214 protein-coding genes, 4 tRNA genes and 1 pseudogene (2 of these 219 cut by a window edge) are annotated in these 227600 nt (G+C 65.5%); 85 read left to right on the top strand and 134 right to left on the bottom strand.

Annotated features, from left to right (window positions below; all coding sequences use genetic code 11):
• Together rimI and LQF09_RS10705 are read left to right on the top strand one after the other, a co-directional pair.
• Positions 1-64: the end of a ribosomal protein S18-alanine N-acetyltransferase gene (gene rimI / locus LQF09_RS10710; RefSeq protein WP_270067940.1), read on the top strand. It extends 383 nt beyond the left edge of the window; only the last 64 of its 447 coding nucleotides appear in the window; the start codon falls outside the window, past its left edge; its stop codon occupies positions 62-64.
• A 107-nt stretch (positions 65-171) separates the two neighbouring features.
• Complete coding sequence (locus tag LQF09_RS10705) at positions 172-915, top strand: uracil-DNA glycosylase (RefSeq protein WP_443081763.1); 744 nt, start codon at positions 172-174, stop codon at positions 913-915.
• A gap of 18 nt (positions 916-933) precedes the next feature.
• On the opposite strand, the gene lplT is transcribed toward LQF09_RS10705, so the two are convergent.
• Positions 934-2184 carry a lysophospholipid transporter LplT gene (gene lplT, locus LQF09_RS10700; RefSeq protein ID WP_270067938.1) on the bottom strand — a complete coding sequence of 417 codons (1251 nt, stop codon included), beginning with the start codon at positions 2182-2184 and terminating at the stop codon, positions 934-936.
• 185 nt (positions 2185-2369) lie between these two features.
• Here lplT and LQF09_RS10695 point away from each other — a divergent pair, with 185 nt between their 5' ends.
• Positions 2370-3287: a LysR family transcriptional regulator gene (locus LQF09_RS10695; RefSeq protein ID WP_083485757.1), complete on the top strand. Its 918-nt coding sequence runs from the start codon at positions 2370-2372 to the stop codon at positions 3285-3287.
• Positions 3288-3335: 48 nt separating this feature from the next.
• Positions 3336-4745: a DNA repair protein RadA gene (gene radA, locus LQF09_RS10690; protein ID WP_002929024.1), complete on the top strand. Its 1410-nt coding sequence runs from the start codon at positions 3336-3338 to the stop codon at positions 4743-4745.
• Between the two features lie 8 nt (positions 4746-4753).
• On the opposite strand, the gene LQF09_RS10685 is transcribed toward radA, so the two are convergent.
• From LQF09_RS10685 to LQF09_RS10630, 12 genes are all read right to left on the bottom strand, one after another.
• On the bottom strand, positions 4754-5230 hold the full coding sequence (locus LQF09_RS10685; RefSeq protein ID WP_037984508.1) for a hydrogenase maturation protease: 477 nt from the start codon (positions 5228-5230) through the stop codon (positions 4754-4756).
• 23 nt (positions 5231-5253) lie between these two features.
• Complete coding sequence (locus LQF09_RS10680) at positions 5254-6720, bottom strand: Ni/Fe hydrogenase subunit alpha (protein ID WP_270067937.1); 1467 nt, start codon at positions 6718-6720, stop codon at positions 5254-5256.
• Between the two features lie 57 nt (positions 6721-6777).
• Entirely contained in the window at positions 6778-7320 is a 543-nt protein-coding gene (locus tag LQF09_RS10675) for an NADH ubiquinone dehydrogenase (RefSeq protein ID WP_002929033.1), read from the bottom strand.
• Positions 7320-8042 carry a 2Fe-2S iron-sulfur cluster-binding protein gene (locus LQF09_RS10670; protein ID WP_002929036.1) on the bottom strand — a complete coding sequence of 241 codons (723 nt, stop codon included), beginning with the start codon at positions 8040-8042 and terminating at the stop codon, positions 7320-7322. The genes LQF09_RS10675 and LQF09_RS10670 overlap by 1 nt, the downstream gene beginning before the upstream one ends.
• Complete coding sequence (locus tag LQF09_RS10665) at positions 8039-9913, bottom strand: NAD(P)H-dependent oxidoreductase subunit E (protein WP_270067936.1); 1875 nt, start codon at positions 9911-9913, stop codon at positions 8039-8041. Before LQF09_RS10665 ends, LQF09_RS10670 begins: the two co-directional genes overlap by 4 nt.
• Positions 9914-10190: 277 nt before the next feature.
• Positions 10191-10275: transfer RNA gene (locus LQF09_RS10660), tRNA-Leu, on the bottom strand.
• A gap of 78 nt (positions 10276-10353) precedes the next feature.
• Positions 10354-11802: a mannose-1-phosphate guanylyltransferase/mannose-6-phosphate isomerase gene (locus LQF09_RS10655; RefSeq protein WP_270067935.1), complete on the bottom strand. Its 1449-nt coding sequence runs from the start codon at positions 11800-11802 to the stop codon at positions 10354-10356.
• An 18-nt stretch (positions 11803-11820) separates the two neighbouring features.
• A complete protein-coding gene (gene rfbD, locus LQF09_RS10650; RefSeq protein ID WP_270067934.1) occupies positions 11821-12711 on the bottom strand; it encodes a dTDP-4-dehydrorhamnose reductase in 891 nt (296 codons plus the stop codon).
• Positions 12708-13784, bottom strand: a complete 1077-nt coding sequence (rfbB, locus tag LQF09_RS10645) for a dTDP-glucose 4,6-dehydratase (RefSeq protein ID WP_270067933.1) — start codon at positions 13782-13784, stop codon at positions 12708-12710. The genes rfbD and rfbB overlap by 4 nt, the downstream gene beginning before the upstream one ends.
• A gap of 187 nt (positions 13785-13971) precedes the next feature.
• Positions 13972-15171: a lipocalin-like domain-containing protein gene (locus LQF09_RS10640; protein WP_270067932.1), complete on the bottom strand. Its 1200-nt coding sequence runs from the start codon at positions 15169-15171 to the stop codon at positions 13972-13974.
• A gap of 43 nt (positions 15172-15214) precedes the next feature.
• On the bottom strand, positions 15215-17836 hold the full coding sequence (locus LQF09_RS10635) for an FtsX-like permease family protein (RefSeq protein ID WP_270067931.1): 2622 nt from the start codon (positions 17834-17836) through the stop codon (positions 15215-15217).
• Positions 17833-18510 (bottom strand): ABC transporter ATP-binding protein, encoded by a 678-nt coding sequence (locus LQF09_RS10630; protein WP_051018566.1) that lies wholly within the window; start codon positions 18508-18510, stop codon positions 17833-17835. Before LQF09_RS10630 ends, LQF09_RS10635 begins: the two co-directional genes overlap by 4 nt.
• A gap of 195 nt (positions 18511-18705) precedes the next feature.
• On the opposite strand from LQF09_RS10630, the gene hpnC reads away from it, so the two are divergent.
• From hpnC to hpnE, 3 genes are read left to right on the top strand one after another with little or no spacing between them, the layout of a single operon-like run.
• A complete protein-coding gene (gene hpnC, locus LQF09_RS10625) occupies positions 18706-19569 on the top strand; it encodes a squalene synthase HpnC (RefSeq protein WP_270069878.1) in 864 nt (287 codons plus the stop codon).
• The gene (hpnD, locus tag LQF09_RS10620) at positions 19566-20399 is read left to right on the top strand and encodes a presqualene diphosphate synthase HpnD (RefSeq protein ID WP_002929102.1); all 834 of its coding nucleotides are present in this window, start codon (positions 19566-19568) and stop codon (positions 20397-20399) included. Before hpnC ends, hpnD begins: the two co-directional genes overlap by 4 nt.
• Before the next feature lie 4 nt (positions 20400-20403).
• Complete coding sequence (gene hpnE / locus LQF09_RS10615; protein WP_002937422.1) at positions 20404-21732, top strand: hydroxysqualene dehydroxylase HpnE; 1329 nt, start codon at positions 20404-20406, stop codon at positions 21730-21732.
• 74 nt (positions 21733-21806) lie between these two features.
• Here the strand turns inward: hpnE and LQF09_RS10610 are convergent, their stop codons facing one another.
• The 19 genes from LQF09_RS10610 to rpsB form a co-directional block, all read right to left on the bottom strand.
• Complete coding sequence (locus tag LQF09_RS10610) at positions 21807-22952, bottom strand: M14 family metallopeptidase (protein ID WP_002929107.1); 1146 nt, start codon at positions 22950-22952, stop codon at positions 21807-21809.
• Positions 22953-22993: 41 nt separating this feature from the next.
• The gene (gene yaaA / locus LQF09_RS10605) at positions 22994-23779 is read right to left on the bottom strand and encodes a peroxide stress protein YaaA (RefSeq protein ID WP_002929109.1); all 786 of its coding nucleotides are present in this window, start codon (positions 23777-23779) and stop codon (positions 22994-22996) included.
• A gap of 139 nt (positions 23780-23918) precedes the next feature.
• The gene (locus tag LQF09_RS10600; protein ID WP_270067930.1) at positions 23919-24410 is read right to left on the bottom strand and encodes a hypothetical protein; all 492 of its coding nucleotides are present in this window, start codon (positions 24408-24410) and stop codon (positions 23919-23921) included.
• Positions 24411-24583: 173 nt separating this feature from the next.
• Complete coding sequence (locus LQF09_RS10595; protein WP_002929113.1) at positions 24584-25375, bottom strand: TrmH family RNA methyltransferase; 792 nt, start codon at positions 25373-25375, stop codon at positions 24584-24586.
• Positions 25372-25995 carry a ribonuclease HII gene (gene rnhB, locus LQF09_RS10590; RefSeq protein ID WP_270067929.1) on the bottom strand — a complete coding sequence of 208 codons (624 nt, stop codon included), beginning with the start codon at positions 25993-25995 and terminating at the stop codon, positions 25372-25374. The genes LQF09_RS10595 and rnhB overlap by 4 nt, the downstream gene beginning before the upstream one ends.
• A gap of 10 nt (positions 25996-26005) precedes the next feature.
• Positions 26006-27157, bottom strand: a complete 1152-nt coding sequence (lpxB, locus tag LQF09_RS10585) for a lipid-A-disaccharide synthase (RefSeq protein WP_270067928.1) — start codon at positions 27155-27157, stop codon at positions 26006-26008.
• A 15-nt stretch (positions 27158-27172) separates the two neighbouring features.
• A complete protein-coding gene (gene lpxA / locus LQF09_RS10580; protein WP_002929123.1) occupies positions 27173-27943 on the bottom strand; it encodes an acyl-ACP--UDP-N-acetylglucosamine O-acyltransferase in 771 nt (256 codons plus the stop codon).
• A complete protein-coding gene (fabZ, locus tag LQF09_RS10575; RefSeq protein WP_002929126.1) occupies positions 27940-28374 on the bottom strand; it encodes a 3-hydroxyacyl-ACP dehydratase FabZ in 435 nt (144 codons plus the stop codon). Before fabZ ends, lpxA begins: the two co-directional genes overlap by 4 nt.
• Positions 28375-28380: 6 nt before the next feature.
• Positions 28381-29418: a UDP-3-O-(3-hydroxymyristoyl)glucosamine N-acyltransferase gene (lpxD, locus tag LQF09_RS10570; protein WP_002929128.1), complete on the bottom strand. Its 1038-nt coding sequence runs from the start codon at positions 29416-29418 to the stop codon at positions 28381-28383.
• 13 nt (positions 29419-29431) lie between these two features.
• Positions 29432-29932: an OmpH family outer membrane protein gene (locus LQF09_RS10565; protein WP_002929130.1), complete on the bottom strand. Its 501-nt coding sequence runs from the start codon at positions 29930-29932 to the stop codon at positions 29432-29434.
• A 34-nt stretch (positions 29933-29966) separates the two neighbouring features.
• Complete coding sequence (bamA, locus tag LQF09_RS10560) at positions 29967-32324, bottom strand: outer membrane protein assembly factor BamA (RefSeq protein WP_002929132.1); 2358 nt, start codon at positions 32322-32324, stop codon at positions 29967-29969.
• 9 nt (positions 32325-32333) lie between these two features.
• Entirely contained in the window at positions 32334-33698 is a 1365-nt protein-coding gene (gene rseP / locus LQF09_RS10555; protein WP_002929133.1) for an RIP metalloprotease RseP, read from the bottom strand.
• Positions 33695-34921, bottom strand: coding sequence for a 1-deoxy-D-xylulose-5-phosphate reductoisomerase (gene ispC / locus LQF09_RS10550; protein ID WP_002937407.1), 1227 nt, complete (start codon positions 34919-34921; stop codon positions 33695-33697). Before ispC ends, rseP begins: the two co-directional genes overlap by 4 nt.
• 24 nt (positions 34922-34945) lie before the next feature.
• Positions 34946-35767 carry a phosphatidate cytidylyltransferase gene (locus LQF09_RS10545; RefSeq protein ID WP_002929138.1) on the bottom strand — a complete coding sequence of 274 codons (822 nt, stop codon included), beginning with the start codon at positions 35765-35767 and terminating at the stop codon, positions 34946-34948.
• A complete protein-coding gene (uppS, locus tag LQF09_RS10540) occupies positions 35760-36545 on the bottom strand; it encodes a polyprenyl diphosphate synthase (RefSeq protein WP_051018567.1) in 786 nt (261 codons plus the stop codon). Before uppS ends, LQF09_RS10545 begins: the two co-directional genes overlap by 8 nt.
• A 49-nt stretch (positions 36546-36594) precedes the next feature.
• Positions 36595-37152 carry a ribosome recycling factor gene (frr, locus tag LQF09_RS10535; protein ID WP_002929142.1) on the bottom strand — a complete coding sequence of 186 codons (558 nt, stop codon included), beginning with the start codon at positions 37150-37152 and terminating at the stop codon, positions 36595-36597.
• Positions 37153-37170: 18 nt separating this feature from the next.
• Positions 37171-37884 (bottom strand): UMP kinase, encoded by a 714-nt coding sequence (pyrH, locus tag LQF09_RS10530; RefSeq protein ID WP_002929149.1) that lies wholly within the window; start codon positions 37882-37884, stop codon positions 37171-37173.
• A gap of 13 nt (positions 37885-37897) precedes the next feature.
• Entirely contained in the window at positions 37898-38794 is an 897-nt protein-coding gene (gene tsf / locus LQF09_RS10525; RefSeq protein ID WP_002929150.1) for a translation elongation factor Ts, read from the bottom strand.
• A 112-nt stretch (positions 38795-38906) separates the two neighbouring features.
• Positions 38907-39662 carry a 30S ribosomal protein S2 gene (gene rpsB, locus LQF09_RS10520; protein WP_002929152.1) on the bottom strand — a complete coding sequence of 252 codons (756 nt, stop codon included), beginning with the start codon at positions 39660-39662 and terminating at the stop codon, positions 38907-38909.
• Between the two features lie 357 nt (positions 39663-40019).
• Here rpsB and map point away from each other — a divergent pair, with 357 nt between their 5' ends.
• Entirely contained in the window at positions 40020-40844 is an 825-nt protein-coding gene (gene map / locus LQF09_RS10515) for a type I methionyl aminopeptidase (RefSeq protein WP_002929154.1), read from the top strand.
• A 14-nt stretch (positions 40845-40858) separates the two neighbouring features.
• On the top strand, positions 40859-43435 hold the full coding sequence (locus LQF09_RS10510) for a [protein-PII] uridylyltransferase (RefSeq protein WP_270067927.1): 2577 nt from the start codon (positions 40859-40861) through the stop codon (positions 43433-43435).
• A gap of 77 nt (positions 43436-43512) precedes the next feature.
• Here the strand turns inward: LQF09_RS10510 and LQF09_RS10505 are convergent, their stop codons facing one another.
• Together LQF09_RS10505 and LQF09_RS10500 are read right to left on the bottom strand one after the other, a co-directional pair.
• On the bottom strand, positions 43513-44019 hold the full coding sequence (locus tag LQF09_RS10505; protein WP_270067926.1) for a TIGR00645 family protein: 507 nt from the start codon (positions 44017-44019) through the stop codon (positions 43513-43515).
• Positions 44020-44042: 23 nt separating this feature from the next.
• Entirely contained in the window at positions 44043-44780 is a 738-nt protein-coding gene (locus LQF09_RS10500; RefSeq protein WP_270067925.1) for an S-methyl-5'-thioinosine phosphorylase, read from the bottom strand.
• Between the two features lie 128 nt (positions 44781-44908).
• On the opposite strand from LQF09_RS10500, the gene typA reads away from it, so the two are divergent.
• Positions 44909-46726 carry a translational GTPase TypA gene (typA, locus tag LQF09_RS10495; protein WP_270067924.1) on the top strand — a complete coding sequence of 606 codons (1818 nt, stop codon included), beginning with the start codon at positions 44909-44911 and terminating at the stop codon, positions 46724-46726.
• Between the two features lie 216 nt (positions 46727-46942).
• Here the strand turns inward: typA and galU are convergent, their stop codons facing one another.
• The 4 genes from galU to smc form a co-directional block, all read right to left on the bottom strand.
• Positions 46943-47845 (bottom strand): UTP--glucose-1-phosphate uridylyltransferase GalU, encoded by a 903-nt coding sequence (gene galU / locus LQF09_RS10490; protein WP_002932414.1) that lies wholly within the window; start codon positions 47843-47845, stop codon positions 46943-46945.
• A gap of 124 nt (positions 47846-47969) precedes the next feature.
• Entirely contained in the window at positions 47970-50054 is a 2085-nt protein-coding gene (ligA, locus tag LQF09_RS10485) for an NAD-dependent DNA ligase LigA (protein WP_002932417.1), read from the bottom strand.
• Positions 50054-51139 carry a cell division protein ZipA C-terminal FtsZ-binding domain-containing protein gene (locus tag LQF09_RS10480; RefSeq protein ID WP_002932420.1) on the bottom strand — a complete coding sequence of 362 codons (1086 nt, stop codon included), beginning with the start codon at positions 51137-51139 and terminating at the stop codon, positions 50054-50056. The genes ligA and LQF09_RS10480 overlap by 1 nt, the downstream gene beginning before the upstream one ends.
• Positions 51140-51174: 35 nt before the next feature.
• The gene (smc, locus tag LQF09_RS10475) at positions 51175-54759 is read right to left on the bottom strand and encodes a chromosome segregation protein SMC (protein ID WP_002932422.1); all 3585 of its coding nucleotides are present in this window, start codon (positions 54757-54759) and stop codon (positions 51175-51177) included.
• Positions 54760-54847: 88 nt separating this feature from the next.
• Between smc and dapC the strand changes: the two genes are divergently transcribed.
• From dapC to LQF09_RS10445, 6 genes are all read left to right on the top strand, one after another.
• A complete protein-coding gene (gene dapC / locus LQF09_RS10470) occupies positions 54848-56041 on the top strand; it encodes a succinyldiaminopimelate transaminase (protein ID WP_002932424.1) in 1194 nt (397 codons plus the stop codon).
• Between the two features lie 14 nt (positions 56042-56055).
• A complete protein-coding gene (gene dapD / locus LQF09_RS10465) occupies positions 56056-56877 on the top strand; it encodes a 2,3,4,5-tetrahydropyridine-2,6-dicarboxylate N-succinyltransferase (protein ID WP_270067923.1) in 822 nt (273 codons plus the stop codon).
• 62 nt (positions 56878-56939) lie between these two features.
• A complete protein-coding gene (locus LQF09_RS10460) occupies positions 56940-58118 on the top strand; it encodes a PilT/PilU family type 4a pilus ATPase (protein ID WP_002932431.1) in 1179 nt (392 codons plus the stop codon).
• A 58-nt stretch (positions 58119-58176) separates the two neighbouring features.
• Positions 58177-59325, top strand: a complete 1149-nt coding sequence (gene dapE / locus LQF09_RS10455; RefSeq protein ID WP_002932432.1) for a succinyl-diaminopimelate desuccinylase — start codon at positions 58177-58179, stop codon at positions 59323-59325.
• Positions 59326-59364: 39 nt separating this feature from the next.
• Positions 59365-60315, top strand: coding sequence for a 50S ribosomal protein L3 N(5)-glutamine methyltransferase (gene prmB / locus LQF09_RS10450; protein WP_002932435.1), 951 nt, complete (start codon positions 59365-59367; stop codon positions 60313-60315).
• Positions 60316-60367: 52 nt separating this feature from the next.
• Entirely contained in the window at positions 60368-60826 is a 459-nt protein-coding gene (locus LQF09_RS10445; RefSeq protein ID WP_002932438.1) for a response regulator, read from the top strand.
• Between the two features lie 19 nt (positions 60827-60845).
• Here LQF09_RS10445 and iscX read toward each other — a convergent pair whose 3' ends face one another.
• The 11 genes from iscX to LQF09_RS10390 form a co-directional block, all read right to left on the bottom strand.
• Positions 60846-61040 carry a Fe-S cluster assembly protein IscX gene (iscX, locus tag LQF09_RS10440; RefSeq protein ID WP_002932441.1) on the bottom strand — a complete coding sequence of 65 codons (195 nt, stop codon included), beginning with the start codon at positions 61038-61040 and terminating at the stop codon, positions 60846-60848.
• A 1-nt stretch (position 61041) separates the two neighbouring features.
• Positions 61042-61383 carry an ISC system 2Fe-2S type ferredoxin gene (fdx, locus tag LQF09_RS10435; protein WP_002932444.1) on the bottom strand — a complete coding sequence of 114 codons (342 nt, stop codon included), beginning with the start codon at positions 61381-61383 and terminating at the stop codon, positions 61042-61044.
• Positions 61384-61395: 12 nt separating this feature from the next.
• Positions 61396-63264 carry a Fe-S protein assembly chaperone HscA gene (hscA, locus tag LQF09_RS10430; RefSeq protein ID WP_002932451.1) on the bottom strand — a complete coding sequence of 623 codons (1869 nt, stop codon included), beginning with the start codon at positions 63262-63264 and terminating at the stop codon, positions 61396-61398.
• Positions 63265-63287: 23 nt separating this feature from the next.
• On the bottom strand, positions 63288-63821 hold the full coding sequence (hscB, locus tag LQF09_RS10425) for a Fe-S protein assembly co-chaperone HscB (protein ID WP_002937372.1): 534 nt from the start codon (positions 63819-63821) through the stop codon (positions 63288-63290).
• 10 nt (positions 63822-63831) lie between these two features.
• Positions 63832-64155: an iron-sulfur cluster assembly protein IscA gene (gene iscA / locus LQF09_RS10420; protein WP_002932457.1), complete on the bottom strand. Its 324-nt coding sequence runs from the start codon at positions 64153-64155 to the stop codon at positions 63832-63834.
• A gap of 26 nt (positions 64156-64181) precedes the next feature.
• The gene (gene iscU, locus LQF09_RS10415; protein ID WP_002932459.1) at positions 64182-64565 is read right to left on the bottom strand and encodes a Fe-S cluster assembly scaffold IscU; all 384 of its coding nucleotides are present in this window, start codon (positions 64563-64565) and stop codon (positions 64182-64184) included.
• A gap of 100 nt (positions 64566-64665) precedes the next feature.
• Positions 64666-65874, bottom strand: a complete 1209-nt coding sequence (locus LQF09_RS10410; RefSeq protein ID WP_002932468.1) for an IscS subfamily cysteine desulfurase — start codon at positions 65872-65874, stop codon at positions 64666-64668.
• A gap of 57 nt (positions 65875-65931) precedes the next feature.
• Positions 65932-67095: a cysteine desulfurase family protein gene (locus LQF09_RS10405; protein WP_270067922.1), complete on the bottom strand. Its 1164-nt coding sequence runs from the start codon at positions 67093-67095 to the stop codon at positions 65932-65934.
• A 10-nt stretch (positions 67096-67105) separates the two neighbouring features.
• On the bottom strand, positions 67106-67588 hold the full coding sequence (iscR, locus tag LQF09_RS10400) for a Fe-S cluster assembly transcriptional regulator IscR (RefSeq protein WP_037982424.1): 483 nt from the start codon (positions 67586-67588) through the stop codon (positions 67106-67108).
• Between the two features lie 141 nt (positions 67589-67729).
• Entirely contained in the window at positions 67730-68485 is a 756-nt protein-coding gene (gene cysE, locus LQF09_RS10395) for a serine O-acetyltransferase (protein WP_002932476.1), read from the bottom strand.
• A 149-nt stretch (positions 68486-68634) separates the two neighbouring features.
• Entirely contained in the window at positions 68635-69375 is a 741-nt protein-coding gene (locus LQF09_RS10390; protein ID WP_002932479.1) for an RNA methyltransferase, read from the bottom strand.
• Positions 69376-69485: 110 nt separating this feature from the next.
• Between LQF09_RS10390 and LQF09_RS10385 the strand changes: the two genes are divergently transcribed.
• On the top strand, positions 69486-70298 hold the full coding sequence (locus LQF09_RS10385) for an inositol monophosphatase family protein (RefSeq protein WP_002932481.1): 813 nt from the start codon (positions 69486-69488) through the stop codon (positions 70296-70298).
• 7 nt (positions 70299-70305) lie between these two features.
• On the opposite strand, the gene LQF09_RS10380 is transcribed toward LQF09_RS10385, so the two are convergent.
• Complete coding sequence (locus LQF09_RS10380) at positions 70306-70824, bottom strand: retropepsin-like aspartic protease family protein (RefSeq protein WP_002932483.1); 519 nt, start codon at positions 70822-70824, stop codon at positions 70306-70308.
• A gap of 172 nt (positions 70825-70996) precedes the next feature.
• On the opposite strand from LQF09_RS10380, the gene mutS reads away from it, so the two are divergent.
• The 4 genes from mutS (at position 70997) to LQF09_RS10360 (ending at position 75116) form a co-directional block, all read left to right on the top strand.
• Positions 70997-73561 carry a DNA mismatch repair protein MutS gene (gene mutS / locus LQF09_RS10375; protein ID WP_443081781.1) on the top strand — a complete coding sequence of 855 codons (2565 nt, stop codon included), beginning with the start codon at positions 70997-70999 and terminating at the stop codon, positions 73559-73561.
• Between the two features lie 17 nt (positions 73562-73578).
• Complete coding sequence (locus LQF09_RS10370) at positions 73579-74349, top strand: fused MFS/spermidine synthase (RefSeq protein ID WP_002929904.1); 771 nt, start codon at positions 73579-73581, stop codon at positions 74347-74349.
• A gap of 140 nt (positions 74350-74489) precedes the next feature.
• Positions 74490-74693, top strand: coding sequence for a (Na+)-NQR maturation NqrM (gene nqrM, locus LQF09_RS10365; protein ID WP_002929903.1), 204 nt, complete (start codon positions 74490-74492; stop codon positions 74691-74693).
• A 15-nt stretch (positions 74694-74708) separates the two neighbouring features.
• Positions 74709-75116: a CBS domain-containing protein gene (locus LQF09_RS10360; RefSeq protein ID WP_270067921.1), complete on the top strand. Its 408-nt coding sequence runs from the start codon at positions 74709-74711 to the stop codon at positions 75114-75116.
• Positions 75117-75133: 17 nt separating this feature from the next.
• On the opposite strand, the gene dnaQ is transcribed toward LQF09_RS10360, so the two are convergent.
• The 3 genes from dnaQ to LQF09_RS10345 are packed head-to-tail and all read right to left on the bottom strand — an operon-like array spanning position 75134 to position 77100.
• Complete coding sequence (gene dnaQ, locus LQF09_RS10355; protein ID WP_002937249.1) at positions 75134-75859, bottom strand: DNA polymerase III subunit epsilon; 726 nt, start codon at positions 75857-75859, stop codon at positions 75134-75136.
• Between the two features lie 54 nt (positions 75860-75913).
• Entirely contained in the window at positions 75914-76372 is a 459-nt protein-coding gene (gene rnhA, locus LQF09_RS10350; RefSeq protein WP_002929896.1) for a ribonuclease HI, read from the bottom strand.
• Positions 76372-77100 (bottom strand): class I SAM-dependent methyltransferase, encoded by a 729-nt coding sequence (locus LQF09_RS10345; protein WP_002929893.1) that lies wholly within the window; start codon positions 77098-77100, stop codon positions 76372-76374. The genes rnhA and LQF09_RS10345 overlap by 1 nt, the downstream gene beginning before the upstream one ends.
• A gap of 28 nt (positions 77101-77128) precedes the next feature.
• Between LQF09_RS10345 and gloB the strand changes: the two genes are divergently transcribed.
• Both gloB and LQF09_RS10335 read left to right on the top strand, forming a co-directional pair.
• Entirely contained in the window at positions 77129-77902 is a 774-nt protein-coding gene (gene gloB / locus LQF09_RS10340; protein ID WP_270067920.1) for a hydroxyacylglutathione hydrolase, read from the top strand.
• Between the two features lie 76 nt (positions 77903-77978).
• Complete coding sequence (locus tag LQF09_RS10335) at positions 77979-79277, top strand: transglycosylase SLT domain-containing protein (RefSeq protein WP_002929886.1); 1299 nt, start codon at positions 77979-77981, stop codon at positions 79275-79277.
• Here LQF09_RS10335 and LQF09_RS10330 read toward each other — a convergent pair whose 3' ends face one another.
• The 3 genes from LQF09_RS10330 to LQF09_RS10320 all read right to left on the bottom strand — a co-directional run bounded on the left by LQF09_RS10330 (position 79278) and on the right by LQF09_RS10320 (position 82360).
• Positions 79278-81341 carry an ABC transporter ATP-binding protein gene (locus LQF09_RS10330; RefSeq protein WP_270067919.1) on the bottom strand — a complete coding sequence of 688 codons (2064 nt, stop codon included), beginning with the start codon at positions 81339-81341 and terminating at the stop codon, positions 79278-79280. It abuts the gene before it with no gap.
• Positions 81342-81402: 61 nt separating this feature from the next.
• Entirely contained in the window at positions 81403-81888 is a 486-nt protein-coding gene (locus LQF09_RS10325; protein WP_002929884.1) for an FKBP-type peptidyl-prolyl cis-trans isomerase, read from the bottom strand.
• Positions 81878-82360, bottom strand: coding sequence for a peroxiredoxin (locus tag LQF09_RS10320; protein WP_002929883.1), 483 nt, complete (start codon positions 82358-82360; stop codon positions 81878-81880). The genes LQF09_RS10325 and LQF09_RS10320 overlap by 11 nt, the downstream gene beginning before the upstream one ends.
• 249 nt (positions 82361-82609) lie before the next feature.
• On the opposite strand from LQF09_RS10320, the gene LQF09_RS10315 reads away from it, so the two are divergent.
• The 6 genes from LQF09_RS10315 to LQF09_RS10290 all read left to right on the top strand — a co-directional run bounded on the left by LQF09_RS10315 (position 82610) and on the right by LQF09_RS10290 (position 88756).
• On the top strand, positions 82610-83671 hold the full coding sequence (locus LQF09_RS10315) for a zinc-dependent alcohol dehydrogenase family protein (RefSeq protein WP_232431611.1): 1062 nt from the start codon (positions 82610-82612) through the stop codon (positions 83669-83671).
• 108 nt (positions 83672-83779) lie between these two features.
• On the top strand, positions 83780-84388 hold the full coding sequence (gene lexA, locus LQF09_RS10310; RefSeq protein WP_270067918.1) for a transcriptional repressor LexA: 609 nt from the start codon (positions 83780-83782) through the stop codon (positions 84386-84388).
• A 57-nt stretch (positions 84389-84445) separates the two neighbouring features.
• Positions 84446-85096 (top strand): translesion DNA synthesis-associated protein ImuA, encoded by a 651-nt coding sequence (imuA, locus tag LQF09_RS10305; RefSeq protein ID WP_270067917.1) that lies wholly within the window; start codon positions 84446-84448, stop codon positions 85094-85096.
• 18 nt (positions 85097-85114) lie between these two features.
• The gene (locus LQF09_RS10300) at positions 85115-86572 is read left to right on the top strand and encodes a Y-family DNA polymerase (RefSeq protein ID WP_270067916.1); all 1458 of its coding nucleotides are present in this window, start codon (positions 85115-85117) and stop codon (positions 86570-86572) included.
• Between the two features lie 232 nt (positions 86573-86804).
• Positions 86805-87332 (top strand): hypothetical protein, encoded by a 528-nt coding sequence (locus tag LQF09_RS10295; protein WP_002929872.1) that lies wholly within the window; start codon positions 86805-86807, stop codon positions 87330-87332.
• On the top strand, positions 87329-88756 hold the full coding sequence (locus LQF09_RS10290) for an MATE family efflux transporter (protein ID WP_002929870.1): 1428 nt from the start codon (positions 87329-87331) through the stop codon (positions 88754-88756). Before LQF09_RS10295 ends, LQF09_RS10290 begins: the two co-directional genes overlap by 4 nt.
• 33 nt (positions 88757-88789) lie before the next feature.
• Here the strand turns inward: LQF09_RS10290 and LQF09_RS10285 are convergent, their stop codons facing one another.
• The 12 genes from LQF09_RS10285 to LQF09_RS10230 form a co-directional block, all read right to left on the bottom strand.
• Positions 88790-90595 carry a M61 family metallopeptidase gene (locus LQF09_RS10285; RefSeq protein ID WP_270067915.1) on the bottom strand — a complete coding sequence of 602 codons (1806 nt, stop codon included), beginning with the start codon at positions 90593-90595 and terminating at the stop codon, positions 88790-88792.
• A gap of 199 nt (positions 90596-90794) precedes the next feature.
• Positions 90795-90869: transfer RNA gene (locus LQF09_RS10280), tRNA-Val, on the bottom strand.
• 44 nt (positions 90870-90913) lie between these two features.
• Positions 90914-90988: transfer RNA gene (locus LQF09_RS10275), tRNA-Val, on the bottom strand.
• A 279-nt stretch (positions 90989-91267) separates the two neighbouring features.
• Positions 91268-91666, bottom strand: coding sequence for a RidA family protein (locus LQF09_RS10270; RefSeq protein WP_270067914.1), 399 nt, complete (start codon positions 91664-91666; stop codon positions 91268-91270).
• Between the two features lie 156 nt (positions 91667-91822).
• Positions 91823-92266, bottom strand: coding sequence for a bacteriohemerythrin (locus LQF09_RS10265; RefSeq protein ID WP_270067913.1), 444 nt, complete (start codon positions 92264-92266; stop codon positions 91823-91825).
• Positions 92267-92304: 38 nt separating this feature from the next.
• A complete protein-coding gene (locus tag LQF09_RS10260) occupies positions 92305-92877 on the bottom strand; it encodes a hemerythrin domain-containing protein (RefSeq protein ID WP_002929857.1) in 573 nt (190 codons plus the stop codon).
• Positions 92878-92908: 31 nt separating this feature from the next.
• Positions 92909-93622 (bottom strand): ABC transporter ATP-binding protein, encoded by a 714-nt coding sequence (locus LQF09_RS10255; RefSeq protein WP_270067912.1) that lies wholly within the window; start codon positions 93620-93622, stop codon positions 92909-92911.
• Positions 93615-94391, bottom strand: coding sequence for an ABC transporter ATP-binding protein (locus tag LQF09_RS10250; RefSeq protein ID WP_270067911.1), 777 nt, complete (start codon positions 94389-94391; stop codon positions 93615-93617). The genes LQF09_RS10255 and LQF09_RS10250 overlap by 8 nt, the downstream gene beginning before the upstream one ends.
• Positions 94388-95353, bottom strand: coding sequence for a branched-chain amino acid ABC transporter permease (locus LQF09_RS10245; RefSeq protein WP_270067910.1), 966 nt, complete (start codon positions 95351-95353; stop codon positions 94388-94390). The genes LQF09_RS10250 and LQF09_RS10245 overlap by 4 nt, the downstream gene beginning before the upstream one ends.
• Positions 95354-95357: 4 nt before the next feature.
• Entirely contained in the window at positions 95358-96224 is an 867-nt protein-coding gene (locus LQF09_RS10240) for a branched-chain amino acid ABC transporter permease (RefSeq protein ID WP_002929847.1), read from the bottom strand.
• A gap of 74 nt (positions 96225-96298) precedes the next feature.
• A complete protein-coding gene (locus LQF09_RS10235) occupies positions 96299-97468 on the bottom strand; it encodes an ABC transporter substrate-binding protein (RefSeq protein ID WP_002929846.1) in 1170 nt (389 codons plus the stop codon).
• 40 nt (positions 97469-97508) lie between these two features.
• Positions 97509-98438 (bottom strand): catechol 2,3-dioxygenase, encoded by a 930-nt coding sequence (locus LQF09_RS10230; RefSeq protein WP_002939590.1) that lies wholly within the window; start codon positions 98436-98438, stop codon positions 97509-97511.
• A gap of 310 nt (positions 98439-98748) precedes the next feature.
• On the opposite strand from LQF09_RS10230, the gene benA reads away from it, so the two are divergent.
• The 5 genes from benA to LQF09_RS10205 all read left to right on the top strand — a co-directional run bounded on the left by benA (position 98749) and on the right by LQF09_RS10205 (position 103725).
• On the top strand, positions 98749-100089 hold the full coding sequence (gene benA / locus LQF09_RS10225; protein ID WP_002939586.1) for a benzoate 1,2-dioxygenase large subunit: 1341 nt from the start codon (positions 98749-98751) through the stop codon (positions 100087-100089).
• A gap of 14 nt (positions 100090-100103) precedes the next feature.
• Complete coding sequence (gene benB / locus LQF09_RS10220; RefSeq protein WP_002929839.1) at positions 100104-100592, top strand: benzoate 1,2-dioxygenase small subunit; 489 nt, start codon at positions 100104-100106, stop codon at positions 100590-100592.
• Positions 100593-100657: 65 nt separating this feature from the next.
• Complete coding sequence (benC, locus tag LQF09_RS10215; RefSeq protein WP_002939582.1) at positions 100658-101668, top strand: benzoate 1,2-dioxygenase electron transfer component BenC; 1011 nt, start codon at positions 100658-100660, stop codon at positions 101666-101668.
• Between the two features lie 27 nt (positions 101669-101695).
• Positions 101696-102472: a 1,6-dihydroxycyclohexa-2,4-diene-1-carboxylate dehydrogenase gene (locus tag LQF09_RS10210; protein ID WP_270067909.1), complete on the top strand. Its 777-nt coding sequence runs from the start codon at positions 101696-101698 to the stop codon at positions 102470-102472.
• A 290-nt stretch (positions 102473-102762) separates the two neighbouring features.
• Positions 102763-103725 carry an AraC family transcriptional regulator gene (locus LQF09_RS10205; protein WP_270067908.1) on the top strand — a complete coding sequence of 321 codons (963 nt, stop codon included), beginning with the start codon at positions 102763-102765 and terminating at the stop codon, positions 103723-103725.
• Between the two features lie 100 nt (positions 103726-103825).
• Here LQF09_RS10205 and LQF09_RS10200 read toward each other — a convergent pair whose 3' ends face one another.
• The 7 genes from LQF09_RS10200 to mltG all read right to left on the bottom strand — a co-directional run bounded on the left by LQF09_RS10200 (position 103826) and on the right by mltG (position 109381).
• Positions 103826-104383 (bottom strand): phasin family protein, encoded by a 558-nt coding sequence (locus LQF09_RS10200; RefSeq protein ID WP_002929828.1) that lies wholly within the window; start codon positions 104381-104383, stop codon positions 103826-103828.
• A 265-nt stretch (positions 104384-104648) separates the two neighbouring features.
• Positions 104649-105377 (bottom strand): ankyrin repeat domain-containing protein, encoded by a 729-nt coding sequence (locus LQF09_RS10195; RefSeq protein ID WP_270067907.1) that lies wholly within the window; start codon positions 105375-105377, stop codon positions 104649-104651.
• Positions 105358-106134: a TatD family hydrolase gene (locus tag LQF09_RS10190; RefSeq protein ID WP_002929824.1), complete on the bottom strand. Its 777-nt coding sequence runs from the start codon at positions 106132-106134 to the stop codon at positions 105358-105360. Before LQF09_RS10190 ends, LQF09_RS10195 begins: the two co-directional genes overlap by 20 nt.
• A gap of 73 nt (positions 106135-106207) precedes the next feature.
• The gene (locus LQF09_RS10185; RefSeq protein WP_002939554.1) at positions 106208-106573 is read right to left on the bottom strand and encodes a PilZ domain-containing protein; all 366 of its coding nucleotides are present in this window, start codon (positions 106571-106573) and stop codon (positions 106208-106210) included.
• The gene (gene holB / locus LQF09_RS10180) at positions 106570-107643 is read right to left on the bottom strand and encodes a DNA polymerase III subunit delta' (RefSeq protein ID WP_270067906.1); all 1074 of its coding nucleotides are present in this window, start codon (positions 107641-107643) and stop codon (positions 106570-106572) included. The genes LQF09_RS10185 and holB overlap by 4 nt, the downstream gene beginning before the upstream one ends.
• A complete protein-coding gene (gene tmk, locus LQF09_RS10175; protein ID WP_270067905.1) occupies positions 107640-108284 on the bottom strand; it encodes a dTMP kinase in 645 nt (214 codons plus the stop codon). Before tmk ends, holB begins: the two co-directional genes overlap by 4 nt.
• A gap of 56 nt (positions 108285-108340) precedes the next feature.
• Positions 108341-109381 (bottom strand): endolytic transglycosylase MltG, encoded by a 1041-nt coding sequence (gene mltG / locus LQF09_RS10170; protein ID WP_002929815.1) that lies wholly within the window; start codon positions 109379-109381, stop codon positions 108341-108343.
• A 133-nt stretch (positions 109382-109514) separates the two neighbouring features.
• Here mltG and ygfZ point away from each other — a divergent pair, with 133 nt between their 5' ends.
• Both ygfZ and LQF09_RS10160 read left to right on the top strand, forming a co-directional pair.
• The gene (gene ygfZ, locus LQF09_RS10165) at positions 109515-110570 is read left to right on the top strand and encodes a CAF17-like 4Fe-4S cluster assembly/insertion protein YgfZ (RefSeq protein ID WP_270067904.1); all 1056 of its coding nucleotides are present in this window, start codon (positions 109515-109517) and stop codon (positions 110568-110570) included.
• Between the two features lie 19 nt (positions 110571-110589).
• Positions 110590-111396 carry an NRDE family protein gene (locus LQF09_RS10160; protein ID WP_270067903.1) on the top strand — a complete coding sequence of 269 codons (807 nt, stop codon included), beginning with the start codon at positions 110590-110592 and terminating at the stop codon, positions 111394-111396.
• A 6-nt stretch (positions 111397-111402) separates the two neighbouring features.
• Here LQF09_RS10160 and LQF09_RS10155 read toward each other — a convergent pair whose 3' ends face one another.
• Genes LQF09_RS10155 through tadA form a run of 3 tightly spaced genes read right to left on the bottom strand, consistent with a single transcriptional unit; the run spans position 111403 to position 112796 of the window.
• Positions 111403-111855, bottom strand: a complete 453-nt coding sequence (locus LQF09_RS10155; RefSeq protein WP_270067902.1) for a GNAT family N-acetyltransferase — start codon at positions 111853-111855, stop codon at positions 111403-111405.
• Complete coding sequence (locus tag LQF09_RS10150) at positions 111852-112331, bottom strand: L,D-transpeptidase (protein ID WP_002929808.1); 480 nt, start codon at positions 112329-112331, stop codon at positions 111852-111854. Before LQF09_RS10150 ends, LQF09_RS10155 begins: the two co-directional genes overlap by 4 nt.
• Complete coding sequence (gene tadA, locus LQF09_RS10145) at positions 112332-112796, bottom strand: tRNA adenosine(34) deaminase TadA (protein WP_198291777.1); 465 nt, start codon at positions 112794-112796, stop codon at positions 112332-112334. It lies immediately after the preceding gene.
• A gap of 143 nt (positions 112797-112939) precedes the next feature.
• On the opposite strand from tadA, the gene xpt reads away from it, so the two are divergent.
• Together xpt and LQF09_RS10135 are read left to right on the top strand one after the other, a co-directional pair.
• Positions 112940-113557, top strand: a complete 618-nt coding sequence (xpt, locus tag LQF09_RS10140) for a xanthine phosphoribosyltransferase (protein WP_002929804.1) — start codon at positions 112940-112942, stop codon at positions 113555-113557.
• Between the two features lie 162 nt (positions 113558-113719).
• Positions 113720-114580, top strand: a complete 861-nt coding sequence (locus tag LQF09_RS10135) for an HDOD domain-containing protein (RefSeq protein WP_002929803.1) — start codon at positions 113720-113722, stop codon at positions 114578-114580.
• Positions 114581-114602: 22 nt separating this feature from the next.
• Here the strand turns inward: LQF09_RS10135 and LQF09_RS10130 are convergent, their stop codons facing one another.
• Complete coding sequence (locus tag LQF09_RS10130) at positions 114603-115388, bottom strand: alpha/beta hydrolase (RefSeq protein WP_002929802.1); 786 nt, start codon at positions 115386-115388, stop codon at positions 114603-114605.
• A 322-nt stretch (positions 115389-115710) separates the two neighbouring features.
• Here LQF09_RS10130 and ppk2 point away from each other — a divergent pair, with 322 nt between their 5' ends.
• The 3 genes and pseudogenes from ppk2 to LQF09_RS10115 all read left to right on the top strand — a co-directional run bounded on the left by ppk2 (position 115711) and on the right by LQF09_RS10115 (position 118475).
• Positions 115711-116898 (top strand): polyphosphate kinase 2, encoded by a 1188-nt coding sequence (gene ppk2, locus LQF09_RS10125; protein ID WP_270067901.1) that lies wholly within the window; start codon positions 115711-115713, stop codon positions 116896-116898.
• Between the two features lie 418 nt (positions 116899-117316).
• Positions 117317-117814 (top strand): annotated as a pseudogene (locus LQF09_RS10120) (methyl-accepting chemotaxis protein); the annotation flags it as partial.
• Positions 117815-117905: 91 nt separating this feature from the next.
• Positions 117906-118475, top strand: a complete 570-nt coding sequence (locus tag LQF09_RS10115) for a glutathione peroxidase (RefSeq protein WP_270069875.1) — start codon at positions 117906-117908, stop codon at positions 118473-118475.
• A 25-nt stretch (positions 118476-118500) separates the two neighbouring features.
• On the opposite strand, the gene LQF09_RS10110 is transcribed toward LQF09_RS10115, so the two are convergent.
• Positions 118501-120312, bottom strand: coding sequence for an SLC13 family permease (locus LQF09_RS10110; RefSeq protein ID WP_002929788.1), 1812 nt, complete (start codon positions 120310-120312; stop codon positions 118501-118503).
• 233 nt (positions 120313-120545) lie between these two features.
• On the opposite strand from LQF09_RS10110, the gene gorA reads away from it, so the two are divergent.
• Entirely contained in the window at positions 120546-121886 is a 1341-nt protein-coding gene (gorA, locus tag LQF09_RS10105; RefSeq protein WP_270067900.1) for a glutathione-disulfide reductase, read from the top strand.
• A 14-nt stretch (positions 121887-121900) separates the two neighbouring features.
• Positions 121901-122110 carry a hypothetical protein gene (locus LQF09_RS10100; protein WP_002929785.1) on the top strand — a complete coding sequence of 70 codons (210 nt, stop codon included), beginning with the start codon at positions 121901-121903 and terminating at the stop codon, positions 122108-122110.
• Here the strand turns inward: LQF09_RS10100 and LQF09_RS10095 are convergent.
• Entirely contained in the window at positions 122107-122457 is a 351-nt protein-coding gene (locus LQF09_RS10095; RefSeq protein WP_002929783.1) for a DUF2249 domain-containing protein, read from the bottom strand. The two genes, LQF09_RS10100 and LQF09_RS10095, sit on opposite strands and share 4 nt — an antisense overlap.
• Positions 122458-122756: 299 nt before the next feature.
• Between LQF09_RS10095 and LQF09_RS10090 the strand changes: the two genes are divergently transcribed.
• The gene (locus LQF09_RS10090) at positions 122757-123263 is read left to right on the top strand and encodes a phasin family protein (protein WP_002929777.1); all 507 of its coding nucleotides are present in this window, start codon (positions 122757-122759) and stop codon (positions 123261-123263) included.
• A 78-nt stretch (positions 123264-123341) separates the two neighbouring features.
• On the opposite strand, the gene moaE is transcribed toward LQF09_RS10090, so the two are convergent.
• From moaE to LQF09_RS10060, 6 genes are all read right to left on the bottom strand, one after another.
• The gene (gene moaE, locus LQF09_RS10085; protein WP_270067899.1) at positions 123342-123860 is read right to left on the bottom strand and encodes a molybdopterin synthase catalytic subunit MoaE; all 519 of its coding nucleotides are present in this window, start codon (positions 123858-123860) and stop codon (positions 123342-123344) included.
• Positions 123861-123862: 2 nt separating this feature from the next.
• Positions 123863-124123 carry a molybdopterin converting factor subunit 1 gene (gene moaD / locus LQF09_RS10080; protein ID WP_002929772.1) on the bottom strand — a complete coding sequence of 87 codons (261 nt, stop codon included), beginning with the start codon at positions 124121-124123 and terminating at the stop codon, positions 123863-123865.
• Between the two features lie 24 nt (positions 124124-124147).
• Complete coding sequence (locus LQF09_RS10075) at positions 124148-125353, bottom strand: molybdopterin molybdotransferase MoeA (RefSeq protein ID WP_270067898.1); 1206 nt, start codon at positions 125351-125353, stop codon at positions 124148-124150.
• Positions 125350-125844 (bottom strand): molybdopterin-guanine dinucleotide biosynthesis protein B, encoded by a 495-nt coding sequence (mobB, locus tag LQF09_RS10070; RefSeq protein WP_270067897.1) that lies wholly within the window; start codon positions 125842-125844, stop codon positions 125350-125352. The genes LQF09_RS10075 and mobB overlap by 4 nt, the downstream gene beginning before the upstream one ends.
• Positions 125845-125900: 56 nt before the next feature.
• Positions 125901-127886, bottom strand: coding sequence for an ATP-dependent DNA helicase (locus LQF09_RS10065; protein ID WP_270067896.1), 1986 nt, complete (start codon positions 127884-127886; stop codon positions 125901-125903).
• A 77-nt stretch (positions 127887-127963) separates the two neighbouring features.
• Positions 127964-130198 carry a mechanosensitive ion channel domain-containing protein gene (locus LQF09_RS10060; protein WP_270067895.1) on the bottom strand — a complete coding sequence of 745 codons (2235 nt, stop codon included), beginning with the start codon at positions 130196-130198 and terminating at the stop codon, positions 127964-127966.
• 192 nt (positions 130199-130390) lie between these two features.
• Here LQF09_RS10060 and LQF09_RS10055 point away from each other — a divergent pair, with 192 nt between their 5' ends.
• From LQF09_RS10055 to LQF09_RS09995, 13 genes are all read left to right on the top strand, one after another.
• On the top strand, positions 130391-130843 hold the full coding sequence (locus LQF09_RS10055; RefSeq protein ID WP_270067894.1) for a type II secretion system protein N: 453 nt from the start codon (positions 130391-130393) through the stop codon (positions 130841-130843).
• A gap of 280 nt (positions 130844-131123) precedes the next feature.
• Positions 131124-133151, top strand: coding sequence for a type II secretion system secretin GspD (gene gspD, locus LQF09_RS10050; RefSeq protein WP_270067893.1), 2028 nt, complete (start codon positions 131124-131126; stop codon positions 133149-133151).
• Complete coding sequence (gspE, locus tag LQF09_RS10045; protein WP_270067892.1) at positions 133148-134584, top strand: type II secretion system ATPase GspE; 1437 nt, start codon at positions 133148-133150, stop codon at positions 134582-134584. Before gspD ends, gspE begins: the two co-directional genes overlap by 4 nt.
• 13 nt (positions 134585-134597) lie before the next feature.
• The gene (gspF, locus tag LQF09_RS10040) at positions 134598-135800 is read left to right on the top strand and encodes a type II secretion system inner membrane protein GspF (protein ID WP_270067891.1); all 1203 of its coding nucleotides are present in this window, start codon (positions 134598-134600) and stop codon (positions 135798-135800) included.
• A 5-nt stretch (positions 135801-135805) separates the two neighbouring features.
• Positions 135806-136246, top strand: coding sequence for a type II secretion system major pseudopilin GspG (gspG, locus tag LQF09_RS10035; RefSeq protein WP_002929754.1), 441 nt, complete (start codon positions 135806-135808; stop codon positions 136244-136246).
• A gap of 48 nt (positions 136247-136294) precedes the next feature.
• The gene (locus tag LQF09_RS10030) at positions 136295-136792 is read left to right on the top strand and encodes a prepilin-type N-terminal cleavage/methylation domain-containing protein (RefSeq protein ID WP_002929752.1); all 498 of its coding nucleotides are present in this window, start codon (positions 136295-136297) and stop codon (positions 136790-136792) included.
• On the top strand, positions 136789-137163 hold the full coding sequence (gene gspI, locus LQF09_RS10025; protein ID WP_270067890.1) for a type II secretion system minor pseudopilin GspI: 375 nt from the start codon (positions 136789-136791) through the stop codon (positions 137161-137163). Before LQF09_RS10030 ends, gspI begins: the two co-directional genes overlap by 4 nt.
• A complete protein-coding gene (gspJ, locus tag LQF09_RS10020) occupies positions 137160-137744 on the top strand; it encodes a type II secretion system minor pseudopilin GspJ (RefSeq protein ID WP_002929743.1) in 585 nt (194 codons plus the stop codon). Before gspI ends, gspJ begins: the two co-directional genes overlap by 4 nt.
• Positions 137707-138636, top strand: a complete 930-nt coding sequence (gspK, locus tag LQF09_RS10015) for a type II secretion system minor pseudopilin GspK (protein ID WP_002929742.1) — start codon at positions 137707-137709, stop codon at positions 138634-138636. Before gspJ ends, gspK begins: the two co-directional genes overlap by 38 nt.
• A complete protein-coding gene (gene gspL / locus LQF09_RS10010; RefSeq protein WP_270067889.1) occupies positions 138633-139850 on the top strand; it encodes a type II secretion system protein GspL in 1218 nt (405 codons plus the stop codon). Before gspK ends, gspL begins: the two co-directional genes overlap by 4 nt.
• A gap of 65 nt (positions 139851-139915) precedes the next feature.
• Entirely contained in the window at positions 139916-140392 is a 477-nt protein-coding gene (gene gspM, locus LQF09_RS10005; RefSeq protein WP_270067888.1) for a type II secretion system protein GspM, read from the top strand.
• Positions 140392-141165 carry a type II secretion system protein N gene (gene gspN, locus LQF09_RS10000; protein WP_270067887.1) on the top strand — a complete coding sequence of 258 codons (774 nt, stop codon included), beginning with the start codon at positions 140392-140394 and terminating at the stop codon, positions 141163-141165. The genes gspM and gspN overlap by 1 nt, the downstream gene beginning before the upstream one ends.
• 87 nt (positions 141166-141252) lie before the next feature.
• Positions 141253-143271, top strand: a complete 2019-nt coding sequence (locus LQF09_RS09995; RefSeq protein ID WP_002939473.1) for a PhoX family protein — start codon at positions 141253-141255, stop codon at positions 143269-143271.
• A 167-nt stretch (positions 143272-143438) separates the two neighbouring features.
• Here the strand turns inward: LQF09_RS09995 and zapE are convergent, their stop codons facing one another.
• The 11 genes from zapE to LQF09_RS09940 all read right to left on the bottom strand — a co-directional run bounded on the left by zapE (position 143439) and on the right by LQF09_RS09940 (position 156087).
• Entirely contained in the window at positions 143439-144554 is a 1116-nt protein-coding gene (zapE, locus tag LQF09_RS09990) for a cell division protein ZapE (RefSeq protein WP_002929733.1), read from the bottom strand.
• Positions 144555-144654: 100 nt separating this feature from the next.
• Entirely contained in the window at positions 144655-146079 is a 1425-nt protein-coding gene (gene lpdA, locus LQF09_RS09985) for a dihydrolipoyl dehydrogenase (RefSeq protein ID WP_270067886.1), read from the bottom strand.
• Positions 146080-146164: 85 nt separating this feature from the next.
• A complete protein-coding gene (gene odhB / locus LQF09_RS09980; protein ID WP_270067885.1) occupies positions 146165-147355 on the bottom strand; it encodes a 2-oxoglutarate dehydrogenase complex dihydrolipoyllysine-residue succinyltransferase in 1191 nt (396 codons plus the stop codon).
• Between the two features lie 24 nt (positions 147356-147379).
• Complete coding sequence (locus LQF09_RS09975; RefSeq protein ID WP_037982947.1) at positions 147380-150232, bottom strand: 2-oxoglutarate dehydrogenase E1 component; 2853 nt, start codon at positions 150230-150232, stop codon at positions 147380-147382.
• 162 nt (positions 150233-150394) lie between these two features.
• A complete protein-coding gene (gltA, locus tag LQF09_RS09970; protein WP_002924950.1) occupies positions 150395-151690 on the bottom strand; it encodes a citrate synthase in 1296 nt (431 codons plus the stop codon).
• 60 nt (positions 151691-151750) lie between these two features.
• A complete protein-coding gene (locus LQF09_RS09965; protein WP_002924948.1) occupies positions 151751-151987 on the bottom strand; it encodes an FAD assembly factor SdhE in 237 nt (78 codons plus the stop codon).
• 15 nt (positions 151988-152002) lie between these two features.
• On the bottom strand, positions 152003-152713 hold the full coding sequence (locus LQF09_RS09960; protein ID WP_002924946.1) for a succinate dehydrogenase iron-sulfur subunit: 711 nt from the start codon (positions 152711-152713) through the stop codon (positions 152003-152005).
• A gap of 19 nt (positions 152714-152732) precedes the next feature.
• Complete coding sequence (sdhA, locus tag LQF09_RS09955; protein WP_002942396.1) at positions 152733-154526, bottom strand: succinate dehydrogenase flavoprotein subunit; 1794 nt, start codon at positions 154524-154526, stop codon at positions 152733-152735.
• A 2-nt stretch (positions 154527-154528) separates the two neighbouring features.
• Positions 154529-154876: a succinate dehydrogenase, hydrophobic membrane anchor protein gene (sdhD, locus tag LQF09_RS09950; RefSeq protein ID WP_002924942.1), complete on the bottom strand. Its 348-nt coding sequence runs from the start codon at positions 154874-154876 to the stop codon at positions 154529-154531.
• Positions 154870-155259 (bottom strand): succinate dehydrogenase, cytochrome b556 subunit, encoded by a 390-nt coding sequence (sdhC, locus tag LQF09_RS09945; protein WP_002924940.1) that lies wholly within the window; start codon positions 155257-155259, stop codon positions 154870-154872. Before sdhC ends, sdhD begins: the two co-directional genes overlap by 7 nt.
• Positions 155260-155358: 99 nt before the next feature.
• Positions 155359-156087 carry a GntR family transcriptional regulator gene (locus LQF09_RS09940; RefSeq protein ID WP_002924937.1) on the bottom strand — a complete coding sequence of 243 codons (729 nt, stop codon included), beginning with the start codon at positions 156085-156087 and terminating at the stop codon, positions 155359-155361.
• Positions 156088-156311: 224 nt separating this feature from the next.
• Between LQF09_RS09940 and LQF09_RS09935 the strand changes: the two genes are divergently transcribed.
• Complete coding sequence (locus LQF09_RS09935) at positions 156312-157301, top strand: malate dehydrogenase (protein ID WP_002924935.1); 990 nt, start codon at positions 156312-156314, stop codon at positions 157299-157301.
• Between the two features lie 147 nt (positions 157302-157448).
• Positions 157449-158438, top strand: coding sequence for an HpcH/HpaI aldolase/citrate lyase family protein (locus LQF09_RS09930; RefSeq protein WP_270067884.1), 990 nt, complete (start codon positions 157449-157451; stop codon positions 158436-158438).
• Here LQF09_RS09930 and LQF09_RS09925 read toward each other — a convergent pair.
• Positions 158417-159334, bottom strand: coding sequence for a LysR substrate-binding domain-containing protein (locus LQF09_RS09925; protein ID WP_270067883.1), 918 nt, complete (start codon positions 159332-159334; stop codon positions 158417-158419). The two genes, LQF09_RS09930 and LQF09_RS09925, sit on opposite strands and share 22 nt — an antisense overlap.
• A 226-nt stretch (positions 159335-159560) precedes the next feature.
• On the opposite strand from LQF09_RS09925, the gene LQF09_RS09920 reads away from it, so the two are divergent.
• On the top strand, positions 159561-160691 hold the full coding sequence (locus LQF09_RS09920) for an MFS transporter (protein WP_270069874.1): 1131 nt from the start codon (positions 159561-159563) through the stop codon (positions 160689-160691).
• Here the strand turns inward: LQF09_RS09920 and LQF09_RS09915 are convergent.
• From LQF09_RS09915 to LQF09_RS09895, 5 genes are all read right to left on the bottom strand, one after another.
• Positions 160684-161448: an ABC transporter ATP-binding protein gene (locus tag LQF09_RS09915; RefSeq protein ID WP_002942371.1), complete on the bottom strand. Its 765-nt coding sequence runs from the start codon at positions 161446-161448 to the stop codon at positions 160684-160686. The genes LQF09_RS09920 and LQF09_RS09915 overlap by 8 nt on opposite strands.
• A gap of 30 nt (positions 161449-161478) precedes the next feature.
• Positions 161479-162204 carry an ABC transporter permease gene (locus LQF09_RS09910; RefSeq protein ID WP_270067882.1) on the bottom strand — a complete coding sequence of 242 codons (726 nt, stop codon included), beginning with the start codon at positions 162202-162204 and terminating at the stop codon, positions 161479-161481.
• The gene (locus LQF09_RS09905) at positions 162201-162887 is read right to left on the bottom strand and encodes an ABC transporter permease (RefSeq protein WP_270067881.1); all 687 of its coding nucleotides are present in this window, start codon (positions 162885-162887) and stop codon (positions 162201-162203) included. Before LQF09_RS09905 ends, LQF09_RS09910 begins: the two co-directional genes overlap by 4 nt.
• A 153-nt stretch (positions 162888-163040) precedes the next feature.
• Positions 163041-163832, bottom strand: coding sequence for an ABC transporter substrate-binding protein (locus LQF09_RS09900; protein ID WP_270067880.1), 792 nt, complete (start codon positions 163830-163832; stop codon positions 163041-163043).
• Between the two features lie 98 nt (positions 163833-163930).
• Entirely contained in the window at positions 163931-164836 is a 906-nt protein-coding gene (locus LQF09_RS09895) for an ATP-grasp domain-containing protein (RefSeq protein ID WP_270067879.1), read from the bottom strand.
• 46 nt (positions 164837-164882) lie between these two features.
• Here LQF09_RS09895 and LQF09_RS09890 point away from each other — a divergent pair, with 46 nt between their 5' ends.
• The 4 genes from LQF09_RS09890 (at position 164883) to LQF09_RS09875 (ending at position 169881) form a co-directional block, all read left to right on the top strand.
• A complete protein-coding gene (locus LQF09_RS09890; protein WP_270067878.1) occupies positions 164883-165914 on the top strand; it encodes an LLM class flavin-dependent oxidoreductase in 1032 nt (343 codons plus the stop codon).
• Positions 165915-166070: 156 nt separating this feature from the next.
• Complete coding sequence (locus LQF09_RS09885) at positions 166071-167054, top strand: TAXI family TRAP transporter solute-binding subunit (protein ID WP_270067877.1); 984 nt, start codon at positions 166071-166073, stop codon at positions 167052-167054.
• A gap of 96 nt (positions 167055-167150) precedes the next feature.
• A complete protein-coding gene (locus LQF09_RS09880) occupies positions 167151-169355 on the top strand; it encodes a TRAP transporter permease (protein WP_270067876.1) in 2205 nt (734 codons plus the stop codon).
• Positions 169356-169413: 58 nt separating this feature from the next.
• Positions 169414-169881 (top strand): universal stress protein, encoded by a 468-nt coding sequence (locus LQF09_RS09875; RefSeq protein ID WP_270067875.1) that lies wholly within the window; start codon positions 169414-169416, stop codon positions 169879-169881.
• Between the two features lie 59 nt (positions 169882-169940).
• Here LQF09_RS09875 and LQF09_RS09870 read toward each other — a convergent pair whose 3' ends face one another.
• A complete protein-coding gene (locus LQF09_RS09870; RefSeq protein WP_270067874.1) occupies positions 169941-171017 on the bottom strand; it encodes a tartrate dehydrogenase in 1077 nt (358 codons plus the stop codon).
• Positions 171018-171137: 120 nt separating this feature from the next.
• Between LQF09_RS09870 and LQF09_RS09865 the strand changes: the two genes are divergently transcribed.
• Positions 171138-172049: a LysR family transcriptional regulator gene (locus LQF09_RS09865; protein WP_270067873.1), complete on the top strand. Its 912-nt coding sequence runs from the start codon at positions 171138-171140 to the stop codon at positions 172047-172049.
• 15 nt (positions 172050-172064) lie between these two features.
• Here the strand turns inward: LQF09_RS09865 and LQF09_RS09860 are convergent, their stop codons facing one another.
• From LQF09_RS09860 to LQF09_RS09845, 4 genes are all read right to left on the bottom strand, one after another.
• Complete coding sequence (locus LQF09_RS09860; RefSeq protein ID WP_270067872.1) at positions 172065-172631, bottom strand: DUF5610 domain-containing protein; 567 nt, start codon at positions 172629-172631, stop codon at positions 172065-172067.
• Between the two features lie 459 nt (positions 172632-173090).
• On the bottom strand, positions 173091-173954 hold the full coding sequence (locus LQF09_RS09855; protein WP_270067871.1) for a DUF4824 family protein: 864 nt from the start codon (positions 173952-173954) through the stop codon (positions 173091-173093).
• Complete coding sequence (locus LQF09_RS09850) at positions 173951-175012, bottom strand: DUF2157 domain-containing protein (RefSeq protein ID WP_270067870.1); 1062 nt, start codon at positions 175010-175012, stop codon at positions 173951-173953. The genes LQF09_RS09855 and LQF09_RS09850 overlap by 4 nt, the downstream gene beginning before the upstream one ends.
• Before the next feature lie 138 nt (positions 175013-175150).
• Complete coding sequence (locus LQF09_RS09845) at positions 175151-175960, bottom strand: ABC transporter substrate-binding protein (protein WP_270067869.1); 810 nt, start codon at positions 175958-175960, stop codon at positions 175151-175153.
• A gap of 175 nt (positions 175961-176135) precedes the next feature.
• Between LQF09_RS09845 and LQF09_RS09840 the strand changes: the two genes are divergently transcribed.
• Positions 176136-177173, top strand: a complete 1038-nt coding sequence (locus LQF09_RS09840; protein ID WP_270067868.1) for an IS5 family transposase — start codon at positions 176136-176138, stop codon at positions 177171-177173.
• A gap of 133 nt (positions 177174-177306) precedes the next feature.
• Here the strand turns inward: LQF09_RS09840 and LQF09_RS09835 are convergent, their stop codons facing one another.
• The 5 genes from LQF09_RS09835 to LQF09_RS09815 all read right to left on the bottom strand — a co-directional run bounded on the left by LQF09_RS09835 (position 177307) and on the right by LQF09_RS09815 (position 184637).
• Positions 177307-180462, bottom strand: a complete 3156-nt coding sequence (locus LQF09_RS09835; protein WP_270067867.1) for a DUF3427 domain-containing protein — start codon at positions 180460-180462, stop codon at positions 177307-177309.
• Positions 180463-180507: 45 nt separating this feature from the next.
• The gene (locus LQF09_RS09830) at positions 180508-180807 is read right to left on the bottom strand and encodes a CcdB family protein (RefSeq protein ID WP_270067866.1); all 300 of its coding nucleotides are present in this window, start codon (positions 180805-180807) and stop codon (positions 180508-180510) included.
• A complete protein-coding gene (locus tag LQF09_RS09825) occupies positions 180807-181052 on the bottom strand; it encodes a type II toxin-antitoxin system CcdA family antitoxin (RefSeq protein WP_270067865.1) in 246 nt (81 codons plus the stop codon). Before LQF09_RS09825 ends, LQF09_RS09830 begins: the two co-directional genes overlap by 1 nt.
• Positions 181053-181208: 156 nt before the next feature.
• Positions 181209-183806: a bifunctional aconitate hydratase 2/2-methylisocitrate dehydratase gene (gene acnB, locus LQF09_RS09820; RefSeq protein ID WP_002927992.1), complete on the bottom strand. Its 2598-nt coding sequence runs from the start codon at positions 183804-183806 to the stop codon at positions 181209-181211.
• 144 nt (positions 183807-183950) lie between these two features.
• Positions 183951-184637, bottom strand: a complete 687-nt coding sequence (locus LQF09_RS09815; protein ID WP_002942323.1) for a DUF502 domain-containing protein — start codon at positions 184635-184637, stop codon at positions 183951-183953.
• Between the two features lie 151 nt (positions 184638-184788).
• On the opposite strand from LQF09_RS09815, the gene LQF09_RS09810 reads away from it, so the two are divergent.
• Genes LQF09_RS09810 through LQF09_RS09800 form a run of 3 tightly spaced genes read left to right on the top strand, consistent with a single transcriptional unit; the run spans position 184789 to position 187372 of the window.
• Entirely contained in the window at positions 184789-185175 is a 387-nt protein-coding gene (locus tag LQF09_RS09810; RefSeq protein ID WP_002942320.1) for a YchJ family protein, read from the top strand.
• Positions 185176-185191: 16 nt separating this feature from the next.
• A complete protein-coding gene (locus LQF09_RS09805) occupies positions 185192-185575 on the top strand; it encodes a DUF6394 family protein (protein WP_002942318.1) in 384 nt (127 codons plus the stop codon).
• 24 nt (positions 185576-185599) lie between these two features.
• On the top strand, positions 185600-187372 hold the full coding sequence (locus LQF09_RS09800) for a potassium channel family protein (RefSeq protein ID WP_270069843.1): 1773 nt from the start codon (positions 185600-185602) through the stop codon (positions 187370-187372).
• Here the strand turns inward: LQF09_RS09800 and LQF09_RS09795 are convergent.
• Entirely contained in the window at positions 187360-187590 is a 231-nt protein-coding gene (locus LQF09_RS09795; RefSeq protein ID WP_270069842.1) for an RNA-binding S4 domain-containing protein, read from the bottom strand. The two genes, LQF09_RS09800 and LQF09_RS09795, sit on opposite strands and share 13 nt — an antisense overlap.
• A gap of 206 nt (positions 187591-187796) precedes the next feature.
• Here LQF09_RS09795 and LQF09_RS09790 point away from each other — a divergent pair, with 206 nt between their 5' ends.
• Positions 187797-188942, top strand: a complete 1146-nt coding sequence (locus LQF09_RS09790; RefSeq protein ID WP_270069841.1) for a CobW family GTP-binding protein — start codon at positions 187797-187799, stop codon at positions 188940-188942.
• On the opposite strand, the gene LQF09_RS09785 is transcribed toward LQF09_RS09790, so the two are convergent.
• Positions 188897-190054: an NAD(P)/FAD-dependent oxidoreductase gene (locus LQF09_RS09785; RefSeq protein WP_270069840.1), complete on the bottom strand. Its 1158-nt coding sequence runs from the start codon at positions 190052-190054 to the stop codon at positions 188897-188899. The genes LQF09_RS09790 and LQF09_RS09785 overlap by 46 nt on opposite strands.
• 286 nt (positions 190055-190340) lie before the next feature.
• On the opposite strand from LQF09_RS09785, the gene LQF09_RS09780 reads away from it, so the two are divergent.
• On the top strand, positions 190341-191198 hold the full coding sequence (locus tag LQF09_RS09780; RefSeq protein ID WP_002927973.1) for an ATP adenylyltransferase family protein: 858 nt from the start codon (positions 190341-190343) through the stop codon (positions 191196-191198).
• Positions 191199-191208: 10 nt separating this feature from the next.
• Here the strand turns inward: LQF09_RS09780 and LQF09_RS09775 are convergent, their stop codons facing one another.
• From LQF09_RS09775 to LQF09_RS09760, 4 genes are all read right to left on the bottom strand, one after another.
• Positions 191209-191583, bottom strand: coding sequence for a YkgJ family cysteine cluster protein (locus LQF09_RS09775; RefSeq protein WP_002927970.1), 375 nt, complete (start codon positions 191581-191583; stop codon positions 191209-191211).
• Between the two features lie 141 nt (positions 191584-191724).
• On the bottom strand, positions 191725-192492 hold the full coding sequence (locus LQF09_RS09770; RefSeq protein WP_002927967.1) for a YecA/YgfB family protein: 768 nt from the start codon (positions 192490-192492) through the stop codon (positions 191725-191727).
• 54 nt (positions 192493-192546) lie between these two features.
• Positions 192547-193251, bottom strand: a complete 705-nt coding sequence (gene trmB, locus LQF09_RS09765) for a tRNA (guanine(46)-N(7))-methyltransferase TrmB (protein ID WP_002927964.1) — start codon at positions 193249-193251, stop codon at positions 192547-192549.
• Positions 193252-193288: 37 nt separating this feature from the next.
• Positions 193289-194329 (bottom strand): tRNA dihydrouridine synthase, encoded by a 1041-nt coding sequence (locus LQF09_RS09760; RefSeq protein ID WP_270069839.1) that lies wholly within the window; start codon positions 194327-194329, stop codon positions 193289-193291.
• Positions 194330-194502: 173 nt separating this feature from the next.
• Between LQF09_RS09760 and rpmE the strand changes: the two genes are divergently transcribed.
• Both rpmE and LQF09_RS09750 read left to right on the top strand, forming a co-directional pair.
• The gene (gene rpmE, locus LQF09_RS09755; RefSeq protein ID WP_002927961.1) at positions 194503-194721 is read left to right on the top strand and encodes a 50S ribosomal protein L31; all 219 of its coding nucleotides are present in this window, start codon (positions 194503-194505) and stop codon (positions 194719-194721) included.
• 248 nt (positions 194722-194969) lie between these two features.
• Positions 194970-196622: an ArnT family glycosyltransferase gene (locus LQF09_RS09750; RefSeq protein ID WP_270069838.1), complete on the top strand. Its 1653-nt coding sequence runs from the start codon at positions 194970-194972 to the stop codon at positions 196620-196622.
• 9 nt (positions 196623-196631) lie between these two features.
• Here the strand turns inward: LQF09_RS09750 and orn are convergent, their stop codons facing one another.
• On the bottom strand, positions 196632-197180 hold the full coding sequence (gene orn, locus LQF09_RS09745; protein WP_002927955.1) for an oligoribonuclease: 549 nt from the start codon (positions 197178-197180) through the stop codon (positions 196632-196634).
• 220 nt (positions 197181-197400) lie between these two features.
• On the opposite strand from orn, the gene LQF09_RS09740 reads away from it, so the two are divergent.
• Together LQF09_RS09740 and rsgA are read left to right on the top strand one after the other, a co-directional pair.
• A complete protein-coding gene (locus LQF09_RS09740; RefSeq protein ID WP_270069837.1) occupies positions 197401-198648 on the top strand; it encodes a M48 family metallopeptidase in 1248 nt (415 codons plus the stop codon).
• A 113-nt stretch (positions 198649-198761) separates the two neighbouring features.
• The gene (gene rsgA / locus LQF09_RS09735) at positions 198762-199664 is read left to right on the top strand and encodes a ribosome small subunit-dependent GTPase A (protein ID WP_270069873.1); all 903 of its coding nucleotides are present in this window, start codon (positions 198762-198764) and stop codon (positions 199662-199664) included.
• Positions 199665-199709: 45 nt separating this feature from the next.
• Here rsgA and LQF09_RS09730 read toward each other — a convergent pair whose 3' ends face one another.
• A complete protein-coding gene (locus tag LQF09_RS09730) occupies positions 199710-200624 on the bottom strand; it encodes an alpha/beta fold hydrolase (protein ID WP_270069836.1) in 915 nt (304 codons plus the stop codon).
• Between the two features lie 83 nt (positions 200625-200707).
• Complete coding sequence (locus tag LQF09_RS09725) at positions 200708-203083, bottom strand: DNA internalization-related competence protein ComEC/Rec2 (protein ID WP_270069835.1); 2376 nt, start codon at positions 203081-203083, stop codon at positions 200708-200710.
• A gap of 160 nt (positions 203084-203243) precedes the next feature.
• On the opposite strand from LQF09_RS09725, the gene LQF09_RS09720 reads away from it, so the two are divergent.
• Positions 203244-203807: a DUF2062 domain-containing protein gene (locus LQF09_RS09720; protein ID WP_270069834.1), complete on the top strand. Its 564-nt coding sequence runs from the start codon at positions 203244-203246 to the stop codon at positions 203805-203807.
• Positions 203808-203836: 29 nt separating this feature from the next.
• On the opposite strand, the gene lolD is transcribed toward LQF09_RS09720, so the two are convergent.
• The gene (gene lolD, locus LQF09_RS09715; protein ID WP_002927935.1) at positions 203837-204535 is read right to left on the bottom strand and encodes a lipoprotein-releasing ABC transporter ATP-binding protein LolD; all 699 of its coding nucleotides are present in this window, start codon (positions 204533-204535) and stop codon (positions 203837-203839) included.
• Complete coding sequence (locus tag LQF09_RS09710; RefSeq protein WP_270069833.1) at positions 204528-205784, bottom strand: lipoprotein-releasing ABC transporter permease subunit; 1257 nt, start codon at positions 205782-205784, stop codon at positions 204528-204530. Before LQF09_RS09710 ends, lolD begins: the two co-directional genes overlap by 8 nt.
• Positions 205785-205992: 208 nt before the next feature.
• Here LQF09_RS09710 and LQF09_RS09705 point away from each other — a divergent pair, with 208 nt between their 5' ends.
• Positions 205993-207993, top strand: a complete 2001-nt coding sequence (locus LQF09_RS09705; protein WP_270069832.1) for a GGDEF domain-containing protein — start codon at positions 205993-205995, stop codon at positions 207991-207993.
• Here LQF09_RS09705 and LQF09_RS09700 read toward each other — a convergent pair.
• Positions 207990-210071 carry a YgiQ family radical SAM protein gene (locus LQF09_RS09700; RefSeq protein ID WP_270069831.1) on the bottom strand — a complete coding sequence of 694 codons (2082 nt, stop codon included), beginning with the start codon at positions 210069-210071 and terminating at the stop codon, positions 207990-207992. The genes LQF09_RS09705 and LQF09_RS09700 overlap by 4 nt on opposite strands.
• Before the next feature lie 258 nt (positions 210072-210329).
• Between LQF09_RS09700 and LQF09_RS09695 the strand changes: the two genes are divergently transcribed.
• The 8 genes from LQF09_RS09695 (at position 210330) to LQF09_RS09660 (ending at position 216655) form a co-directional block, all read left to right on the top strand.
• Positions 210330-212717, top strand: coding sequence for a Tex family protein (locus LQF09_RS09695; RefSeq protein ID WP_270069830.1), 2388 nt, complete (start codon positions 210330-210332; stop codon positions 212715-212717).
• A 47-nt stretch (positions 212718-212764) separates the two neighbouring features.
• Complete coding sequence (locus tag LQF09_RS09690; RefSeq protein WP_002927927.1) at positions 212765-213118, top strand: ArsC family reductase; 354 nt, start codon at positions 212765-212767, stop codon at positions 213116-213118.
• A gap of 46 nt (positions 213119-213164) precedes the next feature.
• Positions 213165-214040: an Hsp33 family molecular chaperone HslO gene (gene hslO / locus LQF09_RS09685; RefSeq protein WP_002927924.1), complete on the top strand. Its 876-nt coding sequence runs from the start codon at positions 213165-213167 to the stop codon at positions 214038-214040.
• A gap of 116 nt (positions 214041-214156) precedes the next feature.
• Positions 214157-214918 (top strand): septum site-determining protein MinC, encoded by a 762-nt coding sequence (gene minC / locus LQF09_RS09680; protein WP_002927923.1) that lies wholly within the window; start codon positions 214157-214159, stop codon positions 214916-214918.
• A 32-nt stretch (positions 214919-214950) separates the two neighbouring features.
• The gene (gene minD / locus LQF09_RS09675) at positions 214951-215763 is read left to right on the top strand and encodes a septum site-determining protein MinD (protein ID WP_083485749.1); all 813 of its coding nucleotides are present in this window, start codon (positions 214951-214953) and stop codon (positions 215761-215763) included.
• 1 nt (position 215764) lies between these two features.
• Positions 215765-216025 (top strand): cell division topological specificity factor MinE, encoded by a 261-nt coding sequence (gene minE, locus LQF09_RS09670; RefSeq protein ID WP_002927916.1) that lies wholly within the window; start codon positions 215765-215767, stop codon positions 216023-216025.
• Positions 216026-216034: 9 nt separating this feature from the next.
• Positions 216035-216119: transfer RNA gene (locus tag LQF09_RS09665), tRNA-Leu, on the top strand.
• Between the two features lie 71 nt (positions 216120-216190).
• Complete coding sequence (locus LQF09_RS09660) at positions 216191-216655, top strand: DUF1178 family protein (RefSeq protein WP_270069829.1); 465 nt, start codon at positions 216191-216193, stop codon at positions 216653-216655.
• 19 nt (positions 216656-216674) lie between these two features.
• On the opposite strand, the gene LQF09_RS09655 is transcribed toward LQF09_RS09660, so the two are convergent.
• The 8 genes from LQF09_RS09655 to LQF09_RS09620 all read right to left on the bottom strand — a co-directional run.
• Positions 216675-217838, bottom strand: a complete 1164-nt coding sequence (locus LQF09_RS09655; protein WP_002927913.1) for an alkaline phosphatase family protein — start codon at positions 217836-217838, stop codon at positions 216675-216677.
• A 139-nt stretch (positions 217839-217977) separates the two neighbouring features.
• Complete coding sequence (locus LQF09_RS09650) at positions 217978-221073, bottom strand: efflux RND transporter permease subunit (protein ID WP_270069828.1); 3096 nt, start codon at positions 221071-221073, stop codon at positions 217978-217980.
• On the bottom strand, positions 221070-224222 hold the full coding sequence (locus LQF09_RS09645) for an efflux RND transporter permease subunit (protein WP_270069827.1): 3153 nt from the start codon (positions 224220-224222) through the stop codon (positions 221070-221072). Before LQF09_RS09645 ends, LQF09_RS09650 begins: the two co-directional genes overlap by 4 nt.
• The gene (locus LQF09_RS09640; protein ID WP_270069826.1) at positions 224219-225364 is read right to left on the bottom strand and encodes an efflux RND transporter periplasmic adaptor subunit; all 1146 of its coding nucleotides are present in this window, start codon (positions 225362-225364) and stop codon (positions 224219-224221) included. Before LQF09_RS09640 ends, LQF09_RS09645 begins: the two co-directional genes overlap by 4 nt.
• 20 nt (positions 225365-225384) lie before the next feature.
• Positions 225385-225975 carry a Fur family transcriptional regulator gene (locus LQF09_RS09635; RefSeq protein ID WP_270069825.1) on the bottom strand — a complete coding sequence of 197 codons (591 nt, stop codon included), beginning with the start codon at positions 225973-225975 and terminating at the stop codon, positions 225385-225387.
• A 29-nt stretch (positions 225976-226004) separates the two neighbouring features.
• Positions 226005-226838 (bottom strand): DUF3325 domain-containing protein, encoded by an 834-nt coding sequence (locus tag LQF09_RS09630; RefSeq protein ID WP_270069824.1) that lies wholly within the window; start codon positions 226836-226838, stop codon positions 226005-226007.
• A complete protein-coding gene (locus LQF09_RS09625; protein ID WP_270069823.1) occupies positions 226838-227137 on the bottom strand; it encodes a DUF3649 domain-containing protein in 300 nt (99 codons plus the stop codon). Before LQF09_RS09625 ends, LQF09_RS09630 begins: the two co-directional genes overlap by 1 nt.
• Positions 227134-227600, bottom strand: the 3' end of a protein-coding gene (locus LQF09_RS09620; RefSeq protein WP_270069822.1) for a PepSY-associated TM helix domain-containing protein. It continues 1138 nt past the right edge of the window; the window shows 467 of its 1605 coding nt (coding positions 1139-1605); its start codon lies beyond the right edge, outside the window; its stop codon occupies positions 227134-227136. Before LQF09_RS09620 ends, LQF09_RS09625 begins: the two co-directional genes overlap by 4 nt.

Raw genomic sequence — 227600 nt, 5'->3', positions numbered from 1 at the left:
TCGTGGCTACTATCCGGCAGTCGATGGGCGCGAGGATGCGATCGTGATGAGGCGGGACCTATGATCGCGGGTACGCAAACATCCCGCCGTGATGCGTTGCTGAGGGAAATGGGCCTTGGGCCGGTCTGGCGGTTGCGCAGGACTGCCGATGAGGCCCAGGACGACATAGGCGTGGCAACCCAGGCCGTTGAGTCGTCACCTCAGCTGCCGCGGGAAGAGCGTGCGCCGTCGCTGTCCGACATACGGGCCCGCGCGCGCGTCGAGTCGCCTGCCAATCCTCTACCTGAAGATGTCGCGCCGCCGTCCGCCGATGACGCGATCAGCAGCGTGCGCGCCCAGCGGATTGCCAGCCTTCAGTGGGACGCCCTCGAGGAAGACATGCGCGCCTGCCGCGCTTGTGGCCTTTGCGAGCAGCGCAGGCAGGCCGTACCTGGTGTTGGTGACCGCAATGCACGCTGGATGTTCGTCGGCGAAGGGCCGGGCAGCGAGGAGGATCTTCGAGGCGAACCTTTCGTTGGTCCGGCGGGCCGCCTGCTCGACAACATGTTGGGTGCCATCGGCCTGGACAGGCGCCAGGACGTTTTCATTGCCAATGCGGTCAAGTGCCGGCCGCCGCACAACCGCACGCCTCAGGGGGCCGAGTTGGACGCCTGTCTGCCCTATCTGCAGCGCCAGATCGAGTTGGTCAGGCCGCGGCTGCTGATTGCGCTCGGCCGTCCCGCCGCACAAGCGTTGCTGAATCGTGAGATCGCAATCTCTGCCGCACGCGGCAAGCGTTTCGAGCGCAATGGCGTGCCAGTGATGGTGACTTATCATCCGGCTTATCTGCTGCGCAATCCGCAGGACAAGGCCAAAGCCTGGGAGGATCTGTGCTTTGGCCGTCGCTTGATGGCCGGCGCCTGCGCGTCGGACTGAGCATGCTTGGGGTGCTGCTCAGTGCGTGCGGTCCTCGAGCAGGGCGACATTGTCGAATTCGCGCTGGTTTGCCTCGTGGCGGCGTTTGACGACGAGCATTGTGCCGGCGACGAAGATGCCGAAGAGCGCGATCACGGTGTTGATCGACAGCCCGAACATGATCAGCAAGGCATAGGTGCCGGTCATGACAAGGATCGACAGGTTCTCGTTGAAGTTCTGCACTGCGATTGAGTGGCCTGCGCCCATCAGAATATGGCCGCGGTGCTGCAGCAGTGCATTCATCGGCACCACGAAGAAGCCCGCGAGTCCGCCCACGACCACCATGAGCGCCATCGCGATCCACGCCTCTGTCACGCCGATCATCAAGGTGACAACGATCCCCATCGCGATGCCAAGCGGGATCACCCTCACGGACTGACGCAGTGAGATGTAGCGCGCGGCAAGGATCGAGCCGGCGGCGATTCCGAGCGCCACCACGCCCTGCAGCATGGAGGCTTCGGAGAGGCTCATACCCAGGTTGTGTTCGGCCCACTTGATGACGATGAACTGCAAGGTTGCCCCGGCGCCCCAGAACAGCGTGGTGACGGCGAGAGAGATTTGACCGAGTTTGTCGCGCCACAGCAGGCGCAGACAGTGGTTGAAATCATGAAACAGGTAAATCGGGTTGTTCTTGAGCGGCTTGTGGTCGACACCGGTATCGGGGATGAACATGTTGAACACGGCCGCGGCGAGATAGAGCGAGCCGATGACGAACACTGCCGCCTCGAAGGCGTTGTCGGCAAAGGGCAGCCCCAGGCCCATCAGGGCCGTAGAGACGTCGTCGCGGATCATGATGCCGCCCATCACGGTACCGATGATGATTGCCCCCACCGTGAGCCCCTCGATCCATCCGTTGGCGACCACCAGCAGGCGGTGAGGGAGGTACTCGGTGAGGATGCCGTACTTGGCGGGCGAGTAAGCGGCCGCACCGAGTCCTATCACGGCGTAGGCCAGCAACGGGTGGCTGCCCAGAAACAGCATCAGGCAGCCGCCGATCTTGATCGTGTTGCTGATCAGCATCACCCGCCACTTGGGCATCGAGTCGGCGAAGGCGCCGACGAATGCGGCCAAACCGACGTAGGACAGGGTGAAGAACAGCTTGAGCAGCGGCTCGAACTCGGACGGTGCGGCCATGTCCCGGAGCATTGCGATCGAGATGATGAGCAAGGCATTGTCGGCGAGCGCAGAGAAGAACTGCGCAGCCATGATGATGTAGAAGCCGAGCGGCATCGTGCGGTAGCAGGCTCACGGTAGCAGGAGCGCGGTTTATATCACGAAGGCGTGTGCATGGTGATGACGCCGATCAATGCCCGAAATCAGCGCCAGCTTTGGCACCAAACCCCGGCGTCTGTGGGATCGCCGAACGCCTGCATTTGTGCTTTAATTCGAGTTGATAAACCATCCTTATCCGGATCATGGCAGATCGCAGACTTCAGGTTTTCCACGCGGTAGCGAAGCACGGCTCGTTCACGCGCGCGGCAGAACACCTTCACATGACGCAGCCAGCCGTCACCTTCCAGATCAAGCAGCTGGAAGAGCACTTCGACACCCGGTTGCTCGATCGCGGGCATGGCAAGATCTCCCTGACACCTGCGGGCGAACTTGTGCTGGCCTACGCCGAGCGGATTCTCGGACTCTCCGCCGAGCTGGACTCGCGCGTGTCCGAGCTTACCGACGAGCTTGCGGGCCAGATCAAGATCGGCACCAGCACAACGATCGCCGCTTACTGGCTACCGCACATCCTTGAAGGCTTCAAGCGCCGCTACCCACGCGTGTTGCCGCGTGTGGTGGTCGGCAACTCGAAACTGACCGAAGATGCCGTTGCTGCGCGTGATCTGGACATCGGCCTCATCGAGATCGTTACCGAGCAACACGCCATTGAGCGCCGCAGTGCTGCACGCGACGAGCTGTTCGTGATCTGCAGTCCCGACAACCCGCTTGCGGCGTTCAAGAGTCTGCGAGCGAAGGACCTGGTCGGCCACCCCTTCATTGATCGTGACCCGGGTAACGGCATCCGTCAGATTGCCGACGAGTTCTTCGAGGCTGCCGGCATTGCCGGTAGTGAGATCACCCTGTGCGCTGAGATCGGCAGTCTGGCGACGATCAAGCACCTTGCGGCTGCGGGGCTGGGCTTTGCCATCGCGTCCAAACGCGCGATCCAGCGAGACCTGGAGGATGGCCGTCTGGTTGCGATTGCCCTCGAGCCGAGGATCTACACCCCGCTCGAAGTCATCCTGCCCCGTGACAAGTTCCGCTCGCGACTGATCACCGCCTTTGCAGACTTTGCCTGCGAGGAATTCGCGCGGATGGCCGATCGCGACAGCGCGGCCTGACCCGATGTCAGACGGCCAATTTCCGACTGCCCGCACCGTAACTGACTGATGGCACGCGCGAAGACTGCGTTCGTGTGCACCGAGTGCGGTGCACAGGCGGTGCGCTGGCAGGGTCAGTGCCCGCAGTGTCAGGCCTGGAACACGCTGGTCGAAACCGTCCTTGAGCCGGCAACGTCATCGGCCGGCAACCGCTTTGCGGCCCTGGCCGGCGATACCGCGCGACTGCGCCCCCTGTCTGCGCTGCAGCCCAAGGAGGAACCCCGCCAGCCAACCGGACTGGACGAATTCGACCGTGTGCTCGGCGGCGGACTGGTGAGCGGCGGTGTCGTGCTGATCGGTGGCGATCCGGGGATCGGCAAGTCGACGCTGCTGTTGCAGGCCCTGTCCAACCTTGCGACGCTGCAGCAGGGGGCAGGCGCGGGCGCAGAGGAGGTGCGCACGACCGCAGTCTATGTGAGCGGCGAGGAGTCGGGCGAACAGGTCGCGCTGCGTGCCCAGCGCCTGCAGCTGCCTGCGACGCCCTTGCAGATGCTGGCCGAGATCAACCTTGAGCGCATCCTGCACACACTGCGCGAGGCGAGGCCGCGGGTGGCGGTCATCGACTCGATCCAGACCGTCTATTCCGAAACCCTGCAGTCGGCCCCGGGTTCGGTGGCGCAGGTGCGCGAATGCGCGGCCCAGCTCACGCGCTTTGCCAAGCAGAGCGGCACCTGCCTGATCCTCGTCGGCCATGTCACCAAGGACGGGGCGCTCGCCGGTCCGCGGGTGCTCGAACACATCGTCGATACCGTGCTGTACTTCGAGGGCGACACGCATTCGAGCTTCCGTCTCATCCGTGCTTTCAAGAACCGCTTCGGTGCGGTCAATGAGCTCGGCGTGTTCGCGATGACCGAGCGTGGGCTGCGCGGCGTGTCCAACCCGTCGGCGATCTTCCTGTCGCAGCACTCCCAGCAGGTGCCGGGCAGCTGCGTGCTGATCACCCAGGAGGGAACGCGTCCGCTGCTGGTCGAGGTGCAGGCGCTTGTCGATGCGTCGCAGAGCCCCAACCCGCGCCGGCTTTCGGTCGGCCTCGAGCAGACGCGGCTGGCCATGCTGCTGGCGGTGATGCATCGCCACGCCGGCATTGTGTGCTTCGACCAGGACGTGTTCGTGAATGCGGTGGGCGGGGTGAAGATCACCGAGCCGGCTGCCGATCTCGCGATCCTGTTCGCGATCGTGTCCTCGCTGCGCGATCGCCCCTTGCGTCGTGGCCTGGCCGTGTTCGGCGAGGTCGGCCTTGCCGGTGAGATCCGCCCCGCGCCGCGCGGCCAGGAGCGCCTGAAGGAAGCAGCCAAACTCGGCTTCGACGCCGCCATCGTGCCGCGCGCGAATGCGCCCAAGCAGGCCATCGACGGATTGCGGGTGATCGCCGTGGAGCGCGTCGACGAGGCGCTGGAGGCCTTGCGCGAACTCGAGTGAGGCCGCGCTCAGCCGCCTTCGGGCGCCGGCGGGCTGGTTGTGCACCACGCCTGCGCCCAGTCCAGGGCCGCTGCGAGCCGGGCCATTGCCTGCGGCGACGGCTCGGTACCCAGCGCCCACTGCTCACCGCGGATGGCGAGGAGCGTTGAAGGGGGCGGCGGGCATCGCTCCAGGTCCTCGAACACACTCAGCACCACCTGCGGCGACACCGCATGCGTGGTGAAGCTGGTGTCGCGCGCCGGCAGGACTGTGCTGACCTCGAAAGGGTGCCCGGCGTCGACCGAAGCATCGACGAAGAGCACGCGCTGCCGGTCGCGCAGGTCGAGTGCATGTTCGACCTGGAGCTGGAAGTCGGTCAGGCACTCGACACCGGGCAGCGCGCGACCAGCGAGGGCGTCGATGAAAAGGGGGCCGAGTGCGTCGTCACCGCGGCTGGGGTTGCCCCAGCCGAACACGAGAATCGGCGGCGGCGTCCGTATGCTCATGTCAGCATGCGCTGTGCCCGGGCTCACTGACGGCAGCGGCGGTCGAGCTCCTCACCCGCGGCGTCGACCAGCCGTACCTCGAGCGGCATCTTGCCCAGGGCGTGGGTCGCGCACGACAGGCAGGGGTCGTAAGCGCGAATGGCAACCTCGATGTGATTGAGCAGCCCTTCGGTGAGCTCGCGGCCGTCCAGGTAGCGCCTGGCCACCTCGCGCACCGCGGCATTCATCGCCTGATTGTTGTTGGTGGTCGACACAATGAGGTTGGCCATGGTGACGAGGTCGTCGTCGCCGACCTGGTAGTGGTGGAACAGGGTGCCGCGCGGCGCCTCGATGACACCGACGCCCTCGCGCCGGCGGGCCCCGCTCACCATCAGCTCGTCACCCTCGATATCGTCGTCGTGGAGGAGATCCTTGATCGTCTCCGCGGCAAACAGCATCTCGATCATGCGCGCCCAGTGATAGCCCAGCGTGGCGTGCATCGGGCGCTCACCGGCGTAGGCAAGCAGGGTCCGCCGCTCATGGTCGGCAAACGGCGTGGGGATGCTGTCGCAGTTCTGCACTCGCGCCAGCGGTCCGACCCGGTACCAGCCGCGCTCGGGGCCGAGTGCGGCGAGGTAGGGGAACTTCATGTAGGTCCAGGGTTTGACCTCTTCCATGATCAGGCTGTCGTAAGTCTGGTAGTCGACCTGGTCGAAGAGGATGCGCCCGTCTGCGTCACGAGCACGCAGCGCGCCGTCGTAGAGGTCGAGGCTGCCGTCGGGGGCGACCATGCCCATGAAGTTCGACTCGAAGCTGCCGAAACTGTCGTAGAGCGTGGGGTCCTGTTCATGGATGCGGCGGACGATCTCGACCGCCTCCCGGCTCCAGGCGATCATCTGGTAGGCGTCTCTGAGCAGCAACTGGCGCTCGGCGCCGCTCAGCGAGCGATTGACGCCACCTGGCACAGCACCGGTGCCATGGACGCGCTTGCCTGCGGTGAGCCGGATCACCTCCTGTCCGTATTTGCGCAGCAGGATGCCCTTGCGGGCAATGTCGGGAAACTGCTCCGCCACGCCCACGATGTTGCGGCGACCGGGCTCGGACTCGAAGCCGAACAGCAGGTCGGGCGAGGACAGATGGAAGAAGTGAAGCGCATGCGACTGCAGGATCTGGCCATAGTGCATGAGCCGGCGCATTCTGTCGGCCGTCGGCGTCAGGGTCGTGGCGCCGACGATCAGGTCGAGCGCCTTGCTCGCCGCGAGATGATGGGACACCGGGCAGATACCGCACAGACGCTGCACCATCACCGGTACTTCCCAGTAAGGTCGGCCCTGGATGAAGCGCTCGAAGCCGCGGAACTCGACGATGTGCAGGCGCACCTGATGCACCTTGTTGTCCTCGTCGAGCAGGATGGTGACCTTGCCGTGGCCCTCCACGCGCGTGACCGGGTCGATGGCGACGCGGCGTAGTCTGTCGCGTGCAACGGTTGCGGTTTCGAGATCCAAGCTCATGGCGTCTGTCCTTTGCGGCATATCCGTGTTGAGCGCATGGGGTGCCTATGTACCGTCTCAGTCGTACTGCAGCAGGCCGTGGCCGAGCCTGGGCGCACGACCTTCGATGAGATCGTTCAGGAATGACCAGATCGCATCAGCCGAGGGCGGGCAGCCAGGCAGGAAGTAGTCGATCCGCACTACCTCGTGCACCGGATGCACCTGGTTCAGCGGCAGTGGCAGTTCGGGGTCGTCGGGTACGGCGCTGCCCGGCGCCAGCCCGTGCCCGGTGCGATACACCATCTGCAGGATCTCGCCGACGTCGAGCGCATTGCGCTGCGCCGGCAGGCCGCCATTGACCGCACAGGCGCCGAGTGCGACCAGCACCTTGCAGTTGGCGCGGAACTCGCGCAGCACGTGCACGTTCTCGGCATTGCACACGCCACCCTCGATCAGTCCGATGTCGCAGGGGCTGCAGTGCTTGATGTCGGTAATCGGTGAGCGGTCGAACTCCACCCTTTCGAGTAACGTCAGCAGGCGTTCGTCGATATCCAGCAAAGACATGTGGCAACCGAAGCAACCTGCCAGCGACACGGTCGAGACCTTGAGCTTGCCCGCCATCAGCCTGGCTCCTTGTCGGTGTGCACGGTGTCTGCCCGGACGGCCCCGATCGGTTCGCGATCATAGGTGCGCTTGCCGATCGGCACGGCGAAGCCCACGCGCTTGCGCAGGATCACGCCCACCGGACAGATCGTGGCCGCACGATCGCTGGCGGCAAAGCGCGTTTCCGCCAGCTGGCCAGAGACGCTGTTGACGATGAGATGCGAACGCGTGCCGCGCCCGGACAGGGCAAACACGTCCTTGCCATCAATGTCGCGGCTGGCCTGCACGCACAGCTCGCACATGATGCAGCGGTTGAAGTCGAGGAGTACGTCCGGGTGCGAGGCATCGACGGCCCGGTCGGGATAGAAGTGGTCGAAGTGGGGGCTGAGCATGCCCAGCCTGTAAGCCGTGGCCTGCAGCACGCAATCGCCGCTCTTCTCGCAGGATGGGCAGAAGTGGTTGCCCTCGACGAACAGCAACTGCAGCAGGGTACGGCGCTTGTCTGCCAGTTCCTCGGTTTCGCTTTCCACTGATTGGCCCGCCGCCGCACGCACGGTACAGGCGGTCGCCAGCCGGCCGTCGATCCTCACCGTACACAGCTTGCAGGATCCGTGCGCAGCAAAGTCCGGATGCCAGCACAGGTGCGGGATGTACTTGCCAGCAGCAGTTGCTGCCTGCATCACCGTCTGGCCCGGCGTGAAGGCCACTTCTTCGCCATCAAGCAGGAAGGTGTCCTTCATGGCTGTTCATCCTTCGCAGGGCTTGGCGTAGCGGGGAAGGGCGCGTATGTCGCATCACCCCAATCGGGCGGATGCCGATGGGTGTCGATAGCGCTAAGGTTGCTGCCCAGGTGAGCGCCCGGATCGTCCCGGCCGGTCATCTGGCGCGCCCGCGACAATGCGGCATCCAGATCGAAGGCGGGCTCGTATTCGCTTGACTGGAGCCTGCTCTCGAATACCGAACGGAAGCGGGAGAGCATGTCGTTGACTGCGATGGTCGCGGTATTGCCAAGTCCGCAATGGCTCGCCCCTTGCATGAGAACGTGCATCTTCGCCATCTCCTCAAGGTCGTAGGGCGAGCCACGCCCGGCAGCCAACTTATCAATCAGGCGGGCAACCACCGCGGTGCCGACCCGGCACGGTGTGCAGAAACCGCAGCTCTCATGGGCGAAGAAGTGAGCGAAGTTGCGCGCGACCTCAAGCATGTCGCGGCTGCGGTCGAACACCATGATCGAGCCGCCCGTGGCCACGTCCTCGAAGGCAATCCGGCGCCCGAACTCGTGCTCATCCAGACAATGACCTGCCGCGCCCGCACTGGTGACGGCCAGGGTGTCGCGGGCGCCCGCGGCCTGCAGCACGTCGGCCACGGTAACCCCGAAAGGAAACTCGTAGATCCCCGGACGGGCGACGTCGCCCGACACCGACAGCAATTTGGTGCCGGTGGAGGCGGGCGTGCCGATGGCGCGAAACCACTCGCCGCCACGGACGGCAATGAGGGCTGCGAGGGCGAGCGTCTCAACGTTATTCACCGTGGTGGGCTGGCCCCGGTAGCCGTTGGTGACAGGGAAGGGCGGTCGGATGCGCGGCTTACCCGGTTTGCCCTCGAGCGATTCGATGAGTGCCGACTCCTCGCCGCAGATATAGGCGCCGGCACCAAGGTGAATATCGATGTCGAAGCTGAAGCCGCGGCCCAGGATGTTGCGCCCCAGCAGGCCTTGTTCGCGGCGTTGCGCCAGGCGTGCCTGGAGGCGGTCGAGCAGGTAGCGGTATTCGCCGCGCAGGTAGATGAAACCCTTGCTCGAGCCAATCGCGAGGCCGGCGATGCACATGCCATCGACGACGAGGTCGAAGTAGCTGTTGAGCAGGACACGATCCTTGAAAGTACCTGGCTCGCCTTCGTCGGCATTGCAGATAACGTAGTGCGCGTCGCCCCAGGCGTCGCGGCACGAGCGCCATTTGATGTCGCTGCCGAAGCCTGCGCCCCCCCGACCACGCAGGGACGACCGCTCGATCTCGGCAAGCAGCCCGGCTGCGCCACGGTCGAGCGCCGCTGCGAGCGCTTCGCCCGGGCTCAACCGATGATCGAGCAGGACGTCACGACGCTGGATGTTGTCGGCCACCTCGAACCATTCGGGTGGCCAATCGCCGATGGGTACGCGGCTGCGAACGAGGTGCGCCATCTCGTTGATCCGGTCGACAGTCAGGCGGGTGATCGCACGGCCGTTCGCGAGCAGGGCTGGCCCCTGGTCGCACATGCCGGTGCACGATGTGGTGCCCACGCGCACCAATCCATCCTCGGAAAGCCGGCCTGGTTCGAGCCAGAGTTGCTCGCACAGGGCACTCATCAGCCCGGTGTTGCCGAGCATACGGTCAGTGATGTTGTCCGAGAACAGCAGCCGGTATTCGCCTGCAGGCTGGGTGTGGAGAAAACTGTAGAAGCTCGCCGTGCTCTCGACCCGCACACGCGGCACGGCTAGCGCGGACGCAATGGCGCTGATGACGTCCGGCGGCAACCATCCCGCCTGTTCCTGCACATCGATAAGGATCTGCAGAAGTTGAGAGGGCTCTCGGCGATGTTGCACGAGAATGCGATCGAGCTCCGATGCGTCCACAGCGTACTCCCGGCCATTGCGTGCTCTTGCTCCTGCATTATGGCGGGAAGCGTGGCGTATCAGTTATCAAGTTTCCAATGGCGTGATCAACTCGTTAAGTTTACATAACGCAGATTATCGTGTGTTTGTGATTGCAGAGGGTGGGGGAAAGAGTCACTCTGCAGGCTGTCTCGCGCTTCGGCAGTTTGGGCACCACTGCACCAATACTGCCCACACGCATCCGCGAATGCGGTCAGGCCACGTCGCGGCCTGGCTTAAAAGGCCTTTTAAAACAATGTGGTGCGGGGAAAGAGACTCGAACTCTCACGCCTTGCGGCGCTGGAACCTAAATCCAGTGCGTCTACCAATTCCGCCATCCCCGCGGGTGTCACGTCTGAAGCGGAGCGCATTATACACAGCACCTGCCCGATCGGCCGTCAGGTGCCGTGCCATGCGTCCCGTCAGCTGGCGGTGCGGCCGTAGTTGTCCTCGAAACGCACGATGTCATCCTCGCCAAGATAGCTGCCAGATTGCACCTCGATGATCTCCAGCGGCAGCTTGCCCGGGTTGGCGAGGCGATGCGTGTGTCCCAGCGGGATGTAGGTGGATTCGTTCTCGCCGAGCAGGAAGGTCCGGTCGCCATTGGTGACCTCGGCCGTACCCTTCACCACGATCCAGTGTTCGGCGCGGTGATGATGCATCTGCAGGCTGAGCTTGGCGCCGGGATTGACGACGATGCGCTTGACCTGAAAACGCTCGCCGGCGTCGATCGAGTCGTACCAGCCCCAGGGCCGGTACACCTTGCGATGGCTCTGCGTCAGGCTGCGGCCTTCGGCCTTCAGGCGCGCCACGACCTTCTTGACGTCCTGCGTTCGCTCCTTGTGCGCGACCATCACCGCATCCGGCGTCTCGACCACGATCATGTCCTCGCAGCCGATCGCGGCGACCAAACGGCTGCCGGCATGTACAAGAGTGTTCCGGCTCGATTCGAACAGCACCTCGCCGCGCGCGGCGTTACCGTCTGCATCCTTGTCCGAGACGGCCCATAGCGCATCCCAGGCACCAACGTCCGACCAGCCGGCGGATAAGGGTACGACCACCCCCTGCCCCAGCTCCGGCGCTTCGGCGATGCGTTCCATGACCGCGTAGTCGATCGAATCGCTCGGGCTGGCCTCGAAGGCGGGGGCGTCAAGGCGGATGAAGTCCGCATCCGTGCTGCGGGCGGTAAAAGCGCGCGCGCAGGCGGCTTCCATGTCGGGATTGAAACGCGTGATCGCCTGACGCCACACCGAGGCCTTCATCATGAAGATGCCGCTGTTCCAGAAGTAGGCCCCGCTCGCGACATAGCGCTCGGCAGTGGCGCGGTCCGGCTTCTCGACGAACTCGGCCAGGCCACGTGCCGTGCCGGTGTCGGCAACCGGGGCCCCGGCTCGGATGTAGCCGTAGCCGGTCTCAGGCCGGTCCGGCACGATGCCGAAGGTCACCAGCGCACCTCCTGCGGCGGCTCGCGCGCCTTCTGCGATCGCCTGCTGGAAGGCCGTGACATCGCTGATCACGTGGTCGGCTGGCATCACCAGCAGCACCGGATCACCCTCCTCCAGTGCAGCCAATGCCGCCAGCGTGAGCGCTGGCGCCGTATTGCGACCGACCGGCTCGAGCACGATCTGCGGCGCTCGTACGCCGATCTGGCGCAATTGCTCGGCGATGATGAAGCGGTATTCCTCGTTGGTAACGATCAGCGGCCGAGGATCGACCTCGGCGCCAGCAAAGCCCTTCAGGCGGACCGCGGTCTCCTGCAGCAGGGACAGTTCGCCGGTCAGCGGCAGCAACTGCTTGGGGTAACTTTCACGCGAGGCAGGCCACAGGCGGGTGCCTGAGCCGCCGGAAAGGATCACGCTCTTGATGGTCATGGTCGGGAGTGTCCTTGGTCAGGTCTGCAGTTCGCGCAACATGCGCGCGACGCCGTCGCGCCAGTCTGGCAGGTGGAGCCCGAAGGCATGGCGCAGCTTGGTGGTGTCGAGGCGGGAATTGAGCGGACGCACGGCCGCGGTGGGATAGTCGGCGCTACCGATCCTGGCGATCTCGCGTACCTTGAGCGCGCGCCCGAGGTTGCGCGCTTCGTCAATGACGAACTGTGCATACCCGTGCCAACTCGTCACGCCGGCCGCGGCGAGGTGGTAGGTGCCATCAAGCTCCGGCCGGCTCAGGCAGGCGCGCAGGGCGTGGGCGCTGACGTCTGCAATGAGATCTGCGCCGGTGGGGGCGCCGAACTGATCGGCGATCACGCTCAGCACCTCGCGTTCGGCCGCCAGCCGCAGCATGGTGCGCGCAAAGTTTCCGCCGCGTGCAGCATGGACCCAGGATGTACGCAGGATCAGATGCCGGCAAGCACTTTCGCGGATCGCCTGCTCGCCCTCAAGCTTGGTACGCCCATACACCGACAGCGGTCCGGTTGCATCGGCCTCCGTCCAGGCTCGCTCGCCACTGCCGTCGAAGACATAGTCAGTCGAGTAATGCACCAGCAGGGCGCCCGCATCGCGGGCTGCACCGGCGAGTGCCCCCACCGCCTCGGCGTTGATGAGACGAGCCTGGGCGGCTTCGGTCTCCGCCTTGTCCACCGCGGTGTAGGCCGCGGCATTGACGATCACCGTTGGTGCCACACGGCCTATGGTGCTGGCCAGTTCATCCGGGCGAGAGAGGTCTCCGCACAGGCCTGCGTCTGCATGGCGATCGAGCGCGACCAGCTCGCCGAGCGGCGCGAGTGCGCGCTGCAACTCCCAGCCCACCTGGCCGTTGCGGCCCAGCAGCAGTACCCTCATGCGCCCTGCCCTGCGTCACTGCCGCCATACTGGGTCGCCACCCAGTCACGGTAAGCGCCGCTCTGCACATTGGCTATCCAGCCGGGGTTGTCGAGATACCAGCGCACTGTCTTGCGGATACCGGTTTCGAAGGTCTCCGCCGGCTTCCAGCCCAGTTCGCGCTCGATCTTGCGCGCATCGATGGCGTAACGGCGGTCGTGGCCGGGGCGATCCTTGACATAGCTGATCAGGCGCTCGTGCGGCCCGGCCGGGTCGGGACGCATCTCGTCGAGCAGACGGCACAAGGTGCGCACGATGTCGATGTTGGCGATCTCGTTCCAGCCGCCGATGTTGTAGGTCTCGCCAGGGCGTCCGCGCGCCAGCACCTCACGGATCGCGCTGCAATGGTCACCGACGTAGAGCCAGTCACGTACATTGAGTCCATCGCCGTACACCGGCAGCGGCTTGCCTGCCAGCGCGTTGACGATCATGAGCGGGATGAGCTTTTCCGGAAACTGGTAGGGGCCGTAATTGTTCGAACAGTTCGTGGTCAGCACCGGCAAGCCATAGGTGTGGTGCCAGGCGCGCACGAGATGGTCGCTCGCCGCCTTGCTTGCCGAATACGGGCTGTTGGGCTCGTAAGTCTTGGTTTCGGCAAACGGCGGATCCTGTGGCCCGAGCGAGCCATAGACCTCGTCGGTGCTGACGTGGAGGAAGCGAAACGCCTCGCGATCGCCGGCCGGCAGTCCGGACCAATACGTGCGCGCGGCTTCGAGCAGTGTGAACGTGCCTTCGACGTTGGTACGCACAAAGGTGCCCGGCCCGTGGATGGACCGGTCGACATGGCTCTCGGCAGCGAAGTGGATGATCGCGCGCGGCCTGTGCTCGGCCAGCAGGCCATCGACCAGTGCACGATCGCAGATGTCGCCGTGGATGAAGCGGTGCGCCGCGTTGCGCTCCAGACTGGCCAAGGTCTCGAGATTGCCCGCATAGGTGAGCGCATCGAGGTTGAGCACGGCCTCATCGCCGCCAGCAAGCCAGTCGAGCACGAAATTTGCGCCGATGAAGCCGGCGCCGCCCGTGACAAGGATCAAGATACGGCTCCCGTCCTGATTGCAAAGGCTGGATTATGGCATCGGGAAGCGGCCGGGCACAGTCCGGATGTGGCAGCTGGCACCTGCGGCACCGTGGTCGGGCCCTGGCGGGTCTTTCGAGGTGGGGCCCGGGGCGCCAAGAGACATGATTGCGTCGCTCCAGCGGCTGTTCCCGTGGCGCCTCGCGTTACATCGCGAGGCGTTCGGCGTAGCCCGTCATCTCGAGATAGCCTTCACCGATCGCACGCGCCTCGTCTGCCGCACCCAGTTCGAACAGGCGAACCGCGCCCTCCCAGTAGATCGCCCCGGTCGACGCGCGGCTGTCCAGTTCCTGGTCATCGATCAACGGTCGCAGGCGCAGGCGGCGCCCGGCGAGCTCGATCTCCCACTCCACCGGGTAGCGGATCCCTGTGCGCGGCGATTGCCAGTGGCGCAGCGGGGTAAAACGCAGCTCGTCGGGGCCATGGATGCGCGAGGCACCGTCCTCTTCGCTCAGCGTGCCTGCATGCCAGAGCGCCCTGCCCTCGCCATCGCGCATCTGAAAGGCCATCAGTCCGCCGCCGCCATACAGATTGATACCGACCCAGTCCCAGCCGCGCGCGCCTTCGGGCAGGATCTCGCTCGACCACTCGTGATCGAGCCAGGCATGGCCCTCAACCTCGCGCACCGTGCCGCCGGTACGCATGCGCCCGCCCACCATCATCTGTGGTCGGCTGTAGTAATAGCTGGCATTGAGTGGATCCGGCGCCTTCTGGCTGAAGCCCTGCTTGCCGTTGAGGACAGGCGTACGACCCGGCTCGAACACCAGTTCGAAGCCAAATTCATCGGTCTCGATGTTCGTCCGATAAGGCGCCAGCACCGTATCGCCGCCTTCCAGGAACCAGTCTTCCACCCGCACGGACGTACGCCCCTCGCCCGCCTCGACCAGCCCCGGATAGGCGCGCGCCGAGCGCTCGGCGTGGCGCAGCCGGCCAATGGACGGGTCCGCGATGGCAGCATGAGCAAGGATCAGCTGACGCGGGGCAAAGCGGCTCGGATTGTCCTCGCCGATACGCGTACGTACGCGGAAAAAGGTGAGCTGGAAACCATAGCCTCCAGCCCTTCCTTCGGCCCCTCCCTCTCCGCCGCCCGCTTCGCGCAACCAGCCGGTGACATACCACCACTCGGTGCGAAACTGCGGATGAGCACCAAAGTCCTGCGGAAACTGCAACAGCGCACCCGCCACCACCGGAGGGTAGGCCGTGGCCTCTGCACTGGCCGCATGCCCGCCTGCACGTGCAAGCAAAGGCACGCCCGGCAAGGCCAGTGCAAGCAAGCTGCCGACGACCGGGCGCAGCAGAAAGCGCCGCCGATCCGCAGCAGTTGGGGGTAGCCGCTTGTTCCTCATCCAAACTTCGTCAGCTTGTCTGCCATGTCATTCGGGGCCGTGCTTACCAGTCCGCCTTCACCGCCTGAACGGCCGAGCGCTGCATCGCGTGCCGGCCCGCCAGCCGGGCAACCCCGCCTGCCAGTACCACCAGGCTGGTAGCGAACACGCCAAGGGCCAGCCACGGCACGGCAAGATCCATGCTCCAGTGAAAACTCTGGCGGTTGATGATCTCGATCAGCACCCAGGCGATCGCGCCGCCCGCGAGCAGACCCGCGAGCACTCCGAGCCCTGCTGTTAGCGCACCCTCAAGCGCAATCAGCCGGCCGATCTCGCCGCGGGTCAGGCCGAGATGGCGCAGCATGCCGAATTCGCCCTGGCGCGTGGTCGCCAGCGCGGCGAAGGTGGTGGCAATGCCGAACAAGCCGATCAGGATGGCCACCGCCTCCATGAGGTAGGTGATCAGGAAGGTGCGATCGAAAATCTCCAGGCTGAGCGCGCGGATCTCGCCCGGCAGCGCGACCGTGATGTGCTCGGGGCCGAAGCGCTGACGCAGCGTCTCGGACACGCTGTGCGGATCGACACCGGCTGCGACCCGGATCGCCACATCGTTGATGCGCGTGTCGCCGGTCAGCGCAACGTAGTCGCGACTGTCGATGAGGGCTGCGCCATGCTGGCGGGCGTAGTCGCGCCAGATGCCGGCGACCACGAAGCCCTGCATGCGGCCGCCGATCGGCAGCTCGAACACGCTGCGCGGCACCAGTCGGTGACGATCGGCTGCGGCCTCCGACACCCAGGTCGCAGGAAGCGTTGCGCCGGCAGGCGCAACAAGGCTTCCTGCGACCAGTGGCAAGCCCCACTCTCCCTGCCCATCTGCATTTACCGGGCGTGCCAACAGGCTGAACAAGGGTTCGGTATCGGACAGGCGCAGATTGACCAGACGGGTGGTATCCACCGCAGCCACGCCCTCGACCGCGGCAATGGTGGCGAGCGCGCTTGGGTCGAGGTAGCCACTGGCTGCGGATGATGACGCCCTCACATAGAGATCGGCAGGAAGAACCTGGCCGAGCCATTCGTCCACCGACACGCGGAAAGAACTCACCATGATCGCCATCGACACCGCCAGTGCGACGCTCGCGATCACGCCGGCCCCTGCGACCACGGCCTGTGCAGGCGTTGCGCTCAGGCGCGCGTGGGCAAGTCGCCACAGCACGCTGCGTCCGTGTTCCAGCAATGGCAGCACAGAGCGCGCCAGCGCCGGCAGGGCGAGCACAGCTGCAGCCAGCACCAGCGCGACGGCCGCATAGCCGCCGACCGGGATCCCGCCCTGGGGCGGCAGTAGGCAGGCGAGCGCTGCAAGGCCCAGCAGCCCGCCTGCAAGCCGTCCGTCGACCTTCGCCTGGGGCAAGCCTGCACGTTCGGCCTCACCTGCGCGCAGGGCGCGGGCGGGGGCCACGCGCGCGGCTTCATGCGCGGGCACCCAGGTACCGAGGACACCTGCGGCGACGCCAAGCAGCAGGTAAGCCAGGCTCAATACAGGATCGACCTGCAGACTCGGTGCGAGTCCGCGGAAAAAGCCCGCACCCAGGTCGCCGCCCACCAGGCGAAAGGCGCCCCCCGCCAGCGCATGACCCAGCGCGACCCCGAGCAGGCCGCCGACGAGGCCGACCAGTGCGCCCTCGGCGAGCAGCCCCTGCATCAGCGCACGCCGCTCCAGGCCGAGCGCTCGCAGCAGCGCGAACTCGCGTCGCCGCCGTGCCACCGCCAGCAACTGGGTTGAGAAAACGAGGAAGCCACCTGTCAGCAAGGCGATCGCAGCCAGCATCGTCAGGTTTACCCGGTAGGCGCGCGACAGCGTGCCCGCCTCGCTCGCCGCCGCCTCCGGCACACGGAGCGCCACCCCTGCCGGTAACAGCGGTGCGAGCGCGCGCATGGCAGTGTCGACCGCGATCCCATCGGCGAGCTTGAGATCGATGCGGCTGAGCTGGCCCAAGCGCTCGAAGTGCTGTTGTACCCCTGCGATGTCCATGACGCCGACCAATCCACTCGCCCCCGGCACCTCGCCGGCCACCCGCAGTCGCAGGCTGCGCAGCCCCGACTGCGCGAGCAACCAGCCATCCTGAATCGCGGGCGGTTGCAACTCGCCCTCAGCCCGGCCGTTGCCCTCGGCTGCCTGCTGACGCCCGCCAACGCGCAGCGGCTGCTCCAGGAGCGCACGCGCATCTGCACTCAGGAACAGGTTCGACGGTTGCAGCGCAGCAAGGCGACCATCGCCCCCGGCGTCATCGACGTCGCGCCCCGCCGTTGCGACGACGCGAGGCATCAGCCCGGGCTGCACCTGCATCACCCGGAACAGGTCCAGGCCGAGGATGCGCAGGCTGTCGTCTCGCCCGGGCAGGCGGGCCTCGATCTCGAGCACCGGGCTGGCGGCAGCGACCTCGGGCCGCATCGCCAGCAGAGGGTAAAGTGACTCGTCGAAGCCCTCGCGCGCGCCCACGACCTGCAGGTCTGCCTCGCCGGCCAGCAGGCGTACGCCGCGGCCGAACTCGTCGAGCGCGGCGCCATGGATCAGCTGCACCGCCAGCCCAAGCGCGACCCCGAGTGCGATCGCGACCAGAGATAGCGCGGTGGCGAGCCGTCTGCGCAGCAGGCTGGCGAGAAAGAGATGACGCAGCCGGGTGTTCATGATCCGTGGCGCACCGCATGCAGGCGGCCATCCACGAGTTCCATGACGCGGTCTGCCCGTGCTGCGGCCGCCCGCGAATGGGTCACCAGGATGCCCGCTGCGCTGCGGGCGCGGAGTTGCTCGAGGAGCAGGTCGAGCACCTCCATCGCACGCCCGGGGTCGAGGTTGCCGGTAGGCTCGTCGGCAAGCACCACCGCAGGCTGGTGCACCAGCGCACGTGCGATCGCCACGCGCTGCAACTCGCCACCCGACAGCAGGTGGGGCGAGTCGTCTGCTCGCCTCCCAAGCCCCACGCGGCCGAGCATCTCGCGCGCACGCCGGTCGGCCTCAGCCTCCGGCTGCTGCAGCAACCATAAGGGCAAGGCCACGTTCTGCGCCAGACTCAGATGCGGCAGGATGTGGAAGGCCTGGAAAACGAAGCCGAAGTGCCTGCGGCGCAGGCGCGCGAGGCCGTCGTCATCGAGCCGCGCAAGTTCCGTCCCGGCCACCCGGATCTCGCCGCCATCGAAAGGCTCAAGGCCAGCGATGCAGTTGAGCAGGGTGGATTTGCCCACGCCCGACTCGCCGACGATGGCGACACATTCGCCGCCGGCGACCTGCAGTTCGAGCGCATCGAAGAGCACGCGTGGTGGCGCACCGGGAAGGGTCTTTATCAGTCCGGATAGTTGCAGCATGAGATCCCCGCGTGCGCGGCCGTGTTCTGGTGTTCTTGCGGTGACCGCGCAATGTCCGCCTTGTGTCAGCTGTCGCGGCCGAAAGTTGCATGCCGGCGCGGTATACTCCGCCCGCCCTGCAAGGCGATGCCCGCTGTGCACGGCAAGCGCTTTCCCTATTACTCGCACCCGCATGGTGTGCACCCAGTCCAGGTCATGCCGGTCGAGCACTACGAGAACTTTCCTGTTGCGTCCCTGCTGCTGCCGGCGCGCTTGCGCGAGCCGGTCGAGGCCATCTACGCCTTCGCGCGCAGCGCAGACGATGTCGCCGACGAGGGCGATGCAGCGAGCGTGGAACGTCTGGCCCGCCTGCACGACTATCGTCTCGCGCTCGAAACCAGCGCGCGTGGCGGCCCGGTCCGCGACCCGACCCTGGTGCCGATCTTCGACCGCCTGGGACGAAGCATCCGTGCCCACGGCCTGCCCGTCCAGCCCTTTCGCGATCTGCTCGACGCCTTCGCGCAGGACGTGGTCAAGACACGCTACCGCGACTTCGCCGAGCTGCTCGACTATTGCCGGCGTTCGGCCAACCCCGTCGGACGTCTGATGCTCTGCCTCTACGGTGCGGCGACGCCCGACAAGCTGCGTCAGTCGGACGCCATCTGCACCAGCCTGCAGCTGATCAACTTCTGGCAGGACGTCGCCATCGACTGGCGCAAGGCGCGCATCTACCTGCCGCAGGATGAACTCTCCCGCTTCGGTGTCGATGAGGTCTTCCTCGAACGCGCCAGCACGCAGGGCCTCGATGGCGTGGACGGCGAGGGTACCGCCCGCTGGCGCGCGCTGATGGCCTTCCAGGCCGGGCGCGCGCGCTCGATGATGCTCGATGGCGCCGGCCTTGCGCGCGCCCTGCCCGGACGCATCGGCTGGGAACTGCGCCTGGTCGTGCTGGGCGGACTGCGCATCCTCGAGCGCCTGGATGCAACCGGCTACGACGTCTTTTCCCGCCGCCCGACCCTGGGCAAGAGCGACTGGCTGCGCCTGGCATGGCGCGCACTGAACTACGGACCCCGCGCATGAACCCGCACGACTACTGCCAGGACAAGGCCGCCAAGAGCGGCTCGAGCTTCTACTACAGCTTCATGTTCCTGCCCGCCGAGCGACGCCAGGCCATCACTGCGCTGTACGCCTTCTGCCGCGAGGTGGACGACGTCGTAGACGAGTGCCACGACCTGTCGCTGGCGCAGACCAAGCTCGAATGGTGGCGACAGGAGGTGCAGCGCACCTGGGCCGGGACGCCCACGCACCCCGTCGGCCATGCGCTCAAGGACGTACTGACGCGCTTCAACCTGCCACAGGAGCAGCTGCTCGAGATCATCGACGGCATGGCGATGGACCTCTCGCAGACCCGCTACCTCGACTTCAAGGCGCTGCAGCTCTACTGCTACCGGGTGGCGAGCGTGGTTGGCCTGCTCGCGGCCGAGATCTTCGGCTACCAGGACCGCCAGACACTCAAGTACGCGCACGACCTCGGCATGGCTTTCCAGCTCACCAACATCATCCGCGATGTCGGCGAGGACGCCCGTCGTGGCCGCATCTATCTGCCGATCGAGGACCTGCAGCGCTTCAACGTGCCGGCCAAGGACATCCTCGAGGCGCGCTACTCCGACAACTTCCGTGCGCTGATGGCCTTCCAGGCCGAGCGCGCGGAAAGATTCTATGACCAGGCCTTCGCCCAGCTGCCCGCGAGCGACCGCAAGGCCCAGCGCCCGGGGCTGGTAATGGCCGCCATCTACCGCACCCTGCTGCGCGAGATTGCCGCCGATGGCTTCATGGTCCTCGATCGGCGCACCTCGCTGACGCCGCTGCGCAAGGTCTGGCTCGCCGGCACGACCTGGTTCAAGGGCTGAGCGCATGAGCGTCCCCGTCGTCGCCGTCATCGGTGCTGGCTACGCCGGCCTGGCCTGTGCCGTCGAACTCGCGCGTGCCGGCGTGCATGTCACCGTGTTCGAGCGTTCGCATACCCTGGGCGGGCGAGCGCGGGTGGTGCATAAGGACCACCACTGGCGGGTAGACAACGGCCAGCACATCCTCATCGGCGCCTATGGCGAGCTCACCCGCCTGATGCGTCTCACTGGCTGCTCGCCCAAGCAGCTCGCACACCTGCCGCTCACCCTGCACGTTCCCGACCGGCTGCAGCTCAAGGCCGCAAGCCTGCCCGCGCCCTTTCATCTCGCCGTCGGGCTGCTGCGCGCGCGCGGTCTGAGCTGGGCCGATCGCCTGGCCATGCTGCGGCTGATGCGCTGGCTCAAGAAGCGCAGCTTCCGCGTACCCGCCGACATGACCGTTACCGGCCTGCTGCAGGCAACGCGCCAGACGCCGCCATTGGTGCAACTGGTTTGGGAACCGCTCTGCGTCGCCGCGCTAAATACCCCGGCCGCCGAGGCCGATGCACAGGTGTTCGCCAACGTGCTGCGCGACAGCCTGGCCGCAGGCGCCGCAGCCAGCGAACTGCTGCTGCCGCGCGTCGATCTGTCCGAACTCTTCCCCGTGCCTGCAGCGCGCTACCTTGCCACCCGTCGTGGCAAGCTGCGCACCGGCAACGCGATCGAGGCGGTCGAGCCGGTGGCCGGCGGCTACCGGCTGCAGGGCGACCCCGGGAGCCAGCCCTGGCCGCAGGTCGTACTTGCCACCGCGCCCTATCATGCGAGCCCGCTACTGGCCAGCGCGGGTGGCTGCGAACGCCTGGTCGAGCAGATCGATGCGCTCGATCATGAGCCGATCACGACCGTGTACCTCGCCCTCGGCAAGGGCCAGCGCCTGCCCGAGGCGATGATCGGGCTCGTCTCAGGAACCGCAGTCGACCCTGCGCAATGGGCGTTCGACCGCGGCCAGCTCGGCGGTCCCGAGGGCCTGATGGCTTGCGTGATCAGCGCCAGCGGACCGCACGAGGCCCTGGAACGCGACGCACTCATCGTCGCCTGCCACGCCCAGCTCGAACGCCAGCTCGGCCGTCGCCTGCCCGCGCCCGAGTGGTCGCAGGTGATCACCGAGAAGCGCGCCACCATCGCCTGCCGCCCCGGCATCCTGCGCCCGGGCATTCGCACGCCCCTGCCCGGCCTGTGGCTGGCGGGCGACTACCTGGACTCCGATTATCCGGCCACGCTGGAATCCGCGGTGCGTTCGGGCGTCGCCTGCGCCGCCGCCATCCTCGCCGAACTGGGACGCAAGGCGGGCGGCTGAGCCCTGCCCGTCCGTCCTTGCCGTGACCTCGTTTCGAGCCGCGGCCGCGCCCTGAGTACCTTCTGCGCCGGAACTCAGGCGCTGGATGAAGTTGCTGCGTCAATGAGATGGCGCAGGATCGGGTTGAGCATCGCCGCGCCCAGGCGCTTGCTGCGGGCGCCGTTCCATCCGGCCACCGGATCGGGCAGCAAGGCATTGTCCTTGAACGGCATCTCCAGCGTCAGCGACACGCAGCCAAAGCGATGCGCCACCCACTTGCTCGCCAGCGTCAGCAATTCCTCGCCGAAACGGCCCGGTTTGTAGCCTTCGACGGTCTGGAAGTCCGGGCTTGCGGCAGCAAAGGCTTCGATGAAGCGTGCCTGAGCACGCGCCGCTTCGGCGCTGAAGCCGGGAACCTCCTCGGCGGTCGAGAAGAAGACGTAGGGCAGCGATTCGTCGCCGTGGATGTCGAGGAACAGCGCGCAGCCGGTGCGCTCCATCTCCGCGCGCACCAGGAAGACCTCCGGGCTGGCGAGCGGATCGGGCTCGCGCCATTCGCGGTTCAGGTTGCGCCCGGCCGCATTGGTGCGCAGGTTGCCGCGCACGGCGCCATCCGGGTTCATGTTCGGCACGATGTAGAGCACGGCGAGTTCGCGGATGCGCCGTGCCACGGGGTCCGCAGGGTCGAGCAGGCGCTCGAGCAGGCCTTCGACGAACCACTCGGCCATGGTCTCGCCCGGGTGCTGGCGGGCGATGATCCACAGCGGCGGACGGCCCGCCGCTGGATCGCCTACAACCACGAGGTCGAGGTCGCGGCCATCGACGGTGCTGCCGAGATCACGGTTCTTGGCGAAGGGCGACTGAGCGACATGGCCGATCAGGTCGAGGTGGCGTTCGTAGGAATACGGCTCGAAATAGGCGTAGTAGACGCCGTCGCGCTCGGGCGTGTGCTCGACGATCAGTGCGCCGTCGCGGAAATGCGTGCCCTCCACGCGGAACCAGTGCTGGCGGTCGTAGGACGCGACGCAGCGGTAGTCCGGCCAACCGTCCGGGTAGGCCGCCGCCGCGGCGTTCTCGAACACCATGCGCACCGCCCTGCCCGCAGCACCATGCAGGCGGAAGTGGAACCACTGGTGGAAGGCCGCGGCATTGTCCGCACGCAGGCGCAGGCGGATGTCCTGCGGATCGTCGAGGCTGAGTACCTCGATTGCACCGGAATCGAAACAGCTGCTGATCTTCATTGGCGCTATCCGGTTGCGCCCGCACGAGGCGGGCGGTGGATTCAGGCTTCGCGGCGACGGAACACGAGCGTGTCGGCGTCCGACGCGTCGGCGGCGAAGACATAGCCCTCGCTGTCGAAGTCCTTCAAACCGTCGACCTCGTCGATGCGGTTGCGGATCACGAAGCGACTCATCAGGCCTCGTGCACGCTTGGCGTAGAAGCTGATGATCTTGTAGCGCCCGCCCTTCCAGTCCTCGAACACCGGCGTCACCAGCCGGGCCTTGAGCAGCTTCGGCTTGACCGACTTGAAGTACTCGTCCGAGGCGAGGTTGAGCAGCACGCGCTCGCAGCCGCCCGCTGCATCGGCATCGAGCAACTGGTTGAGCGCCGCGGTGATGCGCTCGCCCCAGAACTCGTAGAGGTTCTTGCCGCGTGGGTTGGCAAGCCGCGTTCCCATCTCGAGGCGGTAGGCCTGCATGAGGTCGAGCGGACGCAGCACGCCGTAGAGGCCTGAAAGGATGCGCAGGTGGTCCTGCGCCCAGGCCAGGTCCTCTGCACTCAGGCTGCCGGCATCGAGGCCCTCATAGACATCGCCATTGAAGGCCAGCACGGCCTGCTTGGCGTTGCCGGCATCGAAAGGCAGCGACCAGTTCGCGTAGCGTGCGACGTTGAGGCTGGCGAGCTGGTCCGACAGCGACATCAGCTCGGCGATCTGTGCGGGCGAGCGCTCGCGCAGCACGTCTATGAGTTGTGCGGAATCGTCGAGGAAGTCGGGCTGGGTGCAGACAGTAGTGGTAGGCGGCGTCTCGTAGTCGAGCGCCTTGGCTGGAGAGATGACGAGGATCATGTGCAAAGCGAGCGGTGACAGGCGTGAAGCCCAGGGCCTTCGAATGGTAGCGCGATTCGCTGCGCCGATCGTGCTTCGAAACGCGCGCAACCAATGATCGGGGTCGGCGATACGTGCCGCTGGTCATTCGAGCAGACTTCTACATCACCTTGAGCAGTCTCTCCGAGAGCTCGTCAGCGCGCTTGCGTCCCATTGTCGTCTCAGTGATCGCCTGTAGCCATTCGTCAAAGAGTTCACGCAGTTCTTCTTCACGCCGCGATGCGTGGATACGCTTGACGAGATCGAGCTTGGCGTAGGGGCCGTTGAAGGTGCGCAGCGTGTTCATCATGAAATCGCGGGCCATCTGCAAGTCCTTGGCTCCGCCCGGGGCGCCCGCGAGCGCTTGAACGGCGTTGGGCGTCGGTACGGCACCCCCTGCAGGGGGTGCAGCGGCTACGCGCTCCAGAAAGCCGCCGTCCTCGAGCTCCTGAAGCGTGGCCGCGGCGTTCTCGTCACCCGAGAGCCGCGTCAGTTCGTCCAGTGTGCGCTGCCCGTCGGCCAGGATCAGAAGTCGGCGCGCGCGCGCACCGAGTCTGCCGCTACGTGTGGTGAGCTCTTCTTGCCCGCGCGCCGTCTTGACGAAACACGTCATGGGGGTCTGTCTCCTCGTCGAGGATGCGGCCTTTGGCCGTCTGAAGGTTGGATGCACTACCTGCGGCCGGCGCACGCGCGGGACCGCCGCCGACGCCTTGCCGACTCATGCGCCGAGCATGCCGCCCGGGGTCCGCGCACGTCAAGTCGCCATGGCCGAAATGCGTGACGATTCTAACGCAGGCTCCGTTGCCGAACCTGCTCGAACAGGCAGACTGCCACCGCGGCGCCCACATTGAGTGACTCGACACCCGCACACATCGGGATACTGACGCGGCGGTCGGCCATCGCGAGCAGCGCGGATGACAGGCCTTGCCCCTCTGCACCAAACAACCAGGCAACCTGCGCTCGGATGTCTATCTGGAAGAGCCCCTGTGAGCCCTCCCCGAGCGCAGTGGCAATGCGCGAGCCGGGGAAGTCCACCAGACGGTTGGGGAGGTCCACCCGCTCTTCGAGCTGGAGCAGGAAATGCGCGCCCATGCCGGCACGCAACACCCTGGGTGCCCAGGCCTGGGCACAACCTTCTCCAAGCAGGACATGGTGCACGCCCGCGGCCGCAGCCGTACGCAGAATGGTGCCGAGGTTGCCGGGATCCTGTATGCCATCGAGCGCGAGCACGTCGGCTCTGAACGGCAAGTTGCCGGTCGGGGCGGGGAGATCGATGAGCGCCAGAATGCCTGACGGCGTATCTACCGGGCTTACGTGCGCAAACAGCGTATCGGCGAGCACGATCTGCTGTACCGCAGCTGGCGCCTTCGCTCGCAGTTGGGCAATCTCTCCGTGCTCCTCGATCCCTGCGGCAACAATCAGGCTCTTGATCGGCCAGCCTGCAGCGAGTGCGGCGTCGATCAGGTGCACCCCGTCGAGCAAGGTCTCGCCGTGCTTGCGCCGGTCGCGCGCGGAATGCGCGAGCGCGTGCAGACGCTTCACGGTCGGGTTGTCGCGGGAGCTGATCTCCTTCGTCATGGCCGAGGGCTTCCGCAGCCCTGCTCAATCAGCCTGCGCACGGGGCCGAAGCTCCTGCGGTAGAACGGCGCGACGCCATGCTTCTCCAGTGCTGCAAGGTGCGCCGGAGTTGGATAGCCCTTATGGAGGGCCAGTCCGTAATGAGGCCAGCTCTGGTCGAGGGTGCGCATCATGCTGTCGCGGGCGGTCTTGGCCAGGATGGAGGCGGCCGAGATCGCGGGTTCGGTCGCATCGCCCTTGACGATGGCTCGCACCGCATACGGCAGGCGCGGACAGCGGTTACCGTCGACAAGCACCTGAGCGGGCTGAAGCTTCAGCGCCATCACTGCACGCTGCATTGCCAGCATCGTTGCGTGCAGGATATTGAGCTGATCGATCTCCTCGACGCTCGCTTCGCCCAGCGCCCAGGCCAGCGCATGCTCGCGGATCTGCGTGGCCAGGCGCTCGCGCGCCTCCGCGCTGAGCTTTTTCGAGTCGGCTAGGCCGGCGATCGGACGGGTTGGGTCAAGGATCACTGCGGCTGCGACCACGGGCCCGCATAAAGGCCCGCGTCCAGCCTCGTCCACGCCGCAGACATGCGCGCCGTCCGCGTCGGCGGCTGCGAACAGGTCACTTGTCATCGTTCCACTCTCAAGCCCGCGTGCTGGCGAGGTAAGGCAGAATAGCCTCTGCCGCACGTCGCGCTGTATCCTGGCGCAAGCTCAGGTGCAGTTCCCGGAAGCGGTTCTCGGCTGCTGCCCGCCGTGCAGGGTCGCGCAGCCAATCCGCGACCGCCTCCGCGAGTCTGTCGGGTGTCGCCTCGTCTTGAAGCAGCTCGGGCACGATCGTCTCGCGACACAGGATGTTGGGAAGCCCCACCCAGGGTAGATAGGCCATGTGCTTCATGAGTCTGTACTGCCACTTGCCGATGCGGTAGGTGATGACCATGGGGCGCTTGAGTAGTGCCGCCTCCAGACTGGCCGTGCCGCTTGCAACCAGGACAACGTCGGCTGCAGTCATCGCATCGACGGCGTGGCCGAACAGCATCCGCACTGGCAGATCGGCTGCCTGGTTACGCCGTAACGCCTCTTCAAAGATCTGTCGCGTTTCCCGCGTTGCGAGCGGCACGAGGAATATGATCTCCGGGTTGCCAGCTTGCAGTAGCCTGGCAGTGGCGATGTAGGTGTCGGCCAGGTTGCGCACCTCCGACTGGCGGCTACCAGGAAGTAGCGCGACGACTGCCGCGTTGGCGGGCACCCCCAGCCGCGCCCGTGTCTCTGCGCGATCGGGTTCGAGCGGGAACACGTCGGCGAGCGGATGCCCCACGTAGCTCACCGGAACGCCAGCACGCTCGTAGATCTCGGGCTCGAAGGGAAACAGGCACAGCATGTGCGATACCGAACGAGCGATGCGCTTTATGCGCCCTCCCCGCCAGGCCCAGATCGACGGGCTGACGAAGTGGATGGAGGGCATGCCTTCGTCGCGTACCTTCCCCTCGAGCCACAGGTTGAAATCGGGGGCATCGACGCCGATGAATGCCGTCGGGCGCTCCTTGCGGATCTGCGCCAGAAACGTCCGCCTGATTCCCGACAGCTCACGGTAGCGCTTCAGGGCGTCAACGTAACCATGAACCGCCAGCAGCTCGCTCGGCCAACGCACTTCGAAGCCTTCGGCTTGCATCTTGGGGCCACCGATGCCGAAAAACTCGGCGTCCGGGATGTGCTGACGCAGCGCGCGGATGAGATGACTGGCAAGAAGATCGCCGGAGGTTTCTCCGGCGACCATCGCGATGCGGACCTTCATTGCCGAAACCGACCCTCAGCGAACGATGCCACGCCCCGACTGCGCGATGAAGTCGGAGAACAGCTGGACCTCCGATTGCCCGGCAGCGAGCTCGGCGACGCTTTGACGAGCCTCCTCCAGGGACAGGCCGGAGCGATAGAGCGCGCGATAGGCACGCTTGATCGCTGCAATGCCTTCGGCCGAGTAACCACGCCGCTTGAGGCCCTCGCTGTTGATGCCGTGCGGCTTCGCCGGATTGCCGGCAACCGTCACGAAAGGAGGCAGATCCTGCAGCAGCACCGTACCGACGCCACAAAAACTGTGGGCGCCCACGCGGCAGAACTGATGTACCCCGGTAAACCCACCGAGGATCGCCCAATCGCCCACCTGCACATGACCTGCGAGCGTCGCATTGTTGGCAAAGATCGTGTGGCTACCGACCTGGCAGTCGTGCGCGATGTGCACGTAAGCCATGATCCAGTTGTCGTTGCCGATGCGCGTGACGTGCGCATCCTGGCTGGTACCGACGTTGAAGGAGCAGAACTCGCGGATCGTGTTGCGGTCGCCGATCTCGAGCCGGGTAGGCTCGTCATCGTACTTCTTGTCCTGCGGACTTGCGCCGATCGAGCAGAACTGAAAGATCTCGTTGTCGCGGCCGATGCGGGTGTGCCCTTCGACCACCACGTGCGGACCGATGCGGGTACCCGCGCCGATCTCGACATGCTCGCCGATCAACGAGTAGGCCCCCACGCTGACGCCTTCCCCGAGCTTGGCGCCGGGGTGGATGATCGCGGTCGGATGAATCATAGGGTCTTGATCGCACACATCAGTTCGGCTTCTGCGGCGAGTTCGCCATCCACGCTCGCACGCGCCTTGTATTTGTAGATGTTGCGCTTGGACTGGGTGATCTCGACGTCGAATATCAACTGGTCACCCGGTACGACCGGCCGCTTGAAGCGCGCGTTGTCGATGCCGGCGAAGTAGACGACCGAGTTGTCATCGGGCTTGACGCCACTGCTCTTGAACGAAAGCAGCGCTGCGGTCTGCGCCATGGCTTCGATGATCAGGACTCCAGGCATCACCGGGTGGTGGGGGAAATGGCCCGGGAAAAAGGGCTCGTTCATGGTGACGTTCTTCAAGCCGCGCGCACGCACGCCCGGCTCGATCTCCAGCATGCGATCCACAAGGAGGAAGGGGTAGCGATGCGGCAGGTACTGCAGGATTTCCTTGATGTCCATGACGGCTCAGCCTGGGTCGCGGTCCTTGGGACCGTCGTTGTTCTGTTGTTCGAGATGGCGCACTCGTTTGGCGAGCGCGTCGAGATGACGTAGATGCGAGAAGTTCCTGACCCAGTCGCCGTGCGTCTGAAGAGGCAGGTTGCTGGTGTACACCCCCGCCTTGGGAATCGACTTGGCAACCAGAGTCCAGGCGGAGACCACAACGTCATCGGCGATGTTCAGATGCCCCGAAATGCCGGCCTGGCCACCGATCATGCAGCGTGCGCCGATCTGGGCACTTCCTGCAACACCGGCGCAACCCGCCATGATCGTGTGATCGCCGATGCGTACGTTGTGTGCGATCTGGATCAGGTTGTCGAGCTTGACGCCATCGCCGATAACCGTATCGTCGAGCGCCCCTCGGTCGATCGTGGTGTTGGCACCGATCTCCACGTCGTTGCCAATGAGTACGCGTCCAACCTGAGGAATCTTGACCCACGCACCCGAACGTTCGCGGGCAAAGCCGAACCCGTCGGCGCCGATCACCACGCCGGCATGCAGGATGCAATCCTCACCGATCACGCAATCGTGGTAGATGGTGACATTCGCGACCAGGCGGGTTCCCCGCCCGATCCGGGAGCCGCGCCCGACATGACAGTTTGGTCCGATCACGACGTCTTCGCCGAGCTCGACCCCCTCTTCAATCGACGCGCCGGGCCCTACCTGAACGCTGTCGGGCACCGCACAGGCGACTGCAGCGAGGCGATGAACGCCCGGCTGCACCGCCGGAGGCGGACTGAACAGTTGGGCGACGCGTGCAAAGTAGAGGTAAGGGTCGGGGGTGACGATGAGGCTGCGACCACTCATCTGCTCGACGGCATCGGGGCTGACGATAAGTGCCGACGCCGCACAGGCCCTGGCTTGCGCGACGTACTTGCGGTTGGCGAGAAAAGCCAGGTCACCCTCCCCGGCCTGCTCGAGCGTGGCAACGCGTGCAACCGCAAGTGCCGGTTCGCCCAGCAGATCACCCCCGAGGCGATCGACGATTTCCTGAAGCTGGAACATCCTGTCAGTGGGCTTACTTCGCGGCTGACAGGGCCTTGATGACCTTGTCGGTAATGTCGATGCGCGGGCTGGCGTAGACCGCCTCCTGAAGGATGATGTCGTACTTCTCGCTCTCGGCAATCTGCTTGACCGTGCGGTTGGCTTGGTCGAGCACCGATGCCAGTTCTTCGTTACGCCGCTGGTTGAGATCCTCGCGGAACTCGCGCTGCTTGCGCTGGAAGTCGCGGTTCAACTCGTTGAACGTACGCTCCTTGTTGCGGCGGTCGTTCTCGCTCATCGTGGGCGCGTTACGCTCGAGGTCTTCCTGCATCGATTGCAGGTCGCGGGCCAGGCGCTGGAGCTCCTGGTCACGCTTCTCGAATTCCTTCTCGAGGCGTTGCTGAGCGCGGACGGCGGGAGCCGCCTCGCGCATCAGGCGATCCGAGTTGACAAAGCCGATCTTGGATTCGGCGATTGCAGCCTGGGACGCCCCAAGCAACGCTGCAGCGATCAGGGAAAGGGGGATGAATCTCACATGTGCCTCCGGGAAACTCTCTTATGCCGGCGCGTCAGAAGACACTGCCAAGTTGGAACTGGAACCGCTGGATCTCGTCGTTATCCTGCTTCTTGAGCGGGTGACCGAAACTGAACTTGAGGGGGCCGATCGGCGAACTCCAGGAGAACGCCAGGCCGGTACTGTAGCGCAGGTCACTGAAGCGAACCTTCTGGTTGACGAAGTTGTCACTGCCCAGCGGCCGCTCGTCCTCACCCCACACGTAGCCGGCATCGAAGAAGGCTGAGATACGGAAGGAACGATCCTGACCCGAGCCCGGCATGGGGAAGAAGAACTCGGCGTTGCCTACCACCTTGCGGGTACCGCCGGTCGAGGTTACGTCACCGTCTGTGTCGCGGAACTTCGGACCGATCGAGCCCTGATCGAAGCCGCGTACCGAGCCGATGCCGCCGACGTAGTAATTCTTGTAGAACGGCACATCCTTGCCACCAAAGCCCTTCGCGTAACCGACGTCCGCGTTGAGCATCAGAGCATAGTCACGTCCGATCGGGAACCAGTGCTGGTACTGGTAGCCCAGCTTGCCATAGCGCAGATCGCCAACAGGAACCGTTGCTTCACCGTACAGGCGCTGATAGCTGCCAGAACGCGGATAGATGAAGCTGTCGCGGCTGTCGCGCGACCAGCCGACCGTCGCCAGCAGGCTGCGCACGGTCACCGTACCGGTGCCGTCGGTATTGTTGCAACCGCCGTAGTCCTTGCAGAAGTCCTTATAGAGCTTGGGACTCTGCGGGTACGTCGTAATCTCGGTCTGGTCGGCGGTCAGGCCGAAGTTGACCTGGTCATCCTCGGCAATCGGCCATCCCAGGCGAATGCCGGCACCTGTGGACACGGTCTTGTAGGGCGACACCGAGTCGAGCTCATCGGCGTCGTAGGTGCGGTGATAGACATCCCAGCCCAGGCTCACGCCATCGGGGGTGAAATAGGGGTTGGTGAACGACAACGCGAGTGTGCGGCTCGACTTGCTGGTGTTCAGGCCAAAGGTCAGCGCGTTGCCGCTGCCGAACAGGTTCTGCTGGGAAATCGACGCCGACAGAACGATGTTCTCGGCACTGGAGAAGCCAGCGCCGAGCATCAGGTTGCCGGTCGGTCTTTCCTTGACGGTGAAGTTGGCGTCGACCTGGTCGGTGGTACCCGCCACCGCAGGTGTCTCCACGGTCACTTCGTCGAAGAAGCCCAGGCGATCGATGCGGGTCCGCGAGCGATTGATGGCCGAGGCATCGTACCAACCGCCTTCCATCTGGCGCATCTCTCGGCGCACTACCTCGTCGCGCGTCTTGGTGTTGCCGCCGATGTTGATCCGACGGACATAGACCCTGCGTCCCGGATCGACGAAAACCGTGAACTCGACTTCACGCTTTTCCTTGTCCACTTCGGGGGCAGCGTTCACGTTGGCGAAGGCATAACCCTCGTTGCCGAGTCGGTCCGTGATGGCCTTGGTAGTCTCGGTGAGGCGTTCGCGGGAGAAGGTCTCGCCCGGACGGATACGCGTCAGCGCGAGGTATTCCGATTCAGGCAGGACGAGATCACCGGTGAAACGTACGCCGGTGACGGTGTACTTCTCGCCCTCGGTGATGTTGATGGTGATGTAGATGTCCTGTTTGTCCGGCGTGATCGATACCTGGGTCGAGTCGATGTTGAAATCGAGATAGCCCTGGTTCAGGTAATAGGAGCGCAGGCTCTCCAGGTCAGCCGACAGTTTCTGACGGGAGTACTGATCATTCTTGGTGTACCACGTCAACCAGCCCGGTGTGGTGAGCTGCATCTGGCTGATTAGGTCCTTGGTGCGGAAGGCATTGGCACCCACGATATTGATCTGGCGGATCTTGGCGACACCGCCTTCCTCGACGGCAAAGTTGATCCCCACCCGATTACGCTCGAGCGGCGTGACCGTCGTCTTCACCGTGGCCGCATACTTGCCGCGCGACAGATACTGACGCTTGAGTTCTTGTTCGGCACGTTCGAGCAAAGCACGATCGAAAATCCGGGACTCGGCGAGACCGACCTCGCGAAGCCCCTTCTTGAGCGCATCCTTGTCGAACTCCTTGACGCCGTCGAAGGTGATGTCGGCGATCGCCGGTCGCTCATCAACGACCACCACGATGACCTCGCCTTCGGTCTCGATGCGTACGTCGCTGAAGAAACCGGTTGCGAACAATGCGCGGATCGCGTCAGCCGCCTGTGACTCGGTAAAGGTGTCGCCGACACGCACCGGAAGATAATTGAAGACGGTGCCAGCTTCGGTGCGCTGGATACCCTCGACACGGATGTCCTTGACCACGAAGGGATCGAATGCAAACGCCGGGGCAGCGGCAAGGAGGGCCATGACGAGCCCGGGCAGGAGCTTGCGTTTCATGCAGGAGGTTCAGCCGGAAATGAGACGATTGATGTCGTTGAAGAAGGCGAATGCCATCAGCATCACGAGCAAAGCCAGACCGATCTGTTGACCGATCTCCATGACACGTTCTGGAATGGGTCCGCCCTTGATGATTTCGACCGTATAGTACATCAAGTGCCCCCCGTCCAGAACGGGGATGGGGAGCAGGTTGAGTACCCCGAGACTGATGCTGATCAGGGCCACGAACTTGAGGTAATGGCTCAGTCCAAGTTGCGCAGTCTGGCCTGCGTAATCGGCGATCGTGACCGGGCCGGAGAGGTTCTTCCACGACACCTCACCGGTGAACATGCGCCCGATCATGCGCAAGCTCAGCACACTGGTTTCCCAGGTCTGGCGCACCGCCTTGGCCATTGCCTCGAGCGGGCCGTAGCGCACCTCGGCAAACATCGACAACCCGCCAGGTGCCGGGTCGGCAACACCGACACCGATGCGTCCCACCCGCGCCCCCCCCTCGTTCGCCTCATCGGGCGTCACCACTACCGAGAACGCCGCGGCGTCGCGGCGAAGGTCGAAGCGCAACTCACGCCCCGCACCGTCTCGGACGATCTGCACGAGATCACTCCACGACGTTATGGCGACACCGTCTATCGCAGTCACTTCGTCCCCGGACTGCAGGCCCGCGCGCGCGGCAGCCCCGCCTTCAACCAGACGCCCGATGACTGCGGGAATCTGCGGACGCCAGGGTTTGAGTCCAAGTCGTGCGATCAGATCGCCACTGTCATCGTCAATGCGCACTCCCGCAAGATCGAGCCTGCGGAACGCCTCCACATCTTCGAGCGTACGTACGCGCAGCACGACCTCGCGCTGATCGAGCGTATGTTGCAGCAGGATCCAGCGCAGGTCCTGCCAGCTGCGCACCGACTGTTCGTCCACCGCCAACACCAGGTCGCCGTCACGCACACCCGCCGCCTCGGCAACCTGCGGCGTTTCAGATAGTGCGACGCGCGCCCGCAGTTCGTCCGTGCCAGCGACAAAAAGGCCCCAATAGAGCACGATCGCAAGCAGGAAGTTGGCCAGGGGGCCGGCGGCAACGATTGCGAAGCGGCGGTAGACCGATTGCCGGTTGAAGGTGCGATGCAGCTCTTCCGGCGCGACCGCAGCTTCGCGCTCGTCGAGCATCTTGACGTAGCCGCCCAATGGAAAGGCGGCAAGAGCCCATTCGGTGCCATCGCGACCCGCACGGCGAACGATCAGAGGCTTGCCGAAGCCGATCGAGAAGCGCAGCACCTTGACGCCACACCAACGTGCAACGAGGTAGTGGCCCAGCTCGTGCACGAGGATGAGCACACCCAGCGCAAGCGCAAATGGAAGGAGGTAGTCTAGAAGGTTCATCGGCCAGGGGTTCGGTTGCGGATCTCGGCATGCGCCCATTCCCGAGCGCACGCATCGGCTGCGAAAACAGCCTCCAGGCAATCGACCGCAAGGCCGGCACTGCGTTCCAGGCAGCGCTCGATAACGCGGGCGATATCGAGAAAGCCGATACGATGATCCAGGAAGGCCGCGACAGCCTCCTCGTTGGCGGCGTTGAGCACCGCGGCTGCGGCGCCTCCCTCGCGCAGCGCGTCGAAAGCGAGACGCAGGCATGGAAAGCGCGCAAAGTCCGGCCGTTCGAAATCGAGCCGCGCAATCTCGAACAGGTCGAGTGGCCTGACGCCAGCCTCGATGCGCTCGGGCCAGGCCATCGCGTGCGCGATCGGGGTGCGCATGTCAGGATTGCCAAGCTGAGCGAGCACCGACCCATCCGCGTACTCCACCATCGAGTGGATAACGCTCTGGCGATGCACGACCACCTCGATCATGTCGGCAGGCACGCCAAACAGCCAATGGGCCTCGATGACCTCGAGCCCCTTGTTCATCATGCTGGCTGAATCGACGGAGATCTTGCGGCCCATCACCCAGTTCGGATGCGCACACGCCTGCTCTGGCGTCACTGCCTCGAGGTTGGCCAGCGGCGTCTCGCGAAACGGACCGCCAGATGCAGTCAGGAGAATGCGCCGCACCCCAGCCGGCGACGGCTCCCGGGCATAACCCTGCGGCAGCGCCTGAAACACGGCGTTGTGCTCGCTGTCGATCGGCAGCAACTGCGCTCCGCTGTCGGCTACTGCGCGCATGAAGATCGCACCGGACAGTACCAGCGCCTCCTTGTTGGCGAGCAGCACCTTCTTGCCGGCCCGCGCAGCAGCCAGCGTCGGCTTCAGCCCGGCCGCGCCAACAATGGCCGCCATCACCATATCGACATCAGCAGCTGAAGCGACGCCCTCAAGGGCAGCCTCGCCATGAAGCACCTCTGTTGGACAGCCCCGCGCCCGTAATGCAGCAGCCAGGCGTTGGGCGGCTTCCGGACTCCCTACGACGGCATGGCGGGGGCGAAAGCGCAGGCAGGGCTCGACCAGCTTGTCGTCCTGGCGATGCGCCGTGAGTGCGAACACCTCGAAGCGGTCGGGGTGGCGCCCAACAACGTCCAGGGTGCTCTGGCCGATCGATCCGGTCGCCCCAAGAATGGTGATGCGCTGCATTGCGTGTTCAGCCTCGAGAAATGCGGCCCTGAGGAGCATGAGCGGCAAAGCCGCTGCGGGGCCTCAGTGTGACAACAGGACGAAAACGAGCGCCACGATCGGCAGCGTGGACGTGAGGCTGTCGATCCGGTCAAGGATGCCGCCGTGCCCGGGAAGGATGCTGCCGCTGTCCTTGAGCCCCGCCTGCCGCTTGAGCAGCGATTCGAACAGATCGCCGATGATGCTGAGCGCCGTCCAGGTCACCAACGCCAGGCCGATCACCAGCGCACCGCCCGCCTGGCCTGCGCCGAGCCAGACCAGGACGCCGATGCCATAGAGCAGGACGGCAGCCACGGCACCCATCGCGCCCTCCCAGGTCTTGCCCGGGCTGATCGTTGGGGCAAGCTTGTTTCGTCCGAGCGTGCGTCCGGTGAAATAGGCGGCAATGTCGGCGACCCAGACCACAGCCATCGTACCAAGCAAGACCCACGGCCCGACGACGCGCAGGTGGGCGAGCGCCAGCGCGGTCGGGATGAGGACGATGAAGCCCACGAGTGACGCAAGCATCGGTTTGTCCAGCGGCCACTTGCGCAGCAACCACATCGGTACGACGAACATCCAGAACAAGGCGCTGATCGCATACAACGGCAGCAGCAGCGGAGTGCCAGCAAGCGTGCCGCTACCGAGCCCGGTCAGGTAGCCGAGCATCAGGCAGGACACCGCGAATACCACCGCCGTGGACATGCGCAAGGGCCGATCGAAGCGGGCGAGCCCGCCCCACTCCCATGCTGCCAGGCCGCATAGCGCCGCGCACAGGGCAAGCCAGGCGATCGCCGGCAGCAGGAATACTGCGCCCAGCAGGCCGGCAAGCAGCAACAAGGCGGTGACGACGCGATCCTTAAGCATTGGGTTCCTGCAGTTCGGCAGCGCTTTGCTTGAGCTGCTCGCTGGTACGCCCGAAACGGCGCTCCCGCCCCTGGTAGGAGTCGATCGCCATGTCGAGCGCAGCCTCATCGAAATCGGGCCAGAGCGTATCGGTGAAATACAGCTCGGTGTAAGCGAGCTGCCACAGCATGAAGTTACTGATCCGCTTCTCGCCACCGGTGCGGATGAACAGATCGGGTTCTGGTGCGAAGCTCATCGACAACTCGGCTGCGAGCTCATCCTCGCTGAAGTCCCCGTCACGCCCAGGGTTGTTGGCGATCAAACGCGACATGGCGTTCATGAGGTCCCAGCGCCCGCCATAGTTGGCCGCCACCGTAAGGTGGAAACGGTCGTTGGCGGCCGTGAGCGCCTCGGCCTCACGCACCACGCCCACCAACTGCGAGTCGAACCGTGACAGGTCGCCGATGACCCTGAAACGGATACCGTTCTCGTGCAGGCGCTTGACCTCGCGGCGCAGCGACTTCAAGAACAACTGCATCAGAAAGGAGACTTCGTCTGGCGGACGCCTCCAGTTCTCGGAGCTGAAGGCAAACACGGTGAGATAGCCGACGCCACGCTCGATGCACCCCCGGGTCACTGCGCGCAAAGCCTCGACGCCACGGCTGTGCCCCGCTACGCGCGGCATCAGACGCTTGCGCGCCCATCTGCCGTTGCCGTCCATGATCACCGCAATGTGCTGCGGCACGGATGCAACTTCCGGAATCTCCCGTGTGGAGCTCCTGAACAATCTACCGACCATGACCTGCCTCCTGTCCCGCCGTGCTGGCAACTGCCGATCCGGGGCCGGATCAGATCTGCATCAGCTCCTGTTCCTTCTGCGCGAGCAGCTTGTCGATCTCGGCAACGTATTTGTCGGTGAGTTTCTGGATGTCATCCTCGGCGCGACGCTCGTCGTCTTCCGAGATGAGCTTGTCCTTCACCGCGTCCTTGAGCTGCTGGTTCGCGTCACGGCGCAGGTTGCGGATGGCGACCTTCGCATTCTCGCCTTCGTGGCGAACGACCTTGGTGAGGTCGCGGCGGCGCTCTTCGGTAAGCGCAGGCATGGGCACGCGCAAGAGCTCGCCCATGTTCGACGGATTGAGACCGAGATCACTGTCGCGAATCGCCTTTTCGACCTTGGGCAGCATCGGCTTTTCCCAAGTCTGTACGCCGATGGTACGAGCATCGATCAGGGTGATGTTGGCGACCTGGTTCACCGGCACCATCGAGCCGTAATACTCGACCATGACATGGTCGAGCAGACCGGTGTGGGCACGCCCGGTGCGGACCTTGGCGAGATCGGTCTTGAGCGATTCGACCGACTTCTGCATTTTCTGCTCGGTCGTTTTTTTGAGTTCAGGAATCATGCGCGCACTCTCCAGTAATCAGGAATGGACCAGCGTTCCTTCGTCCTCGCCCATCACCACGCGCTTGAGCGCGCCCGGCTTGAAGATCGAGAACACGTTGATCGGCAGCTTCTGGTCACGGCACAGCGCGAACGCCGTGGCATCGAGGACCGCCAGATTGCGGCCGATGGCCTCATCGAAGCTGATGCGATGATAGCGCTGGGCGCTCGGATCCTTCTTGGGGTCTGCCGTGTAGACGCCATCGACCTTGGTGGCCTTGAGGACGATCTGGGCGCCGATCTCCGCGCCGCGCAGGGCGGCAGCGGTATCGGTGGTAAAGAAAGGGTTGCCGGTGCCGGCAGCGAAGATGACGACCCGCCCCTCTTCGAGGTGGCGGATCGCGCGACCGCGGATGTAAGGCTCGACGACCTGGTCGATACGCAGCGCGGATTGCACGCGAGCCTCGAGGTCCATGCGACGCATCGCATCGGCCAGGGCCATTGCATTCATCACCGTCGCCAGCATGCCCATGTAGTCGGCCGTGGCGCGATCCATGCCGGATGCCGCACCCTTCATGCCGCGAAAGATGTTGCCGCCGCCAATCACCACACCCACCTGCACACCGAGCCGTGTAACCTCGGCGATCTCGGAGACGATGCGGGTTACGACATCCTCGTTGATACCATAGGCGTCATCTCCCATCAGGGCTTCGCCCGAGAGCTTGAGCAGGATCCGTTTGTAGGCGGCGGACATATCCATCTCCCTCTTACTTCTTTGCAGCAGCTGCGGCCTGCTCGGCCACTTCGGCAGCGAAGTCGGTCACTTTCTTCTCGATGCCTTCGCCGACGATGTAGAGGGTGAACGACGCGACGCTTGCGCCCTTCGCCTTGAGCAATTGCTCGATCGTCTGCTTGCCGTCCTCGGCCTTCACGAAGATCTGGCCGAGCAGGGTGACTTCCTTCAGGAACTTCTGCACCGTACCTTCGGCGATCTTCTCGAGCATCGCCTCCGGCTTGCCGGCTTCACGCCCCTTCTCGATGGCAATGCGGCGCTCGGCTTCGATCAGCTCGGCCGACACACCGGAAGAGTCGAGCGACTTCGGCTTGGAGGCCGCGATATGCATCGCGATGTCACGCCCGAGTTGCTCGTCACCGCCGACGAGGTCCAGCAGTACGCCGATCTTGGCGCCACCGTGGATGTAGGAGAACAGCTGCCCCTTGGCTTCGACGCGAGCGAAGCGGCGGATCGACATGTTCTCGCCGATCTTGCCGACCAGCGCGGTACGGGTCGACTCGACCGTACCCTCGCCCAGCGGCAGTGCCGACAGCGCAGCGACGTCGGCCGGATTGTTTGCCGACACCAGCTCGGCGCAGTTCTGCACCAGCGCGAGGAAGTCGTCGTTCTTGGCCACGAAGTCGGTCTCGCAATTGACTTCGATGATGGTGCCGAGCTTGCCGTCTGCAGCAATGCTGATGCCGACGATGCCTTCAGCGGCAATACGGGCGGCAGCCTTGGAAGCCTTGTTGCCGAGCTTGACGCGCAGGATCTCTTCAGCCTTGTCCATGTCGCCGCCGGCCTCGGTCAGCGCCTTCTTGCACTCCATCATCGGCGCGTCAGTCTTCTCGCGCAGTTCCTTGACCATGCTCGCGGTGATTTCCGCCATGCTAGCTCCTGAATGTTCGGTTGTGTGTCAGATATGGGGTGGAGTCCCGGCCAGGCGGCCGCTCCACGGAGACCAGATTGCAAAAGGGGCCTCGCGGCCCCTGTGCAGAGGATCAGGCCTGTTCCTGCGTACCTTCTTCCTCGACCTCGACGAATTCGTCGCCGCCCGCATCGACGATCTCCTGCAGCACCTGGCTGCGGCCTTGCAGCACGGCATCGGCCACGCCACGAGCGTAGAGACGGATTGCGCGCGACGAGTCGTCGTTACCCGGGATCACGTAATCAACGCCATCCGGCGAGTGGTTGGTATCGACCACGGCAACGACCGGAATACCCAGCTTCTGTGCTTCGGTAATGGCGATCTTGTGGTAACCGACGTCAATGACGAAGAGCGCATCGGGCAGGCCACCCATGTCCTTGATGCCGCCGATCGACTTCTGCAGCTTCTCGAGTTCGCGGCGAACGGTCAGCGCTTCGCGCTTGGACAGACGCTCGACCGAACCGTCTTCCATCATCGCCTCGACTTCCTTGAGACGCTTGATCGACTGCTTGACCGTCTTGAAGTTGGTCAGCATGCCGCCGAGCCAGCGCTCATCGACGAAAGGCATGCCGGCACGACCCGCCTCTTCGGCGATGATCTCGCGCGCCTGGCGCTTGGTGCTGACAAACAGAACGTTGCCGCGGTTGGCAGCGAGCTTGCGGACGAAGTCCATCGCCTCGTTGTACTTGGCCATCGTCTTTTCGAGGTTGACGATGTGAATCTTGTTGCGCTGACCGAAGATATAGGGGGCCATGCGCGGGTTCCAGAAACGGGTCTGGTGACCGAAGTGGACGCCGGCTTCCAGCATCTGACGCATCGTAACGGACATGAATAACTCCAAATTTCAAAGGGTTGTACCTCCGCCCTGAGGTGCGCAAGCTCGCCGCAAAATGCTAACGAACAAGCCGCAAAAAACGCCACCGGCAGGCCGTCAGGTACCTGCAGCCCTTGAACGGCGTGCTGGCACCACAGCGCTGACCCGGCAGACCCCTTCCATCAGGACGTGCGGATTTTGCCTGTCACTACAGACAAGCCGGCGATAATATCACGTCAGAATCACAGCACTCAAGGCGCGATTCACTCCGGGTTTGCCGGCAAGGGGCGCATGCGATAGCCTTCAGTCCTTGGCAGGGGCCTTCAACCCCTCCCTCCCCCAACTCCCACGCCACTCGCACCCATAAACATAATGAGCATCGTCATCAAAACACCGGAAGAGATCGAGCAGATGAGGGTGGCGTGCCGCCTGGCTGCCGAAGTCCTCGACTACATCGAACCCTTCGTCAAGCCCGGCGTCACCACGGCCGAACTCGACCGCCTGTGCCACGATTACATGGTCGGCGTGCAGAACACGGTTCCGGCACCGCTCAACTATGCGCCCCCGGGTTACTCGCCCTATCCGAAGTCGATCTGCACGTCGGTCAACCATCAGGTGTGCCATGGCGTACCGGGCGACAAGGCACTCAAGAAGGGCGACATCGTCAACCTCGATATCACCGTCATCAAGGATGGCTTCCATGGCGACACGAGCCGCATGTTCATCGTCGGCGGCGAGGCCAGCATCATCGCCAAGCGCCTGACCCAGATCACCTATGAGTGCATGTGGCTGGGTATCGCCGCGGTGCGAGCGGGTGGGCGACTGGGCGACATTGGTGCAGCCATCCAGAAGCACGCCGAAGGCAACGGCTTTTCCGTGGTGCGCGAGTTCTGCGGACACGGTATCGGCCGCAAGTTTCACGAGGAACCACAGGTTCTCCACTACGGCAAGGCAGGCACCGGCCCCGAGCTCAAGCCGGGGATGATCTTCACCATCGAGCCAATGATCAACGCCGGCAAGGCGGCGATCTCCGAACTGCCGGACGGCTGGACAATCGTGACCAAGGACCGCAGCCTGTCGGCGCAGTGGGAGCACACGATTCTCGTCACCGAGTCCGGCGTCGAGGTACTCACGGTTTCGCCCAAGGCGCCCGCTCCGCCCGCCATCGTCGCCGACCGTTTCGCTGCGACACTCTGAGACGGACAAGGCGCATGAACGACGCGCTCACCGAATCACTGCAGGGCTTCGTGGCCGCGGCCAGGCGCCGGCTCAGCGAGGGCATGGCCGCACTGCGCACCGCCTACGAGGCGCGCCCGCACACCGGCAACATGCTCAAGGGGCGAGCCACGCTCGTGGACGATGAGATCGTCCGCCTATGGCACGACTGCGCAATGCCTGCCGATGCCGCAGTCGTTGCAGTGGGCGGCTACGGCCGTGGCGAGCTGTTTCCGGCCTCCGACGTTGACCTGCTTATCCTGCTGCCGAAGGCCGCGGATGCGGCACTGCAGGGCAAGCTCTCCAGCCTCGTGAGTGCGTTGTGGGACATGGGCCTCGAGATCGGCCATTCAGTGCGCACGATCGACGAGTGCCTGGTGGCCGCAGCCGACGACATCACCGTCCAGACCAGTCTTCTTGAGGCTCGACTGCTCACCGGCGACGGCAGGCTGTTCGAACTGCTCAACAGCCTCTTCCGCGATGGCCTCGACCTGCGCACTTTCTATAAGGCCAAGCTGCTCGAGCAGGAACAGCGCTACGCGCGCTTCAATGAAACGCCGTACGCACTGGAGCCTAATTGCAAGGAGAGTCCCGGTGGGCTTCGCGACCTGCAGATGCTCGGCTGGATCGCGCGCGCCGGTGGTCTTGGACGCAGCTGGCGGGATCTCGCGCGGCGGCGCCTGATTACCGGAAGCGAAGCCGGGGAGCTACGCAATGTCGAGCGTTTCCTCCAGCACCTGCGCATCCGTCTGCACTTGCTGACCGGGCGCAGCGAGGATCGGCTGCTGTTCGACCACCAGGAGAAGCTCGCGCGCATCCTCGGCATCGAACCCACGGCGACCCGACGCGCATCCGAAGTTCTGATGCAGCGCTACTACGTGACCGCGAAGATGGTCATGCAGCTCAACACTGTACTGCTGCAGAACTACGGCAGCGTGATCTTCCCCGACCGCGGCGCGGCGATCACGGTCAACCCCCGCTTCCAGGTCGTGCGCGAACTGCTCGACATCCGCCATGAGGATGTGTTCGAGCGCGAACCCGCCGCACTGCTCGAGTGCTTCCTGTTGCTGCAGCAGCGCTCCGAACTCAAGGGCATGACTGCGCGCACGCTGCGAGCCCTGTGGATCAATCGCAACCGTGTGAATGCCGCCTTCCGGGCGCGTCCCGAGCATCGCGCCCTGTTCCTGCAGATCCTGCAACAGAAGCGCGGCATCGTGCGCAGCTTCAGGCGCATGAACGAATACGGCATCCTGTCGCGCTACATTGTCCCTTGGCGCCGTATCGTCGGACAGATGCAGCATGACCTGTTCCATGTCTACACGGTCGATCAGCACATCCTCATGGTGTTGCGCAACATGCGGCGCTTTACGATGGGCGAACATGCGCACGAATACCCGCTGATGACCCGGCTCATCATCGGCTTCGAGCGCCACTGGCTACTCTATATCGCCGCCCTCTTTCACGACATCGCAAAGGGACGCGGCGGCGACCATTCGACGCTTGGCATGGCCGATGCGCGGGAGTTCTGCACCCAGCACGAACTGCCGACCGAGGACACCGAACTCGTGGTCTGGCTCGTCGAGCACCACCTCACCATGTCGCGTGTGGCGCAGAAGGAAGACACTTCGGACCCCGAAGTGATTCAGCGCTTTGCAGATACGGTGGGCGACGAGCGCCGCCTGACAGCCCTCTACCTGCTCACCCATGCCGACGTGCGCGGCACCAGCCCCAAGGTCTGGAACGGCTGGAAGGGCAAGCTGCTCGAGGATCTTTTCTTCGCCACCCAGCGCCTGCTGCGCGGTGCAACTCCGCAGGCGGCACTGGGCCTGGATGACCGACTGGAGGACACGCGGCGCCTGCTGCGCTACCACGGCCTGCGCCCCGGCGTGGAAAACACGCTCTGGGATCACCTCGATCCGGTGTATTTCATGCGCCACTCTGCCGAGGAGATCGCATGGCACACCCGTCTGCTTTACTATCGCAGCGACTCGCCCGAGCCGGTCGTCAAGGCGCGTGTGGCTGAAGACGAGGATGGCGTCCAGGTGATGGTCTTCACGCGCGACCAGCGCGACCTCTTCGTGCGCCTCACCGGCTTCTTCGGGCGCATGGGGTTCTCGATCCTCGACGCCAAGGTACATACGACGCGCCATGGCTTCGCACTCGACAGCTTCATGCTCCAGGACCCGGGGCAACGAGCGTCCTACCGGGACATCGTGACCCTGATCGAGCACGAGCTGGCCGTGCGCCTGCAACAGCAGGGCGCGCCCGAGCGCCCCGCGCGTGGGCGCATGTCGCGCCACGTCAAGCACTTCCCGATCAGCCCCGAAGTCAGCATCCGCGCCGACGAAGCCGGGCGGCATCACGTCCTGTCACTGACCGCGGCCGACCGCCCCGGCCTACTCTTCGATGTGGCCTCTGTGCTTGCCGATCATGGCATCCGCCTGCATACGGCCAAGATCGCCACACTGGGCGAGCGCGTCGAAGACACCTTCCTGCTCACTGGCCAGGCCCTGAACCAGGACGCGCTCGTGCTCAAGATCGAGCGCGAGATCCTGGACCGCCTGCAGACGTGACAAGGGGGCTTTCGCCCCCTTGCCTCTTCCTTGCGCCCATCCGGGCCCCAGCAGCCTGCAGGCGTCCGCCGCAGAGATCAGTGCCCCTTGCCGGCAATGCGATCCATGGCTGCGTAGAGCAGGCCGGAGAACAGGAAGGTGACATGGATGCCCACCATCCAGGCGAGCTGACGGTCGGTCATGTTGTGGGCATTCATGAAGCCCTTGAGCAACTCGATCCCCGAGATGGCGACGATCGAACCGATCAGCTTGAGCTTCAGGTCCGAAAAGCCTATGTGTCCCATCCAGTCCGGCCGGTCGCGGTGGGAGTGCAAGTCCTCCATCTTCGACACGAAGTTCTCGTAGCCACTGAACATGATGATGATCAGCAGATTCATGATCAGCGCAACGTCCACCAGGGTGAGCACGCCGATGATCAACTCGCTCCCCGATGCGGACCAGATCTCGGCGAACAGCCCGAACAGCTCCTTCATGAACTTGAACAGCAGCAACAGCATCGCCATCGCCAGGCCCAGGTAGACCGGCGCCATCAGCCAGCGGCTGGTGAAGAGCATATGCTCGAATGCGGTTTCGATACGTTTCATGCGATTTGCTCCGGCCCCTGGCCTCAAACCCTGCACAAGCACTCGAGTACGTTGCGCACCCTCAGCATGGATTCCTGCAGCACGATCTCGATGTCGGGAAAGTGGATGCCCGCCTCGCTCGACCAGCGCCCGGCAGCATAATTGACCACCACACCAATCGCTGCATAGGGGAGATCGAGCTCGCGCGCCAATGCAGCCTCGGGCATGCCGGTCATGCCGACGATGTCGGCACCATCACGGTCGAGCCGGTTGATCTCCGCTGCGGTCTCCAGCCGCGGCCCCTGGGTGCTGGCATAGACACCGCCATCGACCGCGTGCTCGCCCGCAGCGGAGATCGCCGCAAGCAGGCGCTGGCGCAGCGCCTGGTCGTAGGGGTGAGTGAAGTCGATATGGCGCACCGGGGTATCGCCACCCTCGAAGAAGGTGCTCTTGCGACCCCAGGTGTAATCGATGATCTGGTCGGGCACCATCAAGGTGCCCGGCCCCAGTTCGGCCCGGATGCCACCGACCGATGCCACCGAGACGATGCCGCTTACCCGCGCATCCTTGAGCGCCCAGATGTTGGCGCGGTAATTGACCAGATGCGGAGGAATCGTGTGGCCGTATCCATGTCGCGCCAGGAACACGACGGGCTCGTTGCACATGCGGCCAAAGACGAGCGCGCCCGAAGGCTCGCCAAACGGGGTGCGCACAACCTCGCGCCGCTCGATCTCCATGTTCGACAACTGGGTGAGTCCGCTGCCGCCGATGATCGCAAGCATTCGTGGTCTTCTCCGTGATGGGCGCGCGATTCTAGCACGTCACCGGACAGGCTCGATAATTCCATGCTGCGCCGCCGCAGCACGTGATAGAATCCTCGCCCTTTCAAAGACTTCGCACGCCCTCCTCCATGTCCCGCGCCATTCGCAACATCGCCATCATCGCCCACGTCGATCATGGCAAGACCACCCTCGTCGACCAGCTCCTGCGCCAGTCCGGCACCTTCCGCGAAAACCAGCAGGTCGCAGAACGCGTCATGGACTCGGGGGACATCGAAAAGGAACGCGGCATCACGATCCTGTCGAAGAACTGTGCCATCCAGTACGGCGACACCCACATCAACATCGTAGACACCCCGGGTCACGCCGACTTCGGTGGCGAGGTCGAGCGCGTGCTGTCGATGGTCGACAGCGTTCTGCTGCTGGTCGATGCGGTCGAAGGCCCAATGCCGCAGACGCGTTTCGTCACCCGCAAGGCACTCGCCCTGGGCCTGAAGCCGATCGTCGTGATCAACAAGATCGATCGCCCGGGCGCGCGTCCGGACTGGGTCATCAACCACACCTTCGACCTCTTCGACAAGCTCGGCGCCACCGAAGAGCAGCTCGACTTCCCCGTGATCTACGCTTCGGGCCTGAACGGCTTCGCGATCATCAACGAGGGTGACGAGCGCAAGGACATGCGTCCGCTGTTCGAGGCCATCCTCCAGCACGTGCCGGCGCCCGAGGTCGATGCCGACGGCCCGCTGCAACTCCAGGTCTGCTCGCTCGACTACTCCACCTACATGGGGCAGCTCGGCATCGGCCGCATCAAGCGTGGCCGCGTGCGCCCGAACCAGGAAGTTGTGGTCATGTACGGCGACGAGAACCGTGGCAAGGGCAAGGTCAGCCAGATTCTGACCTTCAAGGGCCTGGAGCGCTCCCCTGCCGAATCGGCCGAAGCCGGCGACATCGTGCTGATCGCGGGCATTCAGCAGGTCAATATCGGTGTCACGCTGTGCGACCCGGACTGCCTCGAGGGCATGAAGCCGATCGCGGTCGACGAGCCGACGCTGACCATGAACTTCATGGTCAACACTTCGCCCTTGGCCGGCCGCGAAGGCAAGTTCGTCACCAGCCGCCAGATCCGCGAGCGCCTGGAAAAGGAACTGCTTAAGAACGTCGCATTGCGCGTGAATTACACCGGCGATTCGGACGTCTTCGAGGTGTCGGGCCGTGGCGAGCTGCACCTGACGATCCTGCTCGAGAACATGCGCCGTGAAGGCTACGAGCTGGCGGTTGGCCGCCCGCGCGTGGTGTACAAGGAAATCGACGGCGTGAAATGCGAGCCGTACGAAATGCTCACAGTGGACGTCGAGGAAGACCACCAGGGCGGCGTCATGGAAGAACTCGGCCGCCGCCGCGGCGAACTGCAGGACATGCAGCCGGACGGTAAAGGTCGTGTGCGTCTCGAATACCGCATTCCGGCCCGCGGCCTGATCGGCTTCCAGGGCGAATTTCTCACCATGACGCGCGGCACCGGCCTTGCCAGCCACGTGTTCGACGACTACGGTCCGATGGCCGGCGCGATGGCCGAGCGTCGCAATGGCGTGCTGATCTCGCAGAACGACGGCGATGCGGTCGCCTACGCGCTGTGGAATCTGCAGGACCGCGGTCGCATGTTCGTGAGCCCGGGCGAAGCGCTGTACGAAGGCATGATCATCGGCATCCACACGCGCGACAACGACCTCGTTGTAAACCCGATCAAGGGCAAGCAACTCACCAACGTGCGTGCCTCGGGCACCGACGAGGCCGTGCGCCTGATCACGCCGATCGCGCTGACGCTGGAGTCCGCGATCGAGTTCATCGCCGACGACGAACTGGTCGAGATCACGCCGAAGAACATCCGCCTGCGCAAGCGTCACCTGAAGGAAAACGATCGCAAGCGCGCTGCAAAGGCGGCCGAAGCCTGATTACTGGCCCGGCTGCCAACGGTCGGGCCGGTTTCGTAAGACAAGCATGCCTCAGAACGCTCGCATCAGGGGCCGCTCCTACGGCCCCTGATGGCGCTGGGTCCTGCGGTTACAACCGCGCCGCGGCTTGGGGTCTTTATGTAGGAGCGGCGCCAGTCGCGAGCCCCGAAAAGCTCGCGACTGGCGCCGCTCCTACAACGGCGCTTGCGGCCCGGCTTACTTCTTCTTGCTGCCGCCGGACTCTGCGCCGAAACGGGCGTTCAGGTACTGGGCAAATTCGCCACCTGTCTCCGGGTGACGCAGGCCGAACTCGATCGTGGCCTTCAGATAGCCGAGCTTGGAGCCGCAGTCGTAGCGTACGCCATTAAACTGGTAGGCCAGCACGGCTTCTTCCTTGAGCAGCGAGGCGATGGCGTCGGTCAGCTGGTACTCGCCACCGGCGCCGGGCTTGAGTGCGCGGATGTGATCGAAGATGCGCGGGGTCAGGATGTAGCGCCCCACCACCGCCTGCGTCGTCGGTGCTTCTTCGGGCTTTGGTTTTTCCACGATGCCGGTCATGCGCTGCACCTGCCCGTTCTGGGTCTCCGTGCTGACGATGCCGTAGCTGCGGGTTTCCTCGCGCGGCACGTTCATGGTGCCCAGCACCGAGCAGCGGTGGTAGTTGTACACATCAACCATCTGCTTGAGTACCGGCGTATCGTTCTTGTTGTCGAGCAGATCGTCGGCCAGGATCACGGCGAAGGCCTCGTCGCTCACGACATGGCTGGCGCACATCACGGCATGCCCCAGGCCCAGCGCTTCGGACTGGCGGATGTAGATGCAGTTGACCCCTTTCGGCACCGTCTTGCGCACGATCTCGAGGAGTTCCTTCTTGCCGCGTGCCTCAAGTTCGGTCTCGAGCTCGTAGGCCTTGTCGAAGTGATCCTCGATCGAGCGCTTGGTACGCCCGGTAATGAAGATCATGTCGGTGATGCCGGCTGCCACCGCTTCCTCGACCGCGTACTGGATCAAGGGCTTGTCCACGATCGGCAGCATCTCCTTGGGGCTGGCCTTGGTTGCGGGCAGGAAGCGTGTGCCCATGCCGGCAACCGGAAAGACCGCCTTGGTGACCTTCTTCATTGTTTTCTGACTCCCATATTGACTGACCGGGCTGTATAGCGAGCCCGAAACGACCCGAAATGACTATGATGTGATTGTGCGGTGCAGCAGCCCGCCATGATGCCTCAAGCCGGGACCGGCGGTATCAACGATCTGTATCCGATTCGTTCAGGAGCGTGCGCAATGCCTGCTCGTCGACCACGGTGACGCCTAGCTCGAGAGCCTTGGTGAGCTTGGAGCCGGCCTCAGCACCGGCGACCAGATAGTGGGTCTTCTTCGATACCGAGCCCGCAACCTTGCCGCCTCTCGCCTCGATCTGCGCCTTGGCCTCGTCGCGCGTCATCGACGGCAGCGTTCCGGTAAGGACGAAAGTCTTGCCCACCAGTGCGCCGACTGCACCCCCGGCTGGTGCCCCCTCGGTCCAATTCACGCCGGCGGCCCGCAGTTGCTCGATCACCTCGCGGTTGTGCGGCTCGGCAAAGAACTCGGCAATCGAACGCGCAACGATGGGCCCCACGTCGGCAACCTGCTGCAAGGCATCCACGTCGGCCTCCATCAGCGCGTCAAGCGCGCCGAAATGGCGCGCGAGCTCGCGCGCGGTGGCCTCGCCCACGTTGCGGATGCCAAGCGCAAAGATGAAGCGCGCGAGCGTTGTCGAACGGCTCTTGTCGATCGCCGCCAGCAGGTTGTGCGCGGACTTCTCGCCCATGCGCTCGAGGTTCGCCAGTGCAAGCAGACCAAGACGATAAAGGTCGACCGTCGTCTTCACGATCGCTGCATCGACCAGCTGGTCGACGAGCTTCTCCCCCAGGCCCTCGATATCCATCGCACGCCGGCTGGCAAAGTGCAGCAAGGCCTGCTTGCGCTGCGCGGGGCAGAACAGCCCCCCCGTGCAGCGTGCGACCGCCTCGTCCTCGCCACGCACGACGTGGGAACCGCACACCGGGCAGTTCGGAAAGCGTTCAAGGAGCACGAAGCGCGGTAGTGCCGTCTGCCGGCGCTCGGACACCGGTGCCACGACTTCCGGAATCACGTCACCGGCACGGCGCACGACCACCCAGTCGCCGATGCGCACATCCTTGCGATCGATCTCGTCCTGATTATGAAGGGTCGCGTTGGTGACCGTGACGCCGCCCACGAAAACCGGCTCCAGTCGCGCAACGGGCGTCAGCGCGCCGGTTCGACCAACCTGCACCTCGATATCGCGCAACAAGGTGATCGCCTCCTGCGCCGGGTACTTGTGCGCGACGGCCCAACGCGGCTCGCGCGTGACGAAGCCCAGCCGTTGCTGCAAGGCGAGCGCATTCACCTTGTACACGACACCATCGATGTCGAAACCGAGGCTGTCGCGCAGGCCGGCGATCCTGGCGTGGAAAGCCGCGAGGCCCTCGGCGCCGCTCACCACCGCGCGGTGCGCGCATACCGGAAGCCCGAAGGCCTCGAGCGCATCAAGCACCTGTGCATGGCTGTCGGGCAGCAGCCAGCCGTCCACGTCGCCCACGCCGTAAGCGAAAAAAGACAGCGGCCGGCGGGCGGCGACCGTGGGGTCGAGCTGCCGGATACTTCCTGCGGCGGCGTTGCGCGGGTTAACGAAGACCTTCTCGCCTGCCGCTGCCTGGCGGACATTCAGGCGTTCGAAATCGTCGCGCCGCATGTAGATCTCGCCACGCACCTCCAGCACCGGAGGGGGCTCGCCGCGCAGACGCAGGGGAACGGCCTTGACCGTGCGCACATTGCTGGTGACATCCTCGCCGGTTTCGCCATCGCCGCGCGTGGCGGCCTGCACGAGCAGGCCGTTCTCGTAGCGCAGGCTGATGGCAAGTCCATCGAACTTGAGTTCGGCAGCATACTCGACGGCGGGTGCCGCCGGCGCCAGGCCCAGCTCGCGCCGCACCCTCGCGTCGAAACCCTCAGCCCCGCTCGCTTCGGTGTCGGTCTCGGTGCGGATCGACAGCATCGGAATGCGGTGGCGTACCGCCGGAAAGGCAGCCAGAGGCCGCCCGCCCACGCGTTGAGTGGGCGAGTCTGCGGTCTTCAGATCGGGGTGCCGGGCTTCTATTGCCTGCAACTCGCGGAACAGGTCGTCGTACTGGGCATCGGCGATGGTCGGCGCGTCGAGGACGTAGTAGGCATGGTCATGCTGCGCGATCAGGGCGCGCAACTCGGCCGCGCGCGCTTCGAGCGCGCGCAATGCATCACCCTGCGCCCGGGCATGTTCAAAGAGATCCATCAGACTGCAAACAGGCGTTGGGCAAGGGAGCTGCCGGCAGGGATGTCATTGGCCGCCATGCGCCCCTGGAACTGCTCGATCTGTACCCGGATGAGGTTGGCCGCCTCGTCACCGAATGGCGCACGGTTGTCGTCGACCACGACGCCACCGAGCTGCTCGGCCAGGTCGACCGCGATGCGCATCATGCGGTCGAACACGGCGCGGCCGTCGCTCACGCGTGGAACGTCGATCACCAGGGTCAGGCCCTGTGTCACGATCTGCCGCATTGCGTCGGGCGCGAACAGGCCCGGCTCCAGGTTGCCGAGGGAAAACAGGCTTGCCCCGCGCTCATCGAGGGCATGAAAGCAGCCATCGTTGGCGAGGCTGAGACCGTGGCGTTCGGCGAGCTGCTGGATCGCACGGCCCTCAAACTGGCCGTCGCGTGCAACGACGTTGACACCGATCTGGACGTCCACGTCGGCGCAGAAGCGGTCGAGTTCGGTCGCATTGCGCAAGGTATCGGCGCGCTGCGGCAATCCGGGCGGCAGAGCCATCACCGCATCCGCCACACGCTGCACACCACCGGTGAAGCGCAGGAAATCGCCTTCGCCGATCGAGCCCTGGCGATCTACCAGCTGCAGCGCAGCGCAAAACCAGTGGCAGGCGCCTGCACTGTTCGGACCGAGCGCTTGCCAGACGTTCTGCGCATCGTTGAACCCGAACCAACGCACGGGCTTGTTCACGCCCGCGAGCTGCTCGGCCTGCGCCGCCCAGACTTTGTGCACATCGAGCGCCTCGATGGCCTCCAGGCGGATGACGCAGTCGGCGCGCTCATCCAGAAAGTTCGGAATCTCGGGCACGCTGCGCTTGACCGGCGCCTCGCTGAAGCGGCGCGGCGACTCGTCGAGCCCAAGTCCCGGCTCGCGGCGCTCGTCGGCTGCAGCACCGTCGGTGCGCGGCTCGAGCAAGACGTCGCGGTGCTCGGACTTGAACGCACGTTCGGCCTGACGGCGATGCTTGCGCTCCTGCCACTTGTTGTAGCCAACGATCAAGACGACCGCGGCAAGCCCTGCTCCAATCAGCGCAATCTGAAGTTCGCTGTCCATGTATGTTCCCGAATGACCCCGTGTATTCCCATGCCTCAGGCTGCCGCCGGCTCCGCCAGGCGCAGCGCTTCCTCGATGTCCACTTCCACCACCCTCGACACCCCTTGTTCCTGCATCGTCACGCCGACCAGCTGCTGTGCGAACTCCATCGTGATCTTGCTGTGACTGATGAAGATGAACTGTGTCTGCGATGACATGCGTTTGACCATGTTCGCGTAGCGCTCGGTGTTCGTATCGTCCAGCGGGGCATCGACCTCGTCAAGCATGCAGAACGGCGCCGGATTGAGCTGGAACATCGAGAACACCAGCGCGATCGCCGTCAGCGCCTTCTCGCCGCCGGACAGCAGGTGTATCGAGGTGTTCTTCTTGCCCGGCGGTTGCGCCACGATCTGGATGCCCGCATCGAGGATTTCCTCGCCCGTCAGCACCAGTTCGGCACGCCCGCCGCCGAAAAGCTGCGGGAAGAGCGTGCCGAACTGCCGATTGACCGTATTGTAGGTGTCCTGCAGTTGCTCGCGTGTTTCGCGGTCTATACGGCGGATCGCATCCTCGAGGGTGTCGATCGCCAGCAAGAGATCTTCGGTCTGAGTGTCGAGATAGCCCTTGCGTTCCGAAGCCGTCCGCAATTCATCCAGTGCAGCGAGATTCACCGCCCCAAGCTCGGCAATCTCCCGCGCCAGGCGCGCCACCTCGCGCTGCAGGCCGTTCTCCTTGAGCTCTGGCGTAAGCAGCGGCGCAAGCGCGTCCTCGTCGGCGGCGACCTCGCGCAGGCGCTCTTCATGCTGGCTCACTGCAAGTTCGGCCGCCTGTACCGCCAGGCGCAGTTCGCCGACCCTGACCCGCACTGGCGCCGCCTCATGTTCGGTGCGCATACGCAGTTCCTCGGCCTGACGCAGGGCCGCACTGGCCTCCTCGAGCGCATCCCTGCGTACCCCGAGCGCGGCCTCGCGGCTGCCACGCAGCGCAAGCGCCTCGTGCAGGGCTTCCACGCTGCGGCGATCGTCGGCCGCTTCGAGTTCGCCCCGACGCACCACCGCCTCATTCGCGATACGCGCGAGTTGCTCGTCCGCAAGCTGTCGGTTGCGTGCAATGTCCTCGAGCTTGCCGTCGCACTCGCGTGCCGAAAAGCGTGCCTCCTGCAGGTCGCGGCCAGTTGCCTGCTCGAGCGCACGTGCTTCACGCAGCGCCTGCTCGCGCTCGCGCAGGACCTCGCCCGCCGCATCCAGCCGTGCGCGTTGCATGTCGGCGAGCTCGACCGCGCGAGCCTGCTCCAGCTCGGCTCGCGACAGATGTTCGCGCTCGATCGCCTCCAGCTGAACGATGTCGTCGAGGTCGCGCGCAAGCTGGCCACGGCGCTCATCCGCGCGACTGCGCGCCTGGCTGAGCTTGAGCAGCTCGACCTGTTCGGCATGTACGCCTGCCTGCCGCGCCTGCAAGTCCCGGCGTAGTTCCGCGACACGCTCCTGCAGTGCGGCAGCATGCGCTTCTGCAGCCGCCAGCGCGTCATGGGCAATGCTGGCTTCGTCCTCGAGGGTGGCCTGCTCCGCTGCGAGCATGTCGATCTCGCGCTGGCGCTCGATCACGCCATGAGTACGGCTGTCCACCGCGAAGTGACGCAATGCGTTGCGATCCAGCACCTGCCCACGCGGGCCGACCAGCGTCACGCCCGCGGGCAGTTCGGCCCGCCGGGGTAGCCACTCCTCGAGGTGCTCGGCTGCCCAGCTGCCGTGCAGGAAGCCTGCGATCAGCGGTCGCAAGCCGGGATCGGTGACGTCGACCAGCGCCTCCAGCGGCCGTAGGCCGGGGGCGGAAAAGTCCGCAGCTACGCCACCCTCTGTCGCCGGCAAGAGCACAATGGCCAGCGATTCGGGCGGAGCCTCGTCGAGCACAACCCGCGCAGCCGCCAACGCCGCCTCGGCGTCGACAGCAAGCAGCGCCGCCAGGCGTTCTCGCAGCACCGCCTCCACCGCCGTATCCCAACCCTGCTCGACGCGTAAGTGTTTCCACAAAGGGGTGAGGCCATCCAGCCCATGACGTTTGAGCCAGTCTCCCAGCTTGCCCTGCGCCTGCAGTCGGGCCTGGAGCTGCGCCAGCGCATCGCGACGGGCACGCAGCTCGGTCAGCCGGCGCTGGACCATACGCTCATGGTCCAGCGCCGCCTTGAGCCGGGCCTGGATATCCGGCAGTCGTGCCTGTTCGTTGGCAAGCGCTTGCTGCAAGGTCTCGAGCTCATCTTCCATGTACTCCAGGCGAGCCTCGCGTTCCGCTATCGCCCGCTCATCGGGGCCGACGATCGCACCCTGCTCGGCCTCCAGCCTGGCGCGCCGCTGCGCCAATGCATCGAGCGCACGAACGGCACTGTTGCGGTTGGCGTCCTCGACGCGTAGCTGTTGCTCGGTGTGGGCCAGTTCGCGCCGTGCTGCGCCGACGGTGGTGTCGGCCGCCTGGCGGGCGGCGTCGAGTTCGGGCAGGCGCTCACTGACCTCTGCATGACGCGCCTCGGCGTGCTCGGCACGCAGGGCGGCATTCTCGGCGAGCGCCTCCCAACGCGCCTGATCCTCGCCCAGCGCACTGGCGCGCGCGCGCCAGTGCGCATCGTCGAGTTCGAGCTGGGCAAGCCGAGCCTCCAGCCGCTTGCGGGCCTCGCCGACGTGCTGGAGTTCGGTCTCGAGGCGTGCCACCTCCGCACTCACTGCAAACAGATCGCCTTGCGCGACATGCACGGCTTCCGACGCTGCGAACTGGGCATCGCGTGCCGCTTCGACGCGCCCCTCGAGTTCCTGCAGGCGCGCGTTGTCGGCGTCGATGCGCGCGCTGGCTTCACCCAGCTCAGCGCGGCTGCGCTCGAGTTCGGTGCGCGCCTCGTTACGCTTGAGCAACCAGAGCAGCTGCTGCTTCTGCACATGCGCACCGTTGAGGGCGTTGTAGCGCGCTGCCACTTCGGCCTGCGCCTCGAGGTGGGCGATGCGTTCGCCCAGCTCCATGCGGATATCGTCGAGGCGGGCAAGGTTATCGCGCGCGTCGCGCAGCCGCCCCTCGGTCTCCTTGCGGCGCTCGCGATACTTGGTCACCCCAGCGGCTTCTTCCAGGAAGCCGCGAATATCCTCTGGCCGCGCCTCGATGATGCGCGAGATCATGCCCTGCTCGATGATCGCGTAGGCTCGCGGCCCGAGCCCGGTACCCAGGAAAAGGTCGATCACATCCTTGCGCCGGACATGGACGCCATTGATGTGGTAGGTGGACTCGCCCGAGCGGTCGAGCACGCGCTTGACCGAGATTTCTGCATAACGCGACCACTGCCCGGCCGCCTTGCCCTCGGCGTTGTCGAACACCAGCTCGACGCTGGCGCGCGATACCGCCTTGCGCGTGGTCGAACCGTTGAAGATGACGTCCTGCATCGACTCGCCGCGCAGCGCCGACGCGCGAGTCTCACCCAGCACCCAGCGCACGGCATCGATGATGTTGGATTTGCCGCAACCGTTCGGTCCCACCACGCCGACCAGGCTACCCGGGGTGAGCACGGTCGTCGGATCGACAAAGGTCTTGAAGCCGGCGAGTTTGAGCTTGGAGAGGCGCACTTCGGGAAACAGGCAGGGGCGAGAGCGTGGCAGCGCCGCCACGGACGGGCGCAGAGGCTTCGCATGATAACATTTCCGCCCCTACCGACTTCGCGCGGACGCGCCCGGCGCGTACCCGATCCGTATCAAAGTGAATCCAAACCTCGCCCGACTGCAGCCCTACCCGTTCGAGAAGCTGCGCGCACTGTTTGCCGGCATCGAGCCACCCGCGCACCTGAAGCCGATCCGCCTGTCGATCGGCGAGCCGCAGCACCCCACCCCCGGCTTCATCCGCCAGACCCTGGCGGACAACCTGGGCGGGCTGTCCAGCTATCCGGCGACGCTGGGCTCGGATGCCCTGCGCGGCGCGATCGCCCACTGGCTCGAGCGCCGTTTCGGGCTGCCGCAGGTCGACCCCGCCACCCAGGTCATACCGGTGGCGGGTACGCGCGAGGCGCTCTTCGCCTTCGCACAGTGCGTGGTCGATGGCAGTCGCCCTGGCGCCAAGGTGCTGTGCCCAAATCCGTTCTATCAGATCTACGAAGGCGCTGCCCTGCTTGCCAACGCCGAGCCACTCTTCATCAATAACCTGCCCGAGAACGGCTTCGGTTCGGACTTCGCGGCGATCGACGACGCGACCTGGCGGGACATCCAGCTCGTCTACGTCTGTTCGCCCGGCAACCCCACCGGTCGCCTGCTCAAGCTCGACGAGTGGAAGACCCTTTTTGAGCTGTCGGACCGTCACGGCTTCGTCATCGCGGCCGACGAATGCTACTCGGAGATCTACTTCGACGACCACGCCAAACCGATCGGCAGCCTGGAAGCCGCATGGCGCCTGGGGCGCACCGACTTCCGCAATATCGTCATGTTCTCCAGCCTGTCCAAGCGCTCCAACGTCCCCGGGATGCGCTCGGGCTTCGTCGCCGGCGATGCGCGCATCCTCAAGAACTTCCTGCTCTACCGGACCTACCACGGTTGCGCCTTGAGCCCCGCGGTCCAGGCCGCCTCGGTGGCAGCATGGAACGATGAGACCCACGTCGAGGAGAACCGCCGTCTCTATCGCGACAAGTTTGCTCGCGTCACGCCCATGCTGCGCCCCTACCTTCCCGTTCAATTGCCCGATGCCGGCTTCTACTACTGGGTACGTACGCCATTGCCGGACACCGAGTTCGCCCGCAGGCTGCAGGCTGAATATAATGTGACGGTCCTGCCCGGCAGCTATCTCGCGCGCGAGGCCCAGGGCGTCAACCCGGGCGCCGGCTTCGTCCGCATTGCGCTGGTGGCCGATACACACGAGTGCGTCGAAGCCGCCGAGCGCATCATCGATTTCTGCAAAACCCTCTGAGAGAGAAACCCCCAATGCACGCTCTGCAACAGATCATCGACGACGCCTTCGAAAACCGCGCCAGCCTTTCGCCCACCTCCGCTCCGGCCGAGATCCGTGACGCGGTCGAGCAGTTGATCGCAGGCCTCGATGCCGGCACCCTGCGCGTGGCCGAGAAAAAGGATGGCCAGTGGGTGGTCAACCAGTGGATCAAGAAGGCGGTGCTCATTTCCTTCCGCCTGCGCGACAACGAAGTGGTGCAGGCCGGCGGCCTCAACTTCTTCGACAAGGTCGCGACCAAGTTTGGCGACTACACGCCGGATCAGTTCCGCGATGGCGGCTTCCGCGTCGTTCCCCCGGCCGTGGCCCGCAAGGGCAGCTTCATCGGCAAGAACGTGGTGCTGATGCCCTCGTACGTGAATATCGGCGCCTACGTCGACGAAGGCACGATGGTCGACACCTGGGCGACCGTCGGTTCGTGCGCGCAGATCGGCAAGAATGTGCACCTGTCTGGCGGCGTCGGTATCGGTGGCGTGCTCGAACCGGTGCAAGCCGGCCCGGTGATCATCGAGGACAACGTTTTCGTAGGCGCCCGCTCCGAGGTCGTGGAAGGCGTCATCATCGAGGAGAACGCCGTGCTGTCGATGGGCGTGTACATCGGCCAGAGCACCAAGATCTATGATCGCGAGACCGGCACCGTCACCTACGGCCGTGTGCCGGCCGGCGCGGTGGTCGTTCCGGGCAGCCTGCCCTCGGCATGCGGCAAGTACAGCCTGTACTGCGCGGTGATCGTCAAGAAGGTGGATGCCCAGACGCGCGCCAAGACTGCCATCAACGAACTGCTGCGCGGAGCGTAAGCCGCACATCGCAGCCGGGGGCTGCGTGCCCCCACGCACAACCTTCGCAGGAGTCCGAAGCCATGATTTTCGACAGCCTTTTCCAGCTCATGGCCGAAAAGAAGGCCTCGGACATCTTCATCACCGCAGGCGCCCCGATCCACATCAAGATCCAGGGCCACACCATGCCGATCAACCAGCAGGTCATGGACCCGCTGATGATCCAGCGCATCATCCAGGAAGCGATCACCCCTTCGCAGATCGCCGCGCTCGAGCGCGACCGGGAACTCAACCTCTCGTTCGGGCGCCGGGACCTGGGCAACTTCCGTATCAACGTCTTCTGGCAGCGCAATTCGATGGCGATCGTCGTGCGTTACATCCAGAGCGACATCCCGGAAGTGCAGTCACTCGGCCTGCCTGCGGTGCTGACCGAGGTGGTGATGGACAAGCGCGGCCTGATCCTCGTGGTCGGCGCCACCGGTTCGGGCAAATCGACCACGCTGGCGTCGATGCTCGACCACCGCAACCGCAACCGCAGTGGCCACATCCTCACGGTCGAGGACCCCATCGAGTACCTGTTCAAGCATCGCAAGTCGGTGGTCAATCAGCGCGAGGTCGGGATCGATACGCTGAGCTGGAACGAAGCTCTGCGCAACGCGATGCGCCAGGCGCCTGACTGCATCCTGATCGGCGAAATTCGCGACCGCGAGACCATGCAGGCCGCCATATCGTACGCACAGACAGGCCACCTATGCCTGGCGACCCTGCACGCGAACAACGCGTACCACGCGCTCAACCGCATCGTGAACTTCTTCCCGATCGAGAACCGCCAGCTCCTTTACCTCGATCTTGCCGTCGCGCTGCGCTGCATCGTCTCCCAGCGCCTCGTGCGCAAGCCTGACGGCAAGCGCGTACCCGCGGTCGAGATCCTGATGAACACGCGCCACATCAGCGAGCTGATCGAGCGCGGCGAGCTCAACGGCATCAAGGAGGCCATGGAGCAATCCCTGGCGCCAAGCTCGCAGACCTTCGAGCAGGCGCTGTACCAGCTCTACACCGAAAAGACGATCACCCTGGAGGAGGCACTCGCCAATGCCGACTCGCCAACCAACCTCCACTGGCTGATCAACAATGCCCAGATCAACGAACCCGAGTCGCCCTCGTTGAAGAGCGCGCGCGAAGGCAAGGCGCTGGACTTCGAGGGCATCAACGAAGAGGGGGCGTCCTTCAAGGAATTCACCCTCGACATGAGCAACAACTGAGCGTCAGGGGCGCGGCATGCCGCGCCACCGCGCCATACTCCCCCAACCGACTCTTCACATGCACGCCAACCATACCCCGACGCTCACCCTCGCCTGCGAGCTCATCGCCCGTCCCTCGGTCACCCCTGAGGACGCCGGCTGCCTCGACCTCATCTCCGCACGCCTGCAGGCGCAGGGTTTTACCTGCGAACGCATCGACACCGGTGGCGTGTCGAACCTGTGGGCGCGCCGCGGCAGCCAGGCACCGGTGCTATGCCTCGCCGGCCACACCGACGTGGTGCCGCCCGGCCCTGCCGCAGCCTGGGATACGCCCCCGTTCGAGCCGAACCTGCGCGACGGCCTTCTTTACGGGCGTGGCGCTGCGGACATGAAGACCTCGCTCGCTGCTTTCGTAACCGCAATCGAACGCTTCGTCAGCGCCTGCCCTGATCATGAAGGCAGCATCGCGCTGCTGCTGACCTCGGACGAGGAAGGGGTCGCCACCCATGGCACGGTCAAGGTGGTGGAGGCATTGGCAGCCCGCGGCGAGCGCATCGACTACTGCATCGTCGGGGAGCCGACCTCGGTCAGTACGCTTGGCGACATGATCAAGAACGGCCGCCGTGGTTCGCTCTCGGGCACGCTTCGCGTCAAGGGGCTGCAAGGGCATGTAGCCTACCCGCAGCTCGCACGCAATCCCATTCACCTCTTCGCCCCGGCACTGGCCGAACTCGCCGCCATCCGCTGGGATGAGGGCAACGAGTTCTTCCCGCCGACCACCTGGCAGGTGTCGAACATCCACGCCGGCACGGGTGCCAACAACGTCATTCCGGGCGTGTGCGAGGTGCTGTTCAACTTCCGCTTCGGCTCGGTGTCGACTGCGGATGATCTCAAGCGTCGCACCTGCGAGATCCTCGACCGCCATCGCCTCGACTACGAGATCGACTGGCATCTGTCCGGCAAGCCCTTCATCACTGGCCGAGGGCAGTTGGTAAGGGCACTGTCGGCTGCCATCCACGACACCGTCGGCGTCACCACCGAGCTGTCGACCACCGGCGGCACGTCGGACGGCCGCTTCATTGCCGATATCTGCCCGGAGGTGGTCGAGTTCGGGCCAGTCAACGCCACCATTCACAAGATCAATGAGTGCGTCGCCATTGACGCAGTCGAACCGTTGTCCGCGATCTACGAACGCACGCTTGCTGCCCTGCTCCAGCCCGCGGGCTGACTCCTATCGGGCACGACCAACCTCTTCGCCGGAAAAACCATGCAAGACAATCACTTCGAGCAAGCGCAGGACGAACATGATCATGAGCACGACCATGGCCACGAACATGGACCGCTCGCCGAGCTGGTCACCGTGCGCGACTGGCTGCGCTATGCCGTGACGCGCTTCAACCGTGCCGGCATCTTCTGCGGCCATGGCGTTTCCGACACCTACGACGAGGCGGTCTGGCTCATCCTCGGCACGCTCGCGCTACCGCTGAACAGGCTCGAACCCTTTCTCGATGCGTGCATACCGAGCGAGGAGCGCGTTTCAGTGCTCGAAGCCATCGAACAACGCGCGGACGAGCGCATCCCCACGGCTTACATTCTTGGCGAAGCCTGGCTGGGTGACTTCCGTTTCACCGTCGATCCGCGCGTCATCGTGCCGCGTTCATTCTTTGCCGAGTTGCTTGAAGATGGGCTCGCCCCCTGGATCGAGGAGCCCGAAGCGGTGCACAGCGCACTCGACATGTGCACCGGATCGGCGTGCCTGGCCATCCTGATGGCTCATGCATTCCCCAACGCGGACATCACCGGGGCGGACCTGTCCGAGGATGCGCTTGAACTGGCGCATCTGAACGTGAACGACTATGGTCTGAGCGAGAGGGTCGAGCTTGTCCATAGCGACGTGTTCTCCGGACTTGAAGGTCGCAGCTTCGATCTGATCCTGAGCAATCCACCTTACGTCACGGCCGAATCGATGGACGAACTGCCTGCGGAGTATCTCCACGAGCCGCAGATGGCCCTCGCCGCGGGCGAAGACGGGCTGGATGTCGTGCGTACCCTGCTCGCTCAGGCACGCGATCACCTCAATCCGAATGGCATCCTCGCTGTAGAAGTCGGGCATAATCGCCACCTCGTCGAAGACGCCTTCCCCGACCTGCCCTTTACCTGGCTGTCGACCGCTGGCGGGGATGACTCGATCTTCCTGCTTCGCAGGGAGGACCTCTAGATCGCCTTGCCCGGTTCGAGATCGGGCGGGCACGAGCCACAAGGAATCCAACATGGCAACTGCGCGCCCCATCCTGCTTGTCGAAGACAACCCCGACGACGAGACCCTGACCTTGCGCGCATTGGGTAAGAACCAGATAGAGGCGCCTGTCGTGGTCGCACACGATGGCGTCGAGGCCGTGGATTACCTTTTCGGTCTCGAGGCCAATGGCAGCCGCCACGCGAATCCGCTGCCCGTCGTCGTCCTCCTTGACCTGAAGCTTCCCCGCATCGACGGGCTGGAGGTGCTGCGCCGGATCCGCGCCGACGAGCGCACAGCCACCCTGCCAGTGGTCGTGCTGACCACCTCCTGTGAGAGCCTGGACCTGCGCCAGGCCTATAGCCTGGGCGCCAACAGCTACATCCGCAAACCCGTGGATTTCGAACGCTTCGAGCGCGCCATCGGCCTCATTGGCCATTACTGGCTGGACCTGAACGAGACCACTGACAGCGCGGCACGCAGCGCCTACTGAGGCGCTGTCGCGCGCGCACTCAAGCGAGCTCGTCGATCCAGGCCTGCTGAATGCCTTCGAGGATGCGCTCGCCACAGCGCTTGGGGTCGTCGTCGAACTCCGGCAAGGCCAGCACCCAGTTCATCAGATCGACGAAGTTCACCCGCGTCGGGTCAACATCGGGGTGTGCGTCGGCAAGCTGAATGGCGATTTCTTCCACCTCGGTCCACTTCATGTCAGTGCTTTCCTTCGCGAGCCATGTTGATCGTATAGCGGGGAATCTCGACCACGAGCGCAGCCTCGCCGACCACGGCCTGACATGACAGGCGGGATTGCGGCTCGAGTCCCCAGGCCTTGTCGAGCAGGTCCTCCTCGTCCTCGGTTGCCTCGTTCAGCGATTCGAAGCCCTCGCGCACGATGACATGACAGGTCGTGCAAGCACAGGACTTCTCGCACGCGTGCTCGATGTCGATACCGTGCTCCAGCAGGCTGTCGCAAACGGTTGTGCCGGGAGTCGCTTCGATCACACTGCCGTCGGGGCAGAGTTCGACGTGAGGTAGGACGATGATCTGGGTCATGATGTGTTCGGATCAGAGTTCGAGTTCGTCGACCTTGTGGCCGGCGAGCGCAGTGCGGATGCTGTTGTCCATGCGGCGTGCAGCAAAGTCGTCGGTGGCGCGCGCGAGAGCGTCGATGCTCGCCTTGATCGCACGATGGTCGTCGCCGGCAAGCAAGGCGCGCAGGTTAACGATCGCGGTCAGGATGGCGTCACGTTCGTGCACTGCCAGCAGTCCGCCATCCTTGTCCAGCGCGTGTTCGGTCGCCTCGATCACACGCTCTGCCTCGACCTGTTGCTCGCGCAGCGCGCGCGCGCGCATGTCTTCGCCAGCGTGCTCGACACCCGATCTCAGCATGCCGGCGATCTCCTCGTCGGACAGCCCATAGGATGGCTTGACGAGTACGCTTGCCTCGACGCCCGAGGACATCTCGCGCGCGGACACCGACAGCAGACCATCCGCATCAACCTGGAAGCTGACACGAATACGGGCTGCGCCCGCCACCATCGGTGGAATGCCGCGCAGTTCGAAGCGAGCGAGCGAGCGGCAGTCGGCGACGAGCTCGCGCTCGCCCTGGACGACATGGAAAGCCATCGCGGTCTGGCCATCCTTGAAGGTGGTGAATTCCTGCGCGCGAGCGCTGGGGAGCGTCGAATTGCGCGGAATGACCTTCTCGACCAGCCCTCCCATGGTCTCCAGACCGAGCGAAAGAGGAATGACATCGAGCAGCAACCAGTCGTCCTCCGCCGCACGGTTGCCGGCAAGTACGTTCGCCTGCATCGCGGCGCCCAGCGCGACAACCTTGTCGGGGTCCAGATTGGTGAGCGGCTCCTGGCCGAAGTAGCGCGCCACGGCACGCTGGATGTGGGGCATGCGGGTGGCGCCGCCGACCATGACCACGCCCTTGACTTCGTCCGGAGCGAGCCCCGCGTCACGCAAGGCCTTGCGCACCGGGCCCAAGGTCTTCTGCACGAGGGGCTGGGTCATTTCCGCGAACTCGTCGCGGCTGACGACAAGATCCACCTCCTCGCCCGAGGCCAGCCTGACGTGGACGGGTGCCTGCTCGCAGGCGGTGAGAAGCTCCTTCGCCTCGCGCGCCTTCATCTGCAGACGACGTGCATCCTCGAGCGAAGGCGGCGAGATGCGCGCCTTGTCGAGAATCCAGCAGAACAGTCGGTGGTCGAAGTCATCGCCGCCCAGGGCCGCATCGCCATTGGTCGACAACACCTCGAAGACGCCGCGCGAGAGCTTGAGGATGGACAGGTCGAATGTGCCGCCGCCGAGGTCATAGACCGCATAGACGCCCTCGGCAGCATTGTCCAGGCCATATGCGACTGCCGCGGCGGTGGGCTCGTTGAGCAGGCGCAACACGTCGATCCCGGCCAGGCGCGCAGCATCCTTGGTCGCCTGGCGCTGTGCATCGTCGAAATAGGCCGGCACCGTGATGACCGCCCCTACGAGCGGCCCGCCAAGGCTGGCCTCAGCACGCTCGCGCAACCGACGCAGGATCTCGGCCGAAACCTCGACCGGGCTCTTGACGCCTTGCACGGTCCTCAGGCGCACCATGCCGGGGCTGTCCTCGAAGTCGTAAGGCATGGCTTCGATGTGTGCAACATCCTTGAGACCACGACCCATGAAGCGCTTGACCGAGACGATCGTGTTACGAGGATCGACCGCCTGGGCTTCGAGCGCAGCCCGGCCGACCTCAAGACTGCCGTCGCTGCGGTAACGGACCGCCGAAGGCAGCATCGTCCGCCCACTCTCATCGGGCAGGCACACGGCAATCCCGTTACGGACGGTCGCAACGAGCGAATTGGTGGTACCGAGGTCGATGCCTACCGCGAGCCGGTGCTTGTGCGGCTCGGGAGACATGCCGGGTTCAGCGATCTGCAACAGGGCCATCAGCTAGTTTCCGTGCGTTCTTTTCAGTTCTCGAGGGCGATCAGCGCCTCGTCGATTTCTTGCTGGAGCTTGTCGATGAACATGAGCCGGCGCACGGTGTCGGCCGCTCCTTCGAAGTCGTGATCGTCGTCGAGTTGTTGGGCGAGTTGCGCGCGCACTTCGCGCGCATGGGCGAGCAGGCGCCGATGCAAGTCCTCGAGTTCGCTGATCTCGGCGGCCGCCCGCGCCTCCTCCACCGCCTCGCGCCACTCCATCTGCTCCATCAGGAACGCCGGCGACATGGCGGTATTGGTCTCGAGCGCCGTATCGACGCCAGCCAGCTCAAGCAGGTACTGAGCGCGTGCGAGCGGCTTGCGCAAAGTGCGGAAGCCCTCGTTCACCCGCGTCGCCCACTGCATGGACAGCCGTTTCTCGAGATCGGACAGGTGGGCGTGGCGATCAGGGTGCACCTGAGCCTGCAGGCCATGCCACGCCTGCTCGAGCGCGGTTTCGTCGAGCTTGAAACGGCGCGGCAGGCCGAACAGGGCGAAAAAGTCCTGCGTAAGGTCGATGCTCATCGTGTGCGGCTCAGACGTTGAAGCTCTCGCCGCAGCCGCACTGGTCCTTGACGTTCGGGTTGTTGAACTTGAAGCCTTCGTTGAGCCCTTCCTTCACGAAGTCCAGTTCGGTGCCTTCAAGATAGGCCAGGCTCTTGGGGTCGACCACAACCTTGACGCCATGGCTCTCGAAGACGAGGTCCTCGTCCTCGGTACCGTCGACAAACTCAAGCTTGTAGGCCATGCCCGAGCAGCCGGAGGTCTTCACGCCGAGCCGGATGCCGACACCCTTGCCACGCTTGGCAATGAAGTTCGACACGTGACGAGCAGCGGATTCTGACAGCGTTACGCCCATGGTTCCTCCTGTGTTCGTAAACAAGCTCAGGCTTCGTGCTTCTTCTTGTAGTCGGCAACCGCCGCCTTGATCGCATCCTCAGCGAGGATGGAGCAATGGATCTTGACCGGCGGCAGGGCGAGCTCTTCGGCAATCTCGGTGTTCTTGATCTCGAGCGCCTGGTCCAGCGTCTTGCCCTTGACCCACTCGGTCACCAGCGAACTCGACGCAATTGCCGAGCCGCAGCCGTATGTCTTGAACTTGGCGTCCTCGATGACGCCGTCCTTGCCGACCTTGATCTGCAGCTTCATCACGTCGCCACAGGCCGGCGCGCCCACCATGCCGGTGGCCACGCCCTCCTCGTCCTTGCCGAAGGAGCCGACATTGCGGGGGTTTTCGTAGTGGTCGAGGACCTTTTCACTGTAGGCCATGTTCTTTCTCCGTCAGGGGATATCTACTTTATTCCGACCGCGGCCATCTGCCGCGGCGCTTTCGAGTTTCAGCTTCGTTCGAGCCGTGTTCGCAGCGATCTCAGTGCGCGGCCCACTGCACGGTGTCGAGGTCAACGCCATCCTTGTACATCTCCCACAGCGGCGACAGCTCGCGCAGCTTGCCGATCTTGCGACGCAGCAGGTCGATGGTGTAGTCCACTTCTTCTTCCGTGGTGAAGCGCCCGATCGAGAAACGAATGGAACTGTGGGCAAGCTCGTCATTGCGCCCCAATGCGCGCAGCACGTAGGAGGGCTCCAGGCTCGCCGAGGTGCAGGCCGAACCCGAGGACACGGCGATCTCCTTGATGGCCATGATCAGCGACTCGCCCTCGACGTAGGCGAAGGAAATATTGAGGTTGTGCGGAACGCGCTGCTCGAGGTCGCCGTTGACATAGGTTGCCTCGATGTCTGTGAGCCCGGCCAGCAACTTGTCGCGCAAGCGGCGGATGCGCTCGTTCTCCACACCCATCTCCTCGCGCGCAAGACGGAAGGCTTCGCCCATGCCGACGATCTGATGCGTGGCCAGGGTACCCGAGCGCAGGCCGCGCTCATGGCCGCCGCCGTGCATCTGCGCCTCCAGGCGCACACGCGGCTTGCGCCGCACATACAGCGCGCCAATGCCCTTGGGACCGTAAGTCTTGTGGGCACTGAAGCTCATCAAGTCCACCTTGAGCGCAGCAAGGTCGATCCCGATCTTGCCCGTCGCCTGCGCCGCGTCCACATGGAAGACGATACCCTTCTCGCGGCACAGCTCACCGATCTCCGCGATCGGCTGGATGACACCGACCTCGTTGTTCACAAACATCACCGAGATCAGAATGGTGTCGGGACGAATCGCAGCCTTGAGGGCCTCCAGATCGACAAGGCCATTCTCCTGCACGTCGAGATAAGTCGCCTCGAAGCCTTCGCGCTCGAGTTCGCGCACGGTGTCGAGCACTGCCTTGTGTTCGGTCTTGAGGGTGATGACGTGCTTGCCCTTGCCCTTGTAGAAGTGCGCAGCACCCTTGATGGCCAGGTTGTTCGACTCCGTCGCACCCGAGGTCCAGATGATCTCCTTGGGGTCGGCATTGACCAGCGCGGCGACCTGCTCGCGCGCCGTCTCGACGGCCTCCTCCGCAGCCCAGCCGTAGGCGTGGGAGCGGCTGGCCGGGTTGCCGAAGTGCTCGGTAAGCCAGGGAATCATCTTTTCCGCCACTCGGGGATCCACCGGGGTCGTGGCCGAGTAGTCGAGGTAGATCGGGAACTTCATTCAGTCTCTCCGCAGAGTCGTTGTTCGAGTATTGGGTGTCGTGCCGGGCAGTCGCGGTCAGGCTGCAACCGAGGCCAGATTCCTGAGATTGTCGGTCACACCTGCAAGCGCGGCCAGGAATGCGCGCACCTGCTCCGCCGTCGTGTCGCGACCGAGGCTGATGCGCACCGCCGCTCGCGCCAGGCCGCGCTCCACACCCATCGCCAACAGTGTGTGAGAGGGCTCGGGATTGGCGCTCGAGCAGGCCGAACCGCTTGCGCAGGCAAAGCCCGCACGATCGAGCTTGGCAACCAGGGTTTCGCCGTCGATCTGACCGATGGCAAAGAAAACGGTATTCGGCAGCCTCGGGGCCTGAGCCGAGAAGATCGATGCACCGCACTGCAGCAGCCCACGCTCGAGTTCTTCACGCAGCGCGCCAAGCCGCTGCGCTTCTTGCGCCTGGGCCGCCCGCGCACGCTCACAGGCCACTCCGAAGCCCACGATCGCGGCCACGTTTTCGGTGCCCGAGCGCAATCCGCGCTCCTGGCCGCCGCCTGCGATCAGGGGCGTGAGCTCGACCCGCTTGTCGACGATCAAGGCTCCCGCCCCGAGCGGGCCGCCGATCTTGTGCGCCGACAGGCTCAGCGCATGCACGCCGAGCGTGCGGAAATCGACTTCAAGCTTGCCCACGGCCTGTACCGCATCGGTATGAACCCATGCGCCCACCGTGCGGGCCTGCGCAGCAATGCGTGCAAGGTCCTGCACGACGCCGGTCTCGTTGTTGGCCATCATCACCGAGACAAGGCGCGGCCGCTCTGCCAGCACTGCTTGCCAGGAGGCTTCATCGACCAGCCCCTGCGCATCCACGCCGATCTCGCGCAGCGCCCATCCACCACGCTGCAACTGGCGAGCTGGCTCGCGTACGCAAGGGTGCTCGATGGCACTGATCGCAAGCAGCGCCGGCTTGAACACCCCCGCCGCGCCCTTGAGGAAGAGGTTGTTGGCTTCCGAGCCACCGCTGGTAAAGACCACCTCGGTAGCATGCGCACCGACCGCCGATGCCACGCGCACCCGCGCCTCGTCTATCGCGGCGCGCGCCTGGCGGCCGTACTCATGCCGGCTCGATGCATTGCCGAAGCGCGCCTGCTCACCCACACCCAGCCAGGGCAGCATCGCCTCGCGCACGACCTCGTCGAGCGGCGTGGTGGCGTTCCAGTCGAGATAGACCGGTGCGAAACTCATCGACGAACTCTCAGGCAACCGCGCTTGCATGCAGCGCAAGCGTAGCGCGACGGCGGATGTTCTTGAGCACTGCCATGTCGGCATCAGGGCGCACCTGACGATTCACCAAGGCCTCGAGCGTGACCGAGTCGAGATAGGCGTACATGCGCTTATTGAGGTTGGCCCACAGGTCGTGCGTCATGCAGCGATGCGCATCATGGCAATTTTCCTTGCCGCCACACTGGGTGGCATCGAGCGGCTCGTCCACGGCGATGATGATGTCGGCCACGGTAATGGCGTCCATCTCGCGCGCAAGCCGGTAGCCGCCACCGGGGCCGCGGACGCTACTGACGATCTGATGCCGGCGCAGCTTGCCGAACAACTGCTCGAGGTAGGAAAGCGAGATGTGCTGACGCTCTGCGATTCCGGCGAGCGTAACCGGCCCCTCGGCCTGGCGCGAGGCCAGATCGATCATCGCCGTCACGGCGAAACGTCCCTTGGTCGTCAATCTCATGTCGGCTCCTGGATGTCCAACGGCCCCGCTGCGACTGCATGAATGCCGCGCACTGCGAATACCTTAACGTTTCGGTCGACTATACGTATCCCGACAAAAACGGTCAACTACTCGCCAGCCAGGCTACGAGGCCTTGTACGCTCAGTCCACCATCCTCGACAAACGGCTCGCGTCGAAGTCATCGGCCCGCTCGACCGCTTCGTCAAGTTTCACCCCGGCCGCCTCCAGCCTGGCGATGATGGCCTGCAGGCGCCTGTCGGTCTCCACCGAGTGATCCAGCAACCCGTGCAGCGCCTTGGACACTGGATCATCCATGTCGCGCGTCACGCCGTAGGCACTGAAACCCATCTGCTCGGCCTTGTTCTCGCGCGCGGCATCACGCTCGGGATCGATCAGGCGCGCAGGATTGCCCACTGCCGTCACGCCCGCCGGAACGGGCTTGACGACTACTGCGTTGGAGCCGACCTTGGCACCATCACCCACGGTAAAACCGCCAAGCACTTTTGCACCGGCGCCGATCACGACGCCCTTGCCAAGCGTCGGGTGACGCTTGGCGCCGCGGTAGAGCGAGGTTCCGCCCAAGGTCACGCCCTGGTAGATCGTGCAGTCGTCACCGATCTCCGCCGTCTCGCCGATCACCACACCCATGCCGTGATCAATGAAGACGCGACGCCCGATCACGGCCCCGGGATGAATCTCGATACCGGTCAGAAATCGCCCGATGTGGCTGATGAAGCGCCCCAGCCAATGCCATTCCCGCGTCCACGCGGCGTGCGCAAGGCGATGGAACATCAACGCATGGATGCCCGGATAACACGTAAGCACCTCCAAGGTCGAACGCGCGGCGGGGTCGCGCTCACGGACACTGGCGAGGTCTTCACGCAGGCGGCTGAACATTTTCGAGAAACACTCCGGATAGGATTGCGGCCGGGAAGGCACGGAACCAATTCCCGACTATTTTAATCGACTTTAGGCGATGAATTCAAAGCCCGGTCATCCGGGGCGAGTTGCGACGCCTGGACAGGCGCACGCGACTGAGCCCAAGCCTAGCCACGTCGCCGGGGTTGCTCGAAGGTCGTCAGCATCCCGCGCAGGATGGCCACCTCTTCACGCTCGAGACGGACGCGATTGAACAGGCGGCGGATGCGCGGCAGCAGGCGCTTGGGGTTGGCCGGGTCATGAAAGCCGCTTGCCGTCACCGCGCGCTCGAGGTGGGCCATGAAGCCCTCGAAATCGGCGTGGGTTGCGGGCTCGCCAAAGGTGTCGGGCTCAAGCACGGTCTCGGCACCGATCGCCGCCATTCTCAACTCATACGCCAGCACCTGTACCGCGGCCCCCAGGTTCAACGAAGAGAAGTCGGGATTGGTGGGAATGGTCACCGGCAGGCTGCACAACCCCACCTCCTCGTTGGTCAGGCCACTGGTCTCGTTCCCAAAGACGAGCGCCACCGGTCCGTCGGCGCAGCGCCCGACGATTTCAAGCGCCGCGTCGCGAGCCTGCATGCGCGGCAAGGACAGCTCCCGCCGACGCGCGGTGAGCGCTGCCGAGAAGACGGTGTCGGCAAGTGCGTCCTGCAAGCAGTCCACTACCCGCGCCGTCGCCAGGATGTCGCCGGCGCCGGATGCGCGCGCGCTGGCGACCTCGTCGGGAAAGGACTCCGGCGCCACCAGCCACAACTCGTGCAAGCCCATCACTTTCATCGCACGGGCGGCGGCACCGATGTTTCCGGGGTGCGTGGTGCGCGACAACACGATACGGATGCGGTCAAGCGCAAGTGGGCGATTCATATTAAAATTCTGTGTTTTCCGAGTTCTGCCGGTCAGCCCGACTGACGCGGCGCGCGCCAGACGCGCTACCGCACTGAAGGCCCCGCATTCTTTAACCGAGACCGCTTCGCATGCATCCCACCCTGAACATCGCCGTCAAGGCTGCCCGTCGCGCAGCGACCGTCATCAATCGCGCCTCGACCCAGCTCGAACTGCTGGCAGTGCAGTCCAAGTCGCCGAACGACTTCGTTACCGAGGTCGACCACGCTGCCGAAAAAGCCATCATCGAGGTGCTGCGCGACGCCTTTCCAGGGCACGGGATTCTAGCAGAGGAGTCGGGTGAGTCCGGCCCCCTCAATGGTCAGGAGAGCGAGTTCAACTGGATCATCGATCCGCTCGACGGCACGACCAACTTCATCCATGGCTTCCCGCAATACGCGGTGTCGATCGCACAGACAAAAAACGGCGTGCTCGAACACGCAGTGATCTACGACCCGAACACCAACGAGATGTTCACTGCCTCGCGCGGCAGCGGCGCCTTCCTCAACGATCGCCGCATTCGCGTGTCGCGACGTGCGCGCCTCAATGAAGCACTCATCGGCACGGGCTTCCCGTTCCGCAAGTTCGACCAGATCGACGCCTACCTGGCGATGTTCAAGGAGCTTACCCAGAAGACAGCGGGTATCCGCCGCCCGGGCGCAGCTGCGCTCGACCTCGCCTATGTCGCCGCCGGACGTCTGGACGGCTTCTGGGAGATGGGCCTGTCGCCGTGGGACATGGCAGCCGGCGCGCTGATCATCCAGGAAGCTGGCGGCCTGGTCTCGGACCTCTCGGGCGAAGGCAACTTCCTCACCACCGGCAACGTCGTCGCCGGCACACCGAAGATCTTCGGCCAGCTGCTGCCGATCATCCAGGCCTACCGACCGGCCAGCATGCAGGCCTGAGGTTTCGCTAAGCCCCGGGGATGCGCAAGGTGAGCGTATCCCCGCGCTGGGTGAATTCGAGGTGGCGCAACACCGACATTCCGAGCAGGATCTCTGCTCCCTGCATCCCGGGGTTTAGATGGCCGCTCACGTTACGTACCTCGAAGGGCCCGAGCGCCAGGGTGTCGATACGGGTCTGGTGCACGGTGACGTTGCCATTGGCGGTAATCACCGAGCCCGCTGCGCCGGGCCGCAGCCCGAGCTGGGGGCCAAGATGGGCGGGCACCGAGACCTGGGTCGCACCGGTATCGAGCAGAAAAACCACCGGCTGGCCGTTGATCTCGCCCGGCGCCAGGTAGTGGCCGAAGCGGTTGCGCTTGAGCACCAGCTCTTGCGCCCCCTGAGTGACGACCAGGTTGCGGTTTGGATTGTCGCGGCGCTCAAGCACCGAATCGAAACTCACCCAGCCCAGCGCCAGAAAGGCGAGCGTGGCCAGCACGCCAAGCTTGCGGCCAAGGCTGCGGGTTTCCTGATCGCGGTCGTTCATGGCTGTCTCCCCTGGGGGCGGTATTCGATCTGTCCGGGGCGATAATCTCGCCCTCACTCACGACAATACAGCGCGCAAGAGGTTTCTGTTGGCAGCACGCACTCCCATCGATTCGACCACCCACGCCGGCACAGCATTGAGCGAAGCCGAAATCGCCGCCCACACGCCCATGATGCAGCAGTATCTGCGCATCAAGGCCCAGCACCCGCGCACCCTGCTCTTCTACCGCATGGGCGACTTCTACGAGCTCTTCTTCGAAGATGCCGAGAAGGCAGCACGGCTGCTCGACATCACCCTCACCACGCGCGGGCAGTCCAGCGGCAAGCCGATCCGCATGGCGGGCGTGCCCTTTCATGCCGTCGAGCAGTACCTCGCCCGCCTGGTCAAGCTGGGCGAGTCGGTGGTGATCGCCGAGCAGGTCGGCGAGCCGGGCACGACCAAGGGGCCGATGGAGCGTGCGGTGAGCCGCATCGTCACGCCGGGAACGCTGACAGACGCCGCCTTGCTCGACGACCGCCGCGACGCCCTGCTGCTGGCGGCGAACATGCATCGCGGCGTGCTCGGCCTGGCCTGGCTCAACCTCGCCAATGGCGATTTTCGCCTCATGCAATGCCCGTCGGACGCGCTGCAGGCGCAGTTCGAGCGCCTGCGCCCGGCCGAGGTCCTGGTGCCGGACGGGCTCGCCCTGCCGCTCCTGGACAACCTGGCACCGGCGCTGCGCAGGCTCGCCGACTGGCAGTTCGACGCCGACACCGGGACACGTCTGCTCACCGGCCATTTCGGTACGCGCGATCTCGTCGGCTTCGGCGTCGAAGACCTGCCGGTGGCGCTCGGCGCCGCATCTGCGCTCTACGACTACGCCCAGGCCACTCAGCGCCAGACCCTGGCCCACGTCACCGGCCTCACGGTCGAGCGCGAGTCCGAATACCTGCGCCTGGACGCCGCCACCCGGCGCAACCTGGAACTGACCGAGACCCTGCGCGGCGAGGCGGCCCCCACACTGCTCTCGCTACTCGATACCTGCATCACCAGCATGGGCTCGCGCTGGCTGCGCCACGCCCTGCACCACCCGCTGCGTGAGCGCAGCGTGCCGACGGCGCGCCACGCGGCCGTGGCCGAACTCATCGGCGAGGCCGCCGCCTACGGCATCGACAGCCGTGACGGGCGGCGGGCGGCCAACGTGCGCGGCGCGCTGCGCGGCGTCGCGGACGTCGACCGCATCACCGCCCGCATCGCCTTGCGCAGCGCGCGCCCGCGCGACCTCTCGGCGCTGCGCGACAGTCTCGCGCGCCTGCCCGAACTGGACAGCGCGCTTCACGCGTGCGAAGCGGCGCTGCTGCTCGAAATTCGCGCTGCGCTCGACATCGCCCCCGAACCGCTGGCCTTGCTGCGCCAGGCCATTGCCGATGAGCCTGCAGCCATGGTGCGTGACGGCGGCGTGATCGCGTCCGGCTACGATGCCGAGCTCGACGAGTTGCGCGCCATCCAGACCAACTGCGGCGAGTTCCTGCTCGCGCTCGAAACGCGGGAGCGCGAGCGCACCGGCATCAGCGGTCTAAAGGTCGAGTTCAACAGGGTGCATGGCTTCTACATCGAGGTCAGCCGCGCCAACGCCGACAAGGTGCCGGACGACTATCGCCGTCGCCAGACGCTGAAGAACGCCGAGCGCTACATCACCCCCGAGCTGAAGGCCTTCGAGGACAAGGCCCTGTCGGCGCAGGAGCGCGCGCTGGCGCGCGAAAAACTGCTCTACGACACCATCCTCGACGCCCTGACCGCGCACATCCCCAGCCTGCAGCGCATCGCCCGCGCGCTAGCCACGCTCGATGCGCTCGCGGCCTTCGCCGATGCCGCACTGCGCCATGCCTACGTGCAGCCGAGTTTCGTGGACACGCCGGGGCTCGACATCGTCGGCGGCCGCCATCCGGTGGTCGAGCGCCAGGTGGACGACTTCATCCGTAACGACGCGCGGCTGTCGCCGACGCGACGCATGCTGATGATCACCGGCCCCAACATGGGCGGCAAATCGACCTTCATGCGCCAGGTGGCACTCATAAGCCTGCTCGCCCATGTCGGCAGCTTCGTGCCTGCGCAGTCCGCCACGCTCGGCCCGCTCGACGCCATCTTCACCCGCATCGGCGCCTCGGACGACCTCGCCTCGGGGCGCTCCACCTTCATGGTCGAGATGACCGAGGCCGCCGCCATCCTGCATGGCGCGACGGAACACAGCCTGGTGCTGATGGACGAAATCGGTCGCGGCACCTCCACCTTCGACGGCCTGGCGCTGGCCTTCTCGATCGCCCGCCACCTGCTCGAGAAAAACCGCAGCCTGAGCCTGTTCGCGACCCATTACTTCGAACTCACCCGCCTCAACCTCGATTACCCCGAGTGCGCCAACGTGCACCTGGATGCCGTCGAGCACGGTCACCGTATCGTGTTCCTGCACGCGCTCGAGGAGGGGCCGGCGAGCCAGAGCTACGGGATCGAGGTTGCCGCGCTTGCCGGCATTCCCGCAGCCGTCATCCGCGACGCCAAGCGCAGGCTGCGCATGCTCGAGAACCAGGCCGTAGATAGCGGCCCCCAGGCTGACCTGTTCACTTCGCTACCCGAGCCCGAACAGGACGTACCGATGTCACACCCGGTGCTGAGCGAACTTGCCGATATCGACCCCGACGCGCTGAGCCCGCGCGAGGCACTTGAGCGCCTCTACGCCCTCAAGCGCCTGGCCGCTAGCTGAGGCGCACAGAGGCACACATGAACCCACCTATCGAAGTCTCGGAAGAGGCCGGCGTGCGCTACCTGCACTTCGGCTCGGAATGGGTCCAGGGTGCGATGCGCATCCGCAAGCCCAATGCGCTCGAACTCGCATACACACGCGAAATGATGGCTGGGCTGCTGCTGCGCGACGGTCTCGCCGAGGATGGTGCGATCTGGCCGCGACGCGTCCTCATCATCGGCCTGGGCGCAGCCTCGCTTGCCAAGTACGTATTTCACACCTTACCCCAGGCGCGCATTCAGGTGGTTGAGATCGCACCGGCCGTGGTCGCCGCTGCGCGCCAGTTCTTCCGTCTGCCGCCCGAAGACATACGCTTTTCGATCCATGTCGGCTGTGGCGCTCAGTATGTGCTCGAGCGCGAGCACAAATGGGACTACGTCCTCGTCGATGGCTTCGACCGCAATGCGCGCGCTGGCGTGCTCGATACCCAGGCGTTCCACGAGGCGGTGCGTTCACGCCTGTCTGAACATGGCTTGATGGCGGTAAACCTGTTCGGCCGCGCCCGCGGCTACAAGGCAGCGCTGGAGCGCATCAACCGCGCATTCGACGCCCGCTGCCTCGCCTTTCCGTCCTGCGACAGCGGCAACGTCGTCGCCTATGGTGCCGCAGGCGAGCCGATCGAGCGCAGCGTGGCCGAACTGCGCGAACGCGCGGGCTGGCTCAAAGCCCGCACCGGACTGGATCTTGGCCCCACGGTTACGCGACTGGAGCAGTCGGGGACGCTGCCGGGAGGGCGCGTCGAACTTTGATTGCTACGGAACCGAGCGTCGCGACCTGGATCAGAACCGCAGATGCCCGCGCTCGGAATAGTCAGAACTCACCCGCGCGCGGTATTCTTCGGGTGTGAACGGGGCTCGCAGCGAGCCCGCAAGATGGAGTCAGCATCAACATGAGCACCTTTCTGATCACCCTGATCGTCGTCGCCATCGTCATCGCCGCAATGGCGATCGGCGTCATGTTCGGACGCAAGCCGATCGCCGGCAGCTGTGGCGGCATCGGCTCACTCGGACTGGATTGCGAGTTCGGCTGCAAGAAGCCGTGCTCCAAGCGCCAGGCCCGCATGGAGGCCGCCAAGGCCGAACAACAACATTAAAACCCGGGAGACACCATGCTCAGTTCCCTGCTCGTCAAGGATTACATGATCGGCGATCACCTCGCCTTCGGCGCCCACACCGACCTGTTGAAAGCGGTCCATGCCTTGCTCGAGCACCGCTTGAGCGGCGCTCCGGTGGTTGACGAGAACAACCGTCTGATCGGTTTTCTTTCCGAAAAGGACTGCCTCAAGGCGGCGCTCGACGCTTCCTACTTCCGCCGCGAAGCAGGCATGGTGCAGGAGTTCATGAGCAAGGACGTCGTTGCCATCTCGAGCGACGCAAGCGTGATCGACGCCATCGAGATGTTCCTTGGCGAACCCTGCCGCTGCCTGCCCGTGGTCGAGGGTTCGCGCCTGATCGGCCAGATTTCCCGTAGCGACATCCTCAAGGGCCTGGAGCAACTGCGCCGCGACGGTCACTGAGACTCCGCGGGCCGGGCTCAGCCCGGCGCAGGGGGCTCCTGTGCAGGCGGCAACCACAGGCAGAGCCCCTTGTTTGCCTTGGCGATGTCGGCCAGCATCGCCTCATGCGCGCCAAGCTCAGCGGCATCGGCGCGCACGACGACGATGCTGGCGCGCTCGCGCGGCGCCGCGCCGTCGTCGGCAGCGCCCGGGAGTGGCTCGTCGTCGAGGCCTATCATCAGGCTCTCCTGGCCACGCGTCATCGCCAGATAGACTTCTGCCAGCAGCTCCGCGTCCAGCAAGGCGCCGTGCAATTCGCGATGGCCGTTGTCGATTTCGTAGCGGTCGCACAAGGCATCCAGCGACGCCTTCTTTCCTGGATTCTGCTCCTTGGCCATGCGCAGGGTGTCGATCACCCCAGCGCACAGGGTGTCGAGCCGGCCGCGCCCAAGCAACTGCAGTTCGTTGTCGAGAAAGCCGACGTCGAAGCTCGCGTTGTGGATCACCAGTTCAGCGTCACGCACGAAGGCCTCGAAGTCATCGACGATCTCGGCAAAGCGCGGCTTGTCGGCGAGAAACTCTTCGGTAATGCCGTGTACCGCGACGGCCTCGGCATCGATGCTGCGGCCGGGATTGATATACACATGGAAATGGCGACCGGTCAGGCTGCGGTTGAGCAGCTCGACGCAGCCGATCTCGATTACCCGGTCACCGTTGCGCCAATCCAGGCCGGTGGTTTCGGTATCGAGCATGATCTGTCGCATCTTTGATTCCTGGCGGCCTGCGGCCGCGTCATGAGTTGTCGATGAAGGGGGGCGTCAGCCGTGCACGGCCCCGCCCGCCTTGCGCACGGCATCCACGCCTTGGCGCGCCAGCGCATCGGCGCGTTCGTTCTCCGGGTGGCCGGAGTGTCCGCGCACCCAGAGCCACTTCACCTGATGGCGGGCAGCGGCCTCGTCAAGCGCCCGCCAGAGGTCCGCATTCTTGACCGGCTCCTTCGATGCCGTCTTCCAGCCGCGCGCCTTCCAGCCGTGGATCCACTCGGAGATGCCCTTCTGCACATACTGGCTGTCTGTATGCACGCGGGCCGATACCGGGCGCTTGAGCGCCTCGAGCGCCCGGATCACTGCGAGTAGTTCCATCCGGTTATTGGTGGTGGCGGGCTCGCCGCCCCACAGTTCCTTCTCATGCGCGCCAGCGCGCAGGATTGCGCCCCAGCCGCCTGGCCCCGGATTGCCGCTGCAGGCCCCGTCCGTGTAGATATCCACTTCTTCCATTACTGCGTTGTCCTCGCTCCGGCATCGCGCTGAGCGACCGGAGACAATCGTTTAGAAGCCGACTTGCGCTCGCGCCAGTGAGGCGTGATCAGGCGCATTCCCTGCACCCGCTTCACCCCGTGCAATAGATAGGCGGCGCCCAGCACCGGCCACCACCGCGCCCCCGCCCGGTCCAGGAACTGCCAGCGCTGCAGCCAGCGCTCGCTGCTCACCGGCGGCGCGTGGCAACCGAAACGGCTGCCCTGCACCTCGAAACCGAGCAGACTCATCCAGTCACGGATCCGCATTACCGTGCGGTACTGCCCGCACCAGGGCGGTTTCGACCCACGTCCTGCGAGCAGGCGGCGCACACCCCACAGGCTCAACGGACTCAGGCCGCTAATCACCACGCTGCCTTCGGCGACAAGCACACGCTCGACCTCGCGCAGAACCCGATGCGGGTGAGCAGAGAATTCGAGCACGTGCGGCAACAGCACAAGATCCACGCTTGCCGACGCGAATGGCAGTTCGAATTCGTTTGCCATCGCATCGCCGCCGGGGGCACGTGCACAGGTAAAACGATGCGGCATGCGATTGGCCCGCAGCAGGTCAAAACCGGGCAGGCCGATCTGGACAGCGTTGTAGCCGAAGATGTCCGCGACCATGCTGTCCAGGACGTCCTGCTCCCAAGTCAGAAGGTAGTGCCCCTGGGGGGTGTGCAGCCAATCCTTGAGGTCGAGCATTGACATCGCCACTCAGGTCCTCAAAATTCGGGGGATGAACATTATCCCTCTTCCAGCCTTTCGCGATAACTACATCTGGTTGTTGCACGACGAACGGCACGCCGTAGTGGTCGACCCTGGCGATGCCCAACCGGTCGTGGAGGCGCTCGAGCGACTGCAGCTATCGCTGTCCGCGATCCTGATCACCCACCACCACCCCGATCACATCGGAGGCCTGGCCGCATTGCTCAGCCGTTGGCCGGTACCGACGTATGGTCCGGCGAACGAGGCGATCGACGGCGTGAGCCATCCAGTAAGCGAAGGCGACATTGTCCGCCTTGCACAGCCGGGCATCAGCCTTCGCGTCATGGAGGTCCCGGCCCACACGGCCGGACACATCGCATTCCTGGCCGATCAGGCCTCGCCCGGGCTGCTGTTCTGTGGCGATACGCTATTCTCAGCGGGCTGTGGCCGGCTGTTCGAAGGTTCGCCGGCGCAGCTTGCCGAAGCGCTGGCCCGCTTTGCCGCCCTCCCCGCAGACACTCGTGTCTATTGCACGCACGAATACACTTTGTCCAACCTCGCCTTTGCGCGTGCGGCAGAGCCTTCCAACCCGGCCAGGGACGCCTACCAGCAACGCTGCGAGACGCTCAGGGCGCGTGGCGAACCCACGCTGCCATCGACCATCGGCCTCGAGCGCGACATCAACCCCTTCCTGCGCCCTCATATCCCCGGGGTCATCGATGCCGTGACTGCGCAGAGCGGGCAACGGCCGGTGGACAGCACCGCCTGCCTGGCGGCACTGCGGGCATGGAAGGACAATTTCTGAGCCGCAGGCCACGCCCATGCCCCGTTCCCCTCGCCTGTGCCCTGCAGCCCCCGGCGCGCAAACCCGCCGCATCCTGATGGCCACCGTGCTTGCGGCCTTCTGCCAAGCCCCCCTGGCACAGCAGCACCCGCCCACGGATGCGCCGGTTCAGGCCATTCCCGCTGCCCAGGACGATGCTGCGGCTCAGATCGAGGACGAGATCGTGGTCGAGCGCGTGCTGACGCTCGACCTCACCCGCGACGCCAATGACATCTGGGACAGGATCAGGCGCGGCTTCGGCATGCCGGACCTGGACAGCCCTCGGGTGATGGACCAGCAAGCCTTCTACCTGAACCGACCGGGCTTTCTCAAGCAGGTCTTCGGCCGCGGCGGGCGCTATCTGTACTACATCGTCGACGAGCTCGAGCGCCGCGGCATGCCGACCGAGATCGCCCTGCTGCCTATGGTCGAGAGCAGCTTCAACCCGATGGCCTACTCATCGGCCCACGCCTCCGGCCTGTGGCAGTTCATTCCCTCCACGGGGCGTTACTTCAACCTCACCCAGGATCAATGGGTCGATGAGCGCCGCGACGTGATCGCATCGACCAACGCCGCGCTCGACTACCTTCAACGCATCTACGAGATGCACGGCGACTGGCACCTCGCCCTGGCCTCGTACAACTGGGGGGAAGGCTCTGTACAACGCGCACTCAAGCGCAACGCCGAAGACGGTCTTCCCCTCGAGTACACCCACCTGCGCATGCCTGAGGAAACGCGCAACTACATCCCGAAGCTGCAGGCGATCAAGAACATCGTCAACGAGCCCGAGCTGTTCCATTTCGAGCTGCCTTACGTTGCCAACGAGCTCCACTTCGTCACCGTCGACGCCCCCGTCGGTGTGGACCTGGCTACCGCCGCCCGCCTCTCCGACATGCCACTGGACGAGTTCCTGGCCCTGAACCCCGGTTTCAATCGCCCGGCGATCACCACGCCGGGGCAGACCTTCATCGTCCCCACCGACCGTGCAGAGCGCCTAGAGGAAGGCCTGGCCGAACTCGAACGCAGCGGCAAGGGCTGGCGCATGCACACCGTGCGCGCGGGGGAGTCGATCGATGCGCTCGCACGCCAGCATGGCCTCACGCCAGCCCAGCTGCGACGCCTCAACGGCCTTGCCGCCGGTGCCACCCCACGTCCGGGTCATGCCCTTCTCGTACCCGACGGGGTGGAGCCCGAGGGCGCACTCGAGGTCAGCGCGCTGCTGCCTTTTGCCAATGCCGCCCCCAGCCGCCAGGGCTTGAAGCTCAAACCTGCCGGTGCAGGTCAGCCACAACTCAAGTCCACTCCGAACCGTCCGCGCGCCAGCACCACCCCCCGCTCCGGCAGCCGCACGCGCTGATCAGGCGCCGAAGCGGGGCCAATGGCAGCGCACGCGGTGGCCCTGCGACATCTCGGTCACCTGGGGATAGCTCAGCCGGCAGACATCGGTGGCATGTGCGCAGCGCGGGTGGAAATGACAGCCTGCCGGCGGCGCAAGCGGGGATGGCAGGTCGAGCGCTGCCGTTGCAGTGTCAGCGCCGCTGTCTTCCGCGCTTTCGGCATCGATGCGTGGAACCGCGGCCATCAGGCTGCGGGTGTAAGGATGGGTGGGCGCCGACAGCACGCGCTCGACCGGTCCCTCCTCGACGATACGACCGAGGTACATCACCGCCACCTCGTCGGCGAGGTACTCCACCACCGCCAGGTTATGAGTGATGAAAAGATAGGCCAGGCCGTGCTCACGCTGCAGCTCACGCATCAGGTTCAGCAACTGTGCCTGCACCGATACATCGAGCGCGCTGGTCGGCTCATCGCAGATCAGCACCCTGGGCGCCACCGCCAGCGCACGTGCCACCGCAATGCGCTGGCGCTGGCCGCCGGAAAACTCGTGCGGGTAGCGCCAGCGCATGTCGGGATCCAGGCCAACGCGTTCGAGCAGGCCATCCACCTGTTTCCGGCGCTGGCGCGGGTCGCCACCGAGCGCGAGCGCATTCATGCCTTCCTCGATGATGTCACCGACCCGCATGCGCGGATTGAGAGAGGCAAAGGGGTCCTGGAATACCATCTGCACTGCGCGGCGCAAAGGGTGCAAGGCCTGCTCCGGCAAGGCGGTAATGTTCTCGCCATCGAGCAGGAACTCGCCGGCCGTGGCCTCGACCAGCCGCAGGGCGGCCTTGCCGACGGTCGTCTTGCCACAGCCAGACTCGCCGACGAGGGCAAGCGTACGGCCGGCATACAGGCGCAAGCTCAGACCATCGACGGCCTTCAGTTCGGCGACCTTGCGCTTGAGCACACCCTTGCGCACGGGGAAATGGACCGAGAGATCGCGAATCTCCAGCACCGGCTGCCGGCTGCGCGCGCCCTCGGCGACCGCGGTCAACGCCTGTGCGGGCACGAACGGCCGCGGCACGCTGACGCCCTCGTACAGATGGCAGCGCACCGCCTGCTCGCCGAGCCTGTGCCAACCCGGCGCCTCCTCGTCGCAGCGATCGAAGGCCATCGGGCAACGCTCGGCGAAGCGGCAGCCCTGGAACACCCTGTCCAGCCCGGGCACGCTGCCCTCGGGCGCCTCCAGTGCGGCCCCGCGGCGGTCGGCACCCGGCAAGGCGGCAAACAACTTGCGCGAATACGGATGCAGCGGCGCAGCAAAGAAGTCCGTGCGCGCGCCGGTCTCGACAATCTCGCCCGCGTACATCACCCCCACCGTGTGGGCCACACGTGCGACCACACCCAGGTCATGAGTGATGAGCAGCATGCCCATGCCGCGCGCACGCTGGATCGCGACCAGCAGATCGAGCACCTGGGCCTGGATGGTGACATCCAGCGCCGTCGTCGGCTCGTCGGCAATCAGCAGCTGAGGCCGGCCGGCAAGCGCGATGGCGATCATCACGCGCTGCTTCATGCCGCCCGAAAACTGGAAGGGGAAATCGCGGAGGCGGCGTGCAGGATCAGGGATGCCGACTGCCTCGAGCAGCCCGCAAGCCTCGTCCGCCAAAACCACACCCGGCGGGCAGTGACGGGCGAGCGCCTCCATGATCTGTGCGCCGACGGTCATCACCGGGTTGAGGCTCGTCGACGGTTCCTGGAAGATCATGCCGATGCGCCCGCCGCGCACTCGCCGCATCGCGGCCTCGGGCAAGGCCAGCACGTCCTCGCCTGCGAGATGTACGCTGCCGCCGCAGATCTGCCCGGTGTCCGGCAACAGGCGCGCCAGCGCCAGTGCGGTCATCGACTTGCCGCAACCCGACTCGCCCAGCAGGGCGAAAGTCTGACCCTGGCGGATGGAAAAGCTCACCCCATCGACGGGGCGGATCTCGTCGTCGCCGCGCGCGATCGCCACGCGCAGGTCCGTCACCTCGAGCAGGGGCGCGCCGTGGCTGGCGCACGCGCCTGCGACGGCGGCGCTGGATACGGAAAGGCTCATGCAGACCTTACGGACAGTTCACGAAACAAGGGCCGCTGATGCGGCCCTCTGATCACGATCCTCAGTGGTGATGACCACCGGCCCCATGCACGTGACCGTGGCTGATCTCCTCCGCGCTTGCGGCGCGGACTTCGGCCACCGTGACGTCGAACACGAGCGCAACCCCAGCGAGCGGATGGTTGCCATCGACCACCACCTTGCCGTCGGCGATGTCGGTGATGCGATAGACGAGGTCCTCCTCGCCATCCTCGGACACACGCTCGAAGCTCATGCCGATCTCGATGTTATCGGGGAACAGCTTGGCATCCTCGACCAGGATCAGCTCTTCGTCGTAGTCGCCGAAAGCGTCTTCCGGCTGCAGTTTGACCTGCAGCTTTTCGCCAACCTTCTTGCCGTGCAGGGCCTCTTCGAGCACCGGGAAGATGCCGTCGTAGCCGCCATGCAGATAGACCAGCGGGTGCTGGCCATCGTCGATGACGGCGCCGTCCGGGTCGCGCACGGTGTACTGCAGCGTCACGACGCTGTTCTTGACGATCTCATTTTGCATTGCGGGATTCCAGTTCCTTGACCAATTCAAAAACCGCGGCGGCATGGCCGCGAGGCATCACATCGTAGAGTGCGTGGCGGACCCTGCCTGCCTTGTCGATGATGAAGGTCGACCGCCGCACACCCATCTTCCTGACTCCGTCGACTTCCCGCTCCTGCCAGACCTTGTAAAGCCGGCAAGCCTCGGTGTCCGTATCCGACAACAGGCGAATCGACAGGCCTTCCTTGTCGCGGAACTCGGCATGCGTCAGACAATCGTCGGGGCTCACGCCCACCACGATGCAGTCGTAGCGGGCAAACTCGTCCTCATGGTCGCTGAAATCGGCGGCCTGGAGCGTGCAACCCGGCGTGTTGTCACGGGGATAGAAATAGAGCACCACATTCTGCTTGCCGACCTGCGACGCGAGGTCGAAAATTTCCATGTCGGCATCCGGCAGTGAAAACGCGGGGGCGATGTCTCCGCTCTGCAGCATGTGTTCTCCCTGATGTGGAGGGGATTCTAGCCGAGACACCCGGCCAGCACTACCGGCGTGGAGGTTGACTTGCGATTGGTTCAGCACTGAGAGCTCCTCCCTGGCTTGTTGTCGCGCTTCGGGGTGCCGCCTGCCGACACCATGGAGAAGCAATAGCCCAGATCCGGCCCGGGCTCAAGACGCAGCGCATCATTGCATGGGCGCGGGGCCGGCAATCGATCATCTGCCGCACGGCTACAGAGGGGGCCCATGCCCGAATTCACATACCCCGAGAACCCAGCCCCCGAGGCTCCACCGCCACGCCCTCTCGTCGCCTTGCCCGCAACCATGCGGGCCATGGTGCTCGAGCGCAGTGGCGAACCTCTGCGCGCTCGGGCGCTCGCTCTGCCCCGACCTGGACACGGGCAGGTTCTGCTGCGGGTCGAAGCCTGCGGAGTCTGCCGCACCGACCTGCACCTGGTCGACGGAGAACTACCCGACCCGCTGCTGCCGATGATCCCCGGACACGAGATCGTCGGACGAGTCGCCGCCCTCGGCACGGGGGTGAGCGGCTTGGCCCCCGGCCAGCGCATCGGCGTACCCTGGCTGGGTTGGACTTGCGGCCGGTGCGATTTCTGCACCAGCGCACGCGAGAACCTGTGCGACGAAGCGCGTTTCACCGGCTATCAGATCCAGGGCGGCTATGCCGAATACACCGTGGCCGACGCCCGCTACTGCTTTGCGCTGGACGATGCGCTCGATGCCGCCGAAGCCGCGCCGCTGCTGTGCGCGGGCCTGATCGGTTACCGCGCGCTGGGCCTGGCCGGCGCAGCGCAGCGCATTGGGCTGTACGGCTTCGGTGCAGCCGCCCACATCATCGCCCAGGTGGCACGCTGGCAGGGCCGCGAGGTGTATGCCTTCACGCGCGTCGGCGACACCGCCAGCCAGGCCTTCGCGCACCATCTCGGCGCGACATGGGCCGGTAGCGCTACCGACAAGCCGCCCCACCCTCTCGATGCAGCGCTGATCTTCGCCCCTGCGGGCGAGCTCGTACCCGCCGCCCTGCGTGCGCTGGCCAAGGGCGGCACGGTGGTGTGCGCGGGCATCCACATGAGCGACATTCCGTCCTTTCCCTACGACATCCTGTGGGGCGAGCGCCGCATCGTGTCGGTAGCCAACCTCACCCGCAGCGATGGCGACGCCTTTCTGGCGCTTGCCCCTCGCGTACCTGTCCGTACCGAGATCACCCGTTTTGCGCTCGAAGATGCCAACCTGGCGCTCGAACGGCTCAGGCGTGGCGAGCTTCAGGGCGCAGCCGTGCTCGTGCCCTGAGCGCACATCGCACACCGCAGGATTGATGCGGGTCGGCGCACGGTTGACCGTGATGCTTGCCATTGGCACACAACTGTTTAAAATTACAGCCAGCTCATGGAGGCCGACATGTCTGCCCGCAACGAAACCCTTACCGCACGCCAGCAGGAAATCCTCGACTTCATCCGCAGCACCGTCGAGTCCGAAGGCCGCCCGCCCACCCGCGCCGAAGTCTGCACCGCGTTCGGCTTTCGCTCGCCCAACGCGGCCGAAACCCACCTGCGCGCACTGGCCGCCAAAGGCGCAATCCTGCTCGAGGAAGGCCGCGCCCGCGGCATCCGCCTGGCCGAAGCACTCGGCCTGCCACTGGTCGGACGAGTGGCTGCAGGCAGCCCCATCCTTGCCGCCGAGCATGTCGAGGCCCGCTATCAGCTCGACGCCTCCCTGTTCTCGCCCAAGGCCGACTACCTGCTGAGGGTGCGTGGCATGAGCATGCGTGATGCCGGCATCCTCGACGGCGACCTGATCGCCGTTCACCGCAGCAGCGAGGCCCGCAACGGACAGATCGTCGTTGCCCGCGTCGCGGATGACGTCACCGTCAAGACCCTGCAGCGCAAGGGCGCAGTGGTCGAGCTGCTGCCCGCCAACCCGGATTACTCACCCATCGTGGTGGACACCCGGCGCGACGAACTCGTCATCGAAGGGGTCATGGTCGGCCTGATCCGCAAGGATCACTGAGCCCTCGTCACCCAGCGGCTTTAGTCTCATCGTGCCGTCCTGCCCGCATCGCTCCCAATGGCTGCATCCCTGCGCCACGCCCCCTCTGCTGCGCCGCTGGCGGCCCTACTCGACGCCCTGCCCGCCGGCAGCGTCTGGCAGGCCAGCCGGATTGCCGACCATGCAGACACCTGCCATCCGAGCGGTTTCGCCGCGCTCGATCGTGAACTGCCCGGGGGTGGCTGGCCGGCTGGTGCGCTGATCGAACTGCTGCTCGACCAGCCCGGCGTGGGCGAGTTATCCCTGCTGCTGCCGCTGCTCGGCGGCGCCCCTGCCGAGCGCTGGATCACCCTGGTCTCCCCGCCCTTGCTACCCTATGCACCCGCCCTCGCCGACGCTGGCGTCGCCCTCTCGCGGCTGTTGCTGGTTCGCCCGCCACAAGCCAGAGATGCCGTATGGGCTGCACGCCAGGCAGCAGCCTCCGGCAGCTGTGCAGCCGTGCTCGCCTGGCTGCACATGCCGAACAACACGGCGCTGCGCCGACTGCAACTGGCGGCCGAGGCAGGCGCCACACCCTTGTTCCTGTTCCGTCCCCTCGCTGCCGCCCGCCAGTCCTCGCCTGCGGCGCTGCGCCTGTGCCTGACACCCGCGGCCGGCCAGCTCCGGGTCGATATCCTCAAGCGTCGCGGCCCGCCCTTGGCACGCCCGCTCCTGCTGCCGATCCGCTGACGGGCTCCGCCTTTCGCCATGCTCTGGCTCGCCATCCTGCTGCCCGACCTGCCGCTCCAGGTCTTCACCCGTGGCCTGCGCGACGTACCGGCCATCGCCATCACCGCCGACAAGCCTGGCGCGCCGCTGATCGCCGCCAGCGCATCCGCGCAGGCTGCCGGCATCCGTCCCGGGCAGCACGCAACAAGCGCAAGCGCACTGTTGCCCGAGCTCCGCCTGCATGCACGCATGCCACGACGCGAAGCCGAGGCGCTGAACGAGATCGCAAGCTGGGCAGGACGTTTCACCCCACGCGTAAGCCTGTCCTCTCCGGATGCGGTACTACTCGAGATCGCCAGCTGCCTGCGCTTGTTCGGCAGCGCTCATGACATCACCACCCAGGTTGCCAGCGGCCTCGCCGCACTTGGCTTTCATGCACGCATCGGCCTTGCTCCCACCCCCCTGGCCGCGCGCTGGTTCGCCCGCTGTGGGCACCCCGCTGGTGAGGACTGGCTGCAGGCCATCGACCAGCTGCCACTGTCCGTTCTCGAGGACGAAGCCGCTTGCGACGCCGACACCCGGGCCCTGCTCGCCGGCCTTGGCCTGCACAGCCTCGGCGAGGCCCGCGACCTGCCTGCAGCCGGGCTGGCGCGCCGCGGCGCCCAGGCAGTGCGCCACTGTCTGGCGCGCGCACGCGGCGAGATGCCCGACCCGCGTCCCTGGTTCGAAGCGGCAGATACGTTCAGCCACGGTCTCGAGTTGCCGGCACCCACCCATCACAGCGAGGCCTTGCTGTTCGCCGCCCGCCGACTGCTTGCCAGCCTGGAAGGCTGGCTGCAGGCGCGACACGCCGCCATCGACCATTGCCAGCTGATCCTCGAGCATGCACATCGCCCCCACAGCAGGCTCGAACTGGTGCTCGGCCAGCCCTGCAGGGATACCGCTGGCCTGCTGGCGATCCTGCGTGAGCAACTGGCCCGCCTGGTACTCGAGGCGGACGTCGGCGCCCTCAGGCTGATTGCCGATCGTCCGCTGGCCGCCATTGCGCGCACAGGTGTGCTGTTCGATGACGTCGGCACCCTGCGCGAGCAGGCCGTCCTGCTGCTCGACCGCCTGCGCGCCCGTCTCGGCCAGTCCAGCGTCCACCTGCTTGCCTCCCAGCCCGACCACCGTCCGGAGTCGGCCTGGCGCCAGGGCGATGCAAGCTGCGCCGGCAGTCCCGCACAATACACCTGCAGCGCACACGCGCCCCCGCTCGCACGCGAACACAAGGGGCTGCACGTCCGTCCGCTGTGGCTGCTGCCGGAGCCAAAGCCCATCGAGCGCGCAGACTACGTCCTGCTGAGCGAGGCCGAGCGCATCGAGTGCGGCTGGTGGGACGACCATCCGGTGCACCGCGACTACTACCTCGCAAACAACACGGGCCAAGCCCTGTGCTGGATTTTCCAGGCGCTCGACCCGCCCGGGGGCTGGTTCCTGCATGGTTATTTCGCCTGAGCAACGCGACAACGGGCAATGTCATGCAGGAGATGGCAAGTGGCGGGGACGGGCGTAGTACACTTTGCCCCTGCCCCTTTTTACCCTCCCCCCAGTATCTTCTGTGCTTCAGACTGCAATCCAGGATCCTGCGAGCACAAACCGACAACCGACGATGCCCCAGCCCCAACAGCCGAGCCCTACCCCGACCGTCCCCTCCTCTTCACGAGCCATCGATCATGCGCAGGATGCTGTGCTGGCAGGCGATCGCAGCCGCAGACGTGCGCTGTTCTGCCTGCTCCTTTGTCTGGTCGCTCTGCCCGCATCGTGGCTGATCTTCTCCGAGCTCGATCGCTTGTGGCCCGAAATCGCCACACTCGAAGGGCCCACCTTCATGGCTGCGACCACCCTGCTCGGCGCTGCCATGGCCCTCGGACCGCTCGCTGCCGCCATCGGCTTCCTGCTTGCCGTCTGGTTCGGCGTCGATAGCGTCTACCAGCCGCGTCGCCATCCCTCGCCCGCACTCGACCGCTTCATCGTCGGCGCCGGGTTGTTCGTGTGGTTCGCTCCCGCCGCCACTGCAGCGGCGATGGCCATCCAGGCCGTGCTGCGTGGCCGCATCCACTTCGTCCGCCCACCACGCGACTACCTGCTCGCCACCGATCCGATCGCATTCTGGCAAGGCGTCGGTTTCTGGCTCATCATGGGCGCCTTGTTCGCGTTTCTCGCCTGGCGCTACTGGCGTCCGCGCCTGTTCCCCAACGCGGCGTCCGAAGATTGACCGTAGCCGGCGCCACGTCCGAAGCCCCTTCGGCGCAGCCTTCGCCGGTTGCCCCGAGCGTACCGGGGGCGCTCGCCATCGGCAGACAGCTGCTGCACCACGCCTGGCCCGTGCTGGTCGCGCAACTGCTGTCGATGAGCATGATGGTGGCCGACACCCTCATCGCCGGCCACTACAGCACCAAGGACCTGGCCGCCGTCGCAGTCGGTAGCGGGCTATACATCTCGGTGGTGATGCTGCTGGTCGGCATCCTGCAATCGGTGGCGCCCACGGTCGCACACCATGTCGGCGCCGACCGTCATGACGAGATCGGTCCCGCCCTGCACCAGGGCTTCTGGCTGGCCCTGATGCTGGCCGTACCCGGAACCTTGCTACTCGCCCACCCCGAGGCGTTGCTCGCGCGCGTGGGCGTACCTGCGGACGTTGCCGCCACGGCGAGCAGCTACATGCTGGCTACCGCCTTCGGACTGCCTGCGGTGCTGCTGCACCGCACCTTCTACGCCTTCATCAACGCCCTCGGCCGGCCACGTGTGTTGATGGCGATCAGCTTCATCGCCACCAGCACGCACATCCCGCTGGCGTGGTTCCTCACCCATGGCCTCGGGCCACTGCCCGCACTCGGCGCCCTGGGCTGCGGCATCTCGACCGCACTCGTAAGCTGGCTCGGCTTCGCCTGCGCACTCGCCTACCTGTGGCGAACGCCGATTTACCGGCGCTACCGCATCTTCGAGCGCTGGCAACCGCCACGTGCGCGCGCAATCGGCAGCCTGCTCAGGCTGGGCGTACCGATGGGGCTGTCGACCTTCATCGAGATCACCTCATTCACCCTGATCGCGCTCTTCGTCGCCCGCATCGGCGCCGATGCAGTGGCGGGCCACCGCGTCGTCGCCAACCTCGCCGCCCTCGTCTATATGCTTCCGCTGGCGATGTCGATCGCCACCCTGGTGCTGGTGGGCCAGGCAGCCGGTGCGCGCGACTGGGCGCGCGCACGTGCCACGGTGAGAGTCAGCCTGTGGCTCACCTGCGCATTTGCAGTCACCATCGGTATTGCGCTGTGGCTGGTGCGCGGGCCGGTGATTGCCCTCTCCACCAGCGATCCGGCGGTTCGCGCGGTTGCGCTCGGGCTCATCTTCTACATCTGCATCTACCAGCTCAGCGATGCCATTCAGACCGTCGCCGCCCACGCACTGCGCGGCTTCAAGATCACCCTTCTGCCGATGCTGCTGCACACCGTGTGCTTCTGGGGCATCGGCCTGGCAGGCGGCTACTGGCTGACCTACCACGTCGGCGCACGCACCGAGCAGCCCTCGGTAGCCGGGTTCTGGGAAGCCAGCGTGGCGGCGACGATCCTGGCCTCCGTCCTGTTCGGCCTGCTGCTGCGCAGCGTGCTGCGCCGCCATCGCGAACTCGACCCCGGGCGCTGAGCACCCGCGGCGCCAGCCCCCAGTCGGCCGCGCTCAGCGCCCCAGCCAGCCCTTGCGCAAGCGCCGTGCGCGCTCGCCACTGCGCGGTGCGAACCTGAGCACGTACCTGTCTACTGCCGGCGGGTCGAGCTCCACGCTGAAGCGCATCAGCTCATCACGACGGAAGGCGTGCAACTCCACCCGATCGCCCACCTGCCTGCGCTTGAGTTGCGCTTCCAGACCCTTGGGGCTCAGCCTGAGACCATCGAGCGCGATCAGCACGTCGCCCGCCGACAGGCCGGCACGCTGGGCCGGGCCGCCATCGAACACATTGGCGACGCGCACCTCGCCCTCACCCGCGGCCAGCTTGATGCCCAGGCCGGGGGCCTGGATGCTGGCCTCTGCGTCCAGGTCCACCCCGAACCCCTTGAGCAGGCGTTGCAACGGCAGATCCTCCGTACCCTCGGCCGTATGCTCAAGCCAGCGCGCCAGGCGCGCACCCAGGCCGGCACCACCCACCTCGCGCACCGCCTGGTAAATACCGTCCTCGGCGACGCCGATACCGGTCTGGCCATGCTCGACCCACAGGCGGCGCATCACATCGTCCAGGCTGCGTTCGCCCGCACTGCCGGCGCGCAGCTGCAGATCAAGCGCGAGCGCGATCAGGGCGCCCTTGGTGTAGTAGCTGACGATGGCGTTGGGCGCGTTCTCGTCCTGGCGGTAGTACTTGGTCCACGCATCGAATGATGATTCGGCCACGCTCTGCTTGAGCCGACCGCTGCCGCGCATCACGTTCGACACCGTCTTGCCCAGCAAACCGAGGTAGTCCTCCGGATCGATCACGCCGCTGCGCACGAGCGCAAGGTCGTCGTAGTAGGACGTGAAGCCTTCGAACGCCCACAGCAGCCTGGTGTGGTTCTCGCGCGACAGATCATAGGAGGCAAAGGCGGCGGGCTTGATGCGTTTGACGTTCCAGGTGTGGAAGTACTCGTGGCTGCACAGGCCGAGAAAGGACTTGTAGCCATCGGGCAGGCCCTGCATCCCTTTCCAGGGTAGATCCTCGCGCGCACACAGCAGCGCCGTCGAGGCACGATGTTCGAGGCCACCGTAGCCATCGCCGACCACCATGGTCAGGAAGGCGTAGTAATCCACTGGCGCCGGGCGACCGAACAGATCGATCTGCCAGGTGCAGATGCGTGCCAGGTCGGCGCACAGGCGTTCGAGGTCGCAATCGTGGCGTCCGGTCAGCGCAATGTCGTGGGCGACACCCCCGGCCTCGAAGCGGGCCAGGCTGAAGCAACCCATTTCCACCGGGTGGTCGATGAGTTCGTCGTAGTCGGCGGCAAGGTAGCGTCCGAAGCGGCCGCTGCCCTCTCCGCCTGGGCGTCCATCTGCGGGCGGCAGGCTGGTGATCACCCGCCAGTCGGCGAATTCGGCGCCTTCCGGGCGCTCGATGGTGACTTCGCAGGGCATGTCGGTGCGCCCCTCGACGGCTAGGAACACGCTGGTGCCATTGAAGAAACCATGCGTACGGTCGAGATGGGCGGAACGTACCGACAGATCCCAGGCATAGACCTCGTAGTGCAGCACCAACGGCTCACCGGCGACCGGGTGCGACACGCGCCAGCTGTGCTTGTCGAGCTTCTCGACCGGGCACGGTCGCCCGGCGCTCTCGGCACGCAGACGCACGATATTGCGCGCGAAGTCGCGGATCATGTAGCTGCCCGGAATCCACGCCGGCAGGCGGAACACCTGCCCGCTCGGGTCGGGGTCGGCCACTGTGCAGCTCACCGCAAACAGATGGGCGCCGGGGTTTGACGGGCAAATGCGGTAGGCGACCGCAGGATGAGGGGTTGGCATGCGCGTGGTGCTCCGCAGGCGAAGAAGTGGGAGGCAGAAAAATGCGAGCGTTGCGAAGCATACCCCCGCCCGGTCCTGCGGCTCCACTCGCGATGGCGCGCCCAGCGCCGGCAGGAAGCCCTTCGCTGGCGCATGCGATCGATACAGGGCGGTGAACGACAAAGCCGGCGCGAAGGGCGCCGGCTTTGTCGTGGTGTGCTGGTGGGCGGTACTGGGATCGAACCAGTGACCCCTGCCGTGTGAAGGCAGTGCTCTACCGCTGAGCTAACCGCCCGATCGCTGCGTGATCGGTCTTGCCGGGGGCCACGACCGCAGTCGTGGTGGGCGGTACTGGGATCGAACCAGTGACCCCTGCCGTGTGAAGGCAGTGCTCTACCGCTGAGCTAACCGCCCCCATGCAAAGAGGCCGCATTCTAGAAGGCGGCTAGGAGGGCGTCAAGCGTCAGGGTGAGCGTTTTAGGGCGCATCAGCGCCACAGGCCGGTGAAAGTGCAGCAGCCCCACTCACTTGACCAGCGCCACGAAGTCCTGCCGCTCCATCAGCCACGAGACAACGCAGCCGGCGACCCGCGCACCCAGCCCGGAAACATGGCTGGCGTCCTCCTCAGGATGGGCGGCTCCAGGCCATGCCCACACTCGCTGGCGCGGCAAGGCCGGGGCCGGGAGTGCGCTTTCAGCGCGCGGCGATGACATCCACCTCGACCACCAGACCTTCGAAGGCGAGGCGCTCGATGCCGAGCAGGGTCACCGCCGGCGGACGCTCGGGATGGAAGTAGGCCGAGCGGATCTCGCGGATGCGGGTAGTCTGGGCCGGCTGCAGCCCGACCACGTAGATCGTCACGTGCACCAGGTCATGCATGCTCGCGCCCTGGGCGCGCAGGGCGATCTCGATATTGTCGAGCGTGCCCTTTAGCTGGGCCTCCAGGTCGTCCAGGTTGCGCACCTTGCCGTCGCAGTCGCAATCGACCTGGCCGGAGACGAAGATCATGCGCTGTGCGCCGCAGACCGAGTAAGTCTGGCTGAACGCCTTGCCGCTGAAGAGTTCGGGCGGGTTGATGGCTTTGTGTTCCATGTGCTGGCCTCTCGATGCAGAAGGGTTGTCGTTAAAAAAATGGCCCGCCGAGGCGGGCCAAACCCGAAATCCTCCCGACGCCCCACCAGGCGGGGACGCCGGAAGCAACCACGACAAAAACGTGATTCCGGGGAGGGAGATGACTGTATGAAGTGCTCAGCTGCTCTTTGCGCTCTCGCGTCGGAAGACCAGCGGCGCACCGCCGTGCGAGCGCTTCACCATCCACAGCGCGAGTGCAGAGTCCATGTAGTCGGCATGCCCCGGGAACCAGTCCTTGAGCGCCACCGCAAGCTCACGGACCACCTCGACCTTGCCCTCAGCGAGCAATTGCTGCACTTCGCGTACCGAGGCGAGCACCTTGGCGTGCTCATCGACATGGCAGTCGCGCGCCGGGAAACCATTGACGTCCATCCAACGGTTCTCTTGCTCGAAGTGGGCCTCGGCATGGGCTGCAAAGGCGTCGAGCGCAGCCGCGAGCTGTGCATCCTCGACGGTCAGCAAGGCATCGACCAGGCTGACGAACTCGCGATGGGTGTCATCCATCGCGTTGTAGCCCAGCAAGTAACGGTCGTCCCAGTCGAATCCTGCGTGTTCGGTCATGCCCATGATGCTCCAGAGTTGGCGCCGCCCGCGGCGACTCAGCCGCCAAGTCCGACGGGGGCGGGCGCGATGTTGACGATCTTCGAGAACAACGCCCGGTATTCGCCGGCTGCACCTTCCCAGGGGTTCTGGTTACTGAGGAAGGCGGCGTCGATCTCGGCCCAATCCTCCGCGGTCAGATGCGCCTTGGCAAGGGGGAACACCTCACGCTCTTCGGTGTTCATGTGCTTCCATTCCTGCTCGATGTAGGTCTTGAGCGCCTCGTGGTAGCCCTGGAAGCCCGCATCGCCCTGCTGGCGATAGCTGGCGAGCGCGTCGCGCAAGGTGGCCATGCGCGCGTCGCCCTGGCGATGCTCGGTCTCCAGACGCTCGATCACCGGCAGTGCCTCGGCGCAGCGCTGGCGCAGCTTGGCGAAGAGGTACTGGTCCTCTTTCGGGTGGTGCACCTTCTCCGGCACCTTGTCGATGTACTCGATCATCGACTCGAGCAGGTCGTAGTCTGGCTTCAGGCGCCCGGCTTCGATGCCAGAGGCGATCGATCGCAGGCCGCTGAGCATGGCGGCGAGCGCGCGGTGCTCGTCGTGGATGATGTCGAGTGACTTGATGGTCATGGCGTATCTCTCCTGCTGTGGCACATCCGGCTCAGACGCCGAGGTGCTTCTGGATCAGTTCGGGCTGGGCGCGGATCTCGTCGCTGGTGCCGTCGAACACCACCTGCCCCTTCACCAGGATCATCGCGCGGTCGCAGATGCTGGTGACTGCGCCGTGGTTCTTGTCCACGATCACGGTGGCGATCCCGGTCCTGCGGATCTCCTTGACGATGCGCCAGATCTCCATGGCGATCAGCGGCGCCAGGCCCTCGGTGGCCTCGTCGAGGATAAGCAGGTCGGGGTTGGTCATCAGCGCGCGGCCGATGGTGAGCATCTGCTGCTCGCCCCCCGACAGTTGCCAGCCACCGTTGTTGATGCGCTCACCCAGGCGCGGGAAGGTCTCCATGACGCGCTCGAAGGTCCATTCGCGGCGACCGTCGATGCCGGCACGCGCCGACATCAGCAGGTTCTCGCGCACGGTCAGGCTCTTGAAGATGCCACGGCCTTCGGGCACGTAGGCGATGCCCTGCTGCGCAGTCTGGAAGGTGCGCGCGCGGCTGTAGTCGTCACCACGCACCAGCACCCGGCCATGACTGGGCCTGACGATGCCGAGCATGCTCTTGATCAGCGTCGACTTGCCCATGCCGTTGCGACCCATGAGCGCGATGCCCTCGCCTTCGCGGATACTGAAGTCGATGCCGTGCAGGATGTGGCTGGCACCGTAATAGGTATGAACTTCCTTGGCTTCGAGCAGCATGTTAGACATGGAAGCTGTCCTCCGTACCCAGATAGGCCTGCTGGACGGCCACGCTGGCCTTGATCTGTGCGGGCGGACCGCACTCCAGCAACTGGCCATTGACCATCACCGTGATCCTGTCGGCGACTGCGAACACGGCGTCCATGTCGTGCTCGACGAGCAGGATGCCGCGCGTCTGGCGCAGGCGCTTGAGCACCGCGACCATGCTCGCGGACTCTTCCGAGCCCATGCCGGCGAGCGGCTCGTCGAGCAGCAGCACCTGGGCGTCGGTGGCAAGCACCATGGCGATCTCGAGCTGGCGCTGTTCGCCGTGGCTGAGCACGCCCGACACCCAGTCTACGCGCCTGCCGAGGCCGGCCTCCTCGATGCAGGCGCGCGCCTTCTCCAGCGCCCACTGCTGCTCCATGGCCTTGCTGAAGATGCGCCACGGCTGCTGGCGGCGCGACTGCGCGGCCAGGCGCACGTTTTCGAGCACGGTGAACTGAGGGAAGATATTGGTGCGCTGGTAGCTGCGCCCGATGCCTTCCTGCGAGCGCTGCGCCGCGCTGAGCCGGGTGATGTCCTTGCCCAGGTAGCGGATCTCGCCTTCGGAGGGCGGCAGGTCGCCCGACAGCATGTTGATGCAGGTCGACTTGCCTGCCCCGTTGGGGCCGAGCAGCACGTGGATCATGCCGCGCTCGAGGGTGACGTCGATGTCCTGGTTGGCCACCAGGCCGCCGAAGCGACGCGTGAGCTTGCGCGCCTCGAGCAACACTTCGTTCTTGCTGGTCTGGCTCATTTTGCGCCACCTCCCTGCAGGGCGCGCTTGATGCGGCCCGGAATTGCGGTCAGCCCACCCGGCAGAAAGAGCACCAGGGCCACGATGACGCCCCCCATCAGCAACTGCCAGTATTTGGTGATATCGGCAAAGAACTCGCGCATGGCCTCGAAGGCGAAGGCGCCCAGTACCGCACCCGCAAGGTTGCCCATGCCGCCCAGGATCACCATCAGCAGTACGTTGCCCGACTCGTGCCACGACAGCAGTTCGGGGGTGACGAAGCCGAACAGGACCGCGTAGAGGAAGCCGGCGACCCCGCCCAGCGCGCCCGCCAGGGTGAATGCGGCCAGCTTGTAGCCGAAGGTGAAGTAACCCAGCGACTGCATGCGGTGCTCGTTGCTCTTGATGCCCATGAGCACGCGACCGAAGGGCGACTGCAGCACGCGATGAAGAAACAGGTACACCAGCAGCATCATGACGAGCACGAAATAGAACATGTGCAGCTCGTTATCCAGGTCGAAGGGGACCCAGCTGCCGATCGCCGCGGTCGGCCGTGCGTCCACATAGACGCCGTCCGAGCCACCGCCCAGGGGCGTGTCATGGAACACGAAGTACGCCATCTGGGCGAAGGCGAGCGTGACCATGATGAAATAGATGCCCTTGGTACGGATCACGAAGATGCCGATCACGAGCGCAGCTGCAGCCGACAGCAGGATGGCCGCGGGCAGCATCACCCACAGGCTCATCTGACCGAACTTGGCGGTAAACAGGGCCACCGAGTAGGCGGCGATGCCGAAGTAGGCCGCATGGCCGAAGCTCACCAGGCCGGTGAAGCCCACCAGCAGGTCCAGGCTCATGGCGAAGATCGCCATGAGCAGCATCTTCGCCACCAGTTCGACGTAGAAGGACTCGCCCGACATGGGCACACAGGCAATCGCGGCGACCGCGATGAGCTTGACGATGAGGGAAGCATTGACGTTCATGATCTCAGCCCTTCTTCAGGATGCCTTCGGGGCGCCACAGCAGGACCACGGCCATGACCAGGTACACGATCATTCCGGAGATCTCGGGCAGCAGAACCTTGCCGAAGGTGTCGGCGAAGCCGACGATCAGCGCAGCAACCAGCGCGCCCCACACCGAACCGATGCCGCCGATGACGACGATGACGAAGGAGATGATCAGCACATGGCTGCCCATGTTCGGGAACACCGAGGAGATCGGTGCGGCGAGCATGCCGGCGAGCGCAGCCAGGGCCACCCCGAGCGCGAACACCACGCGATAGATCATGTTGATGTTTATGCCCAGCGCCTCGACCATGCTGCGGTCGTCATTGCCGGCGCGGATCATCATGCCCAGGCGGGTACGCTGAATGACGTAGTAGAGCGCCACCGCGAGCACGATGCAGACGACCGAGATGGCCAGGCGATACACCGGATAGCTCATCACCTCGGTGAGCTGGATAGACGCGTCGAGGAAGGCCGGGATGGCCACGCCGTGCACGTCATCGCCCACCAGCAGGCTGCGCAGCTGCTCGAAGATCAGGATGAGGCCGTAGGTGAGCAGCACCTGCTCGAGGTGGTCACGCTTGTAGAGGTGGGAAAACAGCGCCCACTCCAGGAGAGCACCGAAAATCAGTGCCAGCGGAATGCCAAGCGCAATAGCCAGCACCAGGCTGCCGGTCGCGCTCGTAAGCACGAAGGCCAGGTAGGCGCCGATCATGTAGAAACTGCCGTGCGCCAGGTTGATGATGCCCATGATGCCGAACACCAGCGTCAGCCCGCTCGCCACCAGAAAAAGCAGCAAGCCGTACTGCAGCGAGTTCAGCACCTGGATCAGGAAGCTCGCGAAATCCATGACTATCCCCCGCCCGGCAGGCGCAAGCCTGCCGGGACGACGTATGCGTTGAGTTGGGAAGGGAAGCGGGACGCTTACATGCTGCAGCCGCGGGCAGGATCCTCGAGCCCGGCGGAGACGACCTCGACGACGGCGTTCTTGCCGTCCTTGACCTCGCGCAGGTAGATGTCCTGCACCGGGTTGTGGGCCTTGGACAGGGTGAAGCTGCCGCGCGGGCTGTCGATGGTGGCTGCGCGGATGCCGTCGATCACGGCGTCGAGCTTGCCAGGGTCGCCATTGGCGGCCTTGAGACCGGCGTGGTACATCTGCGCCGCATCGTAGCCCTGCACCGCGTAGACGTCCGGCTGCGCCTTGTAGGCAGCGGCGTAAGCGGTACGGAAGGCGTTGTCACGCTCAGTATTGAGGCCGTCGGCGTAGTGCAGCGTGGTCTGCAGCCCCTCGCCGGCGCCCCCCATGGCCGCAACATCCTCGCTCAGAAAGCCCGGGCCATAAAGCGGGATGCTGCCCTTGAGGCCTGCTGCAGCGTAATCGCTCACGAACTTGGCGGCGCCAGCGCCGGCGAAGAAGACAAACACGGCGTCGGGCTTGAGCGCGGCGATCTCGGTGAGGAAGGGCTGGAACTCCACGTTCGGGAAGGGCAGGCTCATGTCCTTGACGATCTTGCCGCCACCCTTGGTGAAGCCCTCGGTGAAGCCTTCGACCGACTCGGTGCCGAAGGAGTACTTCCATGCCAGGGTGACGACGTTCTTGACGCCGCGCTTGGCGAGCGCCTCACCCATTGCGTAGGACGGCTGCCAGGCCGAAAAGGAGGAACGGAACACGTAGGGCGAGCACTGCGCACCCGTGATCTCGTTGGCGCCGGCGTTGGGCACGATCATCAGCGTCTTGGTGTTGGCGGCGACGCGCGCGGCGGCAAGCGCCACGCCCGAGTGCACCGAACCGATCAGCACGTCGACCTTGTCGCGGGTTACCAGGCGACGGGCGATCTCGGTGGCACGCGCCGGGTTGGATTCGTCGTCCACAACAACGTACTGCACCTCGCGGCCGGCGAGCTTGCCACCGTTCTCCTCGACGTACTGCTTGAAGCCGTTGGTGATGTTGTTGCCGAGTGCCGCGAAGGTGCCGGTGTAGGGCAGCATCAGGCCGACCTTGACCTTGTCCTGCGCCAGCGCCGACCCCATGCCGGTCGTCACGAGCGCGGCACCAAGGATCAGGTTGCAAACGATTTTATAGTGCTTGTCCATTTGTCTCTTCCTTTGGAGCAGTTTCGAATTTGGGTCAGGCTCAGGTCACGACGGTGAGGAAGCGCTCGTTGAGCTTGCGGTCGTGATAGAAGATGCCCGCGCCGACCTCGTCGAAGGTCCAGGTGATCGGGGCATGGTCAGGGTAGGTCTCGTAGCCGCCGCAGAAGGTCTCGAAACGGTTGCCGGAGGGGTCGAAGGCGTAGATCGTGGTACCACGGGTGATGCCGTGGCGGGTCGGGCCAATATCGATCGATACACGGTTCATCGACATGATGTCGGCCGCACGCAGCACCTGCTCCCAGCTGCCAAGCAGGAAGGACAGGTGGTGTAGCTTGCCTGGCTCCGGGTGGGCGACGAAAGCGAGGTCGTGCGCCTTGTGCGAACAGGAAATGAAGGTCGCCAGCAGCGACTTGCCGTCCTCGAGCAGCACGCGCTCGACGAGGTGGAAGCCCAGTACCTCGGTGAACAGCTTGAGGTTGTCCTCCAGGTTCGGACCGTAGAGCAGGCAGTGATCGAAGCGATGCGGCGCGATGCCGTGCTCTGCGGCCGGAATCCACGGATCAGGGTTGGTGTAGGGCTGGCCGTTGCCCACGTCGGTCTTGTCGGCGTAAAGCTCCATGACGTGACCCGTCGGAATGGTGAAACGCACGCGCTCGCCAGTCTCCAGCAGTTCGCCAGCCGGGATGCGCTCGGTCTGCACGCCGTAGGCCTGGAGATCCTTGTCGAGCTGTTCGAGGGTGGCCCTGTCCTTGACCTTGAAACCCATCAGGTCCATGCCTGCCTGCTCGGCTTCGCGCAGGACCACGCTGTTGTGATCACGCTCGTCCCAGGCCTTGAAGTAGACGCGGCCAGCGGCGTCACGGCCCGTCTCGACCAGTCCGAGCACGTTGCGGTAAAAATTGACACTCTCATCCAGGTCCAGCACACGCAGCTGGATATGTCCGGGACGCATCACACCACTTGTCGCCATTTCCTCTCTCCTTGTGGTCAGGGGGCGGGAGGCCTTCCGCGTGCTCGGGCACCGCGACGGCCTCGCCATTCACGCAGCACCGGGTCCTGGCCGGCAAACGCTTTGCGATGGCGCCCGGGCTTCGTGTGGAGCGCAGATTAGGCGGTGCCGGGGAACGGCAATATCCAGTTTCTGCACGATGCTTATCCGCTTTGTGCACGCAACGGCGTATGCAAGGAGTGGATAGCGATCGTGCAGAAACTGGATATTTCGCCGCCGCCGCCCTACCTACGATGCGGACTCCGTACTAACACCATCGGAGACCTCGGCGATGATCACAATGGAATACCTGGACGCACTGATCCAGAAGGACAAGGCCCAAGGCCTGTTCCGCTGCAAGCGTGAAATGTTCACCAGCCGCGAACTGTTCGAGCTGGAGATGAAGCACATCTTCGAAGGCAACTGGGTCTATCTCGCACACGAGAGCCAACTGCCGAAGATCAACGATTACTACACGACGAAGATTGGCCGCCAGCCGGTGTTCATCACCCGCAACAAGGACAACCAGCTCAACTGCTTCATCAACGCCTGCGCCCACCGCGGCGCCACACTCGCGCGCTTCAAGCACGGCAACAAGGCTACCTACACCTGCCCCTTCCACGGCTGGACCTTCAACAACTCGGGCAAGCTGCTCAAGATCAAGGACCCGACCGAGACCGGCTATCCGGAGAGCTTCAACTGTGAGGGCTCTCACGACCTCAAGAAGATCGCCCGCTTCGAGTCCTATCGCGGTTTCCTGTTCGGCAGCCTGAATGCCGACGTGCAGCCGCTGGAAGCCTTCCTCGGCGAATCGAAGGCGATCATCGACATGATCGTCGACCAGTCGCCCGAAGGTCTTGAGGTGCTACGCGGCTCGTCCACCTATGTGTACGAGGGCAACTGGAAGCTGCAGGCCGAGAACGGCGCCGACGGCTACCACGTCACCGCCACGCACTGGAACTACGCCGCCACCCAGGCGCAGCGTAAAAGCCGCGACGCCGGTGACGACATCAAGGCGATGAGCGCCGGCGGCTGGGCCAAGAAGGGCGGCGGTTCATACTCCTTCGAGAACGGCCACCTGCTGCTGTGGACGCGCTGGGACAACCCCGAGGACCGTCCGCTGATGGAACAGCGCGACCGCCTGGTCGCCGAGTTCGGTGAGGCCAAGGCCGACTGGATGATCGGCAACTCGCGCAACCTGTGCCTGTACCCGAACGTGTACCTGATGGACCAGTTCAGCTCGCAGATCCGCGTGTTCCGCCCGCTCGACGTCAATCGCACCGAAGTCACCATCTACTGCATCGCGCCCAAGGGCGAGTCGGCCGAAGCGCGTGCGCGCCGCATCCGCCAGTACGAGGACTTCTTCAACGCCTCGGGCATGGCCACCCCGGACGATCTCGAGGAATTCCGCGCCTGCCAGGAAGGCTTCATGGGCCGCGCCCTTGAGTGGAACGACATGGCGCGCGGCGCCGAGCACTGGGTAGAAGGCCCGGACGAGGAAGCCGACAAGATCGGCCTCAAGCCCATCCTCTCGGGCGTCAAGACCGAGGACGAAGGCCTGTACGTGGCGCAGCACACTTACTGGCTGGAGCAGATGAAGAAGGCCCTTGCGGCCGAACAAGCACAAGCCTGAGCGGAGACGAGAAAATGAGCCTGAGCTACCAAGACCTGTGTGCCTTCCTGTACCGCGAAGCCCGTTACCTGGACGATCGCGACTGGGACAGCTGGCTGGCGATGTACGACGAGAACTGCACCTTCTGGATGCCCGCCTGGGATGACGACGGCGAGTTGACCGAAGACCCCCAGTCCGAAATCTCGCTGATCTGGTACGGCCGCCGTGCCGGCCTGGAAGACCGCGTATTCCGCATCCGCACCGAGCGTTCGAGCGCGACCATCCCCGACACCCGCACCAATCACCACATCAGCAACATCGAGGTGCTGGCGCAGGACGGCAACACGGTCAAGCTGCGCTTCAACTGGCACACCATGAGCGTGCGCTACAACCACACCGACCACTTCTGCGGCACGAGCTTCTACACCCTCGACGTATCGGGCGCCAACCCGGTGATCAAGTTCAAGAAGGTCGTTCTGAAGACCGACTACATCCGTCACGTCATCGACGTGTACCACGTCTGATAACGAGGGCGGGGCGCCAGCTTGCGCAGACAGCGGCGACCCTGCCCCATCCCGGAGAGACAACCATGACATTCAAGATCGCGCTGAACTTCGAGGACGGCGTCACCCGCTTCATCGACTGCAACGCCACCGAGACGGTGGCCGACGCCGCTTACCGCCAGGGCGTCAACGTCCCAATCGACTGCCGTGACGGCGCCTGTGGCGCGTGCAAGTGCAAGGCCGAATCCGGCCAGTACGAGCTCGGCTTTTACATCGACGACGCGATGAGCGAAGAAGAGGCCAGGCTCGGCTACGTCCTCACCTGCCAGATGCACCCCAAGAGCGACTGCGTGGTGAACGTGCCCGCCTCGTCCGAGGTGTGCAAGATCAAGCACGCTACCCTCACCGCCACCGTGGCCGAAGTGCGCCAGCTGTCGCCGAGCACGCTCTCCCTGGTGCTCCAGGGTGAAGGCATCGCCAAGCTCGCTTTCCTGCCCGGCCAGTACGCCAACCTCACCGTGCCCGGCACCGAGCAGACGCGCGCCTACTCCTTTAGCTCGATGCCTGCCGAGAGCAAGGTCAGCTTCCTCATCCGCAACGTACCCAACGGCCTTATGAGCGGCTACCTCACCGGCACCGCCAAGGCCGGCGACACCATCAAGCTCGCCGGCCCGATCGGCAGCTTCTACCTGCGCGACGTCGCACGCCCGGTGCTGATGCTCGCCGGCGGCACCGGCCTCGCGCCCTTCCTCGCCATGCTCGACAAGCTCGTCACCGGCGGTGGCAGCGCCCACCCGATCCACCTCATTTACGGCGTCAACACCGACGCCGACGTCGTCGAGCTCGAGCGCCTGGATGCCTTCAAGGCCGCGCTACCCAACTTCAGCTACGACGTATGCGTCGTCGCCGATGACAGCAGCTGGCCGAAGAAGGGCTACGTCACCGCCCACATCGAGCCGGCCCACCTTGACCACGGCAATGTCGACATCTACCTGTGCGGCCCCCCGCCGATGGTCGAGGCTGTGGCCCATGACCTGCGCGAACGCAAGGTCGAACCGAACAGCTTCCACTACGAGAAGTTCGCCGCCAGCGTCTGAGCGCTGCCCATCCCGTCAGGAGCGACAATGGCAAACCGTTTCAAGAAGAAAGTGGCCGTGATCACCGGTGCCGCACAAGGCATCGGCAAGCGGGTCGCCGAGAAGATGGCCAAGGAAAAGGGCACCCTGGTGCTGGTCGACCGCTCGGAGATCGTGCATGAGGTGGCCAAGGAACTATCAACGAAGGTGGAGGTGCTGAGCCTCACGGCCGACCTCGAGCAGTTCTCCGAGTGCAGGCGGGTCATGGATGCCGCGGTGGAGAAGTTCGGCTGCATCGACATCCTGATCAACAACGTCGGCGGCACGATCTGGACCAAGCCCTTCGAGCACTATCAGGAGAATCAGATCGAGGCCGAGGTGCGACGCTCGCTGTTCCCCACCCTGTGGTGCTGCCGCGCAGCCCTGCCCCACATGCTGGACAAGGGCAAGGGTTCGATCGTGAATGTGTCATCAATCGCCACCCGCGGCGTCAACCGCGTCCCCTATGGGGCGGCCAAGGGCGGCGTAAATGCACTTACCGCCTGCCTGGCCTTCGAGACCGCAGAGCGCGGTATCCGCGTCAATGCGACCGCCCCCGGCGCCACCGAGGCTCCACCGCGCCTGGTACCGCGTAACACGGAAAAGCAGAGCGAGGAGGAGAAGCGCTGGTACAAGCAGATCTACAGCCAGTCGATCGACAGCAGCCTGATGAAGCGCTACGGTACGCTGGACGAGCAGGCCGATCCGATCCTGTTCCTCGCCTCCGACGACTCGGCCTACATCACCGGCACCGTCATCCCGGTCGGAGGTGGCGACCAGGGCTGATCACCCCCGGCAACGTCCCTGGCAAGGCCGTAGCGCATCATTGCGCTGCGGCCTTGCCACGTTTACAGGCCAGCAACCGTTCGTTCAGACTATGCAGCCATAGACAAAATTTCTTATCGAGAATAAACTCGAGATTCTAAAAATTCTCGACGCACAGCGCAGAACTGGGCGACGGGAGATAGCCCCACCGGGAGAGAGATGATGCGCGCACGAGAGACTACCTTGGCCTTGCCTGCAACTGCGGGGGCCGCATCGGACCGATCGCCTGTTCTACGCGCCGGGGTCTGATCATGCCCCTGGCCTTCCTGAACGCCAAAAGCAGCATCTTCAATGGTGCCAATCCTTTCGAGGTGTCGGACTACGTGCGCGCGAACGTGGGGTCTCATAGCCTGAGCCTGAGTTCGCGCAGTCAGGGCAGCGCGTCACTTTCGCATCGCAAGGCCGGTGGACTCGACCTGTGCCGGCTGAGCTATGGCGCCCGTGCGCGCGTGATCTCCGAGGGGCTGGCCGACATCTACCACCTCCAGTTCATTCTGCGCGGCTACTGTCGCTACACCCTGCCCGACACCACGCTTGACCTGTCGGCCGGGCATTTCCTGCTGCTGAACCCGGACGACCCGCTCGACATCACCTACTCCGAGGACTGTGAGAAATTCATCGTCAAGTTACCCGCGACGATGCTCGGTGACGCTTGTGCCGAGCATCGCTGGACCCGCTCGCGCGAACGCATCACCTTCAAGCAGGTGCCTTACCGCTTCCAGGAGCTCGAGAGCCTCATCGTTCTCCTCCAGCTCATCTGCGAAGAAGCCGAGTCTGCGCTGACGACCCCCCAGATGCTCCAGCATTACAACCGCGTGGTCACGACCAAGCTCATGACCATGCTCGAACACAACCTGGGGCTCGAGGAGCCCTGCCAGCATGCGCCGTGTTTCGAGCGTCTCGTGCAGTACATCAACGACAACATCAAGCAGGACATCAGCGCCGAGCAGCTCTCCCACTTTTCCCGCCTGAGCCTGCGCTCGCTCTATCTGTTGTTCGAGAAGAACGCGAAGACGACGCCAAAGCAGTTCATCCGCCAGAAAAAGCTCGAGCATGTGCACGCGACCCTGACCAATCCCGCGAGCAAGGCGCCCAACGTCACTGCAGTTGCACTCGAGTATGGATTCACCCACCTCGGCCGATTCTCGGAACTCTACAGATCCACTTTCGGTATGTTGCCGTCGGAGGCAATGAAGTCCCGTCTGTCCAGCTAAGCGCGGGCACGACGACGCAAAAAGGGACCGTCCGGCTCACGGCCGCACGGTCCCTTTCCTGTCCAGCGCAAAGGGCAGCATGGCTGCCCTGTACGGTAGCTTAGGCGCGCTTCTTGGGCGTCGCGCTCTTGACACTCGCGGTCACTGCCTCGACGGCCTGCTCGGTAGCGGCGGCCAGCTTGGCCTCGGCAAGCTTGGCGGCGCTGCTGACGTTCTCATACAGGCCATTGGCGGTATCCATCGCCGACTTGACGGCGGCAAAGAAAGCTTCCGAGCCAGCCGGCGCCGTCTTGGCCGCTTGCTCGAGCGCGGTGCTGAAGGCGCTGTTGAGCTCGGCCACCTGAGACTCGACCAGCTTGGCGGTCTCCTGCTGGCCTTCGGCAGCCAGTTCCTGGACGTTGCGTGCGTAAGCGACGGCCTTGTCGAGCATCGGCTGGGTGAGTTCGGCCTGCAGGCTCGCAAGCTCCTGCGGGGTTTTCGCCTCGGCGAGCTTGCGGGTGATGGCAACGCCGTCCTCGAGCACCGAGCGGGTGGTGTTGAGGTTGAGCTCGGTCAGGCGCTCGGCACGGGCCAGGGCGCTGTTGGCGAGCGACAGCAGGGTCTCGAGTTGAGCCTTGTTGACGGCGAGGAGCTGCTCGGGGGTGGTGATCTTGGTCATCTTTAACATCCTTGAAAACTGGTGGTGAGAGGATTCGTCCAACTGCACGTGCGACCAAGTTCCCGGGCCGCCATGTTGCGATGCAACATGGCGATGATTATATAAGTCTCTCGGGCGTTGTCAAATGAATTGTGCAATGCACAATTTCCCGCTGAATGCGTATCCGCTCCTGCCATGGATAAACGCCCGGACATAAGCAAGACGGCCGGTAATACCGGCCGTCTTGCTTCCTGAGTCCCCGACAGAATCGACCGTCGGTTACCAACTAGTCGATCGTCAGCCGTATGGCCGGCGCAGCCAATCCCCTGCGCTTGCGCTCGGCAGCGATCAGTTCGGCGATATCGGTGTTCCCGTTCTGTGCAGCCCATGCATCGGCTGACAGGCCTGCCTCGTTGAGCGCATTGAGATCGATCTGGGGCAGCGACAGCAAGCGCCGTACGACCCCCACATGGCCATTGCGCGCCGCCAGCATCAGCGCCGTTGCCTGGTTGGGCGCACGCGCATTTACATCGACTCCGGCGCCGAGGAGCCTGTCGAGGATTGCATCCCGACCCTCGAACGCGGCGTAATGCACCGGTGCCCAACCCTCGTGGTCCAGTGTTGCGCTCGCATTGATCAGCGCTTCGACCACCTGCGCATGGCCATGCAGGACGGCAAGCATCAGTGCTGAATCGCCTGCCAGATTGCGGTAATCGATACGCACCCGGTAACGCAGCAGCGCCTCAACGGTTGCGAGTTGGCCCTCGCGTGCGGCCAGGATCAGCAAGGTATTGCCATTGGCATCGACGGTATTGGGATCGATGCCACGATTGAGCAAACCGACGAGTTGGCGGGTGTCACCGAGGCGCGCAGAACTGAGCGCGGCCTCATAGCTGTTGGCAAATGCGGGCGCCGAAATCAGGCTCGCAGTGGCCAACAGCCCAACAAGGAGGAAGCGGCGCAGCGTTGCGGCGGAGGTGTCCGCGACACGGACGTCAGGCTGGTCTGGTGACATGGCGGAATAGGCGAAAGAAGTTGTCGGTGGTCGCCCGCGCAATATGCTCGAGCGGTTCGTCACGCAGGCGAGCGATCTCCTCGGCCACGTGCACGACCCAGGCGGGTTCGTTGATCTTGCCACGATGCGGAACCGGAGCAAGATAGGGCGCATCGGTTTCGATGAGCAGGCGCTCGAGCGGTACCCGGCACGCGACCTCCTTGAGCGCCTTGGCGTTGCGGAAGGTGACGATGCCCGAAAAGGAAATGTAGAAGCCCAACTCGAGCGCGGCTTCAGCAACCTCCCAGCTCTCGGTGAAGCAGTGCATCACGCCGCCCGCCTCACCTGCGCCCTCCTCGCGCATCAACCTGAGCGTGTCCTCGGCAGCACTGCGCGTATGGATGATCAGCGGTTTGCCGCACTGGCGCGCGGCACGGATGTGCGTACGAAAACGCTCGCGCTGCCACTCCGGCTCGTCCTTCTGCCAGTAGTAGTCGAGCCCGGTTTCGCCGATGGCCACCACCTTGGGATGGTCGGCCAACGCGAGCAGCCGGGCCACGTCAGGCTCTTCGCAACCATCGTTGTCGGGATGGACGCCGACCGATGCCCAAAGCTGGGCGTGGCGTTCGGCCAGCCCGAGCACGCGGGGAAAGGCTTCGAGCGTGACACTGATGCAAAGCGCTGTGCCGACCCGATTGGCCGCCATGTTGGCAAGCACCTCGTCCTCTCGCGCGGCAAGGTCGGGGAAGTCGATATGGCAGTGAGAATCTACGAACATTGGACCGGGTTGGTGTAATGGGTCGGCATCGAAAGCCGGTACGAGGCACTGGCGTGCAGCAAGCGCCCAGGGTTCAGAGGGTATGCGTAGGCCGGCTCGAGCCCAGATGGCCGGCAAGGATCTGCTCGATACGGCCGCGCAGCACCTTGCTTGACTCGTCGGCCGAAAAGTGCACCCCGATCCCCTGCGTCTTGCCCCCTTGCGCACCATGAGGGGTGATCCAGGCAACATTGCCGGCCACCGGGTGACGGGTGGGGTCGTCGATCAACTGCAGCAGCAGGAAGACCTCATCGCCCAGCTTGTAGTTCTTGGGCGTAGGCAGAAAGATGCCGCCATTGACGAGAAACGGCATATAGGCCGCGTACAGCGCCGACTTGCTGTTGATGTTGAGCGACAGCACGCTCGGCCGCGTCGGTGTCGTTCGAGACGCATCACTCATCCACGAACTCCAGCAGTGGCGCGAACGTAACGCATCAGCAGATCCTCCAGTACCAGGCGCAAGCTCAAGGGGTGCCGCGACACCCTGCGAATCTGCGCCATTTCATTGTAACAGGCGCTCGCCGCCGCCACGCTGCAACGGCTGGCGAGGGTAGAGAGGACAGCCTGCTGGGCGGGAAAGAAGCGTACACGGCCACCTAGTCGTACGCTGGCCAGGTCACTGACCCAGCGCTGCATCCAGTCGCACAGTTCTGGCAATCCGAAACCAGCGGCCAAGGCCTCGCGCGATTTCAGCCAACTCTCCCACTGGGCGGCCAGCTTGAGTGCGTCGGAGGCCTGCAAGCCGGCCAGATCACGTACGAAACGTGCAAGCAGGGCCCCACCGCCCGCACGCGCGAGGCGTTCGGCCGCCAGCGGCATTCCGCCGCCGAGGGCGAGCAGCGCAAGCACATCGGGGTCCGCACGCGTTTTCCAGTGCGCGAGCGCTTGCTCTTCCGGACGCGCAAACAGCCACTGCTGGCACCGACTGCGAATCGTCGGCAACAGCCGGCGTGGCGCCGAGGATACGAGCAGGAACACGCAGCCCGCTGGCGGCTCCTCGAGCAGCTTGAGCAAGGCGTTGGCGGTAAAGGGGTTCATCGCCTCTGCCGGATCGAGTACGACAACACGGCGTGCACCATGGTGTCCGGTGACACTCAAGGCCGCTTGCAGGTCCCGGATCTGCTCGATGACGATCTGCGCCGACGCCGCCTTGCCGCCCCCCTCGCGCCCGCCAGCGGCATCGCCGCCCTCGCCCTCGCCGCGCTCGGCGGCAGCAGCCTCTGCCGCTGCCGCGGGGACCACCCGATGCAGGTCGGGATGGTTGTCGGCCAGCCGCCAGACGCAAGGCTCACAGCGTCCGCAGGCGTGGCCATCGTCAGCCGGAGAATCACATAGCAGACGAGCGGCGAGCGCATCGGCAAGCTCGCGCTTGCCCAGGCCAGGCGGACCAACCAGCAGCAAGGCGTGAGGCAGACGATCGCCAAGCTCAACGAGTCGTGTCCAGGTGGGCTGCAACCAGGAATGGATCATGGCTGCAGTCGGTCGCGCACGACGCCCTCGATGTCGGCGCGGATGGATGCAGGAGAACGCGTGGCGTCGACGATGCAGAAACGCGCCGGGTCCAGTCGGGCACGCTCGAGATAAGCGGCACGTACACGCTCGAAGAAGTCACGTTGCTCGCGCTCGAAGCGATCGGGCGCGGCACCAGTGGCAGCGACACGCGCAGCAGCGATCTCCGGTGGAAGATCGAAGAGCAGGGTCAGGTCAGGTTGGAGTCCCGGATGAACCCAGGCCTCGAGTGCTTCGAACTTGTCGCGTGCGAGCCCCCGCCCGCCAACCTGATAGGCGAAGGTGGCATCGGAGAATCGGTCGCAGACAACCCAGTGCCCGGCAGCGAGCGCGGGCTCGATCCGTGCGGCGAGGTGTTCGCGACGTGCTGCGAACATCAGCATCGCCTCTGTCTCGAGGTGCATGGCCTCATGCAGCAGCAGTTCGCGCAAACGCTCGCCCAGCGCAGTACCGCCGGGTTCACGAGATTGCTCCACGACCCTGCCTTGCGCACGCAGCAAGCTGACGACCGCGTCGATCTGGCTGCTCTTGCCGGCGCCGTCGATACCTTCGAAAGTGATGAAGCGGCCGCGCCCTGCGGCCTCGTGAGAAAGACGTTCCATGGCCGTCGCGGGAGAGGCAGAGAGGATCGGTTCGGGCAGGCGCGGCGGCATTGCGCTCATCGACCACCCCCATTGCGGATGAAACGATTGACCGCCCGGTTGTGCTCGGCCAGGGTACGCGAGAACTCGCTGCTGCCATCCCCACGTGCGACGAAATAGAAGAACTCGCTGTTCTCCGGCTTCAAGGCCGCACGCAGCGCCGCTTCGCCCGGCATCGCAATCGGCGTCGGCGGCAGACCGGCGCGCGTGTAGGTGTTCCAGGGGTGATCGGTGTCGAGATGGACACGGCGCAAGCGCCCATCGAACTCCGGCCCCAGACCATAGATCACCGTGGGGTCGGTCTGCAGCCGCATGCCCACGCGCAGGCGGTTGGCGAATACCGATGCCACCAGTCCACGGTCCTCCGCACGGCCGGTCTCCTTCTCTATGATCGAGGCCAGGATGAGGGCTTCGTAAGGCGAAGCCAGCGGCATCGCCGGGTCGCGCGCCTCCCACGTTGCGGCCAGGCGCAGCTGCATGGCGTCGTAAGCGCGCTTGAGCACCGCGAGCGCGCTCGAGCGCTTGTCGAACCGGTATGTGTCGGGGAAGAACAGGCCCTCGGGGTGTGTCTCGCTGGCACCGATTCGCTGCAAGAGCTCCGCGTCCGACAAGCCACTCGTGTCCTGCTCGAGGTCAGGATTGCTCTCGAGCGCCTGGCGCACCTGGCGGAAGGTCCAGCCTTCCACCAGCAGCAGCTCGCCCTGTGTCACATCCCCGCTCGCCAGCTTCTCGATCAGCTGCCAGGGGGTCACTCCGGTGCGCACTTCGTAACTGCCGGCCTTGATCGTGTGCGCCTTGTCGCCGATACGTGCGAGCAGGGTGAGAAAGCGCGCATCGACACCCACGCCCGCATCCTCGATCACACCGGCGGCATGGCGCATGCCAGCCCCACGCGGCACGGTGAATTCGACCTTTTCGGACGCCAGCGTCAGCGGTGCGTGCGCGTACCACCACCCCGCACCGACGAGCAACATCGCGCCGAGCATGGACAAGATCAAGAGGTATACAACGAAGCGCACAAGGGAACGCATCAGCACAGCATCGACGGAAAAAGCCATGTCGGGCGCAGGGGCGACCGACTTGCGGCGGGCGCCTATAATACTTCATCGCGCAAGCACCTCCGAGCGAGGTCGTGCGCTACCGCCAACCCGCCTTGCTACTGCCAACCCCCTTGCTACCGCTGACCGCCCCATGACCGTCTGGACCGAACACCTCTCCCGCCTGGGTGCCACCCTGGCCGAGACCCAAACTACCGCCGCCCCGCTGCCCTCCGTTCGCTTTGCCGACGCGACCGACGAAGCCCGCGCCGCAAGCGAATCGACCGTCGTGGTGCCTCTGCTTCATCTGGGCATCATCCGCTCCGTGGGGCCGGATTCGGCGGCCTTCCTGCACAACCTGGTTTCGAACGACGTCAACAAGCTCCCTGCCGACGGCGCTGCCTGGAACAGCTTCAACTCGCCCAAGGGCCGGATGATCGCGAGTTTCCTGATGTGGGCGGAAGACGAAGGTCATGGCCTCGTCCTGTCGGCGGACATCCTGCCCGCCTTCCTCAAGAAACTGTCGATGTACGTACTGCGCAGCAAGGTCAAGCTTGCCAACGCCAGCGACACCCTCGCCCTGATCGGCGTATGCGGCAAGAACGCGGCGGCGGTATTGCAGGCGGCGGGTATCGAGATGCCGGCGGCCGACATGCGTCAGACCCTCACGACCGACGGCGTGCGCTGCGTGCGCATCGACGCCGAGCGCTACCTCCTGGCAGTGGCTGCCGACGATGCTGCCTGGGTGTTCGACGCCCTCGTCGCCGGCGGTGCCGTCAAGGCGGGCACTGCGGCCTGGCAGCTCAGCATGATCCGCGCAGGCCTGCCGCTGGTTACCGCGCCGACGCAGGAAGAATTCGTCGCCCAGATGCTCAACTACGAGCTGATCGGCGGCGTGAGCTTCCACAAGGGCTGCTACCCTGGACAGGAGATCGTCGCGCGTACGCAGTACCTCGGCAAGCTCAAGAAACGGATGTACCGCGTTGCCGCAGCCCCCGGCATCGAGGTTGTCGCGGGGATGGACATCCACGCCCCCGACTTCGGCGAGCAGTCCGCAGGCAAGGTGGTCAATGTGGCACCGACCGCAGATGGTGGCGTCGAAGCGTTGGCGGTAATCCAGTCCAGCAGCGCTGAGGCGGGGCAGTTGCGCCTGGGCGCTGGCGAAGGGGCGGCGCTCGAACTGCTGCCCTTGCCCTACGCCCTGGGCTGAGCGCACACCGCCGTATCCGATGTGCCTGATCGTTTTCGCGTGGCGCGCTCATCCACGCTACCCGCTCATGGTCGCCGCCAACCGCGACGAGTACCTCTCGCGGCCGTCCTCCCCTGCCCATTGGTGGACCGACGCGCCTGACCTGCTCGCGGGCCGTGACCTCGAAGCCGGTGGCACCTGGATGGGGCTGAGCCGCAGCGGACGCTTCGCCGCACTCACCAACTACCGTGACCCCAGCCGGCACGTGGAAGGTGCGCCCTCGCGTGGTGTGCTGGTGCGCGAGGCGCTCGAGGCCGAGCTACCTGCGACGCGGGTTCTGCAGGGTTTGGGCGCCGAGTGCTCGCGCTATGCCGGCTTCAATCTCCTCGTCGGCGACGGCAGCACGCTGGCCGTTCTCGAGAGCACCAACGGCACCGTTCGGGCACTCGAGCCCGGCATCTATGGGCTGTCGAACCACCTGCTCGACAGCCCATGGCCCAAGCTGCTCAAGACCCGTGCCGGCCTTGCCGAGCTGCTCGGCGCGGGGCAGGCAGAAGGCCGCGTGGACGCGCTCGATGAGCACGCCCTGAGCCAGGGACTGCTGGCCCTGATGCGCGACCCTCGACCGGCGGCCGACCCGCACCTGCCGGCCACCGGCGTCAGCCTCGAATGGGAGCGCTGGCTGTCGCCCGCCTTCATTCGCGCGCCGGGCTATGGCACACGATGCACGAGCGTCGTAGTGCAGCACGACGATGGCCGTATCCGCTTCGATGAATGGACCTGGGACGCGCATGGCGAACAGGCCAGCGCCGTCACCCACCGCTTCGCCACCCAGCCGACGACCTGAACAGCGTCAGCTGCGACTTCCTTGATCAAGGCGTCGGCGCATCACGCGATGGGGAATGCCGGCCTCCTCGAACACGCAGCCCTCGGCGACGAAGCCATGGCGCAGATAGAAGGCCTCGGCATGCACCTGCGCGTTGAGTACCACCTCGCCCATGTTCAACCGGACCGCCTCCTGGACCAAGGCCGCCAGTACCAGTCCGCCCACACCCTTGCCTCGCCAGCGGCAAGCCACCGCCATGCGCCCGATGTGGCCGTCGGGCAGCAGACGCCCGGTACCGATCACTTCGCCGGCGCCAGAGCGCGCCAGCGCATGCCGGCTCACCGCGTCGAAGACGTCGCGCTCGATCTCGACGGGTACGCCCTGCTCCTCGACGAACACTGCCGTGCGCAGCGGCGTAACCAGGGCTTGCACCTGTGCCCAGTCGAGGACGCAAACGGTGGGCAGGACGGCCATGCTCATGCGCGGATATCCACAATCGTGCCTGCGGCGACCAGCTCGAAGAGTTCGATCAGGTCGCGGTTGCGCATGCGGATGCAGCCATGCGAGCGCGGGACCCCCATGGGCTGGTCGTCGCCAGTGCCGTGGATGTAGATGAAACGCCGCATCGAGTCGACATCACCGCCGCGATTTCGCCCGGACTCCTCGCCACACAGCCAAAGGATGCGCGTCAGGACCCAGTCGCGTCCGGGATGAGCCGCGGCGAAGTCGCGGCTCCAGCGCTCCCCGGTGGGCCGGCGTCCGCGGAACACTGCGCCCTCCGGCGCACCGGCGCCGATCCGGGCGCGTATGCGATGGCGCCCGCGCGGTGTGCACAGGCTGCCGTTCAATTCCCCTGCCCCCCTGGCCGCCGTCGACACGCTGTAGCGCCGGATGCAAGCGTCGTCCGCCCCAAAAAGGGCGAGCGTCTGTGAGCCAAGATCGATCTCGATACGCACTCAAGCCACCTGCGTCTTGCCGCGCCGCGCGGCAAAAAAGCTCGACAGCATGCGCCCGCACTCGTCGGCAAGCACGCCGCCCTCGACGCGCGCATGATGGTTGAGCCGCGACTCGGCAAAGAGATCCATCACACTGCCTGCGACACCCGTCTTCGGATCCCGCGCCCCGAACACGACGCGGGCGATGCGCGCGTGCATGATCGCGCCGCTGCACATCGCGCACGGCTCCAGGGTCACATAGAGCTCGCACCCCGGCAGGCGATAGTTGCCCAGACGCGCGGCGGCATCGCGCAAGGCCATCACTTCGGCGTGCGCGGTCGGATCGTGGCGGCCGATGGGCTGGTTGAAGCCTCGGCCCACAATCTGGCCGTCGAGTACGACCACCGCCCCCACCGGCACCTCGTCGCAGGCCCCCGCGCGGCGCGCTTCCTCGAGCGCCGCACGCATGTAGTCTTCGTCGTTCATCGGCATGTGTCGAATGCGCTGCAGGACGAGCCAAGGCGCCCCGCCGTCGCGGTTGAAAGACGCGATTCTACCGGACGAGGGCTGCGCTAGAATGCGGCGCATCCGCACTCGCCCCCCGGGTGCCCACCACCGGAATCCGCAGTATGAATAACGCCGCCGCGCTCAACACCCCTTCGCTCACCGCCCCCTATGGGCCTCTGGTCCGCCGCATCGAAGCCGAAGCGACCGTGATCGGTGACCAGATCCTGAAGATCGACCACTTCCTCAACCACCGCATCGAACCTGCTTTCATCACCGAGATGGGCCGGGAACTGGCACGCCGTGTCGGCCGCTTCGAACCCAGCGTCATCCTGACTGCGGAAGCGAGCGGCATCGCCCCCGGGCTCGTCGTTGCTCAGGCCCTCGGGGTACCGCTGGTCTATGCCAAGAAATACGCCCCGCAGGTCGAGTCGCCCGCAATCGCGCGCATCATCCCGTCGCCGACCAAGGGCGGCGAAACCAAGCTGGTGCTCTCGCAGCGCTACATCGTGCCGGGTGATCGCGTCGTCATCGTCGACGACTTCCTGTCCAATGGACGCACCGCAGTCGCGCTCATCGAGATGGCGCGCGAAGCGGGAGCCGAGGTCTTGTGCGCAAGCTTCATCGTCGAAAAGCGGTTCAAGCAGGGCCACGGCGCAATCGAGGCGGAGGGCGTGCCGGTTTCGACGCTCGCCCAGGTGGAGGCGCTGGAAAACGGGCGTGCGGTTCTGAGCCAGCCATGACGCCACGGCACGCACACCGGCGCGCATGCGACTCCCGCGCTGAGCAGCAACTGCACGCGACGCCGAAGCCAAGCGGCGTTAGACTTGCAGCCGCGGTGCGCCCAGTGCCGCATTCTTGAATCCAGGCACGTCGCAACGCCACCCGCAGGAAGCCTAGCCGCCATGGAAGAATTCGAATCTCAGACCGAAGCCTTCGCACAACAGATCGAGGAAGAACTGCGCGACGGTGTGCTGAGCTTCCCGACCGTGTTCGACCTGTCGCTGCGCATCAAGAAGATGGCGGACGACCCCGACAGCTCCTTGTCCGACATTGCCGAAGTGGTCCGGGCCGAACCGGTGCTTGCGGCAAAGGTGCTGCGCATGGCCAATACGGTAGCGCTCAACCCATATCGCGGCGAGATCAACAGCGTGGGCGACGCCATCGGGCGCATCGGTCTGTCCGCGCTGCGCTGCCTTGCCTACGCGGTCGCCGCCGAACAGCTGGCCCGAGACCACCGCTCACGCCAGATGCGGCTGGTGGCAAGCGGACTGTGGATGCACTCGATCGACGTCGCATCTTGGGCATTCGCGTTCTCGCGCCACCTCGGACGCCACACGCCGGATACGGCCCTGCTCGCCGGGCTGATGATCAACGTCGGTCAGTTCTACCTGCTCGCCCGAGCGGCCCGCTATCCGGCGATCGAAGGCGACATGAAGCGCTTCGCCGAGATCGTCTCGCTCTGGGATGACCCGGTGCGCAGCGCAGTGCTCGACGCCTTCGAGATGCCCGCGCTCATCGTCGACGCCTGCGAAGCCGATCCGGTGGCGCACACCGAGTGGCCTCCCGCAGCCATGGGCGACATCGTCTTCTTTGCCACACTGGCAGCCGAGACGCCCAACCCCTTCGAGAGCCTGCTTGGCGTGCAACGCCGGCCGGAACTGCTCGATGCCAGCCTGGGTGAGGCCGGCAAGGAGGCTTTCGACGCCCTCCTTGTCACGGCACGCGACACCCGCCAGGAAATGCTCGCAGCGGTGTGCGGTTGACTGGTCCGGGCCGTGCGCCGCTTCAGGCCGGCGGCAGCGCGAGGCAGGTCTGCAGGTGGCGAGCAAGCAGTACGAGTGTTTGCGTCGACTCGGGGAAGACCTTGCCCAGCGTCAGGAAACCATGGATGACGCCGGGCATCTCGACGTAGTCCACCGTGCAGCCCTCGGCCTTCATCCGCTCCGCAAAGGCGACGCAATCGTCCACCAGAGGATCGAATTCCGCCCCGACAAGGAGCGTTGGCGGCAAGCCGGCAAGCCGCTCGGCCCGCATGGGTGACACACGCCAATCCTCCGTATTGCCGTCCGGAAGGTAACGCTCGAAGAACCACTGCAGCGTCCCGCGATCGAGGAAGAAGCCCTCGGCGTAACGCTCTCGTGATGGCCGCGTGCTGACGATCTCGGTACTCGGATAGACCAGCGCCAGGCAGCTCGGCCTTGCAGGTTCATCGCGCAGTGCGAGGGCGGTCACGATCGACAGGTTGCCCCCTGCGCTATCACCGCCGAGGGCAATCCGAGCGGGATCGATGGCAAGCAGAGAAGCATTTTCCACCGCCCACTCGAAGGCCAGGCGCGCATCCCTGATCGCAGCCGGGAATGGGTGCTCGGGCGCAAGGCGATAGTCGACGGAAAGCACGGCACAGCGCGCGAGATTGGCAAGCTCCCGGCACAGCACGTCGTAGCTTGCGACATCGCCAACGCACCAACCACCCCCATGAAAGTAGATAAGCAGCGCCAAAGGCTCGTCGGCATGGCTCGACAGCGGGCGGTAAAGCCGCGCCAGCAAGGCGCTACCGTCGGGCCGTGGCATGGGTACATCCACCGTAGAGGCCACAGCGGGTGATTCCGGCCGGAATGCAAACTGCAGCTTTTCGAAAGAGTGACGTGCCTGGGCTTCACCAAGTTCGTGAAAGCGGGGGGCACCGACACGGTAAGCCATGTCGAGAAGGGAGCGAGCGTGGGGCGTCAGGGGCATGGAAGGCAGAACGAGGCGCGTCGGCGCGCCCTTCTATTCGAGAAAAGGCGGATTCTACAGCCGGGCGATAAAACCATGCTGCCATTACGACTTTTCGCGCGCTGCAAGCCATCCATCAGCGCTACAATTTCCACAGTTGACAGCGAGGACATTGAATATGACAGACACCGAAAAGAACAACCGTGCCCCGAACGCAGCCGACTCGAGCGCGCCCTCGCCCGCTCCCGCCAAACCGAGAGCAAAGAAGGCCGCGCGGCGCTCGCAGCAAGGCGATACCGCGCCCTCCCTGACCCCTGCCGACATCGAGACTTTCGAAGTCGAACAGGCCATCGGGGCCGCCGAAGAGTCCAAGATCGTCGCTGTCACCGAGATTCTTCAGACCGAGTCGCGCCAGGACCCGAAGCGGGCGCTCAAGGCACTGGAGTCCATCCTCGCCGGTGCCTCACCGGACGACGTCCACATGCTGCGCCGGGCCTTGATGCGGGCCGACAGCCCGATCGTGACCGGCGCAGCCAACCCCGATGACGAACTTGCCGAGGACTGGCGCCAGGGCGGCTACCCGTACCGTAACCTGATGTCGCGCAAGGCCTACGAAAAGCAGAAATACAGACTGCAGGTCGAACTGCTGAAGCTGCAGGCCTGGGTCAAGGAGACCGGCCAACGCGTAGTGATCCTGTTCGAAGGCCGCGACGCCGCGGGCAAGGGGGGCACCATCAAGCGTTTCATGGAGCACCTCAATCCGCGTGGTGCACACGTCGTAGCACTCGAGAAGCCGAGCGAGACCGAGCGCGGACAGTGGTACTTCCAGCGCTACATCCAGCACCTGCCTTCGACCGGCGAAATCGTTCTCTTTGACCGCTCCTGGTACAACCGCGCCGGGGTCGAACGAGTGATGGGCTTCTGCTCCAACGACGAATACAACGAGTTCATGCGCCAGGTACCCGAGTTCGAGCGCAACCTCGTGCGCAGCGGCATCCACCTGATCAAGTTCTGGTTCTCGGTCAGCCGCGACGAGCAGCGCCGCCGTTTCCGCGAGCGCGAATCGCACCCGCTCAAGCAATGGAAACTGTCGCCGATCGACCTCGCATCGCTCGACAAGTGGGACGACTATACGAAGGCCAAGGAGGCGATGTTCTTCTACACCGACACCGCCGACTCTCCCTGGACGGTGGTGAAATCCGATTGCAAGAAGCGGGCACGCCTGAACGCCTTGCGTTACGTACTGCACAAGCTGCCCTACTCCAACAAGGAGATCGACCGTGTCGGCCCGCTCGACCCCTTGCTGGTCGGCCGGGCGAACGTCGTGTACGAGCGTGGAGAGAAGGACGCCATACCGTTGCTGTAATTCGCCGCGAACCCCGAGTTGAACGCAGGTTTTTCGAATCGTTTTTCTCCGTGCTGCTGACAACTCGTGTGAGGCCGTTCGCTCGCAGGGGCTAGAGTTTCTGGCTTGCATGCCGTCCATAGTTGCCATGTCGATTGCAGATAAGAGCCTTACCCCCGACCACTCCCAACAACCCCGCAGTGCGCAAGTGTCGCGGGGAGGTAGGCTTGGTCGCCACTTGGGCTGGCTCGTGTTCATTCTGTGGATCGCCTACAGCGGTGCTGTGCTGGGCTGGCACGCCCTCAGCGCACCGCCCGTCGATGCCTGCCTCGTACGCTGAGGCAGGCATCGACCAGAACCCGGAGGCGCTCATGTCCGACCACCCAGAATCGAACGACGGGGCAAGCAGTCGGACCGCGTCGCTGCAGTCGTCAGCCTGATCAAGGACATCGCAGGCCAGACCAACTTGCTCGCGCTCAATGCCGCGATCGAGGCCGCACGGGCTGGTGAACAGGGGCGCGGATTCGCCGTGGTTGCCGACGAGGTTCGCAAGCTGGCCGAACGGACTGCGTCGGCGACCGAAGAAGTGGTAGCGATGATCAATGACATCCAGACCAGCAAGGGTCAGGCGCTGGCGAACATCGAGTCGGCAGTGGAGCGAGTGGGCACAGGTACGGCTCTGGCCGCGGAGGCAGGCGCTTCGATCGCGCGCATCACCGAGGAGGCGGGTCGCGTCGAGCAGGTATTCGAGTCGATCGCAAACAATCTTGGCGAGCACAGTGCTGCCGCGCGCAGTATTGCCGGCGCAGTCGTATCGGTCGCCAACCTTGCGGACGAGACTGAGGCCTCGGCCAGCAAGGTGGCGCTCGAAGTGGGTTCCCTCGACCGCGCCGCGCGCGAACTTTCTCAAGCAGTAGGCGGCTTTCGCATCCGTTGAGCGGACGAACTGGCTGCGACGACCGCGGTCTATGGTCTACACCGAGCGCTCGCGAACACGCGTACTCGCCCATTCGACCGGAGGCCACGCCATGCCGCTTGACACCTTTCGCCGGCACTTGCTGCCGTTTGTCTTGACCATCCTGTGCGCGCCAGCGCTCGCGGACGAGTCGCCTACGGTAGCGCCCATCTTTGGCCAGGGAAGCGGTTACGAACTGAGGCGTCTGCACGCCGACGAGCTGGTGCGGCTGGCCGAGCGTTACGCAGGCCAACCGGTCCTGGTGGTGAACACCGCGAGCCACTGCGGCTTCACCCGTCAGTTCCGTGAACTCGAGGTGGTGCACCAGACGTACAAGGACCGTGGCCTGAAAGTTGCCGGCTTCCCTTCGGACGACTTTCGCCAGGAGGCAGACGACGAAGCCAAGACGGCCGAAGTGTGCTTCCAGAACTTCGGCGTCACATTCGACATGTATGCGCCGATCACGGTGACGGGCGAGGCGGCCCACCCGCTGTTTCGCGAGATCGCCCGCCAGTCCTCTGCACCGACTTGGAACTTTCACAAGTACGTCATCGACCGCAACGGTCGAGTCGTTGCTGCCTTTCCAAGCCGCGTGAAACCTGACGCCCCCGAGGTGCTGAAAGCGATCGAGCGCGTCCTCTGAGCGCGACGTACTCGGCAATTGCCGTTCAGAGCGGGTTCAGTGGCCAGAACAGCGGGATCAACAGGCTTGCCGTCAGCCACACGATGAGGTTCATCGGGATGCCGAGGCGGGCGAAGTCCGAGAAGCGATAGTTGCCCGCGCTATAGACGAGCGTGTTGGTCTGGTAGCCGATAGGCGTGGCAAAGCTTGCACTCGCGGCAAACATCACCCCGACCACGAAGGGGCGCGGATCAACGCCCAGATGCTGGGCGACGCCGATGACGACCGGCGTGAACAGGACCGCCACCGCATTGTTGCTGATGAACTCGGTGGCGATCGAAGTGATCAGGATCACCAGCGCAAGCATCATCCACGGCGACAAGCCCTCTCCCACCGTCACCAGGCTACCCGCCAGCATCGCTGCCAGACCCGAATCCCGCATCGCGATGCTGATTGCGAGCATGCCGAAAATGAGCACGATGATAGGCCATTCGACGGACTTGTAGGCCTCGTCGGGACGAATGCAGCCAGTGATCAGCACGACCGCCGCCCCGATGATCGCCAGGCCCTCGATCGGCATCACGTTGAATGCGGCAAGCAGCATCACCCCCGCAATGGTCGCGAGTGCGATCGGCGCCTTGGTGCTTCGGGTCGCCGACACCTTGCCATCGGTGATGGCAAACAGATCGCCGTTGTCGCAGAAGCGCTTGATCTGGGTCGGTGTGCCCTCGACCAGCAGCACGTCACCGAACTGGAGCTGGAAGTCGTCCCCCACGTCCGGGATGGAGGCATTGCGCCGATGTACGGCGATCAGATGGATGCCGTAGCGAGCGGCCAGATCGAGGTCGCGGATCGGACGTTGCACGTAACGCGAGGTCTGTCCTACCAGAGCCTCGACGATCACGACGTCGCGTCTGCGCAGGGTCTCCAGGTCCTGAGGGTCGGCCGCAGGCGGCGTCTGCGCGCGCAAACCGACGAGATCGGTGCTGCGCAGATCGACCATTGCGCTGCTGCGGGTATGCACGACCAGCCGGTCGCCAACCTCGAGACGTGTGTCGGGAGCCGGCGCAGACCACTCCTCCTCGCCGCGGAAGAGCTTGAGAACCTTGATCACGCCATTCGACAGACGCGCTTCCTTCAGCGTACGACCTGCGAGACGCGAGTTTTCGGGTACGAAAAGCTCGGTCATGAACAAACGGTCGCTGCTGCCCGAGAACTGCTGGGTGAGTGTCTCGCGTGCCGGCAGGAAGCGCTGCGCAAAGAACAGCATGAACGTGCAGCCGATCAGTGCCATGACTATCGCCGGCGCACTGATCTCGAACATCGTAAACGGCGCCAACCCCATGTCACGAGCGACACCATCGACCAGAATATTGGTCGAGGTCCCCACCATGGTGATAAGGCCGCCCAGGATCGTTGCGTAGGACAGAGGAATGAGCAGACGCGAGGGGGCAATCGAGAATCGCCCAGCCATCGCAATCACTGCCGGAATCATGACCATGACAACCGGTGTGTTGTTGATGAAGGGCGACACGGCAACACCGACGAGCAGCATCGCGAGCAGCAGGCGGCGCTCGCTATGTCCCGCCACGTTGCCGATCCACTCCCCGAGCCTGTCAACACAGCCCGTACGACCGAGCGCCCCGCTGATGATGAACAGGCAGATGATGGTGATTGGTGCGCTGTTGCTGAACACGCTCAATACCTTCGCAGGCGTGAGCAGTCCCAGCGCAAGAAGCAGGGCAACGGCGCAGATCACTGCAACGTCGGCCTTGACCCATTCGCGCACGAAAGTGATGAACAGCCCGATCAGGACGATGCCGACGATCAGTGCATGCGCGCTGTCAGGAATGAGCATGGCGGAGTGGTGCAGTGCAAAATGAAGACTCGCACCTTACCGGATCGCTCAAAGATCTCAAAAGAATATAAAGTTATCTTTTTATATCTCCAGACAGATCTACATCCCGAGCTTGTGCGAAGCAGCGATATCGCGTCCGGCAAGTCCACAAACGCGGGCCAAGCAGCGAAAATGTCGCCCATTCCTTACCCGGCGGCGATGACCGCCGCCCCAGCACACAATGGAGCCCGCACATGCGCAACTATGACTTCATCGCCATCGGTGGCGGCAGCGGAGGTGTTGCCAGCGCCCGCCGCGCGGCGGAATACGGTGCCCGCGCCCTAGTCGTGGAGGCCGCGCGTCTCGGCGGCACCTGCGTGAATGTCGGCTGCGTGCCGAAGAAGGTCATGTGGTACGCCGCAAACCTCGCCCAGGCGATGCGCGACGCGCCCGGCTATGGCTTCACGGTCGGCTCCACCCACTTTGACTGGCCAACGCTCAAGGCCCGGCGCGATGCCTATGTGCTGCGCCTCAATGGTATCTACGCCAGCATGCTCGACAAGGCAGGCGTGGATGTCGTTCGGGGTTTTGCACGATTTGTCGATGCACACACCATCGAGGTCGACGGAGAACGCTTCAGCGCGCCTCACATCGTGATCGCCACGGGCGGCCGACCCGAGGTCCCCGATACTCCCGGCGCAGAGTTCGGCATCGACTCAGACGGATTCTTTGCACTCGAGACCCAGCCGCGTCGGGTTGCGGTGGTCGGTGCGGGTTACATCGCGGTGGAGTTGGCTGGCGTACTCAACGCCCTTGGCAGCGCTGTACACATGCTGGTGCGCGGACCGCATCTGTTGCGCCCCTTCGACGCCATGCTGCGCGACGAACTCGGCGCCCAGATGCGCGAAGACGGCGTAGACCTGCGTTTCGGCACTCGCGTGGAGGCAGTGACACGGCAGGCGGACGGCAGCCTGCGCGTTGCCTGCGATGGCGGCGGCGTGCTCGAAGTCGACGCCCTGGTGTGGGCGACCGGCCGCCGGGCGAATACCGACCGCCTTCGACTCGAAGCGGCAGGCCTGAGTGCCGACGCACGCGGCATGGTCGCGACCGACGCGTTCCAGAATACGGGCGTCGACGGCATCTACGCCATCGGCGACATCACCGGTCGCGCAGAACTCACCCCGGTCGCAATTGCGGCAGGGCGAAGACTCGCAGCCCGCCTGTTCCTGGGCCAGAAGGACAGCAAGCTCGACTACGACACCATACCCACCGTCGTCTTCAGCCACCCCCCGATTGGCACGGTAGGCCTGACCGAAGAGGAGGCACGTGCATGCCATGAGCAGGTAAAGGTCTATGGCACCCGCTTCACCGGGATGTACCACGCCCTGACCGAACACAGACCAAGGACATCGATGAAGTTGATCTGCGCCGGCGCAGACGAGCGCATCGTCGGTGCCCACGTCATCGGCGAGGGTGCCGACGAAATGCTGCAGGGTTTTGCCGTGGCGGTGAAGATGGGCGCCCGCAAGCGCGATTTCGACGACACCATTGCCATCCACCCTACCAGCGCCGAAGAGTTCGTGACCCTGCGCTGAAACGGAGCCTCCCCATGCCCATGACCTACGAACAGCACCTGGACGAAGTGGCCACGCTGCTTTACGAACGCTACGAGCAAAGCGAAAAGGCGGCCATCAAACTGGTGATGGCCGCCCAGGCGGACGATTTCTTCAGCGGTCACGACGACGATCCGTCGATCTGTACGCCGGAGCGCGCGGCCGCCGACGCACGTGCCGTCTATCGCAAGTACGGCAAGCCTTAGTGGCCGGAGCAGCAGCCGTGTCCGCCGCCGCCGCCGCATCCGCCGCCTGTGGCTGCCGCCGCAGCGGCGGGCGCACCCGCGCTGGCCGGCGCACCAAGCTGGATCTTGAAGTCGATGACGATATTGCCCGGGTCACGCGCGACATAGGTGATACCCACCTGGTTGCCGTAGCGCTGCTGGATCTGGCCAAGCAGCGGCAGCGGGTCGTGGTCATTGACGAACCGCATCACCTCGCCGTCTTCGAGCGATTCGAGGGCACCGAAGATGGCAGCATGGCGGAAGCGCTTGGCGACGCCGCGCGCGTCGAAGGGGTGAACGTCGTTCTGGAACATCGTGGTGTCTTCCATCGTTGGGATACCGGACTTGTCCTGCGGCCGGATTCGCAGCCTGGAAATCGTATTTGGCCGCAAAGGCCGTCGCCTTGAGGAAGAACAAGAAACACACCCCGCTATGCAGGGCGCACTGCCCGATTCGGGCTCAGTAACAGGCGATTGCCCGCTAACGCACACCCGCGCTGTGCTATTGTGCGGCTGAGGCGAGGGAGCACGAGCTTGCATACCCGAACAGGGATATCGATCTGCAATCGTGCCGAGGGACGCCTCACGACATATAAATCAGCGCCGCATGGCGGGAGTGGAGAGTGCTTATGGCTACCAAACAGGATCAGTTCAACGAACTTCAGAAGAAGAATCTCGAAGCGGCCATGCGTCTGGCGCAGATGTCGATCGAGAACTCCCAGCGCATCATGGAAATCCAGGTCGGCGCAGCCAAGCGCCTGTTCGAGGAAGGCGTCGAGAATGCCAAGGCACTGTCGAGCACCAAGGACCCCAAGGGCATGATGGAGCTGCGCGCCCACTACGCGCAGAGCACCACCGAGCAGATGCTCGCATGTGCGCGCGAAATCGCCGAGATCACGGCACGCACTCAGGCCGAGTTCGGCAAGCTCGTCGGTGAGCAGTTGAGCACCGGCAGCACCGACATGTTCGACGCCATGCAGAAGATGTTCAAGGGCATGCCGATCGCCGACCAGAACGCCCTCGGTGCCATGCAGACGGCGATGGACACCACGCGCGCGGCCTTCGAGCAGATGACCCGTGCCTCGACGGAGGCCTTCCAGGCTTTCACCCAGCAGGGCGGCAAGGGCCGCAAGTAAGCTGCCCGCCGGGGTCCCGCGCAGGCAGGCATAACGGCGCCCTCGGGCGCCGTTATGCCTTGCGGGGCTGCAGCACGCTCAACGACGCTGCTCGATCTCGTCCCAGCTGTCGTCTATCGAGACATCGTCGGCCGGCGCGGCACTCCAGCGCGCAGCCGCCGAATCGTCCGCCTCGCGCGCATCCACCCAGCGCCCGCCATCCGGGGTCTCTTCACGTTTCCAGAACGGAGCCCGTGTCTTCAGGTAGTCCATGATGAATTCGCAGGCGGCGAATGCATCGCCGCGATGTGCGCTGGCTACGCCGACGAATACGATGCGCTCGGCGGGCATGAGTCGACCATGGCGATGGATGACGCACGCATCCAGTACCGACCAGCGTGCACGCGCCTCGGTCACGATCTCTTCGAGGGCACGCTCGGTCATCCCAGGATAGTGCTCGAGCGTCATCGCCGATACGCCGCTGCCGTCGTTGACGTCACGGACCAGGCCGACAAAGCTGGCGACTGCCCCCACATCGGTACGCTCCTGACTGAGCGCGGCAATCTCCGCGCCGACGTCGAAGTCGTCTTCCTGAACGCAGACTTTGTAGCGCCCCATGCTCAGCCCCCGGTCACAGGCGGAAAGAAAGCGACCTCGTCCCCCGCCGCCACCGGCGCGTCGGCACCAACCATGCGCTGGTTGACCGCACTGCGCACGTTACGGCCTGCCGCCATCGCCCCCCACGCGTCGCCCCGTGCAGCGAGATGCTCCCGCAGCGCACCGACGGTGCCCACATTGGCCGGCAACGCCAACTCCTCGCCAGGCGTCCCAACCGCTTCGCGCAGGCTGGCGAAATAAAGAACCTTCACCTTGCTCGTCATGTCCTGTCCCGTCAATGTACTCATTCAGTGCAGCAGATCGCCGTAGGGCAGGAAGCGGACGCTCTCGCCGCGCTTGACGGATGTGGCCGCAGGGATATCCACCAGCCCGTTTGCCCATACCGTCGAATTGAGCGCCGCCGAACCCTGGTTGTCGAACAGCTCCACCCCACCCTGCGAATTCATGCGCGCACGCAGGAACTCGCGTCGGCGATCGGGCCGCGGCCAATCGAAATCGGCACGCAAGGCCAGCGCCGCCGGCGCCACCTCGCGCACGCCCTGCGTGGCCAGCAGGAAGGGACGCACCATCATCAGGAAGGTGACGAAGCTCGACACCGGATTGCCTGGCAGGCCGATGAATGCAGCCCCTGCCACATGGCCATACGCCAAGGGCTTGCCCGGCTTCATCGCGATTTTCCACATATCCAGACTACCCTCGGCCTCGACCGCAGGCTTGACATGGTCCTCCTCGCCGACCGACACCCCGCCGCTGGTAAGGATGAGATCATGGCCCTGCGCAGCGCGACGAAGGACTTCGCGGGTGGCGTCGAGACGGTCGGGGACGATGCCGAAATCCTCCACCTCGCACCCCAGGCCGACAAGCAGGCTGCGCAGCATGTAGCGATTGGAGTTGTAGATACCCCCCGGCGGCAGAGGCTCGCCCGGCATCACCAACTCGGAGCCGGTGGAGAACATCGCCACCTTCACCCGCCTCAGCACGGGCAGCTGAGCCAGGCCCACCGACGCCGCCAGCGCGACGGCCTGCGGCGTAAGCCGCTCGCCTGCGGGCAGGATCAGCTCACCGCGCGCGATGTCCTCGCCCATCCTTCGTACCGCCTCGCCGGAACGTGGCACGGTGTTGATGATGACTTCGGCGCCATCGTGGTCGCACAACTCCTGCATCACCACGGCATCTGCGCCTTGCGGCAAGGGGGCGCCAGTGAATATGCGCGCCGCGGTGCCCGGCGCAAGCTCGTGGCCGACACTGCCCGCCGGAATGCGCTGACTGACCGGCAGGCGCGTGCCGGCAACGGGAACGTCGGCGGCACGCAGCGCGTAGCCATCCATCCCCGAGTTGTCCATCGGCGGCTGGTCGATCGTTGAGAACTGGGCGACCGCGAGCACCCGGCCGGCGGCGAACATCGTGTCTACCTGCTCGATCTCGCGTACCGGACGCGCGAATCCGAGCAGCTTTTCGTAGGCTTCGTCAAAAGAGAGCATGGTGCCGTTCATTGAATCTTCAGATGGTCGAGAATGAAATTGGCGACCCGCGCCGGTTCATTGAGCGGAAGCAGAGGCAGCGGGCAATCGATGGCAAGGTCGCTTGCCACCGCCACCACATGGGGGCTCTCCGGCCACAGCGGCGGCTTGCCCAAGGCGGGCCGATGGATCTCGATCTTGGGCACGGCCGCTGCCTTGTAGCCTTCGATCAACACCAGATCGCAGGGCTCGAGCAAGCGCAGCTGCTCTTCCAGACTGGGCTCGGGCGCGCCGCGCAGCTCATGCATCAGCACCCAGCGGTCGTTGGACAGCATCAGCACCTGTGTGGCGCCGGCCTCGCGGTGGCGCCAGGAGTCCTTACCCGGCTTGTCCAGATCGAAACCATGGTGTGCATGCTTGATGACCGACACGCGCAGACCACGCGCGGTGAACTCGGGGATCAGCTTCTCCACCAGCGTCGTCTTGCCTGAGCCCGACCAACCGCCAAAACCGAAGACTTTCATCGGAGCATTGCCCGCAGGCATCGTGAGATAGCCTTGAAGGATACAACAGACCGCTCTCAGCCGCTCCCCTGCGCGGGGCTGCGTGCGCTGGCACGAGGCGGCGGCAACGAAGCCAGGAAGGCAACCGCGTCGGTCTCGGCCCGCGTGCGCCGCATCGGCGGCAGACTGCGCCACACCACCTTGCCATAGGACTTCTCGATCATGCGCGGATCGCAGATGCACAACACACCACGGTCGCGCTCGGTACGGATGAGCCGCCCGGCGCCCTGCTTCATATTGATCACGGTCTTGGGCAACTGATGATGCACGAAGGGACTCAAGCCCTGCTTCTGCATGTGCTCGACGCGCGCGGCCAGCACAGGGTCGTCCGGCGGAGCGAAAGGAAGCTTGTCGATCACCACCAGCGACAGCGCATCGCCGGGCACGTCCACGCCCTCCCAGAAGCTCTGGCTCGCCACCAGCACTGCATTGCCAAGACGGCGGAAGCGCTCCAGCAGTTCGGTACGCGAACCCTCGCCCTGAAGCAGCACCGGCAACTCGTCCCCACTATGCTGCAGGCCGTCGAGGATCAGCTCGTGGATGCGGCGCATCGCGCGCAGCGAGGTGCACAGCACGAAGGCACGCCCTCGCGCGGCACGAATCAGCGGCAGCGCCACCTGGGCGACACGCTCGGTATATTCGGACGAGTTTGGTTCGGGCATGCCGGCGGGGGCATACAGCAAGGCCTGCTCGGCATAATCGAAGGGGCTACCCCACACCGCGGTGAGCGGCGGCGGATCCATCCAGGCCAGGCCCATCTCGCGGCAGTAGTGGCCGAAGTCCGCCTTGCCCACCGCCAGCGTCGCAGAGGTGAAGATCCACGCCCGCAGATGGCCCTCGAGCTGGCGCTTGAAGACGTCCGATACATGCAGCGGGGTGGCATTGAGCGCCAGCGACTGGGTAAACACCTCGACCCAGCGGATGAGGTCCTTGTCCTCGGGGCTGCGCCAGCTGGCCAGGCGCGCAGCCATCTCCTCGGTGCGGCGCAGGCAGTTTGCGAGCCCTTCGGAGCGCTCGGCCTGGGTGTCGAGCACGGACTGGAACTCGGTCAGCGACTTCTCCAGCGCCTCGACCATGGCATCGAAGTTCTCCCGCTCGGCCGCCTGCGCAGCCGAGATGCGCGCAGTCTCGGTACCGAACACCAGGCGCAGGTCGCGCGCGGCCTTCTCGAGGTTGCGCGTCTGGTCGATCATCGCCACGCAGTCGCGCGCTGCGGCCACCGTTTCGGAGCGAGTGTCACGCGCCAACTCCAGCACCTGGGCCGTGGACACGCTGTCGCCGAAGAACAGGCTCGCGGTCTCCGGCAACTGGTGAGCCTCGTCGAAGATCACGGCATTGCAGGCTGGCAGCAGCTCGCCCATGCCCTCGTCGCGCAGCATCACGTCGGCGAAGAACAGGTGGTGATTGACCACCACGACGTCGGCGTCCATCGCATTACGCCGAGCCTGCATCACGAAGCACTCGTCCTTGTGCGGGCAGTCCTGGCCGAGGCAATTGTCACGCGTCGAGGTTGCGGCGATCCAGGCCAGCGAGTCTTCGCGCACGTCCGTGCATTCGGCCTTGTCGCCCGTCTGCGTGACCTGGGCGAAACGGCCGATTGCGCGCAGGTCGGCGGCGTCCTGCGCGGTGAGGAAGCGGCCATCGCGCGCATTACGCTCGAGGTGGTAGTGGCAGACGTAGTTGGCCCTGCCCTTTAGCAGCGCGATGCTCACCGGGACCTTGAGCGCGGCACGCACGGTCGGCAGGTCGCGGTTGAAGAGCTGGTCCTGAAGGGTCTTGGTGCCGGTGGAGATGATGACCTTGCCGCCCGCCATCAGCGCCGGCACGAGATAAGCGAAGGTCTTGCCGGTACCGGTTCCGGCCTCGGCCACCAGCACACGGCTCTCGCGCAGCGCCTCGGCGATCTTCCGTGCCATCTCGATCTGCTGCGGACGGGCTCGGAAGCCAGGAATCGCAGCTGCGAGCGGGCCATCGTCGGCGAAAAGCGGGGTCGGGTCGGACATGGGCACGGCGGGTTCTGGGCAGACCCGCGAGTATAGCGCTTGCCGGCCCTATCCGCCTCCGCGACTTCACCCGCTTGTCATTCTCCGGCAGGCCTCCCCACCCCACCCGGCGCGTGCCCCACCCCCAGCATGCTGATGCGCGCAGGCGGCGCCTTGCCCTGCTTGTCCTCGCCAAAGTAGAGCGTCATGTGCGGGAATGGGATCTCGATGCCGGCCGCGTCGAAGTGACGCTTGACCAGGCGGTTGTAGGCGCGACCGACCGGGAACTGTGAACCCGCCACCGTCTTGATGCGGACGCGGATGTTCACCGAACTGTCGGCCAGCGCCGTCACCCCGTGCACCTCGAGCTCGGAGCTCAGGATCAACCCTGCGAAAGCGGGGTCCTGACGCAGTTCATCGAAGGCCGCGCGCAGCTGGACGATGGCCTCGTCGCTGTCTTCGCGGTAGCCGATACCGTACTCGCCAACGTGGTAGCCGAAGTCGCGGTTGTAGTTGGCCACGGTGGTGACCGATGAGAACGGCAACAGGTGATAGGTGCCGGAGAGATCACGCATGCCCAGCGAGCGGATGGTCATCTTCTCCACCGTGCCGGTAACCCCGGCGGCGGTGACCACGTCACCAACGTTGATCGCGCGCTCGAGCTGGATGAAGACGCCAGTGATCACGTCCTGAACCAGCTTCTGGGCGCCGAAGCCAATCGCAAGCCCGAGTACGCCTGCGCCGGCGAGCAGCGGCGCGATGTTGAGGCCGATCTCGGCCAGCACCACCATCGTGGTCACCACCACCAGCGCGATCGCCACCGCATTGCGGAAGATCGTCAGCAGGGTGCGCGCACGGGCATTGGGCTCGCCGCCCGCCTCGGCGTTCAGGCGGAACTCGATCCAGCTCGCAACGATGAGCCACAGCAGCAAGGCGAGCGCCACGATGAGCGCGATCGACACAAGCTTGCCGAGCAGACGCGTGCCGGCGTCGGAGACCAGCCAGGCGCCGAGGTGGAATGGCGTCCACGCGTCCACGATTGCCGCCACGACCACGGCGAGGATCGCGAAGCGGGCGATCTTCAACGCCGTCGGCACATAGGCGTTAAGACGCGCTTCGAGCAACGGAAACTTCTGCTGCAGCGCCTCGCTGAGCCGGATCCGGCGCAGGATCACCTGCGTCAGCAATGCCGCCAGGCCGATGCCCAAGGCAACTGCCAGCACGGTCTGCGCCGTTGCAGCGACCATGAACGGCAGCGCATCCTGCGGATAGAGAATGGCGGTGACCAGGATTGCACCCAGGTAGGCAATGGCCACGATGTGCCAGGTACGCGCGCCAATCGTGATGCTGATGCGAGCAAAGGAAGACTGCATGCGCTCGGCCAGCGCCTCGATGGCAGCACGCACGCGCTGTCGGTTCTGCATCACGATCACGGCCGCCTTGAGGAGGGCGGAGAGCATGATCACGATGGCCACCGCACGGCTTAGCGCTGGGCTGAGATAGTGGCCGATCACCGGCACCAGCAGCATCAGGCCATAGCCGACGAAGAACACCATGCGCGATGCCCATAGGTACCAGTAGGCGGCCTCTTCGTCCGCCACGGGAAGCACGCGCAACGTGTCGCCATGCCGGGACAACAGGATACGGAGCCCCACCCGAATGGCCTCGACCATCAGAAAGGCGTTCAGAAACAGGGACTCGTGCACGCGTATCGCCCCGGACTCGCCGATCACGAACAGCGCCACGCCATACCCGGCAAGCCAGGCGAATGCAATGGTGAGCAGGTCGATGAGTCCTGCGCCGGCCGTCGCCAGGAGCCGTCGCCCCCAGACCAGTGCGCGCGGCCCATCGGCCGCGCCGGCCTGCCGATCGAGCGCGGCGAACAGCCCGCCGGCGGCCGCCGCCAGCGCGCGGAAGACGACCAGGGTGACAACGACCAGTACGGCAAATTCGCCAAGCTGCCACAGCACGGAATCGAGCCGGGCATCGGCAAGCTGCCCGGTCGCCTCACCGAGCGCAGACAGAGCTGCACCGAACTCGCTGACCGTTCCCTGCGCGAGGTTCTGCGTCAGCGCGGCAACGCGCCCCGCCATCGACTCGACGGGCGCCTCGGGTTCAAGCGCACGCGCGGCACCCTCCTCGCCCAGGCTGCGTAGCTGTTCGATCAGCACGCTGCGGGTGGCGTCATCCTCGAGCAGGTCCGCCAGACGTTGATGTGGCGGCTGAGTCGGATCCACGGGGGCGGCTGCGGCAGCCAGCGCCGCTGCGGAGAACAGGCCTGCGAGCGCAAGCAGGACGATCAGGGTAAACAAGGGAATGAGCTTACGTGCCAAAACGGAACTCCTTCATGTCCGGCCCGTAAAGACCCACCAGCGACCCGGGCAGTTCCACAGCCGGCCTCCAAAGCACTGCGCCGGGGCAGATAACACTCGCGTCACACAAGCCATGCATCATCCGCAACGAATTTGTAACGGTCAGCCGGAGTACGCATGTCATTGAGGGGGGAGGCACAGAGGCGAGCCGCAATGCTGGCGATGCGGTGGATTGCGCCGCTGGCCTGGATTCTGGCCCTGAGCTTCACCAGCTGGCTGGCGGCTGCGGCGTACTGGTCCTTCCACGCGACACCGCAAGCTGCGGCGCTGGCGTTCCATGAAACCGATCCGGTCAGCGCTGCCGAAGGCATCCTGCGTATCGCCGGCACCGGCGGCAAGCCCGGGCCGAGCAGCGCAAGCAGCGCCACGGCCCGGCCGCCGTTGTCGCTCCACGGCCTGGCCACCGGCTTTGGCGACGCAGGTGGATTCGCCTTGTTCAAGACCGCTGACGGCAGCGTGAGGACAATCGGGGCCGGAGGCACCAGCAGCGACGGCTGGCGACTGGCGTCCATCCACCCCGACCACGTCATCCTCGAGCGCGAGGGTGCTTCGGTGAGGCTTGATCTGGCAGCAGGCCAGCACCTCACCGCCGAACAAGGGGAGTAACCCCCTCCCCACGTCCGCGGCCAGTCACCCCATCGGCGCAATCCCCCTGACCAGTCCGAGCATCCGCCCCATCCCCCTTCCATTTCCCGATCTGCAGCCCAAGAAAATGCCCCTAGCAGTGCGCATCAACGCTGAGCCCAATCCGGTCGCCTCAATTCCCCGACCTTCGCCTTCAGCCCGCTTCACAACATCGATCCGCAAGGCGATCCGAAAGTCGATCCTCTCCCTGCTGCCAATGTGCCTGCGTGCGAGTTGTGTTGCCGTTCTGCTCGCGTTGAGCATGCCTGCCAGCGCCCAGCAGCGTGAAGAGACCATCTCGCTCAATTTCCAGAATGCCGAGATCGACGCGGTTATCCATGCCGTGGGCGAGATCACCGGGCAGAACTTCCTCATTGATCCGCGCGTCAAGGGCAAGCTCAACATCGTCACCAACACCCCGGTGCCGCGTGCCCTCAGCTACCAGATCCTGCTGTCCGCGCTGCGCCTGCAGGGGTTTACCGCGGTGGAAGGCGAAGGCGTGGTCAAGATCGTTCCCGAGGCCGATGCCAAGCAGCATGCAGCACCTGTCGGCACCCGCCAGGTCAGCGCACGCGGAGACCGCCTGGTGACCCAGGTCTTCGCCCTGCGCTTCGAGTCGGCCACACAGATGCTCGGCGTCGTCAGACCGCTTGTCTCGCCGAACAACACAGTCACCGCGTTTCCGTCGAACAACACCCTGGTCGTCACCGACTACGCATCCAACATCGAGCAGATCGCGGCAGTCATCGCCGCCATCGACATCAGCCAGACCGACGTCGCCGTGCTCGAACTCCAGCATGCCGCCGCCGCCGACCTGGCCCCGGTCCTCGCTCGCCTGCTGGCCGAGCAGGGCGGCGCTGGCCAACCCGGCACCACGGCGCCCCAGGTCATGGCCGAACCCCGAAGCAACGCCCTCCTCGTACGTGCCGACAACCCCAGCCGGCTCACTGCAATCCGTCAGCTCGTCGCTTCGCTCGACCGTCCAGGCGCAGGCGGCAACATCCACGTCGTGTACCTGCGCAACGCCGAAGCACGCCATGTTGCCGCGACGCTCAACAGCGCCCTGAGCGGCACTGCGACTCCGGCCGCAGCGGCCACCACAGCGCGCGGCTTCGCGAACACTGCGGCCGACGGCGGCGACGGCGGCGGACGCCCGAGCACCGACGTCCCGCTTGCCAGCGGCAGCGCGAACCCGAACGCGAGCGTCCAGGCGGACGTAGTCAACAACGCCCTCATCATCACCGCACCGGACGCCATCTACCGCAACCTGCGCCAGGTGATCGATCAACTGGATCGCCGCCGCGCCCAGGTCTACATCGAAGCCCTCATTGCCGAGATCTCCACCGAGCGCGCGGCCGAGTTCGGCCTGCAGTGGGTCGGGGCAGGTTCGGTCGGTGGCGGTTCGGGCGCAACCGGCATCATCGGCGGGAGCAGCTTCGGCAGCGGCGGCAACAACCTGCTGCAGCTCATCGCCAGCACCGCCAGCGGCAATCCGAGCCTGCCCGGGAACGGGCTCAACCTGGCGATCGGTGGCGGACGAGTCAACATCCCGGGGATCGGCGAGGTACTGAGCCTGGGCGTCCTGGCCCGCTTTCTGGAAAACGAGGTACGCGCCAACATCCTGTCGACGCCCAACATCGTCACCCTCGACAACGAGGAGGCCAAGATCGTCGTCGGCCGCAACCTGCCCTTCGTCACTGGCCAGTACACCAACACAGGCGGCGGCACCACGCCGGCCAACCCGTTCCAGACCATCGAGCGCCGCGATGTCGGCCTGACCCTGCAGGTGCGGCCGCAGATCTCCGAAGGCGGCGCCATTCGCCTGCAGATCTACCAGGAAGCCTCGGCGGTCGTCGGCAACGTCGATGCAGCAACCGGCCCGGTTACCACCAAGCGCTCGATCGAGTCCATGGTGCTGGTAGACGACGGGGCCATCATCGCCCTCGGCGGCCTGGTCGAAGACAGCTATGCGGGCGGCGAGGAGAAGGTGCCCATGCTCGGCGACCTGCCGGTCGCCGGCAGCCTGTTTCGCTACAACACGCGCAAGCGCAGCAAGACCAATCTGGTGGTGTTCCTGCGCCCGGTGATCCTGCGCGACCGCGACAGCTACGCCGAGATGACCCAGTCTCGCTATGAATATGTGATCGGCCAGCAGCGCGCCAGCGCCCTTCCCAGGCAGCTGATGCGCGGCGAGGACTCCGCCCCCGAACTACCGCCGATTGTCGACGCCCGCATCGTACCGGTTGCCGAGTTGCTGATCCGCCCCCCTGCGGACGAGGGGTCGCGATGAGCCAGCCCTCCCTGCCCTATGCGTTCGCACGCAGCCAAGGCGTGCTGTTGCGTGGCGGCGACGAAGCGCAAGCCGAACTGCTCGTCCGCAGCGGTGCCGCACTCGGCGCGGTCAACGAGGCCAGACGCTTCCTGCGCCGCCCGCTACGCATCGAGACCGCAACGCCGGCCGCATTCGAGCTTGCGCTGGCGCAGGCCTATGGAGATGGCGAGCGCAATGCGGCCGAGGTGGTTGCGGACGTCGGCCAGGAGATCGACCTCGCCCAGCTCATGACCGAGCTCCCCGCGGTCGAGGACCTCCTCGAGCGCCAGGACGACGCCCCTATCATCCGCATGATCAACGCGCTGCTCGCCCAAGCGGTACGCGACCGTGCCTCTGACGTGCACATCGAGCCCTACGAGCAGTCCTCCGTGGTACGACTGCGCCGCGACGGCGTACTGCAGGACATCGCCCGCCCCCACCGCGCCCTGCACGCCGCGATGGCTTCGCGCATCAAGGTGATGGCCAACCTCGACATCGCCGAGAAACGCCTCCCGCAGGACGGCCGCATCAGCCTGCGCCTGGCCGGACGCCAGATCGACGTGCGCGTCTCCACCCTGCCAACCAGCCACGGTGAACGCCTGGTGCTGCGCCTGCTCGACAAGAGCGCGGGGCAGCTCGGGCTCGACGCCCTCGGCATGGCGCCGGACAGCATAAGGCAGTTCCAGGCTCTGTTGTCCCAACCGCACGGCATCATCCTCGTCACCGGCCCCACCGGTTCAGGCAAGAGCACCACCCTCTACGCCGCGCTGCGCACGCTCGACGCGACCCGGATGAACATCATCACGGTCGAGGATCCGGTCGAGTTCGACCTCCCCGGCGTCGGTCAGATTCAGGTCAATGCGCGCATCGATCTCGACTTTGCGCGCGCACTGCGAGCCATCCTGCGCCAGGACCCGGACGTGATCATGATCGGCGAGATCCGCGATCTCGAGACCGCCCGCATCGCCGTCCAGGCCAGCCTGACCGGACACCTCGTACTGGCAACCCTGCACACCAACGACAGCGCGGCAGCCGTCACCCGCCTGATCGACATGGGTGTCGAGCCCTTCCTGCTCGCATCCACCCTGCGCGGTGTGCTTGCCCAGCGCCTGATGCGCAAGCTGTGTACCGCATGCCGGCAACCCGCTGATACCGAAAGCAGCGAGGGCCGCTGGCGCGCGGTCGGCTGTCCGAGTTGCGGCAACACCGGCTACGCCGGGCGCCTCGGCATCCATGAGCTGATTGCGGTGGATGAGACGCTGTCGCGCCTGATCCACGACGGCTGCCAGGAAGCCGAGCTGCGTCAGCGCGCGCGCGCGACGGGCAGTCGCAGCCTCTACGACGACGGCATGCGCCACGTTGCCAACGGCACGACCACGCTCGAAGAGCTTCAGCGTGTGATGCGCGACTGAGGCGGCGAACACCATGGCGGCATTCCAGTACCGAGCGCTCGACGCCGGCGGACGCGAACAGCGCGGCGTGATCGAGGCCGACAGCGCGCGCGCGGCCCGCAGCGCGCTGCGCGAACGTGGCCTCGCACCGCTCGAGGTAAACGGCATCGGCCGCCAGCACGCGAACACTGCCCTGCGTGCGCGCCTGCCGGCGAGCGTGCTTACCCTGATGTCCCGGCAGTGGGCCACCCTGCTTGCCTCCGGGCTTACGGTAGAGCAATCGTTGGCGGCGCTGATCGAACAGGCCGACACCGAGCCGGTGCGCCGCGTGCTCGCCGGAGTGCGTAGCGAAATCGTCGGTGGGCTGAGCCTTGCCGCTGCGCTGGAGCGCTTCCCGGCCCAGTTCCCCACCCTGTATCGGGCGTCGGTCGCGGCTGGCGAGCAATCGGGCGAGCTTGCACGCGTGATGCTGCAACTGGCCGACCATCTTGAGCAGAACGACATCCTTCGCCGCAAGACCCAACAGGCACTGATCTACCCATGCCTGGTTGCCTGCGTCGCGCTCGTCATCGTCGTCGCACTGATGGTCTGGGTGGTGCCGCAAGTGGTGGGCGTATTTGCCCAGTCGAGGCAGAGCCTGCCGCCACTCACCCGCATCACGATCGGGCTGTCCGAGTTCATCCAGGCATGGGGCCTGGTGATGCTGATTGCTGCCAGCATCCTCGGCCTCGCGTTCGTTGCGGCGCTGCGCGACACGGTCTTTCGGCGCCGGGTCGACCTGCTGTTGCTAGGCCTGCCCTTGATTGGCCGCCACCTGCGCACCCTCGACGCCACCCGCTTCGCGAGCACCCTGTCCATCCTGGTCGGCAGCGGCGTGCCCTTGCTGCGCGCGCTCGATGCCGGTGGCCGCGTGGTGCAACGTCTTCCGGTGCGCGAGGCGGTGACGAGCGCTACCGAGCGCGTGCGCGAAGGCATGGCCTTGTCGCGCGCCCTTGCGGCCACCCGCAGCTTTCCACCGCTGCTGCTGCACATGGTCGCCAACGGCGAAGCAACCGGGCAGATCGCAGCGCTGCTCGACAAGGCCGCCCGCCTGCAGCAACTCGAGCTCGAGAGTCGCAGCGCCACCCTCACCAGCCTGCTCGAACCCGCCCTGCTGCTGCTGATGGGCGCCTTCGTACTGCTGATCGTGCTTGCCGTCATGCAGCCGATCATCGAGATCAACACCCTGATGAGATAATCCACATGTCCAGACTGCTGCTCCACAAGGCGCCGTGCGCGCGCGGTTTCACCCTCATCGAAGTGATGATCGTCATCGTCATCCTCGGCGTGCTCGCCGCGCTCGTCGTACCACGGGTGATGAGCCGTCCGGATGAAGCACGCGTGGTCGCCGCCCGCCAGGACATCGCTTCGCTGATGCAGGCGCTCAGACTGTACAAACTCGACAACCGCAGCTACCCGACGACCCAGCAAGGCCTCGAGGCCCTGGTGAGCAGGCCGACGCTGGCCCCGCTGCCGCCCAACTGGAAAGTCTATGTCGAGCGCCTGCCGCGCGACCCCTGGGGCAACCCGTACCAGTATCTGAACCCCGGCATCAATGGCGAGGTGGATGTGATGAGCTATGGTGCCGACGGCCGCAGCGGCGGCGACGGCTTCGATGCCGACATCGGCTCCTGGCAGCCCTGAGCGCAGGCCCAGTCCGGCACCGCCCGCTTCCCTGCCAGCCACCAGGCCATGCGCCCCGCCCGCGGCTTCTCGCTCGTCGAAGTCCTGGTCACCCTGCTCGTGCTCGGTATCGCGGCCGGGGCGATGAGTCTCGCCGTGACTGCCGACCGTGAGCGCGACCCGGCTGTGGCCGTAGAGCAGCTGCGCAAGGCGCTAGAGACCGCCGCCTACCGTGCCAGCATCCGCGGCCAGCGCCTGGCAATCGAGTTCCAGGCCGACGGCTACCGCTTCACCAGCCTGGATCGGCACGGCCAATGGCAGCGCATCGATGCGGATCCTGCCCTGCAGCCCAGGCGCCTGCCAGCAGGCTTGGCCTGGCACAGTCTGGCCACGAGCAGCCGACAGGCCGGCACCACCGCCTCGCCGGCTCACCGCCGCATCGAGTTTGGTACGAGACCGCCACAGTACCGGCTGGCGCTCGCGCACGAAGGGGTACTGCACGTCCTGGACGGCAGCCGCGCCGGTAGCGTGCTCCATCGCCTCGAGCATCCCGGAGCCGGACGATGAACGCCAGGCGCGCAGCGGGCTTCACCTTGCTCGAGATGCTGGTGGCGATATCGATCGTGGCGATCGCTCTGCTCTCTGCAACACGGGCGCTGGGGAGCACGATCCATGCCGCGGCAGGCCTGCGCGAACACGCCGTTGCAAGCTGGGTGGCGCAGAACCGGCTGGCGGAGATGCGCGCCCACCGTCAGTGGCCCGCACTCGGCCAACGCCAGGGTCGGGTCGACATGGCGGGCGGCAGCTATGTGTGGACCGAACGCATCAGTGCGACGCCGAACAACCTCTTCCGCCGTATCGACGTCGAGGTGAGCGCGGCTGACGACAAACGCCCGCTCGGACGCATGAGCGGGTACGTCGCGAGGCCGCCGCGATGAGCCTGCGCATTGACCACGCGCGCGGCATGACCCTCATCGAACTCATGATTGCGCTCGCGCTCTTCGCGCTGCTCGGCCTGCTCACCTGGCGAGCGACCGACAGCCTGATCACCACGCGCCAGCATGTCGGAGCCGAACTCGAGCGCTGGCGTGCGATCACGACCGCCGTCGCACGCGTGGACGAAGAGTTGCTACAGGCGTTGCCCGGCACCGGCCGCCTAGCCCACAGGCCGCCCCCCAGCCGGCAACCCGAAGCGGTCGGCACCGGCCCGGCCCAGGTGATGCTGCGCTTTGCCTCGCCTGGGGCCGATGGCGGGCCGGTGCAGGACGCCGCCTTGCTGCTCGTGGGCGATCGCCTCGAGTGGTGGATCTGGGACGGCCCCGATGCAGCCGCGGAACCCAGCCGCGTGCGCCTTCTGGACCGTGTGAACGCGCTGCACTGGCGGTTCCTGCATGGTGACCGCTGGGTCGCAGCGTGGCCGCCCGAGCAGCCACAGGACGCCGGTCTACCGGCTGCAATCGCCTTCGAAATGGAATTGTCGGATGTGGGAACGATTCGCCGTGTGTTCGCGCTGCGCTAAAGGCCACGCACGCCAGCGCGGTGCCGCGATCGTGCTCGCCCTGCTGACCGTCGGCCTCGCCGCCGTGCTCGCCGCGGCAGCGCTCGCCGATCTGAGCCTCGGCATCGAAGTGCACGAGGGCCGCTTCGAACAGGCGCAGTCGCGGCAACTCGCGATCGCCGCCGTGGACTGGACACGCAACGTCCTTGCAGACGACCGCCGCACCAGTGCAGCCGACCACGCCGGCGAGCCGTGGGCAATCGAGATCCCGCCCACACCCATCGACCGCGACCCCAAGGCAGGCACGGTTGGCGGCCGCATCAACGAGCTGTCCGGCCGCTTCGACCTCAACGCCCTGCATCCGGGCAATCCCGCGCACGCCAGCGCACGCGGGCAAGCCGAGCGTCTGTTCGCGCTCGTGCTCGGTGACGCCGTGCGCGCGCGACTGCTCGCGGACGCGCTCGAAGCGCACCTGCAGCCGGCCACCGGCACCGAGTCCGGCAAGCAGGCCTTCGAGCTCACCGAGGTCGGCGAGCTGATCGCGATCCCCGCCTTCACGCCGGAGGCAATCGCGCAACTCACGCCGCATGTCGCCACCTTGCCGGCCCGAGCCCCGATCAACGCCAACATGGCGAGCGCCGAAGTCCTTGCCGCCACCATCGATGGGCTCGACCTGTCTGCGGCCCGGACCATGGTCGCTGCACGCACGCACACCTGGTTCCGCAACCGCGGCGATATCGCTGCGCTGCTGGGACCGGGCCTCGACCTGCCCGCAGCCAGCGCGCTCGACGTACACAGCCGCTTCTTCATTGCCCACATCCACGCCGGCTACGGTGAGGCCATCACGCGCCTCCAAGCCTTGCTCGACCGTCGCCAGACCAGCGTGGACATCATCTGGTATCGCATCGAATGAACACCCGACTCGCCCTCATCATCCCCGAACGCTGGCCAGATCAACCCGACTGCGAGTGGGCGCTGCTGGACCGCGACGGCCGCATCGTCGAACATGGCCGCAGCGCACCGTCGCACTGGCCGAACGCAGGCGAGCACGTCGCGCTCATCGACGGCGCGGACTGCCTGCTCGCCGCCCTCCGCGTCCCGCCAAGCAAGCGACGCGACCGCCTGCCTCTGATTCGCTACGCCCTCGAGGCACGTCTGGCGCGTGACATCGACCATGAGCATGTGACGATCACGAGCGAACGCGCCGATGAGGAGCAGCCCGGGGGACGGCGACTGCTTGCGGTGGTGATTGCCCACGCCCGCCTGCGCCAGATCTGCGCACAGTTCGAAGCCCTTCGCCGTCCGCTCGGGCGCGCGGTGGCCCTTGTCGACTGCCTGCCTGCGACCACCACGTGCTGGCAGGCGATCGATGCCGGAACGGGCAGCCTCAGCCTGCGCGCGGGTCCCGACGGGGCGATCACCGTCGACATGCCACCGCACACACCATCGACCACGGCCGCCCCTGCCCGCGGGGACACCCTGGCCTGCGCACTGACACTGGCAACCATGGCCGAACCGGCACAGCAGCCGGCCGAACTCGTCTTCACCACCGCCACGCCGCTCACCGATGCCGAAATGACACTGCTGTCGCGACAGTGCGCGATGGAGATCAGCCAATGCTCGCTGGATGGGCTGTGGGGGCGAAGCCTGCTTGCCGCCAACCTGCTGCACGGTCCGTTCGCCCCCGCAGCATCTGCGGGCACAGGCATATGGGGCGCCCTGCGCCTGCCGGCCGCTCTAGCCGGCGCCGCCACCCTCATCGCCGGTATCGCGCTTGCGGTGGGCATCGCGGTCGACCGCAACACGGTCGCTGAGCTGGAAGGCCGCGAGCGTGCGATCTTCGCCGATGCCTTGCCGGCCACGCCTGCGATTGCGCCGCAACTACAGTTGCGTCGAGCCCTCGATGAAGCACGACGCGATCACGGCCTGCTCAGCGCGGGCGACCTGTTGGCCCTGCTCCAGGCGCTCATCGAGGCGAACGGCTCCCTGCCACTGCAGATGGCCTACCGCACGCCGCGGCTCGAGGCGGAGCTCGCGTCTCCGCTGCCGGCTACTGCGCCGCTCGCCCACCGTGGTCTGAGCGCCAGGCTGGAGGGCCATCGCATCCACCTCCAGCCGCAGCCTTGAGACCGCTACTGTCTCCCGCTTCTCCGCCCTCCGAACGCGCCCCATACGCCCCCATACGCCCCGTCATGATGAAACGCCTCGCCTCCGCCCTGAGTACGCAGTTCGCCAACCTCGCACCACGCGAACGATGGGCGCTGCGCATCGCCAGCCTTTTCGTGCCGTGTGCGCTGGCATGGATGATCGGCGACTGGATGATCGCCGAACGCACGCGGCTCGACCGCCAGCTTCCCGCCCTCATCCTCAGCGTCCAGATGATGGAGCGAGATGCAGCAGAACTCGCCCACCTGCGCCGCAGCCCATCCACCGCATCACCAGCCGGCCCCGCAGAACTGGCAGCGTCGGCCATGGCGCACGGCCTCGTCACCGACATCCGGGTCGAGGAGGCAGCAGTCATCGTTTCCGGTTCGAGCTCCCTGGAACGCTTGCTGCCGTGGCTGGCTGAACTGCATTCCCGGCACCGCTTGCGCGTGAGTGAACTCGACTTCGATGCCGGCAACGGTCGCTTCCTGATCCGTCTCGACCCCACAGCGCTCGTACGTTGATGACGAGCAGCCTCCAACCAACATCCCGCCAGTGGCTGCTAGCGGCATTCCTCCTGCTTGCCTTCATCGTCACCCAGGCCCCGGCAGCGCTCATCGATACCGCATTGGCTACCCATAGCGGACATCACATCCGCCTGCTCGAGCGCTCGGGAACGCTCTGGAGAGGCCGGGGCGTACTCGCTGAAAGCACCCCGCAGGGTCATATACGCTGGCTGACCGTGGCTTGGCAGATCGCCCCATTCGGGCTCATTCATGGGAGGCCGATACTGGATGTCGAGTTCGACGACCAGCCAGTACTGAACGTCACAGCCAGCCAGAGCGGCCTGGAACTGCGCTGGCAGGTCCCCCCGGTCGATATCGCACCACTGATCCGGACGCTCACGCATCCTGCCGCCCGCCTCGGTTGGCATGCACGTGCCTCAGTGCCTGCAGGCGAAGGCACATGCAACTGGCGCATGAGGTGTAGGGGCGCGATGGCACTGGAGCTGTCCGCCCTTGCGACCAGCGTGTTGCCAGGGCCCTCGCTCGGTCGCTTCGGGCTGCAGCTCGGACTTGAAGAGCGCACCTTATCGATCGTCGTGGTCAGCCCAAGCGACAACCGGCTGCAGGCAAGCGCCAGCATGGTGGTGCACGCCACACGCAGCAGCAGTGGCGACATCCGTATCGGTGGCGACCCCGAGCTAGTCAAGCAACTCGGCGCCCTGACCGGTGACGTGATGCAGCCTCAGGCCGACGGCACGCTACAAGTTCAGTGGCGGCACGGGAGCCTTTAATCAAACTGCAAGAAATTCATAATTTTTTTGTATCGCTAAGCCCCTAAGTTGTCGGTTTCTCAACCACGGCCACGGAGCCTTACACCAATGAGCAATTCCCCGACCAAGGCCTACCTCGACGAACCGCTGCGCGAGGACTGCCCCTCCCCCCATTTCAACGAGGTCCTTGCCGTGCGCATGTCGCGCCGGCAATTGATGAAGGGGAGCATGGCTGCGGCCACCGCCACCCTGTTCGGGACCACGCTGACGGCCTGCGTGTCGGACAGCGACAATGACACCCCGGCAGTCGAGACACCCGCCGCACCCGGCTTCAGCGAGCCCAAGCTTGGCTTCCAGGCTGTCGCGGTGACGCGTGCCGACACCACGACCGTGCCCGCCGGCTACACGGCCACGCCCTTCCTGCCGCTCGGCACGCCGATCTGCGGCACCTACCCCGAGTACAAGCCCGACGGCACCAACACCGGCGCCGAGCAGGAACAGCAGATGGGGATGTGCCATGACGGCATGCACTTCTTCCCGATCGGCGGCAGTTCGACTCATGGCCTGCTGGTGATGAACCACGAGTACATCGTGCAGCCCGTGCTGCATGCCAATGGCGCGACGACGGTGGGCGGCATCCGCACCGTGCCCGACGAGGTCCGCAAGGAGATCGCCGCCCACGGCGTCGCGGTGGTGGAGATTCGCAGTACCGCCCATGGCCAGTGGGAAATCGTACGCGGTGCCTATAACCGCCGCATCACCGGCGCCACCCCGATGGCCATCCGTGGTCCGGTGCGCGGCCACGAGAAGGTGCGCACCAAGTACAGTCCGGATGGCACCCGCACGCGCGGCACGCTCAACAACTGCGCCCACGGCTACACGCCCTGGAACACCTACCTCACCTGCGAGGAGAACTGGGCCGGTTACTTCGTCAACAAGACCGGCCGTCCGCGCGAACACAGCCGATACGGCGTTGCCACCTCGAGCGGCCGTTACCGCTGGGAGACCGTGGCCGGTGACGAGTACGAGCGCTTCGACGTCAGCGTCAAGGCCGCGTCCGCCAGCGAGGACTATCGCAACGAGGTCAACGGCTTCGGCTGGGTGGTCGAGATCGACCCCTTCGACCCTGACTCGACCCCGATCAAGCGCACCGCGCTCGGCCGCTTCGCGCACGAGGGCTGTGTGTATGCGCCGGTGGTCGAAGGCCGCCCCGTCGTCTTCTACATGGGCGATGACTCGCAGAACGAGTACATCTACAAGTTCGTGACCCGCGCCAACTACTCGGCTGCCACCGCCAACGGCAGCATGCTGGACGACGGCACGCTCTACGTGGCCCGCTTCGATGCCGACGGCAGCGGTCGCTGGCTCGCGCTCGACTTCAACAACGCCGACTTCCTGGCTGCCTGCCTGGCCAAGGGCGTCAGCTTCAGCGACCAGGGCGATGTGCTGCTGAACACCCGCCTCGCCGCGGCCACGGTTGACGCGACACCGATGGACCGGCCGGAATGGGGCGCGGTGCACCCGCATACCGGCGAGGTGTACTTCACGCTCACCAACAACAGCAGCCGTACCGTTGCCGACGCGGCCAACCCGCGTGCGCCCAACCCCTATGGCCATATCGTGCGCTGGCGCGAAACCGGCAACGACGCTGCGGCACTGAGCTTCGAGTGGGATATCTTCGTGCTTTCCGGCACGCTGACCGACAGCGGCAAACTCGGCGACGCCACTCAGCCGCTGGGCGAGGATGCCATCCATGCCAGCCCGGACGGCCTTTGGATCGACCCGAACGGTATCCTGTGGATCCAGACCGACATGAGCGGCTCGCAGCAGGGTTCGGGCCCATTCGGTGAGAACCAGATGCTGGCCGCCGAACCGGCAACGGGCGAGATCCGCCGCTTCTATGTCGGGCCGAGGGAGCAAGAGGTGACTGGCGTCATCACGACACCTGATGGGAAGACCATGTTCGTGAACAACCAGCACCCCGGGGACCGCTCGACGCCGGGCAACTTCACCAGCAACTGGCCCGATCGTCCGCAGCCTTACACGACGGTCGACCCGTCGGGCCCGCGTCCGCGCTGCGCCACGGTGATCATCACCCGCAACGACGGCGGCGTGATCGGTCTCTGACCGGCGGAAAAGCTCGCGGCTTGCGCCGCTCCTGCGTGGCCCCGCCGCAACTGGGGGCTGCCGTGGGAGCGGCGCAAGCCGCGAGGGGTTGAAGGCGGCCTCGTCTGCCAACGACCGAAAAGCGCGCGGCCTGCACCGTTCCTACGTGGTCCCGGCGCGACGGGCTGTCATTCAGTGCGGTGCGCTTCGGCCAGGTAGTCGCGGGTGCGCATTTCCATGAGCCGGCTCACGGTGCGTACGAACTCGTGTGCATTGTGGCCTTCGGTGTAAAGCTCGTAAGCCTCGACCTCTGCGCTCATGATGAGCTTGACGCGGTGGTCGTAGAGCACATCGATGAGCCAGGTGAAGCGGCGCGCCTCGGACGCATTGCCGACGAGCATCTTCGGTACGGCGGACAGGATCAGCGTGTGGTGCTCGCGCGCAATTTCGAGGTAGTCGTTCTGCGACCTTGGTCCGCCGCACAAGGTCGCAAAATCAAACCAGATCACGCCTGGCGCCTGGCGTACGACCGCTAAGCTGCGTCCGAGGATCTCGATGTCGCCGCCCTCGCCCGGGCTGGCCGCGAGACGGCGGAAGTCCTCTCCCATCTTGGCCTCTGCCGCAGCGTCGTGCGGCACGAGGTAGATCTCCATTTTCTCGAGCGTGCGCAAGCGGTAGTCCGTGCCGTCGTCGACCTCGACCACATCGAAGCGGCGCTTGATCATCTCGATCGTGGGCAGGAAATTGATGCGCATCAGTCCGTTGGGATACAAGCCATCCGGCGGATAGTTCGAGGTCATGACGAAGATGACACCGCGCGCAAACAGGGCGTCAAGCAGGCGACCGAGGATCATCGCGTCGGCGATATCCGATACGTGGAACTCGTCGAAGCACAGCAGCCGGGTTGCGCCCGCGATGCGGTCCGCTACCTTCTGCAGCGGGTCGGGCTCGTGATTGTGATTCTTGAGGTCGTTCTGCACTTCCTGCATGAAGGCATGGAAGTGCACCCGGCGCTTGCGCTTGTAGGGCACGGCATCGAAAAAGCAGTCCATCAGAAAGCTCTTGCCACGCCCGACACCACCCCAGAAGTACACGCTGCGAGGCATCTGGGGCTTATTGAAGAACTGCTTGATCCTGCTGCCCTGGCGGGCAGCCTTGAAGCCGACGAGTTCGGTGTACAGTCCTTGCAGGCGCTGGGCGGCAGCACGCTGGGCCGGGTCGGACTGGAATCCACGCGCCTTCAGCTGGGCTTCATAGGCGTCGATCATCCCGTGCTGGGGAACGTTCAGGATGCGATGAGGCATTTTGGGTCGATGTTCAGCTGTGCTGGGGGCAGCAGGTTAACGCAAGAAGGGGTGGGCGCGAGCAGGACTCGCACCCACCCCCCGTTACCGCAGGCGCGGCTTAGAAGTGCAGCGGCCGCTTGTCGCAGGCCAGCGCAGCCTCGTGCACCACCTCGGACAGTGTCGGGTGGGCATGGCAGATACGCGCCAGGTCTTCCGAGCAACCGGCGAACTCCATCGCTACCACGGCCTCGGAGATCAGCTCCGACGCGTTGGCGCCGATGATGTGCACGCCGAGGATACGATCGGTGTTGGCATCGGCCAGCATCTTGACGAAGCCGGTGGGATCGCCCATGCCGAGCGCGCGACCATTGGCCAGGAAGGGAATCTTGCCGACCTTGTAGGCCACGCCAGCGGCCTTGAGCTGCTGTTCGGTCTTGCCGACCCAGGCAATCTCAGGGCTGGTGTAGATGACCCAGGGCACGGTGTCGAAGTTGCAGTGACCCGCCTGGCCTGCCATCAGCTCGGCGACCATCACGGCCTCTTCCATTGCCTTGTGTGCCAGCATCGGACCGCGCACCACATCACCAACCGCCCACACGCCGGGCAGATTCGTCCGGCAGTGGTCATCGACCTCGATCATGCCGCGCTCGGTGATCTTGAGGCCGACGGCTTCCGGGTTGAGGCCGGCAGTATTGGGGACGCGGCCAACCGACACGATCAGGCGGTCGGCTTCGAGCTTCTGCTCTGCACCGTCCTTGTCCTTGTAGGCGATCGTGACGCCCTTCTTGCCGACCTTCACCTCGCCGATCTGAACACCGAGGTTGATCTTGAGGCCTTGCTTGGTGAAGACCTTGAGTGCATCCTTAGCCACATCCTGATCGGCAGCGGCAAGGAAGTCGGGCATGGCTTCGAGCACGGTGACATCCGCGCCCACGCGGCGCCACACCGAACCCATTTCGAGTCCGATCACACCGGCACCGATCACCGCGAGCTTCTTGGGCACCGCGTCGATGTCGAGGGCGCCAACGTTGTCGCAGACGATCTTGTTGTCGACCGGAATGCCGGGCAGGTGGCGCGGCGCCGAACCGGTGGCGACGATGACCTGCTTGGCGACGACGAGCTCTTCGCCGACCTTGACGTGCCAACCGGCGTCACCCTTGCCGACGAAAGCACCGTGACCGTTCAGCAGCGTGACCTTGTTCTTCTTGAACAGACCCTTGATGCCGCCGGTGAGCTGGTCGACGATGCCGCTCTTGCGCGCGATCATCTTGGCGACGTCAATCTTCGGCGTGCCGACGCTGATGCCCTGGCTCTCGAAGCTGTGACCCGCTTCCTCGAACAGGTGCGAGGTGTGCAGCAGCGCCTTGGACGGGATGCAACCCACGTTCAGGCAGGTACCGCCCAGGCGCGGCTCGCCCTTGGGATCGGCATAGGGGTTGGACTCGCAGCACGCGGTCTTGAAACCGAGCTGTGCAGCGCGAATGGCCGCCACATAGCCGCCGGGACCGCCGCCGATGACGAGGACGTCGAATTCTTTGGACATTCATCTCTCCCTTCAGGAAAACGGGGCGCTGCCCCGCCGCACAGGCAAGCAGCCTGGCGGCGTGACGCGCCCCTGTGCGTTGTGATCAGACGTCGAGGATCAGGCGAGCCGGATCTTCCAGCGCTTCCTTCATCGTCACCAGACCAAGCACGGCCTCACGACCGTCGATGATACGGTGGTCGTAGGACATCGCCAGGTAGTTGATCGGACGCACGACGATCTGGCCGTTCTCGACCACAGCGCGATCCTTGGTGGCATGGATGCCGAGGATGGCCGACTGCGGCGGGTTGATGATCGGGGTCGACATCATCGAGCCGAAAACGCCGCCGTTGGAGATCGAGAAGGTGCCACCCGACAGGTCGTCGAGCGACAGCTTGCCGTCCTTGGCCTTCTGGCCGAACTCGGCGATCTTGAGCTCGATCTCGGCGATCGACATGGACTCGGCGTTGCGCAGGATCGGCACCACCAGGCCGCGCGGCGAACCGACCGCGATGCCGATGTCGATATAGCCGTGGTAGACGATGTCGTTGCCATCGACCGAGGCGTTCAGGATCGGGAACTTCTTCAGCGCGGCCACCGCCGCCTTGACGAAGAAGCCCATGAAGCCCAGGCGTACGCCATGGGCCTTCTCGAACTTGTCGCCATATTGCTTGCGCAGCGCCATCACCGGCGCCATGTTGACCTCGTTGAACGTGGTCAGGATGGCGTTTTCGTTCTTCGACTGGATCAGGCGCTCGGCGATGCGGGCGCGCAGGCGCGTCATCGGCACACGCTCTTCGGGGCGATCACCGACGGCGGCGATCACCGCCGGGGCAGCAGCAGCGGCAGCCTTGGGCTGGGCGGCGACGGCGTCTTCCTTGGTGACGCGACCGCCACGGCCGGAGCCCGCGACGTCGCCGGCGGCGATGCCCTTCTCATCGAGGATCTTGCGCGCGGCCGGGCTTGCAGCACCCGCGGCCGAGGCGGCGGGAGCGGCCGGCGGCGGCGTCACCGCCTGCACCGGCGCGGCAACCGGCGCAGCGGCGCCCGCAGCCTTGGCTTCGGTGTCGATCTGGGCGATCAGCTCGCCCGAGGTCACGGTGTCGCCGTTTTGCTTGATGAGCTTGACGAGCACGCCATCGGCCGGTGCCGGCGTCTCGAGCACGACCTTGTCGGTCTCGATGTCGATGAGGTTCTCGTCGCGCGAGACGGCATCGCCTTCCTTCTTGTGCCAGGAAACGAGGGTGGCCTCCGAAACGGACTCGGACAGCTGCGGTACTTTGACTTCGATCAGCATGGATTAATCTCCCTGGTTGTTCTATCAGTGCGGGGACTGCGGTGTGGTTTCCTGGATCGGGCCGAATGCGTGCTCGATCACCGCCTTCTGCTGCTGGTTGTGCTTGGCATAGTAACCAACCGCGGGCGACGCCGCTGCCGGACGGCTGACGAGCAGCAGCTTGCGCTTGGTACCGAGCACATTGACCAGATGCTGACGCGAGGCCAGCCAGTACCACGCCCCCTGGTTGCGCGGCTCTTCCTGGCACCAGACGACTTCCTTGGCGTTCGGGAACTGCTCGATCGCCTTGGCGAAATCGCTTTCGGGGAAGGGATAGAGCTGTTCAACACGCACCAGTGCCGTGTCGGTGATCTTGTTCTCACGGCGATGCGCCAGCAGCTCGTAGTAGATCTTGCCCTGGCACAGCACCACACGCTTGACCTTCTTCGGGTCGAGCTGCTCGATCTCCGGGATCACGGTCTGGAAGCGGCCGTTGGCCAGTTCCTCGATCGACGAGATCGCCTCCTTGTGGCGCAGCAGCGACTTCGGCGTGATGATGATCAGCGGCTTGCGCAGGCGGCGCACCATCTGCCGCCGCAGCAGGTGGAAGATCTGCGCGGGCGTGGTCGGCACGCAGATCTGCCAGTTGTTCTCAGCCGCCATGTTCATGAAACGCTCGGGACGCGCCGACGAGTGCTCCGGCCCCTGGCCTTCGTAGCCGTGCGGCAGCATCATCACCAGGCCCGACAGGCGACCCCATTTGGCCTCACCGGAGCTGATGAACTGGTCGATCACCACCTGGGCGCCGTTGACGAAGTCGCCGAACTGGGCCTCCCAGACCACGAGCTCGTTGGGTTCGGCAGTTGAATAGCCATACTCGAAGGCGAGCAGCGCTTCTTCCGACAGCACCGAGTCGAAACACTGGAAGCGCGCCTGGCCATCCTGGATGTGCTCGAGCGGCTTGTAGGTCCCTTCGTCCCAGCGCTCGCGCTTCTGGTCGTGGAGTGCAGCGTGGCGGTGGAAGAAGGTGCCACGATTCACGTCTTCGCCCGAGATGCGCACACCGTAGCCCTGTGCCAAAAGGCTCGCATAGGCCAGGTTCTCGCCCATGCCCCAGTCGAGCGGCAGCTCGCCACGGGCCATTGCGGCTCGATCATCGATGATCTTCTTGACGCGGGAATGCAGCGCGAAGCCCTCGGGAACCGTGCTCAGGCGCTCACCCAGGCGCTTGACCTCCTGCGTCGGGATCGCTGTCTCGGCGGCGTCGGTATAGGGCTGCTTGAGGTAGGGCGTCCAGTCCACTGCATGCTGGCGATTGTGCCCGGACAGCACCGGGTTGTAGAGCAGCTCGCCGCGGTCGAGATGCTCGCGGTACTCGGCGATCATCCTCTCCGGCTCATCGGCGGAGATGCTGCCCTCGGCAACCAGGCGGTCGGCGTAGAGCTTGCGGGTGCCGGGGTGCTTCTGGATGCTGCGGTACATCAGCGGCTGAGTCACCATCGGCTCGTCCTGCTCGTTGTGGCCGAGCTTGCGGAAGCAGATGATGTCGACGACGACGTCCTTCTTGAACTCCTGGCGGAACTCGATCGCCAGCGCAGTCACGAAGGCCACCGCCTCGGGATCGTCACCGTTCACATGGAAGATCGGTGCTTCGACCATCTTGAAGATGTCGGTGCAGTACAGCGAGGAGCGGTAGTCGCGCGGATCGGAGGTGGTGAAACCGATCTGGTTGTTGACGACGATGTGCATCGTCCCGCCCGTGCCGTAGCCGCGGGTCTGGGAGAAGTTCAGCATCTCCTGGTTCACGCCCTGCCCAGCGACCGCGGCGTCACCGTGGATCAGCACCGGCAGCACTTCGCGCTTTTCGGCATCGCCGCGGCGAACCTGGCGCGCGTAGACCGAACCCGCAACCACCGGATTGATGATCTCGAGGTGCGAGGGGTTGAACGCCAGGGTCAGGTGCATCGGACCGCCCGGGGTCATGACGTCGCTCGAGAAGCCCATGTGGTACTTGACGTCACCCGCGGTCAGGTCGGCTGCCGCCTTGCCCTCGAACTCCGAGAACAGCATCGACGGCGACTTGCCCAGGGTGTTGACGAGCACGTTGAGGCGGCCACGGTGTGCCATGCCGATCACCGTCTCGGCCACACCCAGGCTGCCCGCCACTCGAATGATCTCGTCCATCGCCACGATTGCGGTCTCGCCACCTTCGAGCGAGAAACGCTTCTGACCCACATACTTGGTATGCAGGTAGCGCTCGAGCGTCTCGGCGGCCGTGGTGCGCTCGAGAATGCGCTTCTTCATCTCGAGCGAGAACTTCGGCGTCCCGCGCACGCTCTCCAGTCGACTCTGGATCCAGCGCTTCTGCGCGATGTCGGTCATGTACATGTACTCGGCACCGATAGACCCGCAATAGGTCTGACGCAGCGCCTCGAGGATCTCGCGCAGGCTGGCGTGTTCGGTCGAGAACCCGTGGAAGGAGCCGACATTGAAGCTCTTCGACAGGTCGGCCTCTGTGAAGCCGTAGTACGAGGGCTCGAGCTCGGCAATCTGCGGCCGTTCAACGCGCTTGAGCGGATCGAGATTGGCCCAGCGGTTGCCGAGGAAACGGTAGGCGTTGATGAGCTGCAGGACCGAAACCTGCTGCTTGTCCTCACCGCCACCGGTGACCACGGTACGCACCGGGCCACGCTTGGCCATCTGCTCGAACGCAGCGATCACCGGCCCATGGGCCACGTCGCGCTGCGCAGCGCCGGCCTGGCTCTGCAGCTTGTCAAAGTATTCGCGCCACTCTTCGGAAACCGAAGCCGGATCGGCGAGGTAGTTTTCGTATTGCTCTTCAATGAACGGCGCGTTCGAGCCGAACAAATGCGAGGTCTGTTCGAGTTGCTTCATCATGGTGAAGGCCACCTGTCGTGTTCTGTTGTCGTGCTTTCTTCTTGCTGCAATGCTTGGAAAGCTGCACCTTCGTCCCTGAAGGAAAAACGGGATGACCGCGCACGCGCAGCCACCCCGCAATCATCAGAGTTGGCGAAGCCTCCTCCCTCTCTCCATCGTCTCTTACGGACGCTGTTCGAGCGACGGAACGTCGCGACGCGCAGCTCCGATGTAGAGCTGACGCGGACGACCGATCTTGTACTCGGGATCGGTAATCATCTCTTCCCACTGGGTGATCCAGCCCACCGTACGCGCCAGCGCGAAGATGCAGGTGAACATGGAGGTCGGGATACCCAGCGCCTTCTGCACGATGCCCGAGTAGAAGTCGACGTTCGGGTAGAGTTTCTTCTCCACGAAGTACTCGTCTTCCAGCGCAATGCGCTCGAGTTCCTTCGCAAGCTTGAACAGGCGATCGTTCTCGAGACCCAGCTCGCCAAGCACGTCGGCGCACACCTTGCCCATCAGCTTGGCACGCGGATCGAAGTTCTTGTACACGCGGTGACCGAAACCCATCAGCTTGAAGCTGTCGTTCTTGTCCTTGGCGCGCTTGATGTACTCGCCGACGCGCGACACGTCGCCGATCTCTTCCAGCATGTTCAGGCAGGCTTCGTTCGCACCGCCATGCGCCGGGCCCCAAAGGCAGGCGATACCTGCCGAGATGCAGGCAAACGGGTTGGCACCCGACGAGCCGGCGAGGCGGACCGTCGAGGTCGATGCGTTCTGCTCGTGGTCGGCGTGCAGCGTGAAGATCACGTCGAGCGCGCGCACCAGCACCGGGTTCGGCTCGTACTTCTCGCACGGCGTACCGAACATCATGTGCATGAAGTTGGCGGTGTAGCCAAGATCGTTGCGCGGATACATGAACGGCTGGCCCGTGTTGTACTTGTAGGCCATCGCCACGATGGTCGGCAGCTTGGCGATCAGACGATTGATCGACACGTTGCGATGCGCTTCGTCGGAGAAGTCCATCGCATCGTGGTAGAAGGCCGACAGTGCACCGACAACACCAACCATGATCGCCATCGGATGCGCGTCACGGCGGAAACCGTTGTAGAAGCGGGTCAGCTGATCATGAACCATGGTGTGGTTCTTGATGACACCCTCGAACTCCGTGCGCTGCTGCGCGTTCGGCAATTCGCCGTTCTTGAGCAGGTAGGCAACTTCCAGGAAGTTGCACTTCTCGGCGAGTTGCTCGATCGGGTAGCCGCGATACAGCAGTTCACCCTTGTCGCCGTCGATGAAGGTGATCTTCGACTTGCAGCTTGCAGTCGACAGAAAACCCGAGTCGTAGGTAAACAGGCCGGTCTTGCCGCCCAGGGTGCGGATGTCGATCACATCCTGACCATGGGTACCGGTCATCACCGGGAATTCGACGGTCTTGCCATCGACGGTTAGCGTTGCAGTGCGTTCAGTGCTCATAGATCGTCCCTTCTACTTGCCGGTTTAACTGCTTGTCGTATCGTGACCGTACCTGCCGCCTCAGCGCTGGCGCAGCAGGCCGATCATCTCCTTCCAGCGGTCCACTTCACATGCCTTGCTGCCATTGACCATCGCCCAGATGTCGTAGTCGTCACAGCGCAGCAGTTCCTCCAGATCCGCAACCTGATCGTCGGTGAGACGATCGAAATCCCGCTCCAGGAAGCGCGTGAACACAAGGTCGAGTTCGAGAAGAGCCCGCCGACACTGCCAGCGCACGCGCCCCCTGTTGATGCTCATGGCGTCAATCCGTATTTATACCGCACGCCGGACCATCATGTCCTTGATCTTGCCAATCGCGCGGGTCGGATTGAGACCCTTCGGACAGACATCGACGCAGTTCATGATCGAGTGGCAGCGGAACAGGCGGTACGGATCCTCGAGGTTGTCGAGGCGTGCATTGGTATCCTGGTCGCGGGTGTCGGCCAGGAAACGGTAGGCCGCAAGCAGGCCGGCCGGACCGACGAACTTGTCGGGATTCCACCAGAACGACGGGCAGGACGTCGAGCAGCATGCGCACAGGATGCACTCGTACAGACCGTTGAGCTCCTCGCGGTCCTCCGGCGTCTGCAGGCGCTCGCGCTCGGGTGCGGGATCGTTGTTGACGAGGTAGGGCTTGATCGAGTGGTACTGCTTGAAGAACTGCGTCATGTCCACGATCAGGTCGCGGATGACCGGCAGTCCCGGCAGCGGGCGCAGCGTGACCGGCTGCTCCAGGCTGTCGATGTCGGTCAGGCAAGCCAGACCGTTCTTGCCGTTGATGTTCATAGCGTCCGAGCCGCACACACCTTCACGGCAGGAACGGCGGAAGGACATCGAATCGTCCTTGGCCCGCAGGCGCACGAGCGCATCCAGCAGCTTCTTGTCGGACGGCTCGAGCTCGACCGAGATGTCCTGCATGTAGGGCTTCTCGTCCTTGTCCGGGTCGTAGCGGTAGATCTTGAAATGAACGGTACGCTTGGTCATGAGTATTTCTCCCGGGCGCTCAGTAAGTGCGCTTGGCGAGCGCGATCGGCTCGACGTCGTCGGACAGCGGCTTCAGGTTGACCGGCTTGTAGTCAAGACGGTTGCCTTCGCTGTACCACAGGGTGTGCTTGAGCCAGTTGGCATCGTCACGGCCGTTCGGATTCTCCGGCGTATCGGGCGCATCATCGCGCACGTGGGCACCGCGCGACTCCTTGCGAGCCTCGGCCGAAACCATGGTGGCACGGGCGACCTCGATGAGGTTGTCGAGCTCGAGCGCCTCCATGCGCGCCACGTTCCAGACCTTGGACTTGTCCGAGATCTCGGTACGCTTGGCACGCTCTGCAACCTCGCCGATCTTCTGCACACCTTCCTTGAGCAAGGCGTCGAAACGGAAAACGCCGGCATGCTTCTGCATGGTGCGACGCATTTCCAGGCCCACGTCGAACACGCTCTCGCCCTTGGTCTGGCCGTCGAGTCGAGCCAGTCGTGCCAGCGACACGTCGGCCGCGTCGGCCGGCAGCGGCTTGAGCTTGAGCTGACCCGACTGGAAGTCCTCGACCACGGTCTCGCCCGCCGACTTGCCGAAAACGAGCAGGTCGAGCAGCGAGTTGGTACCGAGGCGGTTGGCGCCGTGCACCGAGGCGCAGGCGCACTCGCCTGCAGCGTAGAAGCCGGCCACCGGGCTGTTCGGGTTGCCGTCCTTGGGCACCACGACCTGACCCTTGTAGTTGGTCGGGATGCCGCCCATCTGGTAGTGGCAGGTCGGCACGACCGGGATCGGCGCCTTGATCGGATCCACGCCGGCGAACTGGATCGCAATCTCGCGGATGCCAGGCAGGCGCTTCATGATGGTATCGGGCGACAGGTGCGTGATGTCGAGGAGCACGTGATCCTTGTCGGGGCCGCAACCACGGCCCTCGTTGATCTCGGTCGTCATCGCGCGTGACACCACGTCACGGGAGGCAAGGTCCTTCAGGTTGGGCGCATAGCGCTCCATGAAGCGCTCGCCCGAAGCGTTGCGCAGGATGCCGCCTTCGCCGCGCACACCCTCGGTGATCAGCACGCCCGCGCCGGCCACGCCGGTCGGGTGGAACTGCCAGAACTCCATGTCTTCGAGCGGGATACCGGCGCGCGCCGCCATGCCCACGCCGTCACCGGTGTTGATGAAGGCATTGGTGGAGGAGTAGTAGATACGGCCGGCACCGCCCGTGGCGAACACGGTGGCTTTGGCGTGGAAGATCGAGACCTCGCCAGTTTCCATCTCCATTGCGGTGACACCGAGCACGTCGCCGTCAGCATCGCGAATCAGGTCGAGCGCCATCCACTCGACGAAGAACTGGGTGTTGGCACGCACGTTGCGCTGATAGAGCGCATGCAGCATGGCGTGGCCGGTACGGTCGGCCGCTGCACAGGAGCGCATCACGGGTGCCTGACCGTAGTTCATCGAGTGGCCACCGAACGGACGCTGGTAGATCTTGCCGTTGTCGGTACGATCGAAGGGCATGCCGTAGTGCTCGAGTTCGATGACGACCTCGTTGGCCTTCTTGCACATGAACTCGATGGCATCCTGGTCACCCAGCCAGTCCGACCCCTTCACGGTGTCGTACATGTGCCAGTGCCAGTTGTCCTCGGTGGAGTTGCCGAGCGAGGCTGCCACTCCACCCTGCGCCGCCACGGTGTGCGAGCGAGTCGGGAAAACCTTGGTCAACACGGCGGTCTTGAGGCCGGCTTCGGACAACTGCAGGGCCGCACGCAGGCCGGCGCCACCCGCGCCGACGATGACTGCATCAAAGGTACGCTTAGCGACGTTCACGCTTAGAGCCTCCACAGGATCTGGGCAGCCCAGCCGGCGTAGCCGACGAGCAGGAAGAGGGTGACGAGATGCAGCGCCAGGCGCACACCGGTCGGCTTGACGTAGTCCATCCAGATGTCACGCACGCCGATCCAGGCGTGATAGAAGAGCGACAGGAAGAACAGGAAGCTGAGGAACTTGAACAGACCGTTCGAGAACAGGCCCGACCACGCCTCATAGCTGAGCTCGGGAAGGGCCAGCGCACAGACGGCGAAGATGACCGTGTAGATCGCCATGAACACGGCAGTTGCGCGCTGCGCGATCCAGTCCTTCAGACCGTAATGCGCGCCGACGGGTTGACGTTTCACCATAGTTTCACCCCGATGATGAGGGTCAGCGCAATGCTGACTGCAAGAACGATCTGCGAGGACTTGCGCGCCGCGGCAAGCTCGGTTCCCTTGTGCATGTCGAGCAGCAGGAAGCGGATGCCGGCGCAAAAGTGATGCAGATAGGCCCACAGCAGACCGAGCAGCAGCAACTTGACGAGCGGATTGCCAACCACAGCACTAAAGGTCTCGAAGGTCTGCGCGGAACCCAGGCTGCGATCGAGCAGATAAAGCAGGAAGGGCAACAGCAGGAACAAGCCTGCACCACTGACCCGGTGAAGGATCGAGACGATTCCCGGCAATGGCAGCCGGATCTGATTCAAGGCCAGATGCTTCGGCCTCGGTTTGCGCACTGTCACTTCTGACATGAAGACTCCCCTCTGCATGTGCGACGACGGCCGTCGCTGACTCCGAAAAAACACATAATTATAGCCCTGCCCGACGCCGACATTTCATGTCCGGCGCGTTCAATTCAGTTCATTCAGATAATAATGGTCGGCCGTCGAATACAAACCACGCCGCCATTCGACCGGCTTGTCGCCATAGGTGTAGGTGACACGCTCTACCGAAAGCAGCGGCGTCCCTTCGGCCACCTTGAGCGCCTCGCTCGCCCCGCGGTCAGCCGCAACGGCTCGAATGCGCTCCTGGGCGCGAATCATGCGCAAACCGAAACGAGTCTCGAACAGGCTGTACAGCGAACTGTTCCATCCCTGCAGCACCTCGGCCGTCAGCCCTTGAAAAACCTCGCCGGGGAGATAGATTTCGTCGATGACGACAGGCCGGGTCGCGAACTTGAGCAAACGGCGCACGATGATGATCGGCGCACCGGGCTCGATGCCGAGCATGCGCGAGGCCTCCTGCCCTGCCTTCGCGCGCCAGCAATCAAGCGGCACACTCTGCGGCGGAGAGAGATCGCCGTCATTCGGCACGAGGCGCAAGAACCTGAACAGCGCGCGCGGATCGTTGTGCGATGCGACATAGGTACCCTTGCCCTGTTTGCGCACCAGCAGGTTGTCCGCCGCCATCTCATCGATCGCCTTGCGCACGGTACCCTGCGACACACTGAACCGGGCGGCAAGCTCCTGCTCGCTTGGAATGGCCTGACCAGGACGCCACTCGCCTGCCTCAAGAGCCTGTAGAATCAGGGCCTTGATCTGACGGTAAAGCGGACTGAAGGTGGGCGCCTCATGTGACATGCGCGCATTTGATCACAAAATTAAAATGCAGTCCATAGCATGTCTTATGTCTTATATAAGATATAAAACGACATTTGACAGCACAGCCCGTTCGCATTAGTATCCCCGCGCTCGTTTCGACCCCTGTCATTCGGGGTGCGGACGCTTGTGGTCAGCATGCGCACTGCAGGCGCCGGGCAGCAATCCAGGACAACCTAGACCGTCTTACTTGAGGGAGTATCCACATGAGCAAAGCCCCCATGCGCGTCGCTGTCACCGGCGCCGCCGGCCAGATCGGCTACAGCCTGCTGTTCCGCATCGCCAGCGGCGAGATGCTGGGCAAGGACCAGCCCGTCATCCTGCAACTGCTCGACCTGCCCCAGGCACAGAAGGCAGTCAAGGGCGTCATGATGGAGCTGGAAGACTGCGCCTTCCCGCTGCTGGCCGGCATGATCGCCACCGACGACCCGAACGTCGCCTTCAAGGATGCTGACGTCTGCCTGCTCGTCGGCGCCCGTCCGCGTGGTCCCGGCATGGAGCGCGCCGACCTGCTGACCGCCAACGGTGCCATCTTTACCGTCCAGGGCAAGGCCATCGCTGAAAACGCCAAGGAAGACGTTCGCGTGCTGGTCGTGGGCAACCCCTGCAACACCAACGCCTACATCGCTCGCGCCGCCGCCATCAAGGTCGGCCGCACCAACCCGAACAACTACCACGGCATGCTGCGCCTGGACCACAACCGCGCGCTGTCGCAGCTCGCCGCCAAGTCCGGCCGTGAAGTGTCGTCGCTCAAGAAGATGGTGGTGTGGGGCAACCACTCGCCCTCCATGTACGCCGACTACCGCTTCTGCGAGTCGAACGGTGACAGCGTCAAGGCGCTGATCAATGACCACGCCTGGAACAACGACGTGTTCCTGCCCACCGTCGGCAAGCGCGGCGCTGCCATCATCGAGGCCCGTGGCCTGTCGTCGGCTGCTTCGGCCGCGAACGCCGCCATCGACCACGTGCGCGACTGGGTGCTGGGTTCCAGCGACTGGGTCACCATGGGCGTGCCCTCGGACGGCTCCTACGGCATTCCCGAAGGCGTCGTGTTCGGCTTCCCCTGCGAGTGCAAGGATGGCCAGTTCAAGATCATCCAGGGCCTGGAAATCGACGAGTACTCCCAAGGCAAGATCGCCATCACCCTCAAGGAACTCGAGGACGAGCGCGCGGCCGTTGCCGACATGCTGAAGTAAGCTGCGCGCGGGCGGCCGCGTGCCGCCCTTGCGACAGGCCACGGGGTAAAATCCGTGGCCTTTTCTTTTTCTCCGGGCCCCATGGGGGCCTGCCGTGCGCTGCATCGCACCGTGGCGGACGAGCCACACCCACCCGAGGAGCCCGACATGTCGCTTCACCCCGCCCAAGTTCTGTTTGCCGGTGAAAAGCCCTTCCCTGCCCTTCCCGCCGTCGACCACTACGCCGGCGCCGAGAAGCTGATGCTCAAGGCCTTGAAGCTACAACAGGAACTCGGCCCGGTGTTCGACATCACCTGCGACTGCGAGGACGGCGCCGCCGCCGGCGCCGAAGCCGAACACGCCCACATGGTCGTGGAGATCGTCAATGGCGCCGAGAACCACTTCGGCCGGGTCGGCGCGCGCATCCATGACATCACCCATCCGCACTGGCAGCGCGACCTCGAGATCCTGGTCGGTGGCGCCGGGCACCGCCTCGCTTTCGTCACCCTCCCCAAGGTACGCTCCGTGGCCGACGCCGCCACACAGATCAACGAACTGCGCCGCGTCGAAGCGGCCTGCAGCCTGGCGCGTGCGCTGCCGGTGCACGTGCTCATCGAAACCCACGGCGCCTTGCGCGAGGCCTGGGAGATCGCCGCACTCGAAGGCGTCGAGTCTCTCGACTTCGGCCTCATGGACTTCGTCTCGGGCCACCACGGCGCCATCCCGGGCAGTGCGATGAAGAGTCCGGGCCAGTTCGAGCACCCGCTCATCGTGCGTGCCAAGGCCGACATCGCCGCTGCAGCCCTGGCCAACGGCGTCGTACCCTCGCACAACGTCACCACCGAGTTGCGGGACGTGGCGGTGATACGCCACGACGCCGACCGCGCCCGCCGCGAATTTGGCTACCTGCGCATGTGGAGCATCCATCCCAACCAGATCCTGCCGATCGTCGCCGCGATGCAACCCGACTTCACCGAGGTCGAGGAGGCGGTCGAGATTCTCGTCTCCGCACAGGACACCGCGTGGGGTCCGATCCAGCACAAGGGCCGCCTGCACGACCGCGCCTCCTACCGCTACTACTGGGAGCTGCTGCAGCGTGCCCGCCATACTGGCGTGGAGTTGCCGCATGAGGTCCGTCAGCGCTTCTTCGGTGCCTGACCATCTGCGCCCGAAAGCTCATCCACGACCGCAAGAAAGCCCGCCAGCAAAGCCCCCTGCGCCGACTCGGCCGTGGCCACTGCAAGCCTGAACTCCGCCTCCGGATCGGTCAGCGCGAGGTAGCGTACACGTGGCATGCGCACCGTTTCGAGCGGCGCAGGCAGAACGGCAATACCCAAGCCGGCGGCGACCAGGCCGATCTGCGTCGTCGCCTCGCGTGCGACCTGCACGATGCGCGGCTCGAAGCCGGCCTGGCGGCACAGGCCACGCAGCACGGCGGGCAGATCGGTACCAACGTCGGCCGGGAAGGCGATGAAGTCCTCGTCGTGCAGGTCTGCAAACGACACCGAGCCGGCGCTGGCGAGCCTGTGCGCAACATTGACCACCACGCGCAGCGGATTGCGCGCGATCTCCCGTATCCGGATCCCCTCCGGCGCACGAGTCCCCTGCAGGCGTACGAAACCGACGTCGAGCTCGTCACGGCCGAGCGCACCAAACTGGTCGGGCGTGAACATCTCGCGTAGCTGAAGCCGTACCGCGGGATAGCGCTTGCGGTAGGCATGCAGCGCATCGGGCAGCAGATCGGTGAAGGGCAGCGACGAAGTAAACCCCACCCGCAGCTCACCGGCCTCACCGCGCGCCACGCGCTGGGTCTGCGCCACCGCCTCCTGCACACCCGCCATGATCCGCTCTGCGTGCTCCTGCAGGCACTTGCCAGCCGGCGTCAACGCCACGCGGCGAGCATTGCGCTCGAACAAGCGCACGCCCAACTCGTCCTCGAGATCGCGGATCTGCATCGACAACGGCGGTTGGCCGATATGCAGGCGTGCCGCGGCGCGGGTGAAGTTGAGTTCATCCGCCACGGCAAGGAAGTAGCGCAGGTGCCTCAGCTCCATTGATCTGATCCATATATGAATGAAGCCTTTCAAATATATTGGACCAAGAGTCCGACGGCAACCTAAGATCATCAGGCAGTTCACCACCCTCCCCGCCTGCCTGCACATGCCACCTCCAAGCGCCATGCCATTGCCCGCTCCGACCGCCGGCGCCGCCATCCCGGCATCCACATTGCCCGCGCCCCTTGAAGCCGGCACGCCAGGCTATCGGCGCGCCAACTTGGCCATGTTCGTCGGCGGCTTTGCCACCTTCGCCATGGTGTACGGCCCCCAGCCCTTGCTCCCCCTGCTGGCGGACGAATTCGGCATCGGTGCAGCCAGCGCCAGTCTCACGGTGTCTGCCGCTGCGGCCGGGCTGGCCCTGATGCTGATCCCGGGCAGCGTGCTCGCCGACCGCATCGGCCGCCGGCAGGTCATGATGGTCGCGCTCGGAATCGCGGCGGTCCTGGCCTGCGCGACGGCGATCGCCCCCGACTTCGGCTCGCTACTGGTGCTGCGCGCCCTGCTCGGCGCTGTCATCGCTGGCTTGCCGGCAGCAGCCATGGCCTACATCGGTGAAGAGATCGCCCCCAACGCGCAGGCGCGGGCGATGGGCCTTTACATCGCCGGCAATGCGCTGGGCGGCATGAGCGGACGCTTCATTGCAGCGCTGATCACCGACTGGAGCTCCTGGCGGGTGGCGCTGGCCGTTATCGGCGTGCTTGGCCTCGCCTCTGCGGTCCTGTTCTGGCGTCGCCTGCCGCCCTCGCACCACTTCCAGCCACGCGCAGCAACACCTGCACGCATCCTGCGCGACGCGCTCGCCATCTATCGCGACCCGGGCCTGCCGGCGCTTTTCCTGGTGGCCTTCCTGGCCATGGGCGCCTTCGTCGGGCTCTACAACTTCCTCGGCTTCCGGCTGCTCGAAGCGCCCTACCTGCTGGGCCAGACCGCCATCGGCGCGATCTTCCTGCTTTATCTGGTCGGCACCTGGGCGTCGACGCTGAGCGCCCGCCTGGCGGACCGTCACGGCCGGCACAAGGTGTTGTGGATCATGGTGGTGGTGATGGGCCTGGGCCTGGCGCTGACGCTCGCCCAACCACTGGCACTGATCATCACCGGCGTGGGCGTATTCACCTTCGGATTCTTCGCCGCCCACGCGCTCGCCAGCGGCTGGGTGGGCAAGCGTGCAGGCGAGCGGCGGGCGCTCGGTTCAGCACTCTACCTGTCGAGCTACTACCTCGGCGCCAGCGTCATCGGCACTGTCGCCGGCACGGCCTGGGGCGCCGGTCACTGGCCCGGCCTCGCACTGCTGCTGGGTGCCTGTGTGCTGGCGACCGGCGCCGTTGCACTTTACCTGCGTCGCCTGCCTACTTGAGGTTGCCCGACAGGAACTGGCGCAGACGCTCGCTGCGGGGCTGGCCGAAGACGTCGGCGGGCGCGCCGCTCTCCTCGGCCAAGCCCTGGTGCAGGAACATCACCTTGTTCGACACCTCGCGCGCGAAGCCCATCTCGTGCGTCACCACGACCATGGTGCGCCCCTCTTCGGCAAGGCCGCGCATCACCTTCAGCACCTCGCCCACCAGTTCGGGGTCGAGCGCCGAAGTCGGCTCGTCGAACAAAAGCACCGCCGGCTCCATCGCCAGCGCACGGGCGATCGCCACGCGCTGCTGCTGACCGCCCGACAGGTGCGCCGGATAGCTGTCCTTGAAGCGGCTGATTCCCACCTTGTCGAGGTAGGCCATGGCGCGCTCGTGGGCCTCCTTCCTCGACACCCCCAGCACATGGATGGGAGCCTCGACCACGTTCTCGAGCACAGTCATGTGCGCCCACAGGTTGAAATGCTGGAAGACCATCGCCAGGCGCGTGCGCAAGCGCTGCAACTGGCGGGCATCGGCCACGCGCAGATGGCCGTCCTTGCCAGGTACCAGGCGGATCTCCTCGCCCGCCACGCTGATGCGACCGGCGTCGGGCTGCTCGAGGAAGTTGATGCAGCGCAGGAAGGTGCTCTTGCCCGAACCGGACGAGCCGATGATGCTGATCACGTCGCCGGATTCGGCCGCCAGCGAGACGCCCTTGAGCACCTCGTGGTCGCCATAGCGCTTGTGAAGGTCTTCGACGCTCAGTTGTGTCATGGATGAAGTTCCGTTTGCCCTCAGGGCCCTTCAGGCCGCCTTGCGCACCGCTTTGCGCGGCTGCAGGTGCGCAAGCCAGCGCCGCTCGGCGACACGAAACAGGCCGACCAGCGCAAAGGTGATGCACAGGTAGATCAGGCCCGCGAAGACGAAGGCTTCGAAGGGTGCGAAGAATTGGGAGTAGGCGTTGCGCGCCGCACCGGTCAGGTCGACCAGCGTCACCGTGGAGGCGATCGCCGTGCCGTGCAGCATGAAGATCACCTCGTTGCTGTAGGCCGGCAACGCGCGCCGCAGGGCCCCCGGCAGCAGGATGCGGCGCAGCATGGTCGGGCGCGACATGCCGCAGGCGCGCGCCGCCTCGATCTCCCCGTGCGGCGTCGCACGCAGCGCGCCGGCGAGGATCTCGGTGGTGTAGGCCGCGGTGTTGAGCGCAAAGGTCACCAGCGCGCAGCCGTAGGGTTCGCGGAAGATGAGCCAGAAGTGGCTACCGTCCGCCCACTGCGCCTGCACCCACTCGAACTGGCCCATGCCGTAGTACATCAGCAGCAGCTGCACCAGCATCGGCGTGCCACGGAAGAAGTAAGTGTAAGCCCACACCGGCAGGGCCACCCAGCGCCGCGGCGACACCCGCCCCACCGCCAGCGGGATCGCCAGCACCAGGCCTGCGCCCAGCGACAGCACGGTCAGCTGCAGCGTCACCCACAGCCCCGCCGCGTACGAGGGCCAGCTGTCGACGAACAGGCTCCATTCGATCATGCCGCAGCCCTCCGCACACCGACCGAATAGCGCCGCTCAAGCCAGCCGAACAACAGCCCGGAGAGCGCCGTCATCGCAAGGTAGAACAGGCACACCACCATGTAGAACAGGAAGGGCTCATGGGTGGTGCGCCCAGCCTGGTCGGCCAGCCAGGTGATGTCGGACAGGCCGATGATCGACACCAGCGCCGTGCTCTTCTGCATCACCTGCCAGTTGTTGCCCAGCCCCGGCAGCGCATGGCGAAGCATCTGCGGGAACAGGATGCGGTGGAAGATCTGCCAGCGGCTCATGCCGTAGGCGCGCCCGGCCTCAAGCTGGCCGGCAGGCACCGCCATGAAGGCACCACGGAAGGTCTCGGTGAAGTAGGCACCGAAGATGAAGCCCAACGTCACCACGCCGGCCACGAAGGGGTTGATGTCGACATAGCCCAGGCCGAGCGCGTCGGTCATCGCATTGATCGCCACCTGGCCGCCGTAGAAGATCAACAGCATCATCACCAGGTCGGGAATGCCGCGCACGACGGTGGTATAGACGGTCGCCGGCAGCCGCAGCAGCGCATGCGGCGACAGCCGTGAAGAGGCACCGAGCAGGCCCAGCGCGAGCGCCAGCAGCAGCGAGAACACTGCCACGCACAGCGTCACCCAAGCGCCGTCCAGCAGGGAAGGAAGGTATCCGTGAAGCATCGGTTGTGCCGCCGCAGCGCCCTCACGGACGCCGCCCTGCGGCCAGAAAGTGAAGGTGGCCCTGCGACCACCCATGTCAGACTGTCAGCCCCGGCCCGAGACGGCCGCTGGCGGGGCGCGGGCAAGCGCCCGCACAGTCGCCGTGGATCTGGGTCAATCGCCGTAGATGTCGTACTCGAAGTACTTCTTGCGGATCTCGTCGTACTTGCCGTTGGCGCGGATCGCTGCCAGGGCCTGGTTGAGCTTGTCCTTGAGCACCGCATCCTGCTTGCGCAGCGCAATACCGACACCCTCGCCGATGACCCCCTTCTCGGCCTCATTGCTGCCGTGGTACAGGCCGCCACCGAAGGCATAGTCCGCCCCCGCAGGCTGCTGAAGGAAGCCTCCGTCGGCCATCAGTGCATCGACCCAGCTGGCATCGATGCGGCCCGCAGCGAGATCGAGATAGGCCTCTTCCTGACGCGCGTAGCGCACCACGGTGACGCCTTGGCTGGCCCAGAAGCGCGAGGCAAAGTTGTCCGCCACCGTGCCGCGCTGCACACCGATGCGCTTGCCCTTGAGCGACTCCAGAGTCGGCAGCAGCCCACTGTCCTTGCGCGCCACCAGCCCAAGCGGGGTGGCGTAGTACTTGTCGGTGAAGTCGACCCGCTTCTTGCGCTCCTCGGTGATCGACATCGAAGCGGAGATGGCGTCGAACTTGCGGCTGAGCAGCGCCGGGATCATGCCGTCCCACTCCTGCTTGACCCAGGTGCACCTGGCCTTCAACTCCTCGCACAAGGCGTTGGCGATGTCGACATCGAAGCCCTGTACCGCGCCCGCGGTGTCGACCGTGTTGAACGGGGGGTAAGCCCCCTCGGTGGCGAAGCGGATGGTGTCCCAGTCCTTGGCAACCGCGGCCTGGGTGGCGAGCGCCAGGGCGGCGAACATCAGCGTGCGGCGGATCATGGTGAAACCTCTGGAAGCTTGAAAGGCGCGCATTCTAACCGCTAAGCACGCATTCGTTACCGGGATTCGTGTTAGTGCACCGCAGCAATCTTCTTGATTCAAATCAGAATTTCACCGATCAGTGCCGCCAGGCGCTCGGCTGCGGGCGGGTGGAAGCGGAAGAACAGCTCCGGCTCAACCAGCTCGACTTCCATCAACCGGAACCCGCCATCGATGCTGCGCACGAAATCGACACGTGCGTAGGCCGGCAACTGAGGACAGGCGGCGACCACGGCCTCCGCAAAGGCACGCTCGCTCGCACTTGGCTCATGTGCATGCACGCTCCCACCATGATCGTCCTGCACGCGGAAATCGCCCGCGCGTGCAGTCTTGCGCACTGCATGGGTGACGCCGCCGCCGATGACCACCACCGAGACTTCGCCATCGGCGAGGATGCCGTCCTCGAAGCGCTGCACCATCATCGCCTCGTTGGCGACGCAGCGCGCGAAGAGGCCCTCATGAGCACCGGCCTCGCTACGATCGACACGATGGGTGAGCCGTGCCGCGCCCGACACCACCGGCTTGAACACGGCTTGCTCCCAACCCTGCTCCGCCATCACCTCGGCGAGGCTGAGGTCCTCGCCACGCGTCACGAATCGGGTCGGCACGATATCGATCCCACGGCCTGCAAGATCGCCCAGGTAGCGCTTGTCGACGTTCCAGCGGATCAGTTCGGCATCGTTGATCAAGCGGGTCCGGGCCGACACCTGCTCCAGCCAGGGCATGAAGGCGTCGAAGCGGTCGAAATAGTCCCAGGTCGAGCGGAACACCGCCGCCCGACACGCCGACCAGTCCATGCCGGGATCCGACCACGAGCGCCGCACCACGCCCAGACCCTGCCTGCGCAGGGCAGCCTCGAGCAGGGCTTCCTCACGCGCGATCTGGCCCTGATACCAATCCGTATCGTCAATCACCGCGTAGCGGTCTTCAGTCAGGATCACGATATCGGGCTTACTGGTAATCATGTCGGGCCTGTGGCGTAATGGAAGGCCGCGATTCTAGCAAGCCGCCATGTACCCGAGCGCCCCACCGGTTCCGCTGTCGATCCTGGACCTCGCCCCCATCCCGCTCGGCAGCAGCGCGACCGATGCGCTGCGCAACACCCGCGAACTGGCGCAGCTCGCCGACAGCTGCGGCTACACCCGCTACTGGCTGGCCGAACACCACAACATGACTGGCGTCGCGAGCGCCGCAACTGCGGTGGTCATCGGTCACGTCGCCGCAGCGACCACCCGCATCCGCGTCGGCGCCGGTGGCATCATGCTGCCGAACCATGCGCCGCTCGTCATCGCAGAGCAGTTCGGCACGCTCGAGTCCCTGTTCCCCGGCCGCATCGACCTCGGCCTCGGGCGTGCGCCCGGCACCGACCAGATCACCGCGCACGCGCTGCGCCGCAACCTCATGGACAGCGACAACAGCTTCCCGCAGGACGTGCTCGAATTACGCAGCTACTTCCAGCCACCACGCCCGGGTCAAGCCGTGATGGCCGTACCGGGGGTTGGCCTCGACGTCCCGATCTGGCTGCTCGGCTCCAGCCTCTACAGCGCAGAGCTCGCCGCCCACTTCGGCCTGCCTTTCGGCTTCGCGTCGCACTTTGCCCCGCGCATGCTCATGGAAGCAGTCGAGCTCTATCGCAACCGCTTCCAGCCCTCGGAGGCGCTGGCAGCGCCCTACGTCATCGTCGCTGCCAATGCCATCGCCGCCGACACCGACGAGCAGGCGCAGCATCTGCTACGTTCGCTGCGGCTGCGCTTCGCCGCCATGGCGCGCGGCCTGCGCGGCCCCTTGCCGCCCCCGGACGCCTTCAACGAATGCGAGTGGTCGACCGCCGAACTTGCCTTTGCCGACCAATCCCTGGCGTGCACCGCAGTCGGCTCCCCCGCCAGCGTACGCGATACGCTCGCACGCCTGGTCGAACGCACCGGCGCCAACGAACTGATTCTCGCCGGGCAGATCTTCGACCACCAGGCCCGACTCGACTCCTACGCGCAGATTGCGAAGGCGTGGGGCCTGCGCGCAGCCCTTACGCGATATCCACAATAGGCGGCGGCGGACCGAGCGCCTAACCTGTCATCAAGCTGACCGCGACCTTGCAGCAAAGCGAGGCGCACGACCAGCGCTCGCCCGCCCGGGCGATGTCTGACCTGCCGACCGAACACTTCGTGCGGCAAGGCCATTCCACTTGACCAGGAGACAGGTATGAAAGGATTCGTCAAAACCATCGCAGCCGTCGTTGCCGGCGCCACACTCGTCAGCGCAGGAGCGGCCATCGCCCAGGACCGTACCGGTTGGCCGCGCGCCCTCACGGTGGGCACGGCGAGCCAGGGCGGTACCTACTTCGTGTATGGCAACGGCCTCGCCGCCTACATCGGCGAGACGTTCGGCATCACCGCCAGCGGCGAAGTGACCGGCGGCCCGGTGCAGAACGCCACCCTGGTGCAGATGAAGGAGCACGGCATCGGCCTGGTCACCATGGGCCCGATGTACGACGCCTGGAACGGCAAGAGCGAACTCGCACCCGGCCTGCCGCATACTGATGTCCGCGCCCTGTTCCCGATGTACCAGACGCCCTTCCAGTGCATCGCCTTGGCCAGTTCCGGCATCAAGGCGGTGAGCGACCTCAACGGCAAGCGCGTGAGCGTCGGCCCCGCGGGCGGCACCCCGGGCACCTACTGGCCGCGCTTCATGGCGACCCTCGATGTCAAGCCGCGGCAGTCCAACTCGGGCGCATCCGACGCCGCCGGCCAGCTGCAGGACGGCCTGCTCGACGCCTTCTGCTTCGCCGCGGGTATCCCGATCTCGGCCTTCAGCCAGCTCGCAGCCGAAGCCAAGGTGGTGATGTTCGGTTTCAATGACACCGAACTGCCGAAGATCCTCGACAAGCACCCCGAGGTTTCCGCGCTGACGATCAAGGCCGGCACCTACTCCGGGCACGACTATGACCAGAACACCGTGGCCATGTGGAACTTCGCCACGGCGCACAAGGACATGCCCGCCAGCCTCGCCTACGAGATCACCAAGCTGGTGATGGAGAACAATCCGCGCATGATGCAGATCCATAGCGCGGCCTCCGAGACCCTGCTCGAGAACGTCGACAAGAACGGCTTCCTGCCCTACCACCCGGGTGCCGTGCGCTATTACGAAGAGAAGGGCATCACGCTCCCGGCCAAGCTCAAGGACTGAAGCCTGCGCTGACAAAGGGCCAGAGCAACGCGATGCCGCGACTCTGGCCCTTTTTTTGACCCTATCCCAACGAGAACAGCACCGGGAGGACTCCCAATGAACAGCCAAGCGCCGCAACCGGCGAACACGGCCCGTCCAGCCAGCGACTTCGAGATTCGCGACAAGGACAACATCGCAGCGGGCGTCGACGCCGAAGTCGTCGTCGCCAACCAGCGCGTATTCACCGGCAAGCTTGCATGGGTCTTTGCCGCCCTCTGCATCCTGTACACCGCGTTCCACATCGGGGTGATGAACTTCTACCCGCTCGAGACCTGGGTGTTCCGCCTGACCCACGTCGCCGCTGGCCTGGCGCTCGGCTTCATCTATTTTTCGGGTCGTGCGTTCCCGGCCGAACCTGCCGGCAAAAAGGCGCTCAGTCCGCTCGAGTGGGCGTTGCTGCTGCCTGCCGCGGTGATGATCCTGATCGCCCTGGGCCAGATCATGCTCGCCATCACCTCTGGCGAACTGGTCAAGACCGGCGCCCCCAAGGATGCGATGCTGTGGACCTTCGGCTACCCCCTGCTCGGCGGCACCACGCTTGCGCTGATCGCCTCATGGGTTTCACCCACCCACGCCCGCGACCGCGTCGCCCTGCCCGACGTGCTGATGGCCGTCGCCGCGATCACGGTCGGTGCATACATCATCTCGCACGCCGAGTTCCTGCGAATCCGCGCCCAGGTCTTCCCCCACTTCAATGACATGTTTGCCTCGATCGCCGGCATTCTGCTCATCCTGGAGATGACCCGCCGCCTCGCCGGCCTTGCCCTGGTCGCGATCGTCGCCGTGTTCATCCTCTACGGCTTCGTCGGCCCCTGGCTCCCCGGCGTGCTCGAGCACAAGGGTTATGCCCCGGCGCGCTTCTTCGCCTTCATCTACACCGACAACGGCATCCTGGGCCCGACCACGGCGATCTCGTCCACCTACATCATTCTGTTCATCACCTTCGCAGCCTTTCTGCAGGCCAGCCGCGTGGGCGAGTACTTCGTGAACTTCGCCTTCGCTGCCGCAGGCGGTGCGCGCGGCGGGCCGGCCAAGGTGGCGGTGTTCTCGTCGGCACTGATGGGCACCATCAACGGCACCTCGGCAGGCAACGTCGTATCCACCGGTTCGCTCACCATCCCGCTGATGAAGCGCGTCGGCTATACGCCGCAGACGGCGGCCTCGGTCGAGGCAGCCGCCTCCTCTGGCGGCCAGATCCTGCCGCCGATCATGGGCGCCGGCGCCTTCATCATGGCCGAGATCACGGGTATCGCGTACTCGGACATCGTCATCGCGGCCCTCATTCCCGCCGTGCTGTATTTCCTGTCGATCTACTTCATGGTCGACAAGGAAGCGCTGAAGAAGGGCATGCGCGGCCTGCCGCGCGAAGACCTGCCCGAGTTCGGCAAGCTCGCCCGCCAGGCCTTCCTGTTCATTCCCATCTTCACCCTGATCGGCGCCCTCTTCATGGGCTACTCGGTGATCCGCGCCGGCACGCTGGCCATGGCCGCCGCCGCGGTGGTGAGCTGGTTCACGCCCTTCCGCATGGGCGTGAAGGAGATCCTCTATGCCTTCGAGATCGCCGCCCGCATGTCGCTGCAGCTCGTCGCCGTGTGCGCCGCAGCGGGTGTCATCGTCGGCGTCATTGCGCTCACCGGCATCGGCACCCGCTTCTCGTCGATGCTGCTCGAGCTCGCCGGCCAGAGTCAGCTGGTGGCGCTGTTCTTCGCGATGTGCGTGTCGATCATCCTGGGCATGGGCATGCCGACAACGGCTGCCTACGCGGTGGCCGCCAGCGTCATCGCCCCGGGCCTGATCCAGCTCGGCATCGAGCCACTGACAGCGCACTTCTTCATCTTCTACTACGCAGTCATGTCGGCCATCACGCCGCCGGTCGCGCTCGCCGCCTACGCCGGTGCCGCCATTGCGCAGTCGGACCCGATGAAGACCAGCGTCGAGAGCTTCAAGTTCGGCCTTGCCGCCTTCGTGGTACCGTTCATGTTCTTCTACACCGCACCACTGCTCATGCAGGGCGCCTGGCACGAGAACCTGCACGCCTTCGTCACCGCGGCCTTCGGCATCTACCTGCTCGCCTCGGGCATCCAGGGCTGGTTCTTCGGCCTGGTCAACCTGGCGCTGCGTGTTGTGCTTATCCTGGCAGCGTTGGCGATGATCGCAGGCGGCCTCGCCTCCGACCTCATCGGCCTGGCTGCTGCAGGCGTGGTATTCGCCTTCCAGCGCAAGTTCGTCAACCCGGCAAACACGGCCAAGGGCCTGGACTGACCCCCTGCGGGCGGCTGCACAGTACGCGGGCCGCCCGCCCTCACGACAGGAGTCACGCATGTACAAACACGTATTCATCGCCATCGACGAGAGCCGCACCTCGCAGAAGGCACTCGACGAAGCCATCGGCGTCGCCAAGGTGCACGGCGCGCTGCTCGAGATCGCCCACGCCATCGACGAGCACCTCGTCCATGTCTTCCACAGCGGCGGGGTCACCACCTCCAACGCCAATCAACTCAAGGACGCGCTCGAGTCTGGCGGCAAGGGCGTACTGAACCGCGCGCTCGAGCAGGCACAGGCTGCAGGTGTAAACGCGCGCATCCACATGCTGCACGGCCATGGCGAGCACACCGACGACCTGATCGCCGAAGCGGTCAAGAGCTCGGGTGCAGACCTGCTGGTGGTCGGCTCCCACGGCCGCCGCGGCGTACGCCGACTGCTGCTCGGCAGCGTGGCGGAGAACCTCGTGCGCAAGGTCGGCATCAGCGTGCTCATCGTCCGCGGCCAGAACGGCGAAGACAAGTAACCCCCCTGGGCCCCCGCCAAGTGTCGCCCGCTGCCCGCCACCCAGGCGGGCAGCTGCGTTTAAAGCGCCGCGGCGATTGCCCTGCCGATGTCGCTGGTGCTGGCCGTACCACCCATGTCGGGCGTGCGCGGCCCCTCGGCAAGCGTGGTCTCGATTGCACGCAGGATGGCATCGTGTGCAGCGGTATGGGCCGCATCCCCATTGCCCAGGAAGTCGAGCATCATCGCCCCGGACCAGATCATGCCCACCGGATTGGCGATGTTGCGTCCGTAAATGTCTGGCGCCGAACCATGAACCGGCTCGAACAGGGACGGGAAGCTGCGCTCGGGGTTGAGATTGGCCGAGGGCGCAATCGCGATCGTCCCCGCGCACGCCGGGCCCAGGTCGGACAGGATGTCGCCGAACAGGTTTGAGGCCACCACCACGTCGAAGCGCTCCGGGCTGAGCACGAAGCGCGCGGTCAGGATGTCGATGTGGTACTTGTCCCAGCGCACATCGGGGTAGACGGCAGCCATGTTCTCAACACGCTCGTCCCAGTACGGCATGCTGATCGCCATCCCGTTCGACTTGGTCGCCGAGGTCAGATGCTTCTTCGGCCGCTGCTGCGCCAGCTCGAACGCGTACTTCAGCACCCGGTCGACACCCTTGCGCGTAAAGATCGACTCCTGGATCACCGTTTCGCGCTCGGTGCCCTCGAACATGCGCCCCCCGATCGCCGAGTACTCGCCCTCGGTATTCTCACGCACCACGTAAAAGTCGATGTCACCGACCTTCCGGTTTGCCAGTGGGCAGGGGACGCCCGGCATCAGGCGCACCGGGCGCAGGTTCACGTACTGGTCGAAATCACGCCGGAACTTGAGCAGCGAGCCCCACAGCGAAATGTGATCGGGCACCTTGCCAGGCCAGCCCACCGCGCCGAAGTAGATCGCATCGAAACCTCGGAGTTGCTCGAACCAGTCCGCCGGCATCATCTGCCCGTGCTTCTCGTAGTAGCCGCAATGCGCCCAGTCGAAGGTGGTGAACGCCAAGCCGATGCCGAACTTGCGCGCGGCCGCCTCCACCACGCGCAGGCCTTCCGGCATCACCTCGTTGCCAATTCCGTCTCCTGCAATGACCGCAATCCTGTGTGTCTTCATTCCCGCTCCCTCCACTTGGCCCAGACAACTCCCTCGGCATCCTCATGCCACGAGCGCCAAGCTTAGCGTTCACCCAAAAAGCTACAATCCAGGAAAGCGTGAACTCGATGTACATGAATAGTGAACAATAGACCCCAACTCGAAGACCTCCGTCTCTTCTGCGAACTCGTGCGCCAGCGTAGTTTCAGCGCCGTGGCACGCGAACTCGGCGTCTCCAAGGCCTTGATCAGCAAGCGGATCGCACTGCTGGAGCAGAACCTGCAAACCCGCCTTGTACATCGCAGCACACGCAGCCTGCGCATCACCGAGCAGGGCGACATCGTCCACCAGTGGGCCCAGCGCATACTCGACAATGTCGACCAGATGACCGAGGCAATCAGCAGCCACCGCGCCGAGCCGGCCGGATTGCTGCGGCTGTGCTGCAGCTCCGGATTCGGCCGCAATTGCCTCGCCCCCGCGCTGTCCGCACTCGCCAAGCGCTATGCCGCGTTGGAGATCCAGCTCGAACTGCTCGACCGCCCGGTCGACCTGGTGGGCGAAGGCTTCCAACTCGACGTTCGCATCGGTACGGTGCAGGAAGCCAACCTGATCTCGCGCCGGATCGCCGGTAACGCTCGCGTCCTGTGCGCCGCTCCCGCCTACCTCGAGCGCCGCGGCGCCCCGAGCAGCCTGCAAGCGCTGGCTGCGCACGACTGCATCGTGATCCGTGAGCGCGACCAGGATTTCGGGCGCTGGAGCCTGCGCGGCCCGCAGGGGCTGGAAACGGTCCGCGTCGGCGGCCCGTTGTCTGCAAACAATGGCGAAGTGGTGCGGCGCTGGGCAGTCGATGGCCACGGCATCATCCTGCGCTCGATCTGGGACGTTGGCCCGAGCCTCGCCAGCGGCGAACTGGTTCGCGTCCTGCCCGACTATGCGCAAGAAGCCGACGTGTATGCCGTCTACCCCTCGCGGCTGTCACACTCGGCCAAGCTGCGCGTGTGCGTGGAGTTTCTCGAGGCCTGGTTCAAGGCCTCGGCACCGCAGCAAGGCTGACGGCCAACGCAAGGCTCAGGCCTGCTGGTCGGCCGTCGGCAGGCGGTCGAGGATGAAGCGGTCGTACCCCTGCAGCACCAGTTCACGCGTCTTCATCACGTCGGCTTCGACCTGGCCATTGAACACCCCCAGCCCGCTCAGTATGTCACGCGCCTCGTTGAAGCCCTGCTCGAAGCCCCCGCGGATCACGTCGATGAAATCGCGCAACACCGTCTCGGCATCCTCGCCCGGCCGGCCCGACGCATAAGCCTCGAAAAAGCCTGTCGACATCGACACGATACGTTCGGCCGTTGCCTCAGCCGAGTTGTCCTGGGTCATCGCGTTCTGCAACGCATCAGGGCCGAGCGTCGGCGCGAGCGCCGCATTGATACCTTCGATTGCCGACCTCAGCAACAGGGCGAGTGATTCATCACCAGAGCGGATCGAGACCTCCATCGACGACTGCAGAATCTGCACGTTGAGCTGCTCACGGGCCTCGGCCCGGGTCGGCAAGGGCTGCGCCCGCGCCGCGCCAGCGCCCTGCTGGACGTTGGCGCCATACTGCTGCATGCCGCTCGCCTGGGGGGCGGAAATCGGGCTCATTGCGGTCTCCTTCTAGGCTTCGGATACTGGACCCTTCACTTTCATTCTAGTTCTCGATCACCCTCTTCGCTTCCCCACCCGCCTCGCTTCACCGCAAGGCTTGATGGTCAAAGCGGGGACGCCCAGAAGCTCGCAGTTACAGGGAGCGATCGGCAGCGGTTGGAGCGCTGTAGGAGCGGCGCGAGCCGCGAGGGGGTTGAATGCGATGCCGCCTGGGTCTGGCTCGGAAAAGCTCGCGGCTGGCGCCGCTCCTACAGGGGAGACGCGCGCTGGGTTGGCCGTAGGAGCGACGCTAGTCGCGAGCCTTCCATTAGCCGCTCACCCACCCGCATCGCCTTCAACCCCTCGCGGCTGGCGCCGCTCCTGCAAAGCCAGCCGCCGCGGGTGAGTCTCTCCACTGGGAGCGGCGCAAGCCGCGAGCCTTCAAAGGCAATTACGGCGCCGCGCACCGGTGCCCGTTCAACGCTGCACGACAGACTCGATCCACGGCTCAAGCCGCCGCCCCACCGCAAGCACCACGCCAAACGGCGCCGCTCCGCTCGCCTCATACACCTCGTACACCTCCGCCACCCGCGCAGCGGAAAAAGTACCGCGCAAGGCATGCGGCACATTGATGCGGTGTCCGGCGCGGGTGTTCAGGTATCCCCCCAGCACGACTTCGTCGCCGTTCGCACTGCGATGCAGGCGCAGGTGGGCAGTCAGGATCATGTAGCGGCTTCGGTCGGGGTACTGCGCGCGCAGGCCTGCAAGGTCGGTGCCGGCGTCAATGGCAAAGAGGCGGCTATTGTGGCGTTCTTCACGCTCCAGCCAGTCGCGCGCCTGCTTCTCCGCACGGATGGCCTGCTCTGCATCGGGCTCCGCCGCCAGCGCAGCCTGCTTGTCGGCGAGGTTGCGGCGAGCCCCCTCCAGCGCCTGCTCCCAGGCCGCGCCGGCCAGCTCGAGCACGACCAGCACCTCACGCTCTGACTTGCGCAGGTAAGGCTGCTGCCCTGCCCCTTGTGCCTTCGCACGCTCAACATCGAAACCCAGCTCGGCAAGGCGGCGCTCGTCCAGCCAGGACGGGCTGCCGCCATAGCTCCAGTAGCCGTTCTTCTCGTAAGCTTCCTGCCCGGCGCGCGGTATGCGCCATTTCAACGACAGTGCGAGGCCGCTGTCCTCATGGTGAGCCCGCCATTCAGCCGTCTTCGCCAGTTCGCGCTGCGACAGCGCCAGGCGGCTCTCGGGTTCGCCGCTACGGTTCCAGGCGACCCCGCCCAAAGCGACAGCATTGGCCACCACGATTATCGCGGCCCCCAAGGCCAGGGTAAGCGTACGCGTGTTCATGCCGGCACCCCGCGCCCACGCAGACGCCGTAGCACGACCAGGACCAGGATCGCCGACAGCGCGAGCACGAGGAAGAACAACCATTTCGGCATGATGGCCCACCACCAGTCGAAGAACTTGGTATAGAGAAGGAGCACGAAGAACACGATGCCGGTGTTGACCATGTCGTTCAACGAGCGCCGTGCGCCCATCCAGATCGCCAGCGCACTGACCACAAAGCCCGCCACCTGATAGCCGCCCTCGATGAGCCAGGGGTCGATGTCCAGGTGACTGCCCCGCCCCCAGTGCCCCAGGATCAGCATCGGCACCAGCAAGCAAAGCAAGCCGAACACACGATAGATGGCCTCGAAGCCGGCAAAGCGCCGATGCGAAATCAGCATCGGCACTGCGAGTAGCAGAGCACCGACCGGGAAGTAATGCTCAGGCCACTCACCGGCCGACAGCCAGTACACGCCACCAAAGGCCCCCACCCTCGCCGACACCCAGGCGATGACGCAGCAAATGCCCGCAGCCAGCAGCAGACGCAAGTCATAACGGTAGGCAAGCAGGAAGGCGAACGTGGCCCAGGGCAGCAGCACCGTATCCGACGGTGTGACGTTGAAGATCTGCCCCAGCATGTAGAGGTTGAGCACGAAGCAGGCAAACGCCACCATGGCCGCAAGCTTGGTGAAGTAGCCCGAAGCATCGCGGCCCTGGATCCATGCCGTGAGCCCCAGGCTGGCCAGGCTGGCGCCGATCAGGGTCGCGACCTGGGCGGTCTCGGTGAAGAAGCCCCAGAACTGGTAGAACAGAAAGAACACGCTCGCCGCCAAGGCCAGTGCGCCAAGGAATGAGGCCACACGCATGCCCAGGGAGAGCTGGCGCGCCTGGGTGTCGCGGTCGATGTCGAAGCGCACCGCAAAGTCGTCCAGCACGCTGTCGTGGTGGCGCGTCAGCGCCTGCCGCTGTGCGCGCTCGAGTTGGAGCACGCCCTCGCCTTCGAGGCGGGCGAGTTCCACACGAAAGGCATGGATATCGTCAACGCGCTGCTGGGCTTCGCTACGGGTGGAAGGGCTCATGGTGGGCAGATTGCCTCTCGAAACGTGTTCAATGACGTGAGCGTATCCGGCGCAGCGCGGCCCGGCAAGTCAAGGCAGGCCACGAATCCCGCACTGCCAGCGGGCCGGCTGTACGGCGTCGCCGCCGCCGTTGCCGCCTCAGGCGTGTTGGCGCACTGCCCAGCGCGCAATCAGCTCGGCCAGCGCCGGCAAGCCTTCGCGGATCGCCACCGGTCCGGGCGCCAGAATCAACGCCGATTTCACCTCGTGCAATTCGCCATCGCGCACTGCCGGTACGTCCTCCCAGCCGGCGCGCGCTGCCACGCGCTCGGGGCGGAAGCGCTTGCCACACCACGAGCCGACCACGATGTCCGGCGCCCGCCTGGCCGCCTCCAGGGGATCGGCCAGGATGCGCTGGGCCGCGCCCGGATGGCATGCGCGCTCGGCGAAGACATCCTCGCCGCCAGCGATCCCGATCAGCTCCGACACCCAGCCCACCGCACTGATCGGCGGCTCGTCCCACTCCTCGAAATAGACCCGCGGTCGCCGCGGCAGCGCAGCAGCCTGCGCACGCACCGCCGCCATCGTCGCCTCGAGCTCCTCGACCAGGGCCAGCGCGCGATCCTCCGCTCCGATCAGGCGGCCCAGCGTCTCGATCATCGCCAGGATGCCGTCCACGCTGCGCTGGTTGAACACATGCACCGCCACGCCCGCCTTGATCAGGTCGCGCGCCACGTCGGCCTGCATGTCGGAAAAACCCAGCACCAGGTCGGGATTGACCGCGAGGATCTTCTCCAGGTCGCCGCTGGAGAAGGCAAACACCTTGGGCTTCTCCTTGCGCGCGCGCGGCGGGATCACGGTGTAACCCGTGATGCCCGCAATACGGGCTTCCTCGCCCAGGGCGTAGAGGACTTCGACGGTTTCGGTGGTGAGGCAGACGATGCGGGAGGGGAGGCGGCGTGTTTTCATGCGCCGATTATCCTCCACCTGCGAGCGCTTGCAGGCGCGGCGCCAACCGCAAATCTTCCCACTCAGACCGCCCGCCCCTGCCGCTCACGCCCCTCTCAAGGGCGCCTCGAAAAACCTCGGCACCTCTGTGATTGGTAAAATTGGATTGTCCTGATTTCGTTCTCTGCCACCAGCCATGAAGAAACGCACCGCCATCAAGACCGACCTGTTCGCCGACGAGCATCACCGCAAGAAGATCGACACGCTCGGAGATCCACTGGCCGAAATCGAGTCGTACATCGACTTCGGGGCGTTGGCGGCGGAAGTGGATCGGGTGGCGCCGCGTCCGGTGAGTCCGCAAGGCGGTCGTCCGCCGTATCCGACCGAGACGATGGTACGCATTCTGGTGTTGAAGCGGCTGTACAACCTGTCGGATGAACAGATGGAGTATCAGTTGCTTGACCGGATGAGCTACAAGCGCTTCTGCGGGTTGGCCAGCGCGATCAATATTCCGGATCGAACGACGATGTGGACGTTCGAGAATCGCATCGGTGAAGCCGGCGCGAAGGTCCTGTTCGACGGCGTGTCGGCCCAACTGCTCAAGCGCGGTTTCATCGCCCGCGGTGGTCAGATCATCGACGCCACGCTGGTGCCCGCGCCCAAGCAACGCAACAGCCGTGAAGAGAACAAGCTCGTCAAGGAAGGGGCGATGCCGGCCGACTGGAAACCGGCCAAACGGCGCCAGAAAGACACCGATGCCACCTGGACCAAGAAGCACGGCAAGAGTCACTTCGGCTACAAGCTCTCGATCAACGTCGACAAGAAGTACAAGGTCATCCGCAAGATCGAGACGGGTACGGCCAGCATCCACGACAGCCAGCACTTCGAGAGCGTGTTCTACACCCTGAACACGAGCCGAGACGTCTATGCGGACCGGGGCTACACGTCCAAGGGGCGTGAAGACTGGTTGAAGGACAAGGGTTACCGGAACCAGATTCAGAGAAAGGGTACGCGCAACAAGCCGCTGTCTGAGTGTCAGCAAGGGCGTAACCATCGCATCGCCAAGACGCGCGCCCGTGTCGAGCACGTGTTCGCGGCCATCGATCAGATGGGTGGCAAGCTGATCCGCACGATCGGCCAGGCGCGAGCGAACTTTGCGATGACGATGATGGCCGCCTGCTACAACCTGAAGCGGCTGGTGTACTTCCAGAAGGCCGGAATCGAGGCTTTCTGACGCCCGAAATGGGCCGAATCGCCGATTTCCCGGGCGATTCGAAGAGAAAACGGAGCGACACCGCAGAGAAAAGCGGTGATTTGCCGGAGAAATTGAACCGAGTTCGGTCGCTGTCATTGTTTGGCGGCGGGATTCAACGAAAACCTCGCGTTATTCGAGGTGCCCTCAAGATGCTGAAGTCCCTGAACAGCCGCCCGGGCAAAGGCACACCCAGCCGCCAGTGGATGCTCATCGGCTTTGAACCCTCCGCCCGCTCGAGCGTGACCGGCCCGCACACCCGATACGGCGCCCCCTTGGCCATGCGCACGAAAAGCTGGAAGCCCCACCCATTGCCCAGGCTCTCCAAATAACGCCGCCCGGCAGGGGTTTCAGGTCCCGCCGAGTTCTGCGACTGCCAGTGGAAGAGCTCGGGGCTGATCGCATAATCCCGATATGCAATGCGCTCGTGATAGCCCTCACGCTTGTCCAGCGTCACGAATAGCAACTCGACTCTGCGCTCGTGCAGCGCAAGCACACCGGCCTGGAACGGCGTCCGCCGGCTCGGGCTCAGCCAGCCCAGCGCCGTGAGGATCTCGCGGATACCATAGGCCGCGTGCAGGCTGAGCGGCACATCCTCCAAACCCGGCACCGCCTGGAAGCGGAGGCTGCTGCGCGCCTGCAAGACCCCGCCCAACTCGGCGAGCTCGGCCGCGTGCTCGGGGTGCTGCTGAAGCCGCTGCAGGAAATCCTCGCCACACCCCTTCTGATGCTGCTGCGCATCGAGCTGGTAGGCGAGCATCTGCAGCAAGCTGCGCTCCCGCTCGCCCAGCATCCGGTAGACCACGTCCGGCTCCCGCAGCGAGCACAGCAGATCGGTCCGCGCCGGGTCGTCGATGTGTAGCAGATCGCCAAAACGCCGCCCGAAGTAATCATCCTCGCTGCCCGCCGGCGTGTTCAGCAGCCCCGCGTCGCGCTTGAGGTTGGTCCAGCCGGAGCGGCCGCTGCTGCGATACAGGTCGTCGAGCTCGATCGCCTGCTCGGCGAGGAAGCTCGAGAGCCTGATGTCGGTACGTCCACGCAAGGTGGCGTAGGCCTGCAGCTCCGCCTTCAGCCGCCGCCAGTTCTGTTGCACCAGCTTGCGCAGGCTGCGCAGCACCTGCTCGCGCGTCTGGCGCTGCAGGTGGATGTGGCAACCCGGCGGCAGCAGGCCGAAGCCCTTGTCCACCGCCTCGATCAACTGCGCACGCGACAGCCCGGTGAGCGTCGACAGCAGGCGGTCGAAGCGGAATTCCTCGCGGTGCCGACCGACGAAATCGAGGATCAGGCAGCTCTCCTTGCCCTTGGCCAGGCGTAGGCCGCGGCCGATCTGCTGCTGGAACAGCACCGGGCTCTGCGTCGGGCGAAGCAGGAGCAGCGTGTCGACGAGCGGAAGGTCGACGCCCTCGTTGTACAGGTCGCAGGTCACCAGCGCGGCCACTTCGCCGCGGGCCAGAAGCTCTGGTGCACGGCGGCGTTCGTCCGTGGGCGTGTCGCCCACCACGCACAGCGCCTTGATACCGGCCCGGTTCAGCCGCGCCGTCATGTCCTGCGCATGCGCCACCGAGACGCAGAACACCAGCGCGCGCCCGCGCGCCGGGTCGCCCGCCAGGCGCCGCCACTCGTCGAGCACCAGACGCGCGCGGACGTCGTTGCCGGTGACCAGCCTCTCGATCGCCGCCACCTCGCCCGCCTGCTGCCAGGGCACCGCGGAGAAATCCGTCTCGTCGTCGCAGGCGTAATACTCGAAGGGGCACAGCAACTGCTGGTCGAGCGCGTGCCACAGTCTAAGCTCGACCGCAGGGGAGCCATCCGAGCGATTGTCGAAATAGCCCAGGATCGGCTTGCCATCGCTGCGCTCCGGGGTCGCCGTCAGGCCGAGCAGCACGCGCGGGCGCACAGTGCTGACAAAGGCATCGAAGCGATCCGCCGCCAGGCGATGGCACTCGTCGATCACCACGTTGTGCCAGTAATCGGCGCCGCAGCGCGACACCAGCTCGCGGGCGGACACGCTGTCGATAGTGGCGAACAGATGCTCGAAGCCCTCAGGCTGCGCGCCGCCGACCAGCACCTCGCCGAAGGAATGGTCGCGCAGCACCGCGCGATAGGTGCGCAGCGCCTGCTTGAGGATCTCCTCACGGTGCGCCACGAACAGCAGCCGTGGCCGCCCGCCCTCCTGCTGGCAGATCCGCTTGTAGTCGAAGGCCGCCACCACCGTCTTACCGGTACCGGTCGCAGCCACCACCAGGTTGCGCCAGCGGCCGTGATCACGCTCGATCTGCAGTTGGTCGAGCATCTCCTGCTGGTAGGCCTTGGGCTCGAGGTCGAAGTAGGTCGGGCGCGCGATCAGCTCGTCGCCGGACTCGCGCCTGAGCGCCTCGCCCAGCGCCTTGCGATGCGCCGGGTTGGCATGGTCGTAGCCCTGAAACTCGCTGTCTTCCCAAAGCGTCTCGAAGTGCGCGCTGGCGCGTTCGAACAGATCTGTCTGCCCGCGCTCGGTGAACTTCACCGTCCATTCCAGCCCGCCCATCAAGGCTGCGCCCGACAGGTTGGCGCTGCCCACGTAGGCGGAACCAAAGCCGGTGCTGCGGCGGAACAGCCAGGCCTTGGCGTGCAGTCGGGTGCGCCGGCCGTCGAGCGACACGCGGATCTCACAGCCCGGCAACCGGGCGAGTTCGTCCAGCGCGCGGATCTCGGTCGCCCCCGTGTAGGTGGTGGTAAGCACGCGCAGCCGCGTGCGCGGCTCGCCATCGGGCCCGACCGCGGTGATCGACTGCAGGATGTCGAGCAGCTTGCGCACGCCGGAATGGGTGATGAAGCTCACCAGGATGTCCACCTGATCGCAGGCCGCCAGCTCGCGGCGCAGCTCGGTCAGCAGCGACGGCGAGCCCTTCCCCGCAGTGAAGAGCCAGGGGAAGGCCAGGCCGGTCTCCGGGATCGCCGGCCTGGGCGACTGCTGGTGGATGGCCTGGAGAATCTGTGGCGGCGCGGCCAGCGTCTCGGCGTCGTCGGCGCGCCTGCCGAGGCGCTGCTTGAGGCTGACGAGGAGGAAGTTGACCAAGTCGAGCTGCTGGCGGAGCTTCTCGGCGCCATCGCCGTGCAGGTCGTCGAGGATGCGGGAGAGTTGGACGGCGAGGGCGTCCGAGAGGCGCTCGGGGGCGTCCTCGGCGGTGAGGGGCTTGAGGCTGTGCGCGTGCGCGTCGGTCGCACGGGTAACGGCGTCGCGGAGGGCCTCGGTGAGGAGCTGGTCGTAGAGACCATCAGGCAGTGTCATACGATTCCCACTGGTCCTCCGCCATGACGATTGGCCCCTGAGACTTCAGAACTCCTGAAACAGCATATCCAGCGCTGTCGTAATTTCGGCCCTGAAAGCGCCCAGGCGCGCCATCGGCGCCTTGAGCAGGCTGATCGGCACCGTCGCCAGGAACTGGGTAACCATCACGAAACGGCCGCCTTCGATCTCAAAGACGGGATTCAGCCCTCTGGCCGGCTGGAGCTCGCCACCGCTCGGCAGCAGCGGCACGACGACCCGGGTATTCAGGTGGCTCAGCAGGTCGGCTTGAACGTCGAGCAGAAAGCCCTCGCCCGCGCTGTTCCGGTAGACGTCGAAGCGTGCCATCAGAAGTTCCGAAACTGCGCGAGCGGCAAGCCGTGCTGCTCGACATAGGCATTCGAGCTGTCGAGCGCGCCTCGGTTCTCTTCGAGCCATTGCGCTGCACGGCGCTCCGCCACGGCGTGCGCCAAACCGGCCTCGGCCGCCTGCGAGATGTTGATGCGCAGAGCCTTCGCCTCTACAAGCAAGGCTTCATCGAGCGTCACGTTCGTCGCTTTGCGGGCTGCGCCGGGGATGGTCGTGTGCATCATGATGGAGTCGCCTCCTGAAACAAGTGCCTCCATTATAGATGTGGAACTTCATGCGCATTCACGCCCACATAAAGCAAAACCCCCCGCCATTGCTGACGAGGGGCCTCTCGACCAGGACAGCCTCCGGCCGTCCCAGCCTTCCAGCGACCTACCGACTCAAACTTCCACCGTATCCGCGACCGAGCGGAATTCCTCGATCTGGTCGAAGTTCATGTAGCGGTAGATGTCGGCGGCTTTCTTGTTCACCACCTCCACCTGCGCCAGGTACTCCTGCACGGTCGGGATCTTGCCCATCAGCGCGCACACCGCGGCCAGCTCGGCCGAACCCAAATAGACGCGGGTGTCGATGCCCAGGCGGTTGGGGAAGTTACGCGTCGAGGTCGACATCGCGGTGCTGCCCTTGCGGATCTGCGCCTGGTTGCCCATGCACAGCGAGCAGCCCGGCATCTCCATGCGGGCGCCGGACTTGCCGAGCACGCCGTAGTAGCCTTCCTCGTTGAGGATCATCGCGTCCATCTTGGTGGGCGGGGCGATCCACAGGCGGGTCGGGATGTCGGTCTTGCCGTCGAGCACCTTGCCGGCAGCGCGGAAGTGGCCGATGTTGGTCATGCACGAGCCGATGAAGACTTCGTCGATCTTGTCGCCAGCGACTTCGGACAGCAGCTTGACGTCATCCGGGTCGTTCGGGCAGGCGACGATCGGCTCCTTGATGTCGGCCAGATCGATCTCGATCACGGCGGCATAGTCGGCGTCGGCATCACCGGAGAGCAGCTCGCCGTTGGCGATCCAGTCTTCCATGGCCTTGATGCGGCGCTTGAGGGTGCGGGCATCCTGGTAGCCGTTGGCGATCATCCACTTCATCAGGGTGATGTTCGAGTTCATGTACTCGACGATCGGCGCCTTGTTGAGGTGGACCGTGCAGCCGGCGGCGGAGCGCTCGGCCGAAGCGTCGGTCAGTTCGAAAGCCTGTTCGACCTTCAGATCCGGCAGGCCTTCGATCTCGAGGATGCGGCCGGAGAAGATGTTCTTCTTGCCCTTCTTCTCGACCGTCAGCAGGCCCTGGCGGATGGCGTACAGCGGGATCGCGTTGACCAGGTCACGCAGCGTGACGCCCGGCTGCATCGTGCCCTTGAAGCGCACCAGCACCGATTCCGGCATGTCGAGCGGCATCACGCCGGTCGCGGCGGCAAAGGCCACCAGGCCGGAGCCGGCCGGGAAGGAGATGCCGATCGGGAAGCGGGTGTGGCTGTCGCCGCCGGTGCCGACGGTGTCGGGCAGCAGCAGGCGGTTGAGCCAGGAGTGGATGACACCGTCGCCCGGGCGCAGCGACACGCCGCCGCGGGTGCTGATGAAGCTCGGCAGCTCACGGTGCATCTTGACGTCGACCAGCTTCGGGTAGGCCGCGGTGTGGCAGAAGGACTGCATTACCAGGTCGGCGGAGAAGCCGAGGCAGGCGAGGTCCTTGAGCTCGTCGCGGGTCATCGGGCCGGTGGTATCCTGGCTGCCGACGGTGGTCATCTTGGGTTCGCAGTAGGTGCCCGGACGGATGCCCTGACCTTCCGGCATGCCGCAGGCGCGGCCGACCATCTTCTGCGCCAGCGAGAAGCCCTTGCCGGTGTCGGCGGGGGCCTGCGGCAGGCGGAAGAGCGTCGAGGGCGGCAGGCCGAGGGCCTCACGCGCCTTGGTGGTGAGGCCACGGCCGATGATCAGCGGGATGCGGCCACCTGCGCGCACTTCGTCCAGGATCACCAGGGTCTTCAGCTGCGACTCGGCGATCATGGCGCCGTTCTTCAGCGCGGTGACCTTGCCGGTGGCGTGGTCGACCTTGAGCTCGATCTCGTCGCCCATGTCCATCTGGCCGGCGTCGATCTCGATCGGCAGCGCGCCGGCGTCTTCCATGGTATTGAAGAAGATCGGGGCGATCTTGGAGCCCAGGCACACGCCGCCGAAGCGCTTGTTCGGCACGAAGGGGATGTCCTCACCGGTGAACCACAGCACCGAGTTGGTAGCGGACTTGCGCGAGGAACCGGTACCAACCACGTCGCCAACGTAGGCGACCAGGTTGCCCTTGGCCTTGAGCTCCTCGAGGAACTTGACCGGACCACGCACGCCGGCCTCTTCCGGCTCGATGCCCGGGCGCGGGTTCTTGAGCATGGCCAGCGCGTGCAGCGGGATGTCGGGGCGCGACCAGGCGTCCGGTGCGGGCGACAGGTCGTCGGTGTTGGTCTCGCCGGTGACCTTGAACACGGTGAGCTTCTGCGAGGCGGGGACTTCCGGGCGGCTGGTGAACCACTCGGCGTCGGCCCACGACTGCATGACGGCCTTGGCGTTGGCGTTGCCGGCGGCGGCCAGCTCCTTGACGTCGTGGAAGTAGTCGAACATCAGCAGGGTCTTCTTGAGGCCCTCGGCCGCGACTGCGCCCACTTCGGCGTCGCCCAGCAGGTCGATCATCGGCTTGATGTTGAAGCCGCCCAGCATGGTGCCGAGCAGTTCGGTGGCCTTGGCGCGCGATACCAGGCCACAGGCCTCTTCGCCCTTGGCAACCTTGGCGAGGAACTCGGCCTTGACCTTGGCTGCGTCATCGACGCCAGCCGGCACACGATAGGTGAGGAGCTCGACGAGGAAGGCCTCCTCGCCGGCGGGGGGGTTCTTCAGCAGCTCGACCAGCTCGGTGACCTGCTGCTTGGACAGCGGCAGCGGCGGGATTCCGAGGGCGGCACGTTCGGCGACATGGGCACGGTAGGCTTCAAGCACGGCGACTTCCTCACTTTTCGTGGCGGTGATCAAGGCTCCGCACGGGGATCACCCTTGCGGATCGAACTGGATTATATGTCTTTTATAAGACTTGCGGTGCAGCGCAGCAAGCAGACATGTGATCCGGGTGAAAACTTGCAGATTCTACTCCTCTCCGGCGCGGCTTTCGCCTGCCGCGCGATAACGGATGTTCGCCGGCGAGGTGGCGCCTCCGGTCATCACGAAGCTCATTGCTTCGTCCATGGTCCAGTCGGTCGACACGACCTTCGACACCGGCACGATCTCGATGTATCCAGAGGTCGGATTGGGCGAAGTCGGCACATACACGGCGGCCAGTTCCTCACCGGTGGTCTCGTCGCGGATCACCCGGGTGACGAAGCCCACTGCCTTCATGTCCGGACTGGGGAAACTGATCAGCACGACGCGCTGCACGCCAGCGGGCTTCTCCTTGACGGCGGCGAGAAATCGCTTGGTGCCGCCGTAGATGGCCGCCACCAGCGGAATGTTCTGCACCAGGCGCTCGAGCCAGTCGATGATGCGCTGGCCGATGACCAGCGAAGCCAGCCAGCCCAGCAGGTAGAGCACCACCAGGGTGAAGATGACGCCCAGTACCGACTGGAACTGCGGAAGCAGGATGAAATCGGCAATCGCCGGGTAGTTGCGCCGCAGGCCGCGCGAGATGGCAACGACCCAGGGCGTGCCCAGCTTCGAGAGCTGGGTGAAGATGAAGTCGAATACGAGCCAGGTGACCCACAGCGGCGCGGCCGTCAACAGGCCGATCAGCAGGTAGCGCCGGGTGGTGCGGATGCGTTGTTGTGTGTCTTTGTCCATCGCGAGCGCGGTTCGTTAAGCGGATGTGAAAGCGTGCGAGGATACCGCAAGCCCGCTGCCCGCCGCGCGGCATCCCATGCGCGTTAGCGGTTTTCTCTGTGCATGCGTCGAATTCGGGCAGAATCGGGGCATTGCAGCATTTTGATCCAGCATGAAGCCAGACCAGCCCTGCCCCTGCGGCTCCAGCCGCCTCCATGCGCACTGCTGCGCGTTGTTGCTAGACAGCGGCGCACCGGCCGCCAGTGCCGAAGCCCTCATGCGCTCGCGCTATACCGCCTTCGTGCTCGGCCGCGAAGACTATCTGCTCGCCACCTGGCACCCCAGCACGCGCCCGGCTGCGCTCGACCTAGCCAATGAGCCGGCGGTACGCTGGATCGGCCTGCAGGTCAGGGACCATGTACGCTGCGCCCCCGACCGCGCCGAGGTCGAGTTCGTCGCCCGCTACCGTATCGGTGGCCGCGCCCACCGGCTGCACGAGCGCAGCCGCTTCGTGCGTGTCGACGAGCGCTGGTACTACGTCGACGGAACCCTTTTTTGACCCGGACCTGCCCGCCATGAACCTCGAAAAAGTCATCTTCGGCTTCTTCATCGTGCTCGCTGCCACGCTCAACTTCGGCTTCGTGCTCGGCGACTTCGACAACCCCACCCATCATCACATCTACGAACTGTTCGCCGCCCTCGTGGTGAGCATGATCGCCACCGTGCTCAAGTTCGGCGATCGCACCCAGATCGGTGCCATCCACCTGTCGACCAGCCTGGTGGCCGATCTCCAGCTGGTGGCTGCGGCCATGGTGTGGGGCTACGCTGCCCACGTCTCTGCAGCGGGCGTGACACCGGAGGCCACGGCCAGCATCGTGTCGCTGTCCGCAGGCGCGCTGCTGGCCAACATGGTGTCGGTGGTCATCCTCATCGCCGAGACCATCATCCAGCGCCGCTGACTTGCTCCCGCCCGGATAACGGCCATGGAACCGCTCGCCCGCCACCACAGCGTCTTCTTCCTGATCATGCGGCGCATGCGCACACCGCTGATCATGCTGATCACGATCATGGCGATCTCGGTGCTCGGGCTCACGCTGGTACCCGGCGTGGACGACGACGGCAAGGTCACCTACCTGAGCTTCTTCCACGCCCTGTACTTCATGAGTTACACGGCGACGACGATCGGCTTCGGTGAGGTGCCCTACTCATTCTCCGACCAGCAGCGGCTGTGGGTGACCATCTCCATCTACATGTCGGTGATCGGCTGGGCCTACACGCTGGGCTCGGTGTTCAACCTGCTGTCGGACCGCAGCCTGCGCCAGGCCATATCGATGCAGCGCTTCGTGCGCGCGGTGCGCCGCCTGCGCGAACCGTTCTACCTGGTCGCCGGCTATGGCGAGACCGGCCGGCTCATCTGCCAGGCACTGGACCGCAAGGGCGTGCGCGCCGTCGTGCTGGAAATCGACGACAACAAGGTGGGCGAGATCGACCTGCACAGCTACGCGCTCGATGTACCGGCAATCTGCGCCGACGCCGGCAACCCCGAAACGCTCAAGTATGCCGGCCTCACACACCCCCATTGCGCGGGCGTGGTTGCGCTCACCAACGACGACCAGACCAACCTCGCACTGGCCATCTCGGCGCGCCTGCTGGCGCCCAAGGTGCCGGCGGTATGCCGTGCCGAGCATCGCGCTACCTCGGCAAACATGGCCTCCTTCGGCACCCGCCACATCATCAACCCCTTCGAACGCTTCAGCGAGACGCTGGCGCTAGCGCTGCATGCGCCCAACGCTTCCCAGCTCATGGGCTGGCTCACCGGGTTGCCGGGCACGCGCTTCGAACGCCGACGCGACCCGCCGCGCGGACACTGGATCATCTGCGGCCATGGCCGCTTCGGGCGCTGGATGGTGGATGCCATGGATGCCGAGGCGGTGCCGGTGACGATCATCGACATCGAGCCCAAGGGCGACGGCGTGCACCGCTGGGTGCAGGGCGACGGCACCGGCAAGGACGCCCTCACCGAAGCAGGCGTGACCACCGCCAGCGGCATCGTGTGCGGCACCAGCTCCGATGTCGACAACCTGTCGATCGCGGTGACCGCGCGCGAACTCAACCCCGGGCTGTTCGTCATCCTGCGCCAGAACCACTACGACAACCGCGCCCTGTTCGATGCCTTCGAATCGGACATCACCGTAGTACCGAGCCGCATCATCGCCCACGAATGCCTGGCCATCCTCAGCACACCGCTGCTCGCCCCCTTCCTCGCCGAGGTGCGCACGCGTGACGAGGACTGGTGCGGTGCCCACCTCGAACGCCTCACCACCCGCCTGGGCTGGACCGTGCCCGAGATCCGCAGCGAACGCATCAACCTCAGCCGCGCCCCAGCCCTCTACCGGCGCCTGATGCGCGGCGAGACTGTGACGCTGTCGATGCTGCTGCGCTCGCCGGTCGATCGCAGCGTGGCGCTGCACTGCGAAGTGCTATTCCTCGATCGCGACGACGACGACCACCTGCTGATGCCGGCCGCCAACACGCCAATCCGAGCCGGTGACGAACTGCTGCTCGCCGGTACCGCGGCCGCGCTGAACGATTTCCGGCTCATCGTCGGCAACGAGCACACGCTCAACTACGTGCTCACCGGCGAAGACCTGCCCGGCGGCTGGATCTGGGAGCGTCTCGCGCGCAGCAAGGCGCGAGCAAGCCTGCCCGCCCCGGCGAACGGCAGACCAAAGAGCAACGGCAGCTATCTGCCCTGAGCGCCCGCGGCGACCAGTACCACCTCCGAACCGCCCAGGCGCACGCGCTGCCCGGGCCTCAGCTTGGCGCGCTTGCGCGTCTCGCACACGCCATCCACCGCCACACCGCCCTGCTCGACCAGGGCATGCGCTTCACCCCCCGAGCCCACCAGCCCGCTCGCCTTGAGCAACTGGTCAAGCTGGATGTACTCCCCGCGCACTTCAAACTGCATCGTCATCATCTTCTCCACAAACGGCCGCCACTGTAGCCTGCGAGCCCGTTCCAACTCAATTGAATCCGGCCTGCCGGCCCGCGCCGCGCGCCCTGCAGGCGACGTGCGCTACGGGGCACCGCAGGAGCGGCGCCAGTCGCGAGCGTTTTGCATTCTTCCATCCAACGCTGCTGCTACCATCACGTCCTCACGCCCTCCACCGCCTGCCGAACATGAGCTCCACAACGCCGCCCAGCCCCCCACCACCTGCCTCGCACGACCACCGCATCCCGGTCACCATCCTCACCGGCTTCCTCGGGGCGGGCAAGACCACCTTGCTCAACCACCTGCTCAAGCAGCCGCAAATGGCTGGTGCGGCGGTGCTGATCAACGAGTTCGGCGAGGTCGGCGTTGATCATCATCTGGTCGAGCAGGTCGACGAGTCGGTCGTACTGCTCGACTCCGGCTGCATCTGCTGCAGCGTGCAGGGCGACCTGGTGAAGGCGCTCAAGGGCATCTTCATGCGCGCCCTGCGCAAGGAGATTCCGCCCGTCACCCGCGTGCTGATCGAGACCACCGGCCTTGCCGACCCGGTGCCGGTGGTGCATACCGTGATGGAGGAACCCTTCATAGCCGAACGCTACCGCTGCGACGGCGTGATCACCGCAGTGGACGCCACCCATGCGATCACCCAGCTCGGCGACAACCGCGAGGCGGTGCGCCAGGTGGCGATGGCCGATCGCCTGCTGATCACGAAGTGCGACCTCGCCGACACCGCAACCCTGGCAGAGGTTGCAGCCCGCATCGCGACACTCAACCCGGGCGCGCAGCAGGTCGAGATCAGCCATGGCAGCATTGACCCGGATGTCGTGTTCGGCTGCGGGCTCTACGACCCTGGCGCCAAGTCGCCTGACGTCGCGGCCTGGCTTGGCGAAGAGCGGGTGCGCCATCAGCAGGCACGCAAGGCCGCACTTGCTGCGCCGCTGGCCTGGCGCAAGAGCGGCCAGCCGATCGTGGCGCCGACGGCGCCCGCCCGCCACGACGCGAACGTGACGAGCTACGTGCTGACCCTCCCCGAGCCGCTCAACTGGTTCGCCTTCTCGGATGCGCTCGGCCTGCTGTTGCAGGTCTACGGCGAACGCGTGCTGCGCATCAAGGGCTTGCTCAACGTGGCCGGCGACCCGCTGCCACGCATCGTCCAATGCGTTCAGCACTCGATCTACCAGCCCACGAGCCTGCCAGCCTGGCCCGACCAGCCGCCCTACGACGACCGCAAGAGCCGCCTGGTCTTCATCGTCCGCGAGCTGCCACGCACGGCAGTGGTCGAGCTCTTCTACAGCATCGGCGGGGTCGAGGCAGAAGCCGAACCCTCAGCCTGAAGGCTAGCGCCGCTGATCACCATCTCCGCCACATGGGCGCCGATTGCCAGCGCCGAGGTCAGGCCGGGCGATTCGATGCCGTAAAGGTGCACCAGACCCGCCACGCCATGCTGCACCGGGCCGTCGATGCGGAAGTCGGCATCGGCCTCGCCCGGGCCCACGATCTTCGGCCGCACGCCGGCATAGGCAGGCTGCAGTCGCGCTGCATCGAGCGCGGGCCACCAGTCGCGGATGGCGCTGGCAAAGCGCTCCGCCCGCGCTGGATCGACATGGTAGTCGGGGGAATCGACCCACTCGACATCGGGCCCGAAGCGGGCCTGGCCGGCCAGGTCCAGGGTGAGGTGTACGCCCAGCCCGCCAGGCTCAGGGATGGGATAGACGAGATGCGAGAACGGCGCTTTGCCGGCATAGCCAAAATACACCCCGCGCGCATAGCAGGCCCGCGGCGCCTGCGCCGAGGCCGCGCTGCGGATGGCACGCCCCAGACCGACCGCCTCCAACCCGGCCGCATTGACCACCCAGCGCGCGCGTAGCTCCATCGGCGCGGTGCCGCCCACCTCGACCACCACACCCCCATCCTCGGCAACCCCGCCAGTCACCGGGCTGCGCAGCACAAGCACGGCACCATGGCGCTCGGCATCGGCCAGCAGGGCGAGCATCAGGCCATGGCTGTCGATGATGCCGGTCGACGGCGACAGCAGCGCCGCATGTGCCTCCAGCGCCGGTTCGAGCGCTGCCAAGGCGCGGCCATCGAGCCGGCGCAGGTCGCCTACCCCGTTGGCGCGGGCACGCGCCGCGATCGCCTCGAGCGCATCGGCCTGGGCCGCCCGCGCGGCAACCACAAGCTTGCCGCAGCGCACATGTGCGACCCCACGCCGCGCACAGTACGCGTACAGCATCTCCCGCCCGGCTACACACAGCCGGGCCTTCAGCGAGCCCGGCGGATAGTACAGACCGGCGTGGATGACCTCGCTGCTGCGGGCACTGATACCGCTACCGATACGGTCTTCACGCTCGATGATGAGCACCTCGCGGCCTGCTTCGGCCAAGGCCTTCGCGCACGCAAGCCCCACCACGCCGGCACCGATCACCACGACATCGACCTGCTCCATGGTCGCTTTTCTCCTTTGCCGGATCAACGCACAAGGTCAGTGACTCAGGCCGGTACGCGCTTGATGAATGGCTGACCGGCGCCACCCGCGAGCCTCCGCGTGTGCCCAGCCCAATGGTCGGAGCTTAACGCTCCATGTAGCATGCAGGGAACGACATCCCCGCCCTTGGCCCAGACCACTCGCCCGCATGACCCGCACCGCCCGCCCTACCGCCATCGCGCCACCCCGCATCGAAGCATCCCCCAACGAAACGGACGCTGCCGGCGCAACGACAGCCGATTGTCCTATGGACGCGCTGCTGCAGCGTGCAGACCGCTGCAGCGCAGACGCCTTCGCGTGCGGTGCGCTGCAGCCCATTCGCACCGAGCAGACCTGGCTCGACGCCGAAGGCCTGCGCTTTTCCGTACGCTGGGTATCCTCGCTCGCACTCAAGGACCGCGCACGCGTCGACACCGTCATTCGCCGGCGCCCCGACTTCAACCCATTCCTGCCGCCTGAGCCCGCGCTGACGGTGGCAGCAATCGGCGAGCATCACCTCGTCGTGCTCAACAAGTTTCCGGTGATCGAGCGCCACCTGCTGATCGTCACCCGTGCGTTCGAGCCCCAGACGGCAGCGCTGTCGGACTCCGACCTGCTCGCCCTCGCAAAGGTGCTGCGCGCACATGGCGGCTTGGGTTTCTACAACGGCGGACGCATTGCCGGTGCCAGCCAGGCGCACAAGCACTTGCAGTGGGTACCGTCGACCGCAGCTGCACTGACACCCTTCGTGCCGCGCTCCTGCCTCGATAGGCCCGGGTACGCGGTATGCAACCCCGCACTGCCCTGGGCACACGCGTTCGTCGGTCTGGAAGAGCACGCGTGGCGAGACGACACAGCCGCGGGCCAGAACCTGCGCGCAGCTCTCCAGACTGCCTGCGCAGCGCTTTCCATGCCCGCGCGCGCCCAATCGATGCCTGACTACAACCTGCTGGTCAGCCGCGAGTGCCTGCTGCTGGTGCCGCGCACGCAGGAGAAATGGCAGGACGTATCGATCAACTCGCTGGCGTACGCAGGTTCACTGTTCGTACGTGACCACGCCCAGATCGCGCGCCTGCGCGCTGCAGGTGCGCTTGCGGTGCTCGCCGCAGTTGGTCGGCCGGGGTGAGGGCATTCCCTCAGGCTGCACGCGGCAGCGGCGACTGGGGCAATGGCGAGTGCGGCAGCGGCGGCAGGCCAATGGTGGCGCGCAGCTCATCGCACTTCGGGTTGGGCGTGCCGTCGTCGAAATAGACCGGAAACTCGCGACAGGGCGTCGGACGGTTCTCGTAGATGGTGCATGCGACCTGCTTGCCCACCTCGCCGGCGAGTGCTGAACAGCGCCGCGGCACCGTGTTGCTGCCCTTCATGCAACGCATCGTATGGTTGAGCTTCTCGGTCATGGCGGCGGGCACGAACCCGCCGGGGGCATCGTCCGCCTCTGCCCAGTAGAACGAGATGCGGAAGTGGGTGCAGCAGATGCCGCAATCCAGGCAGGGGTTGAAACCTTCCATGAACCGTTTTCGCAGGAAATGAACATTGATCGGGGGCCGAGAGGCGCGCGGATTCTATCCCAACGGCTACGCCACGCAAGCCCCCGAGCACCTGATTAGTGCTTATCAATCAATGCCCTGCAAAACATTTTGCAGAAAGATTCAATCCTCCTGAGGCGCACCCTCGGCGCCGCAGCACTTCTTGTACTTCTTGCCGCTGCCGCAGGGGCAGGCGTCATTGCGCCCAGGCGTCGCGGCGGCGGGCTTGCGCGGCGCCTCGGTCGACAGGACCTCTGCCGTTGGCAGCCCCAGGTCGCGCCAGTGCGAGAACACGTCGTTGACCGTCTCGCCCACTGCACCGAGCCAGCCCAGACGGGTTTCATCATCGGCGCCCGCCGCGTCGTCCTCGCCCCAGGGCGCGAGCACCTCGTCAAGCGCCTCGCGCACGGCCTCCACCGCCTCCTCGTCCAGCCCTTCTTCCCAACCTTCAGGCCACAGGTCCAGACCCTGCGCAAAACCGTCGATCCAGGCCTCGCCCAGCTTCAGGCTGTCGCCTTCGGAGATGGCGAAGCAGAACGGCTCCCAGCAGGCTTCGTCGTCATCGTCCAGGCCGAGGGTGGCGAGCAACTCGTTGTGATAGGCCTTCACCAGACGGATCGCGCGCTGCAATCCGCTGCCCGAGCCGAAGCCGATCTCGTCGCCATGAGCCGACCAGACGCCGGGCATCCAGCGTTCGGGGCCGATCGGCCGCGGCGACAGCAGAACGCCAGCGAGGTAGCCGTCCAGCATCTCGAGATCCATGCAGTCCTCGGGCACGACGTCGGAGGTCAGGATTTCCTCCAGCGCTTCGAAGTCCTCGTCACGCATGAGACTGGGCTTGGCCGGGGGTACAGGCGTGTTTTCGGGGGTGTTTTCGGGCAGGTCGGTCATGGCAGTCTCCACAGGTCGGTACCAAGGGTGGCGCATGCAGCGCCGCCCGGCAAGTCAAAGATCCGTTACAGCGCCCGCAGTGATTGCGGCGGACGGCAGTTCGAGTACGAGCCGGTAAAGCGCCTGGCCGGAATCGCGATACTTGCGCTCGAAGGGCGTGAGCGGCTGGTCGGCCTCGAAGGTCTCCCACGACGGCGCACTGCCGAGTGCCACGCCGAGCGCACACGCGAACTCCTCGATATAGACCTGCCAGTTGCTGCGGCATTCCAGCACCCCGCCGGCGCGGACGATCCACGGGAACACCGGATGAGCGTGCCAGCGACGACCCAGGTGGCCGATCTTGGGCCAGGGATTGGGATACAGCAGGTAGTGGCGCGCCAGCCGCAGCCCGGCGGCGTCGAGCAGGCGCCAGTAGTCAACTAGGTCGGCGCGCACGAAGACCATGTTCCTGGGCAGCAGCGCATCCGGGTAGGGCTTGCGTCGCGACAGCCGGTCCTGGGACTGATCGACGCCGATCACCCAGTGGTCCGGGAACTGGCGGGCGATCTGGATGGTGCTGTGGCCCACGCCGCAGCCGGCGTCCAGGATGAGCGGCGCACGCCCGTCCCAGCCCGCCAGACTGATGTCGAAGGCGGCGCGGTTGTACTCCGCGTAGGGCTTGCGAAAAGGCTCGGCGAGGTGCTTGCGCACACGCTCGGCTAGGGCATGGTGCACCGTCTGCTGGGCGCTCTGCGGGATACTGGAGTTGGCGTAGCTCATCGGCTGTCCTCGGCGAGGCACGTCGGTTCGGTCTGGATCATGCGGCGATCGGCAGCAGGCGCTTGGCCTCAGGCAAGGCATCGGCAACGGTATCGGCCACACAGCTCGCCTGCGCACCGAGCGGGACGCCGTGTCGCGCCATCACCGCTTCGATCTCGGCCAGCGCCTTGATGGGCCGGATGTCGGTGAAGAGGCGATCGGCCTGTGGGTAGTTGCGGGCGAGCAGGTGCAGCCACTGCTTGATGCGCCCGGACACGTGGCGCGGCTCGACCTTGCGCCGCACGCGGACGCGAAAATCCTCCAGCAGCATCAGCAACACCTGCCATTCGCGCGCGCGCTCGGCGGCGTCCGGCGCGTCCAGCCGCCCTGCACGGATGCGCGCGGCGAGGAAGGGGTCAGCCACCGCGCCGCGCCCGATCATTACGCCCGGCACGCCAGCGACGGCGCGGCAGCGCACCCAGTCGGCGGCGGTCCACACCTCGCCGTTGGCGACGACCGGCACGTTCACCACATCGGCGATGCGCGCAACCCATTCCCAGTGCGCAGGCGGCTTGTAGCCCTGCACCTTGGTGCGCGCATGGACCACCAGGCCATGCACACCGCCTTCGACCAGGGCCAGCGCACACTCGCGCGCGCGGCCCGGGTCGGCAACCCCCAGGCGCATCTTGGCCGTGAGCGGCAGGCCAGGCGGCAGCACAGCCGCAAGCGCTGCGGCGATGCGATGCAGCAGTTCGGGCTCGTCGAGCAACACGGCACCACCACGATGGCGGTTGACCGTGGGCGCAGGGCAGCCGAAATTGAGATCAACCCCGGCGGGCTCGAGCCGCGCCAGGCGCTCGGCGTTGGCCGCCATGCAGGCCGGGTCGGAGCCGAGCAACTGTACCCGCACAGGCACTCCGGCGCCCGTGCGGCTACCGGCATCCAGCTCGGGGGCGATGCGGCGAAAGTAGCGGTCGGGCAGAAGGGTACCGGAAACGCGTACGAACTCGGTCACCGCGTGGTCGTAGCCGCCCACCCGCGTCAGAACCGCGCGCAGGACGTCATCGAGCAAGCCTTCCATGGGCGCGAGCAACAGCACCGCGGTCTCCTTGCCGCAGAGGCGGCAGCCGGTCCGAAAGGGCGCGATTGTAATACCGCAGCCAGGCCCGCGCTGCGCATTTTCCTTGCATGGGTGTTGCGACTGTCGGATAATCTTGGATTCTTCACAACAGGGTGGTCACATCCGCCGCCCGCCAGCATCAGGAAACCACCATGAAAGCGGACATCCATCCCAAGTACAACGACGTCAACGTGACCTGCTCCTGCGGTAACACGTTCGTCACCCGCTCGACCCTGGGCAAGCCCGCCTACCACGTTGAAGTGTGCTCGGCCTGCCACCCGTTCTACACCGGCAAGCAGAAGATCGTCGACACCGCCGGCCGCGTCGAGCGCTTCCGCCAGAAGTACGGCAGCGTCCAGCGCGCCAGCTGATCCGGCACGCGCGGCGCCCGACGAGGCGCCGCACGCCAGAGCGCCCAAACGCGCCTCGGCAGCACAAAAAAGGCAGCTTCGGCTGCCTTTTTTGTGTCCGGCGCATACACAAGCGTGGCGCCCAAAGCCCCGGCGCAGCAGCGCTGCACCGTCCTGGCGGGCGTAGCGGGCGTTGCGCCCGCACCGCGCCCTCAGCCCACGCTGCCGGCATGTTTGCCAGCAATACAACTCACCCGCACAATGCGCGCATGATTCGCGAGCCCGCCACGCCTACCCTGTTCCAGCGCCGCATCTATGGCACCGTCGGCCTGACCGTGCTGATCGCGGCTTACCTGCTTGTCGGTCTCACCGTGCACGACCCCTGGCGCGGCGACGATGCGCGCTATTTCGGACCCGTGCTGAGCATCCTGCAGGGCGAGTCGGCGCTGTTCCCGATGCTGGCTGGCGAGCCACTGACAGACTATCCGCCACTCTACTACTGGGTGGCAGCGGTGTTTGCCGCATTGGCTGGCGATCTGCTCACGGCACATGGCGCTGCACGCCTTGCGAGTGCGCTATTCGTCGCGATCGCCATTTTCTTCACCGCCCGCGCGGCAGAATCCCTCCACGGTCGGTCCAGTCGCACGCCAGCGGCCCTGCTTGCGCTCGGTACGCTCGGTCTCGTCCTGCATGCCCATGAGACTCAGCCTTTGCTGGCGGTGTTCGCGATGCTCGCACTGACTCTGAGCGGTCTGGCCGAACTGCCGCGGCGCCCCCTCGCCGGCGGCGTCACGGCCGGGCTGGGCAGCGGCCTTGCCTTCCTCGCCGGCGGCCTCGGCGGGCTCTTGATCACAGCGCCCTTGATGATGCTGGCGCTACTCAGCGCCGAATGCCGCCAGCCACGCGCCAGCGGCGGACTGCTTGCCGGTCTGTGCCTGATGCTGGCCGTGTCGGGTGCCTGGCCACTTGCCCTGCACCTGAACGCCCCCGAACTGCTCAACCTGTGGCTGGGTGCCGAATGGCTGAGGCTGTCGGCCGCAGCACTCGCCGTCGCGGAAACACCCCGCCTGCTCGAACTCGTCGGCTGGTTCCTGTGGCCGCTGTGGCCAGTCGCACTGTGGGGGCTGTGGCGCGCCCGCCGCCACCTCACCTCTCTGCCCGCCCTGCTGCCGGTGCTCAGCCTCGCGCTGGGCCTGGGCTGGGTGGTCCTGTCCGGCGACCTGTCGCAGGCCAACATGCTCGCCCTGATTCCAGGTGCCGCCTTGCTCGCGGCAGTGGGGGTCGTGCAACTGCGTCGCGGCGCAGCGAGCGCCTTCGACTGGTTCGCGCTGATGAGCCTGGCAGTATTCGGGATCCTGGTCTGGCTGGCGTGGAGCGCTCAGGCATTCGAGTGGCCGCCAGGGCTTGCCCGCCACGTTGAGCGCAATGCGCCCGACTTCGTCCTGCCACAGGAGCAATACCGCCTGATCGCAGGCGTGGCGATCACTGCGCTGTGGATCCTGCTCGTGGCGCGCCTGCCACGCAGCATCTCGCGAGCGCCTGCCAACTGGGCAATCGGCCTGGTCATGCTGTGGAGCCTTGCCGTGGTCCTGCTGATGCCGTGGTTCGACCATGGGCGCAGCTACCGCGGTGTGGTGCAATCGCTGGACATCGCCGTCCAGGGCGAACGCAGCGAACGGCCACTGAGCTGCATTGCCACCACCGGACTATCCGACGCGATGCGCACCTCGATGGACTATTACGCCGGGCTGCGCGCCGAACGTATCGTCGCAGGCAGTACGCCGTGCCCGCTGCTGCTGGTGCAGCTCGAGCGTCGCGAGGGCGCCGTCGAGCTCGCGCCCGAATGGGAGACAGTGTGGGAGTTCCGCCGTGGCGCCGGCAAGCGCCAGGAGAACTTCAGGCTGTTGCGGCGGAGGGAGTAAGACCGCTGCTCAGTCCAGGCGCAGGAAGTGATCGCGGTAGTGGCGCAACTCGGCAATCGATTCGTGGATGTCGGCCAGTGCGGTGTGTGTGCCGGCCTTCTTGACGCCCTCGTACACCTCCGGGCGCCAGCGCCTGGCGAGCTCCTTGACTGTGGACACGTCGAGGTTGCGGTAATGGAACCAGGCCTCCAGGCCCGGCATCCAGCGTGCAAGAAAGCGACGATCCTGGCACACCGAGTTGCCGCACATCGGCGAACTGCGCGCCGGCACCCATTGCTGCAGGAATTCCAGCACCGTAGCCTCGGCCTCCGCCTCGGACACGGTCGATGCCCGCACCCGCGCCGTGAGGCCGGACTTGCCATGCGTGTTGCGGTTCCATTCGTCCATGCCGTCGAGCACGCTGTCGGGCTGGTGAACGGTGATCACCGGCGCCTCGGCGATGGTCTCGAGCTGCTCGTTGGTGAGCACGATGGCAATCTCGATGATGCGATCGCGATCGGGTTCCAGGCCGGTCATCTCCATGTCCAGCCAGATAAGGGTCTTGGGGTCCTGTGCCATAATCGATGCGCCCTGTCGGTGCGTTGCCACGAAACAATCAAGGGGGCGATTGTGTCACAGTTCGCATGACTCGCTGCACCCATGGCTCGCCTTGGCTGCCGCAATCGCAGGAGCGCCAGCCCGTGTTTCGAAGCTGGCGCCCCGCACCCCATGGCCGAACGCCCAGTCCTCGGCAGCAGGCCCGTTGTTCAACAGTCACCCTCGCCTCCCCTGACAACCGATGAATGCATTCACCGCCCTCTTCGTCTGCGTCCTGCTGCTCGGCCTCGCCGCGCGGCTGGCGCTGATGCAGCGCCACAGGCACCACGTGCAGGCACATCGCGATCGCGTGCCCGAGGCCTTTGCCGATGCCATCCCGCTCGCCTCACACCAGCGTGCGGCCGACTACACGGCAGCACGCGTCGGCCTCGGCATGCGCGACGCAGTGGCAGGCGTGGTGCTGGTCCTGGTGCTGACACTGGGCGGCGGACTGCAGTTCATCCATGACGCGTGGGCGCCGCTGCTCGGTGCCGGCAGCCTGGCGCACGGTGTCGCGCTGCTGGCGACGCTGGGTGTGCTGGGCTGGCTGGTGGACCTGCCCTTCGTGCTCGCACGTACCTTCGGCATCGAGCGACGCTTCGGTTTCAATCGCATGACCCCGCGCCTGTTCGTCACCGACACTGTCCGCCAGGGCGCACTCGCGGCCTTGATCGGCCTGCCCGTGCTTGCGCTGCTGCTATGGCTCGCGGGCGCAATGGGCGAACTCTGGTGGCTGTGGGTGTGGGCCTTCTGGCTCGGCTTCAACCTGCTGGCGATGATCATCTGGCCCACCTTCATCGCGCCTCTCTTCAATACCTTCACGCCGCTAGCCGACTCCGCGCTCAAGGCACGCGTCGAAGCCCTGCTGGCACGTTGCGGCTTCCAGTCCAAGGGGCTGTTCGTGATGGACGGCTCACGGCGCTCGGCGCATGGCAATGCCTATTTCACCGGCTTCGGTGCCGCCAAACGCATCGTCTTCTTCGACACCCTGCTCGCCAAGCTCAACGCAGACGAAGTCGAAGCCGTGCTCGCCCACGAACTCGGACACTTCCGTCACCGCCACATCATCAAGCGCCTGGCCGTGCTTGCACCGACCAGCCTGGTCCTGCTCGCCCTGCTGGGATGGCTCGCGGGCCAGCCCTGGTTCTTCACCGGACTGGGGACTTCGGCAAATGACATGGCGACCGCACTGGCCCTGTTCTTCCTCGTGCTGCCTGCCTTCACCTTTCCGCTCGCGCCGGTGCTCAGCCACATGTCGCGCAGGCACGAGTTCGAGGCCGACGCCTACGCGGCGAAGCAGACGCGCGCATCGGATCTCGTCGCAGCGCTGGTCAAGCTCTACCGCGACAATGCCTCGACGCTGACGCCTGACCCCCTGTATTCGCGCGTATTCGACTCGCACCCGCCCGCGGTGCTGCGCGTGGCGCGCCTGCAGGCATTGCCGCACTGAATCGTGGACCTCCTGGCCGAGGGCGAATACCATCGCGCCCGGTTCCACAACAAGCACAGCGACAGGTTCGAGTGAGAAAACGCGTCCGGCCCGGCGGTGGCCAAGAACATGGGGTGGATGGCGTGATCGTCGCCGCCTTTGGCCGCCACTACGAAATCGACACGCCCGAAGGACGCCTGCGCTGCTATCCACGCGGCAAGAAGAGCAGCTTTGCCTGCGGCGACGAGGTGCAAGTCCTGCCCGGGGGTGACGGCCAGGGCGTGATCGAGGCGCTGAGACCGCGCCGCAACCTGTTGTGGCGATCGGATGCCTTCCGCGAAAAGCTGATCGCCGCCAACCTCAGCCACATCGTCATTGTCGTCGCAACCGAGCCGGGCTTCTCGGATCTGCTGGTGTCGCGCTGCATTGCCGCCGCCGAGAGCCAGGAAATCACGCCGCTGGTGGTCCTCAACAAGGCCGACCTGCATGAACGTTTGCCTGCTGCACGCGCCCAACTGGAACCCTTCGCGCGCCTCGGCTACGAGGTGATCGAGGTTTCGGCCCTGGAGGGTGCGGATCTGCTGCGCAAGCGCCTCGCAGGATTGCGCGCGATCTTCGTCGGCCAATCGGGCATGGGCAAGTCCACCCTGACCAACGCGATTGTCCCCGAGGCCAATGCCGCCACTCGGGAAATCTCGGCCGCGCTCGACTCCGGCAAGCACACCACCACCTTCGCCCGCCTCTATCCACTACCGCCGGCACGGGCCGGCGATCCTGCCGGCTGGCTCATCGACAGCCCTGGGCTGCAGGCCTTCGGGCTTGCGCACCTTTCAGCCGAGGACCTCGCCGAAGCCTTCGTCGAGTTCCGCCCTCATCTAGGCCAATGCCGCTTCCGCGACTGCCGCCACGAGGCAGAGCCAGGCTGTGCGCTGCGTGCCGCCCTCGAGTCCGGTGCAATCCACCGCCGACGCTGGGAACACTACCGCAGCATTCGCGAAGAGATTGCCGCCGCACGTAGGCTCAATCCGGGCTGGTAGTCCTGACGGGAGCAGCCCAGGGCTGGCGCGCGGGGGGCCTGATGATCAGGCTTCGAGCAGAAAGCCCCGCACCACCTCGATCTGCGCCGGATCCATCAGCATCGGCGCGTGCCCCACCCCGGTGAATTCGACGGTGCGCGCCCGCGGCCCTCGCGTACCCATTGCCTCGAAGACGTCGGCCGCGAGCAAATCGGACTGCGCACCGCGCAAGGCCAGGGTCGGGCAGCGCACGCCCTCGTACACAGGCCACAAGTCGATATCGGCATCGATAGGCCCGGCGCGGAAGGCATCGCCCAGCCCTGGGTCATACACAAAGGCGAAGCCGCCGCCTTCGCCGCCAACCGGCCGTACCGAGTATTGCGTGAGGTGGCGCCATTGCGCGTCGCTGAGCGGTCCGAACGGCGCGCTTACCTCACGGATGTAGGCCTCGGCCGCCTCCATGGTCGGAAAGCGCGGCGTCATGCCGACGTACTGAGCAATGCGCTCGAGCGCCACGCGGGTGATGACGGGACCGACATCGTTGAGCACCAGGCGGCTGATCGGCGTATGCGGCTGGCTGGCGAGCAGCATGCCGATGATGCCGCCCATCGAAGTACCGACCCAATGCACCTCCTCGACATCCAGGCGCGCGATCAGCGTCACCATGTCCGCCACGTACACGGGAAAGCCGTAATCGGACTTGACCCCCAGCCAGTCGCTGCGCCCGCGCCCAACCACGTCAGGACAGACGACGCGGTAGTCGTCGGCCAGCACGCGCGCCAAGTCGTCGAAATCGCGGCCGTTGCGCGTCAGTCCGTGGACGCAGAGCAGTACGCGCGGGTTGGCGGGGTCGCCCCATTCGGTGTAGGCCATGCGGTGCAGGCCATGCGGCCCGAGGCACTGCACACGACGCTCGCGCAGGTTGTGCCGCGAACCTGCACCGAGGGAGGACGCGGCGAACAGGGGGCTCGATGTAGTCATGGCAGCAGGCAGATCCCGTGTTATCGGCAGTGACCCAAGTCTAGCCCGAATGCGACTGAGGCTGCGACTGTCGCTGACGGCACTCAGCGCCCATGCCAGTATCGCGTCCGTTCGGTGCGCTCCGCCCTGATGCGGACGCGCTCGCCGCCACGCGCCGGGAACGCCGCCGTCACCGCGCCCTGGCTGTCGGTACGCCAGTTGCGTGTCCCCGCCTGCGTCCAGCGTGCCAACACCTCGGGATGCGGATGACCGAAGGCGTTACGCCGGCCCGCCGAATGGATCACGTGCTCAGGCGAGGTCGCTGCCACGAACGCCTGCGAAGACGAACTGCGGCTGCCATGGTGAGGACTCAGTACCACGTCGCTCTCCAAACCCTCGCGCTCGCGGGCGATCAGTTGTGCCTCCGCGTTGCGTCCGATGTCGCCGGTAAGCAAGAGCGCGCCCCCGGGGCCAAGCACTCGCAGCACGCAGGAGTTGTCATTATCGTGGCGTGACGAGCCAGCAAGCGCCACCTCACCGCCCGGATGCAGTACCTCGAAACGGACGCCATCCCATTCCCATGCCTGGCCGCGCTGGCAACGCCGCGCCGTACCCGCCGCGCCGGCCTGGGCTGCCCAGGCCGCTCCCCAGCGCGCATCAGCGTCATGTGGACCGGCAAGCACGGTGCCCACCGACATCGCCTCAAGGAGGCTCGAAGCACCGCCGACATGATCGATGTCATCGTGTGAAAGCACGAGCAGATCGAGCGCGGCAACGCCGTGCGCGCGCAAGTAGGGCAGGATGACACGGCTACCCGCGTCGGCGCTCATGCCGTAAGCAGGACCGGCATCGAACAGCATGTCGTGGCGGTGTGTCTGTACATGCACCGCCAAGCCCTGGCCGACATCGAGCGTGCGGGCTACGAAAGCACCCGGCTCCGGCCGCGGTGGTGCCCACAACGCCAGTCCGGCAAGCAGCGCCGGCGCCGCCAGACGCCCGGGCGTCGCGCGTGGCAACAACAGCATGGCGACGGCGAGCGCCCCAGCGGCAATCAGCCATGGCGGCGGCCGGGCCTGCTCCCAGAGCGCGTGTTCGAGCTCGGCAAGCGGCCGCACGACATCCATCATCATCACGGTGGCGCCATGTGCCAGGACGAACAGGCCATCGACCGGCACGATCAGCGCGAGCAGCACGAGCGGCGCGATCACGAAGCTCACCCCCGGGATGGCGACCAGATTGGCCAGCGGCGACACGAGCGGGAAGGACTGAAACAGGGCGAGCAGCGCAGGCGCCAGCGCAAAGCTGATCGCCAACTGCACGCGCAACGCGGCGCGCCATCCCGAAGGCGGGCGGACGCGACCACCGAGCACGGCCAGGATGATCGCCACCGCCGCAAATGACATCCAGAACCCGGCCGACAGCACGGCCCACGGGTCGGCCACCAGCACCACCAGCAGCGCTGCCGCCAGCACGCGCGAAGCTGCCAGCCTGCGGCCGGAAAGCAGCGCCAGTACCGCCACCGCCAGCATCAGCCAGGCCCGCAGCACCGGCAGGCCAAGCCCGGCCAGCAGTGCATAGGCGCTTGCCCCCGCAAGGGCTGCCAAGGCGCGCGCCTTGTGTACTGGCAGACGCAACGCCAAGCCCGGAGCCCGCCGCCACGCCAGGCTGCACAAGCCGCCACACAGCAAGCCGACCAGGCTGACGTGCAGCCCCGACACCGCCACGAGATGGCCAATGCCGGTATTGCGGAATACGGTCCAGTCGGCCTCTGCAATTGCGCGCTGGTCGCCCACGGCCAGTGCGGCGAGCACGCCTGCATGCTCGCCCTCCGGCAATGCGGCGAGAATGCGTTCGCGCACGACCCCGCGCTGACGGTGCACCCATTGCATTACACCGCTTGGCGCGGCGTCGAGCAATTCGGCATCCGCACGTACGTAGCCGGTCGCACGAATGGCGCGCTCGAGCAGCCAGCCTTCGTAGTCGAAACCATGCGGATTGGCAAAACCATGCGGGGGCCTGAGGCGGACCACGAAGTGCCAACGCTCGCCGGCCTGCAAGGCCGGAAGGGGGTTCGGCGCACGACGGTTTTCGTACCACGACAACTGGATGCGAGCGGGCACACCTTCCGGCGCGGCGTCGGGCTCGAACACGAATCGCCAGCCGCCGGCCAAGGGTTGCGGCAAGCCGGTTATGCGCCCCGCCACCGAGATATCCTGCCCTTCCAGCGTGTGGGCGAGGGCATCGGCCATGCGCCACTCCGCACGCTGCGCCGCCCACGCGAACCCCGTCGCACATGCCGTCGCCACGACACAGGCAGCGATGGCGTAGCGCCCCGCCCAGCCCCTGGCGCTCGCGCCGAACAGCGCCCCGAGCAGCACGCACGCAAGTGCAATGCCCGCCGCTGCAGGCCCGGCATCGAGCGTGCTGCGGGTTTGAAGCAGGCACACGCCTGCCAGGAAACCCAACGCAACCATCCTCATGACATCGCATGATGCCAAAAGCATTGCCTGCTGCCTATCCGCAGCGAAACCTGTGGTGACAATCGGCAGCCCACATCAGCCGGGACACAAGGGCCCGGACGGCTGCCGAACTGCTAGACTGCGCCGCCGTCCAAGAACCCTGCGCCAGCAAGACAAGTCCATGCGCAAGCGACTCAAGCGCCTCCTGCCCGATCACCAGACCATCAGCGCGAACCGCTGGCTGCGCCCGTTCGCATCCACCCTGCTGCATCCGCGCCTGTGGCACCTGAACCGCCATTCCGCCGCAGGCGCGGTAGCCGTGGGCCTGTTCTGCGGCCTTGTCCCCGGCCCGCTGCAGATGCTCAGTGCTGCGCTCTTCTGCGTGGCCTTTCGGGTCAATTTGCCGCTCGCCTTGCTGACGACGCTCTACACCAACCCGATCACCATCGTGCCCCTGTATGTGCTGGCCTTCGGGATCGGCAGCCTCATCACTGGCAACGGGGACATTGCGTTTGCTCCACCCCCCGAACTCGCCAGCCTGAACCCGGCGACCTGGATCAGCGATCTGCTCGCGTGGACGACAAGCCTGGGCAGACCCCTGTTCATCGGCCTGGTGGCACTCGCGGCGGGCTTGTCGATCGTGGGCTACCTGTGCGTGCGCTGGAGCTGGCGCTACTGGCTTTTGCGCCAGTGGGCTCAGCGCAAAGCCCGGCGCGCAAGAACGGGAGGCGCCGCTCCGCGCTGAGCACGGCAGCAGCGCCTCCCGCGACGGCACTATTCGAGCCGGCCATCACTCAGCCGCAAGGTGCGCTGGGCGCGTGCGGCGAGCGCTTCATCATGGGTGACGATGACGAAGCTGGTCGAGAAGCGCTCATTGAGCGACAGCATCAGCTCGAACACCGCACCCGCAGTTCGCCTATCGAGGTTGCCTGTCGGCTCGTCGGCGAGCACGCAGGCCGGCTCGCTCACCAGGGCGCGAGCGATCGCCGCACGCTGGCGCTCGCCACCGGACAGTTCGCCCGGCGCGTGATCGAGGCGATGACCAAGACCGACCTCGGTGAGCATCCTGGCCGCCCGCGCCTCGGCCTCCTCGCGGGCGATACGGCGGACGTAAAGCGGCATGGCGACATTCTCCAGCGCGCTGAACTCGGGCAGCAGGTGATGAAACTGGTACACGAAGCCCAGCGCAGCGTTGCGCAACCGGCCACGCGCCGTTTCCGACATGCCCGAGAAATCCTGCCCCATCAGGCTGACCTTGCCCGCACTGGGTACGTCCAGCCCGCCGAGCAGATGCAGCAGCGTGCTCTTGCCCGAACCCGAGGCGCCGACGATGGCGACGCGCTCGCCACGCTCGATGCGCAGATTCACGCCGTCGAGCACTTTGACCGCATCGGCACCTTCACGGAAGTGTTTGCTCAGGCCTTCGCAGGCCACCACCGACGAAGCCGCCGGCATCATCACGGGATCACTCATAGCGCAGGGCCTCCGCCGGGTTCACCCGTGACGCGCGCCAACTAGGGTAGATCGCCGCCAGCAGGGTGAGCACAAAGGACACGGACACGATGCTGACCACGTCGGACGTCAACACCTTCGATGGCAACTCGTCGATGTAATACACCTCCTTGTTCCACAACGTAGCCCCGGTCACCGTCTCGAGCGCGGGGATCACCACATCGAGGTTGCCGGCGATGGCAAGCCCGCCAGCGACGCCGGCCAGCAGACCGACGACACCGATGATCGAGCCCTGGAGCACGAAGATGGTCATGATCGAGGCCGGGCTCGCACCCAGAGTGCGCAGGATGGCGATGTCGGCATACTTCTCCTGCACTGCCATGACCAGCGTGGATACGATGTTGAAGGCGGCCACCGCGACGATCAGGAACAGGATCAGCGTCATCATCGTCTTCTCGAGCGCGACGGCGCGGAAGAAGTTGGCATGGCTGCGCGTCCAGTCAGCCACGATCAGCCCGGGCTCGCTGATCATCAGCGCCAGCTCGCGAGCCACACGCGGCGCGGCAAACAGATCGTCGAGCTTGAGCCGCACGCCACTCACCGCATCACCGAGCCGATACAGCGCCTGGGCATCGGCGACATGCACCAGGGCAAGGCCGGAGTCGTATTCGTACATGCCAGCCTCGAAGATGCCCACCACCTCGAACTGCTTGACGCGCGGCAGCACCGCGGCTGGAGTGACCAGCCCCTGAGGCGCGACCAGTGTCACCTTGTCGCCCAGTTGCACGCGCAGGGCAAATGCAAGGTCGCGCCCGAGCACGATGCCGAAGCGCCCGGCTTGCAAGGCGTGGAAGTCACCACTCTGCATGTAGCCGCCGAAGTCGGCCACCTTGTCTTCCTCGCTCGGAATGACCCCGCGCACGATGGTGCCGCGTACTGCATCGTCGAACGACAGCATGCCCTGCTCCTGCACGTAGGGCGCGGCCGCACGCACCGACGGGTGCTGCATGCTCTCCTCTGCGACCTGTTGCCAGGTCTCCAACCCCTCGCCCCGGCTCTGCACCTGGATATGGGAGGCAACCCCCAGGATGCGGGTGCGCAACTCCTCCTGGAAGCCGTTCATGACCGACAGTACGACGATCAGGGCCGCAACCCCGAGCGCGATGCCAAACATGGATACGAGCGAAATGAAGGAGATGAAACGGTTGCGCCCCTGCGCGCGCTTGCGCGAGCGCGTGTAGCGCATGCCCACGAGAAATTCATAACGCATGGAATTCAGGTATCCTCAGCCCGGTTCGGACAAGCCCGGCATTGTGCCCGCCCTTGGCCTGCAGCGCGACACCAAAGCGCATGCGAATGTAAGTCGGGGCGCTTGCCGCCAAGCCCGGCAGCGCTGCAGCCCGCCGGCCACGACGCTGGCAGGCGCCCGAAATTCGTGAAACACTGATCGATAACGACAGCGCAGGAAACGTCGCCCCATGCCGCCAGAAGCGAATGCTCCGCAAGGCCGCACCCCGGGACTGCTCGACCGCAGTGCCGCCGCGTGGCTTGCCTTGGGCGTGAGCTGTGCGTTGACCATCGCACTGGCGCAGTACGTGGCTACCCACCTCGACACGCGGGCCCAGGACCGCTTCATGATCGGCACGGAAGTGGCGCGCAACCAGCTCCTGTCGCGCATGCGCGCCTACGAGCAGGTCTTGCGCGGTGGCGCGGCGCTGTTCGCGGCGAGCGAGCATGTCGATCGCAAGGAGTGGCACGACTACGTCGCTGCACTCGACCTCGACGATGGATTGCCAGGCATCCAGGGCATCGGCTTTGCCGAGCTGATCCCTGCATCCAGGCTCGATGAGCACCATGCCGCAGTGCGCAGCGAGGGCTTTCCGGGCTACAGCGTCCATCCGCCGGGCGCGCGCGACCCCTACACGAGCATCGTCTACCTCGAGCCCTTCATCGACCGCAACCTGCGTGCCTTCGGCTACGACATGTCCTCGGAGCCGGTGCGGCGCGAGGCGATGTCGCGCGCGCGCGACAGTGGCCAAGCCGCGCTATCGGGCAAGGTGACGCTGGTCCAGGAGGACGGCCGGAACACTCAGCCCGGCTTCCTGATCTATCTCCCCGTTTTCGATCGCCAGAACGACACCCGTGATGTCGTGGGGCGACGGACCGCACTGCTCGGCTATGTCTACAGCCCATTTCGTGCGCACGACATGATGCGCAGCATCTTCGCCGACGGCCTGCGCAACGCCATCGTCGAGCTCTTCGACGACCACCCCGACGACGCCAACCTGCTGTTCGCCTCTGCCCCAGCGCGCCACGACGCACGTCACACGGTGACGCATGCGGTGGAGGTCGGCGGCCGCAACTGGGTGGTGCGCTTCAGCAGCACGGCGGCTTTCGAGGCCGACTCCCAAAGTGCGGAACCGATGTTGATCCTCGTCGGCGGCTCGGCACTAGGGGTGCTGGTGTTCACGGTATTGCGTACCAACGCCCTCCACCGTCGGCGCATGCAGGCCGCGGCAAACAGCCTTGCCGCCAGCAGGGACGAGTTCCGCGCCCTGGTCGAGAACGTACCTGGCGTGGTCTTCCGCTGCCAGGTCGGCGCCCCCTGGCCCGTGATCCACATCGGCCAGAGCGTCGAGGCGCTGACCGGTGCCACGGCGGATGAGTTCGTCTCCGGAGCGGTGTCTTTCGCCGACTTCATCGAGCCCGAGGACATCCCTCGCATCGAGCAGGCCATCCGCGACGCCGCGGACAAGCAGACGAGCTACGAGGTGGAATACCGCATGCTCGGTCGTGACGGAGCGGTGCGCTGGGTCAGCGAGCGCGGGCGGGTGCACGCCGATGCGCTGGGTCGAGACCTCTGGCTCGATGGGGTGATCGTCGACATCAGCGCGCTCAAGCACGCCGAGGAGACCATGCGCAGCCTCGCCTTCGTCGACACGCTCACCCAACTCCCCAATCGCCGCTTCCTGCTCGACCGGCTACGGCAGGGCCTTGCAAACAGCCGGCGCCACGGCCACCACGGCGCACTGCTGTTCGTCGACCTCGACCACTTCAAGGCGGTGAACGACGCCCACGGCCACGAAGCCGGCGACGAGTTGCTGTGCGAGGTTGCCAGCCGCCTGCGCCAATGCGTACGCGAGGGCGACACGGTCGCACGCCTGGGCGGGGATGAATTCGTGATCATGCTCGAGGACCTGGGCGACTCCAGCACGGAGGCCTTTGCCAAGGGCACCGTCATCACCGACAAGATCCTCGCCGCGCTGAACCAGCCTTTCGAAGTGGGCTCCGCGACGCTCCAGAGCACGCCAAGCATCGGCCTGACCTGCTTCAGCGGCGAGGACGACAGCGCCGAGTCGCTGCTGCGCCGGGCCGACGCTGCGATGTACCGCGCCAAGGCGGGCGGGCGCAACCGCGTCGAGACCAGCGCGGCATCGGCACTCGCACTGCCAGCCGGCCAAGGAAGCGCCCGCTCCTAGCGCGCGCCCCGCCGGTCAACGGCCTTGCGGCCTTTCGCGGACGATCGGCACGTCCCGGGTGCCGGCTTGCGCGTTGCAACGCTCGCCTGGTTGGCAACCGGCTGATGCCGCGGCACAAGGCAGTTGGGCCCGTTGCCGATGAGTTCGGCGCGCCCCATGCGCATCAGGCCTTCGCGCAGGATCGGCCAGTTCTCCGGGTCGTGCCAGCGCAGGAAGGCCTTGTGCAGCTTGCGGATCTTGCCGGCACGCGCGGTCTCGACCACTTCGGAGTCGGCCGACACCTTTTTCAGCGGGTTCTTGCGCGAGTGATACATCGTGGTCGCCATCGCCATCGGCGTGGGCAGGAAGGTCTGCACCTGATCGAGGCGGAAGTTGTGCGTCTTCAGCCATAGCGCCAGGTTGAGCATGTCCTCGTCGGTCGTCCCCGGATGGGCAGCGATGAAGTACGGCACCAGGTGCTGCTTCTTGCCAGCCTGCGCCGAGAACTTCTCGAACATGCGGGCAAACTCCTCGTAGGCACCGATGCCCGGCTTCATCATCTTGGCAAGGGTGTTCTCCTCGGTGTGCTCGGGCGCAATCTTGAGCAGGCCGCTGACGTGATGGGTGACGAGTTCCTTGACGTACTCGGGCGAGCGCACTGCCAGATCGTAGCGCAGGCCCGAGCCGATGGTGATGCGCTTGACACCGGGCACGGCGCGCGCCTTGCGGTAGAGTTCGACGAGCGAGCTGTGGTCGGTGTTCAGGTTCTCGCAGATGCCCGGGTACACACAGGACAGGCGTCGGCAGTTTTCCTCGATCGCCTTGCTCTTGCACGCCATCCGGTACATGTTGGCCGTGGGCCCGCCAAGATCGGTGATGTGGCCCTTGAAGTCAGGCGACTTGTCGCGGATCTCCTCGATCTCGTGGATGATCGATTCGTGCGAGCGGCTCTGGATGATGCGGCCCTCGTGCTCGGTGATCGAACAGAAGGTACAGCCACCGAAACAGCCGCGCATGATGTTGATCGAGAACTTGATCATGTCCCAGGCCGGGATGCGGGCACTGCCATAGCTCGGGTGCGGCGCACGCGCGTAGGGACGACCGTAGACGAAATCCATCTCGGGCGTGGTGAGCGGCACCGGCGGCGGGTTGATCCACACGTCACGCGCGCCCGGCCCCTCGCCATGACACTGCACCATGGCACGCGCGTTACCCGGATTGGACTCGAGGTGGAACACCCGCGAGGCGTGCGCGTACATCACCGCATCGTCCTTCACCTGCTCGTAGGACGGCAGGCGGATTACCGTGTGGGCACGGTCGGCGCGGCGTGCGGCGACACGCTCTGCTGCGGGTACGATGCGCACCGGCTGGGCGCCGTCCGCCGTCGGCCTGGGCGCAGCCGCCGCCGGCTCCATCGCGTAGGGGTCGGGGTGAGTGTCGATGCGCCCTGGCCGGTCCAGCGCCAGTGAATCGGTTTCATGCCACTCGTCGGACGGGCGCCAGCCCGGCTTGACCATGAAGGCGGTGCCGCGCAGATCGCGAATCGAGTCGATCGCCTCGCCCGCCGCCATGCGCTGGGTGAGCGCCACCAGCGCACGCTCGGCATTGCCGAAGAGCAAAATGTCGGCCTTGGCGTCCGGCAACACCGAGCGCCGCACCTTGTCCGACCAGTAGTCATAGTGCGCGATCCGGCGCAGCGAGGCCTCAATGCTGCCAATGACGATCGGCGTACCCGGGAAAGCTTCCCGGGCGCGCTGCGCATAGACCGTCACCGCGCGGTCGGGCCGCTTGCCAGCCTCGGCATTCGGCGTGTAGGCGTCCTCGGAGCGGATCTTGCGGTCCGAGGTATAGCGATTGACCAGCGAATCCATGTTGCCGGCGGTGATGCCGAAATACAGCCTTGGCCGGCCCAGCACACGGAAGGGCTCGGCCGACTGCCAGTCGGGCTGGCTGATGATGCCGACCCTGAAGCCATGGGCTTCGAGCAGGCGCCCGACAAGGGCCATGCCGAAACTGGGGTGGTCGATATAGGCATCGCCCGTCACCAGGATCACATCGCATTCGTCCCAGCCGAGCGCGTCCATTTCCTTGCGCGACATGGGCAGGAATGGCGCGGCGGCGCCACTTTCGGCGGCGGACAGAATACTGGGAGCGCCTGCGGGCAAGGCGGGCGGAGGGGCTGCAGGAGGCAGGGAGCGAGCTGATTGACGCATGATGGGCGCCATTGTATCGACACCCGGCCACGCTGGCCGCAATCACGCCCACACAATCACGCAATCGCGGTTGATCTTCGCGCGCTGCCTGTTGCACTATCCGGCCCCTCCCCCTCTCCAGCGCCTAGAGGCCGTATTCCGCCCATGCTTCCTCCGATCGAACATCGCATCGCCGACGAACTCGGTGTCTCACCGCGCCAGGTCATCTGCGCAGTCCAGCTCCTCGATGACGGCGCCACCGTGCCCTTCATCGCCCGTTACCGCAAGGAAGTCACTGGCGGCCTGGACGACACCCAGCTGCGCACGCTGGAGGAGCGACTTGGCTATCTGCGCGAACTCGAAGACCGGCGCGCTACCGTGCTCGCGTCGATTGACGAGCAGGGCAAGCTCACCGCCGAACTGCGCGCCGAGATCGAGCACGCCGACACCAAGCAGCGCCTCGAAGACCTCTACCTGCCCTACAAGCCCAAGCGTCGCACCAAGGCCCAGATCGCGCGCGAAGCCGGCATCGGCCCGCTTGCCGAAGCCCTGCTCGCCGACCCCACCCTGACGCCCGAGGCCGAGGCCGGGAAATACCTGAATGCCGAGGCTGGCTTCGCCGACACCAAAGCGGTGCTCGACGGCGCGCGCCAGATCCTGATGGAGCACTTTGCGGAGGACGCCCGCCTGCTTGGCGAGCTGCGTGGCTGGCTGCACGAGCATGGACAGGTACGATCGAGCGTGATCGAGGGCAAGGAGAACGAAGGCGCCAAGTTCCGCGACTGGTTCGACTTCGCCGAGCCGATTGCGACCATGCCCTCGCATCGCGCACTGGCGCTGTTGCGCGGGCGCAACGAGGGCGTGCTGCGCCTTGCACTCGACGTCGACCGCGACGACCCCGACGCCCCGCACCCCTGCGAGGGGCGCATTGCGGTGCACTTCGGCATTCGCAACCAGGGCCGACCGGCCGACCGCTGGCTCGCCGAGACTGCACGTTGGGCGTGGAGCGTAAAGATCTCCATCCACCTCGAACTCGAGTTGATGAGCGAGCTGCGCGAGCGCGCCGAGGAAGAGGCGATCCGTGTCTTCGCGCGCAACCTCAAGGATCTCCTGCTTGCAGCACCGGCTGGCACGCGTGCAACCATCGGCCTCGACCCGGGCATTCGTACCGGGGTCAAGGTCGCGGTGGTCGATGCCACCGGCAAGGTGGTCGACACGACCACCGTGTATCCCTTCGAGCCGCGCCGCGACCGCGAGTCCTCGATCGCCACCATCGCCGCGCTGGCAAAAAAGCACGGTGTCGAGCTGATTGCCATCGGCAACGGCACGGCCTCGCGCGAAACCGACGCGCTGGTCGCAGAACTGATGAAGCGCCACCCCGAGCTGCGCCTGACGAAGATCGTGGTATCCGAGGCCGGCGCATCGGTGTATTCGGCCTCGGAGCTCGCCGCACGCGAGTTCCCCGAGCTCGACGTCAGCCTGCGTGGTGCCGTCTCGATCGCCCGTCGACTTCAGGATCCGCTCGCCGAACTGGTCAAGATCGACCCCAAGTCGATCGGCGTCGGCCAGTACCAGCACGACGTCAACCAGGGCCGGCTGGCCAAGAGCCTGGATGCGGTGGTGGAAGACTGCGTGAACGCGGTCGGTGTGGACGTCAATACCGCCTCGGCGCCGCTGCTCGCACGCATCTCGGGGCTCAACGCCACGCTGGCCGGCAACATCGTCGAGTATCGCAATGCCAAGGGGCCGTTCCGCAGCCGAAACGCGCTCAAGGACGTACCACGCCTCGGCCCCAAGACCTTCGAGCAGGCCGCGGGATTCCTGCGCATCCCGAGTGGCGACAACCCGCTCGACGCCTCGTCTGTGCACCCGGAGGCCTACCCGGTGGTCGAGCGCATTCTCGCCAAGGTGCAGAAAGGCGTGCGCGAGCTGATGGGCAACGGCAGTTTCCTCAAGAGCCTGAAGCCGGCGGAGTTCACCGACGAGCGCTTCGGCCTGCCCACGGTGCAGGACATCCTCGCCGAGCTCGAGAAACCCGGCCGCGACCCGCGCCCCGAGTTCCGCACCGCCACCTTCCGGGAGGGCGTGGAAACGCTCAAGGACCTCGAGCCCGGCATGCTGCTCGAAGGCGTGGTCACCAACGTGACCAACTTTGGCGCCTTTGTGGACATCGGCGTGCATCAGGACGGGCTGGTCCACATCTCCGCGCTGTCGAACACCTTCGTCAAGGACCCCCACAGCGTGGTCAAGGCCGGCCAAGTCGTAAAGGTAAAGGTGCTCGAAGTGGACATCCCGCGCCATCGCATCGCCCTGACCATGCGGCTCGGGGACGAAGCGACGCCCAAGCACAACGAGCCTGGAGCAAGACGGCACGACGCCACGCCACGCCGTGGCGACAGCGCCCCGGCGATACGCGCCGACCAGCGCCCGCGCACCAATGACGGCCGTCGTGCCCCCGCCCAGGACAAGACGGCTGGCCGCCAGGACGCATCACGCGCAGCGACCGGCAACGCCCTTGCCGATGCCTTCGCCCGCGCCCGCAACGGCAAGTAGTCAGGACCGCGCCGCCGCACGCCACCCTCAGAGCACTGATTCAGGACATGAAACCGATCATCCACGGCATCAAGAACTGCGACACCATGAAAAAAACCTTCGCCTGGTTCGATGGCGAGGGCATCGCATATGCGTTCCATGATTACAAGAAGGTCGGTATCGACACCGCAACGCTGACCCGCTGGTGCGACCGCCTGGGCTGGAAGGCCCTCGTCAACACACGTGGCACGACCTGGCGCAAACTCTCAGCCGAACAGCAAGCGCTTGCCGACACCGCTGCCGCAATCGCGCTGATGCAGGCCCAGCCCAGCCTGATCCGCCGCCCGGTGGTCGAGTTCGCCGACGGCGAACTCGTCGTCGGTCTCGATACCGCAGCATTCGAGCACCTCGCCCGACGCTGAACAACACAGCCCCTGCATGCGTGCAGGGACAAGGGAATACCGACTGATGAATGCCCTTCCCCCAAAAAGTTACGTCCAGCGCTTCCTGCTGGAAGAACTCGACATCCGCGGCGCCGTGGTCCGTCTGACCGACGTCTGGCAGGCCCTGCAGCGCGAGCGCGGGTATGCGCCTGCCGTGGCAAGCCTGCTCGGCCAGATGACTGCCGTGTCTGCCGTCATCGCCGGCAACCTCAAGCAGCCCGGGCGGCTGACCTTCCAGGTCAACGGCCATGGTCCGGTCAGCCTGCTCGTCGTCGACTGCAATGAATCGCTCAACCTGCGCGCCTACGCCAAGGCCGACGCCGTGCCTGCCTCGGTGGCCCTCGACGGCGGGGTCGCCGACCTGGTCGGAGACGGCCGCCTGCAGCTTTCGCTCGACATCCCCGGCCTCGATCAGCCCTATCAGAGCCTGGTCCCGCTCGAAGGCGACAGCATCGCCCGCTGCTTCGAAAACTATCTCGCCCAGTCGGAGCAACAACCCGCAGGCCTCTGGCTGGCCTGCTCGGCGGACGCCGCCGTCGCGCTGTTCGTCCAGAAGCTGCCCGGCGCCGACGAACGCGACGCCGACGGATGGGCACGGGTGCAGCATCTGGCACAGACCGTGCGCGAAGACGAACTGCTTGGCCTGGAGGCCGAGGAGATCCTGCGCCGGCTGTTCGCCGAGGAGACCGTGCGCCTGTTCGAGGCTCGGCCGGTTCGCCACGACTGGCCTGCCGACCCTGCCAAGGTGGGGGCCATGCTACAGGGCCTGGGCGAGCAGGAGGTTCGCGCAATGCTCGCCGAACACGGAGAGATCGTCGTCCACGACGACCTGTCGAACCACACCTACCGCTTCGATGCGGACGACATCGACGCACTGTTCCGGCCGCCGACCCTGCACTGACGGCACACAACGCGTGGGCGGCGGATCAGGCGACACCCACGACGCATGCACCGTACGCGCTTGCCCGATGGCCTGAGCATCAGTACACTTCCTTGATTTTGAAGAACGTTCAGTCCATGCCCGCGCCCGCCCGCCCGATCGAGTTTCGCAACACCACGCTGGGCGCCACCGTCGCCGTGCTGCAGGCCGCAGAGCCCACCGTCCTCGCCGACGCCCTGCACAAGATGCTCGGCGGCATGCCCGACTTCTTCAACGGCGAGGCGGTCGTGCTCGACTTCGGCAGCCTGCGCGACGGCCCCGAGCGCATCGACTGGGCGGGCCTGCAGTCCCTGCTGCGACGCTACCGCCTGCAGCCGATCGGTACCTGCCGGCTCGCCGAACACCACCACGCCGGCGCCCGCCAGGCCGGACTGGCGCTACTGGACGCCGCCCTGCTTCCGGAACGGCCGGCCGCAGAGCCGGCGCGCCAGCCCGAGCCTGCGGCAGCGCCTGCCTCCCAGCCCGCTGCTCAGCCGGCTGCGTCGCCCAGCCCCGCGCCGACATTGTTTGTCGACCGGCCGCTGCGCTCGGGCCAGCAGGTCTATGCACGCGGCGCCGACCTGGTCCTGCTCGGGGGCGTGAGCCCGGGCGCCGAGGTCATCGCCGATGGCAGCATCCACTGTTACGGCCCCTTGCGCGGGCGCGCCATCGCGGGCGCCCAGGGCGACCACTCGGCTCGCATCATGTCCAGCAATTTCGGGCCGGAGCTCGTCTCGATCTCTGGCGTTTTCCGTACGTTCGAACGCGGCATTCCCGAATCCATCGCAGGCCGTCCGGCCATGGTGCGACTGACGGGCAGCGACCATCAACTCAACATCGACGCGCTGCAGCTCGGCTGAGCCAGCGCATTGCATCAGACCAAGGGGATAGCGTGAGAGTCATCGTCGTAACCTCAGGCAAGGGCGGTGTGGGCAAAACCACCACCAGCGCAGCCTTCGCATCCGGCCTCGCCCTGCGCGGCTACAAGACCGCAGTGATCGACTTCGACGTCGGCCTGCGCAACCTCGACCTCATCATGGGTTGCGAGCGGCGGGTGGTGTACGACCTCGTCAACGTCGTCAATGGCGAAGCGCGCCTGAACCAGGCGTTGATCAAGGACAAGCACTGCGAGAACCTCTTCGTTCTCCCCGCCTCGCAGACCCGTGACAAGGATGCGCTGACCGAGGAAGGTGTCGAGAAGGTGCTGCAGGAACTCGAGCACATGGGCTTCGAATACGTGGTGTGCGACTCCCCGGCCGGCATCGAGCGCGGCGCCGTGATGGCGCTGACCTTCGCCGACGAGGCCATCGTGACCACCAATCCCGAGGTTTCCTCGGTGCGCGACTCGGACCGCATCCTCGGCATCCTGCAGTCCAAGTCCAAGCGCGCACGCGAAGGCGGCGAGCCAGTGAAGGAGCACCTGCTCATCACCCGCTACTCGCCCAAGCGTGTCGATGACGGTGAGATGCTTTCCTACAAGGACGTTCAGGAACTGCTGCGGGTCCAGCTCATCGGCGTCATCCCCGAGTCCGAGTCGGTGCTGCACGCCTCCAACCAGGGCACTCCCGCCATCCATCTCAAGGGTACGGATGTGGCCGAGGCTTATTCCGACGTGGTCGGCCGCTTCCTGGGCGAAGACCGTCCGCTACGCTTCGTCAATTACGAGAAGCCGGGCCTCATCAAGCGTCTGTTCGGAGGCAAGTGACATGTCCTTCCTCGCCCGCCTCTTCGGCGAAAAGAAGAAGACCGCGGAGATCGCGAAGAACCGCCTGTCACTGCTGATCGCCCACGAGCGCGCCGGCGGCAGTGCCACGGCCGATTTCCTCCCTGCGCTCCAGCGTGAGCTCATCGAGGTCATCTCCAAGTACGTCGCGGTGAACCCCGACGACATCAAGGTGCAGCTCGAGAAGCAGGACAACTACGAGGTGCTTGAGGTCAACATCGTGCTGCCCGAACAGGGCCGCTGACGCGACAACGCCCGGATGGTGAAACTGGTAGACACAAGGGACTTAAAATCCCTCGCCTCATGGCGTGCGGGTTCGATCCCCGCTCCGGGCACCATTTACCACAGCTGAAGTCCATGCACTGCGGCCCGGATAGGGCCTGCACCCTCTTTTCGCTGGACGCCCGCCTTGATCGTACTGAATCTGTCCTGTCCCGATGAGCACGTATTCGAAGGCTGGTTCGCCTCCAGCGCAGCCTTCGAGGATCAGCTTGCCCGCGGTCTGGTGAGCTGTCCGATCTGTAGCAGCCGCGGCATCCGCCGCCTGCCCAGCGCCCCCTACGTGCAGACCCGCACGTCCATGCCCGGCACACGCAAGCCAGTTGGCAACGATGAACATGCTGGCCAACCTGCAAGCGCTGCCTCCTCGCCACCCTCACAAGTGATTGCGCAGGTTGTCCATGCCCTGCGCAATCTGGCGCGCGACGCCGAGGACGTGGGCGAGCGCCTGCCGGAGGAGGCGCGGCGCATCCACTACGGCGAAGCCGAGGCACGCAACATCCGCGGAGCCGCATCACGCGACGACGTCGAGGCGTTGCTCGACGAAGGCATCATGGTGTTACCCGTACCCGTCAAGGACGACGATCTGCACTGAAGCGCAGTCGCCGCTGCACTCAGGTGCAGGCGACAATTCGCGGCACTCGCATCTCGTCCGCGGTCAGGCCACCGTGGACACCAATGAGCGCATAAGGCGTCTCGCCTTCGACCTGATCGACGATGGTGCATCCGGGCTCCATCAGCAACACGTGCGTCCCCACCCGCTCCAGCAGGCGAGAGTGCGCCTCACCCGGCCCGAGCAGGCCGGCAGCGAGGCAATCGTGGGCGCGAATCGCAACCGCCTTGCCGGCCAGCGCCGTGCCTGCCCAAGCCTCGAACTCGTCGCCAGCCCCTTCCCGAACCTTGCAGAAAGCCAGGCGGCGCTCGCCAAACAAGGGTGCGGCGAGCATCGCCGCAGACTCGCTGCCCGGCGCGATATCCACCCGACCAGCGGCAGGCGCGTCGATGAAGCCATGGTCAGCCGTCACCACCAGATGCACGCCACGCCCCGACAGGCGATCGAGCAAGCTTGCGAACAGTGCATCGAGCCGCCAGAAACAGGCTTGCACATGCGCAGACCGACAGCCATGAAGATGGCTCAAGGCGTCGAAGCCCGGGTAGTAGGCGTGGACGAGGCCACCACTGGAGGCCAGGGCATCGACCATGTCGATGATGCGCTGGCCGAAATCCTCGATGCCATCGTAGGGCTCGATATGGGCGCCGCGGCCGTGATGCAGCGAGAAACGCGAGTAGGCAATCTCGGCAGGCGACACCAGATTGACGGGGCGGCACGCGTGGTGCCACATCGGCGCCACCGGACACAGGCGTGGCAGCAGGCGGAACGCAGAAATCTCAGGCCCGCCCCGGTGCAGCAGCGGCAGCGGCGCGATCACCCCCCCGAAGCGACGGTCGTGGATGAACCAGCCGTTCAGCCCATGGACCGCCGGCGCGACCCCAGTAAGCAGCGTGGTAAGCGCGCTCGCAGTCGTGCTCGGAAAGACCGAGCTCATGCTGCCACGCCGATACGCGAGCAGCGTCGAGCCCGCGCCCACGGTGTTGAGAAAGCCGTCGCCCAAGCCATCGATGACGATCACCACCACCGTGCTGCTCGCGCCGGGCTCGACACCACCATGGTGCCAACCGGCACGGAGGTCATGCAGCCAGGTGCGCAAGCCGGCGGCGAAGCCGTACAAGCCTTCGTCGCCGTAGTCGGGAAGAACGGCCGCGGTAGGCAGGGGCAAGTCACCAAGGGCAGACGGCTGCAGACCCTGCCCATCCTCCCTTGCATGCTGAAATCCGCCGCTCATCATCAACTGGCTGCTCCAGATCGAGTGGGCTAGACAACGCATTCTATCCGCCTCCGGCATGCCGAACACGGCATCAACGCATGGCGGCAGCGGGGCCACCACGCGCAGTCGTGAAGCCCGTGCGCATCCGGTCGAGCACGAGATAGACGACTGGCGTCGTGTACAGGGTCAGCAACTGGCTGACCGCCAGCCCGCCAACGATGGCGATGCCGAGCGGACGTCTCAACTCGGCGCCCTCGCCCACCCCGAACGCGAGCGGCAGCGCAGCCAGCACCGCAGCGAGATTGGTCATCAGGATCGGCCGCAAGCGCAGGCTAGCGGCGCGCCGGATCGACGATCTCGGCTCGAGCCCGAGCCGACGTTCGCCGTCGAGCGCAAAATCGATCATCAGGATGGCGTTCTTCATGACAACGCCGATGAGCAGGAAGAGCCCCAGGAGGGCGATCAGACTGAACGCGATACCTGCCAGATGCAGCGCTGCAAGTGCGCCGACCCCGGCAGGCGGCAGCGTCGACAGGATGGTCAGGGGATGCAGCGTGCTCTCGTAGAGTACGCCGAGCACCACGTACACCGCCACCACCACCCAAAGTATGAGCCAGGGTTGCGCCTGCATGGTCTGCTGAAGGCGGCTGCCATCGCCCCCCGGCTTGGCAATGATGTCGTTCGGCAGCATCAGTCTTGCCAACAAGCCGTTGATCGCCTGCTGCGCCTCCGATGCGGTCACACCGGGCGCAAGGTCATACTCCACCCCGACCACGGCAAACTGATCGGCGCGAAAAACTCGATCGGAGGACAATTCATACCGATAGCTTACGAAGGCCGACAGCGGCACCCGCTGCCCATCACCCGTCACCACCTGGAGGCGATCGAGCACGCTGGCGTCGGCCGTGTGGCCTGGCTCGAGCTCCATCACGACGCGGTACTGGTTGAGCCGGCCGAACAGCGTGGCCACCTGGCGCTGCGAAAAGGCGTTGTTCATCAGGCTGGTGACCAACTCCGCGTCAACGCCAAGACGAGCAGCGGCCTCGCGGTCGATGTCGATGACGACGATCTGCGTCGCGTCGTTGCCGAAATCATCGACGTCTGCGACCTCGGGCAGGGTGCGCATGCCGTCAGCAACCTTGCGCATCCACTGCGTGAGCCTGGCAAGATCATCGCCGAGCAAGAGCAACTCCTCGCCGCGTCCGCCAAAGGGCGCCGACAGCTGAAGATCCTGGTCGATGTTGAGCAGCAGGATCGCCCCCGGCTCCCGCGGCGCATTGCGCCGGATGCGCTCGAGCGCGGCACGAGCGCTCTCGCCGCGCAGGGCCAGTGGCTTGAGCCTCACCATTAGCCAGCCGTTGCTCATCCCGCCACCACTTCCGCCACTGGTGATGATGACATCGGCCACTGCGGGATCGGCCAGCAGATACTCCCGGAAGCGCTCGATCTTGGGCTGCATGACCTGAAACGAGAAACCGTCGTCGCCGCGTACGAGCCCGCGCAACTGCCCCGTATCCTGCTCCGGCAGCATGGTCCTGGGTACGAGCAGATAGAGCCAGACCGTAAGACCGACAGCAACCACGAGCACGAGCAGAACGACCCACGCGTGCGCGAGCGCCCAGTCCAGAGTCCTCGCATAGACGGCCTCAAGGCGCCCGAAGACAAGGCTTGCGAGCCGGCGGAGCAGGCCGGGAGGGTGCGCCGAGGGCCGCAGCAGCATCTGTCCGGACAGGGCAGGGGCGAGGGTGAGCGAGACCATCAGCGACACCGTCATGGCCATCACAAGGGTGAGCGAGAACTCACGAAAGAGACGCTCGACCACGCCGCCCATGAAGAGGATGGAAGCGAATACAGCAATCAGCGCCAGATTCATCGCGAGCAGTGTGAAGCCCACCTCGCCGAGCCCCACGATCACGGCGCGATACGGCCGCATACCCGCGGCGATGTGGCGTTCGATGTTCTCGAGCACCACGATCGCATCATCGACCACGAGTCCGGCAGCGACGATCAGCGCCATCAGGCTCAGGTTGTTGAGCGAGAAGCCGGCGAGGTACATGAGTGCGCAAGCCCCCAACAGGGACACCGGCACCGCAAGCGCAGGAATCAACGCTGCGCGCAGGCTGCCCAGAAAGGCCCATACCACCAGGACGACCAGTGTCCCCGCTATCCACAGGGTGGCCCAGGCCTCATCAAGCGACGCACGGATTCCCGGCGAGCGGTCAACGACCACGTCCAGCGTGGTGTCAGCCGGTAGCAGCGCGGTCAGCGTCGGCATCTGACTGCGAATGGTGTCGATGGTGGCGACGATGTTCGCCCCTGGTTGGCGACCGACGGTGAGCAGCACCGCCGGATCACGGTTGTGGTGCCCACTGGCGTAGCGATTCTCGACGCCATCGGAGACCCGGGCGACATCACCCAGGCGCAACATCGCACCATGGTCGTGACGAAGCACGAGTTGTTCGAAGTCAGCTGCTACGCGCAGATCAGGCCCCGCCCCGACCTGCCAGCGCAGCCCCCCGTCTTCGATGGCACCGAGCGGCAGTTGGGCGTCTGCGTCGCCGATCGCGCGCCGTACCTCGTCGAGCGCAATCCCGTGCGACTCGAGGCTGGCCGGATCCAGTTGCACGCGCACGGCCGGCAGCGCACTGCCACCGACAGTCACCTCTCCCACACCGGGCATCTGCGCGATCTTCTGCGCGAGGATGGTCGACGCCAGGTCGTACAGCCTACCAGGCGCCAGATTGGCCGAAGATAGCGCCAGAACCATGATGGGCGCCTGTGCCGAATTCACCTTCCGATACACGGGAGCCCCCGGCATACCTGCAGGTAGATCACCTATGGCTGCATTGATCGCCGCCTGGACATCGCGGGCCGCATCATCGATGTCGCGATCGAACTCGAAGGTCAGCCGAACGCGCGCCGCGCCCTGGGACGTCGAGGCGCTCATCTCGGCGACGCCCGCAACGCTGCCGAGCGCGCGCTCGAGCGGCGCCGAGACCATGCGCGCCATGGTCTCGGGACTACCGCCGGGCAGTGCCGCAGATACCTCGATCACTGGCATGTCCACCTGCGGCAGCGGCGCGACCGGCATCAGGCGCAGTGCCAGGGCACCGCACAGCAACCAGGCCAGGGCCAGCAGCGACGCTGCAACCGGCCGCCGCACAAACAGCCGTGCCAGCGCCCTCACACCGCATGCTCCTGCACCATTATGCGCCGCCGCCAACCGACGGCCAGGCGGTCGAAGAACAGGAACACTACGGGGGTAGTGAAGACTGTCAGCACCTGGCTCACCAGCAAGCCACCGACCATCACAACGCCAAGCGGCTGACGCAACTCGGCGCCTGACCCGGATGCAAACATGAGCGGCAACGCACCGACCAGGGCGGCAAGCGTGGTCATGAGAATCGGCCGGAAGCGGAGCATGGCCGCGCGGCGGATCGCATCAAGCGCAGACATCTTATGGCGCCGCTGCGCATCGAGTGCGAAGTCCACCATCATGATGCCGTTCTTCTTCACCAGACCGATGAGGAGCACGATGCCGATCACTGCGATGAGATCCAGCGGCCGGCCGGAAAGGTGGAGCGCCCCCAGCGCGCCCACCGTTGCCGACGGCAGTGTAGACAGGATTGTCAGCGGATGAATCGTGCTCTCGTAGAGCACGCCGAGCACGATGTACATCGTGACCACGGCTGCCAGCATCAACCACAGGGTGCCGGAGAGCGAGGTCTGGAAGGCCTCCGCTGCCCCCTGAAGGCGCATGTCCACCGAAGGCGGCAAACCGATCCTCGCAAGCGCCTGCTCGATCGCCTCGATCGCATCGCCCAGCGACACACCTGGACCAAGGTTGAACGACAAGGTGGCGGCGGGGAACTGTCCCTGCTGGTGGACAGCGAGTGCAACCGCACGCTGTTCAAAACGCGCAAGCGACGCCAGTGGCACCGGCGTACCGTCGCCCGCAGCAACATGGATCGCATCGAGTGCAGCCAGACCACCAATGCGCTCGGTGTTCGCCTCGAGGACAACTCGGTACTGGTTGGCCTGCGTAAACAAGGTCGCGATCTGGCGCTGGCCGAAGGCCGAATGCAACGCCTCGACGACGGCAGAAGTACGCACCCCGAGACGCTCGGCTGCGTCGCGATCAATCGTAACGAAAACCTGCCGGCCTTCGCGCTGGTGATCGGCCGCGACATCGGTCAGCTCGGTGAGGCCACCCAGTGCCTCTATCGTGCGGCCCACCCAGTCGGCAAGCTCGGACTCGTCGGGGGACGAGAGCGTGAACTGGTATTGCGTACGACTCACACGATCCTCGATGGACAACTCCTGAACCGGCTGCAACCATGCGCGGATACCCTCCACTTCACGCATCGCGGTCGCCAGGCGGCGCCCGATCTCTACTGCACCAGCTGAGCGCTCTCCGTGCGGGCGCAGATTGATGAGCATGCGTCCGCTGTTGAGCGTCGCATTGCTACCGTCGATGCCGATGAAGGACGACAGGCCCGCCACGTCGGGATCTGCCAGCGCAATCTCGGCCAATGCCTGCTGACGTTCGGCCATGGCGCGAAACGAAACCGTTTGCGGCGCATCGGTGACGACCTGGATGACACCACTGTCCTGGACGGGGAAAAAGCCCTTCGGAACTGCGACGTAGAGCAGCGCCGTCAGGCACAGCGTGCCAAGCAGGACCAGAAGGGTGATCGTCTGATGCGCTAGAACACGCTCGAGCATGACTCCGTAGGCGCGCAGCAGGCGGTCAAACAGACCCAAGCCGGCACCGCCGCGTTCGGTATGCCCCCCTCCTTGCGTGCTTCCAAGCATCCTTGCGGCCATCATCGGCGTCAGGGTGAGGGACACGAGCAGCGAGATCAAAATCGCCACCGCAAGGGTAATGGCAAACTCGCGGAAAAGGCGCCCCACCACATCACCCATGAACAGCAAGGGAATCAGCACTGCGACAAGCGAGAAGGTGAGCGACACAAGCGTGAAACCAATCTCGGCTGCCCCCTTGAGCGCAGCCTGCAGTGCGGACTCGCCCGACTCGCGGTGGCGTGCAATGTTCTCGAGCATGACGATCGCATCATCAACAACGAATCCGGTCGCGATGGTCAGTGCCATCAGGCTGAGGTTGTTCACCGAGAAGCCTGCGAGGTACATGAAGCCGAAGGTTCCGACCAGCGACAAGGGCACGACGACACTCGGAATGAGGGTGGCTGAAGCGCGCCGCAGGAACAGGAAGGTGACCAGCACCACCAGCATTACCGCGAACAGGAGCTCCTTCTGCACGCCCCACACCGAGGCTCGGATGGACTCGGTGCGGTCCGTCAGCACCGCAACATCGGCCGCAGCCGGAAGGGTCGCGGTCAGGCTCGGCAGCAGGTCGCGAACGCGATCGGCCACCTCGATGACATTGGCGCCGGGCTGTCGATAGACGTTCACCAGAACTGCGGGCACCTGGCGCGTCTGTCCAGGCGCACAGGTAGCGACTGCGCCCTCTTCGGGCGCCCAGCAAACTCCGGCCCACGCTGCCTGGAAGCGATCCTCAGCACCTCGTTCAATGCTAGCCAGGTCGCCAAGCCGCAATGGGGCGCCGTCACGCCATGCCACGACCAGTGTCCGGTAATCGTCAAGCGAGCGAATCTGGTCGTTGGCTTCAATCATCACGAAGCGGTAGGGGCCATCCAGGCTGCCCTTGGGCTGGTTCGAATTGGCTGCCGAGACGGCCGAGCGCAGGGACTCGAGCGTCATTCCGTGCGCAGCAAGCGTACGAGGATCAGCCTGGATCCGCACGGCCGGGCGCTGGCCACCGGCCAGGTTGACCATCCCGACCCCGGAGAGCTGCGCCAGCTTCTGCGCGACGCGGGTATCCACGAGATCGTAGAGTTCGACAAGTGCCATGCTGGAAGACGACACCGCCAATGTCAGGATGGGCGTGTCGGCAGGGTTGACCTTGCGGTAAACGGGCGGAGTGGGCAGATCGCGCGGCAAGAGGCTGGCTGCCGTAGTGATCGCGGCCTGGACCTCCTGCTCGGCCACGGCCATATCGACTTCCAGTGCGAACTGCAGTGTGATTGACGAGGCGCCCGCGGAACTCGTCGAAGACATTCTTCGCAACCCAGGGATCTGCCCGAGCCTGCGCTCGAGCGGCGCTGTGACCGTGCGCGCCACCAGATCTGCCGATGCCCCGGTACGAAAGGTCATGACCTGGATGACCGGATAGTCAACGCTCGGCAACGCAGCGACCGGCAGCAGGCGCCAGGCAAGCAAGCCGCTGGCAAGCATGGCCAGCGTTAACAGCACGGTCGCCACCGGCCGCAGGATAAAGGGCCGCGACAGGTTCATTTCTGCGCGCTGAGCGCGACCTCGCCTTGCAGCGACACCTCGCGACCTTCGCGCAATCGGTCTACCCCCTCGAGGACGACCATCTCGTCGGCCGCAAGTCCATCGACGATGGCGACCAGTCCATCGGCCACCCTGCCCGTCTCGACCGGGCGCAACCTCGCCCGGTTGTCCTCGATGACGTAGACGTATGCGCCCCGTGCCCCGTACTGGACGGCATCAGCGGGGATCGTGACCGCTTCGCGATCCACACCAACGCGCAGACGGACGTTGACGAACTGATTCGGAAACAGCGCCTCATCCTCGTTGGCGAACTCGGCACGCAGGCGCACCGTGCCAGTACGCGGATCGATACGGTTGTCCAGTGTCGCAAGAACACCGCGTGCGAGCAGGCTGCTGCCGTCACGTGCATAGACATCCACCGCCAGCGTCCGCCCGTCTCGCATGGCCGCGCGCACCGCAGGCAGTTCGTGCCCCGGTACGCCGAAGGTGACGCCGATGGGTTTCATCTGCACGATCGTGACCAGCTCCGTGCTGCCCGCAACGACCAGGTTGCCGGCATCGAGCCCGCGCAGTCCGAGGCGACCGGCAATCGGCGCCGTGATGCGGGTCCAGTCCAACTGCAGGCGCGCATCGGCCACGCGCGCCTCGGCAGTCGAAACTGCGGCGCGTAACTCGGCGATGTTCGACTCTGCTGCCTCCACGACCTGTCGCTCGATCGCATCCTCTCGTAACAGCGCCTTCGAACGGGTCAGCTCGCGCTCGGCATGACGAAGGCGTGCCATCACCTGGCTATGTTCGCCCTGCGCTTGGGCCAGCTTCGCCCGGTATGGCGCGGAATCGATCTCGGCCAGTGCGGCACCCGCCTCGACCGTAGCGCCATCGACGAAAAGCAGGCGCTGCAGCGGCCCTCCCACGCGCGCGATGACGGTCACCGCAGCGAGCGGCGTCACGTCGCCGACTGCCTGCAGGCTCACCTCCAGCACACCCGCTTCGGACTGCACCGTTCGCACGGGTACCGCACCGGTCCATGGACTGAAAGGCGGCGCACCGGCGGCAGACTCATCCTCGCCTGCGGCCCACCACGCCAGGCCGCCCGCAGCGAGTACGGCCACGACCAAGCCAATACGGCGCAGAGAGCGCATTCGTTTCACAGTTGAATCACTCATACGTAACTTGAGCCTGCGACGGCGACCCCGCCGACGCCCAGTGCCGATCCCGTATCCGGCTGGGCCGACATGCGCGCCTCGCCGCAGCACTCGGGGCAACCCGCGCTGCATGAGGCACGCACCACCAGGGTGTAGTCACCCAGGCTAAAGCCCGCATCACCGACTGCCCTGCGCACGACCACGTCCAGTTCCGAATCTCGCAGGATGCGTTCGGTCCCGCAGGTATCGCAGACCACGCGCGCCGGCGGCAAACCGCCGCATTGCTCGAACACCCGCCGACCGTCCTCGTAGCGACTCACGATCAGCCTGGCCTCATCGAGCTGGCGCAAGGCCGAGTAGACGGTCGAGGGCGACATCGCATCCCCGCGCTCGAACAAGGCTCTGAGTACCTGGTCCACAGACATGGCCTCCACCCGGCTTGCAAGAAACAGGCTCAGGACCAGAAGGCGTGGAAGCGTGACGCGCAGGCCGGCGCTCACCAGCGCAGATTGCGCGGCCTCCAGGCGTGGCTCGAGCTTGGCTGCCTGCCGCGCCGATTGCGCCGCCCTGTAGTCAGCACCCCTCTCGTTCTTCTTGCGTATGAACATGCTCGCTCCTGAATCCAGTCCGAACCTCACTACCTCCCCGTCAGCGCCGACAGGTAACGCGCGGTGGCGGGCGACACGCGGGCTAGGTCGATCTCGACGGCGTGCACGCTGCCATCCATACCCTCCACGGTGAGCCACAAACCGTCCTCGATCCGCGCAGTCGGTGCAATCTGGATATCAGCCCTGCGGTTCCACGACGGTCCCTGAAAGACCATCCCCGCGCCGCGCAAGGAGCGCGGCTGGCGGATCTTCAAATAGGCCGATCGAATCTGGGTGTCGCAGCCTGTGCAGAAGCGAACCTGAAACGCCTTCATCGCCGTACCCAGCGCCGAGGGCTCGGGCGGCTTGCGGGTGACATCGGCGATGACGAAGGACCACGGCCCCACGTGGCCGGCAAGGGCGTCATCTCGCTGAACGGGACTTGGCGGAACATTAACGAAGGCCCATGCGATCCCAGCAGGCAAAGCAACGAGTACCAGCACCCGCACGCCTCTCCATAGCCTGGCGCTCAAACTGCAGCGGGCTGCCCCGAACTCGACGAACTCGGCTCCGGAGGCAGGTAAGGCGGGCGCTGCGCTGCGCCTGTGCCTGTACCTACGCGAATAGTACGGCAGCACCAGCATGACCAACGGCACGGTCGCCACCGTCATCGCGCCCATCCATTCGACGACACCTACCGTGGCCCCCCAGCCCAGCATGCCGAGTGCCATTGCCACGGCCAGCAGCACCCATCCGGCAATGCGAAGCCCCAGGCGCCTGCGTGGAGCAGGAACAACGCCAAGCACGTCCTTCGCGTGGCGCTCCATGCCAAGCGCAAGCGCGGCAAAGGCAAATGTCGTGACAACCAGCAGAGCAATCGCCATCACGTCGCCGCCCCCTGCATCAACCACCATCCGAGCGCTGCGAACAGCGCAGTCCAAGCGACGATTCCGGCCCAGGCACGCCAGGCCGAACGCGTGGCGAAGACCCACATCGCGACTGCTGCATAGATGAGGAAGCCCAGCATCGTGGCCAGGCCGACGGCCTGGGCGCGCGGCAGCGGCCAGAGCAACGCCAGAAGCACAATGGCCGCCCACGTCAAGGCATAGCCCCCAAGCGACGCTGCAAGCACCCGCGACAAGACCGCCCAGCGATAACGGGCGGACGCAGACAACACCTTCATGCAGTCACCTCCCCTTTGGTCCAACGGCGATCGAGCTTGCGCAGGATGTAGATGAACACGGCAGCAAGACCAATCATGGTGAGATCGAAGCCGGCCAAGACCCAGTCTCCATGTGGCAGCGACACACCGAGATGGCGATCGGTGGTGGCAGCGTTGAGCACTGGCAGCAAGGCATAGGCCAGCGCCGCAAGCCACAGAATCTCGACCCAAGCTCGCCGCAGCGGCCTCAGCGAGGCATAGATGAAGAGCCAGCCCCACACGGCAAACATCATGTGGGCTTCCCACTGTGCCCGATCCGCCATGTCCAGCGGCAGCAGCCGATTGGCCCAGAAGTACGCCGCCACGGCCACTGGCAGGCCGGCGATCGTACCGGCGTTGAGCACCTCGACCAGCCGCAACCCCGCTGCGTCGAAAGCGGAGGCGTTTGCGCCCTGCTTGTGGTGGCGCTTGCGTCGCTTGACCG

The sequence above is a fragment of the Thauera sp. WB-2 genome (genome assembly GCF_027594845.1).
GTDB lineage: Bacteria > Pseudomonadota > Gammaproteobacteria > Burkholderiales > Rhodocyclaceae > Thauera > Thauera mechernichensis.
This window is presented reverse-complemented; position numbering and strand designations above follow the sequence as displayed.

What these genes read in the sequence shown, in the direction of transcription:
- lplT (WP_270067938.1), bottom strand. Translation starts at nt 2,184, where the DNA reads ATGCCGCTCGGCTTCTACATCATCATGGCTGCGCAGTTCTTCTCTGCG.
- LQF09_RS10695 (WP_083485757.1), top strand. Translation starts at nt 2,370, where the DNA reads ATGGCAGATCGCAGACTTCAGGTTTTCCACGCGGTAGCGAAGCACGGC.
- radA (WP_002929024.1), top strand. Translation starts at nt 3,336, where the DNA reads ATGGCACGCGCGAAGACTGCGTTCGTGTGCACCGAGTGCGGTGCACAG.
- LQF09_RS10685 (WP_037984508.1), bottom strand. Translation starts at nt 5,230, where the DNA reads ATGAGCATACGGACGCCGCCGCCGATTCTCGTGTTCGGCTGGGGCAAC.
- LQF09_RS10680 (WP_270067937.1), bottom strand. Translation starts at nt 6,720, where the DNA reads ATGAGCTTGGATCTCGAAACCGCAACCGTTGCACGCGACAGACTACGC.
- LQF09_RS10675 (WP_002929033.1), bottom strand. Translation starts at nt 7,320, where the DNA reads ATGGCGGGCAAGCTCAAGGTCTCGACCGTGTCGCTGGCAGGTTGCTTC.
- LQF09_RS10670 (WP_002929036.1), bottom strand. Translation starts at nt 8,042, where the DNA reads ATGAAGGACACCTTCCTGCTTGATGGCGAAGAAGTGGCCTTCACGCCG.
- LQF09_RS10655 (WP_270067935.1), bottom strand. Translation starts at nt 11,802, where the DNA reads ATGACCATCAAGAGCGTGATCCTTTCCGGCGGCTCAGGCACCCGCCTG.
- rfbD (WP_270067934.1), bottom strand. Translation starts at nt 12,711, where the DNA reads ATGAGGGTACTGCTGCTGGGCCGCAACGGCCAGGTGGGCTGGGAGTTG.
- LQF09_RS10640 (WP_270067932.1), bottom strand. Translation starts at nt 15,171, where the DNA reads ATGAGGAACAAGCGGCTACCCCCAACTGCTGCGGATCGGCGGCGCTTT.
- LQF09_RS10635 (WP_270067931.1), bottom strand. Translation starts at nt 17,836, where the DNA reads ATGAACACCCGGCTGCGTCATCTCTTTCTCGCCAGCCTGCTGCGCAGA.
- LQF09_RS10630 (WP_051018566.1), bottom strand. Translation starts at nt 18,510, where the DNA reads ATGCTGCAACTATCCGGACTGATAAAGACCCTTCCCGGTGCGCCACCA.
- hpnC (WP_270069878.1), top strand. Translation starts at nt 18,706, where the DNA reads ATGCCGGTCGAGCACTACGAGAACTTTCCTGTTGCGTCCCTGCTGCTG.
- hpnD (WP_002929102.1), top strand. Translation starts at nt 19,566, where the DNA reads ATGAACCCGCACGACTACTGCCAGGACAAGGCCGCCAAGAGCGGCTCG.
- hpnE (WP_002937422.1), top strand. Translation starts at nt 20,404, where the DNA reads ATGAGCGTCCCCGTCGTCGCCGTCATCGGTGCTGGCTACGCCGGCCTG.
- LQF09_RS10610 (WP_002929107.1), bottom strand. Translation starts at nt 22,952, where the DNA reads ATGAAGATCAGCAGCTGTTTCGATTCCGGTGCAATCGAGGTACTCAGC.
- yaaA (WP_002929109.1), bottom strand. Translation starts at nt 23,779, where the DNA reads ATGATCCTCGTCATCTCTCCAGCCAAGGCGCTCGACTACGAGACGCCG.
- LQF09_RS10600 (WP_270067930.1), bottom strand. Translation starts at nt 24,410, where the DNA reads ATGACGTGTTTCGTCAAGACGGCGCGCGGGCAAGAAGAGCTCACCACA.
- LQF09_RS10595 (WP_002929113.1), bottom strand. Translation starts at nt 25,375, where the DNA reads ATGACGAAGGAGATCAGCTCCCGCGACAACCCGACCGTGAAGCGTCTG.
- rnhB (WP_270067929.1), bottom strand. Translation starts at nt 25,995, where the DNA reads ATGACAAGTGACCTGTTCGCAGCCGCCGACGCGGACGGCGCGCATGTC.
- lpxB (WP_270067928.1), bottom strand. Translation starts at nt 27,157, where the DNA reads ATGAAGGTCCGCATCGCGATGGTCGCCGGAGAAACCTCCGGCGATCTT.
- lpxA (WP_002929123.1), bottom strand. Translation starts at nt 27,943, where the DNA reads ATGATTCATCCGACCGCGATCATCCACCCCGGCGCCAAGCTCGGGGAA.
- fabZ (WP_002929126.1), bottom strand. Translation starts at nt 28,374, where the DNA reads ATGGACATCAAGGAAATCCTGCAGTACCTGCCGCATCGCTACCCCTTC.
- lpxD (WP_002929128.1), bottom strand. Translation starts at nt 29,418, where the DNA reads ATGTTCCAGCTTCAGGAAATCGTCGATCGCCTCGGGGGTGATCTGCTG.
- bamA (WP_002929132.1), bottom strand. Translation starts at nt 32,324, where the DNA reads ATGAAACGCAAGCTCCTGCCCGGGCTCGTCATGGCCCTCCTTGCCGCT.
- rseP (WP_002929133.1), bottom strand. Translation starts at nt 33,698, where the DNA reads ATGAACCTTCTAGACTACCTCCTTCCATTTGCGCTTGCGCTGGGTGTG.
- ispC (WP_002937407.1), bottom strand. Translation starts at nt 34,921, where the DNA reads ATGCTCCTCAGGGCCGCATTTCTCGAGGCTGAACACGCAATGCAGCGC.
- LQF09_RS10545 (WP_002929138.1), bottom strand. Translation starts at nt 35,767, where the DNA reads ATGCTTAAGGATCGCGTCGTCACCGCCTTGTTGCTGCTTGCCGGCCTG.
- uppS (WP_051018567.1), bottom strand. Translation starts at nt 36,545, where the DNA reads ATGGTCGGTAGATTGTTCAGGAGCTCCACACGGGAGATTCCGGAAGTT.
- frr (WP_002929142.1), bottom strand. Translation starts at nt 37,152, where the DNA reads ATGATTCCTGAACTCAAAAAAACGACCGAGCAGAAAATGCAGAAGTCG.
- pyrH (WP_002929149.1), bottom strand. Translation starts at nt 37,884, where the DNA reads ATGTCCGCCGCCTACAAACGGATCCTGCTCAAGCTCTCGGGCGAAGCC.
- tsf (WP_002929150.1), bottom strand. Translation starts at nt 38,794, where the DNA reads ATGGCGGAAATCACCGCGAGCATGGTCAAGGAACTGCGCGAGAAGACT.
- rpsB (WP_002929152.1), bottom strand. Translation starts at nt 39,662, where the DNA reads ATGTCCGTTACGATGCGTCAGATGCTGGAAGCCGGCGTCCACTTCGGT.
- map (WP_002929154.1), top strand. Translation starts at nt 40,020, where the DNA reads ATGAGCATCGTCATCAAAACACCGGAAGAGATCGAGCAGATGAGGGTG.
- LQF09_RS10510 (WP_270067927.1), top strand. Translation starts at nt 40,859, where the DNA reads ATGAACGACGCGCTCACCGAATCACTGCAGGGCTTCGTGGCCGCGGCC.
- LQF09_RS10505 (WP_270067926.1), bottom strand. Translation starts at nt 44,019, where the DNA reads ATGAAACGTATCGAAACCGCATTCGAGCATATGCTCTTCACCAGCCGC.
- LQF09_RS10500 (WP_270067925.1), bottom strand. Translation starts at nt 44,780, where the DNA reads ATGCTTGCGATCATCGGCGGCAGCGGACTCACCCAGTTGTCGAACATG.
- typA (WP_270067924.1), top strand. Translation starts at nt 44,909, where the DNA reads ATGTCCCGCGCCATTCGCAACATCGCCATCATCGCCCACGTCGATCAT.
- galU (WP_002932414.1), bottom strand. Translation starts at nt 47,845, where the DNA reads ATGAAGAAGGTCACCAAGGCGGTCTTTCCGGTTGCCGGCATGGGCACA.
- ligA (WP_002932417.1), bottom strand. Translation starts at nt 50,054, where the DNA reads ATGGATCTCTTTGAACATGCCCGGGCGCAGGGTGATGCATTGCGCGCG.
- LQF09_RS10480 (WP_002932420.1), bottom strand. Translation starts at nt 51,139, where the DNA reads ATGGACAGCGAACTTCAGATTGCGCTGATTGGAGCAGGGCTTGCCGCG.
- dapD (WP_270067923.1), top strand. Translation starts at nt 56,056, where the DNA reads ATGCACGCTCTGCAACAGATCATCGACGACGCCTTCGAAAACCGCGCC.
- LQF09_RS10460 (WP_002932431.1), top strand. Translation starts at nt 56,940, where the DNA reads ATGATTTTCGACAGCCTTTTCCAGCTCATGGCCGAAAAGAAGGCCTCG.
- dapE (WP_002932432.1), top strand. Translation starts at nt 58,177, where the DNA reads ATGCACGCCAACCATACCCCGACGCTCACCCTCGCCTGCGAGCTCATC.
- prmB (WP_002932435.1), top strand. Translation starts at nt 59,365, where the DNA reads ATGCAAGACAATCACTTCGAGCAAGCGCAGGACGAACATGATCATGAG.
- LQF09_RS10445 (WP_002932438.1), top strand. Translation starts at nt 60,368, where the DNA reads ATGGCAACTGCGCGCCCCATCCTGCTTGTCGAAGACAACCCCGACGAC.
- iscX (WP_002932441.1), bottom strand. Translation starts at nt 61,040, where the DNA reads ATGAAGTGGACCGAGGTGGAAGAAATCGCCATTCAGCTTGCCGACGCA.
- fdx (WP_002932444.1), bottom strand. Translation starts at nt 61,383, where the DNA reads ATGACCCAGATCATCGTCCTACCTCACGTCGAACTCTGCCCCGACGGC.
- hscA (WP_002932451.1), bottom strand. Translation starts at nt 63,264, where the DNA reads ATGGCCCTGTTGCAGATCGCTGAACCCGGCATGTCTCCCGAGCCGCAC.
- hscB (WP_002937372.1), bottom strand. Translation starts at nt 63,821, where the DNA reads ATGAGCATCGACCTTACGCAGGACTTTTTCGCCCTGTTCGGCCTGCCG.
- iscA (WP_002932457.1), bottom strand. Translation starts at nt 64,155, where the DNA reads ATGGGCGTAACGCTGTCAGAATCCGCTGCTCGTCACGTGTCGAACTTC.
- iscU (WP_002932459.1), bottom strand. Translation starts at nt 64,565, where the DNA reads ATGGCCTACAGTGAAAAGGTCCTCGACCACTACGAAAACCCCCGCAAT.
- LQF09_RS10410 (WP_002932468.1), bottom strand. Translation starts at nt 65,874, where the DNA reads ATGAAGTTCCCGATCTACCTCGACTACTCGGCCACGACCCCGGTGGAT.
- LQF09_RS10405 (WP_270067922.1), bottom strand. Translation starts at nt 67,095, where the DNA reads ATGAGTTTCGCACCGGTCTATCTCGACTGGAACGCCACCACGCCGCTC.
- iscR (WP_037982424.1), bottom strand. Translation starts at nt 67,588, where the DNA reads ATGAGATTGACGACCAAGGGACGTTTCGCCGTGACGGCGATGATCGAT.
- cysE (WP_002932476.1), bottom strand. Translation starts at nt 68,485, where the DNA reads ATGTTCAGCCGCCTGCGTGAAGACCTCGCCAGTGTCCGTGAGCGCGAC.
- LQF09_RS10390 (WP_002932479.1), bottom strand. Translation starts at nt 69,375, where the DNA reads ATGAATCGCCCACTTGCGCTTGACCGCATCCGTATCGTGTTGTCGCGC.
- LQF09_RS10385 (WP_002932481.1), top strand. Translation starts at nt 69,486, where the DNA reads ATGCATCCCACCCTGAACATCGCCGTCAAGGCTGCCCGTCGCGCAGCG.
- LQF09_RS10380 (WP_002932483.1), bottom strand. Translation starts at nt 70,824, where the DNA reads ATGAACGACCGCGATCAGGAAACCCGCAGCCTTGGCCGCAAGCTTGGC.
- mutS (WP_443081781.1), top strand. Translation starts at nt 70,997, where the DNA reads ATGCAGCAGTATCTGCGCATCAAGGCCCAGCACCCGCGCACCCTGCTC.
- LQF09_RS10370 (WP_002929904.1), top strand. Translation starts at nt 73,579, where the DNA reads ATGAACCCACCTATCGAAGTCTCGGAAGAGGCCGGCGTGCGCTACCTG.
- nqrM (WP_002929903.1), top strand. Translation starts at nt 74,490, where the DNA reads ATGAGCACCTTTCTGATCACCCTGATCGTCGTCGCCATCGTCATCGCC.
- LQF09_RS10360 (WP_270067921.1), top strand. Translation starts at nt 74,709, where the DNA reads ATGCTCAGTTCCCTGCTCGTCAAGGATTACATGATCGGCGATCACCTC.
- dnaQ (WP_002937249.1), bottom strand. Translation starts at nt 75,859, where the DNA reads ATGCGACAGATCATGCTCGATACCGAAACCACCGGCCTGGATTGGCGC.
- rnhA (WP_002929896.1), bottom strand. Translation starts at nt 76,372, where the DNA reads ATGGAAGAAGTGGATATCTACACGGACGGGGCCTGCAGCGGCAATCCG.
- LQF09_RS10345 (WP_002929893.1), bottom strand. Translation starts at nt 77,100, where the DNA reads ATGTCAATGCTCGACCTCAAGGATTGGCTGCACACCCCCCAGGGGCAC.
- gloB (WP_270067920.1), top strand. Translation starts at nt 77,129, where the DNA reads ATGAACATTATCCCTCTTCCAGCCTTTCGCGATAACTACATCTGGTTG.
- LQF09_RS10335 (WP_002929886.1), top strand. Translation starts at nt 77,979, where the DNA reads ATGGCCACCGTGCTTGCGGCCTTCTGCCAAGCCCCCCTGGCACAGCAG.
- LQF09_RS10330 (WP_270067919.1), bottom strand. Translation starts at nt 81,341, where the DNA reads ATGAGCCTTTCCGTATCCAGCGCCGCCGTCGCAGGCGCGTGCGCCAGC.
- LQF09_RS10325 (WP_002929884.1), bottom strand. Translation starts at nt 81,888, where the DNA reads ATGCAAAATGAGATCGTCAAGAACAGCGTCGTGACGCTGCAGTACACC.
- LQF09_RS10320 (WP_002929883.1), bottom strand. Translation starts at nt 82,360, where the DNA reads ATGCTGCAGAGCGGAGACATCGCCCCCGCGTTTTCACTGCCGGATGCC.
- LQF09_RS10315 (WP_232431611.1), top strand. Translation starts at nt 82,610, where the DNA reads ATGCCCGAATTCACATACCCCGAGAACCCAGCCCCCGAGGCTCCACCG.
- lexA (WP_270067918.1), top strand. Translation starts at nt 83,780, where the DNA reads ATGTCTGCCCGCAACGAAACCCTTACCGCACGCCAGCAGGAAATCCTC.
- imuA (WP_270067917.1), top strand. Translation starts at nt 84,446, where the DNA reads ATGGCTGCATCCCTGCGCCACGCCCCCTCTGCTGCGCCGCTGGCGGCC.
- LQF09_RS10300 (WP_270067916.1), top strand. Translation starts at nt 85,115, where the DNA reads ATGCTCTGGCTCGCCATCCTGCTGCCCGACCTGCCGCTCCAGGTCTTC.
- LQF09_RS10285 (WP_270067915.1), bottom strand. Translation starts at nt 90,595, where the DNA reads ATGCCAACCCCTCATCCTGCGGTCGCCTACCGCATTTGCCCGTCAAAC.
- LQF09_RS10270 (WP_270067914.1), bottom strand. Translation starts at nt 91,666, where the DNA reads ATGGAACACAAAGCCATCAACCCGCCCGAACTCTTCAGCGGCAAGGCG.
- LQF09_RS10265 (WP_270067913.1), bottom strand. Translation starts at nt 92,266, where the DNA reads ATGACCGAACACGCAGGATTCGACTGGGACGACCGTTACTTGCTGGGC.
- LQF09_RS10260 (WP_002929857.1), bottom strand. Translation starts at nt 92,877, where the DNA reads ATGACCATCAAGTCACTCGACATCATCCACGACGAGCACCGCGCGCTC.
- LQF09_RS10255 (WP_270067912.1), bottom strand. Translation starts at nt 93,622, where the DNA reads ATGTCTAACATGCTGCTCGAAGCCAAGGAAGTTCATACCTATTACGGT.
- LQF09_RS10250 (WP_270067911.1), bottom strand. Translation starts at nt 94,391, where the DNA reads ATGAGCCAGACCAGCAAGAACGAAGTGTTGCTCGAGGCGCGCAAGCTC.
- LQF09_RS10245 (WP_270067910.1), bottom strand. Translation starts at nt 95,353, where the DNA reads ATGAACGTCAATGCTTCCCTCATCGTCAAGCTCATCGCGGTCGCCGCG.
- LQF09_RS10240 (WP_002929847.1), bottom strand. Translation starts at nt 96,224, where the DNA reads ATGGATTTCGCGAGCTTCCTGATCCAGGTGCTGAACTCGCTGCAGTAC.
- LQF09_RS10235 (WP_002929846.1), bottom strand. Translation starts at nt 97,468, where the DNA reads ATGGACAAGCACTATAAAATCGTTTGCAACCTGATCCTTGGTGCCGCG.
- LQF09_RS10230 (WP_002939590.1), bottom strand. Translation starts at nt 98,438, where the DNA reads ATGGCGACAAGTGGTGTGATGCGTCCCGGACATATCCAGCTGCGTGTG.
- benA (WP_002939586.1), top strand. Translation starts at nt 98,749, where the DNA reads ATGATCACAATGGAATACCTGGACGCACTGATCCAGAAGGACAAGGCC.
- benB (WP_002929839.1), top strand. Translation starts at nt 100,104, where the DNA reads ATGAGCCTGAGCTACCAAGACCTGTGTGCCTTCCTGTACCGCGAAGCC.
- benC (WP_002939582.1), top strand. Translation starts at nt 100,658, where the DNA reads ATGACATTCAAGATCGCGCTGAACTTCGAGGACGGCGTCACCCGCTTC.
- LQF09_RS10210 (WP_270067909.1), top strand. Translation starts at nt 101,696, where the DNA reads ATGGCAAACCGTTTCAAGAAGAAAGTGGCCGTGATCACCGGTGCCGCA.
- LQF09_RS10205 (WP_270067908.1), top strand. Translation starts at nt 102,763, where the DNA reads ATGCCCCTGGCCTTCCTGAACGCCAAAAGCAGCATCTTCAATGGTGCC.
- LQF09_RS10200 (WP_002929828.1), bottom strand. Translation starts at nt 104,383, where the DNA reads ATGACCAAGATCACCACCCCCGAGCAGCTCCTCGCCGTCAACAAGGCT.
- LQF09_RS10195 (WP_270067907.1), bottom strand. Translation starts at nt 105,377, where the DNA reads ATGTCACCAGACCAGCCTGACGTCCGTGTCGCGGACACCTCCGCCGCA.
- LQF09_RS10190 (WP_002929824.1), bottom strand. Translation starts at nt 106,134, where the DNA reads ATGTTCGTAGATTCTCACTGCCATATCGACTTCCCCGACCTTGCCGCG.
- LQF09_RS10185 (WP_002939554.1), bottom strand. Translation starts at nt 106,573, where the DNA reads ATGAGTGATGCGTCTCGAACGACACCGACGCGGCCGAGCGTGCTGTCG.
- holB (WP_270067906.1), bottom strand. Translation starts at nt 107,643, where the DNA reads ATGATCCATTCCTGGTTGCAGCCCACCTGGACACGACTCGTTGAGCTT.
- tmk (WP_270067905.1), bottom strand. Translation starts at nt 108,284, where the DNA reads ATGGAACGTCTTTCTCACGAGGCCGCAGGGCGCGGCCGCTTCATCACT.
- mltG (WP_002929815.1), bottom strand. Translation starts at nt 109,381, where the DNA reads ATGGCTTTTTCCGTCGATGCTGTGCTGATGCGTTCCCTTGTGCGCTTC.
- ygfZ (WP_270067904.1), top strand. Translation starts at nt 109,515, where the DNA reads ATGACCGTCTGGACCGAACACCTCTCCCGCCTGGGTGCCACCCTGGCC.
- LQF09_RS10160 (WP_270067903.1), top strand. Translation starts at nt 110,590, where the DNA reads ATGTGCCTGATCGTTTTCGCGTGGCGCGCTCATCCACGCTACCCGCTC.
- LQF09_RS10155 (WP_270067902.1), bottom strand. Translation starts at nt 111,855, where the DNA reads ATGAGCATGGCCGTCCTGCCCACCGTTTGCGTCCTCGACTGGGCACAG.
- tadA (WP_198291777.1), bottom strand. Translation starts at nt 112,796, where the DNA reads ATGAACGACGAAGACTACATGCGTGCGGCGCTCGAGGAAGCGCGCCGC.
- xpt (WP_002929804.1), top strand. Translation starts at nt 112,940, where the DNA reads ATGAATAACGCCGCCGCGCTCAACACCCCTTCGCTCACCGCCCCCTAT.
- LQF09_RS10135 (WP_002929803.1), top strand. Translation starts at nt 113,720, where the DNA reads ATGGAAGAATTCGAATCTCAGACCGAAGCCTTCGCACAACAGATCGAG.
- LQF09_RS10130 (WP_002929802.1), bottom strand. Translation starts at nt 115,388, where the DNA reads ATGCCACGGCCCGACGGTAGCGCCTTGCTGGCGCGGCTTTACCGCCCG.
- ppk2 (WP_270067901.1), top strand. Translation starts at nt 115,711, where the DNA reads ATGACAGACACCGAAAAGAACAACCGTGCCCCGAACGCAGCCGACTCG.
- LQF09_RS10115 (WP_270069875.1), top strand. Translation starts at nt 117,906, where the DNA reads ATGCCGCTTGACACCTTTCGCCGGCACTTGCTGCCGTTTGTCTTGACC.
- LQF09_RS10110 (WP_002929788.1), bottom strand. Translation starts at nt 120,312, where the DNA reads ATGCTCATTCCTGACAGCGCGCATGCACTGATCGTCGGCATCGTCCTG.
- gorA (WP_270067900.1), top strand. Translation starts at nt 120,546, where the DNA reads ATGCGCAACTATGACTTCATCGCCATCGGTGGCGGCAGCGGAGGTGTT.
- LQF09_RS10100 (WP_002929785.1), top strand. Translation starts at nt 121,901, where the DNA reads ATGCCCATGACCTACGAACAGCACCTGGACGAAGTGGCCACGCTGCTT.
- LQF09_RS10095 (WP_002929783.1), bottom strand. Translation starts at nt 122,457, where the DNA reads ATGGAAGACACCACGATGTTCCAGAACGACGTTCACCCCTTCGACGCG.
- LQF09_RS10090 (WP_002929777.1), top strand. Translation starts at nt 122,757, where the DNA reads ATGGCTACCAAACAGGATCAGTTCAACGAACTTCAGAAGAAGAATCTC.
- moaE (WP_270067899.1), bottom strand. Translation starts at nt 123,860, where the DNA reads ATGGGGCGCTACAAAGTCTGCGTTCAGGAAGACGACTTCGACGTCGGC.
- moaD (WP_002929772.1), bottom strand. Translation starts at nt 124,123, where the DNA reads ATGACGAGCAAGGTGAAGGTTCTTTATTTCGCCAGCCTGCGCGAAGCG.
- LQF09_RS10075 (WP_270067898.1), bottom strand. Translation starts at nt 125,353, where the DNA reads ATGAACGGCACCATGCTCTCTTTTGACGAAGCCTACGAAAAGCTGCTC.
- mobB (WP_270067897.1), bottom strand. Translation starts at nt 125,844, where the DNA reads ATGAAAGTCTTCGGTTTTGGCGGTTGGTCGGGCTCAGGCAAGACGACG.
- LQF09_RS10065 (WP_270067896.1), bottom strand. Translation starts at nt 127,886, where the DNA reads ATGTCCGACCCGACCCCGCTTTTCGCCGACGATGGCCCGCTCGCAGCT.
- LQF09_RS10055 (WP_270067894.1), top strand. Translation starts at nt 130,391, where the DNA reads ATGCTGGCGATGCGGTGGATTGCGCCGCTGGCCTGGATTCTGGCCCTG.
- gspD (WP_270067893.1), top strand. Translation starts at nt 131,124, where the DNA reads ATGCCTGCCAGCGCCCAGCAGCGTGAAGAGACCATCTCGCTCAATTTC.
- gspE (WP_270067892.1), top strand. Translation starts at nt 133,148, where the DNA reads ATGAGCCAGCCCTCCCTGCCCTATGCGTTCGCACGCAGCCAAGGCGTG.
- gspF (WP_270067891.1), top strand. Translation starts at nt 134,598, where the DNA reads ATGGCGGCATTCCAGTACCGAGCGCTCGACGCCGGCGGACGCGAACAG.
- gspG (WP_002929754.1), top strand. Translation starts at nt 135,806, where the DNA reads ATGTCCAGACTGCTGCTCCACAAGGCGCCGTGCGCGCGCGGTTTCACC.
- LQF09_RS10030 (WP_002929752.1), top strand. Translation starts at nt 136,295, where the DNA reads ATGCGCCCCGCCCGCGGCTTCTCGCTCGTCGAAGTCCTGGTCACCCTG.
- gspI (WP_270067890.1), top strand. Translation starts at nt 136,789, where the DNA reads ATGAACGCCAGGCGCGCAGCGGGCTTCACCTTGCTCGAGATGCTGGTG.
- gspJ (WP_002929743.1), top strand. Translation starts at nt 137,160, where the DNA reads ATGAGCCTGCGCATTGACCACGCGCGCGGCATGACCCTCATCGAACTC.
- gspK (WP_002929742.1), top strand. Translation starts at nt 137,707, where the DNA reads ATGTGGGAACGATTCGCCGTGTGTTCGCGCTGCGCTAAAGGCCACGCA.
- gspL (WP_270067889.1), top strand. Translation starts at nt 138,633, where the DNA reads ATGAACACCCGACTCGCCCTCATCATCCCCGAACGCTGGCCAGATCAA.
- gspM (WP_270067888.1), top strand. Translation starts at nt 139,916, where the DNA reads ATGATGAAACGCCTCGCCTCCGCCCTGAGTACGCAGTTCGCCAACCTC.
- gspN (WP_270067887.1), top strand. Translation starts at nt 140,392, where the DNA reads ATGACGAGCAGCCTCCAACCAACATCCCGCCAGTGGCTGCTAGCGGCA.
- LQF09_RS09995 (WP_002939473.1), top strand. Translation starts at nt 141,253, where the DNA reads ATGAGCAATTCCCCGACCAAGGCCTACCTCGACGAACCGCTGCGCGAG.
- zapE (WP_002929733.1), bottom strand. Translation starts at nt 144,554, where the DNA reads ATGCCTCATCGCATCCTGAACGTTCCCCAGCACGGGATGATCGACGCC.
- lpdA (WP_270067886.1), bottom strand. Translation starts at nt 146,079, where the DNA reads ATGTCCAAAGAATTCGACGTCCTCGTCATCGGCGGCGGTCCCGGCGGC.
- odhB (WP_270067885.1), bottom strand. Translation starts at nt 147,355, where the DNA reads ATGCTGATCGAAGTCAAAGTACCGCAGCTGTCCGAGTCCGTTTCGGAG.
- LQF09_RS09975 (WP_037982947.1), bottom strand. Translation starts at nt 150,232, where the DNA reads ATGATGAAGCAACTCGAACAGACCTCGCATTTGTTCGGCTCGAACGCG.
- gltA (WP_002924950.1), bottom strand. Translation starts at nt 151,690, where the DNA reads ATGAGCACTGAACGCACTGCAACGCTAACCGTCGATGGCAAGACCGTC.
- LQF09_RS09965 (WP_002924948.1), bottom strand. Translation starts at nt 151,987, where the DNA reads ATGAGCATCAACAGGGGGCGCGTGCGCTGGCAGTGTCGGCGGGCTCTT.
- LQF09_RS09960 (WP_002924946.1), bottom strand. Translation starts at nt 152,713, where the DNA reads ATGACCAAGCGTACCGTTCATTTCAAGATCTACCGCTACGACCCGGAC.
- sdhD (WP_002924942.1), bottom strand. Translation starts at nt 154,876, where the DNA reads ATGGTGAAACGTCAACCCGTCGGCGCGCATTACGGTCTGAAGGACTGG.
- sdhC (WP_002924940.1), bottom strand. Translation starts at nt 155,259, where the DNA reads ATGTCAGAAGTGACAGTGCGCAAACCGAGGCCGAAGCATCTGGCCTTG.
- LQF09_RS09940 (WP_002924937.1), bottom strand. Translation starts at nt 156,087, where the DNA reads ATGTCACATGAGGCGCCCACCTTCAGTCCGCTTTACCGTCAGATCAAG.
- LQF09_RS09935 (WP_002924935.1), top strand. Translation starts at nt 156,312, where the DNA reads ATGAGCAAAGCCCCCATGCGCGTCGCTGTCACCGGCGCCGCCGGCCAG.
- LQF09_RS09930 (WP_270067884.1), top strand. Translation starts at nt 157,449, where the DNA reads ATGTCGCTTCACCCCGCCCAAGTTCTGTTTGCCGGTGAAAAGCCCTTC.
- LQF09_RS09925 (WP_270067883.1), bottom strand. Translation starts at nt 159,334, where the DNA reads ATGGAGCTGAGGCACCTGCGCTACTTCCTTGCCGTGGCGGATGAACTC.
- LQF09_RS09920 (WP_270069874.1), top strand. Translation starts at nt 159,561, where the DNA reads ATGTTCGTCGGCGGCTTTGCCACCTTCGCCATGGTGTACGGCCCCCAG.
- LQF09_RS09915 (WP_002942371.1), bottom strand. Translation starts at nt 161,448, where the DNA reads ATGACACAACTGAGCGTCGAAGACCTTCACAAGCGCTATGGCGACCAC.
- LQF09_RS09910 (WP_270067882.1), bottom strand. Translation starts at nt 162,204, where the DNA reads ATGATCGAATGGAGCCTGTTCGTCGACAGCTGGCCCTCGTACGCGGCG.
- LQF09_RS09905 (WP_270067881.1), bottom strand. Translation starts at nt 162,887, where the DNA reads ATGCTTCACGGATACCTTCCTTCCCTGCTGGACGGCGCTTGGGTGACG.
- LQF09_RS09900 (WP_270067880.1), bottom strand. Translation starts at nt 163,832, where the DNA reads ATGATCCGCCGCACGCTGATGTTCGCCGCCCTGGCGCTCGCCACCCAG.
- LQF09_RS09895 (WP_270067879.1), bottom strand. Translation starts at nt 164,836, where the DNA reads ATGATTACCAGTAAGCCCGATATCGTGATCCTGACTGAAGACCGCTAC.
- LQF09_RS09890 (WP_270067878.1), top strand. Translation starts at nt 164,883, where the DNA reads ATGTACCCGAGCGCCCCACCGGTTCCGCTGTCGATCCTGGACCTCGCC.
- LQF09_RS09885 (WP_270067877.1), top strand. Translation starts at nt 166,071, where the DNA reads ATGAAAGGATTCGTCAAAACCATCGCAGCCGTCGTTGCCGGCGCCACA.
- LQF09_RS09880 (WP_270067876.1), top strand. Translation starts at nt 167,151, where the DNA reads ATGAACAGCCAAGCGCCGCAACCGGCGAACACGGCCCGTCCAGCCAGC.
- LQF09_RS09875 (WP_270067875.1), top strand. Translation starts at nt 169,414, where the DNA reads ATGTACAAACACGTATTCATCGCCATCGACGAGAGCCGCACCTCGCAG.
- LQF09_RS09870 (WP_270067874.1), bottom strand. Translation starts at nt 171,017, where the DNA reads ATGAAGACACACAGGATTGCGGTCATTGCAGGAGACGGAATTGGCAAC.
- LQF09_RS09860 (WP_270067872.1), bottom strand. Translation starts at nt 172,631, where the DNA reads ATGAGCCCGATTTCCGCCCCCCAGGCGAGCGGCATGCAGCAGTATGGC.
- LQF09_RS09855 (WP_270067871.1), bottom strand. Translation starts at nt 173,954, where the DNA reads ATGAACACGCGTACGCTTACCCTGGCCTTGGGGGCCGCGATAATCGTG.
- LQF09_RS09850 (WP_270067870.1), bottom strand. Translation starts at nt 175,012, where the DNA reads ATGAGCCCTTCCACCCGTAGCGAAGCCCAGCAGCGCGTTGACGATATC.
- LQF09_RS09845 (WP_270067869.1), bottom strand. Translation starts at nt 175,960, where the DNA reads ATGAAAACACGCCGCCTCCCCTCCCGCATCGTCTGCCTCACCACCGAA.
- LQF09_RS09840 (WP_270067868.1), top strand. Translation starts at nt 176,136, where the DNA reads ATGAAGAAACGCACCGCCATCAAGACCGACCTGTTCGCCGACGAGCAT.
- LQF09_RS09835 (WP_270067867.1), bottom strand. Translation starts at nt 180,462, where the DNA reads ATGACACTGCCTGATGGTCTCTACGACCAGCTCCTCACCGAGGCCCTC.
- LQF09_RS09830 (WP_270067866.1), bottom strand. Translation starts at nt 180,807, where the DNA reads ATGGCACGCTTCGACGTCTACCGGAACAGCGCGGGCGAGGGCTTTCTG.
- LQF09_RS09825 (WP_270067865.1), bottom strand. Translation starts at nt 181,052, where the DNA reads ATGATGCACACGACCATCCCCGGCGCAGCCCGCAAAGCGACGAACGTG.
- LQF09_RS09815 (WP_002942323.1), bottom strand. Translation starts at nt 184,637, where the DNA reads ATGGACAAAGACACACAACAACGCATCCGCACCACCCGGCGCTACCTG.
- LQF09_RS09810 (WP_002942320.1), top strand. Translation starts at nt 184,789, where the DNA reads ATGAAGCCAGACCAGCCCTGCCCCTGCGGCTCCAGCCGCCTCCATGCG.
- LQF09_RS09805 (WP_002942318.1), top strand. Translation starts at nt 185,192, where the DNA reads ATGAACCTCGAAAAAGTCATCTTCGGCTTCTTCATCGTGCTCGCTGCC.
- LQF09_RS09800 (WP_270069843.1), top strand. Translation starts at nt 185,600, where the DNA reads ATGGAACCGCTCGCCCGCCACCACAGCGTCTTCTTCCTGATCATGCGG.
- LQF09_RS09795 (WP_270069842.1), bottom strand. Translation starts at nt 187,590, where the DNA reads ATGACGATGCAGTTTGAAGTGCGCGGGGAGTACATCCAGCTTGACCAG.
- LQF09_RS09790 (WP_270069841.1), top strand. Translation starts at nt 187,797, where the DNA reads ATGAGCTCCACAACGCCGCCCAGCCCCCCACCACCTGCCTCGCACGAC.
- LQF09_RS09785 (WP_270069840.1), bottom strand. Translation starts at nt 190,054, where the DNA reads ATGGAGCAGGTCGATGTCGTGGTGATCGGTGCCGGCGTGGTGGGGCTT.
- LQF09_RS09780 (WP_002927973.1), top strand. Translation starts at nt 190,341, where the DNA reads ATGGACGCGCTGCTGCAGCGTGCAGACCGCTGCAGCGCAGACGCCTTC.
- LQF09_RS09775 (WP_002927970.1), bottom strand. Translation starts at nt 191,583, where the DNA reads ATGGAAGGTTTCAACCCCTGCCTGGATTGCGGCATCTGCTGCACCCAC.
- LQF09_RS09770 (WP_002927967.1), bottom strand. Translation starts at nt 192,492, where the DNA reads ATGACCGACCTGCCCGAAAACACCCCCGAAAACACGCCTGTACCCCCG.
- trmB (WP_002927964.1), bottom strand. Translation starts at nt 193,251, where the DNA reads ATGAGCTACGCCAACTCCAGTATCCCGCAGAGCGCCCAGCAGACGGTG.
- rpmE (WP_002927961.1), top strand. Translation starts at nt 194,503, where the DNA reads ATGAAAGCGGACATCCATCCCAAGTACAACGACGTCAACGTGACCTGC.
- LQF09_RS09750 (WP_270069838.1), top strand. Translation starts at nt 194,970, where the DNA reads ATGATTCGCGAGCCCGCCACGCCTACCCTGTTCCAGCGCCGCATCTAT.
- orn (WP_002927955.1), bottom strand. Translation starts at nt 197,180, where the DNA reads ATGGCACAGGACCCCAAGACCCTTATCTGGCTGGACATGGAGATGACC.
- LQF09_RS09740 (WP_270069837.1), top strand. Translation starts at nt 197,401, where the DNA reads ATGAATGCATTCACCGCCCTCTTCGTCTGCGTCCTGCTGCTCGGCCTC.
- LQF09_RS09730 (WP_270069836.1), bottom strand. Translation starts at nt 200,624, where the DNA reads ATGACTACATCGAGCCCCCTGTTCGCCGCGTCCTCCCTCGGTGCAGGT.
- LQF09_RS09725 (WP_270069835.1), bottom strand. Translation starts at nt 203,083, where the DNA reads ATGAGGATGGTTGCGTTGGGTTTCCTGGCAGGCGTGTGCCTGCTTCAA.
- LQF09_RS09720 (WP_270069834.1), top strand. Translation starts at nt 203,244, where the DNA reads ATGCGCAAGCGACTCAAGCGCCTCCTGCCCGATCACCAGACCATCAGC.
- lolD (WP_002927935.1), bottom strand. Translation starts at nt 204,535, where the DNA reads ATGAGTGATCCCGTGATGATGCCGGCGGCTTCGTCGGTGGTGGCCTGC.
- LQF09_RS09710 (WP_270069833.1), bottom strand. Translation starts at nt 205,784, where the DNA reads ATGCGTTATGAATTTCTCGTGGGCATGCGCTACACGCGCTCGCGCAAG.
- LQF09_RS09705 (WP_270069832.1), top strand. Translation starts at nt 205,993, where the DNA reads ATGCCGCCAGAAGCGAATGCTCCGCAAGGCCGCACCCCGGGACTGCTC.
- LQF09_RS09700 (WP_270069831.1), bottom strand. Translation starts at nt 210,071, where the DNA reads ATGTCGCGCAAGGAAATGGACGCGCTCGGCTGGGACGAATGCGATGTG.
- LQF09_RS09695 (WP_270069830.1), top strand. Translation starts at nt 210,330, where the DNA reads ATGCTTCCTCCGATCGAACATCGCATCGCCGACGAACTCGGTGTCTCA.
- LQF09_RS09690 (WP_002927927.1), top strand. Translation starts at nt 212,765, where the DNA reads ATGAAACCGATCATCCACGGCATCAAGAACTGCGACACCATGAAAAAA.
- hslO (WP_002927924.1), top strand. Translation starts at nt 213,165, where the DNA reads ATGAATGCCCTTCCCCCAAAAAGTTACGTCCAGCGCTTCCTGCTGGAA.
- minC (WP_002927923.1), top strand. Translation starts at nt 214,157, where the DNA reads ATGCCCGCGCCCGCCCGCCCGATCGAGTTTCGCAACACCACGCTGGGC.
- minE (WP_002927916.1), top strand. Translation starts at nt 215,765, where the DNA reads ATGTCCTTCCTCGCCCGCCTCTTCGGCGAAAAGAAGAAGACCGCGGAG.
- LQF09_RS09645 (WP_270069827.1), bottom strand. Translation starts at nt 224,222, where the DNA reads ATGAACCTGTCGCGGCCCTTTATCCTGCGGCCGGTGGCGACCGTGCTG.
- LQF09_RS09640 (WP_270069826.1), bottom strand. Translation starts at nt 225,364, where the DNA reads ATGCGCTCTCTGCGCCGTATTGGCTTGGTCGTGGCCGTACTCGCTGCG.
- LQF09_RS09635 (WP_270069825.1), bottom strand. Translation starts at nt 225,975, where the DNA reads ATGTTCATACGCAAGAAGAACGAGAGGGGTGCTGACTACAGGGCGGCG.
- LQF09_RS09630 (WP_270069824.1), bottom strand. Translation starts at nt 226,838, where the DNA reads ATGGCGATTGCTCTGCTGGTTGTCACGACATTTGCCTTTGCCGCGCTT.
- LQF09_RS09625 (WP_270069823.1), bottom strand. Translation starts at nt 227,137, where the DNA reads ATGAAGGTGTTGTCTGCGTCCGCCCGTTATCGCTGGGCGGTCTTGTCG.